The 230,686-nt window shown below is 39.8% G+C and carries 215 protein-coding genes, 3 tRNA genes and 1 pseudogene (2 of these 219 cut by a window edge); 120 read left to right on the top strand and 99 right to left on the bottom strand.

Features of this window, described 5'->3' with window-relative positions:
• The 4 genes from FRX97_RS00690 to FRX97_RS00705 form a co-directional block, all read left to right on the top strand.
• Nucleotides 1–621, top strand: the 3' end of a protein-coding gene (locus tag FRX97_RS00690; RefSeq protein WP_147012344.1) for a DNA/RNA helicase domain-containing protein. 1,590 nt of this gene lie to the left of the window's left edge; the window shows 621 of its 2,211 coding nt (coding positions 1,591–2,211); its start codon lies beyond the left edge, outside the window; it ends in the stop codon at nucleotides 619–621.
• 126 nt (nucleotides 622–747) lie between these two features.
• Complete coding sequence (locus tag FRX97_RS00695; RefSeq protein ID WP_147012346.1) at nucleotides 748–1,437, top strand: TonB family protein; 690 nt, start codon at nucleotides 748–750, stop codon at nucleotides 1,435–1,437.
• Nucleotides 1,438–1,604: 167 nt separating this feature from the next.
• Nucleotides 1,605–2,336, top strand: coding sequence for a hypothetical protein (locus FRX97_RS00700; protein ID WP_147012348.1), 732 nt, complete (start codon nucleotides 1,605–1,607; stop codon nucleotides 2,334–2,336).
• Nucleotides 2,337–2,456: 120 nt separating this feature from the next.
• Nucleotides 2,457–2,834: a DUF2200 family protein gene (locus tag FRX97_RS00705; RefSeq protein WP_147012350.1), complete on the top strand. Its 378-nt coding sequence runs from the start codon at nucleotides 2,457–2,459 to the stop codon at nucleotides 2,832–2,834.
• On the opposite strand, the gene FRX97_RS00710 is transcribed toward FRX97_RS00705, so the two are convergent.
• Nucleotides 2,835–3,164 carry a hypothetical protein gene (locus tag FRX97_RS00710; protein ID WP_147012352.1) on the bottom strand — a complete coding sequence of 110 codons (330 nt, stop codon included), beginning with the start codon at nucleotides 3,162–3,164 and terminating at the stop codon, nucleotides 2,835–2,837.
• A 43-nt stretch (nucleotides 3,165–3,207) separates the two neighbouring features.
• Nucleotides 3,208–4,149, bottom strand: coding sequence for a YjgN family protein (locus FRX97_RS00715; RefSeq protein ID WP_147012354.1), 942 nt, complete (start codon nucleotides 4,147–4,149; stop codon nucleotides 3,208–3,210).
• Between the two features lie 45 nt (nucleotides 4,150–4,194).
• Between FRX97_RS00715 and FRX97_RS00720 the strand changes: the two genes are divergently transcribed.
• The gene (locus FRX97_RS00720; protein ID WP_147012356.1) at nucleotides 4,195–4,623 is read left to right on the top strand and encodes a putative signal transducing protein; all 429 of its coding nucleotides are present in this window, start codon (nucleotides 4,195–4,197) and stop codon (nucleotides 4,621–4,623) included.
• Here the strand turns inward: FRX97_RS00720 and FRX97_RS00725 are convergent.
• The 8 genes from FRX97_RS00725 to FRX97_RS00760 all read right to left on the bottom strand — a co-directional run bounded on the left by FRX97_RS00725 (nucleotide 4,620) and on the right by FRX97_RS00760 (nucleotide 11,855).
• Entirely contained in the window at nucleotides 4,620–5,429 is an 810-nt protein-coding gene (locus FRX97_RS00725) for a hypothetical protein (RefSeq protein ID WP_147012358.1), read from the bottom strand. The genes FRX97_RS00720 and FRX97_RS00725 overlap by 4 nt on opposite strands.
• Before the next feature lie 70 nt (nucleotides 5,430–5,499).
• Nucleotides 5,500–6,837, bottom strand: coding sequence for an acetyl-CoA carboxylase biotin carboxylase subunit (gene accC / locus FRX97_RS00730; RefSeq protein ID WP_147012360.1), 1,338 nt, complete (start codon nucleotides 6,835–6,837; stop codon nucleotides 5,500–5,502).
• A 42-nt stretch (nucleotides 6,838–6,879) separates the two neighbouring features.
• Nucleotides 6,880–7,410, bottom strand: a complete 531-nt coding sequence (gene accB / locus FRX97_RS00735) for an acetyl-CoA carboxylase biotin carboxyl carrier protein (protein ID WP_147012362.1) — start codon at nucleotides 7,408–7,410, stop codon at nucleotides 6,880–6,882.
• A gap of 27 nt (nucleotides 7,411–7,437) precedes the next feature.
• Nucleotides 7,438–8,469, bottom strand: coding sequence for a beta-ketoacyl-ACP synthase III (locus FRX97_RS00740; protein ID WP_147012364.1), 1,032 nt, complete (start codon nucleotides 8,467–8,469; stop codon nucleotides 7,438–7,440).
• A gap of 82 nt (nucleotides 8,470–8,551) precedes the next feature.
• Nucleotides 8,552–8,749: a 50S ribosomal protein L32 gene (rpmF, locus tag FRX97_RS00745; protein ID WP_147012366.1), complete on the bottom strand. Its 198-nt coding sequence runs from the start codon at nucleotides 8,747–8,749 to the stop codon at nucleotides 8,552–8,554.
• 12 nt (nucleotides 8,750–8,761) lie between these two features.
• A complete protein-coding gene (locus FRX97_RS00750; protein WP_147012368.1) occupies nucleotides 8,762–9,268 on the bottom strand; it encodes a YceD family protein in 507 nt (168 codons plus the stop codon).
• Between the two features lie 68 nt (nucleotides 9,269–9,336).
• Complete coding sequence (gene pdxA / locus FRX97_RS00755) at nucleotides 9,337–10,416, bottom strand: 4-hydroxythreonine-4-phosphate dehydrogenase PdxA (RefSeq protein ID WP_147012370.1); 1,080 nt, start codon at nucleotides 10,414–10,416, stop codon at nucleotides 9,337–9,339.
• On the bottom strand, nucleotides 10,416–11,855 hold the full coding sequence (locus FRX97_RS00760; RefSeq protein WP_147012372.1) for a leucyl aminopeptidase family protein: 1,440 nt from the start codon (nucleotides 11,853–11,855) through the stop codon (nucleotides 10,416–10,418). Before FRX97_RS00760 ends, pdxA begins: the two co-directional genes overlap by 1 nt.
• Nucleotides 11,856–11,959: 104 nt before the next feature.
• Here FRX97_RS00760 and FRX97_RS00765 point away from each other — a divergent pair, with 104 nt between their 5' ends.
• Both FRX97_RS00765 and FRX97_RS00770 read left to right on the top strand, forming a co-directional pair.
• Nucleotides 11,960–14,551, top strand: coding sequence for a T9SS type B sorting domain-containing protein (locus FRX97_RS00765; protein ID WP_147012374.1), 2,592 nt, complete (start codon nucleotides 11,960–11,962; stop codon nucleotides 14,549–14,551).
• Nucleotides 14,551–15,138: a riboflavin synthase gene (locus FRX97_RS00770; RefSeq protein WP_147012376.1), complete on the top strand. Its 588-nt coding sequence runs from the start codon at nucleotides 14,551–14,553 to the stop codon at nucleotides 15,136–15,138. Before FRX97_RS00765 ends, FRX97_RS00770 begins: the two co-directional genes overlap by 1 nt.
• On the opposite strand, the gene metF is transcribed toward FRX97_RS00770, so the two are convergent.
• Nucleotides 15,135–16,091 (bottom strand): methylenetetrahydrofolate reductase [NAD(P)H], encoded by a 957-nt coding sequence (metF, locus tag FRX97_RS00775; protein ID WP_147012378.1) that lies wholly within the window; start codon nucleotides 16,089–16,091, stop codon nucleotides 15,135–15,137. The two genes, FRX97_RS00770 and metF, sit on opposite strands and share 4 nt — an antisense overlap.
• 111 nt (nucleotides 16,092–16,202) lie before the next feature.
• On the opposite strand from metF, the gene lepA reads away from it, so the two are divergent.
• The 7 genes from lepA (at nucleotide 16,203) to purD (ending at nucleotide 24,254) form a co-directional block, all read left to right on the top strand.
• Nucleotides 16,203–17,990: a translation elongation factor 4 gene (gene lepA / locus FRX97_RS00780; RefSeq protein ID WP_147012380.1), complete on the top strand. Its 1,788-nt coding sequence runs from the start codon at nucleotides 16,203–16,205 to the stop codon at nucleotides 17,988–17,990.
• An 84-nt stretch (nucleotides 17,991–18,074) separates the two neighbouring features.
• Nucleotides 18,075–18,542 carry an RNA polymerase sigma factor gene (locus FRX97_RS00785; RefSeq protein ID WP_147012382.1) on the top strand — a complete coding sequence of 156 codons (468 nt, stop codon included), beginning with the start codon at nucleotides 18,075–18,077 and terminating at the stop codon, nucleotides 18,540–18,542.
• Complete coding sequence (locus tag FRX97_RS00790; protein ID WP_147012384.1) at nucleotides 18,539–19,648, top strand: hypothetical protein; 1,110 nt, start codon at nucleotides 18,539–18,541, stop codon at nucleotides 19,646–19,648. Before FRX97_RS00785 ends, FRX97_RS00790 begins: the two co-directional genes overlap by 4 nt.
• Before the next feature lie 41 nt (nucleotides 19,649–19,689).
• The gene (locus tag FRX97_RS00795) at nucleotides 19,690–20,535 is read left to right on the top strand and encodes a porin family protein (protein WP_147012386.1); all 846 of its coding nucleotides are present in this window, start codon (nucleotides 19,690–19,692) and stop codon (nucleotides 20,533–20,535) included.
• A 60-nt stretch (nucleotides 20,536–20,595) separates the two neighbouring features.
• A complete protein-coding gene (locus FRX97_RS00800) occupies nucleotides 20,596–22,137 on the top strand; it encodes an acyl-CoA carboxylase subunit beta (RefSeq protein WP_147012388.1) in 1,542 nt (513 codons plus the stop codon).
• An 87-nt stretch (nucleotides 22,138–22,224) separates the two neighbouring features.
• Nucleotides 22,225–22,851 carry a thioredoxin family protein gene (locus tag FRX97_RS00805; protein ID WP_147012390.1) on the top strand — a complete coding sequence of 209 codons (627 nt, stop codon included), beginning with the start codon at nucleotides 22,225–22,227 and terminating at the stop codon, nucleotides 22,849–22,851.
• 110 nt (nucleotides 22,852–22,961) lie between these two features.
• On the top strand, nucleotides 22,962–24,254 hold the full coding sequence (gene purD / locus FRX97_RS00810) for a phosphoribosylamine--glycine ligase (RefSeq protein ID WP_147012392.1): 1,293 nt from the start codon (nucleotides 22,962–22,964) through the stop codon (nucleotides 24,252–24,254).
• Here purD and FRX97_RS00815 read toward each other — a convergent pair.
• Nucleotides 24,247–24,438, bottom strand: coding sequence for a hypothetical protein (locus tag FRX97_RS00815; protein WP_147012393.1), 192 nt, complete (start codon nucleotides 24,436–24,438; stop codon nucleotides 24,247–24,249). The genes purD and FRX97_RS00815 overlap by 8 nt on opposite strands.
• A gap of 53 nt (nucleotides 24,439–24,491) precedes the next feature.
• On the opposite strand from FRX97_RS00815, the gene FRX97_RS00820 reads away from it, so the two are divergent.
• From FRX97_RS00820 to rluF, 6 genes are read left to right on the top strand one after another with little or no spacing between them, the layout of a single operon-like run.
• The gene (locus tag FRX97_RS00820) at nucleotides 24,492–25,460 is read left to right on the top strand and encodes a hypothetical protein (RefSeq protein ID WP_147012395.1); all 969 of its coding nucleotides are present in this window, start codon (nucleotides 24,492–24,494) and stop codon (nucleotides 25,458–25,460) included.
• A 30-nt stretch (nucleotides 25,461–25,490) separates the two neighbouring features.
• Nucleotides 25,491–26,183 carry a phosphoribosylformylglycinamidine synthase I gene (purQ, locus tag FRX97_RS00825; protein ID WP_147012397.1) on the top strand — a complete coding sequence of 231 codons (693 nt, stop codon included), beginning with the start codon at nucleotides 25,491–25,493 and terminating at the stop codon, nucleotides 26,181–26,183.
• 3 nt (nucleotides 26,184–26,186) lie between these two features.
• Nucleotides 26,187–26,603, top strand: coding sequence for an acyl-CoA thioesterase (locus tag FRX97_RS00830; RefSeq protein WP_147012399.1), 417 nt, complete (start codon nucleotides 26,187–26,189; stop codon nucleotides 26,601–26,603).
• A gap of 3 nt (nucleotides 26,604–26,606) precedes the next feature.
• Nucleotides 26,607–27,251, top strand: a complete 645-nt coding sequence (trhA, locus tag FRX97_RS00835; RefSeq protein WP_147012401.1) for a PAQR family membrane homeostasis protein TrhA — start codon at nucleotides 26,607–26,609, stop codon at nucleotides 27,249–27,251.
• A gap of 9 nt (nucleotides 27,252–27,260) precedes the next feature.
• On the top strand, nucleotides 27,261–28,013 hold the full coding sequence (locus FRX97_RS00840) for a DUF6503 family protein (protein ID WP_147012403.1): 753 nt from the start codon (nucleotides 27,261–27,263) through the stop codon (nucleotides 28,011–28,013).
• A gap of 14 nt (nucleotides 28,014–28,027) precedes the next feature.
• Entirely contained in the window at nucleotides 28,028–28,750 is a 723-nt protein-coding gene (rluF, locus tag FRX97_RS00845) for a 23S rRNA pseudouridine(2604) synthase RluF (protein WP_147012405.1), read from the top strand.
• Here the strand turns inward: rluF and nadD are convergent, their stop codons facing one another.
• From nadD to FRX97_RS00870, 5 genes are read right to left on the bottom strand one after another with little or no spacing between them, the layout of a single operon-like run.
• Nucleotides 28,751–29,335 carry a nicotinate (nicotinamide) nucleotide adenylyltransferase gene (nadD, locus tag FRX97_RS00850; protein ID WP_147012407.1) on the bottom strand — a complete coding sequence of 195 codons (585 nt, stop codon included), beginning with the start codon at nucleotides 29,333–29,335 and terminating at the stop codon, nucleotides 28,751–28,753.
• Complete coding sequence (gene gmk / locus FRX97_RS00855; RefSeq protein ID WP_147012409.1) at nucleotides 29,332–29,898, bottom strand: guanylate kinase; 567 nt, start codon at nucleotides 29,896–29,898, stop codon at nucleotides 29,332–29,334. Before gmk ends, nadD begins: the two co-directional genes overlap by 4 nt.
• Nucleotides 29,898–30,767, bottom strand: coding sequence for a YicC/YloC family endoribonuclease (locus FRX97_RS00860; protein WP_147012411.1), 870 nt, complete (start codon nucleotides 30,765–30,767; stop codon nucleotides 29,898–29,900). Before FRX97_RS00860 ends, gmk begins: the two co-directional genes overlap by 1 nt.
• A 33-nt stretch (nucleotides 30,768–30,800) precedes the next feature.
• Entirely contained in the window at nucleotides 30,801–31,721 is a 921-nt protein-coding gene (locus tag FRX97_RS00865; RefSeq protein WP_147012413.1) for a DMT family transporter, read from the bottom strand.
• Nucleotides 31,711–32,070: an arsenate reductase family protein gene (locus tag FRX97_RS00870; protein WP_147012415.1), complete on the bottom strand. Its 360-nt coding sequence runs from the start codon at nucleotides 32,068–32,070 to the stop codon at nucleotides 31,711–31,713. Before FRX97_RS00870 ends, FRX97_RS00865 begins: the two co-directional genes overlap by 11 nt.
• A gap of 55 nt (nucleotides 32,071–32,125) precedes the next feature.
• On the opposite strand from FRX97_RS00870, the gene FRX97_RS00875 reads away from it, so the two are divergent.
• From FRX97_RS00875 to FRX97_RS00895, 5 genes are all read left to right on the top strand, one after another.
• On the top strand, nucleotides 32,126–33,307 hold the full coding sequence (locus tag FRX97_RS00875) for a lysylphosphatidylglycerol synthase transmembrane domain-containing protein (RefSeq protein ID WP_147012417.1): 1,182 nt from the start codon (nucleotides 32,126–32,128) through the stop codon (nucleotides 33,305–33,307).
• Nucleotides 33,308–33,337: 30 nt separating this feature from the next.
• Entirely contained in the window at nucleotides 33,338–34,492 is a 1,155-nt protein-coding gene (locus FRX97_RS00880; protein WP_147012419.1) for a trans-sulfuration enzyme family protein, read from the top strand.
• A complete protein-coding gene (locus tag FRX97_RS00885; RefSeq protein WP_147012421.1) occupies nucleotides 34,489–35,187 on the top strand; it encodes a potassium channel family protein in 699 nt (232 codons plus the stop codon). The genes FRX97_RS00880 and FRX97_RS00885 overlap by 4 nt, the downstream gene beginning before the upstream one ends.
• A gap of 165 nt (nucleotides 35,188–35,352) precedes the next feature.
• Nucleotides 35,353–36,471, top strand: a complete 1,119-nt coding sequence (locus FRX97_RS00890) for a hypothetical protein (RefSeq protein WP_147012423.1) — start codon at nucleotides 35,353–35,355, stop codon at nucleotides 36,469–36,471.
• Nucleotides 36,468–37,904 (top strand): T9SS type A sorting domain-containing protein, encoded by a 1,437-nt coding sequence (locus tag FRX97_RS00895; protein WP_147012425.1) that lies wholly within the window; start codon nucleotides 36,468–36,470, stop codon nucleotides 37,902–37,904. The genes FRX97_RS00890 and FRX97_RS00895 overlap by 4 nt, the downstream gene beginning before the upstream one ends.
• Before the next feature lie 36 nt (nucleotides 37,905–37,940).
• Here the strand turns inward: FRX97_RS00895 and FRX97_RS00900 are convergent, their stop codons facing one another.
• The 6 genes from FRX97_RS00900 to FRX97_RS00925 form a co-directional block, all read right to left on the bottom strand.
• Nucleotides 37,941–38,345 (bottom strand): hypothetical protein, encoded by a 405-nt coding sequence (locus FRX97_RS00900; protein WP_147012427.1) that lies wholly within the window; start codon nucleotides 38,343–38,345, stop codon nucleotides 37,941–37,943.
• A 17-nt stretch (nucleotides 38,346–38,362) separates the two neighbouring features.
• Nucleotides 38,363–39,046: an isoprenoid biosynthesis glyoxalase ElbB gene (gene elbB, locus FRX97_RS00905; protein WP_147012428.1), complete on the bottom strand. Its 684-nt coding sequence runs from the start codon at nucleotides 39,044–39,046 to the stop codon at nucleotides 38,363–38,365.
• A gap of 121 nt (nucleotides 39,047–39,167) precedes the next feature.
• Nucleotides 39,168–39,740 (bottom strand): hypothetical protein, encoded by a 573-nt coding sequence (locus tag FRX97_RS00910; protein ID WP_147012430.1) that lies wholly within the window; start codon nucleotides 39,738–39,740, stop codon nucleotides 39,168–39,170.
• 113 nt (nucleotides 39,741–39,853) lie between these two features.
• Entirely contained in the window at nucleotides 39,854–42,994 is a 3,141-nt protein-coding gene (locus FRX97_RS00915; RefSeq protein WP_147012432.1) for a GEVED domain-containing protein, read from the bottom strand.
• A gap of 287 nt (nucleotides 42,995–43,281) precedes the next feature.
• Nucleotides 43,282–46,482 (bottom strand): GEVED domain-containing protein, encoded by a 3,201-nt coding sequence (locus tag FRX97_RS00920; protein WP_147012434.1) that lies wholly within the window; start codon nucleotides 46,480–46,482, stop codon nucleotides 43,282–43,284.
• A 260-nt stretch (nucleotides 46,483–46,742) separates the two neighbouring features.
• The gene (locus FRX97_RS00925; protein ID WP_147012436.1) at nucleotides 46,743–49,928 is read right to left on the bottom strand and encodes a GEVED domain-containing protein; all 3,186 of its coding nucleotides are present in this window, start codon (nucleotides 49,926–49,928) and stop codon (nucleotides 46,743–46,745) included.
• A gap of 425 nt (nucleotides 49,929–50,353) precedes the next feature.
• On the opposite strand from FRX97_RS00925, the gene FRX97_RS00930 reads away from it, so the two are divergent.
• Complete coding sequence (locus tag FRX97_RS00930) at nucleotides 50,354–50,791, top strand: hypothetical protein (RefSeq protein ID WP_147012438.1); 438 nt, start codon at nucleotides 50,354–50,356, stop codon at nucleotides 50,789–50,791.
• Here FRX97_RS00930 and FRX97_RS00935 read toward each other — a convergent pair.
• Nucleotides 50,788–52,302 (bottom strand): helicase HerA-like domain-containing protein, encoded by a 1,515-nt coding sequence (locus FRX97_RS00935; RefSeq protein ID WP_223266533.1) that lies wholly within the window; start codon nucleotides 52,300–52,302, stop codon nucleotides 50,788–50,790. The two genes, FRX97_RS00930 and FRX97_RS00935, sit on opposite strands and share 4 nt — an antisense overlap.
• A gap of 103 nt (nucleotides 52,303–52,405) precedes the next feature.
• Between FRX97_RS00935 and FRX97_RS00940 the strand changes: the two genes are divergently transcribed.
• The 10 genes from FRX97_RS00940 (at nucleotide 52,406) to FRX97_RS00985 (ending at nucleotide 67,905) form a co-directional block, all read left to right on the top strand.
• Entirely contained in the window at nucleotides 52,406–52,831 is a 426-nt protein-coding gene (locus FRX97_RS00940) for a hypothetical protein (RefSeq protein ID WP_147012440.1), read from the top strand.
• Nucleotides 52,832–52,851: 20 nt separating this feature from the next.
• Nucleotides 52,852–53,259 carry a DUF4332 domain-containing protein gene (locus FRX97_RS00945; RefSeq protein ID WP_147012442.1) on the top strand — a complete coding sequence of 136 codons (408 nt, stop codon included), beginning with the start codon at nucleotides 52,852–52,854 and terminating at the stop codon, nucleotides 53,257–53,259.
• 214 nt (nucleotides 53,260–53,473) lie between these two features.
• On the top strand, nucleotides 53,474–54,889 hold the full coding sequence (locus FRX97_RS00950; protein WP_147012444.1) for an SDR family oxidoreductase: 1,416 nt from the start codon (nucleotides 53,474–53,476) through the stop codon (nucleotides 54,887–54,889).
• 81 nt (nucleotides 54,890–54,970) lie between these two features.
• On the top strand, nucleotides 54,971–57,061 hold the full coding sequence (locus tag FRX97_RS00955) for a thioredoxin domain-containing protein (RefSeq protein WP_147012446.1): 2,091 nt from the start codon (nucleotides 54,971–54,973) through the stop codon (nucleotides 57,059–57,061).
• 142 nt (nucleotides 57,062–57,203) lie between these two features.
• Nucleotides 57,204–58,934, top strand: coding sequence for a right-handed parallel beta-helix repeat-containing protein (locus FRX97_RS00960; protein WP_147012448.1), 1,731 nt, complete (start codon nucleotides 57,204–57,206; stop codon nucleotides 58,932–58,934).
• 21 nt (nucleotides 58,935–58,955) lie between these two features.
• Nucleotides 58,956–60,680, top strand: coding sequence for a T9SS type A sorting domain-containing protein (locus FRX97_RS00965; protein WP_147012450.1), 1,725 nt, complete (start codon nucleotides 58,956–58,958; stop codon nucleotides 60,678–60,680).
• 147 nt (nucleotides 60,681–60,827) lie between these two features.
• The gene (locus FRX97_RS00970) at nucleotides 60,828–61,646 is read left to right on the top strand and encodes an oxidoreductase (RefSeq protein WP_147012452.1); all 819 of its coding nucleotides are present in this window, start codon (nucleotides 60,828–60,830) and stop codon (nucleotides 61,644–61,646) included.
• A 30-nt stretch (nucleotides 61,647–61,676) separates the two neighbouring features.
• Entirely contained in the window at nucleotides 61,677–62,120 is a 444-nt protein-coding gene (gene msrB / locus FRX97_RS00975; RefSeq protein WP_147012454.1) for a peptide-methionine (R)-S-oxide reductase MsrB, read from the top strand.
• 44 nt (nucleotides 62,121–62,164) lie between these two features.
• Nucleotides 62,165–63,007, top strand: a complete 843-nt coding sequence (locus FRX97_RS00980; protein WP_147012456.1) for a 1,4-dihydroxy-2-naphthoyl-CoA synthase — start codon at nucleotides 62,165–62,167, stop codon at nucleotides 63,005–63,007.
• Nucleotides 63,008–63,105: 98 nt separating this feature from the next.
• Nucleotides 63,106–67,905, top strand: a complete 4,800-nt coding sequence (locus tag FRX97_RS00985) for a T9SS type B sorting domain-containing protein (protein WP_147012457.1) — start codon at nucleotides 63,106–63,108, stop codon at nucleotides 67,903–67,905.
• A 3-nt stretch (nucleotides 67,906–67,908) separates the two neighbouring features.
• Here the strand turns inward: FRX97_RS00985 and FRX97_RS00990 are convergent, their stop codons facing one another.
• Both FRX97_RS00990 and FRX97_RS00995 read right to left on the bottom strand, forming a co-directional pair.
• Nucleotides 67,909–68,769: a TraB/GumN family protein gene (locus FRX97_RS00990; protein ID WP_147012459.1), complete on the bottom strand. Its 861-nt coding sequence runs from the start codon at nucleotides 68,767–68,769 to the stop codon at nucleotides 67,909–67,911.
• A 1-nt stretch (nucleotide 68,770) separates the two neighbouring features.
• A complete protein-coding gene (locus tag FRX97_RS00995) occupies nucleotides 68,771–70,579 on the bottom strand; it encodes a lanthionine synthetase LanC family protein (protein ID WP_147012462.1) in 1,809 nt (602 codons plus the stop codon).
• A 223-nt stretch (nucleotides 70,580–70,802) separates the two neighbouring features.
• On the opposite strand from FRX97_RS00995, the gene FRX97_RS12200 reads away from it, so the two are divergent.
• The 17 genes from FRX97_RS12200 to FRX97_RS01040 all read left to right on the top strand — a co-directional run bounded on the left by FRX97_RS12200 (nucleotide 70,803) and on the right by FRX97_RS01040 (nucleotide 75,354).
• Nucleotides 70,803–70,973, top strand: coding sequence for a pinensin family lanthipeptide (locus FRX97_RS12200; RefSeq protein ID WP_170226963.1), 171 nt, complete (start codon nucleotides 70,803–70,805; stop codon nucleotides 70,971–70,973).
• A 40-nt stretch (nucleotides 70,974–71,013) separates the two neighbouring features.
• A complete protein-coding gene (locus FRX97_RS01000; protein WP_147012464.1) occupies nucleotides 71,014–71,193 on the top strand; it encodes a pinensin family lanthipeptide in 180 nt (59 codons plus the stop codon).
• A 13-nt stretch (nucleotides 71,194–71,206) separates the two neighbouring features.
• A complete protein-coding gene (locus FRX97_RS12205; RefSeq protein ID WP_170226964.1) occupies nucleotides 71,207–71,380 on the top strand; it encodes a pinensin family lanthipeptide in 174 nt (57 codons plus the stop codon).
• A 16-nt stretch (nucleotides 71,381–71,396) separates the two neighbouring features.
• The gene (locus FRX97_RS12210) at nucleotides 71,397–71,558 is read left to right on the top strand and encodes a pinensin family lanthipeptide (RefSeq protein WP_170226965.1); all 162 of its coding nucleotides are present in this window, start codon (nucleotides 71,397–71,399) and stop codon (nucleotides 71,556–71,558) included.
• Nucleotides 71,559–71,621: 63 nt separating this feature from the next.
• Complete coding sequence (locus FRX97_RS12215; protein ID WP_170226966.1) at nucleotides 71,622–71,789, top strand: pinensin family lanthipeptide; 168 nt, start codon at nucleotides 71,622–71,624, stop codon at nucleotides 71,787–71,789.
• A 9-nt stretch (nucleotides 71,790–71,798) separates the two neighbouring features.
• A complete protein-coding gene (locus FRX97_RS01005; protein WP_147012465.1) occupies nucleotides 71,799–71,990 on the top strand; it encodes a pinensin family lanthipeptide in 192 nt (63 codons plus the stop codon).
• The gene (locus tag FRX97_RS01010) at nucleotides 71,987–72,202 is read left to right on the top strand and encodes a pinensin family lanthipeptide (RefSeq protein ID WP_147012467.1); all 216 of its coding nucleotides are present in this window, start codon (nucleotides 71,987–71,989) and stop codon (nucleotides 72,200–72,202) included. Before FRX97_RS01005 ends, FRX97_RS01010 begins: the two co-directional genes overlap by 4 nt.
• Before the next feature lie 24 nt (nucleotides 72,203–72,226).
• Nucleotides 72,227–72,397 (top strand): pinensin family lanthipeptide, encoded by a 171-nt coding sequence (locus tag FRX97_RS12220; RefSeq protein ID WP_170226967.1) that lies wholly within the window; start codon nucleotides 72,227–72,229, stop codon nucleotides 72,395–72,397.
• A 6-nt stretch (nucleotides 72,398–72,403) separates the two neighbouring features.
• Entirely contained in the window at nucleotides 72,404–72,580 is a 177-nt protein-coding gene (locus FRX97_RS12225) for a pinensin family lanthipeptide (protein WP_170226968.1), read from the top strand.
• Between the two features lie 11 nt (nucleotides 72,581–72,591).
• Nucleotides 72,592–72,813, top strand: coding sequence for a pinensin family lanthipeptide (locus tag FRX97_RS01015; RefSeq protein WP_147012469.1), 222 nt, complete (start codon nucleotides 72,592–72,594; stop codon nucleotides 72,811–72,813).
• A gap of 11 nt (nucleotides 72,814–72,824) precedes the next feature.
• Entirely contained in the window at nucleotides 72,825–73,001 is a 177-nt protein-coding gene (locus FRX97_RS12230; protein WP_170226969.1) for a pinensin family lanthipeptide, read from the top strand.
• A gap of 6 nt (nucleotides 73,002–73,007) precedes the next feature.
• Nucleotides 73,008–73,211, top strand: coding sequence for a pinensin family lanthipeptide (locus FRX97_RS01020; RefSeq protein WP_147012471.1), 204 nt, complete (start codon nucleotides 73,008–73,010; stop codon nucleotides 73,209–73,211).
• A gap of 15 nt (nucleotides 73,212–73,226) precedes the next feature.
• The gene (locus FRX97_RS12235) at nucleotides 73,227–73,397 is read left to right on the top strand and encodes a pinensin family lanthipeptide (protein WP_170226970.1); all 171 of its coding nucleotides are present in this window, start codon (nucleotides 73,227–73,229) and stop codon (nucleotides 73,395–73,397) included.
• Between the two features lies 1 nt (nucleotide 73,398).
• Nucleotides 73,399–73,629 (top strand): pinensin family lanthipeptide, encoded by a 231-nt coding sequence (locus tag FRX97_RS01025; protein WP_147012473.1) that lies wholly within the window; start codon nucleotides 73,399–73,401, stop codon nucleotides 73,627–73,629.
• Nucleotides 73,622–73,801: a pinensin family lanthipeptide gene (locus FRX97_RS01030; RefSeq protein ID WP_147012475.1), complete on the top strand. Its 180-nt coding sequence runs from the start codon at nucleotides 73,622–73,624 to the stop codon at nucleotides 73,799–73,801. Before FRX97_RS01025 ends, FRX97_RS01030 begins: the two co-directional genes overlap by 8 nt.
• 3 nt (nucleotides 73,802–73,804) lie before the next feature.
• Nucleotides 73,805–73,990: a pinensin family lanthipeptide gene (locus FRX97_RS01035; protein WP_147012477.1), complete on the top strand. Its 186-nt coding sequence runs from the start codon at nucleotides 73,805–73,807 to the stop codon at nucleotides 73,988–73,990.
• A gap of 104 nt (nucleotides 73,991–74,094) precedes the next feature.
• Nucleotides 74,095–75,354 (top strand): NAD(P)/FAD-dependent oxidoreductase, encoded by a 1,260-nt coding sequence (locus tag FRX97_RS01040; RefSeq protein WP_147012479.1) that lies wholly within the window; start codon nucleotides 74,095–74,097, stop codon nucleotides 75,352–75,354.
• Here the strand turns inward: FRX97_RS01040 and FRX97_RS01045 are convergent.
• From FRX97_RS01045 to FRX97_RS01070, 6 genes are all read right to left on the bottom strand, one after another.
• On the bottom strand, nucleotides 75,351–76,349 hold the full coding sequence (locus tag FRX97_RS01045; protein ID WP_147012481.1) for a thiopeptide-type bacteriocin biosynthesis protein: 999 nt from the start codon (nucleotides 76,347–76,349) through the stop codon (nucleotides 75,351–75,353). The genes FRX97_RS01040 and FRX97_RS01045 overlap by 4 nt on opposite strands.
• Nucleotides 76,342–79,089, bottom strand: coding sequence for a lantibiotic dehydratase (locus FRX97_RS01050; RefSeq protein ID WP_147012483.1), 2,748 nt, complete (start codon nucleotides 79,087–79,089; stop codon nucleotides 76,342–76,344). The genes FRX97_RS01045 and FRX97_RS01050 overlap by 8 nt, the downstream gene beginning before the upstream one ends.
• A 5-nt stretch (nucleotides 79,090–79,094) precedes the next feature.
• Nucleotides 79,095–80,390: an HlyD family secretion protein gene (locus FRX97_RS01055; protein ID WP_147012485.1), complete on the bottom strand. Its 1,296-nt coding sequence runs from the start codon at nucleotides 80,388–80,390 to the stop codon at nucleotides 79,095–79,097.
• Entirely contained in the window at nucleotides 80,383–82,563 is a 2,181-nt protein-coding gene (locus FRX97_RS01060; protein ID WP_147012937.1) for a peptidase domain-containing ABC transporter, read from the bottom strand. The genes FRX97_RS01055 and FRX97_RS01060 overlap by 8 nt, the downstream gene beginning before the upstream one ends.
• Before the next feature lie 427 nt (nucleotides 82,564–82,990).
• Nucleotides 82,991–83,911: a mechanosensitive ion channel family protein gene (locus tag FRX97_RS01065; protein ID WP_147012487.1), complete on the bottom strand. Its 921-nt coding sequence runs from the start codon at nucleotides 83,909–83,911 to the stop codon at nucleotides 82,991–82,993.
• 82 nt (nucleotides 83,912–83,993) lie between these two features.
• A complete protein-coding gene (locus FRX97_RS01070) occupies nucleotides 83,994–84,368 on the bottom strand; it encodes a DUF1801 domain-containing protein (RefSeq protein ID WP_147012489.1) in 375 nt (124 codons plus the stop codon).
• Between the two features lie 155 nt (nucleotides 84,369–84,523).
• Here FRX97_RS01070 and trxA point away from each other — a divergent pair, with 155 nt between their 5' ends.
• The 6 genes from trxA to FRX97_RS01100 all read left to right on the top strand — a co-directional run bounded on the left by trxA (nucleotide 84,524) and on the right by FRX97_RS01100 (nucleotide 88,495).
• Nucleotides 84,524–84,817: a thioredoxin gene (gene trxA, locus FRX97_RS01075; protein ID WP_147012491.1), complete on the top strand. Its 294-nt coding sequence runs from the start codon at nucleotides 84,524–84,526 to the stop codon at nucleotides 84,815–84,817.
• Nucleotides 84,818–84,826: 9 nt separating this feature from the next.
• Nucleotides 84,827–85,885 (top strand): CNNM domain-containing protein, encoded by a 1,059-nt coding sequence (locus FRX97_RS01080; protein ID WP_147012493.1) that lies wholly within the window; start codon nucleotides 84,827–84,829, stop codon nucleotides 85,883–85,885.
• 72 nt (nucleotides 85,886–85,957) lie between these two features.
• On the top strand, nucleotides 85,958–86,332 hold the full coding sequence (locus FRX97_RS01085; RefSeq protein WP_147012495.1) for a DUF3127 domain-containing protein: 375 nt from the start codon (nucleotides 85,958–85,960) through the stop codon (nucleotides 86,330–86,332).
• A 145-nt stretch (nucleotides 86,333–86,477) separates the two neighbouring features.
• Nucleotides 86,478–87,050: a hypothetical protein gene (locus FRX97_RS01090; protein ID WP_147012497.1), complete on the top strand. Its 573-nt coding sequence runs from the start codon at nucleotides 86,478–86,480 to the stop codon at nucleotides 87,048–87,050.
• 85 nt (nucleotides 87,051–87,135) lie between these two features.
• Nucleotides 87,136–87,768, top strand: a complete 633-nt coding sequence (locus tag FRX97_RS01095) for an START domain-containing protein (RefSeq protein ID WP_147012499.1) — start codon at nucleotides 87,136–87,138, stop codon at nucleotides 87,766–87,768.
• A gap of 121 nt (nucleotides 87,769–87,889) precedes the next feature.
• Nucleotides 87,890–88,495, top strand: coding sequence for a hypothetical protein (locus FRX97_RS01100; protein ID WP_147012501.1), 606 nt, complete (start codon nucleotides 87,890–87,892; stop codon nucleotides 88,493–88,495).
• Between the two features lie 54 nt (nucleotides 88,496–88,549).
• Here FRX97_RS01100 and FRX97_RS01105 read toward each other — a convergent pair whose 3' ends face one another.
• Entirely contained in the window at nucleotides 88,550–88,966 is a 417-nt protein-coding gene (locus FRX97_RS01105) for a VOC family protein (protein WP_147012503.1), read from the bottom strand.
• A gap of 54 nt (nucleotides 88,967–89,020) precedes the next feature.
• Between FRX97_RS01105 and FRX97_RS01110 the strand changes: the two genes are divergently transcribed.
• The 3 genes from FRX97_RS01110 to FRX97_RS01120 all read left to right on the top strand — a co-directional run bounded on the left by FRX97_RS01110 (nucleotide 89,021) and on the right by FRX97_RS01120 (nucleotide 90,568).
• Entirely contained in the window at nucleotides 89,021–89,479 is a 459-nt protein-coding gene (locus FRX97_RS01110) for a TspO/MBR family protein (protein WP_147012505.1), read from the top strand.
• Between the two features lie 101 nt (nucleotides 89,480–89,580).
• The gene (locus tag FRX97_RS01115) at nucleotides 89,581–90,198 is read left to right on the top strand and encodes a hypothetical protein (protein WP_147012507.1); all 618 of its coding nucleotides are present in this window, start codon (nucleotides 89,581–89,583) and stop codon (nucleotides 90,196–90,198) included.
• Nucleotides 90,199–90,250: 52 nt separating this feature from the next.
• A complete protein-coding gene (locus FRX97_RS01120; protein WP_147012509.1) occupies nucleotides 90,251–90,568 on the top strand; it encodes a YbaB/EbfC family nucleoid-associated protein in 318 nt (105 codons plus the stop codon).
• 12 nt (nucleotides 90,569–90,580) lie between these two features.
• On the opposite strand, the gene FRX97_RS01125 is transcribed toward FRX97_RS01120, so the two are convergent.
• From FRX97_RS01125 to FRX97_RS01155, 7 genes are all read right to left on the bottom strand, one after another.
• A complete protein-coding gene (locus FRX97_RS01125) occupies nucleotides 90,581–91,231 on the bottom strand; it encodes a LytR/AlgR family response regulator transcription factor (protein ID WP_147012511.1) in 651 nt (216 codons plus the stop codon).
• Nucleotides 91,228–93,000, bottom strand: a complete 1,773-nt coding sequence (locus FRX97_RS01130; protein WP_147012513.1) for a sensor histidine kinase — start codon at nucleotides 92,998–93,000, stop codon at nucleotides 91,228–91,230. Before FRX97_RS01130 ends, FRX97_RS01125 begins: the two co-directional genes overlap by 4 nt.
• Nucleotides 93,001–93,295: 295 nt before the next feature.
• Nucleotides 93,296–93,958, bottom strand: a complete 663-nt coding sequence (locus tag FRX97_RS01135) for a hypothetical protein (protein WP_147012515.1) — start codon at nucleotides 93,956–93,958, stop codon at nucleotides 93,296–93,298.
• A 72-nt stretch (nucleotides 93,959–94,030) separates the two neighbouring features.
• A complete protein-coding gene (locus FRX97_RS01140) occupies nucleotides 94,031–94,897 on the bottom strand; it encodes a pirin family protein (protein WP_147012517.1) in 867 nt (288 codons plus the stop codon).
• Between the two features lies 1 nt (nucleotide 94,898).
• The gene (locus FRX97_RS12455) at nucleotides 94,899–95,048 is read right to left on the bottom strand and encodes a PspC domain-containing protein (protein ID WP_147012519.1); all 150 of its coding nucleotides are present in this window, start codon (nucleotides 95,046–95,048) and stop codon (nucleotides 94,899–94,901) included.
• Between the two features lie 55 nt (nucleotides 95,049–95,103).
• Nucleotides 95,104–95,733: a LysE family translocator gene (locus tag FRX97_RS01150; RefSeq protein ID WP_147012521.1), complete on the bottom strand. Its 630-nt coding sequence runs from the start codon at nucleotides 95,731–95,733 to the stop codon at nucleotides 95,104–95,106.
• Nucleotides 95,734–96,294 (bottom strand): RBBP9/YdeN family alpha/beta hydrolase, encoded by a 561-nt coding sequence (locus FRX97_RS01155; RefSeq protein ID WP_147012523.1) that lies wholly within the window; start codon nucleotides 96,292–96,294, stop codon nucleotides 95,734–95,736.
• Between the two features lie 85 nt (nucleotides 96,295–96,379).
• On the opposite strand from FRX97_RS01155, the gene FRX97_RS01160 reads away from it, so the two are divergent.
• Nucleotides 96,380–96,586: a YwbE family protein gene (locus tag FRX97_RS01160; RefSeq protein ID WP_147012525.1), complete on the top strand. Its 207-nt coding sequence runs from the start codon at nucleotides 96,380–96,382 to the stop codon at nucleotides 96,584–96,586.
• Between the two features lie 48 nt (nucleotides 96,587–96,634).
• Here FRX97_RS01160 and FRX97_RS01165 read toward each other — a convergent pair whose 3' ends face one another.
• The 3 genes from FRX97_RS01165 to FRX97_RS01175 all read right to left on the bottom strand — a co-directional run bounded on the left by FRX97_RS01165 (nucleotide 96,635) and on the right by FRX97_RS01175 (nucleotide 98,689).
• Nucleotides 96,635–97,219, bottom strand: a complete 585-nt coding sequence (locus tag FRX97_RS01165) for a hypothetical protein (RefSeq protein ID WP_147012527.1) — start codon at nucleotides 97,217–97,219, stop codon at nucleotides 96,635–96,637.
• 211 nt (nucleotides 97,220–97,430) lie between these two features.
• A tRNA-Ile gene (locus FRX97_RS01170) sits at nucleotides 97,431–97,504 on the bottom strand.
• Between the two features lie 132 nt (nucleotides 97,505–97,636).
• Nucleotides 97,637–98,689 (bottom strand): BamA/TamA family outer membrane protein, encoded by a 1,053-nt coding sequence (locus FRX97_RS01175; protein ID WP_170226971.1) that lies wholly within the window; start codon nucleotides 98,687–98,689, stop codon nucleotides 97,637–97,639.
• A gap of 151 nt (nucleotides 98,690–98,840) precedes the next feature.
• Between FRX97_RS01175 and FRX97_RS01180 the strand changes: the two genes are divergently transcribed.
• A complete protein-coding gene (locus FRX97_RS01180) occupies nucleotides 98,841–99,476 on the top strand; it encodes an HAD family hydrolase (RefSeq protein ID WP_147012531.1) in 636 nt (211 codons plus the stop codon).
• Here the strand turns inward: FRX97_RS01180 and FRX97_RS01185 are convergent.
• On the bottom strand, nucleotides 99,458–99,781 hold the full coding sequence (locus FRX97_RS01185; RefSeq protein ID WP_147012533.1) for an antibiotic biosynthesis monooxygenase family protein: 324 nt from the start codon (nucleotides 99,779–99,781) through the stop codon (nucleotides 99,458–99,460). The genes FRX97_RS01180 and FRX97_RS01185 overlap by 19 nt on opposite strands.
• A 43-nt stretch (nucleotides 99,782–99,824) precedes the next feature.
• On the opposite strand from FRX97_RS01185, the gene mtnA reads away from it, so the two are divergent.
• Both mtnA and FRX97_RS01195 read left to right on the top strand, forming a co-directional pair.
• Nucleotides 99,825–100,940, top strand: a complete 1,116-nt coding sequence (gene mtnA / locus FRX97_RS01190) for an S-methyl-5-thioribose-1-phosphate isomerase (protein WP_147012535.1) — start codon at nucleotides 99,825–99,827, stop codon at nucleotides 100,938–100,940.
• On the top strand, nucleotides 100,937–101,542 hold the full coding sequence (locus FRX97_RS01195; RefSeq protein ID WP_223266535.1) for a class II aldolase/adducin family protein: 606 nt from the start codon (nucleotides 100,937–100,939) through the stop codon (nucleotides 101,540–101,542). The genes mtnA and FRX97_RS01195 overlap by 4 nt, the downstream gene beginning before the upstream one ends.
• Here the strand turns inward: FRX97_RS01195 and mce are convergent.
• From mce to FRX97_RS01260, 13 genes are all read right to left on the bottom strand, one after another.
• Nucleotides 101,539–101,940 (bottom strand): methylmalonyl-CoA epimerase, encoded by a 402-nt coding sequence (gene mce / locus FRX97_RS01200; RefSeq protein ID WP_147012537.1) that lies wholly within the window; start codon nucleotides 101,938–101,940, stop codon nucleotides 101,539–101,541. The two genes, FRX97_RS01195 and mce, sit on opposite strands and share 4 nt — an antisense overlap.
• Nucleotides 101,924–102,955, bottom strand: a complete 1,032-nt coding sequence (locus FRX97_RS01205; protein ID WP_170226972.1) for an NAD(P)/FAD-dependent oxidoreductase — start codon at nucleotides 102,953–102,955, stop codon at nucleotides 101,924–101,926. Before FRX97_RS01205 ends, mce begins: the two co-directional genes overlap by 17 nt.
• A 2-nt stretch (nucleotides 102,956–102,957) precedes the next feature.
• Nucleotides 102,958–103,305, bottom strand: coding sequence for an Hpt domain-containing protein (locus FRX97_RS01210; RefSeq protein ID WP_147012541.1), 348 nt, complete (start codon nucleotides 103,303–103,305; stop codon nucleotides 102,958–102,960).
• A complete protein-coding gene (locus FRX97_RS01215) occupies nucleotides 103,305–104,231 on the bottom strand; it encodes a DUF3078 domain-containing protein (protein WP_147012543.1) in 927 nt (308 codons plus the stop codon). Before FRX97_RS01215 ends, FRX97_RS01210 begins: the two co-directional genes overlap by 1 nt.
• Nucleotides 104,232–104,234: 3 nt before the next feature.
• Complete coding sequence (locus FRX97_RS01220; protein ID WP_147012545.1) at nucleotides 104,235–104,918, bottom strand: LytR/AlgR family response regulator transcription factor; 684 nt, start codon at nucleotides 104,916–104,918, stop codon at nucleotides 104,235–104,237.
• A 33-nt stretch (nucleotides 104,919–104,951) separates the two neighbouring features.
• On the bottom strand, nucleotides 104,952–106,253 hold the full coding sequence (locus FRX97_RS01225; protein ID WP_147012548.1) for a cation:proton antiporter domain-containing protein: 1,302 nt from the start codon (nucleotides 106,251–106,253) through the stop codon (nucleotides 104,952–104,954).
• Between the two features lie 21 nt (nucleotides 106,254–106,274).
• A complete protein-coding gene (gene rseP, locus FRX97_RS01230) occupies nucleotides 106,275–107,609 on the bottom strand; it encodes an RIP metalloprotease RseP (protein WP_147012550.1) in 1,335 nt (444 codons plus the stop codon).
• A gap of 8 nt (nucleotides 107,610–107,617) precedes the next feature.
• On the bottom strand, nucleotides 107,618–108,787 hold the full coding sequence (locus FRX97_RS01235; RefSeq protein WP_147012552.1) for a 1-deoxy-D-xylulose-5-phosphate reductoisomerase: 1,170 nt from the start codon (nucleotides 108,785–108,787) through the stop codon (nucleotides 107,618–107,620).
• 65 nt (nucleotides 108,788–108,852) lie between these two features.
• Nucleotides 108,853–110,901: an OmpA family protein gene (locus FRX97_RS01240; protein WP_147012554.1), complete on the bottom strand. Its 2,049-nt coding sequence runs from the start codon at nucleotides 110,899–110,901 to the stop codon at nucleotides 108,853–108,855.
• 10 nt (nucleotides 110,902–110,911) lie between these two features.
• On the bottom strand, nucleotides 110,912–111,901 hold the full coding sequence (locus FRX97_RS01245) for a PorP/SprF family type IX secretion system membrane protein (RefSeq protein ID WP_147012556.1): 990 nt from the start codon (nucleotides 111,899–111,901) through the stop codon (nucleotides 110,912–110,914).
• A gap of 22 nt (nucleotides 111,902–111,923) precedes the next feature.
• On the bottom strand, nucleotides 111,924–115,922 hold the full coding sequence (locus tag FRX97_RS01250; RefSeq protein WP_170226973.1) for an Ig-like domain-containing protein: 3,999 nt from the start codon (nucleotides 115,920–115,922) through the stop codon (nucleotides 111,924–111,926).
• A 151-nt stretch (nucleotides 115,923–116,073) separates the two neighbouring features.
• Nucleotides 116,074–117,594, bottom strand: a complete 1,521-nt coding sequence (locus tag FRX97_RS01255) for a GH3 auxin-responsive promoter family protein (RefSeq protein WP_147012560.1) — start codon at nucleotides 117,592–117,594, stop codon at nucleotides 116,074–116,076.
• Nucleotides 117,594–118,463, bottom strand: coding sequence for a M23 family metallopeptidase (locus FRX97_RS01260; RefSeq protein ID WP_147012562.1), 870 nt, complete (start codon nucleotides 118,461–118,463; stop codon nucleotides 117,594–117,596). The genes FRX97_RS01255 and FRX97_RS01260 overlap by 1 nt, the downstream gene beginning before the upstream one ends.
• Before the next feature lie 123 nt (nucleotides 118,464–118,586).
• Between FRX97_RS01260 and porW the strand changes: the two genes are divergently transcribed.
• From porW to FRX97_RS01380, 24 genes are all read left to right on the top strand, one after another.
• Nucleotides 118,587–121,223, top strand: coding sequence for a type IX secretion system periplasmic lipoprotein PorW/SprE (porW, locus tag FRX97_RS01265; protein ID WP_147012564.1), 2,637 nt, complete (start codon nucleotides 118,587–118,589; stop codon nucleotides 121,221–121,223).
• Nucleotides 121,224–121,281: 58 nt separating this feature from the next.
• Entirely contained in the window at nucleotides 121,282–121,716 is a 435-nt protein-coding gene (locus tag FRX97_RS01270) for a bactofilin family protein (protein WP_223266536.1), read from the top strand.
• Nucleotides 121,646–121,927: an AtpZ/AtpI family protein gene (locus FRX97_RS12460; protein ID WP_147012566.1), complete on the top strand. Its 282-nt coding sequence runs from the start codon at nucleotides 121,646–121,648 to the stop codon at nucleotides 121,925–121,927. The genes FRX97_RS01270 and FRX97_RS12460 overlap by 71 nt, the downstream gene beginning before the upstream one ends.
• A 12-nt stretch (nucleotides 121,928–121,939) precedes the next feature.
• Complete coding sequence (locus tag FRX97_RS01280) at nucleotides 121,940–122,305, top strand: hypothetical protein (protein ID WP_147012568.1); 366 nt, start codon at nucleotides 121,940–121,942, stop codon at nucleotides 122,303–122,305.
• A 76-nt stretch (nucleotides 122,306–122,381) separates the two neighbouring features.
• Complete coding sequence (gene atpB, locus FRX97_RS01285) at nucleotides 122,382–123,467, top strand: F0F1 ATP synthase subunit A (RefSeq protein ID WP_147012570.1); 1,086 nt, start codon at nucleotides 122,382–122,384, stop codon at nucleotides 123,465–123,467.
• A gap of 34 nt (nucleotides 123,468–123,501) precedes the next feature.
• Entirely contained in the window at nucleotides 123,502–123,711 is a 210-nt protein-coding gene (gene atpE, locus FRX97_RS01290; protein ID WP_147012572.1) for an ATP synthase F0 subunit C, read from the top strand.
• A 79-nt stretch (nucleotides 123,712–123,790) separates the two neighbouring features.
• Nucleotides 123,791–124,285: a F0F1 ATP synthase subunit B gene (locus tag FRX97_RS01295; RefSeq protein WP_147012574.1), complete on the top strand. Its 495-nt coding sequence runs from the start codon at nucleotides 123,791–123,793 to the stop codon at nucleotides 124,283–124,285.
• A 6-nt stretch (nucleotides 124,286–124,291) separates the two neighbouring features.
• Complete coding sequence (gene atpH, locus FRX97_RS01300) at nucleotides 124,292–124,846, top strand: ATP synthase F1 subunit delta (protein ID WP_147012576.1); 555 nt, start codon at nucleotides 124,292–124,294, stop codon at nucleotides 124,844–124,846.
• A gap of 14 nt (nucleotides 124,847–124,860) precedes the next feature.
• Nucleotides 124,861–126,441, top strand: a complete 1,581-nt coding sequence (gene atpA, locus FRX97_RS01305; RefSeq protein WP_147012578.1) for a F0F1 ATP synthase subunit alpha — start codon at nucleotides 124,861–124,863, stop codon at nucleotides 126,439–126,441.
• Between the two features lie 17 nt (nucleotides 126,442–126,458).
• Nucleotides 126,459–127,337 carry an ATP synthase F1 subunit gamma gene (gene atpG / locus FRX97_RS01310; RefSeq protein WP_147012580.1) on the top strand — a complete coding sequence of 293 codons (879 nt, stop codon included), beginning with the start codon at nucleotides 126,459–126,461 and terminating at the stop codon, nucleotides 127,335–127,337.
• Nucleotides 127,338–127,430: 93 nt separating this feature from the next.
• Entirely contained in the window at nucleotides 127,431–128,501 is a 1,071-nt protein-coding gene (locus FRX97_RS01315; RefSeq protein WP_147012582.1) for a T9SS type A sorting domain-containing protein, read from the top strand.
• A gap of 53 nt (nucleotides 128,502–128,554) precedes the next feature.
• Nucleotides 128,555–131,791: a sensor histidine kinase gene (locus tag FRX97_RS01320; protein ID WP_147012584.1), complete on the top strand. Its 3,237-nt coding sequence runs from the start codon at nucleotides 128,555–128,557 to the stop codon at nucleotides 131,789–131,791.
• Nucleotides 131,778–132,554, top strand: a complete 777-nt coding sequence (locus FRX97_RS01325) for an enoyl-CoA hydratase/isomerase family protein (RefSeq protein ID WP_147012586.1) — start codon at nucleotides 131,778–131,780, stop codon at nucleotides 132,552–132,554. Before FRX97_RS01320 ends, FRX97_RS01325 begins: the two co-directional genes overlap by 14 nt.
• A gap of 6 nt (nucleotides 132,555–132,560) precedes the next feature.
• On the top strand, nucleotides 132,561–134,036 hold the full coding sequence (locus FRX97_RS01330) for a lipopolysaccharide biosynthesis protein (protein WP_147012588.1): 1,476 nt from the start codon (nucleotides 132,561–132,563) through the stop codon (nucleotides 134,034–134,036).
• The gene (dut, locus tag FRX97_RS01335) at nucleotides 134,017–134,448 is read left to right on the top strand and encodes a dUTP diphosphatase (RefSeq protein ID WP_147012590.1); all 432 of its coding nucleotides are present in this window, start codon (nucleotides 134,017–134,019) and stop codon (nucleotides 134,446–134,448) included. The genes FRX97_RS01330 and dut overlap by 20 nt, the downstream gene beginning before the upstream one ends.
• Nucleotides 134,449–134,458: 10 nt before the next feature.
• The gene (locus tag FRX97_RS01340) at nucleotides 134,459–135,463 is read left to right on the top strand and encodes a sugar phosphate nucleotidyltransferase (RefSeq protein WP_147012592.1); all 1,005 of its coding nucleotides are present in this window, start codon (nucleotides 134,459–134,461) and stop codon (nucleotides 135,461–135,463) included.
• The gene (locus FRX97_RS01345; RefSeq protein WP_170226975.1) at nucleotides 135,411–137,192 is read left to right on the top strand and encodes a tetratricopeptide repeat protein; all 1,782 of its coding nucleotides are present in this window, start codon (nucleotides 135,411–135,413) and stop codon (nucleotides 137,190–137,192) included. The genes FRX97_RS01340 and FRX97_RS01345 overlap by 53 nt, the downstream gene beginning before the upstream one ends.
• Entirely contained in the window at nucleotides 137,167–138,069 is a 903-nt protein-coding gene (locus FRX97_RS01350) for a DUF4292 domain-containing protein (protein WP_147012597.1), read from the top strand. The genes FRX97_RS01345 and FRX97_RS01350 overlap by 26 nt, the downstream gene beginning before the upstream one ends.
• Entirely contained in the window at nucleotides 138,047–139,261 is a 1,215-nt protein-coding gene (locus FRX97_RS01355) for a murein hydrolase activator EnvC family protein (protein WP_147012599.1), read from the top strand. Before FRX97_RS01350 ends, FRX97_RS01355 begins: the two co-directional genes overlap by 23 nt.
• A gap of 37 nt (nucleotides 139,262–139,298) precedes the next feature.
• Nucleotides 139,299–139,484 (top strand): twin-arginine translocase TatA/TatE family subunit, encoded by a 186-nt coding sequence (gene tatA, locus FRX97_RS01360; RefSeq protein WP_147012601.1) that lies wholly within the window; start codon nucleotides 139,299–139,301, stop codon nucleotides 139,482–139,484.
• Nucleotides 139,485–139,495: 11 nt separating this feature from the next.
• Nucleotides 139,496–140,917, top strand: coding sequence for an Asp-tRNA(Asn)/Glu-tRNA(Gln) amidotransferase subunit GatA (gene gatA / locus FRX97_RS01365; protein WP_147012603.1), 1,422 nt, complete (start codon nucleotides 139,496–139,498; stop codon nucleotides 140,915–140,917).
• Between the two features lie 29 nt (nucleotides 140,918–140,946).
• Nucleotides 140,947–142,443: a lytic transglycosylase domain-containing protein gene (locus FRX97_RS01370; protein ID WP_147012605.1), complete on the top strand. Its 1,497-nt coding sequence runs from the start codon at nucleotides 140,947–140,949 to the stop codon at nucleotides 142,441–142,443.
• A complete protein-coding gene (locus FRX97_RS01375; protein WP_147012607.1) occupies nucleotides 142,382–143,440 on the top strand; it encodes a DUF4837 family protein in 1,059 nt (352 codons plus the stop codon). The genes FRX97_RS01370 and FRX97_RS01375 overlap by 62 nt, the downstream gene beginning before the upstream one ends.
• Nucleotides 143,437–144,021 (top strand): alpha-ketoglutarate-dependent dioxygenase AlkB family protein, encoded by a 585-nt coding sequence (locus FRX97_RS01380; RefSeq protein WP_147012609.1) that lies wholly within the window; start codon nucleotides 143,437–143,439, stop codon nucleotides 144,019–144,021. The genes FRX97_RS01375 and FRX97_RS01380 overlap by 4 nt, the downstream gene beginning before the upstream one ends.
• Nucleotides 144,022–144,052: 31 nt before the next feature.
• On the opposite strand, the gene FRX97_RS01385 is transcribed toward FRX97_RS01380, so the two are convergent.
• Genes FRX97_RS01385 through porZ form a run of 5 tightly spaced genes read right to left on the bottom strand, consistent with a single transcriptional unit; the run spans nucleotide 144,053 to nucleotide 153,529 of the window.
• Nucleotides 144,053–146,176, bottom strand: coding sequence for a M43 family zinc metalloprotease (locus FRX97_RS01385; protein ID WP_147012611.1), 2,124 nt, complete (start codon nucleotides 146,174–146,176; stop codon nucleotides 144,053–144,055).
• 1 nt (nucleotide 146,177) lies between these two features.
• Nucleotides 146,178–148,253, bottom strand: coding sequence for a M43 family zinc metalloprotease (locus tag FRX97_RS01390; protein ID WP_147012613.1), 2,076 nt, complete (start codon nucleotides 148,251–148,253; stop codon nucleotides 146,178–146,180).
• 9 nt (nucleotides 148,254–148,262) lie between these two features.
• Nucleotides 148,263–150,443 carry a M43 family zinc metalloprotease gene (locus FRX97_RS01395; protein ID WP_147012615.1) on the bottom strand — a complete coding sequence of 727 codons (2,181 nt, stop codon included), beginning with the start codon at nucleotides 150,441–150,443 and terminating at the stop codon, nucleotides 148,263–148,265.
• A 60-nt stretch (nucleotides 150,444–150,503) separates the two neighbouring features.
• Nucleotides 150,504–151,211 (bottom strand): DNA repair protein RecO, encoded by a 708-nt coding sequence (recO, locus tag FRX97_RS01400; protein ID WP_147012617.1) that lies wholly within the window; start codon nucleotides 151,209–151,211, stop codon nucleotides 150,504–150,506.
• The gene (gene porZ, locus FRX97_RS01405; RefSeq protein ID WP_147012619.1) at nucleotides 151,211–153,529 is read right to left on the bottom strand and encodes a type IX secretion system anionic LPS delivery protein PorZ; all 2,319 of its coding nucleotides are present in this window, start codon (nucleotides 153,527–153,529) and stop codon (nucleotides 151,211–151,213) included. The genes recO and porZ overlap by 1 nt, the downstream gene beginning before the upstream one ends.
• 286 nt (nucleotides 153,530–153,815) lie before the next feature.
• Here porZ and FRX97_RS01410 point away from each other — a divergent pair, with 286 nt between their 5' ends.
• The 8 genes from FRX97_RS01410 (at nucleotide 153,816) to FRX97_RS01445 (ending at nucleotide 160,690) form a co-directional block, all read left to right on the top strand.
• Nucleotides 153,816–155,021: a S8 family serine peptidase gene (locus FRX97_RS01410; protein ID WP_147012620.1), complete on the top strand. Its 1,206-nt coding sequence runs from the start codon at nucleotides 153,816–153,818 to the stop codon at nucleotides 155,019–155,021.
• 119 nt (nucleotides 155,022–155,140) lie between these two features.
• Entirely contained in the window at nucleotides 155,141–155,500 is a 360-nt protein-coding gene (locus tag FRX97_RS01415) for a rhodanese-like domain-containing protein (RefSeq protein ID WP_170226976.1), read from the top strand.
• Between the two features lie 101 nt (nucleotides 155,501–155,601).
• Nucleotides 155,602–156,048 carry a hypothetical protein gene (locus FRX97_RS01420; RefSeq protein WP_147012625.1) on the top strand — a complete coding sequence of 149 codons (447 nt, stop codon included), beginning with the start codon at nucleotides 155,602–155,604 and terminating at the stop codon, nucleotides 156,046–156,048.
• Nucleotides 156,049–156,138: 90 nt separating this feature from the next.
• On the top strand, nucleotides 156,139–156,564 hold the full coding sequence (locus FRX97_RS01425; RefSeq protein ID WP_147012627.1) for a DUF7793 family protein: 426 nt from the start codon (nucleotides 156,139–156,141) through the stop codon (nucleotides 156,562–156,564).
• A 23-nt stretch (nucleotides 156,565–156,587) separates the two neighbouring features.
• Nucleotides 156,588–158,411 carry a PAS domain-containing sensor histidine kinase gene (locus FRX97_RS01430; protein ID WP_147012629.1) on the top strand — a complete coding sequence of 608 codons (1,824 nt, stop codon included), beginning with the start codon at nucleotides 156,588–156,590 and terminating at the stop codon, nucleotides 158,409–158,411.
• The gene (locus FRX97_RS01435; protein ID WP_147012631.1) at nucleotides 158,408–158,833 is read left to right on the top strand and encodes a response regulator; all 426 of its coding nucleotides are present in this window, start codon (nucleotides 158,408–158,410) and stop codon (nucleotides 158,831–158,833) included. Before FRX97_RS01430 ends, FRX97_RS01435 begins: the two co-directional genes overlap by 4 nt.
• Nucleotides 158,823–160,265: a hybrid sensor histidine kinase/response regulator gene (locus tag FRX97_RS01440; protein WP_147012633.1), complete on the top strand. Its 1,443-nt coding sequence runs from the start codon at nucleotides 158,823–158,825 to the stop codon at nucleotides 160,263–160,265. Before FRX97_RS01435 ends, FRX97_RS01440 begins: the two co-directional genes overlap by 11 nt.
• On the top strand, nucleotides 160,262–160,690 hold the full coding sequence (locus FRX97_RS01445) for a response regulator (protein WP_147012635.1): 429 nt from the start codon (nucleotides 160,262–160,264) through the stop codon (nucleotides 160,688–160,690). Before FRX97_RS01440 ends, FRX97_RS01445 begins: the two co-directional genes overlap by 4 nt.
• A 42-nt stretch (nucleotides 160,691–160,732) precedes the next feature.
• Here the strand turns inward: FRX97_RS01445 and FRX97_RS01450 are convergent, their stop codons facing one another.
• Nucleotides 160,733–161,377, bottom strand: coding sequence for a hypothetical protein (locus FRX97_RS01450; protein WP_147012637.1), 645 nt, complete (start codon nucleotides 161,375–161,377; stop codon nucleotides 160,733–160,735).
• Between the two features lie 20 nt (nucleotides 161,378–161,397).
• Complete coding sequence (locus tag FRX97_RS01455) at nucleotides 161,398–161,835, bottom strand: GNAT family N-acetyltransferase (protein WP_170226977.1); 438 nt, start codon at nucleotides 161,833–161,835, stop codon at nucleotides 161,398–161,400.
• A gap of 185 nt (nucleotides 161,836–162,020) precedes the next feature.
• Between FRX97_RS01455 and FRX97_RS01460 the strand changes: the two genes are divergently transcribed.
• A complete protein-coding gene (locus FRX97_RS01460; protein WP_147012641.1) occupies nucleotides 162,021–164,846 on the top strand; it encodes an FAD-binding and (Fe-S)-binding domain-containing protein in 2,826 nt (941 codons plus the stop codon).
• Here FRX97_RS01460 and FRX97_RS01465 read toward each other — a convergent pair.
• From FRX97_RS01465 to FRX97_RS01480, 4 genes are read right to left on the bottom strand one after another with little or no spacing between them, the layout of a single operon-like run.
• The gene (locus FRX97_RS01465) at nucleotides 164,821–168,855 is read right to left on the bottom strand and encodes a PAS domain S-box protein (RefSeq protein ID WP_147012643.1); all 4,035 of its coding nucleotides are present in this window, start codon (nucleotides 168,853–168,855) and stop codon (nucleotides 164,821–164,823) included. The two genes, FRX97_RS01460 and FRX97_RS01465, sit on opposite strands and share 26 nt — an antisense overlap.
• Complete coding sequence (locus FRX97_RS01470) at nucleotides 168,824–170,311, bottom strand: glycosyltransferase family 2 protein (protein WP_223266537.1); 1,488 nt, start codon at nucleotides 170,309–170,311, stop codon at nucleotides 168,824–168,826. Before FRX97_RS01470 ends, FRX97_RS01465 begins: the two co-directional genes overlap by 32 nt.
• The gene (locus tag FRX97_RS01475; RefSeq protein ID WP_147012645.1) at nucleotides 170,295–171,398 is read right to left on the bottom strand and encodes a HEAT repeat domain-containing protein; all 1,104 of its coding nucleotides are present in this window, start codon (nucleotides 171,396–171,398) and stop codon (nucleotides 170,295–170,297) included. The genes FRX97_RS01470 and FRX97_RS01475 overlap by 17 nt, the downstream gene beginning before the upstream one ends.
• Before the next feature lie 5 nt (nucleotides 171,399–171,403).
• Entirely contained in the window at nucleotides 171,404–171,766 is a 363-nt protein-coding gene (locus FRX97_RS01480; RefSeq protein WP_147012647.1) for a response regulator transcription factor, read from the bottom strand.
• A 129-nt stretch (nucleotides 171,767–171,895) separates the two neighbouring features.
• On the opposite strand from FRX97_RS01480, the gene FRX97_RS01485 reads away from it, so the two are divergent.
• From FRX97_RS01485 to FRX97_RS01505, 5 genes are read left to right on the top strand one after another with little or no spacing between them, the layout of a single operon-like run.
• Nucleotides 171,896–172,429: an AAA family ATPase gene (locus FRX97_RS01485; protein ID WP_147012649.1), complete on the top strand. Its 534-nt coding sequence runs from the start codon at nucleotides 171,896–171,898 to the stop codon at nucleotides 172,427–172,429.
• On the top strand, nucleotides 172,393–173,466 hold the full coding sequence (locus FRX97_RS01490) for an ABC transporter substrate-binding protein (RefSeq protein ID WP_170226978.1): 1,074 nt from the start codon (nucleotides 172,393–172,395) through the stop codon (nucleotides 173,464–173,466). The genes FRX97_RS01485 and FRX97_RS01490 overlap by 37 nt, the downstream gene beginning before the upstream one ends.
• Before the next feature lie 37 nt (nucleotides 173,467–173,503).
• Nucleotides 173,504–174,451: a FecCD family ABC transporter permease gene (locus tag FRX97_RS01495; RefSeq protein WP_223266540.1), complete on the top strand. Its 948-nt coding sequence runs from the start codon at nucleotides 173,504–173,506 to the stop codon at nucleotides 174,449–174,451.
• The gene (locus FRX97_RS01500) at nucleotides 174,448–175,371 is read left to right on the top strand and encodes an ABC transporter ATP-binding protein (RefSeq protein WP_147012655.1); all 924 of its coding nucleotides are present in this window, start codon (nucleotides 174,448–174,450) and stop codon (nucleotides 175,369–175,371) included. The genes FRX97_RS01495 and FRX97_RS01500 overlap by 4 nt, the downstream gene beginning before the upstream one ends.
• A gap of 4 nt (nucleotides 175,372–175,375) precedes the next feature.
• Nucleotides 175,376–176,140: an NAD(P)-binding domain-containing protein gene (locus tag FRX97_RS01505; protein WP_147012657.1), complete on the top strand. Its 765-nt coding sequence runs from the start codon at nucleotides 175,376–175,378 to the stop codon at nucleotides 176,138–176,140.
• A gap of 39 nt (nucleotides 176,141–176,179) precedes the next feature.
• Here FRX97_RS01505 and FRX97_RS01510 read toward each other — a convergent pair.
• The 7 genes from FRX97_RS01510 to FRX97_RS01540 all read right to left on the bottom strand — a co-directional run bounded on the left by FRX97_RS01510 (nucleotide 176,180) and on the right by FRX97_RS01540 (nucleotide 181,611).
• Nucleotides 176,180–176,253, bottom strand: a tRNA-Ala gene (locus FRX97_RS01510).
• A 27-nt stretch (nucleotides 176,254–176,280) separates the two neighbouring features.
• Nucleotides 176,281–177,252, bottom strand: coding sequence for a hypothetical protein (locus FRX97_RS01515; protein WP_170226980.1), 972 nt, complete (start codon nucleotides 177,250–177,252; stop codon nucleotides 176,281–176,283).
• Nucleotides 177,212–178,138, bottom strand: coding sequence for a hypothetical protein (locus tag FRX97_RS01520; protein ID WP_147012661.1), 927 nt, complete (start codon nucleotides 178,136–178,138; stop codon nucleotides 177,212–177,214). Before FRX97_RS01520 ends, FRX97_RS01515 begins: the two co-directional genes overlap by 41 nt.
• A gap of 14 nt (nucleotides 178,139–178,152) precedes the next feature.
• Nucleotides 178,153–179,199, bottom strand: a complete 1,047-nt coding sequence (locus FRX97_RS01525) for a response regulator (RefSeq protein WP_147012663.1) — start codon at nucleotides 179,197–179,199, stop codon at nucleotides 178,153–178,155.
• On the bottom strand, nucleotides 179,177–180,718 hold the full coding sequence (locus FRX97_RS01530) for a sensor histidine kinase (RefSeq protein ID WP_147012665.1): 1,542 nt from the start codon (nucleotides 180,716–180,718) through the stop codon (nucleotides 179,177–179,179). Before FRX97_RS01530 ends, FRX97_RS01525 begins: the two co-directional genes overlap by 23 nt.
• Nucleotides 180,719–180,741: 23 nt before the next feature.
• On the bottom strand, nucleotides 180,742–181,290 hold the full coding sequence (locus tag FRX97_RS01535; RefSeq protein WP_147012667.1) for a cysteine dioxygenase: 549 nt from the start codon (nucleotides 181,288–181,290) through the stop codon (nucleotides 180,742–180,744).
• Nucleotides 181,291–181,299: 9 nt separating this feature from the next.
• Nucleotides 181,300–181,611, bottom strand: coding sequence for a hypothetical protein (locus FRX97_RS01540; protein ID WP_147012669.1), 312 nt, complete (start codon nucleotides 181,609–181,611; stop codon nucleotides 181,300–181,302).
• A 111-nt stretch (nucleotides 181,612–181,722) separates the two neighbouring features.
• Between FRX97_RS01540 and FRX97_RS01545 the strand changes: the two genes are divergently transcribed.
• From FRX97_RS01545 to FRX97_RS01560, 4 genes are read left to right on the top strand one after another with little or no spacing between them, the layout of a single operon-like run.
• Nucleotides 181,723–183,627, top strand: a complete 1,905-nt coding sequence (locus FRX97_RS01545; protein ID WP_147012671.1) for a M1 family aminopeptidase — start codon at nucleotides 181,723–181,725, stop codon at nucleotides 183,625–183,627.
• A 52-nt stretch (nucleotides 183,628–183,679) separates the two neighbouring features.
• On the top strand, nucleotides 183,680–187,120 hold the full coding sequence (gene ileS / locus FRX97_RS01550; RefSeq protein WP_147012673.1) for an isoleucine--tRNA ligase: 3,441 nt from the start codon (nucleotides 183,680–183,682) through the stop codon (nucleotides 187,118–187,120).
• Nucleotide 187,121: 1 nt separating this feature from the next.
• Nucleotides 187,122–187,502, top strand: coding sequence for a TraR/DksA family transcriptional regulator (locus tag FRX97_RS01555; protein WP_147012675.1), 381 nt, complete (start codon nucleotides 187,122–187,124; stop codon nucleotides 187,500–187,502).
• 2 nt (nucleotides 187,503–187,504) lie between these two features.
• Nucleotides 187,505–188,104 (top strand): lipoprotein signal peptidase, encoded by a 600-nt coding sequence (locus FRX97_RS01560; RefSeq protein WP_147012677.1) that lies wholly within the window; start codon nucleotides 187,505–187,507, stop codon nucleotides 188,102–188,104.
• Here FRX97_RS01560 and FRX97_RS01565 read toward each other — a convergent pair.
• Nucleotides 188,101–189,090 carry an aspartate-semialdehyde dehydrogenase gene (locus FRX97_RS01565; RefSeq protein WP_147012679.1) on the bottom strand — a complete coding sequence of 330 codons (990 nt, stop codon included), beginning with the start codon at nucleotides 189,088–189,090 and terminating at the stop codon, nucleotides 188,101–188,103. The two genes, FRX97_RS01560 and FRX97_RS01565, sit on opposite strands and share 4 nt — an antisense overlap.
• 26 nt (nucleotides 189,091–189,116) lie before the next feature.
• Between FRX97_RS01565 and FRX97_RS01570 the strand changes: the two genes are divergently transcribed.
• A complete protein-coding gene (locus tag FRX97_RS01570; protein WP_147012681.1) occupies nucleotides 189,117–192,353 on the top strand; it encodes a lamin tail domain-containing protein in 3,237 nt (1,078 codons plus the stop codon).
• A gap of 346 nt (nucleotides 192,354–192,699) precedes the next feature.
• On the opposite strand, the gene FRX97_RS12320 is transcribed toward FRX97_RS01570, so the two are convergent.
• The 7 genes and pseudogenes from FRX97_RS12320 to FRX97_RS01600 all read right to left on the bottom strand — a co-directional run bounded on the left by FRX97_RS12320 (nucleotide 192,700) and on the right by FRX97_RS01600 (nucleotide 198,024).
• The gene (locus tag FRX97_RS12320) at nucleotides 192,700–193,077 is read right to left on the bottom strand and encodes a lycopene cyclase domain-containing protein (RefSeq protein ID WP_223266542.1); all 378 of its coding nucleotides are present in this window, start codon (nucleotides 193,075–193,077) and stop codon (nucleotides 192,700–192,702) included.
• Nucleotides 193,078–193,119: 42 nt separating this feature from the next.
• Nucleotides 193,120–193,386, bottom strand: a pseudogene (locus FRX97_RS12465) (lycopene cyclase domain-containing protein); the annotation flags it as partial.
• 4 nt (nucleotides 193,387–193,390) lie between these two features.
• Nucleotides 193,391–193,849 (bottom strand): sterol desaturase family protein, encoded by a 459-nt coding sequence (locus FRX97_RS01580; RefSeq protein WP_147012683.1) that lies wholly within the window; start codon nucleotides 193,847–193,849, stop codon nucleotides 193,391–193,393.
• Between the two features lie 17 nt (nucleotides 193,850–193,866).
• Nucleotides 193,867–195,177 carry a cryptochrome/photolyase family protein gene (locus FRX97_RS01585; RefSeq protein WP_147012685.1) on the bottom strand — a complete coding sequence of 437 codons (1,311 nt, stop codon included), beginning with the start codon at nucleotides 195,175–195,177 and terminating at the stop codon, nucleotides 193,867–193,869.
• Nucleotides 195,170–195,703, bottom strand: a complete 534-nt coding sequence (idi, locus tag FRX97_RS01590; RefSeq protein ID WP_147012687.1) for an isopentenyl-diphosphate Delta-isomerase — start codon at nucleotides 195,701–195,703, stop codon at nucleotides 195,170–195,172. The genes FRX97_RS01585 and idi overlap by 8 nt, the downstream gene beginning before the upstream one ends.
• A gap of 1 nt (nucleotide 195,704) precedes the next feature.
• Nucleotides 195,705–196,541, bottom strand: a complete 837-nt coding sequence (locus FRX97_RS01595) for a phytoene/squalene synthase family protein (protein ID WP_147012689.1) — start codon at nucleotides 196,539–196,541, stop codon at nucleotides 195,705–195,707.
• Nucleotides 196,522–198,024 (bottom strand): phytoene desaturase family protein, encoded by a 1,503-nt coding sequence (locus FRX97_RS01600; protein WP_147012691.1) that lies wholly within the window; start codon nucleotides 198,022–198,024, stop codon nucleotides 196,522–196,524. Before FRX97_RS01600 ends, FRX97_RS01595 begins: the two co-directional genes overlap by 20 nt.
• Before the next feature lie 84 nt (nucleotides 198,025–198,108).
• Between FRX97_RS01600 and uvrC the strand changes: the two genes are divergently transcribed.
• Entirely contained in the window at nucleotides 198,109–199,902 is a 1,794-nt protein-coding gene (uvrC, locus tag FRX97_RS01605; RefSeq protein WP_147012693.1) for an excinuclease ABC subunit UvrC, read from the top strand.
• A 73-nt stretch (nucleotides 199,903–199,975) separates the two neighbouring features.
• Here the strand turns inward: uvrC and FRX97_RS01610 are convergent, their stop codons facing one another.
• From FRX97_RS01610 to lysS, 4 genes are all read right to left on the bottom strand, one after another.
• Nucleotides 199,976–201,772, bottom strand: a complete 1,797-nt coding sequence (locus FRX97_RS01610; RefSeq protein ID WP_147012695.1) for a M2 family metallopeptidase — start codon at nucleotides 201,770–201,772, stop codon at nucleotides 199,976–199,978.
• A gap of 18 nt (nucleotides 201,773–201,790) precedes the next feature.
• Nucleotides 201,791–202,006, bottom strand: a complete 216-nt coding sequence (locus tag FRX97_RS12240; RefSeq protein ID WP_170226982.1) for a hypothetical protein — start codon at nucleotides 202,004–202,006, stop codon at nucleotides 201,791–201,793.
• 11 nt (nucleotides 202,007–202,017) lie between these two features.
• Nucleotides 202,018–203,016 (bottom strand): NAD(P)H-dependent glycerol-3-phosphate dehydrogenase, encoded by a 999-nt coding sequence (locus tag FRX97_RS01615; RefSeq protein ID WP_147012697.1) that lies wholly within the window; start codon nucleotides 203,014–203,016, stop codon nucleotides 202,018–202,020.
• A 107-nt stretch (nucleotides 203,017–203,123) separates the two neighbouring features.
• A complete protein-coding gene (gene lysS / locus FRX97_RS01620) occupies nucleotides 203,124–204,638 on the bottom strand; it encodes a lysine--tRNA ligase (RefSeq protein ID WP_147012699.1) in 1,515 nt (504 codons plus the stop codon).
• A gap of 124 nt (nucleotides 204,639–204,762) precedes the next feature.
• Here lysS and FRX97_RS01625 point away from each other — a divergent pair, with 124 nt between their 5' ends.
• The 4 genes from FRX97_RS01625 to FRX97_RS01640 are packed head-to-tail and all read left to right on the top strand — an operon-like array spanning nucleotide 204,763 to nucleotide 208,000.
• Nucleotides 204,763–205,743: a bifunctional phosphoglucose/phosphomannose isomerase gene (locus tag FRX97_RS01625; RefSeq protein ID WP_147012701.1), complete on the top strand. Its 981-nt coding sequence runs from the start codon at nucleotides 204,763–204,765 to the stop codon at nucleotides 205,741–205,743.
• The gene (gene lipB / locus FRX97_RS01630) at nucleotides 205,740–206,444 is read left to right on the top strand and encodes a lipoyl(octanoyl) transferase LipB (protein ID WP_394348721.1); all 705 of its coding nucleotides are present in this window, start codon (nucleotides 205,740–205,742) and stop codon (nucleotides 206,442–206,444) included. The genes FRX97_RS01625 and lipB overlap by 4 nt, the downstream gene beginning before the upstream one ends.
• A gap of 59 nt (nucleotides 206,445–206,503) precedes the next feature.
• The gene (locus FRX97_RS01635) at nucleotides 206,504–207,157 is read left to right on the top strand and encodes a MarC family protein (RefSeq protein ID WP_147012705.1); all 654 of its coding nucleotides are present in this window, start codon (nucleotides 206,504–206,506) and stop codon (nucleotides 207,155–207,157) included.
• A 9-nt stretch (nucleotides 207,158–207,166) separates the two neighbouring features.
• Nucleotides 207,167–208,000, top strand: coding sequence for a universal stress protein (locus FRX97_RS01640; RefSeq protein WP_147012707.1), 834 nt, complete (start codon nucleotides 207,167–207,169; stop codon nucleotides 207,998–208,000).
• Here the strand turns inward: FRX97_RS01640 and FRX97_RS01645 are convergent.
• Both FRX97_RS01645 and FRX97_RS01650 read right to left on the bottom strand, forming a co-directional pair.
• Nucleotides 207,976–209,355 carry an adenylate/guanylate cyclase domain-containing protein gene (locus FRX97_RS01645; protein ID WP_147012709.1) on the bottom strand — a complete coding sequence of 460 codons (1,380 nt, stop codon included), beginning with the start codon at nucleotides 209,353–209,355 and terminating at the stop codon, nucleotides 207,976–207,978. The two genes, FRX97_RS01640 and FRX97_RS01645, sit on opposite strands and share 25 nt — an antisense overlap.
• 103 nt (nucleotides 209,356–209,458) lie before the next feature.
• Nucleotides 209,459–209,971 carry a ferritin gene (locus tag FRX97_RS01650; RefSeq protein WP_147012711.1) on the bottom strand — a complete coding sequence of 171 codons (513 nt, stop codon included), beginning with the start codon at nucleotides 209,969–209,971 and terminating at the stop codon, nucleotides 209,459–209,461.
• A 97-nt stretch (nucleotides 209,972–210,068) separates the two neighbouring features.
• Between FRX97_RS01650 and rnr the strand changes: the two genes are divergently transcribed.
• Nucleotides 210,069–212,210, top strand: coding sequence for a ribonuclease R (gene rnr, locus FRX97_RS01655; protein WP_147012713.1), 2,142 nt, complete (start codon nucleotides 210,069–210,071; stop codon nucleotides 212,208–212,210).
• 4 nt (nucleotides 212,211–212,214) lie between these two features.
• Here rnr and FRX97_RS01660 read toward each other — a convergent pair whose 3' ends face one another.
• Both FRX97_RS01660 and FRX97_RS01665 read right to left on the bottom strand, forming a co-directional pair.
• Nucleotides 212,215–212,970: a LytR/AlgR family response regulator transcription factor gene (locus tag FRX97_RS01660; protein WP_147012715.1), complete on the bottom strand. Its 756-nt coding sequence runs from the start codon at nucleotides 212,968–212,970 to the stop codon at nucleotides 212,215–212,217.
• 133 nt (nucleotides 212,971–213,103) lie between these two features.
• The gene (locus tag FRX97_RS01665) at nucleotides 213,104–214,798 is read right to left on the bottom strand and encodes a toxin-antitoxin system YwqK family antitoxin (RefSeq protein ID WP_147012717.1); all 1,695 of its coding nucleotides are present in this window, start codon (nucleotides 214,796–214,798) and stop codon (nucleotides 213,104–213,106) included.
• Nucleotides 214,799–215,057: 259 nt separating this feature from the next.
• Between FRX97_RS01665 and rpiB the strand changes: the two genes are divergently transcribed.
• On the top strand, nucleotides 215,058–215,480 hold the full coding sequence (gene rpiB, locus FRX97_RS01670) for a ribose 5-phosphate isomerase B (protein WP_147012719.1): 423 nt from the start codon (nucleotides 215,058–215,060) through the stop codon (nucleotides 215,478–215,480).
• Entirely contained in the window at nucleotides 215,477–216,994 is a 1,518-nt protein-coding gene (locus tag FRX97_RS01675) for a M28 family peptidase (RefSeq protein WP_147012721.1), read from the top strand. The genes rpiB and FRX97_RS01675 overlap by 4 nt, the downstream gene beginning before the upstream one ends.
• Here FRX97_RS01675 and FRX97_RS01680 read toward each other — a convergent pair.
• From FRX97_RS01680 to FRX97_RS01710, 7 genes are read right to left on the bottom strand one after another with little or no spacing between them, the layout of a single operon-like run.
• Nucleotides 216,991–218,172: a TlpA disulfide reductase family protein gene (locus FRX97_RS01680; protein WP_147012723.1), complete on the bottom strand. Its 1,182-nt coding sequence runs from the start codon at nucleotides 218,170–218,172 to the stop codon at nucleotides 216,991–216,993. The genes FRX97_RS01675 and FRX97_RS01680 overlap by 4 nt on opposite strands.
• Entirely contained in the window at nucleotides 218,172–219,695 is a 1,524-nt protein-coding gene (amaB, locus tag FRX97_RS01685) for an L-piperidine-6-carboxylate dehydrogenase (protein WP_147012725.1), read from the bottom strand. Before amaB ends, FRX97_RS01680 begins: the two co-directional genes overlap by 1 nt.
• A complete protein-coding gene (locus FRX97_RS01690; RefSeq protein ID WP_147012727.1) occupies nucleotides 219,688–220,560 on the bottom strand; it encodes a class I SAM-dependent methyltransferase in 873 nt (290 codons plus the stop codon). The genes amaB and FRX97_RS01690 overlap by 8 nt, the downstream gene beginning before the upstream one ends.
• Before the next feature lie 13 nt (nucleotides 220,561–220,573).
• Nucleotides 220,574–222,439 (bottom strand): tRNA uridine-5-carboxymethylaminomethyl(34) synthesis enzyme MnmG, encoded by a 1,866-nt coding sequence (mnmG, locus tag FRX97_RS01695; protein ID WP_147012729.1) that lies wholly within the window; start codon nucleotides 222,437–222,439, stop codon nucleotides 220,574–220,576.
• Nucleotides 222,436–222,861 carry an rRNA maturation RNase YbeY gene (gene ybeY, locus FRX97_RS01700; protein ID WP_147012731.1) on the bottom strand — a complete coding sequence of 142 codons (426 nt, stop codon included), beginning with the start codon at nucleotides 222,859–222,861 and terminating at the stop codon, nucleotides 222,436–222,438. Before ybeY ends, mnmG begins: the two co-directional genes overlap by 4 nt.
• The gene (locus FRX97_RS01705; protein WP_147012733.1) at nucleotides 222,858–226,202 is read right to left on the bottom strand and encodes a DUF4175 family protein; all 3,345 of its coding nucleotides are present in this window, start codon (nucleotides 226,200–226,202) and stop codon (nucleotides 222,858–222,860) included. The genes ybeY and FRX97_RS01705 overlap by 4 nt, the downstream gene beginning before the upstream one ends.
• A gap of 3 nt (nucleotides 226,203–226,205) precedes the next feature.
• Nucleotides 226,206–227,087, bottom strand: a complete 882-nt coding sequence (locus FRX97_RS01710) for a class I SAM-dependent methyltransferase (RefSeq protein WP_147012735.1) — start codon at nucleotides 227,085–227,087, stop codon at nucleotides 226,206–226,208.
• A gap of 50 nt (nucleotides 227,088–227,137) precedes the next feature.
• On the opposite strand from FRX97_RS01710, the gene gltX reads away from it, so the two are divergent.
• The 3 genes from gltX (at nucleotide 227,138) to FRX97_RS01725 (ending at nucleotide 229,124) form a co-directional block, all read left to right on the top strand.
• Nucleotides 227,138–228,661 (top strand): glutamate--tRNA ligase, encoded by a 1,524-nt coding sequence (gene gltX / locus FRX97_RS01715; RefSeq protein ID WP_147012737.1) that lies wholly within the window; start codon nucleotides 227,138–227,140, stop codon nucleotides 228,659–228,661.
• Complete coding sequence (gene folB, locus FRX97_RS01720; RefSeq protein ID WP_147012739.1) at nucleotides 228,662–229,018, top strand: dihydroneopterin aldolase; 357 nt, start codon at nucleotides 228,662–228,664, stop codon at nucleotides 229,016–229,018.
• 35 nt (nucleotides 229,019–229,053) lie between these two features.
• Nucleotides 229,054–229,124: transfer RNA gene (locus FRX97_RS01725), tRNA-Cys, on the top strand.
• A gap of 364 nt (nucleotides 229,125–229,488) precedes the next feature.
• On the opposite strand, the gene FRX97_RS01730 is transcribed toward FRX97_RS01725, so the two are convergent.
• Nucleotides 229,489–230,686, bottom strand: the 3' portion of a protein-coding gene (locus FRX97_RS01730; RefSeq protein WP_147012741.1) for an ArnT family glycosyltransferase. The gene runs 287 nt beyond the window's last position; 1,198 of the gene's 1,485 nt are visible here — the last part of the coding sequence; its start codon lies off the right edge, out of view — the gene reads right to left on this strand; the stop codon is at nucleotides 229,489–229,491.

Consider the following 230,686-nt stretch of genomic DNA (forward strand, 5'->3'; position numbering starts at 1 on the left):
AATATTTATAGAACCATTTTGCTCAGAGGTATCCGAGGCACCTACGTTTATGTATGTGACCCAGAATTAAGAAAATATTTATCCCAGCACATCCCCAAGTTCTCGATTGCCCCAGAAAACCCTTCTATTCCAATAAAATCTGAACCACTGATACCCTATGAAAATGCAGTGCCTCTTTTTGATTTAAAAGCAGCCGCTGGTGCTTTCAGCGAAGAACAATTAGTTGAAGAGGAAAACCTTGAGTGGATTAAAGTTCCAAATCACTTGAAGGCTAGCAAAGACCTTTTTGCCTGCAGAGTAGTTGGAGAGTCCATGAACAAGGTTATAAAGGATGGACAAATTTGCATTTTCAGAAAATATTCTGGTGGTTCAAGGCAGGGAAAAATAGTACTGGTTGAAAGCACTTCAATTCAGGATCAAGACAGTGGCTCTTGTTATACGGTCAAAGAATACCATAGTAAGAAAACTGAAGCGGAAGGTGGATGGAGACATGCAAGTATAATTTTAAAGCCCCATTCTAAAAATCCCTTTTACCAGGAAATCGAATTGGGCCCAGCAGAGCTAAATGACTTTAAAGTACTAGGAATTTTTGAGTGTGCTTTGGAAAATGATGTTCATTAAAACCCAATCACCCACAATTTAAACTTTAATTTTTGAGCTTTTATTTGTCATATACGGATCCCGCTCTATAGTTAAATCAGATATTTTCTAATAATTTAATCACCCATTTGCTAACCTTACCCAACTATGAAATTTAAGTTCCCACTTTTCACCCATCGATTATTATTCACTCTTTTAATTTGCATTTTAACTGGGTCCTCCATAAAAGCCCAGGATACAGTTGTATCATTCTTCCGCGACTTAAAAATGGAGTACAAAGTTTCTGAAAAAAGGGGGCGAATTAAGGTCTTACAGATTAATGATGGAAACACAAAAACCACCCAAATCTACAATGTAAAACTGCAGTGCCTAGTTTACCAAGAACAACATTCAAATGGAATTCCAACTGGAAAATGGGTGAATAACACGGAAAACTGCGAAAAAATAAATGCCTGGGATTTCTCTAAGCTGGTGTACGAAACAATTTCATTGGGGGACAGCCTATTCAGTAATCTAGAACCGGAAAGTAAATACGAGAATTACGAAAAAGCTTTTTTCGGGAAAGACAGCACTGGGATTTTCCATTACATAGCAAGAAATTTAAGGTATCCCAATCAGGCAAGAAATTTGGGAGTTTCAGGTGAAGTATATGTCCAATTCATCATAAAAGCATCTGGAAAAGCGCAAATGGCATCAATAATACAGGGCGCTCATCCTTTTCTGGACCTTGAGTGTTGGAATTTGATAGAAAACATGCCCAATTGGACCCCCGCAAAAAAGGACGGCATTCCTGTAGACTCCTACTCTGTGGTTTCCATGAATTTCGATCTTAGGTAAAATTGTCCCAACTCCCCCCACTTTCTATACTCCAAGACAAGCTTTTGTTAAACTGTGCAAAGAAATAGCTCCTTCTTTCTTATTAAATGACTAACAGTACTATCATTGTCTCACCAACCTTTCTTAACTGCCAATTACCGAACATTTTCTAACCAAAAACAAAGAGTATGAAAAAGCTAAAAGTAGTTTTTCCGGTATTGCTTGCACTGGTCCTTTCGTCTGCGGTGGTAAGCTGTAAAAAAGATGAAGCAACAGAGCCAAATAGTCAACCCCAAGTTGCCATGAAGTTTAAGTCGAACACGGAACCCTTTCCAGTGGCATCCGCTCAGGAATTTCAGGCGCTGTCGTTTGACTCCATCAACACACTTGCTTTTGATTCAGGATACATCACCCTGGTCGAAGTAGAATTTCAGGTACAAACCGGTGACGATTCCGTTTTGGTAGACTTTAACCTGGAACAAAACATCGTAATTGATTTTGCAACGGGCCAAACTAGCCCAGACATAAGTGCTGTTGAAATTCCAGCAGGCATATACAGCGAAGTGGAGGTTGAACTTGAATTACAAGACGAAGGAGATGAACCTGGAATGGTTTTATTCGGTTCTTTCGTTGATACCAGCGGTACCAGTCATAAAGTCCGCTTTGAATTTAACTCTGGTGAAACTTTTGAAGTAGAAAAAGAGGGAAACGTTGTTTTCGCAGTTAACCAAAGTGTTCTAACAACTGTAACTTTCGACCCTTCGGCCTGGTTTGCTGGTGTTAAAAGAGAGCAGCTGATTCGTGCTACCAGAGATGGAAATGGAGTAATAGTAATTAGCGAAACCCGAAACAGCGAAATTTTTGACATCGTTGCGGATGGACTAGATCTAGCCACCGAAGTAGAAGTTGAAGTGGATTAATTTTAACTCAACTATATAGTCTATTAATGCCCTGCTAACCAATTAGCAGGGCATTTTTTATTTGCCCAAACGTTGCAGAGTATCTAATTTCCCAGGCTAATTCATAAAAACGCGCGAGCAATGGCAAAAGTAACCCCTGAAAAAAACGAGCAAGTCGCCAAAATGAATTTTGGATCTATATATCCTCATTATCTTAAAAGGATAGAAAAACACGGTCGCACTAAGGAGGAGCTAGATCACGTAATCAAGTGGTTAACGGGATACGAACAAAAAGTGTTAGACCAATACATTGCCGGTCAGGGTACTTTTGGCAACTTTTTCCAAGGCGCAAAAATACATGAGAACTCGCATTTGATAAAAGGTGTTGTTTGCGGATATCGCATTGAAGAAATAGAGGAAGAATTTGCCATTTACCGCGATTGTCGTCGAATGGAGAAGTTAATTGACGAACTGGCTAAAGGGAGAAAAATGGAGAAGGTATTACGGGAGGCGAAGTAGCTAAAGAATCCAAGGCAAATACAATACCACTCCCAGAAGATTAACCAGCAAGAAAATCCAAGCCAAAGTCTTTTTCTTTTTGCGTTTTAACCTATCCCAGGCATAAACACCATTGAAAATAAGTGCGGCGACCATAATCAATCCAAAAAACCACCAGAATGGGTGATCCTTTTCTAACCAGGAAGCGGGCGGAAACCACTGGGTAAAGGCTCTAGCCGCTTCGGCATGGATGTTCGAAGTAAGTTTTAAAAGCAACCAAACCACTCCTGGATATAACAACACAGAGGTGGTTATTAACTCGCGTAATCCAAATTTGCCAAGTCGTTTCATAGGTTTAAGGTAGAAAAAATTGTCCTCCTAGAGGATTTCCCTCTTAAAACAACGCAATGTCAAACCAGTCTCCCAAGTCTTCACCCAAAGCCTCATTGTACTCGGCTTCGGACTGGGTAACGGCATTTTCATCTATCATTTCATCGATGGTGGCATGCTGGAAATAATACTTTAAAGTGCGCTGCAATGCCCAAGGATAGCCCAAACCAAAAGTAAATGCTACCAAAAACCAATTCACCACATGTAGTTCTATAAAGGTCATGGCATCTACTTTAGAACTCAGGGTATGTTCTTTTCCATTAAGTTCTATGCGGGTGTTGTTAACGATAAAGCGATAAGCATCTCTGGCAAACCAGAAATAATAAATGCCCAGCGTTAATACGCCTAGCAATAGCCCCTTAAAGCAAATCCAGAAATAATCTGTTCCTCTTCCCACAAACTTTAGCTTAATGCTACCCATTCGCAGGTTGTTGATTAGATACGACCTTAAATCGGTTAAAAACCATGGACTGTATATTCCAAGGGTTAAAACACTTAATAGCACTCCAAAAACGCAAATCTTTATGAGTTCCATTCTATCGCCACGGTAGCCCCCTCTTATGCCTTTCCACTCTGTTTTAGCCATGCGGTACTTTACCGACCCATGAATGGCCAAGGGTATTAGGATGGCAAAAAATACCATCAATGAAATGCTAGCAAGGAGAGATAATTCTGGATCTTGAGAATCTACCGCTAAAAAATAGAGTGCGTATACAATTAGGATGAGAACAAATGCCTTGATATATCCTTTAAATAATTCAGATCCCTTACCCACAAATTGCAGCTTGTGTCCAAAGAATTCGGTTTCACCATATAGGTAATTCAGTAACCTTATTTTGGCCCAAGGATAATAGATGTTTAGGGTAAATAGGCAGAGGAAAAAGTTTACAAGTTTTATTTCGAAAATATTCCAACCATTACCTTTAAAGGAGATAAATTTTAGCATGGGATTAAAAATTTCCCTTAAAATGCACTTTTATTTTCAACCTCTATGGAGTTTGCTACATTAAAAACCTTCGATAAATCTCACGAGGCCTATTTGCTTAAGACAAAATTGGAAAGCGAAGGCCTTACGGTTATTATCGAAGACGAACATATGGTTACCCTTGATCCTTTAATGAGCAACCTATTGGGTGGAATTAAATTAAAGGTTCCAAGAGATCAATTGATTCGCGCTCAAACTATTATTGGCATTGTAGAGGCTAAGCCCTTTTTAGATCAGAACAATGAAGTAGTTAAGTGCATAAAATGCGGTTCTGAAAAGCTGCAGAAGGAAAGAAAAGGGTTAGACAGTTTTAAGGATTACATAAATTTTGCCATTGCTGCGTTGTTTTTTGTTTATCCATTAAACAAACAAAAGTTCCACTACAAATGCCTTAAATGTGGTGCCATTACAGAAAACCCCGATGCCCAGAATTAGCGAAGAGGAAATATCCATGAGAAAGAGAAATTATACTCCAAAAACCTAATGCTTTGCTTGGCTCTAATATCCTCGGAAAGCAAAATATCCCACAAATTTAAATAGCCCAAACGAATGGGGGCAATAATCTGAAAGCGTTTACCAATTTGCACACCCACCTGGGTTTTAAGATTTACCCCCCAGCCCGCAAAATGTATGGATGGATTACGATAATGCTTACCAAAAAGGTAGCTATCGCTCCAGGGCATCATAGGCCCAGTGCCCAATCCATAATTTAAATGCAATTGTATATGCTCCTCCCAAATTGGTATAGCCAGATACTGCTCTAACTCAAAATTTAAATAGTTGAGACCGTCGGTATGCTCAGTGTAAAAAAAGCGCCTTGTTATCCGGTAATCGTCGTCTTGTATGGACTCATTAGAAGGATAATATCCATTGAAATATTCGTCTCCTATATAACCTGAAAGTTTGGCCTTAGAATTAAACTTGGTCATGTATTTCATATGCTCCCAGCCCCACGAAAGGATTAGGTTATTGGGAAGCTTCACCCCTATTCTAAAATCGAATTGCGGGATAGTAAACCTGTCGAGACGGTAGTAATTTTCAGAAAAGGGTTCGGGGTCATCCACCGCGATAACATCCTCAAAAAGTAGATTTAAATTGGGGCCTTTTACCGAGATATTCGATTTATCGTAGAAGGCTCTGTTATAGCCCCACGAAACAAAAATAGATTGGGGATCCCACCTAAAAAATTGGGCTTGTGCACCCAACTGGAAAAACACAAAAATTAAAATGGTGAGCCGCATAAAAAAGAAAAGGCTGTCGAAAGATACGACAGCCTTTTAATATCGGTTTGAAAACTGGATTAAATCAATTTTACTTTAACTCGAAGCCTTCCAAGAATTTTGTAGTAAAGTTTCCTTCTCTAAAGCTCTCATTTTTCATAAGCTGCTGATGGAAAGGAATGGTGGTTTTAACCCCCTCAATTACATACTCAGAAAGTGCTCTTTCCATTTTTGTAATGGCCTCTTCTCTTGTTTGAGCAACGGTAATAAGCTTAGAAATCATCGAATCGTAATTCGGTGGAATTCTATATCCAGCGTACACATGTGTATCTACTCTTACCCCATGGCCACCAGGTTGGTGATAGGTAGTAATTCCACCTGGATGTGGGCGGAAATCATGGTAAGGATCCTCGGCATTAATTCTACACTGAATTGCATGCATTTGAGGATAGTAGTTTTTACCGGAGATTTTTTCTCCGTAGGCAATTTTAATTTGCTCTTTAATCAGGTCGTAGTTCACTACCTCTTCGGTAATGGTGTGCTCTACCTGAATACGGGTATTCATTTCCATAAAGTAGAAGTCGCGGTGCGCATCTACAAGGAATTCCACGGTTCCAACACCTTCGTAATTTACTGCAGCAGCGGCTTTAATAGCAGCCTGCCCCATCTTCTCACGAAGTTCGTCAGTCATGAATGGAGAAGGTGTTTCTTCTACCAATTTTTGGTGACGACGTTGGATGGAACAATCTCTTTCTGAAAGGTGACAGAAGTTACCGTATTGGTCACCTGCAATTTGGATTTCGATGTGGCGAGGTTCTTCGATGAACTTCTCCATGTACATACCATCGTTTCCAAAAGCAGCTCCTGCTTCTCTTCTAGTATTTTCCCAAGCTGTTTTAAGGTCTTCTTCCTTCCAAACAACTTTCATTCCTTTACCACCACCACCGGCAGTAGCTTTAAGAATAACTGGGTACTTAATTTTCTTTGCAATTTTCTTGGCCTCATCGAGGTCTTTAAGCAGACCATCAGAACCAGGAATGGTAGGCACTCCTGCTTTTTTCATGGTTGCTTTTGCAGCGGACTTGTCTCCCATTCCGTCGATTTGCTCTGGAGTAGCACCAATAAACTTGATACCATTCTCCTTACAAACTCTAGAAAACTTAGCGTTTTCGGAAAGGAATCCATATCCTGGATGGATTGCATCGGCGTTGGTAATTTCGGCTGCTGCAATAATGTTAGGAATCTTAAGATAAGACTCAGAACTTGGTGCAGGCCCAATACAAACCGCCTCATCGGCAAACCTTACATGCAAGCTATCGCGGTCTGCGTTAGAGTAAACCGCAACAGTTTTAATGCCCATTTCGCGACAGGTACGCAATACACGTAAAGCGATTTCCCCACGATTGGCTATCAATACTTTTTTAAACATAGCTCCGGAAGATTTTATCGGCAAATGCCGGTTACAAATACCTTAAGAAGGATCTACCAAGAACAATGGCTGATCGTATTCTACCGGGGATGAATCGTCTGCAAGAATTTTCACGATCGTACCAGAAACTTCCGATTCGATTTCATTGAAAAGCTTCATTGCTTCGATAATACAAACTACATCACCTGGCTTAATCGTATCTCCTACGTTTACAAAAAGATCTTTGTCTGGCGAAGGTCTACGATAGAAAGTTCCAATCATTGGAGACTTTATCGTGATGTACTTAGAATCGTCTTCCGCCGCTTCCTTACTACCACCACCAGAAGCTGCTGGAGCTGGAGCTGGTGCAGGTGCTGCCGCCGGAGCTGGAGCTGCTGCTGGCATAGCCTGAGGCATTTGAGGAATAGCGTGGATAGGCATAATTGAAGGAACCGCTTCCTGGTTTCCGTCTTTCGCCTTTTTCTTAGGCTCTGCCTTAATGGTTATTTTAAAATCCTTTTGTTCTATCTCAACTTCATTCACTGAAGAACGAGAAACCAATTTTATAAGGTCTTGAATCTCCTGATAGTTCATCTTACAGAATTTGCTTTGGGTACAAGGTTATAAATTATTTTCATATCCTGAGCCATCATAAGCCCATTTCAGATAAATCGCTCCCCAGGTAAATCCACCTCCAAAAGCAGCAAGTACAAGATTGTCTCCTTTTTTCAACTTGTTTTCCCACTCTACCAAGCAAAGCGGAATAGTTCCGGAGGTTGTATTTCCATACTTTTGGATGTTGATCATCACCTTGCTATCATGGAGTCCCATTCGATTAGCGGTAGCATCAATAATCCGAAGATTGGCCTGATGAGGCACCAGCCAATCGATATCTTCTGACTTCAAATTATTTCGTTCCATAACCTCAGCCGATACATCAGCCATGTTAGAAACGGCAAACTTAAATACTTGCTTTCCTTCTTGATAAACATAGTGCTCCTTAGCATCAACCGTTGCATGAGACGCTGGCTTTACCGACCCCCCTGCCTTTTGATGTAAGTAGCTGCGTCCAGATCCATCCACTCTAAGAATGGAGTCCATAACCCCAACTTCTTCTTCGGTTGGTTCTAGCAGAACTGCTCCGCATCCATCTCCAAAAATGATACACGTAGCACGGTCTTCGTAATCGATGATGGACGACATTTTATCCACCCCAACAACAACTACCTTCTTGTTTCTACCTGTTTCAATGAATTGAGATCCGGTAACCACTCCGTTTAAAAATCCAGAACAAGCAGCCCCTAAATCGTAACTAAATGCATTGGTTGCCCCTACCTTATCGGTAATTATATTGGCAGTTGCAGGGAATTGCATGTCGGGAGTAACTGTGCAACAAATAAGCATGTCGATTTCCTTTGGAGAAATCCCACGCTTTTCGCACAATCTTTTAACCGCTTCGGCGCCCATATCAGAGCTACCCAAACCTTCTCCTTTTAAAATCCTTCGCTCCTTAATACCGGTTCTGGTGGTGATCCACTCGTCGTTGGTGTCAACCATTTTTTCCAGTTCAGCATTAGTTAGAACGTAGTCTGGAACGTATCCGGCTACGGCGGTAATAGCTGCACGAAGTTTTTTAGAATTCCCGTTTGCCATATTTGGACTGCTTTTTTAGTACGATGAGGCTAGATAAAAAAAACCCAACTCGCGTTGGGTTTACATATTAAGAAAAATAAAATTAAGCCTCAGTTGCAGCTTCTTTCTCTAATACCACCTGTCCACGGTAGTATAATTTCCCCTCGTACCAGTAAGCACGATGTCTTTTGTGTACCTGACCGTTAGTTGGACAAGTTGTAAGAGTTGGCATTGCTGCTTTGTAATGCGTTCTTCTCTTATCTCTTCTGGTCTTCGAGGTTTTTCTCTTAGGATGTGCCATTTTTCTTTCCTTTTATTCGCTTTTCAACTTCAACAATTCTTCCCACTGGGGATTATTATTCACCTTGGGTTTTAAATCCTTCAATTTTTCAATAACGTCTTGATTGCATTCCGAAATATCTTCGTGAACTACCCGCAATGGGAAATTTACGACCATAATTTCATAGGCCTGAGGAGATAAATCTATTTCACCTAAATGCGGTGGAACAAAAACGATGGTTTCATCATCGATATCCTCCTCACCATGAAATTTGTACACAATACGCTCCGATCCTTCAACCGATGTGTGCACATTTTCCATGCATCTCGCACAAGGCATCTCTACCTTTCCGCGAAATTTAAAATCTGCAACCACCATGGTGGTCTTTTTATCTAACTCTATAACAAGCTCAATATCAGCAGATTCTACCTCTAAATTATCAAATGCAACAAAGAACGCTTTACCAATTTTAAACTCGAACTGATGCAGACCATCTTTGAGTCCCAAATAGGGCACTTTAAATTCTGTCAGTACATCCATCCTACAAAAATTGGGCAGCAAAGATACATTTTTTTTAATCGCAAGAAAGTCAATTACTTAAAATCGAATTATTTATCCTCATTTCCACGAGAAATTCGCTGTTTCTGCAATGGGTTTGCCCCCCATTCCTTCATTTGTTTCCTTGTATTAAATATATCTATAGCCATATATATTGCCGACAACATACTCTGCGCTTCGGCTTCGTTTTTACCTGCAATGTCATAGGCGGTACCGTGCGCTGGCGATGTTCTTACAATCGGTAACCCCGCTGTAAAATTAACTCCAGAATCAAAAGTAATGGCTTTAAATGGGGTTAAACCCTGGTCGTGATACATGGCCAAAACCGCATCGAAAGCATGGTGCTGACCGCTTCCAAAAAACCCATCTGCTCCGTAGGGGCCAAAAGCTAAAATTCCTTTTTCGTTGGCCCCAGCTATAGCTGGTTTAATGATATCAGCCTCCTCGGTACCCATTACTCCTTCATCTCCCGCATGTGGGTTTAATCCCAATACCGCAATTTTTGGTCGATGAATTCCAAAATCGCTTTGAAGTGACTTTTGAATGAGCTCTAACTTGTGAACAATTTTGTCCTTACTGATATCGCTAACCACATCCTTAAGCGCTACATGACCAGATACCACACCTATTTTTAGGTTGTCGCTAACCATAAACATTAGCGCATCCTTGGTATGGCTGTAATCCATTAAATATTCGGTATGACCAGGAAATTTAAATCCCGCATCCTGGATGGATTTTTTATTAATTGGAGCCGTAACCAAAACATCAATATGCCCCTCGGCTAGATCTTTAGTGGCAGCCTCCAACGACTGAAAAGCAAAAGCACCTGTATCCACACTAGGTTTACCCAAGGTGATTTTTATTTCATCATTATTAATGGCTACCAAATTCGGCTTACGTGGATTAATTTGATCGGCAGACTTGGTAATATTAAAATGTACATCAACCCCTTTTAGCGCCTTTTTATGGAAAGTTGTAGCCTTTGGGTTTCCGTATAATACAGGTGTACAAATGCTAAATAATCTTGGATCGGAAAGAGCCTTTAAAACAATTTCCATTCCAATACCATTGAGATCCCCACTGGTTATCCCAACTCTTATTTGCGAGTTATTTCCCTTTCTTCTCTGCATTAATCGCTAATGTTTTTAATGTATTGGTACAACAATCTCACCCCGGCGCCAGTACCTCCTTTTGGAGTGTAATCTTTTTTACTGCTCACAAAAGCTGGCCCCGCAATATCGATGTGAATGTAAGGCTTTGGCGCAAAGTGCTCTAAAAATTTACCCGCAGTAATCATTCCCGCGGTGCCTCCACCAATATTTTTTAAATCGGCTATGTCAGATTTCATTTCCTCTAGGTACTCATCCCAGAATGGAAATAACACCACTCTATCAAACATTTCCTTTCCTGCATCCTCCAGAGCCTTTAATTCCTTTGGTTTGGCATTCCCCATGGCTATGGATGCATGACTGCCTATGGCTCGCTCTGCTGCTCCGGTTAAAGTTGCTGCATCGATAGTGATTTTTGGATCCAACTGCTTCGCATAAGCCAAAGCATCGGCCATAATCATTCTTCCCTCCGCATCGGTATTTAAAACTTCTACAGTAGTGCCATCATACATGGTTATAACATCTCCAGGCGCATAAGCATCCTTACCAGGGCGGTTATCTGTAAGCGGTATTAGCGTGATAACATGTTTATCCACTTTATTGGCAGCCAAAGCCAAAGTAGTTCCTACCATAGCAGCTGCACCACCCATATCGCATTTCATGATATCCATGGAATTGGCAGTAGGTTTTAAACTCAAACCTCCAGTATCATAAACTACACCTTTCCCCACCAAAACAATAGGGTTTTTGTTTACTGCTTTTTTGGGTTGGTACTTTAATATCACAAAAAGAGGTGGAATTTCAGACCCGCGATTCACTGCGAGCAATCCTCCCATTTTCTCTTTTTCTATTTTGTCTTTGGTCCAAACTTCTACCTCAACGCCAAGTTTCTCGGCTTCTTCCCTAATCTCTTTGGCAAACTGAGTAGCATTTAAATGACTCTGTGGCTCATTTACCCAAGTTCTTGCAGTACAAACCGCCTTGGACAAATTGTAGATCTCTTCCAACTTAACTTCGCTAACCACACCCTGTTCTGCATGTATACGCTTTAAATAGGTGGATTTTTTATTGCTACCCGTAAAGTATTTGTAGAACCTGTAAGAGGATAGCAATATCCCCTCGGTTAAGGCTAAAACGGCAGTTTCGTCCTGAAGGGCCAAGCCAACCGTATCTAATTGCTCCTCTTGGCATTTCGCCTCTATTTTGGCTCCCATTCTACGGAACCACTCTTTGGTATCGGGCTTTTGCTTTTCTGGAACAAGAAGGACAAACAAAAATCGATGCCATTGGTTTAATACAACCAATTCGCTTTTGTTTTTCTGTTTCTCCTTGATATAGTCGATTTCTTCTTTACTTAATCCTAACTTGCCGAAGCTTTCGTTATTAGGTTGGAAAGGAACAACTAATGATGTAGTACCTTTAAACTGTTTAACCAGTTTTGCTTCTGGAAAATTGGTCATATGGGATGAATATTTGATTTACTTTGAAAGCTGTGCAAACAAAAATAAATAAAGCGACATACAAAGCGAATAAGCGCCGAACCTTAAGCTTTTTTATAGGCTTGATGGCCCTGTTCATTTCTTCGAGTTTATTTGGAACCCATAACAGAGCCGGTGAGATTATCTACAAAAGAGTAAGTGGTTTCACTTATGAGGTAACCATTATTACCTACACCAAGATTAGCGCTCCTGTAGATCGGCAACTGCTACTATTAGATTGGGGAGATAATACAGGCCTCGACACCCTTGCACGAAGTGCAAAAGATGAAACCACACTATCCTCTAAAGACGTTAGAATTTCAAGATACAAAGGGCGCCATACCTACGCGGGTCCTGGAAAATTCACCCTTTCGGTGGAAGACCCCAATAGAAACAACAACATTTTAAACCTCAAACCGCCGAATGGACAGAGCGATCAGGTAGTTTTTTACATAGAAAGTACCCTGATAATTAACCCTTTTGCCTCCACCCAAAAAGGGCCACACAACAACTCTGCGGTATTACTAAACCCTCCGATAGACCAGGCTTGCATTGGACAACCCTTTGAGCATAACCCGGGAGCCTTCGACCCAGATGGTGACTCTTTAGTTTTTAGTCTGGTGCCTAACCGCGTGGAAGGTGGAATAGTACCACCTTATTATGTTTCCCCAGACAAAATTTCACCTGGGCCTAACAATCAAATCGCTATTAACTCCCAAACTGGAGACCTAGTTTGGGACGCCCCCCAGCAGGCTGGACAGTACAATATCGCCATATTGGTAGAGGAATTTAGGGGAGGAAGATTGATTGGATCTGTGCTGCGCGATATGCAAATTACAGTAGAAACTTGCGATAATATTAAACCCAAGCTCAGCATAGCCACAATTGATACGTGTGTAATTGCCGGACAAACAATTCAAGTTCCGGTTACCGCCACAGACCCCAATGGAGACAACATAGAATTATCGGCTACTGGTTTACCCTTCGAGGTTGAAGATCCAGCAGAGTTTGGCCAAGTGAACGGTACCAATAATGGCTCCTTCCTTTGGAACACCACCTGTGCCCATGTTCGGAGAAGCGCCTATCAGGTAGTTGTTAAAGCAGAAGATGACAACGCAGGGACTCCTTTGGTAGATTACAGCAGTTTCTTTGTTACGGTCATTGCTCCACCACCAGTTCTGACTTCCGTAAACCAATCGCTAACGCAGATTACTTTGAATTGGAACAGTTACAACCTTAACTGTTTGGACGCCAAAGAAATTAAGGTTTACCGAAGAAAGGGTAACACCAGTTACAATGTCCCCCATTGTACCACGGGTATGCCACCCGAACTGGATTTCGAATTAATTGCAACGGTAGATGCCGCCGAAACTCAATACATCGACACAGACATAGATGCTGATGCCGAATATTGTTACCGACTGGTAGCCTGCTTTACCGATGGCTCAGAATCTGTTGTGTCTAACGAACTTTGTTCTGAAATAGACCTTAGCAAGCCTATTATAACGCATGCCAGTGTTGGTGTAACCGATTTCAATTCGGGAGTGGATACCATTCGATGGGCCAATCCCCGCGATATTGATACCCTAAATACATACACCGGGCCGTATCAATACAAAATTTACTTTGCGACTGGAGCGGGCAATGCAAACAATGAAATCGCTACTACTCCATTGTCTAACGAATTGAGCAACACGCAACAATCCTTTATTCACCAGAATATAAATACCCGAGACACTACCTTGGTCTATCGGGTAGAATTGTATAGCGGAAGCGATTTGGTGGGAAGTTCGGGAGTTTCCTCTACCATACATCTAAACATTAAACCTGGAGACAACACCAACACCCTTACTTGGTTCGAAGATGTAGCGTGGGGGAATTACGAATACCGAGTGGAGCGAGAGAACAAGCAAACAGGACAATTTGAGGAAGTGGCTACCGTCTTTAATCGCAGATATGTAGACAGAAATGTAATAAACGACTCTACCTATTGTTACCGAATAAAGGCCCTAGGTAGATATGCTAATGGCTTTTTTAATCCACCCTTTGTAAACTATTCGCAGGAAACCTGCGGAATGCCTTTCGATAACATTCCACCTTGCCCACCAGTTCTTTCCGCTACGGCCGATTGTGAACTGGAAGAGGTTTTATTAAACTGGGCGGACACCAACCTAAGCTGTGCCGGAGACATAGAGAAATATAGCTTGTATTACAAACAAACTAGAGATGGTGATTACCAACGCATAGAGGAGTTCTTGGTTGGAATTAATGAAGGCGTTTTTCTCGGGGAAAACTCCATTGCCGGATGTTTTTACATCACGGCCACCGATGAAAACAACAATGAGAGCGAGCCTTCTAATATCATTTGTACAGAAAATTGCCCTGCCTACCAACTTCCTGATGTATTTACTCCGAACCAAGATGGATTTAACGACGTGTTCAAACCTTTTTCGCGAAAGTTTGTAACGGGTGTTGACATTCAAATTTTTAATAGGTGGGGGAAATTAGTTTTTGAAACCGACGATCCGGATATTAACTGGAATGGAAATTACCGAAACAGCAATCAAGAGTTGGCAGATGGCACCTATTTTTACGTGATTAAGTACAGCGTAAATAGCTTGGATGGCATTGTGCAAAACACTGTAAGTGGATACATAACCTTACTAAGAAACCCTTAATGTTTACTGGAATTATTGAAACGCTTGGCCGCGTTAAAAGCATAGAGAAGTCTGGAAGCAATTTATCTTTTTGGATAGCGAGCAACCTGTATAACGAGTTAAAAATAGATCAAAGTGTAGCCCATAATGGCGTGTGCTTAACGGTGGATCAATTGAATAGCGCCGATGAATGTTATCGCGTTACTGCAGTGGATGAAACGCTTAAAAAAACCAATCTGGGCAATTTAAAAGAAGGTAGCCTGGTGAATTTAGAGCGCTGCATGATTATGAACGGAAGGCTAGATGGACATATCGTGCAGGGACATGTGGACACCACGGCAAGCGTAAAAAAAATAGAGGCTTTAGAAGGTTCTTGGCTTTTTGAATTCGCTTTCGATAAACCGGAAAAACTGATGGTAGAAAAAGGCTCTGTTTGTATAAATGGAGTTAGTTTAACCTGTTTCGATGTTCACGATTTGGGTTTCACCGTTACCATCATCCCTTATACTTACGAGCACACCAACTTCAAGCAATTTGAAGTTGGCGAACGCGTAAATATTGAATTTGATATAATTGGGAAATACGTAGCCAGGCTACAAGGGCTTTAGAAAACCTCCTTAGCAATATTGGCCACTTGCTGAGAGTTACCCATGGTATAGAAATGCAAACATGGAACTCCAGCCTTTATTAATTCTTTAGACTGTTGAATGCACCAATCGTTTCCGATGGCGGCAATATCGGCATCCGTTTTTGCCTTAACCAATTGCTCGGCTAGGTCATCAGGAAAATCGACATTAAAAGTTTTGGGAATAAAGCTTAAATGCCTTTTTCTTCCTAGAGGTTTTAAACCTGGAATAATAGGCACGTTAATTCCTTCCGCACGACAACGATCTACAAAATCGAAATACTTTTTATTGTCATAAAACAATTGTGTTACCACATACTCAGCTCCCGCATCAACCTTTTGCTTTAGGTGTTTTAAATCGGTACCTAAGCTTAGGGATTCAACGTGCTTTTCTGGATATCCTGCACAACCTACACAAAAGTCTGTTGGCGCATTTTCATAAACCTCATCGTGCAAAAATTGCCCGCGGTTCATGTCCACTATTTGCTTAATAAGATCCACCGCATAGCGATGCCCATCTTTGGTGGGAACGAATGTTCTTTCCGTTTTAATTGGGTCACCTCGAAGCGCTAAAATGTTATCTATTCCTAAAAATTTTAGCTCTATTAAAGCGTCTTCTGTTTCGTCTTTTGAGAATCCTCCACAAATAAGATGCGGAACCACATCTATTTTATATTTCATGAAAATGGCCACGGAAATACCAACGGTACCTGGGCGTTTTCTAATGGCAAACTTCTCGAGGAGGTTATTAGCTTTTTGTTTGTACACATACTCCTCTCTATGGTACGTAACATTGATAAACTTCGGGTCGAATTCCAATAGCGGATCGATAGCACTAAAAATGTTATCGATTTTATCCCCTTTAAGTGGAGGTAGAACCTCGAAGGAAAAGAGGGTTTTACCCTTCGATGCTTTGATATGCTCTATTACCTTCAACTGATAAAAATTTTAGGCGAAAGTAATAAAAGACGGAGCACTTCATAAGGTAGGGAGTTTATATATATGGTATCTTTGCAATCCGATTAAGACGCGGGGAAAAATTAGTACATGAAAAACATTCGTAATTTCTGCATTATCGCACACATCGATCACGGGAAAAGTACACTTGCCGATCGATTGTTGCAAGAGACCAAAACCATCTCTGATCGAGAACTTAAGGAGCAAACCTTAGACGATATGGATCTGGAGCGTGAGCGTGGTATCACCATTAAAAGTCACGCCATCCAAATGCAGTACAACCACGAAGGAACCGATTACACCCTAAACTTAATCGACACCCCAGGCCACGTGGATTTTTCATACGAGGTTTCTCGTTCCATCGCCGCCTGCGAAGGAGCTCTTTTAATTGTTGATGCCACCCAAGGTATTGAGGCCCAAACGATCTCTAACCTTTACCTGGCACTAGAGCACGACCTAGAAATTATTCCCGTTTTAAATAAAATGGATCTTCCTTCTGCAAGCCCAGAAGAAGTTAGCGACCAGATTATTGAATTGATTGGTTGCGAACAGGAAGACATTATTCCCGCCAGTGGTAAAACTGGAATGGGAGTTCAAGATGTATTGGCGGCCATCATTAAGAAAATCCCAGCTCCAAAAGGAGATCCTGAAGCACCTTTACAAGCCCTAATTTTCGATTCTGTTTTTAACTCTTTCCGTGGAATTATTGCCTACATCAGAATTAAAAATGGTACCCTTAAAAAAGGTCAGAAAGTGAAATTCGTGAACACCGGTAGGACATATGATGCCGACGAAATAGGTGTACTCGGGTTGGGAATGAAAGAGACCAAGGAAATTGGTTGCGGAAATGTGGGGTACATCATTTCGGGAATTAAAGAAGCTAAAGAGGTTAAAGTAGGGGACACCGTTACCTTGGTAGAAAACCCTTGCTCTGCAGCCATTAAAGGTTTCGAAGATGTAAAACCCATGGTATTTGCCGGAATATACCCCGTAGATACCGATGAATATGAGGAGCTGCGTTTTTGCTTGGAAAAACTCCAACTAAACGATGCCTCTCTAACTTTTGAACCCGAATCATCTGCCGCATTAGGTTTCGGGTTCCGTTGTGGATTCTTGGGAATGCTCCACATGGAGATTATCCAAGAAAGACTGGAGCGCGAGCACAATATGACCGTGATAACTACGGTACCCAATGTAAGCTACATTGCTACAATGAATGATGGGGAAGTGCGTACGGTAAATAACCCATCGGAAATGCCTTCGCCTAACAAATTAGACTTCATAGAAGAACCATACATAAAGGCACAAATCATTACCAAATCTGAATTTACTGGATCGGTAATGAATCTATGTATCGATAAACGAGGAGAACTTACCAACCAGGTATATTTAACCAGCGACAGAGTAGAGCTCTCTTTCGAAATGCCCCTTTCGGAAATCGTTTTTGATTTTTACGATAAGCTAAAGTCAATTTCTAGGGGATACGCTTCTTTCGACTACTATCCAATCGGATACAAAAAATCCGACCTTATAAAGATGGATATGCTATTAAATGGTGATCAAGTAGATGCGCTATCGGCATTGATTCACCGCGATCGTGCTTTTGAATTAGGAAAGAAAATTTGCACCAAGCTGCGCGAACTTATTCCTAGACAGCAATTCGAAATTGCTATCCAGGCTTCCATTGGAGCAAAAATCATTGCTCGCGAAACGGTTAAGGCCTTGAGAAAAGATGTAACTGCCAAGTGTTATGGTGGGGATATTTCTCGTAAAAGAAAGCTGTTAGAAAAACAGAAAGAAGGTAAAAAGCGTATGCGCCAGGTGGGACGAGTAGAGATTCCACAAGAAGCCTTCCTTACCGTACTTAAACTAGATTAACACTTAAATTTTGAAAAGTAAACCGCCCACAACTTTGGGCGGTTTCTTTATTCTATATATTCATCCCAAACTTTTGGGCCTTTTATGGTTTTAGCAGAGTATAATCAGTGTGTAGATGCATATGCCGACAAGGCTTACCGGTTCGCATTAAAATTATGTGGGAACCGAGAAATGGCATCAAACGTGGTTAAAGCTGCTTTTGCCCATTTATGGAGTATCAAGGAAGGCTTGGCTCCCAAAGAGGTTAAAAAAACCTTGTTTAAAACCTGCTACAGCCAATTGGTGTTAAAACGGGTTGGAGAATCTAACTCCTCTGCGGTAAATACCTCCACCCCACCCGATGGGAATTCATTGACCTATCTTGTAGATAAGGGTTTGGGAAATTTACCCGCCAAACAAAAGGCCATTCTAATGCTTCGCGATTACGAAGGATTTAGCTACGAGGAAATATCCATGATCACCGAAATGGATATAATTCAGGTGAAGTCGCTTATGTATCGCTCGCGTAAAGCACTTAAAAGTTACATCGTAAAAAACAGGTTCTCGGTATGATGATCTCCAGAGAAAATATCGAAGCCTATATCCTCGATTTCCAAGAAGGAAGACTCAATGCCGAGCAACGCATGCAGGTAGAGCATTTCTTGAGAGAAAATCGCGATCTAAATTACCATCTTCAGGAACCTCTTCCGGATGTTAAACCCTTAAAAACCATACAATACCCCGATAGAATGGAGTTGTATGGCCAAAGGATGCAACGACTGGAAAAAGAAGGCAAAGCTCCCACTCCTGTTTTTGTTCCCGGTGATCAAGAAGAGAAAAGAAGATCTGCCCAAAGAGCCAAGCCTTTAAACCAGGCAAAACAAGCTCCCACACCTGAAGAATTAACCGCTACTGAAAAGCCGAAAAAGCATTGGGTTAAAAAGACTAAGAAGAGAAGAATAAAGCCAGCCAAAGTTTTAATCGCCATACTTGTTGTAATGTTTCTGGCGACCCTGGTTGCTTTTTTCCCAGAGATTCAAAGTTTTGCTAATGGAATCCAGAGCAAAAATCCGAATGTTCCAGCGAGCTATAAATCTCGAACTACACAACCCGTAGATTATAAATTGGTGGAGTTAAAACAGATTATGGAAATGGAACGCAGAAATGCCTTTTTCATCAATCTTACTCAGGAGGTAGACCAAGAACCAGGATTGCGTTTGGACGATAATTACGCTACCATGGTTTTAAAAGACTCCAAAAAAGAGGTGGAGGCCATAAAAGCAAAAACGGCTGAAAAAAAAAATACCAACGTAAGTAAGCCCACTCCAAAACCAGTAAAAAAACAAAGCACTGCTACACCACGTCGTGCAACCCGACCAGTGGTAAAAGAAAAAATTACTACCCTTCCCCCGAAACCCATAATTGTGGTGGAAGACCCTCTACCCAATTCCGTTTCGGATTCCATTTCCCTGCCTGAAGTGCAAATTCTTGGCGACAAAAAAACAATACAACAAATTATTGTAGAACCAACGTCTAACAAGAGATTTAGAAATACCGTATTGGAAGTGCTGGATGGAATTGGCGGTAAAAAAGTTATTTACGAAAGAAGACCAGATGGAAGTTACAGATTTGTTATGGAGCTCCCCTTTGTAACCATTGATAGGACTATAACAGACTGATTTGGCACGGATTTGGTAAAGCAATACAAAACTCAATTGCTATGAAAAAGATTTACGCATTATTTATTGTCGCCTGTTTCATAGGGCCCCTTACCCAAGCACAAGGCAAAAACGACAACAAAGTAGATACTACCTTAATCCAAATTGGTGAGCGCACTCAGGTCATTTACATTAGAGATAAGGAACCGGTAAGAGAAGAAGCCTATTTCCGCGAAACGGTAGAAGGAGATATTTTAATTGGTCAAACCTCAAAAGGCAGAAAAAAGAGAACCAGCTTTTTTACCGGAATAGACCTTGGAATTAATTTCATGGCTTCTGGAGGTAACACGTCTGTACCTGGAGCTACCGAATGGCAAACGGAACCTGGAAAATCACTCTATTGGGCACTTAACCTGGCCAAAAAAGAATTTAACATTACCGGAAACCAATATTTCATGGTTGGTTTAGGATTAAATTACCGCTCTTTCACCCCAACCGATTTTTATGATATTTCGGTAACCAGAGATACCACACAATTGGTACCTACTAGTAAATTAAACCCTCACAAGAACAAATTAAGAAGTACTTATATCCAAATTCCAACGCTTTTTAGCTTTAACACTAGCAGAGATTTGGATAGAAACTTTCATATTTCTGCCGGTCTTATTACCAACTTACGAATTGGAGCTGTTTACAAACAGAAATACAGGCTGAACGGAAATTTCCAAAAGGATAAAACCAGAGACGACTTTAACCTGTCTCCTATCCTATTCGACGCAACGGTGCGCGTAGGTTTTAGCTCTTTCACCCTATTTGCAACCTACGCTTTAACCCCTTTATTCGAAGACGGTGCAACACAGGCTACATTGCAGCCATTTGCCGTGGGAATTCAGATTCTAGGTTTTTAACCAATCTGTACGCTTTCAGTACGCCGCATTTTCTAACTTAGCCGATCTAAAATTTACTCTATGCAGAATAAATTCGATAGGCTAGATAGCATGATCTCCGAGGCCAAATTAGGTGGAGGAGAAAAAAGAATAAAGGCACAACACGACAAAGGAAAATTAACCGCTAGAGAGCGTATACACTTTTTACTCGACGAAGGTAGCTTCGAAGAGATCGGACAACTTGTAACACACCGCTCTACCAATTTCGGTTTAGACAACCAGAAATTTTTAGGAGACGGAGTAGTAACCGGATATGGTAAAATTGAGGGAAGATTAGTTTATGTATTCTCTCAAGATTTTACCGTTTTGGGAGGATCTTTAGCTGAGGCCCACGCAGAAAAAATCTGCAAAATCATGGACCTTGCTCTTAAAAATGGTGCTCCGGTTATCGGGTTAAATGATTCGGGAGGAGCGCGTATTCAAGAGGGGGTTGTTTCTCTTGGTGGATATGCCGACATCTTTTATCGCAACACCATAGCAAGTGGGGTTATCCCTCAACTTTCCGCCATTATGGGACCTTGCGCCGGGGGAGCCGTTTATAGCCCTGCCCTTACCGATTTCATCTACATGGTGGATGGAACTTCGTACATGTTTGTTACTGGTCCAAACGTAGTTAAAACGGTAACCCATGAGGAGGTAACTTCTGAGGAACTGGGTGGAGCCCAGACCCATGCATCCAAATCAGGTGTTACGCACTTTGCTTGCCAAAACGAACTCGATTGCATCCAACGATTGAGAAAAACTTTGAGCTACATTCCTCAGAACTGTGAGGAACAGCCACCGGCATTGGACTACACTCCAGGAAATGAAATGCGACCAAAGCTGGATGAAATTATTCCTGAATCGCCTAACCAACCCTACGATATCCGAGATGTCATCAATCAAACCATTGATGACAATAGTTTCTTTGAGGTACACGAAGATTTCGCTGCTAACATTGTAGTTGGATTCGGTCGCCTAGGAGGAAAAAGTATAGGAATTGTTGCCAACCAACCGGCGTACTTAGCAGGTGTATTAGATATTAATGCAAGTAACAAGGCAGCTCGCTTTGTTCGCTTCTGCGACTCTTTCAATATTCCACTACTAGTTTTCGAAGATGTACCAGGATTTTTACCAGGAACAGATCAGGAGTGGAATGCAATTATTACCAATGGTGCTAAGTTGCTTTATGCTTTCTGTGAAGCTACCGTACCAAGAATTACGGTAATTACCAGAAAAGCATACGGTGGAGCCTACGATGTAATGAACTCCAAGCACATTGGTGCCGACATGAATTTTGCTTGGCCTAGTGCAGAGATTGCGGTTATGGGAGCCAAGGGAGCAGCGGAAATTATCTTTAAAAAGGAAATTAAATCCGCCGACAACCCAACGGAAAAATGGCAAGAAAAAGAAGCGGAGTACGCTGAATTATTTGCCCATCCATACAACGCGGCAGCTCGTGGTTACATCGATGAAGTAATTAAGCCACATCAGACCCGCGAAAAATTAATTCGCGCTTTTGATATGCTTAAAAATAAGGTGGCGGAATTACCTAAAAAGAAACACGGAAATATCCCATTATAGGAAAGTTAGGATGCTGCATTATTAGTCTATTTTAACGTCAAGTAGCCGAGAATAATCAGTACTTTTCAGTTGGTAAATACCAAGATCATGAAAAAAATACTCATTGCTGTAATCATCTTAACTGCCACAATAATCGCTGGATTTGCGTTAAAGGGGCCTCTCAATATTGAGACCATTGCTATTGGTAGCAAAGCTCCTTTGAGTGAACATCCGCTTACCTACCCAGATTCTGAGCGAAGTGAAACACTAGCATCTCTTAACCAGGAAAATGGCTTATTGGTTGTATTTAGCTGTAACACTTGTCCGTTCGTTGTGGCTTGGGAGGATAGATATAACGACCTACATGAATTGGCAAAATCTAATAATGTTGGAATGGTATTGGTAAACAGCAACGAAGCTAAAAGAGCAGGAGATGATGCGCCAGATGCCATGATTGCTCACGCAAGAAAGCTTGGTTATACCATGCCTTATTTAATAGATGACAACCACAACCTAGCCGATGCTTTTGGAGCAAAAACTACTCCTCATGTATTCTTATTTAACAAGAACTTAGAGTTGGTTTACGAAGGAGCAATTGACGATAATTACAAATCTGCAAAAGACGTTAAGCAAAGCTATTGCGCAGATGCGATCAAAGAAATGGCTGCAGGTAAAAAGGTGTCTACTCCAACTAGCCCAGCTAAAGGATGTAGTATTAAGCGCGTTAAAGCGTAAACGCTGGATATAAATTATTAGAAAATCCACTTCAAATCGAGGTGGATTTTTTTGTTTTCGGGCTTATTCCGAATAGAATTATTTTTTTTGCAAAAAGTTTTTTCAACGATATGAATGTACTGGTGTTAGGTTCGGGTGGTAGAGAGCATACCATCGCTCATAAAATTGCCCAGAGCTCACTTTTAGATCAATTATATGTTGCACCAGGAAATGCTGGTACAGCCCAGATTGCAACCAATTTAAATATTAAAGAAACCGATTTCCAAGCGGTTAAAAAAGCGGTTCTAGACCATAACATTTCTCTTGTAGTGGTGGGTCCTGAAGCTCCTTTAGTGGCTGGTATTAGCGACTTTTTTGCGGCGGATAAAGATTTGAGCCACGTTAATATTTTGGGCCCCAAAAAAGCGGGAGCCATCTTAGAGGGTTCTAAGGATTTTTCTAAAGCTTTTATGAAGCGCCACAATATCCCTACGGCTGCTTACCAAACTTTTGGGGAGTCGGAATTATTGGCAGCATACAAGTTTTTAGACCAGTTAAAAGCTCCTTATGTTCTTAAAGCAGATGGTTTAGCTGCTGGAAAAGGGGTGCTTATTCTCGATAGTAAAGAAGAAGCCAAAGCGGCATTAAAAGAAATGCTTGAGGATAAAAAATTCGGAGAAGCATCTGCCAAGGTGGTTATTGAAGAATTTTTATCGGGAATTGAGCTGAGTGTTTTTGTTTTAACGGACGGAAAAAATTACCGAATTCTTCCCGAAGCAAAAGATTACAAACGAATAGGAGAAGGCGACACCGGACTTAATACTGGTGGAATGGGTGCCGTATCTCCAGTAAAATTTGCCGATAGAGTCTTTATGGAAAAGGTGGAAAACAATATTGTTATTCCTACCATCAAAGGCCTACAAAAAGAAGATATTGAGTACTGTGGATTTATCTTCATCGGATTGATGAACGTAAATGGAGATCCATATGTAATAGAATACAACTGTAGAATGGGTGATCCAGAGACGGAGGTGGTTATCCCAAGAATCCAATCGGATCTTTTAGTAATGTTCGACTCGGTATTTGATGGAACCTTATCTGAGGCAGATTTAGCGGTAGATCCAAGAACGGCTACAACGGTAATCGCCGTTTCAGGAGGATATCCTGAAGCCTATGAAAAAGGTAAAAAGATAGTTGGACTAGAAGAAGCTTCTAACAAAGACAAATCCGAAGAGCTTTTAGTATTCCATGCTGGAACAAAACTCGATGGGGAAGACGTACTTACCAATGGAGGTAGAGTATTGGCCTTTACCAGCCTAGGGGCGGATATGGAAAAAGCCCTGCAAGGAAGTTACAAGGCTTTAAACAAAGTTTGTTTCGACGGTATTTACTACCGAAAAGATATTGGGCAGGATCTTATTTAAGCTGCTGCGGATTTTCTTTTGCCTTTTTGTTGTAGTCGGCTTGCATTTTCATCCAAACACCAAATCCTATAAATCCAAGGATAATAAACAGGTTGTTTGGAATGTTGCCAGCTGGCTCAACAAAAGTTTCGAAAGTCCAAACTAAAAAATCCCCAATCGACTCTAAGATATCCTGAAGTTTCATCGTCTCAATTTTTTGGCAAATTTAGCAGAACTCAAGAATTAGAATCAAATTAAATGGCTTATTCCGCATTTAAAAAGCTTCATCCGGCATATATTCTGTTCTCAGCGGGCTTAGTTTTGTTGTTTTTTATTGCGGCAGGATTCATTCCAACTGACATTTCAGATAACGCATTCCCCTCATTGCTAGCGTTTTACGTAAAATCAAAAGCGTGGGGATTAAGCTTTGGGCTGCTCGTATCTCTGGGGACTGCCTATTTGATGATGTACCTGCTAAATGTTCACAATATTTTTAAGCCCAAAACTTTTTTACCCTTTACCTTTTTTGGGTTGGCATTGGCTTTATTTCCCTCCAACCTATACCTCAACAGCCTTTTGGTTAGTAATGCCCTATTTCTATTGTGCATTAATAAAATGCTTTATCTGGCTACTGGTAAGGGGGGGAACCACCATACATTTGAAGCTTCTTTTTTCTTAGGACTTGCCAGTTTATTTTATTGGCCCGCCATATTTACCCTTCCAGTAGTTTTATTGGCTACCATTATTTCAGGACTTTTTAATGTAAAGTCTTTTTTCTCCTGGTTATTGGGATTTATTTTTCCTTGGGCCTTTGCCAGAGCCATCTACTTTCTATTCGAGCTCGATTTTAACTTCGCCTTTTCCTGGCAAGCACCAGATTTAGTGGTTTTCTTTAAAAATAAAGTAGCGCTGTACAACATTATCTACGTGCTCCTTTCTCTCATCATTGGGCTGTTTTTCTATTTCAAATCCTTAGAAAAAAACACCGTTGAAGTCCGCAACCAAAAGCGAATTGTTGGCTTATCGAGTTTGGTTTGGATACTTTCGGCCTGGTGCGTGTTTGCAACGCCTGTAAACGGCGGGTTGTTTTTTGTAATGTTAGCACCTATTTTGGCCTTCCTCATATCCACCTTTTTATACCACGCAACTTGGAAACCGGTGGTGTTAGCCCACCTAATTATTACCATTGCGCTATTAATTCACAATTACGCATACTTAATTGCCTAAAAACTTGGCGCTTAATATTACCTTTGTACCATGAAATTTGGAGTTGTTACTTTTCCGGGATCGAATTGCGATCAAGATTTACTTTACACTTTTGGTGAAATCCTTGGCCAAAGAGTGGTTCCACTATGGCACAAAGATCACGACCTAAAGGGATGTGATTTTATTCTTTTACCAGGAGGTTTCTCTTATGGAGATTACCTTAGATCGGGATCTATTGCTAAGTTTTCTCCCATCATGACCGAGGTAATTAAGCATGCTAATGACGGTGGATACGTGTTTGGAATTTGCAACGGTTTCCAAATTTTATGTGAGAGTGGATTATTAGAAGGAGCACTTCTTCACAACAATAGCAATCGCTTTATCTGCGATAACGTTTACATAAAAGCCATAAGCAAATCTTGCATCGTAAGTGCGAAAGCTACAAGCAAGGAAAGCATTTTAGCTCCTATCGCCCACGGAGAAGGAAGATTTTATGCTTCTGACGACGTAATTAAATCGCTTGAGGACAACGATCAAATTACCTTCAAATACTGTGACCGAGACGGTAAAATTACCGAAGCTGTTAACCCTAACGGATCGGTTAAGAACATTGCAGGTATCACTAATAAAACCAAAAATGTTTTTGGAATGATGCCTCACCCAGAGCGCTCTGCTTCTAATATTTTAGGAAGCAAAGACGGTCTTGCGGTTTTCGAGGGGATTGTAGAAAAGGCGTTAGCCTAATCCATGCGATTAAAGCTCAATTTACCTGAAACCCTACCCTTTTCCACCCAACTAAAAGTTAGGGTTGGCGATCTTAATTATGGCGATCACCTTGCCAATGATAGACTTTTGGGTTTATTGCATCAAGCTAGATTAGATTTGATCCCCCAACTTGGGGCAAATTCAGAAATAGACTTTTTTGGAACGTCTCTCATAATGGGAGATGTTGCCATCAATTTTAAATCCGAGGCCTTTCTAAATGAATTACTCACCGTAGAAATGGCCATTGCGGATATTACGCGAGTTTCCTTTGACATCCTATACCGAGTTACTTGCGAAAACCGACTGGTTGCCGAGGCTAAAACTGGGATGGTTTGTTTTAATTACCAAGAGAAAAAAGTGGTTTCAGTACCAACTGAACTTCACGAGAAAATATCATAAACCGTGCGACAAAAGAAAGTTCTTACCTGGTATGATAAAAGGGAGGAACAACTCAATATCTGGAGCCACGCACTAGGAGCTTTATTGAGTTTGGTAGCTTGCTTTTTACTCATCGCAAAAGCTCAAACCAAACCTAGTATTCAGCTGGCGTCGGTGGTCATTTACAGCATTAGCATGTTGCTGCTCTACCTAGCGTCTACCCTATACCATAGTGCCAAAACCGACCGGCGGAGGCGGGTATTAAATATCGTTGACCACGCCGCAATTTACCTACTAATCGCTGGTACGTACACCCCATTTTGTCTTATACCCCTAATGGAAAAAGGAGGTATTTCTTTATTGATTATTGTGTGGTCCATTGCACTGGTTGGGGTGGTATTAAAACTGTTTTTCACCGGTCGATTCAACCTCCTCTCCACCCTGCTATATGTTGCCATGGGATGGCTGGTGGTGTTTCGCTTTTCGGATTTAATGGAATCTCTTTCTAATGGTGCCCTATACACTTTGGGTGCTGGGGGATTAGCCTATACGCTCGGAGCAGTGCTGTATAGTATTAGGAAACTCCCCTATAATCACGCCATTTTTCACTTTTTTGTGCTCTTAGGTTCTGCATTCCATTTTAGCTGTATCTATCTTTACCTCTTGTAAATAGCCTTTATGCTGCATAGATTCTTAAACATATTTATACTTGCTATTGCTGTAATCTCCTGTGATGCACCCAATACATCGAAGGCGTTAAGCGCAGAGGACATCATTTCAAAATCCTATCAATTTACAGGCTGCGATAGCCTAGTTGAGGGAAGGCAATCTTTTACCTTTAGAAAAAAGGATTTTACCATCACCCGAACAGGAGGAGTTTACCAATACCAGAGACTCTCTAGAGATAGTTCTGGAAACTATTTACTTGACCGTTTAAACAACTCCGGTTTTAAAAGGTGGATAAACGATACGCTGATTCCGTTGGATAGTGCCTCCCAAAACAAGCTCGCAAATCAGGTAAATTCTGTAGTTTATTTTGCTTTTCTCCCCTTACTCCTGAAAGATCCAGCGGTGCGATTAAAAAAGTTAGGGAGCTCCGAAATCAATGGAACAAATTACCATAAGATTCAAGTAAGCTTTAGCGAAGAAGATGGTGGAGAAGATTTCGAAGATGTGTTTTTATATTTCTTCGATAGCCAAGATTTTAGTCTAGATTACCTTGCCTACCAATACTACACTGGAAAAGGGGGCATACGATTTAGAAAAGCGATTAATCCCCGCAGAATAAACGGTGTTTTGGTTCAGGATTATGAAAATTACAAGCCAAGAAACCTAGAAAGCACCCATTTTTACGAAATAGAAAAATATTTTCTCAATAATGACTTGGAATTGCTCTCGCTCATCCAATTAGAAAATGTATCCATAAATTAGATCTTGCATTAGGCATGTCTGAAACTAGAGTTAATAAATATTTAAGTGAAATTGGATTTTGCTCTCGGAGAGCGGCCGACAAGCTTATAGAACAAGGAAGAATAACCATAAACGGCGAAATCCCAGAAATGGGAACCAAGGTTAAACCTGGAGATGTTGTTCGGGTAGATGGGCAAATTGCTAGCCCTCCGAAACAGCATAAGCACGTTTACATTGCCCTTAACAAACCGCAGGGTATTGTTTGTACCACAGACACCAAACGCGAAAAAGATAATATTATCGACTTTGTGAATCATCCACAACGGATATTCCCTATCGGACGTTTAGACAAACCCAGTGAAGGCCTTATTCTTCTTACCAACGACGGTGATATTGTAAACAAAATCCTTCGCGCCCGTAATAACCACGAAAAGGAATACGTGGTATCCACCTATCAGCCGCTTCGCCCAGATTTTGTAGAGAAAATGAGCAATGGAGTGCCTATTTTGGGAACCGTAACACGAAAGTGTGAAGTAGAACAAATAGGTGAATCTCGATTTAGAATTGTTTTAACCCAGGGATTAAACCGACAGATTCGCAGAATGTGTGAGCATTTAGGCTATCAAGTACGCCGACTTAAGCGCATTCGAATTATGAATATTAAGTTAGATGTAGATCCTGGGCAATGGCGCGACCTTACCGAAGCGGAGCTAAACGAGCTCAATCGCCTGCTCTCCGACTCCAAGAAAACAATCTAACTAACGGTAAAAATTAGAGTCCTTTAAAAAGGAGTAAACCTTATCAGGCAACATATATCGACATTCTTTACCCTCCGAAATTTGCTTTCGAATAAAGGAAGATGAAATTTCTATGCGCGGAGCCTCACAACGAATAAGATGCGCTTTGGCTAAAAATTCATTAGATTTTTCCTTTTGATTATCCGTATGTCGCGGGTAATAAATAATGGGGTGATGCTTTATAATTTCATCGCTTTTATGCCACTTGTGCAGAGTATTTAAATTGTCTTCTCCCAAAGTGAGATAAAAGGAATAGCTTGGATACTTCTCTTTTAGGTAGGCGAGCGTTATTGCCGTGTATGAAGGTTTTGGAAGCGAAAATTCTATGTCAGAAACTCGAAGATTATCGTCGTCCTCTATAGCCAAATTAACCATCTCTAAACGCGTGTAATCGTCGAGCAGATTGGCTTGTTTTTTATGGGGATTTTGAGGTGAAAGCACAAACCATAATTGATCTACCTCGGTATTTTGACGCACAAAATCGGCGAGCATTAAATGCCCCATGTGTATGGGATTAAAACTTCCGAAAAACAGCGCTACTTTCATTTTAAAAACACAGATACATGATCTTCAGCCTCATCTAAGGCGCGTTCTAATACATCGTTTAAAAGAACGATATCAAATTTTTTATGGAACTCTAACTCCTGTGCAGCCTTGGCAACACGCATTTCAACCTTTTCTTGGGTTTCCGTTCCTCTACCCAGCAATCGCTCTCTAAGAGCATCAACGGATGGTGGCATTACAAAGAAAGACTTTGCCTGGTCTCCAAAGTACTTTTTAAGGTTTACCCCTCCCTTTACATCCACATCAAAAATCACGCATTTCCCGGCTTCCCATATGCGATCTATCTCCGCTTTAAGGGTACCATAATAGGTACCTGCATATACCTCTTCCCACTCAATAAACTCGTCGTTCTTTATTTTTTCCTCGAACTCCTCGGTGCTCAAAAAGTAGTAATCCTCTCCATGCGTTTCGTTGGCTCTTGGTTCTCTATTGGTTGCCGAAATGGAGAAAGACATGCGCTCTGAAAATCTTCCAATTAAGTAGCGCACTATAGTGGTTTTACCCGCTCCCGAAGGCGCTGAAAATATGATGCACTTCTTATCCATTACAACACGTTCAATACTTGTTCTTTAATCTTCTCAAGATCGTCTTTCATCAATACCACTAGCTTTTGAATTTCGGCATCGTTTGCCTTAGAACCCATGGTATTTATCTCGCGTCCCATTTCTTGGCAAATAAATCCAAGCTTTCTACCACAATGCTCTTCCTCTTGCATGGTCGCCTCGAAATAGCTTAAATGATTTTCTAATCGAACCTCTTCCTCGCTGATATCCAACTTCTCTAGGTAATAAATTAGCTCTTGCTCAAACCTATTTTCATCCACCCCAGTTTGAAGTGTATTTATGGCATCGCGCAATTTGCTTATCACCTTCTCTTTGCGCTCTGGTAGGCGCTCTTTAACCAGCTTTGCATTGGTTCGGATATCGCTTAAGCGCTTAAGGAAATCATTTTGGAGCGCTGCTCCCTCTTGCCCCCTAAATTCTTGCAAGTGTTTACAGGCATCGGCAACAAGCTCTAAAACTACCTTCCACTCTTCGCCGCTTAGTTCGTTTTGCTTAGATTTAAAAGCATCTGGTAATGACAACAAATGGGGTAAAAGAGCGGTTGTTCCGTCTTTTAGATCAGCTCCCAATTCCTGCAGTTGCTTGTAATAACCAGCTAAAACAGCCGTATTAAGCTCAACTCTGGCGTCGGTTTTCTGGCTTTCTTCAATAACTATAAAACATTCCACCTTACCTCTATTGAGCTGCTCGGAAACAATGTTTCTTAACTCTATTTCCTTTTCCTTATAAAGAGAGGGAATCTTAGAATGAAAATCGAAGTTTTTGCTGTTTAGAGACCTTAGTTCCACCCTAATTTTCTTGTCGCCAAAAAAACCTGAAGCTTTCCCAAAGCCCGTCATTGATTGTAACATAGAAAGCGCGTTTTGCTTTGCCGGCAAAGGTAATTATTTAAGTGCCGGTTTTCGTTTGGATTTAATGGTTACCATAAACACTCCCGCGAAGATTAATAGCGCGTACAGCATTTTTTCAAGGGTGAGATCGGTATAGTCTTCCACCCAACCCATATAGGCGGCAAAATACGCGATAGCCGTGGCAAAAAATGGTTGCATGTAAATAAAGCTACCTGTAACGGTTGGGCTTACATGTTTTAACGATGCTGCGTTTATTAAATACACGATAAAAGTGGTGGCTATTACCACATACACCAAGGCCCACCATTGATTTGCGGTTAGTGCCACCCAATTAATTTCCATAAACTGGTTCCACCCAACGGGCAACACAAAAACCAATCCGAATAAGAACACATGTCCTATAACCTTTAATGCCCCATACTTTTTCATAAGTGGAGTAACCAATACCAAGTAGGTGGCATAAGAAGCGGCATTAATAAATACCAAGCTATCTCCCAGGACAGATGAAACAATATTTTTTCCCGAGTCTTTTGCCAAAATGAGCAGGATGGCTCCCGTAGCCCCCATCACAATTCCCAGAACCCTTCTAGGTATTAGCTTTTCTTTTAAAATTATGGCCGCCAACAAAAGAACCAAAAATGGCCCGGAGGTCATGAGAATAGAGGCATTAATGGGGGAAGTAAGACTTAAGCCATTGAAAAACAACAATTGATTGGCCGCCACCCCGAAAAATCCGCAAACTATAGCTCGCGGAACGTCTTTTTTATCAATAAATCCTTGCTTTAGGATGAGATTAAGCAACCAGAACAGGATAACCGAAACCCCTACGCGTATAACGATGAACCCCGATGGCCCAACCACATCGGGCATAAGGCCTTTAGCGATAATGTAATTAGCCCCGTAAATAAGGTTAACTACAAATAACCCCAATATGGATAATTGCCTACTGCTCATTCGCTAGCTTTTCGGCAACAGCCTCGACTGTTTTCTTGGCATTTCCAATAAATATCTCATTATCGATTATAAAGACGGGGCGCTTTAGAAAAGTGTATTCGTCTAAAATCAATTGCTTGTAATCTTGCTCACCAAGTTGCTTATCCTTAAGTCCCATAGACTTATATTTCATAGCTCTACGGCTAAAAAGGGCCTCGTAAGATCCTGCCAACTTAGCCATTTGCTCTAGCTCTTGCTCGGAGATGGATTCCGTTTTAATTTCTCGTTGCCGAAAATCCTTGGATAAGTTGAGTTCTTTTATAATTTTCGCACAAGTGCTGCATGTGCCTAAATGGTATACAATTCGCATAGAAAGCATTATAGTTCCACCCCAAAAGTAGTAATTTAGCCTCCTTGGCATTTGCATGGATAAGCAAGAAGCAGACATTAGAAAAAAATTAAGCCTAAAGAGGATCATAATTCCCTTAATTATTGGTCTGCTTGCCGCAGGTTGGATGCTATACCAAAGCTTTAACGAGCCCACCTTTGTACCCGATAATTTGGGTAGTTATATATGGGTAGATGGCAACGATAATGGTTTGGTCGACTCCCATGATTTTGAAGATTTTAGGTTGGCCCTTCCCGAGGAGGTAGCCACGCATAAATTGGCAACCAACCAAGAAATACTTAGCAACACCACCTTCAATTATCAATCGGTACTATGGTTATTGGTAGCGCTATTAATGGTGGTTTGTCGGGATTTTGGCTACATGTATCGCCTGCGCATCTTATCGCATGGTGACATATCGTGGCGCAACTGTTTCGATAGTATAATGCTGTGGGAATTTGCCTCAGCTATCACTCCTTCGGTTGTGGGAGGATCTGGAGTGGCTATTTACATCCTAAATAGAGAAGGTATTTCGGTAGGGCGGTCTACATCTATTGTAATGACCACCGCTTTGCTCGATGAACTTTTCTACATTATAATGGTGCCAGTAATTATTCTCCTTATTGGAACCTCGCAGCTATTTCCAGTTGAACTGCAAAAAGAAATTTTGGGAATAACCTTTGGAACGGAAGGTATTTTCTGGGTAGGATACGGGTTTATCATTTGCCTTACCCTGGGTATTTTAATTGGAATATTCATTGCGCCAAGAGCCTTAAAATATTGGTTGCTCCGAATTTTTAATCTGCGCTTTTTAAGAAAATGGAGGTATAAGATTATTCAGATTGGAAACGACATCATGAATACTTCCAATATCCTTAAAGACGAAAAGCCTGTTTTTTGGATCAAAGCCTTTTTGGCCACTTTTTTATCGTGGACCGCAAGATATTGGGTGGTTAACTTCTTATTACTGGCATTCACACCCGTAGGGAACCATTTGCTGGTTTACGGTAGGCAATTGGTTATGTGGGTTATCATGCTTATTTCGCCAACGCCCGGTGGTAGCGGAGTAGCAGAACTAGCATTTTCGGGCTTTTTGGCAGAATTTTCTCCCCTGGGTCTAGCTGCACTAATGGCCTTTTTATGGAGGATTTTCACCTATTATCCCTATTTGTTTTTAGGGGCAATTATACTCCCCAGGTGGTTTGCTAAAACCTCTTGATTGGGAGTGAAAACTCATTTTTATAAGCACATGAGCACATACAAATTTGGCACCAAAGCAATACATAGTGGCGTGGACCCTGATCCAACAACGGGAGCTATCATGACACCCATTTACCAAACCTCAACTTACGTGCAAGAGGAAATTGGTAGTCATAAAGGCTACCAGTATTCCAGAATACAAAACCCTACCCGCACGGCTTTGGAAAAAAGTTTGGCTACAGTAGAAAATGGGAAATACGCCTCTTGTTTAGGCAGTGGAATGGCGGCCACCGACTTGGTAATGCGCATGTTAAAACCAGGAGACGAGGTAATTGCTATAAATGGACTCTACGGTGGATCGTATAGAATATTTAAAACCGTATACGAACCCCTTGGGATTAAATTTCATTTTGATCCTATGGTAGAATTAGATTCCATTGCACAACGTATAAATGCTAACACCAGGTTATTGTGGTTGGAAACACCAACCAATCCTTTGCTTCAAATTATTGACCTACAGGCCATTTGCAGCTTAGCTAAAAAGCACGGAATAATGGTGGCGGTAGACAACACTTTTGCCTCCCCTTATTTACAAAACCCGCTGGATTTGGGAGCGGATATCGTTATGCATTCGGTTACCAAATATTTGGCAGGACACTCTGATGTTATTATGGGAGCCTTGATAACCAACTCCGAGGAAATTGCCGAAGAAATTCAGCGATTAAGAACTACAACGGGCGCTGTTCCCGGGCCTCAGGATTGCTTTTTAGTGCTAAGAGGTATAAAAACCCTCCACCTCAGAATGCGTCAGCATTGTATAAATGCTAAAGCCATTGCAGAATATTTAAATGCCCATCCCAAAGTAGAAAAAGTAAATTGGCCCGGACTCCCGGATCACCCAAATCATGAAGTTGCCAAAAAACAAATGCGCGATTTTGGTGGGATGCTATCCTTTAGTTTGGTGGGAGATCGTATGGAAGATGCCAAAACAATATTAAATAACTGCAAGCTTTTCTGTTTGGCAGAATCGCTGGGCGGCGTAGAATCCTTATCCAGCCATCCAGCCACTATGTCGCATGCCGCATTGCCGAAAGAAGAGCGGTTAAAAACCGGAATTGTAGACTCATTAATTCGACTTTCAGTTGGAGTTGAAGATGCCGAGGACTTATTAAAAGATTTAGACAACGCACTAAGTAAAATATGAAAAGGGGAAGAAGGTTTGCCGTAATAGGCGTGGGAAGATATGGAGCTACGATAGGCCGAAAGCTAGCTGCTAAGGGAGCTGAGGTTTATGCCATTGACTCAGACAAGGAAAAAATAGATGCCTTAAAGGACGATGTTTCCCTGGCGGTTACCTTAGATAGCACCGACATCAGGGCATTGGAGTCGCAAAACATACAAGATGTAGATGCCGCCATTATTGCCATTGGAGAAAATTTCCAAGCGGTAATATTAACTGCCCTAAACCTTTTGGAGCTACAAGTGCCAAGAGTGATTGCGAGATCTGGTTCTGCCAGCCAAAAGCTCATTTTGGAGAAAATTGGAGTAGAAGAAATTTTAACACCCGAAGATGAGGTAGCGGCATTGGTAACCGAACGCTTGATTAACCCGAGCGTACTATCCTTCTTAGAGTTACCCGACAACTACGAAATTGCGGAAATCAAAGCTCCTTCTTCTATCATTAACAAAACCATAGAGGAAATAGGGCTGAGAAATAAATACAGCCTAACCCTTATTACCATAAAACGCGAGACCAGAATTCAGCAGAAGGACCAAGAAATTTGCGAGCAGCACATTATTGGAGTTCCCCGATCTGAAACGATAGTTAAAGAAAACGACACAATAGTTGTATTTGGTACCTTAAAAGACGTTCAGAGATTTATTGAAATTAATGAGTAGGGGAAGAATAAAGTAAAATAGAATTCCAATATTTTATCACAGTTCATTTGGTTTATTTTCCAGAGTTTGAAAAATTCACTGATAAAATAAACTATATGAAAACATTAGTCTCCCCCCCCCATTTTTTTGTCCAAGGCAATAAGCAAGTATCTTAAGTTCACTCTCATGGTTTTCGCTGTGGTTTCCATGTCTTGTGAAAAGCCAACCTTGAAACCTGAAATTTCGGAAACTACAACTTCCTCAGAGCAGCATTTATCTACTGATCTGAAAGACTTAAATGAAAAACTACTTCGACTTTCGGAATCTGGATTTCATAAAAAAAATGGAAATTCTAACCAGAGCCATATAGATCATTCTATAATTGAGGTAGAGCAAATTGCTAATCTGGGACTTACCATATCAAAAAATATTCCAAACGGAGTCGTTAGAGTCCATAAAGATTTATATTACATATATCTAGATTCCAACCATCAGGTTACTGAAAAAGAAAAAATGCGATGGCTCGAATCCCAATTAAATTCGGCGCAAAATATTGCTAATCAACATGGAGAAGCCCTTATAACTATCGACATCGTGCGTCCAGAGCATGATAACATGTTCTACACAAATCACCCACCGGAAAAAAATAATCGGAAAAATGAACTTAATGTATACCCATATAGGCAGTTAATTATGTCCTACATATACACCTATAGGGTAGAGGATTTAGACCCCGACCTACCAGATGAACACCTTTGTAATTTTAAACATAAACGGAATTGGATAGATACACGCAAAAAAGTAGATGATGTTTGTAGAATTTGTCCTCCTATTTATGATTACACGGTTTATTATGACTGGCAAACCCAACATTTCCTGCCTAATAATTACAGCATTGCAGATTTTACAGCCGCTCAATTTGGAAGAGCAATTTCTAATAAAAACACCATAGATTTTTATAATCCTTGGTATACAGGTGCCAGACCATATTTACCTTACACATTAAGTGAGTATACAATTTGGACCCCCATGGCACAAGAATCTATTTGCAGGGATATACTTCAATTGTGGGAAGATGAAAGACCAAACTATACCCTAGATAAGGTTACCTATAAAAAGAATTTCACAAATTATGCCGGTGTGATTGTCTATGATTCCCGTGAAATTGATGTAGACGATCAGGAGGATCCTCATCATGGTAAAACCGGGTATTTTTTAGCAAGTTCCATGCTGTACCATGCGAATATGCCCAGAGACATTTTTTATCCAATTTTAAACCCAGAAATTCCACCGACTAAGATATGAGGCTACAGATCCTGATTTTAACGCTGATAACAATTACTCTGCATGGTCAGAATTTGAAAACCTATAACCCATTTAATGATGACTTAACCGGTTCCATTAGCACCTATTCATCGATCAATGGTTATTTCTTTGAAGAAAAAGTCTTGGGATCAGATTCGACTAGGATTTTTTCACTCGACCCTAATTTTCAAATTGCTAAAACACTAATCATTCCATTTCACGCAATTAAAAGTTTTGGCATTTCAAAGAATATTGGAGTGATTCATTACACGAAACAGAACAGCAGTTACATTGTAGATACTTATAACTCACAATTAGAGCAAGTTAGTAGTACATCCCTAGACTTAAAACTTCCTGACACTCTTTCATATGGCTTAAGAGGAGCTTTTTTCAACCCACAAGACAAAAATTTGTATTTAACCTTTCGTCATTTGGACAAGGTTAATTTCAATCACAAGTTATGGGTAGTGATCTTAAATGAAAATTTCGTTCATATTAAAACGGAGGAAATTTTAATTGAAAACACCCTTGATTATGCCGGAGAAATCTTTTCTAAAGACAGCATTATATACCTATTCGGGCGAGAACTAGCGGTACTAGATACTGAGTTAAAAGTTCTGTGGAAAACCACAACACCAGAAAATCAACCTGGTATAGTAAATGAAAGACCCGAAATAATAAATAATGACGCTCTAAACTCCGTTTGCTTTAGTGAAAATGGCGTTATAACCAATCGGCTTCAAATAGTGGATTCTGCGTATGTCTTGAATGGACAAATCAAAAGGGAGATTAGCTATAGAGATCTTATAAATAAGTATGATAAACACGGCAATAATATTCAGAGTAGGGCTAATAAGTTTCCTACAAATGAATACTTGAATATTTGGTTACCGAAGTTTGGACAATTTTCCAACAAGGCTCCCATTGTAGGTAGTCGAACAAATTTTGGTCAAAATCCTAAACAAAGTGATTTTGTATATGGGACTATTAATCTTGATAATTTAGAATATAAAGGTCTGAATTATTATGGTAAGCAAAACGAAACTTTTGAAACTATGGGTAATAGTTGGTTGCAAGAAAATTGTGAGTGGGTTATAACTAACCAAATCCAAGATATCCAATCCGGCGAGTCCATCGAAGATAGAGTCTATAAAGTTAATTGTCAATTTACCAATTTACAAAGGCCAGATAACAACAAAACTTTCTCCGTATATCCAATTCCATTTATAAACTCGCTTAAGGTAGAATTTCCAAGGTATTGGACAGGAAAAATTAGCTTAATGGATACTCAAGGGAAATTGGTTTATCAAGGAAACCTTAGCAATGTCAATTCAAGCAAAATAGATGTTAGCCAACTTGCGCCAGGTATTTATTTACTTAAAGCCCAAGACTGCTTTGGGAATGCGACTTCTCAAAGAGTCGTGAAAAAATAATTTATCTATAAAGAAAAGGGGGCTTATGCCCCTTTTTTAATGCCCATCCAAAGGGTGAACATGGAAGGGTATCCGCTTTTCTATTATTTGCCCCTTTTGTTTATCCGCATTAAATACCAAATGGTAATCTGCATGACCCTTTGCTTGGCTTATCCAAAACGTTTCTACTTCCACTGTTTTTTCAAAACTAAATTCATCCAGGATATTTGCTACCAAAGTATCGTATTGTGCTTCCCTCACCGAAATGCTATAATCTACCGGTCCATTTTCAACTGAAAGTTGCGCCTGAATAAATAATGTGTCACCCGCATTAATTTTGGTGGAGTCTAAGGGAACAGCAATGGCCCATTGAAAAAGCCCTGGTTCTGGCTTTTCAGCATCTTTGGAACAGGCCAAAACCAGAGCCGTGCCAAAAATGGCAAGAAGATATCTAGAGACCATAAATTGAATAAACTAGGCTACAACAGCTTCTTAAAAGCTATTACCGCACTCTGAATGTTATCGTGAATCTGGGTAATGTCAGCTTGCATCATGTAACATGGTGCTGTTACAATTTTTAACTGATCATCCACCATTACTTCCCTAATAGACTTCATTTTTACTTCGGCTCCAATGCTCGCCATACCGTCGCTTATTCCCTTTATATCGTACGGACTTTCTTCGGTATCGGTGCCCACAGTGAGTTTAGCGCTGTAACTAGATCCTTCTAATGCCTTTGCAATTACTGTTGGCCCCATACATAGCCCCATTATGGCTTTACCCATTTGTAAGGCATTTAATATGCTGGATTTAACCTCGTCATCTATAGCTCCATCAGGTCCGGAAATTGCCCATTGATTTAAATTTTTTGCGGCACCAAATCCACCAGGAATGGCTATCCCATCAAAGGATTCGACATCTAAACTTTTAAGGTCTTGTATTTCTCCCCTTGCAATACGTGCAGACTCTACCAATACATTTCGGGATTCCTCAGTTGGTTCTCCTTTTGTATGATCAATTACGTGAAGTTGTGCCTTATTGGGAGCAAAACAACTGTATGAGATATTATTTTGAGCAAGCGCTAATAGGGTGAATACAGCCTCGTGAATTTCAGAACCATCGTATACCCCGCAACCGGATAGTATTACTGCAACCTTTTTCATAATCTAATAATTAGGTGGCATGCAAAATAGAGAATACAAGGCACAAAAAAAACGGAGCTCCATGTTAAAGAGGTCTCCGTTTGGCGACTAATTGGTTTTCGAACTTCGCTGGTAAAGCGGTTTAGTCTTCGGTTTTAAGGTGATGGTTAGAAGCGGTGAGGGTATTGGGACTATCTAACTTCTTGGTAATTGCTAGGTTATCTTCGTCTCTATTTCTCTTGTTACGATGTCTTTTAAACTTTTGCAGTTCGTTAATTCTCGCCTCGTAATAATCTTTTCTATGGTTGAAATTAAACTGCTTCAGCATACAGCGTAGCAAACTATCTTCCGTTGCGAATTTTTCTCTAGAAAGCATTCCGTCCTTTTGAAAGTCAAGCGTGGCATAAAGCGTGGTAGTATCGCCATTGCTTACCGTCCATGCTTTAAGCGTAGCGTTACTTTCGGTGTATGGCATTTCAAAAGCATCGGAAGAAATCTGGTCGTTCCAAGTCTTGGTATCTACTTTAAACGCCTGCTTAAAAGCCTCTGCAAAATTGATGGCCACTTCCGAAGCTGCTGGAAAATCGATTTGGTAAACCTTTGCGGTATGGGTTCCAAACTCCTTTTCAACTACCTGAAGTTGAAGTGGATTTTTTTGAGCAAAGGTGGTAAAAAAACACCCGATTAATAAAATGGTAAAGAGCGGCTTTCTCATAACTTTCATGCTTAAATTTCCTTCGGGGTGGAGGAAAATTCTTATCGCAAGAAAGGGCTAATTCAGACTTCTTTACTTATTCTTTCGATTAATCGGGTGCATTTAGGGATAAATCACCAAAAAACAATGTTTGAATATCCTAAAAGTGCATGATTTTGGTCATACACTGAAATGAGATAACTCCCTTTTGCGACTTTATTAACGGTAAAGCTATTGCCTTCTTTCGCCAAAATAACTCGCCCTTGGGTATCTCTTAACTCAATATAGTGAATGGTTTGATTAGCTTCCACTTTTACCACATCACCCATTTTCGCCGGATTGGGATAAACCCCTACACGAATTGTAGGCGAAACGTTTATAATGCTAGTAAAAACTTCGGACCGATTACTACAACCTGTTAAAGAATCGGTTACCTCAACATAGTAGTATCCCGTCATAGCATCCTCTAAAACGGGCTGATTAGCACTGTCCACCGGAAATCCATCTATATAATACCACTGTATCATAGCATCGGTTACCGAACAGTGTAAATCACCTTCTACAGAAGTAATTACTGGCTTTTCGGGAAGGGGATGTTGTACTACTGAAACCGTATCGGAAAAGGCCATACAACCATTATCATTTACAGCTTTTAACCAAAGGCTTGCAGATTGGCTTACATATAGAAATTGCTGACTAAAATTGGTATCCCCATTCCAGTAATAACTATCCTCAGAAATAGCTCTCAGTCGGGTGCTATCTCCCTCGCAAAACTCATACTTGTCTCCCACCACCTTAATAATAGGTTTTGCAGGATTTTCGAAGGTGAAGACATCCATGGTATCAGAGGCCGCAGTACAACCAAAAGAGTTGGTTATCGTTGCAAAGTAGCTACCCGTTTCGGTAATTTTAATGCGTTTTTCTGAGGCTTGCCCAGCTACATTCCACGTAACCTCATCCTCAGTTTCCAAGCTCAAAAACAAAGAGTCTCCCTGACACATAAAATTTGTATCTCCTTCTAGCGTAATAAATACACGGTCTGGGCTAGGTCTGTTAAGCAGTATAACGGTATCGGACACGTTAGTACAACCAAATTCGTTAACCACATCTACATAGTATTTACCTGGATCTTGAACGGTAATTTTTGATGCTTTCAACTGCGGATCACCATTCCAAGAAATACTCGTACCCTGCTGCTTATCTATACTCATTTGAGTAAACTTGCCTTCGCACAAGCTTACTTCTCCATTTCTCGCTTCTTTAATTACCGGTTTATTGGGCACGGGATGATGCCCCACTGAGGCACTAACCGTACCAGATATACATCCCAAGGAATTCTCCCTGTAAAGACTTAAAGTGGCAGGGTTTTTAAAGACCAATGTATCTGCCGAGCTCCCAGAAGACCATTTATTATCTCCAGAAATGGAAGAATAAATTATCACAGAATCGCCTGGACAAAAATCGAAAGCATCATCCACTGCCTTAATTTCTGGTGTTTCCATTGGATCGTAAACAGTTATAGTAGCGGATGCGCTGGTATCTGCACAAACTCCGGTGCTAGCATATATCCGGTAGCTGGTATTGTTAACCGGGTTATTATCGGTATATGCCATTTTTGTGGCTCCCGTGATATCTAACCAACCACTCCCAGTATTCAACTGCCACTGGAGGTCGCCAAAAGCATCCGAAATAGCCAATTCCAATGTGTCGTAATCACAGTAAACTACATCGCCCACTAGGTTACCAAGCATAGCTTTCTGTGTAACTTCTACCGAAATTGTGTCTGTACCGTAGCAACCTAATTCGTCCTCCACACGCACGATATATTGGTTGGTACCTATGGTGTTGCTATTGAAGTGCGCGGAATCTTTATTGGTATTACTTAAGTAAGTAATGTCGTCACCCGTCCACTCATAGGTCTTATTGCCCAAGCCTTGAAAAACATTGGCAAACAATGTTAGCTGCTCATCCTGACAAAGGGTAACGCTACTTGCACTATTTCTATCCACAATAATATCGGGGATGGGATCTCCATTTGTAGTGGTTGTGAATTGCCAAACTGTACAGCCTGTAGCGTCTCCCTGCGCATTGTATGGAACCACCTTCCAATAGTAATTAGTGGCCTTTTGCAATTCAAAATTCAAATTGTACTTGGTAACATTTCCAACATCAATACCGCTGATAAGGTTGGTAGCATTTTGGTCACTACCAAACCAAAGCTTATAGCCCGTTGGTGATTCGCCATTCGGATTTGCACTCCATCGTAATTCGGCATCCTTTTGGCAAATTCCTTGAAAACCCATATCGGGATTTTCTGCAATTGCACAGGTTGGCGGTGGCGTACCAATAATAATGGCATAGTCCTCCACTTCACCTCTCGACTGCTGACCGCATGGAGCCGGAGCATCGTTTTGCGTCATACGAATACGCATGCGGGTAAGCATGTTATTTACATTAGTCGGAATAGAAATGGTACCCGAAGACACGCCCAATCCCGAAGCAGTGATAGCTGTCATTTCCTCAGTTTCGAAAATGTAGTTGCGGTTGTAGTCTATCCATGCTGCCATGGTATAGTTATATGCCGTCCCCTGACCAGCCCAAGTTACGGTAAGGGTGTAATCAGATCCAGCATCTACCTTAAAGGCTATAGTGTCGGTGTAATCTCCATAGAAAGTACAGGTGGAAGCATTTTGTTTACCCGCGAATTCCACCTTAGCAATATGCCCCCAGCCACAATCACTACCTTGGGCGTTGCAATAGGAACCACCACCAGAAGTTGGTAAATCCCCAACCACCTGAATTTCATAATCCTCTACTTCATCCACGTTATACAAACCAACAGGACCAACACATGGATCTGGCGGATCAGCCTGGTTCGCCAGCATCACGCGCATCTTTAGCACATCGCCAACCGTAACACCATCTGGAACCACCACTACAGAGGTACCGTTGGTTGAGCCCGTATAAGGAACGGTCATCATTTCCGATGCATCCCAGGTGCCACTTTTATCCCAATCAATCCAGAAATATCCGGCAGAATTTAAATAGGTCGCCCAATCTATATCCACATTAAAGGTTGCTCCAGGTTGAACATAAAAATCTACACTATCGCTGTAATCGCCGTAACCTACACAGCCATTAGTATTGTTCTTGTACCCATTGAATGTTACCTCTACAATCCAATCGCCACTGCAATCGCCTAAATATTCACAATACTGCTGAGCAAATGAGTTAAAGGAAAAAAGGGATAGTAGGAGAATGTACATTGGTTTCATAGGCTAATGGAATTCTATCTTGAATTACGACCTATGAATTTAAGGGAAGTTGCTCTAGGTTATACCATATTTAATTCTGGAAAATATAGACTACATATATGGGATTTCAATTTATCCGAATCAGTCAAGAACTTTATTCCATAAATTAAACCTATTGCCGAATGTGTAATTTCAAATTGTATCCGGTTAAAAATTCGTTCTCTAACTATAAAGCTTGAAATCCCATTAAAAAGTAAAGGGGATAACCGAACGGCATCCCCTTTGCTTAGGCTTTGATTTACAATAATCTACCTAATAATGGTAAGTTTTCCCAGGTGGATATTTGCCCCATCCTTGGTCTTCGCTTCAATTAAATACAGACCAGGCGCCAATCTATCCGTAGCAAATGAGGAATCCTCCTCAAGGACAACTGGAATAGCAACTCCGGAGGGAGAAAGCAATCTCAATTGATCAATTTTAACCTCTATTTCTACAAAAACTTTAGTTCCTGCATTTACTGGATTCGGATACAACACCGCCTCTACAGCCGTATTGCGCTTGTAACCAAAAATACCTGTTGCTATATCCGATCTATTTTTACACCCCGTTATTTCATCGGTTACCTCCACATAGTATGATCCATCCGGAGCATCTTCGAATACTTGCTTAGTCTCTCCTACCACCGGAGTTCCATCGGTTCTAAACCACTGAATTAATCCTCTAGCGTTGGTTAGTAAATCTCCCGCTTGTGAAATAACCAAAGGCTTTTCAGGAAGGTCATTTTTTATAATTTCAAGCGTATCTGAAGTAGCCTCACAACCCATGGCGTCTACAACCGTGATTGTATATTTTCCACCGTCGAAAATGGTAAGGTTGTTACCATCGAAATCCGCACCTGTACTCCATACTGCATCTCCAGTGGCGTCCGTAATTAGTACCAGAGAGTCGCCATCACATAATGCTTCATTTCCACTCAAAGTACCTATAGACGGTTGTGCAGGCAATTCGGTAAAGCTTAAATCTAGGGTATCTGAATTAGTGCTACAACCTGCATCATTTAAGGCTGTTACATAGTAAGAGCCAGCTTGATCAACCATGATACTTGAAGTATTCACATTGGCATCGTTATTCCATATTAATGAGTCGGCATCCGTTATTAACTCTACTGAAACGCCCTCACAAAATGAGGTGCCTGGAAGACTTGTGCTAATGGTTGGCTTAGCTGGATTAGCATTAACAGTAATATCTAAGGTATCAGAAATCGCTTCACACCCTAGATCGTTAAAAAGCTTTACAAAAACAGAACCCGCTTCAGCAACTGTATATGATGAAGAATTGTTGGCCTCATCATCCATCCATGCAACATTAAAGCCCTGATCGTTAACTGATAAGGTTGTAAATGCTCCATCGCAAAAAGCTAAATCACCTGTAATTACTGGTTTACTTGGGGTTGCGTTTTCAATTACGTCCACAGTAGCCGTGTCGGCAGGGCATCCATTGGCATCGGTATATGAAACAGTGTATTCCCCCGCGGCTTTAACCACTATTTCGACATCGGTGCTACCCGTAGACCAAGCTACATTATTAGTTATGTCTGATGTTAGGGTTATGCTATCACCCGAACAGAAAGAAAAACTACCAGTGTTAGAGCTAATATTGGGAGCCACAGATAAGTCATAAACCTCTATGCTCACCTCTGCGGTGGTATCCGAGCAAAATTCATTTGAAACTATTACTCGGTACGAAACTCCGCTTAATGGATTACTATCCTCATAAATGTCGCTAGTTGCTCTGGAAATATCAAACCAGGTTGATCCACTCTTACGTTGCCATTGGAAATTTACTCCTGCACTGAAATCAAAAACCTGCAATGAAAGTGCTTCATTAGAACAGATTTCGATATTACCAGATGTTTCTCCTGCAGTAGGCTTTTCTTTAACCACTACAACCACAGAATCTGTATTGCTGCAATTGCTAGCATTGTCAACACTAACGTATAAGGTAAATATACCGGCAGAGCTTCCTGTAAAAGTGGTAGTAGAGGTATTGCTGCTACTCAGGTTAGATCCAGTCCAAGCAAAATTTTCAGAACCCAGGGCATTATTAACTACTGCGTCCAACACCACCTTCTCTTCCTGACAAATGGTAACAGTATCTACCGAACTGGAAGCATTTTGAATTTCCACTACTGGAAAATCTGCAGTTGTAAATGATTGAATGCTACAATCTGAGGAGGTATCAGTGGCATCAAAGGCTTTTACTGACCAGTAATAGGTTGTGTTTGGATTTAAATTCTCAGCTGTAAAATCATAGCTGGTATCCGTTAATGAAAAATCTGATAGAATGTCGCTTGGTGGGTTATTGGTTCCAATGGATAACAAATATCCGGTTGGATTTGGCCCATCAACATTCACTTCCCAGGTAAGGGTTACATCGTCTTTACAAAGATTTGCCGTTTGATCAGCTGGAGTACCTGGAATTGGGCAAGCCACCTTAGGTGTTCCAATGTAAATAGTGTAGTCCTCTACTTCACCTTCGCTAGAACTTCCACAAGCTTCTCCGGCATACCCAATAAGCGTTGGATCCCATGCACGAAGTCTAAGACGCGTAGGTCCTTCCACCGCATTGGTAGGTGCCGCGAAATCGAAGTTAAACTCAATTAAAGCATCCGTTTTAACCCCTTCGATTCTCTCGGTTGCATCGTCAAAAACAAAGTCTCTATTCCAATCTACCCAAGCGGTTAAAAACTGAGTATTGTTTCCACTTGCCCTTCCTATAATACCCTGTCCGGTTACAGTAGCACCAGGAGTTACGGCAAATGCAATTCCGTTAGTGTAATCAGAATATCCGTTGTTTAAACCGCAAGAAGAAGTATTAGAGAAACCGTTATCTGCTGCAAACTCGCTTACCCAAATGTTTCTTACTGCATTTCCAGTTTCAGTAACCATACAAGAGTCTGGGTCAGGGTGGGTATATCCACTTGCCGCGCAATACTCACTGGGCTCAGAAGAAACCTCTTCGGAAGTAACGTTGATGGTAAAATCTACGGTATGGAAACAGTTATCTGAACAACCATTGGGTCCATCTAGTGCTAAAAAAACAGGGTCTATTGCTTGAACACGAAGTCTAACGGGACCCTCAGGCTGACCGGCTGGCGGAACCACTTGGGCCGAAAATCCAGTATTGATATTACCGGCAAAAGGAACGTTTTCATCTTCGGTAAATGCCTTGTCATCGTTCCAATCGATGTAACCGTGAATTACGACGTTTATAAAAGCAGAATTATTAGCAGTAATTAACCCCCCATTGATATTCATGGTTAGGGTATCTTGGGTTTGATCGTCAACAAAACTGCAATTGAAATTGGGATAGATCGTTTTTCCGTTAAGAGCTACGAATTCTACTTGATCCTCATCTCCTCCACAAAGGGCCTGTGGATCGCAATATTGCTGGGAATATCCAATAATGGTCAAAAGAACACTACTGAACGTTAAAAGAAAACGTTTCATAGAACATGTAAAGTTTTTGGTCAAAAAATTCAGGTGGTGCGAAATTATGGCTTGACAATCAGCTTATTCCATGATATTCTCTAAAATACCACCCAGTTAATTTCAAGAATTAAAACTATATCGGACTCCCAACCCTTTTTTATTAAAAGTTTTAATCCTTTTACCTCACAAAAAAACGGGGTTCCTCATATTGAGAAACCCCGTTCAACCAAAGGTAAAAATCTGATAAACAGAATTTTATTTCTAAATCTTAAGCTTCATTACCTAACCACAATTTTGGCGGTGTAAATTCCAGCATTACTGGATTCTTTAATTAAGAGTTGATAGATACCCGATTTCAAGTTTTCTGTTGAAACCACATTTCCGCTACCTGCGGTTAAAATTCTTCCTGTGTTGTCCATCAGTTTGAATTCAACCTCTTTACTTGCCTCTATGTGAATTAAATCACCAGCATTAATTGGGTTCGGATAAACTGCTATGGTGTTAGTTCCCTCAAGACTAATAATATCAGTAAAGGTGCTCGATTGGTTTTCGCAACCGGTAGCAGGATCAATCACGATTAGGTAGTAATCGCCATCTTCTGAATTCTCCAAAACTGGCCCCGTAGCACCATCAATTGCGTTTCCATCGCCATCATACCACTGGTACAGATAATCCGTTCTATTTACCGAACTATTTAAATTTCCATTCTCGTATGTAATTATTGGCTTTTCTGGAAGTGGGAGCTCTTGAATTTGAAGTGCCTCAGAAGTTGTTTCACAACCGAACTGACTAATAGCCGTTGCTGTTACATTTCCTGCTACAGTTATATAAATACTTGGTCCAACTATGGTAGGATCTCCATTCCAGTAAACGTTAGTGGTTACGTTAGCATTTACCAAAATGCTATCGCCTTCGCAAAATCCGTCTTTACCATTATCGGTAGTTACAACTGGCTGGTCTGGATTAGGACGCAATGTTACCGTAAATGCATCGGACTCTTTTTCGCAACCAAAATCGGAAACTGCGGTAGCAAAATAATCTCCACCCGCGCTAACCGTAAACTTTTTAGATGATATAGAAGGATCTCCATTCCAGTAAACATCTTCGGTAGTTTGCGCTGTTAATTCCATGGTAGCACCCTCACATAAGTCTGCTCCACCTGTAGAAGAGACTATAGTAGGTTTACCCGGAAGGGCACGTTCCACTACCTCCACCGTATCTGAAGTTGCTGAACAGCCATTAGCATTTGTTACGGTTACATATACTGGTCCAGCTTGGCTAACCACATAAAAGGTATCCGTAGCGGAGGTTTCTCCATTCCACTCAATAATACCTTTTACATCTGTAGTTAACTGCGCACTTAACCCTTCACACAGGGTAGCTTCGCCATTATTTGCCTCCAGAATTAAAGGTTTATTTGGTAAATCATATTTGGTTAAGGTTACTGTAGCAACATCGGAGGTACATGCATTTATATCTAAGAAAACTAGATTTAAATCACCACCCACTTTAGCATAGGTTTCGTCATCAGTAGAACCATTTGACCAAATATTATTATTCGTTACACTAGACAATAATTGCAATGAATCGCCATCGCAGAATTCAAATACGCCCGAAGGGGAAACAATATCAGGAGCATCCGTTAATGGGTGAACCGTAACATCTAGGACATCTGAAGTATCTACACAGAAGTCCGTATTAGCGATAACACGATAAGAAATACCTCCCTGAGGATTATTATCTCCGTAGCTGGCATTGGTTGCGCTGGAAATATCCAACCAACCACCACCGTCGTTACGTTGCCACTGCAGATTCCCTACTGTGCTTGCCACACTAAGGCTCAGATCGTCTTGAGCACAAAGCATGTTATCACCAACTATGCTTCCTCCAGCATTAGCGTTAGGATTGGTAATAACCACCACCGTATCGGTTCCAAAACATCCATTAGCATCCGTTGCAGTTATCCATACCTTAACTGCACCTTCGGTGCTAGAATTAAATTGGGTTGAATCTTTATCTAAAGGACTAATTCTGCTGTTATCCTCAGCATCCCAAGCATAAATAGTAGATCCCGCACCACCACTAACCGAGGCGAAAAGAGCATCCATTCCACCTGCACAAGTATTAGCAGTATCTAAGGCAGATCTATCGTACACAATGCTAGGAACTGGATCACCCGAAGCAGATGTTGTAAATGACCATACCTCGCAACCTTTTGCATCACCTTGTGCGTTATACGGCGTAACTTTCCAGTAGTATGTAGTACCGGCATCCAAGTTTCCGTTATACGTGTAAAAGGTATCCGCACCAAGATCTAAATCTAAAACAAGATCTTTAGGAGAAAGTGGATCGGTCCCCAATGAAAACTTAAAGCCATCCGCTGGTTCCCCGCTTGGGCTGGAAGTCCAAGAAAATTCTATTCCTTTTTGACATTGATCTACTGCCTCATCAGCAGGAACTGGGGCAGAGGCACAAAATGGAGGAGGTGTTCCTACTATTAAAGTATAATCCTCAGTTTCACCCAGACCAATAGAGCCACACGGCCCGATAGGATTGGATGTAGAGTGACCCCTAATTCGCATTCTCTTTATACCATCTGTAGTTCCATCTGGAACCGTTATCGGGGTAGTTTGCGGAGTAACATCTCCGGCAGTAAATGTCGATTGCGTAATAACTAACTCACCGGTATCATCGAAATCGAAATCCTCGTTCCAGTCTACATAAACTGCCATTTGACCGAAGAAATATCCGTTGTCGTTACTTCTTGTAACTAACTCGTAAACATTTCCACGAGAAATGTATGCCATATGAGTTGCTGAAAAATCCGAATAACCTTGGTTATCTTGACAGCTCTGAAGGTCGGTATTATTGGTAAACCCACCTTTGTCTCCTTGCATCTGTACTTCATAAATACCTTGACCATTTCCACAGTCACCTTCGTTAGAAGCATCGCAGTAGCCAGTTGGAGTAGGCACAGTGCTGGCATCTGGTATAGAATCAGCAAACCAACGCATTTCAAAACCAGGTCTTACAGCGTTTGGATCTGAATACCATCGAATAGTTGCGGAACCACTGGTACAATAAACTATTCCAGGATTATCGGTACCACAATAAATTCCTTTTGAAACTCCTCCATCCAAAATTTCAAGATGATCATATTCACAAGTGGCACTCATCTCCACATCAAAAAATGTAAACTGAAGCGCTAAAGTATCCGGAGTATTTGTCGGTTGGATATTAAAGAGGTAGGTAATAACCTGCGCTGTAGCTGACTCCCCAGGTAGGTAATCGTTTTCGGAACCACCATCGTCGTATAAGGTCCCTCTCAAGGAAGTGACGGTTGTATCTTTTATACAGTAACATGGTGCCACTGGACAGGCAGAAATGTCGCACTGCGCAGACAAATCAACCCCCATAAAAACAATAATTACAGGTAAAATTAAACGGGTTAACAATCTTGTCATAGGGTATGGTTTACTGGTTACTATTTATTGTATAATTCGGCTAAAGTTACCACCAGTTAGTGGTGCTTTGCAATACCCTCCCTCGTTATTTGTTCCAAGTTTTTTGATGCCAAAAATTCGGTTTTCGGTAAAACCAGAAGTAACTTACTTTTTTATAATGACCCAACCATTTGGCTAACGCTAGCTATTCTCGATCTTTTTAAAACTATATCAGACAAATGAAAATGATATAGTACAGAAAATACCCACACGCCTTCATTATATTTAATTTTTAAACCACAGGATTTGAACGGTAAATTAAAAGGATGAGTGGATAGATAGGATTCCTAACGGCATGACCACCGTCAGGTTATTAGATTAAAATCAGGATTAAGTTCCTTTTTCCTGCTGCCATTTTGTACATTTCAATCTTTCAAACCCCTACCATGAAACTATCATTTACAGAGATAATTGAGGCTCCAAAAGAATTAGTTGCCGAGCTAATGCGCAACGAACACAATAAAGATTGGCAAGACGGATTTGTCGGTGCCAGCAATATTGAAGGAAACCCAGGTGAAGAAGGTTGTAAAACCAGATTGCAATACGAGCTGGATGGAAACCAATTCGAAATAATTGAGACTATTTGGGAAATAAAAAATTCCTCATTATTCCATGTGGGCTACGAGTTTGGCAACATCAATAACTACACGGAAAACTATTTTGAAAGTCTGAGCGAAAACCAAACCAAGTGGATTAGCAATACCTATTTTAAATTCCCTTGGATAATGTACCTCATGTCTTTCCGGCTAAAGCGTAAACTCCGCGACCATAGCTTCAGAAATATCCGAAACTTTAAACGATTTGTAGAAAGCAAAGCTCATTAACGCCTTCGTCGCCGGCTTGTGGTTCTGCGCCTGGTTGTGGAAATTCCAAAAACACCAAGTATGCCACGGGTTAATTCTCTCGCAATGGTTCTTGTTACCGAGGAAGCCATAACTTTTTCAAGCGTACTTTTTTCCTTTCTGGTCGTTGTTGCCTTTTTAGCAACAGGTCTTTCGGGAACCTCATTTTCCAGCTCTTCCTTCGCTTCTAATTCCTCTTCGATACGCTTGGTAAGCTCCTCATGGGCAGAAATTCGATCTAACCTCTTTTCGTATTTATCCTTTAGCTTGCTGTTCTTAACAATAGAATCCAATTCCGAATTGCTTAATACATCCATCCTAGAAAGTGGGGGCCGCATTAATGAATGTACCAAGGGCTGAGGTCTACCCTTACGATCTAGGAAACTAACTACGGCCTCTCCAATTCCCAATTCCGTTAACAATTCCTCTACATTATATGTGTCGCTCTCCGGGAAATTTTGGGCCATAAGACGGATAGCTTTCCGGTCTTTAGCTGTAAAAGCACGCAAGGCGTGTTGCAACTTAAAACCGAGTTGGGAAAGAATGTTCTCTGGAATATCGTCTGGAGTTTGGGTGATAAAAACTATCCCTATTCCCTTAGAACGAATTAGCTTTATAATAGTATCCAACTGCTCGAGTAATTCCTTAGAGGCGTTCTTGAAAATTAAGTGGGCCTCATCTATAAATATCATTAACTCTGGTTGCTCCGGATCTCCAATTTCAGGAAAAGTTTGAAACAATTCTGCCAATAGCGATAACATAAAAGCAGAAAACAATCCAGGTTTAGCTTGTACATCAGTCAGTCGAAGCACATTAATTACCCCAAGTCCATCTTTTGTTTCGCAGAGATCTCCCACATCGAATGAAGGTTCTCCAAATATGCGATCGCCTTCTTGTTGTTCGAGCTGGGTAATTTTTCGCATAATAGCATGTGCCGAGTTGGTAGGAACCAATCCGTACATTTTCTGAAATTCAGCTTTACCCTCTGCAGCAGCAAATCTCAAAACTGTTTTTAAGTCCGCAATATCTAAAAGCGGTAATCCTTGATCGTCGCAATACTGGAAGAGCATAGCGAGCAAGCCTTGCTGGGTATCATTAAGGGAGAGGATTTTTGATAAAACAATGGGACCAAATTCAGATACGGTAGATCTTAATTTAACCCCAGGCTCATCAGAAATACTTAAAAATTCGAGGGGAAATCCTTTGCCTTCCCATTCCATTTGAATATGATGCGCACGCTCTTCAATGATTTTGTTCGTGGACCCTGGAGCTCCCAATCCAGAGAGATCTCCCTTGATGTCCATCACCAAACTTGGGACCCCTTTAAGAGAAAGCTCCTCAACCATAACCTGAAGCGACTTAGTCTTACCAGTACCGGTGGCTCCAGCGATTAAACCATGTCGATTTAAACTCTTGGTTGAAATCAAAATCTGATGACCGTTAACTGGCTTCTTGTCCACCATCAGTCCACCTATCAATATCTCGCTGCTCACAATCAATTATATATTAATTATTACTGACTTCAAACATATATATATCTGCATTATTTGCACAGAAAATAAATAGTTTAGAGGTACTAATATATAAAAACTGAGGATGATTCAAGATTTAATAAAACAAGCACTAAAAGAAAAGGGCGGCGACCTTCTAGGGGGGTTCGACTTAAACGGACAACAGCAAGAAAAGGCTTTAGACCTAGCTAAGGAAAGTGTAATGGACGGCATTACCAGCGAGGTTAAGTCAGGGAACTTCGGGATTTTGAAAAACGCCTTTTCTCAGGGATCCCAAAGCGGACTGGTGCAAGGAATAATAGGTAATTACGGAAATAGTCTTATTAACAAACTTGGATTGAGCCCAAGCATTAGTAAAGCGATTAGCGAGCAGCTAATTCCCATGGTTTTTAAGTTTATAAACAACAAAGAAGACGCTCCCACCAATTCTGAATCTGGAATTAAAGACTTGGTTGGAGGAGCTATAGGAAATAAAATTGGCGGAATGCTAAAAGGAAAATTTGGTTTTTAATCACATAAATATAAATCACCATGAGCAAGAAAATCTCAGAAATTGAAGGGATAGGACCAGCACTATCAGAAAAACTAGCGAAAGCTGGAGTAAAGACCGTTGAAGCACTACTTGAAAAAGGTAGTACCAAAGCAGGAAGAAAAACCCTAGCTGCAGAAAGCGGAATTGATGAAGGAAAAATCTTGGACTTTGTAAATATGGCAGACCTCTTTAGAATAAAGGGGGTTGGAAGCCAGTTCGCAGAATTGCTGAAGGCTTCGGGAGTGGATACCATTAAGGAACTCCGCAACCGTAACCCTGAAAACCTGCATGAGAAACTGGTGGAAATTCAGGCCGCTAAAAAAATCACAAGAACAGTTCCTGGGAAAAGCCAGGTAGAAGGATTTGTTTCCCAAGCTAAACAGCTTAATCCTGTTGTAACATACTAGTTTGTAGGGGATTAGTAGTTACGAAGCCGCCTGATATCAGGCGGCTTTTTTTATTTAATTACTTATCCAAGGTTCCCTTGATCAATTTGAACATTAACCTAATAAGCGTGTTCGCAAAAGGTGACCAAGGAACTTGAGATCACCAATATATAGCACTCCTTTTTAATTATTTGATTTTATCGAATAAAAAATGATATTTATCTAAATATTATTCATGAAAATATTACTAACCGGCGCTACCGGGTATATTGGAAAAAGACTACTCCCCCTATTATTAGAGGAGGGCCACGAAGTAATATGCATGGCACGAGATAGGAATAGATTTCAGGCTCCACGGGGATACGAGGACTCCATTGAAATTTATGAAGCTGATCTATTAAAAGCGGAAACTTTAAAAAACAACATCAAAGCCGACATAGCGTACTACCTAGTTCATTCTATGTCATCATCAACTGAAAACTTTGATGAATTAGAAGCACAAGCAGCAAAAAACTTTGCCCAATGGTCAAGCTACATTGGAATTAAACAGGTGATTTATTTGTCTGGACTTGCCAATGCTGATGAGTTATCAAAACATTTAAGCTCCAGAAAACAGGTAGAAGAAATCCTATCCAGGGGCACCTACAGCCTTACCACATTAAGAGCAGGAATAATAGTAGGTTCTGGGTCTGCATCTTTTGAAATTATTCGTGATTTGGTGGAAAAACTGCCGATAATGATAGCTCCCAAATGGCTGAACACTAGATGCCAACCCATAGGGATAGCAGATGTACTCTCTTTTCTTTTTGGATGCTTAAACCAAAGTGAAACCTTCAACAAAACATTTGATATTGGCGGCGCCGATGTACTTACCTATAAGGAAATGCTTTTGGGATATGCTAAGGTCCGTGGATTGAAAAGATATATTGGTATCGTGCCAGTTATGACCCCCAGACTTTCCTCCTACTGGCTTTACTTTGTCACCTCAACCTCCTATAAATTAGCTGTTTCTCTTGTCGACTCCATGCGGGTGGAGGTAATTTGCAAGGAGGAGAGGCTAAAGGACATACTAAACATTACGCCGAGAACCTACGAAGCCTCGCTACGTAGAACCTTCGATAAAATTGATCAAAACATTGTTGTATCCAGTTGGAAAGACTCCCTAAATAGCGGTCCCTTTAAACAGGATATTGCAAATTATATAGAGGTTCCCACCAATGGATGCCTGTTTGATAAAAGACAGAAGCCAGTAATCTCCGAAGCGCAAACCCTTGAAAAGATTTGGAGTATTGGAGGTAAAAATGGTTGGTATGCTGGCAATTTTTTATGGCGGATTCGAGGTTTCGTGGATAAAATTTTCGGAGGAGTTGGCTTACGACGTGGAAGAACACATCCCACTAAAATTGCAAATGGCGACGCCTTAGACTTTTGGCGGGTTATTTTAGCCGACAAAGAGAAAAAGCGCCTCTTGCTCTTTGCCGAAATGAAGGTTCCAGGCGATGCGTGGCTGGAATTTAGAATCGAAAATGGCATCCTTTATCAAGAAGCTACTTTCCGACCGCTCGGTGTAATGGGACGATTGTACTGGTGGGCAGTATCCCCCTTGCACGGCTACGTTTTCCAGGGCATGCTAAACAAATTAGCCCAGTAGCAAGACTTTCCTCCAGATCGCGGATAATTGTATCCTACTACATTATTTAGGTTTAAGCATAGAAATAAAGAACTTAGCGATATGAAACTGAGATTAATCGTTCTATCGACTATTTTCATTACTTCCTGTCAACCTCCCAAGCAAACCATGGACCAAGAAAAACAAACCCCTACTTCTCCAAGAAAGGAATACACCAATGCGCTAATCAACGAGGCAAGTCCCTACTTGCTCCAGCACGCTCACAACCCAGTTGATTGGTTACCATGGGGCCAAGAAGCTTTCGAAAAAGCCAAAAAGGAAAATAAATTGGTGTTGGTTTCTATTGGCTACTCTTCTTGCCATTGGTGCCATGTTATGGAGCACGAATCCTTCGAAGATACTGCGGTGGCTAAACTTATGAATGACAATTTTATCTGCATTAAAGTAGATAGGGAGGAAAGGCCCGACGTGGACGAGATTTACATGACGGCTGTTCAAATTATGACCCAACAAGGTGGTTGGCCACTAAATTGTTTCACTCTACCCGACGGCCGACCTATTTATGGTGGCACCTATTTTAGAAAAAATCAGTGGGTGGATGTACTGGAACAACTGGCCAATATGTACCGACAAACTCCAGATAAGGTCATTGAATACGCAGAAAGTTTAACCTCAGCTATTAAACAGCATACGCTTATAAATCCAAAGGCCAACAACACAAATGTTGACACCAACTGGCTAAAAGACCAGATTACAACCATTGAAAAATCCTTCGACAAAAAAAATGGCGGACATAATGGAGCACCAAAATTCCCTATGCCAGCAGAATGGGATTTTTTATTGGAGTACGCCTGTTCACCTGGAAAAGAAGAATTAAAAGCCCATGTACTTTTCACTTTAAAGAAAATGGCAATGGGTGGGATTTACGACCATGTTGGTGGTGGTTTTGCGCGCTACAGCACAGATGAAAACTGGAAAGTTCCCCATTTTGAGAAAATGCTGTACGATAACGGCCAATTGCTATCGGTGTATTCCAAAGCTTATCGCGTTTCGGCAGACCCACTATTTAAAACAACCGTTTCAGGGATAATTGATTGGCTAAAACGGGAAATGTTGCATCAAAATGGCGGATTTTATGCAGCCCTTGATGCCGATAGCGAAGGTGAAGAAGGTAAATTTTACGTTTGGACTAGAGAAGAACTTGAAAATTCGCTTTCGGAATCCAAATTGGAACTAGCCACCAGCTACTTCAATTTCAATCAGCATGGATATTGGGAACATGGAAACTATATCCCGCTTTTAACCGATCAATCTCTAGAAATACTTCATAAAGAACCCTCATCTATTTCAGATTTAAAGTCAAAACTGCTAAAGCTGCGAGCAAACAGAGTAAGACCAGGGCTAGACGACAAACAAATTTGCTCTTGGAACGCCTATACCGTGGAGGGTTTATTAGAAGCTTACATTTCTTTTGGTAATCCTGAGTTTCTGGATATGGCAGAAAACACCTTGAGATTTCTCCTCGACCAATGCTTTAATGAAAAGGATAAAAGACTTTACCATTACTATAAAGAAGGAGGAAGAAAAGATGCAGATTTCTTAGAAGATTACGCAGCTTTAATCCAAGCACTGATAAAAACTTACGAAGTAACGGGATCGCAGCAATACATTTCCACGGCTAAAAAGCTCCTGGAAATAGTAGAGGAGAAATTTGAAAAAATGAATGGGTTTTACCCCGATAGACCCAGTGGGTTGGACGCAACCCTTATTACTCCAACCCTGAGTAAATCGGATAATGTAACTCCATCTCCCAACGCGCTGCTGGCTCAAGCAAAGTACAAACTTGGCATTATCTATTACAAAACCGACTGGGTGGACGAAGCTGTTAAAATGGCTAATCAGTTATCTTCGGATATAGAGTCATATCCCACAGGGTATGTCAATTGGCTTAGAATAATAAACTGGGAGCACCACAAATTTTTTGAGATTGCAGTAATTGGCATCCCCGAGCCAAAAATTATTGAAAATATTGCCCGCTATCCCATTTTTAACAAGCTGTTACTTCACGGAAATGCTGAAGTTCCGATGCTAACCGACAAAAGGGAAGAGGCTATTTACGTTTGTGAAAAACGGGTATGTAAAAAGCCAGTCACTTCATTTTCGGAGGCTAAAAAGTTGATGCTAGGAAATTAAACCAAATACCCAGTATACTCTTCTATACCAGCTAATTAGAACAACTTTAAAGGGGTAGGATTGCGAGGTAATCCATCTTAACCTGACTATAAAGGGATTTTATTTTAAATTTGCCGCCAATTATTACCGACCATAACCCTCTATGAAACCAATCTTTGCAATACTTGCATGGACGTTTTTTGCCTTACCACTACTAGGTAAAAACATTTATGTCCATCATTCAGTAAACATTATTTCAAACAATACCTACTATTACAATCCTCCGGTAGGAAACCCCATTACCACCCCAATTTTACCTGGTGACCGGCTCGTACTTTTGCCCGACCCAAATTCAACGGACAACTCTAGAATACACTTACAGCTTAATAATGTGGTGGGTGCTCCGGGATTACCAATAGAAATTGCCAATCCATACAATACGGTTATTAATATAAACCCCGACCATACATACGGGATTTACCTCAACAACTGCAAATTCATAAAAATTAATGGTAACGGGGTAAGTACTAACAAATCGGACGATAGATTCTACGGAATTCAAATTAGAATAAAGAAAGCCGGCCAGTCTATAAAAGCTGAAAAAGGAAGTAGTTTTATCGATGTTAATCGAGTTTGGGCAGATGTAAATCCAAATATTCCAGACAGCCTAAATAGTCCTGCATTTTTATTTAAATCGAATGCTATTTGCGTAGATAGTGTGGTTTATTATTCTGAAAAAACATTTTTGATGCAAGATGTTTTTGTGCGGAATTGCCGCATATCCAATGCATCTGGTGAAGCCATTTATATCGGAGAAACTTCAAAGGGGAATAAAACTCCCTGCATGATCAAAACTCAAATTGAACTATCTTTTAATGACTACACAGGCGAGCTGATTGATATCAAAAAGCAAACGGTAAATCAATCAACCAATGTAATAAAGCCGCACTACATTGATAATGTTCAAATTCAAAACAACATTATTGAGGACTGTGGTTGGGATGCTATCCAAATATCAAGAGCGCACAATTTTGTGGTGAGTCACAACGAGATATACAATTACGGAACCAAAGACCACGATTCTCATAAATCGGGAATAATAATTGGAGAAGGAGCCAGCGGAGATATTTTCAACAATCTAATTTATCGGGGATCAGGATGGGGAATCCAGGCCAGGCCATCGGGTAACCTTAGAATTTTCAATAATTACCTTGTAGAAAGTGGACATACCGGAGCATGGCCAAAAGGGAAATACCACGCAGCCATAAACACCCACACCATCAACCTAAATAAGTCATTCGCATACGGTGCCAATAGCATAGGTGAAAAAACCATAAGCATTGCACATAATTTAGTTGTTCGCCCAATAGATGTGGGGATTAGAATGAATTGCGACGGTTGTCGCAGTAATGGAATTCCGATTCTTCAGGATCAATATGAAGGGGTGCTTATTGGGAATGTAGTTTTGCAACCCATTATTAAAAACACAGGATTAAACGTTGCCCGCATTCAATCTGGTGCCGACGATAATGATATGAACAATGGCTACCCCTTGCACCGAGATTATAGGAAGGCGAATCTTACCTATTACAATCCAGCCGATGCAAAGTTACAGGACATCAGCAACTCGGATCCCACAAAATGGGACATCACTCCAACTAAAAACTCGCCTCTTATCGACAAAGCACCCATAATGCCTGAAAATAATGTCCCCTACGAAGACTTTTATGGAAACATTCGTCCTCCATACGTTCCTGTAAAGGTGTCTTATTTTCAGGGTTCGGGATCTGCGCCTGATTTTGGGCCAGTGGAACGCATAATTTCCCACATAACTGAAATCCCATCCTTATCGCCATCTAGTGTAAGAACCTCGAATAAAACCAATCAATTCTAAATCCCTCAAAATCACAATACCATGAAACTTAAATCTCTTATCGCAGCCTGTTGCTTTGGATTTTTCTCCATTGCAGGACACGCACAAGAGGCAGAACCGGTCCTAAATTCTGTTACCGGGGAAATAATGCTCGCTCATAACGGCCTCTTCAGTAACGGAACGGATTTAATTGCAATTGAAGTTGATACCTATAATCGCGTTGAAAAGATTTTTTACGTTGATGAAAACCAAAATACTATAGAGCTATCTCTCCCTAGTACCGGATATAAACTTCCAGATTATAGCTGGAACTCAGATGGTTGGATTTTTGGAAAATCTCACCTAATCCACAACCAGCACATTTACTTTACGCTGTACAAGAATGGAATAGATCTTTTCCGTTTTAACGCGGAAACCAAAGACCTTGAGCAGCTTACCAATGATCAAAATCTAGGTGCGGAATTCATTCATAGCACCGACGATAAAATCTATTTGAACTATAACGGAGATCTTTCTAGCAAAGAAGGATTTATCGCTAGTTACGATGTTAATTCTGGAGCACTCAGTGTTTTTGGCGAAGATACCCTCCTTGCCTTTAATGGGAACACCATTCCTTTTAAAAACAGCTGGATTACCGGTATTAGAAACGACAATAGCTTTTATCTTAACCAAGGAGGAATTGCCGTTTATCATTCCGATACCGACCCCAATTGGGTACCTTTATTGCCGGGCGATTTTTACGATACCATCCCTAATGAAGACCATTTTTATAACTTCTGCTACCAACCTACCACCAACGACACCCTTATTTTCTTCCTTAACAAATACGGCTCGCTTAATTATCATGAGGTAGCCCTGTATATGAGTAAAGGAAATGCCAACGATGCGGTTAAGGTTAAAACCCTTTACAAGCAGTACTTTCTGGACAACGGTGGAGAAATCACCATGAACGTCGATTACATTATGCCGCAAAACTTCGTTTGGTATAAAGGTCACCTTTATTTTTATGCCTATGGCGAAGATCGCGTTACCAGGCACTTATACCGAACTACCAAAGATGGTTTGGATGCTGAGCGCGTAACGCAAATCAACTTAACGGCGAATGGTGGCCAGCTAAACGGATTTTTATGCACCATTAATGAGCACATGTATTTCCTGGGCTCACCTGATGAAAATCCAGATCAGTACGACAACAATCTGTATCGCTTAAACCTCGAAACACAAGAATTAGAAGAGGTATACTCCGGAAACAACCTATTTAATGGCTTGATAAAAATTGATGATAAACGCCTACTGGTTTACACCAAAACAGACCCGTTTTTTGGTAAAAATGTTGATTTCCTAATTCTGGACTTAGAAAACAATAAAACCCAGCTTATCCACACTGGATATGAAGGAAAATTAACCCAGAAAAATCAGGCCAACATTGCCAATAATCGATTGTTCTTCTCTGGCTTTACCGGAAATGAAATGGCCCTTTATGCCACTCCTCAATTCGCCACTTCTACCAATATTAATGAGTTAAATATGGAGTCGGATTTAGTTCTTTTTCCAAATCCTGCAGATGATTCTTTTCAAATTGTATTCTCATCAAACGACGATAAAATACAAGCTGTTAAGATTTTTAATGGTAATGGAAGCGAAGTTATGGGACTTAATAACCACATCGGAAACATAGACGTTTCGCATCTGGCCTCTGGAATATACTTCGCCAAAATAAGTACGGAAGCTGGCTACAGCACCACCAAAAAGTTAGTGATACACTAACCCTACAATTACCCATTTAAATCCCCATTTACCATTCGGTAGTGGGGATTTTTTTTTCCAGCCATTTTATCCTTTAACAAGAATTATCGCGGTTTTGTACAGCGCAAAAGGACAAAGCGTGTAGCATTGTAAATCAAACAGGCATACATGGCGAAGCAAAAAATTGTTTTAATCACCGGTGCATCCTCGGGAATTGGGAAAGCTACCGCGTTTAAACTTATAGAAGATGGCCACATCGTTTATACCGCCGCTCGGAGGCTAAATAAAATGGATGATCTTAAAGCTAAAGGTGCCAGACCATACACCTTGGATATTACAAAGGAAGGGGATATTCAGAATGTCGTTGGACATATATTGGCTAAACACGAAGCTATTGATGTCTTGATTAATAATGCAGGATATGCCATATACGGAGCCATGGAAGATACCCGCATAGAAGACGCAAGGAGACAATTTGAGGTTAACCTATTTGGACTAGCTAGGCTAACCCAATTAGTACTCCCCAAAATGCGCGAAAAAGGTGAGGGCACCATTATAAATCTGTCTTCTATGGCCGGCAAAATATATACGCCACTTGGTTCTTGGTACCACGCAACAAAACATGCCTTGGAGGGATGGAGCGACAGTTTAAGGCTAGAATTAAAACCTTTTGGAATAAACGTGGTAATTATAGAGCCCGGAGCTATAAAAACCGAGTTCGATGAGGTTATGAAAAACCCTCTACTGGAAAGATCCGGTGATGGGCCCTATGGAGTTCTGGCACATCGTATAGCAAATGCCACAGAAAAAATTTACACGCGTAAAGCCTCTGACCCAGAGCTAATTGCCGATCTTATCTCTAAGGCCATAAAAAGTAATAATCCAAAAACTAGATACGTGGCTGGATATATGGCCAAGCCTGCTATTTTCTTCAGAAAATGGATACCAGATAGCTGGATGGACAAAATAATTTTAAAAATGGGCTAAACACAAAACCCATCAAATGGTTTTATATGTATGGATTGGAATAAAGTATTAAAACTCGCTAAGGAAGGAACTCCTCCACCTGCTAAGAAAATATCCAAACCGGATGAAGATTGGAGGGCGCAGCTTACAGAAGAACAATACCGGGTAACCAGAAAGTCCGGTACCGAACGTCCATTTACTGGAGAGCATTGTAGCTCCTATGAAAATGGAGACTATGCTTGTGTGTGTTGCAAAACCCCACTATTTAGTTCCAAAATAAAATTCGACTCCCAATCGGGATGGCCCAGTTTTACCCAACCCATCTCAGATAACGCAATCAAATATCATGTTGATTACTCTTTTGGAATGGAACGGGTAGAAACGGTATGCAACTGCTGCGATGCGCATCTAGGTCATGTATTCCCAGATGGACCTCCTCCAACGGGTTTAAGATATTGCATTAACTCAGCGGCGCTAGAGTTAATTAAATCCTAAGTATTTATTACTCGGAATAAGTATTTTCACCCAAAATTTTATTCATGGCGCAAGTAAAGTGGGAAACTGTTAAGGAATACGAAGACATTACGTTTAAAAGAAGCGGAGGAATTGCCCGCATTGCATTTAATCGTCCTGAGGTACGAAATGCTTTCAGACCTAAAACCACCTCCGAGCTATACGATGCATTTTATCAAGTTCACGAAGACCCTACCATTGGGGTAGTATTGCTTTCGGCAGAAGGTCCTTCTCCAAAAGATGGAGTGTATTCTTTTTGTAGCGGTGGCGACCAAAAAGCTCGCGGCCACAAAGGCTATGTTGGAGACGACGGTAGACACAGACTTAACATATTAGAAGTGCAACGACTTATTAGGTTTATGCCTAAAGTGGTTATTGCTGTGGTACCAGGATGGGCCGTTGGCGGTGGACACAGTCTTCACGTAGTTTGCGATTTAACCCTTGCGAGTAAAGAGCATGCCATCTTTAAACAAACTGATGCCGATGTTACTTCCTTCGATGGAGGCTATGGTTCTGCGTACCTGGCAAAAATGGTAGGCCAAAAGAAGGCTAGAGAAATATTTTTCTTGGGTAGAAATTACTCCGCTCAGGAAGCTTACGAAATGGGCATGGTAAATGCCGTTATTCCACATGCCGAATTAGAAGACACCGCAGTTGAGTGGGCTAGAGAAATTTTAGCGAAATCTCCCACCTCTATTAAGATGCTAAAGTTTGCCATGAACCTTACGGATGACGGAATGGTAGGGCAACAAGTGTTTGCAGGTGAAGCTACTCGCCTCGCTTACATGACCGATGAAGCCAAGGAAGGTAGAAACGCATTCTTAGAAAAAAGAAAGCCCGATTTCAAGGACGTTCAGTGGATTTCTTAAAGTTTGGTTTTCAATAATGAACCAAGCAATTTAAGGGGTTTAAACAACTATTTTTCAGAAATTTCGACTGCCAAGTATAAACTGGCCCAGTTGCAATAATGTTTAAACCCCATTACTTTACCCTACTAATCTTTATCCTCTGTTATTCAGTTACTTATGGACAAACCCCATATCCTGGATGTCCAAATGTGAGCGGAATTCCAACCGATTCCACCCTATTGGCTGGTTTGGATACCGTTGTTACTGAATGTGGTGTAAAATGTGTAGATCTAGAGGCCAGCGTTTTAAAAACTGGAGCCACGAATACCTACAAGGTAGAATCGGTTCCCTACGCTCCCCCCTTTTCATTTAGTGGTGGAAATGCATTATTTGTAGGTAGCGACGATATTTTTAGTGGTTTAATCAACCTCCCATTCGATTTTTGTTTCTACGGAAACACCTTTAGCCAATTAGTGGTAGGTGCAAATGGCTGTATATCATTTAATGCTGGCTATGCAAACGGAAATTGTTGCTGGGCGCATGATGAAAATATCCCTTCAAACAACAATCCAACCTGTCCCATTGGCGTAAATACAGGAGGTGGTTTATATCGAAACTCCATTAATGGGGCTTTCCACGATTTAGATCCCAGTGTAGGAAATCCAGACATCAATTACTCCGTACTAGGATCCTACCCCTGCCGAACTTTTGTGGTAAACTTCAAAGATGTACCTCATTTCAGTTGTAATAATCTGCGCACCACCCAACAAATTGTACTGTACGAAACCACCAATGTTATTGAAGTCTATATAAAAGATAAACCAAGATGTTCTGGTTGGAACGGAGGTAGGGCAACCATAGGTATTCAAAATGGTGCAGGAAATCAGGGAATAGCCCCTCCCGGCAGAAATACAGGCTCTTGGGTGGCATCTAATGAAGGTTGGCGTTTTACTCCAAACGGAAACCCCAATTACGAAATAACCTGGACCGACCATTTTGGTCAGGTTATCGGTAACTCAGAAAAGATAAACTACTGCCAATCTGATGCCGGCCAAGTAGAAGAAAAGGTATATGTGGAAATCGATTACGAAATCTGTAATGGCGATGTAATCAATGTAAAAGATTCATTGGTTGTAATTTTCCGAGAACAGGTTAATGCAATTGCACAAACCAAACATATTCTTTGTGCAGATAGCTGTAATGGAGTTGCAAATATTTCAGCAAATGCCGGTACAGCTCCCTTCACTTTTTCCTGGAATAATGGATCTACAGCAGCATTCGATTCCTCGCTTTGTCAGGGAAATTACACCGTTACTGTTACCGATAAATACGGGTGCGAAGACGATATTAATTTCGATATCCAGGAGCCTGATCCCATAAGAATTGAATTTGAAAAGGAAGATGTCAGCTGCTTTGGTGGAACCGATGGAATGGCTACTTCTATTTTGTCGGGTGGAGTTGGAAATTATAACAGCACCTGGACTCCTGGTGGCTCTACCAACGACACCATTTTTGTAGGTGCGGGAACCTATGTTTTAACCGTAGGAGATGACCAGGGTTGTCTTATGAAGGATTCGGTGAAAATAGAACAACCCGAATTATTGGAAATTACCGTCGATGCATTTCTAGACCTGAGTTGTTTGGAAAACCAAGATGGTGAGATAAATGTATCGGCAACCGGAGGTACTCCCGGATACGAGTTTTCCATTAATAATCAGCCTTTCACCTCCAACGGTTCATTTACCGGATTAGATACTGGGTTGTACACAATAACAGTACGGGATGATAACGGTTGCGAAGCTTCGGTAAATCAGCAACTAAATGCCGACAGCGTTTCGGTTATCGCGCCTCCCGACACCTTACTTTGCCTGGGTAGTGAATTCACACTAACGGCAGATGGATATTTTACTGGAGTAACTTGGAATAACGAGGTTATAGATGGTTTCAAATTCACCGTAAACGACTCTGGAACATTTGAGTATATCGTAACGGCAGAAAATTTGGGAGGATGTTTGGCTTACGATACAACTATTATTCAAGTTGAACCTATCTACGATGCTACCATACAACCAGCTGGACCTTATTGTACCAATCAAAAGGACGACACCTTAGTAGTGGCACGAAAAGGAGGTATTTGGTCGGGTACTGGTGTTAACGCCGAAGGTATTTTTTCTCCCGGTTCCGTAAATCCGGGAAATTATTGGATAAAATATCGCTTTGATAAATTATGCCCTAGCGCCGATAGTATTGAAATTGCGGTTAATAGTGAATTTGATGCAGCCATTAACGACCCCGGTTACATCTGCGTATTAGACGATCCATTTAAACTCACCTCAGTAACACCAGGAGGAAATTGGTATGGACCAGGTATTGCAGATACCAATTTCTCCACCTTTGATCCTGGACTAGCTGGTGCTGGAAATCACAAAATCTACCACCTCATTGATAACGAATGTGGGGATTATGATAGTTTAATCATCACCGTAGCAGGAAGCATTCAGGGATCGGTTAATGCAACTCCTTCCTTTTGTCCAGAAGGCAATATGCAACAATTAACCGGTTCTCCCGGAGGAGGAAAATGGAAACCTATGAGCTATATCGATAGCGCAGGGAATTTCACCCCTACTGCAGTTGGCAGCGGAGCATATCCTGTATACTACATGGCTCCTGGAGCTTGTGTGCAGTACGATACAGGTTGGGTTACGGTAGTAGATACCTTAAAAGCCCTTGCCGATTGGGATAGTTTGCTCTGCAATGGTGGTTCTAATGGATCCTTAACAACAGTGGTTATAGGTGGTTCTGGCTCTGGACACACTTTCAACTGGAACCCCGGCGGTAGTTTACCCGGAACGAGAAATAACTTATCTGCTGGTTCTTACGGAGTTCAAGTATCTGATGACCTCGGTTGTAGTGCCAGCGTAACACACCAAGTTTTTGAACCCAATGCGATTTCCGAAACGCAAACGGCAAGCAGCTCCAATCCGAGCTGTGGTAATTACACTGATGGATGGATAGAGGTATTTCCAGCAGGAGGTATCCCCTTTAATTACGGCTATAACCTGAGTATTTCTCCAAGCACTGGAACCGTTTCGGGACATAGGGTTAACAACCTAGGCCCAGGCACTTACACTATTACTGTGACCGATAAAAACGGGTGCAACTATGCAACGCAGCCTATTACTTTAACTGCACCTCCAGCCATTGTCTTCAATGGAAATCAAATTCCGGAAAATTGCGACAAAAGCAATGGAAAGATTATCATTAGCAATATTAATGGAGGTACCCCTCCCTTTAATTTCCTTTGGGATCAATCTCCAGCACCAGATACTTCCTTATTAAATTCAACAGCTGGTTCTTACCTTTTCTCCATTGTCGACGCCCAAGGGTGCCAAGTGGATAGTACCTTTACTATTAAGAACATCCCTAGTCCCAGTATTTCCCTAAGCAAAACAGATATCTCTTGCTACAATGCAAAAGATGGCACGGCTACGGTTACAATAAATTCTGGTGTTGCCCCGCTAGACATCCTTTGGAGTATAGGTGCAACTTCAAACCAAATATCCAATCTAGATCAGGGAACGGTATCGGTAAACGTTAGCGACAGCGCAGGCTGCAATAGCAGTGCGAACATTTTTATAAATCAGCCGTCGGCGCTTATCCTCCAACCCATATTAGACACCACCATTTGCGATGGGCAAACACTAAGACTTAAACTGAACTCCGCCGGGGGTTTTGGAAATATTACCTACCAATTAAATGGAACCAATCTCCCCTCCGATTCTTTGATAATTAATTCTGCAGGATCATACACCCTAGGAGCCTTCGATGATAAGGGGTGTACTGCGGAAAACATCAGTTTCGTTTTAAACTACAGTCCTCCATTAACTACAACTGTTAGTGCTCCCGATTCAGTTTGTTTTGGAGAGGGTGTATTTGTTAATTCTACCGCAAGTGGTGGAAACGGTAACTATATTTACCAATGGTCTAATGGCGCTACGGGTGCTTCCACCCAATTTTTTCCAGATACCAGTCTAAATGGAGAAAGCATTACCCTGACTTTAACAGACAATTGCTCCACCCCTAAATCGGCAAGCAAAACTGTTTGGTTCTACAAAAAACCAGCTTTTAACCCAACCTTAAGTCCAATCAAAGGCTGTTCTCCATTATTAACCCAGTACAACATACCAAACAACACCTTTTCAGACATCCAGTGGATTGTAGGATCAGCAATACGATTATCAGGTAATACGAGTTTTAACCACATTATTTATAGTCCAGGGAATTATCCAGTTTCTGCCCATGTACAAAATTCGGCAGGCTGTCCATTTAGTTACAACCTAGACACCCTCGAAGTTTACCCCATACCAGATGCAGAAATTGTGGTCGACCCTACGCGTTTAACTACCACAAATAGCTTGGCAACTTTTACGCTAAACTACCTCAATACACCACTCAGCAATGTTATTTGGACTTTAAGTCGATATTACGGGGAAAAGGATACCGTTTTCGTTCGCTCTGCCTTGGACAAAATTTCTTATAAATTCCCACCAGATACTGGCGTTTATCGTATCTCTGCCGAACTATTCAGTAAATTTCAATGTACTTCGTTTGCAAGCCTAATATTTAAAGTTGAGCCAGAGCATCTGATTTATGTTCCAGAAGCATTTACGCCCAATGGAGACGGAGTAAACGAAACATTTTCTATTTCATCGGATTATATCAGAGAGGGCTCATTTTCCATCAAAATATTCAATAGATGGGGCGAGCTTATATTCTCCAGTAAAGACCCTAATTTTCAGTGGGATGGAAGCTATTTAGGAAATCCAGTTCCAATAGGAACCTATGTTTGGCATATTGAATTCTACTCCGAGTCACATAGAAATCAAACATTAACTGGCAAAGTCACTGTTATCCACTAAGCTTTACTTGATAATGGGGGTTAACGTATAACCCCTTTCTTTTAGAAGCGAAATAACACCCTGGTCTCCGCCCAAATGCGCGGCACCCACTGCGATAAAACACTTTTCTTTGGCGGCCATCTGGGGAATTTTCTCTACCCAGTCTTTATTTCTATTCCACAAAACAGCCTCTTTCTGGTAGTTATCATCACCTATTTGCTCCAAGGTTGTGGCCACTAAACGATGAATGTCTTCGGTTTTGTAGGCACTTAAAATAGCATCAAATTTCTTTTGTGCTTCTCCCTTATCCTTGACCAAATCCATAATTTGCGAAAGTTGCTTTTCTATGGGTATTTCATCAAAAATCTTAAGCTGCCCTTCTGCTTTCTCCAATCCAATGATTTCCATTTTTTGGCTTTGCGCAATTTCAACCAAATGTCTTTCGAAACTGGCCACATCACCCTCTATGTAGGTAGGAATAAGCATAGAGGTGAGAAAAAAGGGTTTAAGGTGATCAAAAGAACTTAACGGTGAGCCAATGTGGTCTTCCATATAATTGGACAAAAGCACAGCATCTTCATCACTTAGATAATTACTTAGTTTATCGTCGTTTTCAAGTTTTATATCCTTCATAAGCTCAACCTGGACCATAGGGTTATCCAGATCGAGTTCCATAACCATGATATCAGATTTCTGTATAGCCCTTTTCACTTTTGGCTTTATTGCAAAATCCTTTGCCGGTAGCATGTGCACCGTACCAAAAATGTATGATTTCTTAATTCCTTGGCCTTCAATCGACCATAATAAAGATGCCGCTGTAGATTGAGCAACTGCCCTGGTGCTAATGCCTACAAGAAGTAGGAGTAATAATCTGCTTAAACTCATGTTAGTTAGATTTATAGGAGACCATCCCGGCGTTGATCATTTCTTTTAATTGCCCTTCAAGTGCAATTTCCACTTCCTTGGCTTCGCCGCCTTCTATTTCGTACTCCTCAAAAATCTTTCCAAAAACCGTTGCTGGCAATTGGTAGCCATCATGCGCCAGATTGTCTAAAATGGCAGCTGCCAAGTCTGGAAGATCCATAAAGCGTATACCCTGACCTTCAGAAACTTGTAATTTCCCTTCTTCGTCTTTTACATAGAAACGAACATAGCTCGGCAGTTTAATTGAAATACCCTCGATACTATCTATAGGCTCTTTATTCTGTAGCAGCATGTGGGCATGATTCAAAGCAAAGGACTCTTGACAGGCGTCAAATGCTACCTTTTGATAATCATTTGCTTCTAAATTCCTTTCCAGATATTCTAGATTAAAGGTGTAAGCCTCTTGCAGTTTTGGTGCAGCATCGAGCTTGTATTTTTCCAACATTAAATTGAAGGCCTGAGAAGCGCTAAATTCCCTTATTAAATTAGAATTCAACATGGTTTCATTTTTTAAAACCGGACAAAGAATATCCTCAATTTGATCTGGGTATTGCGTTCTTAGAATTGCCCAAGCTATCCCCGTTTCTCCCATAAAAAGGCTCTGATCGGTTACCGTAGCCGGTACGCCATAGCCACATCTAAAATTCCCCCTCTGCTTTGCCTCTTTTATCTCACTTTCTAAAACGCTTACCGCCAATTCGCGGTATTTAGGCTCACCACTTTGCTGATACTGGGCAATAAAAATCATAGCATTTCCGGCGCCTCCATGGCACAAAATCTGCATTTCCCTTTCGCTGGGCTTTACATCTGTTTCAATGGTTTTATTCAGGGCAGCATCAATTTCTTCTTTTAAATAGGGGTAGTCTGATATTAAGCTGTAATTGTAGATTCGCTGAAGTCCAATACCTGCGGCACCGTGACACCAAGCATTCATATCCGCTCCAAGGGTAAAAAATTGTGTGTCCCCTTCTTTAAGTTTTCCTATGTTGCGCTCTACATCGCGGGGAAGCATGTATGATTTTCTCAGGTCCTGCCAATTCTGCCAGTCAGAAACAAAATGCTGACGCTCGTACTCCATCGCTGCTAGGGCCATTTTTTGATAAACGGGGTTCTTTGTTACTCGGAAGAGTTCAGAAAAAACAAATGCAAACCCAGCAGCACCATGCGATAGCCCACACAAACCGTTTATTATATCCCTACTTCGATCCCAATAAATTCCTTTTTTCGAAAAATAGGCTTTGTTAAATAGCTGAGGTAGTATTCTTTCAGTCAGTTCAATAAATTTCGAATTAGGATAAATTTCATAACACTTAAGTAGTCCCAAAACGATTCCGCAATTCCCGTTGATAAGATCATCTACCACCAATGAATCTGGAGATAATTTTTCCAAAGAAGGAAGCAATTCATCCACCAAGTCATCCGCTTGGTTTAAAAAGCCATTTTCCCTTCCTTTTAAAAGGGTATAGAGCGTTCCCACTCGTCCGGTATAAAATGCTGGTGAAAAATGATCATCGCTCCCCACTAAATGCTTAACCAAAGCCTTCATTGCGTCCGCGGCAAGGGTACCATACTGCTTTTGCCCCGTTACTTTTGCATATTCAAAAAGGAAATACGCAATTCCGCTCACCCCGTGATAAATACTCTCGTTATAACCCGGTTCAGTTTTCCCTTCTGGCCCCGATTGGAGGGTTTTCCAATAAAATCCATTTGATGTCGGTACAGCTAACTCCTTCAATTTTTGAGCGATGGAATCACAAGTTTCTTTCAGCATTACTTTTTCTTTTGGGAGCCCCAAAACTAAAGCAATCCAATTAAAAATACAGCCCTACTTTATCGATAAAACAACCCAATAATTCGATGAATGGGATTTCAAGAATAAAATTCAAAAAGGGGAAAATTGACCGGTGGTTTAAAGAAGATTTAGGAACAATTTTCGCTAAACTCGCTCGGCAAATTTCTTCCAATTAAACGGATAGTCATTTTAAATAAGTGAGATGAAAAAGAAGCTAAGTATAAAAGAAGTACAAATAAAATCCTTTGTTACTAGCTTGGATGAAAGCCAGCAGGAAATAGCAAAAGGCGGGAAGGAAATTAAACTCCCCACCATCCATTACCGGTGCTTTACCGGGTATTACCCGAGTGTAAATGCGCCCTGCACAGATTAATTCCCTCTAATAAGAAGTAACAAAATCAAAACCATAACCTATGAAAAAGAAGGTAACCTTAAAGGAGATCGAAGTAAAGAGCTTTGTAACTTCTATTGAGTCTTCTAAAGACAACATTAAAGGTGGAGGAAAAATCCCTACGCTAGATGGTTGTTTCACTGGAAACTATCCAACCTTTAATAATTGCACTGGTACCATCAGTATCCAAACGGGATCTTAATTGATTGTTGATTATGAAAAAGAAAGTAACACTAAAGGACATCGAGGTTAAAAGCTTTGTAACCTCCATAGAATCTTCTAAGGACAGCATAAAAGGGGGAGGGAAAATCCCTACAGTAGATGGCTGTTTAACAGGTAACTACCCTACCTTGGGAGATTGCACACGCACCATAAGTATTCAATGCTAACCCTAATAACAGAAAGATGAAAAAGAAACTTAATCTTAAGGACATCGAAGTTAAAAGCTTTGTAACCAAGCTTGACGCTACCAAAGAAGTAAAAGGTGGTGCAACAGGAAACTGCAAATTAATTTCGCTTTACCACTCTATGTGTAGAACTTGCGAGTTCCACTGTGACGATTGGTAATTAATTTTCACTTAATGAGTCAGGAAAGATTTTCTTTTCTGGCTTTTTTTATTCCATGTTCCCATGAAAAAGAAATTAAGTCTTGAGAAGATCAAAGTGGAAAGCTTTGTAACTCAAATTGAAAAAACAGACCACATCCAGGGAGGTAAAGCAACTGTTAAGCAATGTTCAATTGTTTTCTGCTCGGCTTATGATGCATGCATTACCGCAAGAGGATGCACCACAGTTTAATCCACCACTATGAAAAAGAAACTGAAATTAAATTCAATTAAGGTAGAAAGCTTTGTTACCGAGCTTAAAGACCAAGCTAGAGACGTTAAAGGCGGAGCTGGGAAACCAGAAATCCCAACCTTCGAGAGATGTTCTCAGGTTGACGCTTGCCTAACAGCTGCCTACACTTTTAGAACTGCTTGTGCCGTTTGTCAGCTATGAAAAAGAAACTGCAACTAAAAGATTTAAAAGTAAAAAGCTTTGTTACCGAACTAGGTAAAAAAGCAAGTCATCAGTTAAAAGGTCAGGGAGGAAAAGTCCCAACCGATATAACTGGTGCAAGTTGTGTAGAAGACTACATCTCTTGCAATGCATGGGAGTGTTTAGCTACCAAACCTGGCGATCAAATCGATTGCTCTAAAATTCTTAAGTAACTATTAACCAAAAACAAATAACCAATGAAAAAGAAGTTAAAGTTAAACCAAGTATCAGTGAAGTCCTTTGTAACTGAATTAGACAAGGACGCTAAAAAAGAAGTAAACGGTGGTGGAACTCGTGAAACCATGTACAGCTGTATGGCTTATGTTTCTTGTTACATCACTGATTGTATTGATATCCAAGCAAGCTAATTGGTTATGAAAAAGAAGCTGAAATTAAACGACGTGAAGGTTGCATCTTTTGTAACCGAATTAAATAGCGCAAGTAAGAATAACCTTAAAGGAGGAGGTCTTCCTTTTTCTAAGGACACTTGTGGAAGCTGCTTAGCTTACGTTTCATGTTACATTACTGATTGTATCGGAGATCCGATGTAATACTGGTTAAAATGAAAAAGAAGCTGAAAATTAACGACCTGAAGGTTAAGTCTTTTGTGACCAACCTTGAAGCGTCTAAAATGAAATCAATTAAAGGTCAAGGATCTGTTAGCGTAAACGACGAAACCATGTATAGCTGCTATGCATACGTTACATGTGATATCGTTTACTGTGCTACAAACGGAACCATTGGCCCAGGAAACGTAACCGATAATATTGCTATCGGCAATTAAAATCCATAATCATGAAAAAGAAACTAAAACTATCAGACGTAAAGGTTGCATCTTTTGTAACTGAGTTAGATAAAAAGAAAAGCGCTGACATCATGGGTCAGAGAGGAACTAAAGATTGTTTAGAAACAATGTTTAGCTGTCTTCACTATGTTTCTTGTGATCCAAGAGATTGCAACCAAGTAAGCTAGGTACCTATGAAAAAGAAGCTTAAACTAAACCAATTCAAAGTAAAAAGCTTCGTTACCGAATTAAATGATAACAGCTTTGTTAAAGGTGGAGGGAAGTTAGACGACCTTTTTACCAAACAAAGCTGTTACCATTACATGTCCTGCAATCAGTGGGAATGTTTGGCAACTCGCTATGGTAACGGAGAGCAAATTATTAATTGCAACGGTTAATTAAATCCCTTAACAATGAACAAGAAATTAAAACTATCTGAAGTTAAAGTTGCATCATTTGTAACCGAATTAAACGCAAAAGAAAGCAAGGAACTAAAAGGAAAAGGTAGCCGCGAAACTATGTTTAGCTGCCTGGACTACATTTCTTGCAATCCGCTAGACTGCGTTCCAATAGAAGCCAGATAAGATGAAAAAGAAGTTAGCACTTAAAGATTTCGAAGTGAAAAGTTTTGTAACCAACCTCAACCATACTAATGGTGTTAAGGGAGGTACAGGACGAACCATGGAGTGCAATACAACTAACACTACCGCAACCGAATTCAGTTGTTTGCAATACATCTCCTGCAATCCAGTTGCCTGTGTTCCTTCGGATATGAACTTGTGTAACATTCAAATAAACACAAACACCAATGGGTAAAAAACTAAAAATATCAGACCTTAAGATCAAGAGCTTTGTTACCGACGTTAACGAGGCAAATGTAAAAGGCGGTAAAGGCCCGAATCATACCGAATATAGCTGTTATCGCTACATGTCGTGCTTTGAATTCCAGTGCTTTACCAGAGATGATGGTAAATTCTGTAAAATCTAGAAAATGAAAAAGAAACTAAATCTAAAAAGTCTAGAAATTAAAAGCTTTGTTACTTCTCTAGACTCTAATAGCTCCAACGCCCTAAGAGGTGGAGCAAAAACTGTTCTTGGTATGAATTGTGGAACCGGGGCTAACTGTCCTATTTCTGGAATTCGCGAATGCATTCCTACTGAAGATTGCATTGGATAACCAAAAAATTCAGTACTAACCCTAGAAAACCTCATGCTAAATAGCATGGGGTTTTTTTATGTCCGTAATTAGCAATTTCCTAATACCTTTCCTAAAAATACCCATTGAACATCGACAGGAGAAAAAAGGTAATTATTGTTGGCGCTGGCTTTGCTGGAATTAATATTGCCAAAAAATTAGACCCCAAATTATTTGATGTTTTACTAATGGATAAAGTAAACCATCACCAATTTCAGCCGCTTTTCTATCAGGTGGCTACTTCCCAAATAGAGCCTTCAAGTATTTCTTTTCCCATTCGCTACCTCTTTCAAAAAAAGAAACATGTTCGAATTAGGATTGCTACGGTGCAATTTGTAGACACCAAAAACAATTTTATAAGAAGCGATATAGGAGATTTTGAATATGATATTCTGGTTCTCGCATTGGGCTGTAAAACAAACTTTTTTGGAAACCCGAATATTGAAAAGTATACTCTTAGCCTAAAATCCACCTATGAAGCAATAGGGATAAGAAACCATATTCTCCAAAATTTTGAGCGCATTATAAATTCTCAGAAGATAGTTCCCAAGGAACTAAAAAACCTGATAATAGTAGGTGCTGGACCAACAGGAGTTGAGATGGCCGGAGCCTTTGCAGAACTCCGAAATACCATCCTGCCCAAAGATTATCATAGAATCGATTTTTCTGATCTAAAGGTGATCCTAATAGAAGGAAGTGCCAATACTCTTAACAACATGAGCACCAATAGCAAAGAAAAGTCTAAGCAATATCTTGATAAACTTGGCGTAGAAATTTGGACCAATACCATAGTTAAAAACTATGATGGCAAGATCCTAGAAACAACAGACGGCAAGTTTATTGAAACCAACACTGTTATTTGGTCGGCAGGTGTAACTCCCAATTCGATAAAGGGCCTGCCGGAGCATGTTTTTAATCGGGGAAGAATAATCGTAGACCGACAAAACAAAGTCCTAGATTGTGAAAATATCTATGCCCTTGGTGATCTTGCATATATGGAAACTCCGAAATATCCCAAAGGGCACCCACAACTAGCCAATGTGGCAATTAATCAAGCCCTTCTACTTGCCGAAAATCTTAAAAAGAGACGGTTAGGAAAAAAACAAAAAGACTACGAGTACAAGGATCTTGGATCAATGGCTACAATTGGTAGAAACAAGGCTGTTGTAGATCTGCCGTTTTTCAGATTTAACGGTTTTTTCGCATGGATAATTTGGATGTTTTTACATCTCATGCTCATCCTAACGGTACGAAACAAACTCATAATCTTTATTAACTGGACTATTGCCTATTTCTCTAGAAATACCGCTTTGCGAATAATTCTAAAGGACCCATCCAAACCTTAACCAATTTGATCCAGAGTCTTTGATATCAAATGTGCCAAATACGCCTCGTCCTTATTCTGAACTCCTATTCGGTTATTGGTCATGTGGACAAAACTCGAATACAAAGCCCATAAAGCAGCCTCTTCGGTATCTACCTGAATGCCCTTTACGGTTCTTATCCAACCTGGATCTTGTAATTCGCCATTTTTCTGTGCAGTTTGGAGCTTTTCTTTGGTCTCCCTACTCAATGTGTACCACTGAATCATATATGGCTCCAAAATGTCTTCAAACTCCTCCTCGGAAGCATTCCATAGGGTATTAATAAAAGGAATCAATTGATCCTTTTGTAACGCGAATTGATCATCAAATGCCTTTACTATTCGATCGCGTTCCTTTTTCTGCTCATCTGTACTTAGCGCGTTCCAGTTTTCTGAGGCCCTTGGATACCAAGACAAAAACACAAAATGTAAAAACAACTGCGCCCGTTCTTTATCGAATCCTACCGCCCTCAAAAACAAAACATGTTGCTGGATGGAGCTGGTTAAACTATCGGTGTAGGACCAATCGATATCTTCCTCTATTATCGATAAGCAAGTTCTAGAGCAATTCATAAACTGATCCTCGCAAATTGGTAGTGTTGCGGGGCCACCATACCTTGCTGTTTCTGGTTCATAAGCAATCCACTGCAAGGAATTATTAGGGTACCAATCGGCACTTATTTTGGCCAAATCTTCGGGTTTCATCCCGTAGAAGGAGAAATCTGATGGGTTTTGTGTGCAGTAGGAGTAAAAGTCATTCTCTAATTTTTTAGATAGTCCCGAAAATCTATTATCCGAAACTTTAAATCTAAACCGAACATGAGGCCCCCTTTCCCAATATCGAATGAAAAAGTAAGGCTCTACACCCTCCTCGATATGGTTTTTTATCCAAGGAAATAGAAATTCCCGCATCATTGTTTCCCATGGCTCGCCATAATATAAATGTGCTGCTCTCCACTTCGCGTTATCCTTACTCATACCACTGCATCATTAATTCGGTTACAAATCTACCTTCTTTGGTGGCTATCATTTCACCGGCGTTGGGTTTCATTTCAGAAATGGCCAACTGTATAGGCACCTTACTCAATAACTTTTTAAACAAATTACAAACCATAGGTAGTTGCCTAAAGTCCAAATATTGCGGCTTATAAGCATCTCTACCGATTTCTTTTACTACCTCGTAATCTAGAGTTTCTAACTCCTGGTGATTGGTTATTTTAATAAACACTTCGTCGGGTAGCCGCAGCCTATTCTTCCAGTCTATAATGGCTTTGTAACATTCCGCTTCACCCCAGTGATTCGGTAATTCTGGAAGTTGATCTTTGGGGATTTTCCAAGATCGCCTATTCACACATACCGTGTCGTCTAACCAAACTTCTGGTTTCGGCTCCCCTTCTGGAATTGGATATACTTCAGAGAGCATTTCAAAAAGTGGATTTAGGCCTAGCATTTCGGCATCGGTAAATCGGGTTAAGAGTTGGTACAACTCCGATCTCCCTTTGTGCCCCTGAAAACCTAAATCGAACAAACTTACCTCCTTATTTCGTTGGGAGTGTACCAATTTCAAGCCGCCCTCTGAATTGGGTGCTACAAGTAAATCGGTTACAGATATTTGCTGTTTGGGTTCTAAGGTATTGTGCCCTCCCGGTGTATTTATCTCGTATGGCATTAACGGTGGATGCAGATTGGCGTTAAAGTAAGATGCGTCGGTATTTTCCACATAAATCTTATTGCCTTCACCACTGGTATTTGCCTGAATTAAAGCCTCGGTAAGCTCAGATGGGAAAAGGTGCAAAAATCGACTGAACATCTTTCCATAACCCGGAAACATGCTATTCACCACCCCTTTTATCTTCTTATCGTCGTGATAAGGCTGGATAAACATGGCCATTGAAAAGGTTTTATCCTTTACATCCGCCGTATTAAGCCCCTCCGTATTTATATTAATTTTCCCATGCTCTAATTCGCTATTTTGCTTGAGCCATTCTACCAAAGCTGCCTTTGCTTTTTCTCTCTTTTTCGCGGTTTTTTCTGCCTTGTATTTTAGTTCTGGCGGCTTGGCATCTTTGTTTTTCTTTCGCTCCTCCTTAAACTGCTCCATTGCCTTGTGCTCGGGAACTTTCACATCGCGATAATATTGCTCATAAAACTCTAGCAGTGAAACCGGACCTTCTCCGAATTTTTCCTCGAAAAATGCAGCCATTCGCTCTTGCTCCGGTTCAAATCCCTCAAAATTTCTTAAGGCATGGCAAAGCCTACGCACAGGAGCCACGAGTGCTTGTGCATCATCATTACCAAGAGTAACATCGGCATTAGCCTCTACATCTTCGTATAAGAATTGCTCCTGCCTAAAATGAAAATAGGTGGTACTGGTATGTTTAAAAGGGGGGGAATCTGATTCTTCTTCCTTATTATCTTCTTTTTCCTTCTTTTCTTGCTCGGCCTTAATTTTAGCTGCACGCTCATCAGCGTCCAAACGCTCGTCTTCCGGAAGCCCAGCCAACTCATGTAATTTTAGACAACGACCTTTGAATGCCTCAAAAGCTAACTTAAGCTCCTTGTATCGCTTCTCTGCTTGAATTTCACTAAAAGATTCCGCAAAAATTCGAGCTTCTATCAATGCTTCTTTAGCAATATCTACAGCGGGTGTTTCAATATTCAACCCAGATAACCAAGTCACCAATTTTTTATCCCAGAACGGGTCTATTCCACTAATTCCAAAATCCCACTCTAATAAACCGTAAGAAAATAGGCTTTGGATAAAACCTCTTAGCTCATCAGGGCCAGCATCTACGTACTCACCCTCTACAAGCTTAGCTATGGCATCACCCAAGGCTAATCCGTCAGGATATTCCTTACCAAAAAAGTCTGTAAACAATTCAATTAATGGGTTCTCCTCAATACGCTGAAAAGCTTCCACATTGTTGTTATTGGTTAGGTATAAAATCTGTCCATTGGTATACGTAACCGTTGGATTTAACCTAACATTTACACGGTCTGCTATCTCTGGTATCTCGACTAAAACAGATTTAAAAAAGCTGAGTAGATGATTGTTGAGCGTGGAATTTCCTTTTCCCATCCCATTTTTTTCCGCTATAAACCCTTCTCCATCCACTTTTCCCATTGCCAGCTGGGTGAAAAAACTAAATGGAGAAGTTTTGGCGCTAGTACGCGTAAGGTATTTAAGGATGCTCTCCTCGGCTTTTAATTCCTTTTTTCTAAACGAGTCGGCTGGTCGTTTTACAATGCGCTCCAGGTTCGCAAGTAGAATATGACTGGATAGTGAAATTCCCAATTTCAGTGGCTCAGATGCAACAGCTTTTTTTACACCTTCTCTTGCCTGTGCCATTTCGCCTGGAAAACTGCTTACATACGCTTCTTCAGCCTTTATCAATTTCTCTTGCGTGGCAATGTACTGTCTGATTTTTCCTGCGGTTTTGTCGGAAATATGATCTATAGCGACAGGTAGCCCAATGTTTCTACCATTAAAAACACTGCGTTTTACATTGAGCAATTCTTTCTGCAATTCCTCTTGTTCCAATGTTCCAATTTCTTCAAAAAGATCATCGGATATCTCCTTACCCAACTTCTCAATTTCCTGACTTAAAGCAGATAAATTTTCCGCTTTGGCATAGGCCTCGGGACGAGAAAGTTGTTCTAGTATTTCTATGGGTTCCCCACCAATTCTGGTAAGAAAATAAGGGAAAATGGTTGACATGGTAATTAGTTTTTTACTACCGATCGTAGCTCGTTAAAGATTCGATCGAAAAGGCTCAATTCTTTGGTTAAAATTTCTCCGGTTCCCAGCATTTCTTGTCGGAATGCCAGCTCCACATTATAGGTAGTCTTTAGCCCCTCTGGTAGGGCAATTAAAAGTCGGTATACATTGTTGTTTGGAAGTGCGGTAATTTGTTCCACCCTACCAATTAACATCCCGTATTCTTTGTAAGGATAACTCTGTAGTTTAATATTAACTTTCTGCCCTACCTGAATTTTTCCAGCTCCTACTAGCGGTACTTCGGCCCAAACCTGGATGTTTTTATTCTGGGAAATGATGGCAAAAACCTGTTCTCCAGCGGCGACTAAATCATTATCACTAAAAAACCTGTAGTAGGATAGCAGTCCATCGTTGGGCGCAACAAGTGCATAATTGTAAAACCACTCATTTATAGCTACCTCCAAATAGGAAAGCGATTGGTATAGATTAGATCTAATTGCGAGTAGTTGCTCACCTAAATTCTGTTCAAAATCCAAGAGCAATTTGTTGTACTCCTCGGTTTGAATTTGATTATTAATAAGGGTGAGATCCAAATCATCGACCTGACGTTGCTTACCCAGATAAATTGCAGATTTATTTTCAAACTCTGATTGAGAAATCACCCCCTGCTCAAACAGTTTCTGATTTCGTTCGAAATCTTGAGCAGCCAAATTTAGCTCCTTGATTATAGCTCTTTTCTGCCTGTTTAATTTGTCGTTTAACGCTTTCAGTGACTTTAATTGTGCCTGAATATTTTCAATTTTTCTATCGGTGTACTTATCTCTGATCTTATAAACCGCCTCTCTGTAATCCTCGGCAAAGCGCAAATAAGCAGATTGAGCCGAACCTAAAAGTAACTGGGGCAATAAAGGATTTATGAGCGAGTCCACCGAAGTATTTCGGATAGAATCGGCAATAAAGCGCGCTTTTAAAATATCTTCCGTTATGGCCGGATTTTCAATAACCGCAAGCACTTGGCCCTTGCTTACTTTAACGTTATTATTAACCCTAATTTTTATTCTCCCGCCACTTTTGGCAACAATTTTTGCCGCTGGTGTTGTGCTTTGTACCACCACTTTGGCTGGAATAATTTCGGGATAGCGAATAAAGTAGGACCCTACCAACATTAAAATAATGGTGGCCGCAATAATCGTACTTCCCCAGCGCACCAAAACGTGAGGAACATAACTGAGAATTTCGTGCACCTGTTCGCTGTGCAACTCCTCGTTAATCTCCGGTATATTTTGCTGATTATCAGGCATCTAATTCCAATTGATTTTTAACTAGGTTAAAGTAATAACCCTGTTTTGCGACTAATTCTTTATGGGTACCGATTTCCATAATCTTGCCCTTATCCATAACAACAATCTGATCGGCATTTTTAACGGTACTTAATCGGTGTGCAACCACTATAGCCGTTTTCCCTTTAAAGAATTCATCGAGCTTTTGCATAATTACACGCTCATTCTTTGCATCCAGGGCATTTGTGGCCTCATCGAAATAAATGAACTGAGGATTTTTATAGGCTGCTCTGGCAATTAATATTCTTTGCTTTTGCCCTTGACTTAAACCAACTCCTTCTTGTCCAACCTTTGTATTATAACCAAGCGGCAACTGCTCTATAACATCGCGTATATTGGCAATTTCACTCGCTTCCTTCACGCGATTAAAGTCCATGAGTTCGTCGCTAATAGCTATGTTGTGAGCAATGGTATCAGAAAAAATAAATCCATCCTGCATTACCACCCCACAATTACGTCTCCACTCAGCGTTATCAATATTATCAAGGCGGGCATCTCCTACCCAAACCTCACCCTGCTCAACAGGGTAAAATTTCAAAAGCAGTTTTAAAAGGGTCGTTTTCCCACTTCCACTCATCCCCACTATTGCTGTTGTTTTTCCAGCTGGAATAGTGAGCGAAATATCCTCTAAAACCCAGGGTGAATTCCTTCCGCCATATCTGAAGAACACCCGATCTAGACGAATATCTGCAGATCTATCCACATGCATTAGCTGATCTCCTGAAGGTCTGGTTTCTTCCTCTAAATCATGGATTTCACCCATACGCTCCAAACTAATTTTTGCGTCTTGCGCACTTTGGATAAAGCCGATGAATTGGTTTATAGGCCCATCCAACTGCCCTAAAATATAGGTGATGGCCAACATCATACCCAGCGTTAGTTCTCCTTCTAGAACAAGCTTTGCTGCAATAAATGTGATGAGTATATTCTTTAACTCATTGATAAAGGAAGCCCCCGCAGTTTGATACTGGTTAAGGGATAAACTCTTTACAGAAAGCTTAAATAATAATGCTTGGATATGCTCCCACTCCCAACGCTTTTGCTTTTCGCAATTGTTCAGTTTAATCTCTGGCATCCCAACAATAAGCTGATACAGGGAGTTTTGATTATTACTCAACTCGGCAAAGCGCTTATTATCTAGTTCTCGGCGTTTTTTCATGAAGAGAACCACCCAAATCACGTAAAGACTGGTGCCAGCCAAAAACAATCCAAAAATGGTACTGCTATAAATGAGTAACACCACCCCAAAAACAATAAAATTTAAAAAAGAGAAGAGGATGGTTAAACTGTTACCCGTTAAAAAGGCAGAGATTCTTTGATGGTCTCCAATGCGTTGCATGATGTCCCCAATCATTTTCTGATTGAAAAATGAAATGGGCAGTTTCATCAATTTAATAAGAAAATCGGAAAGGATGTTGATGTTAATTCGGGTACCGAGATGCAGTAATATCCAACTGCGAATTACCTCAACCGATGTCCTACTGATAAACAACATCATTTGGGCAGCCAAAACCGTGTATATAAATCCTAGATTTTGATTAGCGATTCCTTGATCTACTAAAGCCTGTGTAAGGAAAGGGAAAATTAATTGTAGTAAAGAACCGACCAATAATCCAAGAAATACCTGGATGACAAACTTTTTGTATTGCCAGAGGTAGCCCAACAGAAAACCAAAGCCTTTGTAGCTAACCTTATCGTCTTCCTCTTCATAAAATGCCGGTGAAGGCTCCATAAGAAGGACAATTCCCTCCTCGTTGGCATTGGCCTTCCACCCTCTTAAAAATTCCTCTTTAGTAAACTTAATAATCCCTTTGTCTGGATCGGCCACATGTACCTTCCCCTTGCGGTAGTCGTACACTACAATAAAGTGGTTTTGCTGCCAATGGGCAATTAGCGGCATAGGGGCCTCTTCCACCATTTTATCAAAGGGAATTTTGGCAGATAGGGTTCTAAATCCAAGGGATTCGGCGGCATCGGAAATTCCTAACAAGGAGACACCATCTCTTCCGATTGAAGATCGCTCTCTAAGTTTTTGAAGGGAAAAACGCTTCCCATAATATTTGGCAATCATCCGAATACAAGTTGGACCACAATCCATGGTGTCCAATTGCTTGTAGTGGGGAAATGATTTTATTCGCATTGGAAAAATTTGGAGCCGGAAGTTAGCCAAAATCACCCTCAATTTCCGCTTGCATAAATGGGATATTTTACTCTAACACCCCCTATAGTAAAGCATTTGCATGCTATATCGGAATCCTAAATCAAGATCATTACTCCACTTTTATTTCCTTTTAGATTTGGCGAAATCCACGGAAGGCAAACCTATGAACCCAATTGAAAAAAAACCAGGGGGAAATTATTGGGTGAACACGAAACTTTTCAAACATAATTCCCTGACTAAGAATTGATTAGCACCGAATCTCCTGGGGCACATTACACAATTCAATTCTCTTTTTGGGAGAATGATATTTGAACGCCATTATGAAAATGAAAGTAAAAAAGCCCTTTTAAAGCCATAAAAGCTTGGAACTTTTCCTTTCAAAAAACCAAAGTGAAATACTTTAATCCTTCTCCTTTGAAAGTACCCGAACCGACATTTGAGAAAGGTCTGCACCTCCTTTAATCCCAAAATCCAAGGTTCTGATTGGAAAAGGAATGGTAATCTCATTTTTATCGAAAGCTTTCTTAACTGCCTTAATTGCTTTATTTCTCATTTCAAGAAAACCAGGGTGGTCGGGATATTCAATCCAAAATTTAATTTCAAAATCCACCGACGAACTCCCGAAACCAGTATAAGTAAATATCATATCCTCATGACGAATTACTCCGTCAAGATTTTTTATCGTATCTATCACAAGTTCTTCAACCTTTTCTAAGTCATCTCCGTACGAAACCCCCACGGCTAAATCAATTCTATACTGTCCAAGAATGGAGTAATTGGTAATAGGATTTTGTAAGACATCTTTATTTGGAATGTATACCTCTTGACCTTGAAATGTTGTAATTACGGTGACTCTTAAATTGGTTCTTGACACCGTACCCATAACGCCTCCAATTTCCACTATTTGGTCCACCTGAAAAGGCCTTCTAAAAGCTAAAATAATTCCGGAAATAAAATTGGCAGCTATATCTTGAAAGGCAAAACTTAAGGCCAAACCAATTACTCCTACCCCTGCTAGTAACGAAGTAACTGTTTTCTCAAGCTTAAGAATTTCGAGAACTACAAAAAATCCCAACCCTAAAACAGAGTAATAAGCAATGGTGGTAAATAGGTTTTGTAAAACTTTGTTGTCGGAATATTTACCCATGGCTTTACCCAGAATCCTTTTAACAGCCCGAGCAACCAACCAAAAAAACAAGTAACAGACCGCCCCTGCTAATAAGTTAGGAAGCATAGTAATGGCTTCAGTTATCCAGCCCTGTAACTTTTCACCTACCTTTTGTAGAGGCTGGGTAATTTGACTTGCGATAGAAAATTCCATGGCAGAAATCTAAACAATTGTAATGGAACCCCAAACTTTGCATAGGGCAGAATTTGATATCAAAACGCTAGAAAATGGAGTCTTATAATGGAAAGCCTTTATTCAAGGAGTTATCGATAAAAATTGCAGTTTGCACCAATTCAGCAATGAGCGGCTGGGTAAGCTCACTAGTTGTTCTAAGAATAATTCCACCAACCTGAGACCGTTTCCCAAAATTCAACTTTTCTTGTAAACCATTCATTAAATAGGCATTCGGAAATGCCAACTCCACTCCTCCGTCGGCCTGTGGATTAATATAACAAAGCCAATGTTTCCTTCGGTAAAATGGCACCCCTAAATGTATGCTTGCAGAAATTCCAGGTAACCGAATGAGATAATTATGAAGTTTTCCAATTAATTCTGCATCCCCCTTTGCGTGATGGTCAATGAAACTTGCAATTCTCTCGTCTATTTTCATTTAGATATATGACAATTTCGCAATTAACAAGAGGGAATTGAACTCCAAATAAACTCTGTTCATCGATAAAAATCAATGATTAAGACCTATATCAGGTTAGTTCGTTAAATAAATCTTGAAATCAATAACAAAATCAGGGGTTTCAATACCTTAGCATCATGAGTAAATTTCAAGAGTTAATAAAAGGAGAAACTCCTGTATTAGTTGACTTTTACGCCGATTGGTGTGGACCTTGTAAAACACTAGCTCCAATATTAGATACGCTTAAAACCGATCTTGGAAATAAAATAAAAATCTTAAAAATTAATGTGGATAAAAACCCAAAAGCTGCCGCGGCATATAACGTAAGAGGGGTGCCAACACTAATTTTTTACCACAGAGGTGAAATAAAATGGCGAAAAAGTGGCGTTATTCCACTTCCAGAATTAAAAAAAATGGTTTCCATTTAAATTACACCTATGCTATTACTCGTTCTTTATCTACTTCTTGCCGTGGTAGTTTCCTTTCTCTGCTCCATTATGGAAGCGGTGCTATTAAGTACTCCATCCTCTCACATTCTAATAGCTCTAGAAAGTGAAACCCCCAAACCATGGGCACTTAAATTTAACCGGTTTAAGGATGATATAGACAGACCACTATCTGCGATTTTATCACTAAATACCGTGGCCCACACCATTGGTGCAGCTGGCGTGGGAGCCCAGGCCGTTGCAGTTTTTGGCGAAGCTTATTTCGGAGTGATCTCGGCCATTCTAACCATTATTATTCTGCTATTCACGGAAATCATTCCCAAAACGCTGGGGGCAATTTATTGGAAATCGCTTGGGAAAATTGCCGTAATGCTAATCCAATTTACCATTTGGATTACCTATCCTTTAGTTCTTGTTTCATCGGTTATCACAAAAATCCTATCGGGTGGCAAAAAGGAACAAACCACAAGCCGAGAAGAAATTTCTGTGCTTACTTCCATTGCCGCCAAGGAAGGAATTTTTAATCCTGAAGAACATAAAATTTTACAAAGTGTACTTAGACTTAAATCAGTTGTAGTTGGTGAAATTATGACACCACGAACCGTAGTTTCTTGTGCAAATGCATTCACCACCGTTATAGAGTTTGCTAAAAATAAAGAGCACTATAATTTTTCAAGAATACCGGTTTTCGAAAAGGTAAAAGACAACATAGTAGGGTACGTAGTAAAGCAAAGAATTTACGAAACCATTGCTGATGAAAAGCCACAAGTAGAGCTTCAGGATATTAAGCGCGACATTGCCATTGTAACAGAAGAAACTCCCGTTTTTGAATTGTGGAATATCCTTCTGAAAAGAAAAGAACACATCGCCTTGATTGTGGACGAATATGGCGGTTGGAGTGGAATTGCTACTATGGAAGACATCATTGAAACCATACTAGGGTTTGAAATAATTGATGAGCGAGATAAAATTACCAACATGCGCGCATACGCAAAACAACGTTGGGAAGCCCGTAAACAAATGAACGAGCAACGAGAGAAGTTTGGGTAATCAACCATTGTGAATTAATAAAATTGATTGCCCCACTAAGATTGGCTAAAATTGCACTTTTAGTATTTACACATGGAAATTAGCGGAAAAGTAGTAGAGCTACTAGACGAAAAAAGAGGTAGTGGTAGAAACGGAGAATGGAGAAAGTTAGACTTCATTCTAGAAACCCAGGATCAATACCCTAAAAAGGTATGTATATCTGTATGGGGTGATAAGATAGATCAATACGCCCTTAATGTTGGTGACCAAATCAACGCTGGAATTAATCTTGAAAGTAGAGAATTTAACGGCAGATGGTACACAGACGTACGTGCTTGGAAGGTAGATAAAATGGGTGCTGGAGATACTGGTTCTCAGGGTGAAAGCCAAATTCCAACTCCTCCAATGGAAGCCCCTGCAGCTGGAATGCCACAGGAAGATAACGATGCTAACGACCTTCCATTCTAATATCAGACTTGGTTTTTTAAACTAAATAGCATAGATTGAGTAGGATAAAATTTACTTAACCTACCCAATCATGAAAAATTCTACTAAGTTATTTCTGGGGGTGTTATGCCCCCTTTTTTGTTTCCTAGCTTGTAAAAAGGAGGGAATGAAAATTACCACCAATGAGTCTAAGCCCACCCCTCAAAATCAAGTATTCATTGGTAATGATACCGTAAATCTTACACGAGCCGTTGTTAGTTATTACGGATACGACAGCACGGATGAAAATTACTTCACCGTAATTCTTCTGTACAATGGAGAAGATTTTTTTCCAAATGGAGAGTATAACGACTCCGTGAGCAACATTGCCGATCTACTCTGGATTGCAATTTCCTTATATGACCCCGGCCTTCCAAAACCTGGAAAATATTCGCTTATGTATAGCACGGGCCAAGGCGAGGAATACCTTGAATTCGAAATGGCTCGCAATCAAGATCTTGGGGTGGATACCACAGAAAGTTACTATTTCTCTGATGATATGGTACACCTTGAAATTCTAAATTTAGATGAACAAAGGGTAGATTTAAAAGTATCCGGCACCGCATTAAACACCGCAACCGAAGAAACTATTTTTCTAAGTGCTGCCTATTCCGGAAACCATCATTATGAAGATTCTGTTGCAAGCAATAGCTGGGCAATACGGTACTTGGATCCAAAATTAGAACGCCTTCGCAAATAAATTTAAAGCCTCTTTGAGGCTTTTTTTTATACGCACTTTAACGAATTTGCCGTTAAGGGAATAGGTAAATTTGTAGTTTTAGCCAATGTCGAAACGTAACATTCGTTCCTCTTATATTTTAATAGGGCTGTTGGCTCTATTTTTTATTCCCGCACCATCCTCCGCTCAGCTAGACACCAGCTGGACATTAAAACGTGATAAGAAAAATGTAAAAGTATATACCCGCTCCCACCCCGATTTTGGACTGGATGAATTTAAAGGAGAAAGCATAATCCCCTTTCATATCGATAAGGTATTGAAAGTCCTAAAGTCGCCCGAAAAAATGCCCCAATGGGTTCCAGATTGCGAATATGCAAAACTGGAAGAGAAAACTGTGGAAGGCCAACTTCATTACACGGTTACCGATCTTCCTTTCCCTTTATCCAACCGAGACGCCTACATTGAAATGGTTTTCCACATTACAAAAGATGGATACCTGATTCGAGTAGAAGGGCTCCCCAAATACAAACCAGAAGAAAATGGCTTGGTGCGCATTCCCTATTTAAAAGGGTTTTGGAAATTAACGATGTTAGAAGGAAATAAAACTAAGGTTACCTATCAAATCCAAGCCGATCCAGGTGGGGCCATACCAACCTGGCTAGCCAATGCCACGGCTGTTAGCACCCCATACAACACCATATTAAATCTTCAAGAGTTTATTAAATCTGAATTCGATTAGGAGTTTTCTACTCTCTAGACAAAAGTTCAACAAACGGTATATAAAATAAAAACCCACCCTGTTTTTGAATGTAGTATGTTTTTTAGTCTATCTTTAAGTGCTAAACATTACATTCATTATTATGAAAAACATTTTAAAATTAGCCTTACCTGTGCTTGCGTGCGTGGTAATTATCGCCTGTAAAAAAGAGGATAAAGAAGAAACACCAGCACCTAATAAGGGATCGGTAACATACGATGGGAAAACCTATACAATGAATAGGGTAATTATTGAAGATAACGGTTTAGATACTAGTGTGGGACTAACTAACATTGATATAATAATGCTTACAGAAGGAGTTGTAACCCATGAATCGAATGGTCAAATTGACTCAGTATCAGGATCGGGCTCAGTTTTAGTTTTAGAGCTGTACAGTGATTTTAATGGAGCTTTAAAAACAGGGGTTTACAATTTCGCTGATACCACCGTTTCCATAAACAGCATAGGAGATGCCTATATAATTGCGGATTATAATTTTACAACCGACGAGGGTGGGTCTTACACTCAATTTGAATCTGGATCTGCAAACATTACTTCTGCTTCTAGCTCAAGAGTTGCATTTAACTTTAGTGGCACCGCAGCACAATTACCAATTTCAGGTAGTTTTTCAGGTACCTTTTCTTTTTATGTTGACAATTCAGCTACTGCTAAAATTTCCGAAAGCTTTCCTGCGCTGACAGTTAATTAGTGATTGCTACTTAATGAACACATCCCTTTTCTTAAAGCCACCAATTGGGTGGCTTTATTTTTTAAACATCCTGCTTAAATCGGCAAAGGCCTTAAACTCCAAGGCATTACCACTAGGATCATTAAAAAACATAGTTGCCTGCTCTCCCGGCTGCCCTTTAAATCGAACATAGGGTTCTATTTCAAAACGCACTCCTTTTGCTTTAAGCCTAGTTGCTAACTCCTCCCATTCTTCCATACTCAGAACTACACCAAAATGAGGGACGGGAACACCATGACCATCCACGTGGTTCTTTATGGTTGCATTTAAGACTTGCGATAGATGGATAACCAGTTGATGACCAAAAAAATTGAAATCTACCCATTGTTCTGAGCTGCGGCCTTCTTCGCAACCCATTATTTCTCGATAAAAAGTTCTAGTTTCATCTAAATCTTTAACCGGAATAGCAAGGTGAAAAGGTTGTAGCGACATGCGTTTATACTTTTATCAAATGCGCTTCGAAAATAATCTTGAAATGTACAATCTATGTGGAAGACCTACTTTATTTTTCTATTCATCAATTTTTCAGGACTAGCCATAGGTTCCTTTTTTACCGGAGCTGAAGTAATGAGTTCATGGTATATAAACCTAGAAAAGGCTCCCTGGACTCCTCCCGGCTGGGTCTTTGGTGCAGCATGGACGACCATAATGATTTTCTTTTCTGCCACTTGTGCCGCAGCCTGGCATGCCGTGCCTGGTAAATCTCAATTCCTAAAACTTTTCATCCCGGCTTGGACATTCAACGTGCTATGGAATTTCGTTTTTTTCGGCATACACTTGCCTCTTTGGGGATTAGTGGACCTTTTGGTTTTATTCATCTTGTTGTGTCTGATCTGGAGGCAAGTTGCCAGTGTTCAGCCCTGGGCAAAATTAGCGCTTTTACCCTATGGTATTTGGATGCTATTGGCCATTTCGCTCAACGCCTATATCCTAGTGTATAATTAACGGTTTTCGTGTTAAAAAATTGATTTTCAGGCTGTTTTTTTTTTTTTTTTTTGCACTATTACTGACCAGCCATTCCATTTATCTGGAACCAACCGAAATCGATGTTTAAAAAAGTTCTTTTCCCCCTTATTTTCCTCTTACTAATTACACCAATTTTAGCTCAGGCAGCGCCTAAATATCCAGACAAAAACAAATTAAGAAAGGAACTTAAAATAGCAGGATTAAAGAAAGTATTACAGCTAAAAGAAGGAATATTAATCTTTCGGTTTCAAACCAAGAAACTCGCCATAGAGAGCCTTGAAAGAAAGGGGAGGGTAGAAGCTGCTACCAAATTAAGGCAAGAGGTATCCACCAGGAATAAATTTATAGTAGAGCGCTTTAAACGCAATTTTAACTTTTGTGAGGTTCATTTTATCTATAGCCATCAATCTAACATAGTTAGAAAAGATTATAGCCAGGCTCAATTTATAGACATGAGCTTTAACCCCACCCAAGCACCAAAGGGTGGACAATTTTTCCTTACCGCCGATTTTTCAGAGGCAAATACCTTTGATGAAATAAATGAGTTAACTCCTCCTGGTGTTATCTTAAGAGATCAAAATTTCCAACAAATTAAGCGCCCCATTAAAGCCCATAGTTTTACGGTGGAAAAATTTAATAGACGCTTAAAGCGCATGTACAGAAAAGCCAAACGCAAACAGAGAAAAGGCAAATTATAAGCTCCATACTACTATTTCCCTGTAAGCCTTATTTTTGCACAAAATTTAAGTCATGGGGATGTTTGGAAAGCTTGGGGATATGCAAAAAATGATGTCGCAACTAAAAGAAATGAAAGCAGCGGCAGACGAGGCAAAGAAGAAACTCGATGAGATTGTTCTCGAAGGAAAATCTAAATGCAAGCGAGTGGTAATAAGAATTACTGGAAACCAGCACATCACCAAATTAGAAATAGATCACAATGCTTTTGAAAGCACCCAGGAGCTCGACGAAGTTTTATTGGACACCTTTAACCGAGCATTAGACGCATCTAAAAAAAGGCAAGAAAAAGAGATGGCCGATTCGGCTAAGGGGATGCTGCCAGGGATGTAAACCCATTATAATTTACCCTAAAGAAATGGCTTTAGTGATGGGGATAATCTGCTCATTTATTTTCGCCTCAGTTTTATTGTAACTCTGCACGTGATGCAGGTTCACCATATAGCTCCTATGACATCTAACCACCGATGTGTCTTCAAACTCTGGTTCTAAAGACTTTAAGCTCGTCCGCACTAAAATTCGCCCTTTCGATTTAGTATGAATTTCACAATAAACATTGTCCGATTTTATAAAAAGAATATCACTTACAGATAACTTATGAGTTTCGGAGCCTGATTTTACGGTAATTGAGGAGTTTTCAAGTAGGCCTGAAACCGTTATTAAACTTGCTTTGATTTGAGCTCGGTTAAACGGCTTTGTAAGGTAGCCTACCGGTTTTAACCGCGACGCTTGCGAAAGCGTATTAACGTCGCTATGTGCGCTTACAAACATAAACGGAATATGTTTTTGCTGCAATTCCGTTGCTATTCTAAACCCACTGTCTTCGGTATCCATTCTTATATCAAGGAGTGCCAGATCTATCTTTTCTCCCACTAAGCGATCTAGAAATTTCTTGGTATTATGTTCCACAAAAACAACCTTGCACCCAAAATTCTCTACAATTTTTCTTAGTTGTTCGGCTACTATAAAATCGTCTTCAGCAATGGCTATTTTCATCCCTCTAGCTTAAATTTAAATGCATACATAAACCCTTTTCCCTCCTGACTAACCACTTGACCATCCAATCGTTTTAAAGCAATTTCAATCAACTTTAACCCCAAGCTTTGGGGCGATTTTCCCTTTAATTTCAGGATTTTTCCGTTGTCGCAATAAGAATAAACACCGGTATTTCCCTGAACCTTGAAGTCTAAGTTTATTTCCAATTGGCCTTCTGGTACTGCGTGCTTAAAGGAATTGGTTATTAACTCATTTGTAATAATCCCTACACATATAGCTTGGTCGAAATTAAGGGGGATAGGAGCAATTTCTAATTTAGTATTCACCTTTCGTTCCGCTAATTCCTCGCTATTGATGATTTCCGAAATCAGTTTTGTAATGTACTTCTTTGCTTTAACTGAATCTAATTCCTCATTGTTGTAAAGCATGGAGTGGGTTAAAGAAATGGCGTTCACCCTTCGATAAACATTTTGCAATAACTTTTTTTGCTCCTCAGAGTCTAAATAATCAATTTGTAAACTCAACAGTCCTCCCAACGATTGAAGGTTGTTTTTAACGCGATGGTGAACCTCTCTTAATAGAAACTCTTTCTCCTTAGCCTGTTTTTTCTGTTTCCTTAAATTTAAAGACAAGTGGAAAACAAATGCCACAATTACAATTAGCACAGAGGCTATTGAATAAATTATCCACTGATTTAACTGCCTTTCTTTTTTGGCCAGCTTTAACCTAGACTCCAGTGCTTCTTGCTCCAACCTCAGGTTTTCGAGGTATCGTTCTCTAGAAGCTAGCTCCAGCTCCTTGTAATATGCATTTATTCGGCTTTGCCAGTCCTCCGAAAAATAATATTTATCCAATTCATCTTTACGGCGCAGGTTCTCATATGCTTCTTTATACATACCAAGGTCCGCGCAACTTCGCGACATAAATAAATAGCCCCACATTAAGGTTTCCTTAAAGTCGTACTCCCTACTCTTGATTATTAATTCTTTGGCTATTTGTTTAAGCTCATTTGGCCTTTTTAAAGCCATATAATTATTGCCAAGATTTATCAACACCTCAACAATTCCCCTTTCATCATTTACACTCTCATAAGCCGATTTGGCCATATGATTTAGTTTCAAGGCTTTATCAGATTCTCCCCAATGTCCCTGAATATTTGCCAATTCACGGTACAACAATGCAACCCCGGAAGAATCTCCAATAAACCTAGTTTTCTCCAAGGCAATCAATAAGGTTTTATAGATGCTGTCTCTAGGAAATTGATTGGCCGAGTGTATGGCCACTAAACGGTTGTAGAGCCTGGCTGTAACCTCTTTATTCAGCTCATTTTCCCGAGAATAATTCAAGGCCTCATTAATCCGGTCTAGTGCTGCAACAAACTGTTGATTTGCCCTTAATACCTCGGCATAACTTATAATTATGTTGCCATTAAAATTAGGATCCCAGTTATTTCGAATAACCAAATTATACGAGGTGTCGAGGTGAAATATTCCTTCAGCATTTATCTCTAAGTACTGGACTAAAATACCATAGCGCTCATGTACCATTGCGAGAATGGAATCATTACACGTTTGACAGTGCTGGAATGTAGAATCTAAATAATGGACGGCGGATTTAAAATCATTTTGCTCATATGCCCTTTGCGATTTTTCGAACATCTTAAACCATGCTCTACTTGCATAGCCACTTGGCTTTTGTGCAGAACATAAAAGGTTTAATAAAAACAAACAGGTCGCCAGGGTTAGCTTATAGGTGAGCCGACATTGCATAGGACAAAATTAACTTGCACTGGGTTTAACCTCCTTCTTTTTGATGTGTAATTCCTCATTTTTGTAGTAAAACCCTATGTTATACCCCTGTATCATCCTATAGTTCGACAAATCAAGTGTCCCTAAAGAATTTTATTGTCCCTAAGGTATTGCCAAATAACTTGTTATAAAAAGGATAGAAATTAGTATTTCAATTGGCTAGGTCTAGGCCAAAAATATCGGTTGCCCCAAGAACAGGACACAGAGAAAACAAAAAAGCCTCCTTCGGAGGCTTTTGTCAAAGAATAAATTTATCCTAGAAGTAGAAGTTTAGCGATACCCGGGTAAATGTTGGACTGAAGCTTACATTTGTTTCGGTCTCACTTCTAAGGGTAACCGTTTCATTTTGCTGGGTATCTTGGTTGAAATACGTTTCCTCTCTTTCTGAATTCTCCTTGTATTTCGCATGGAATCCCCTTAGACCAAACTCTCCGCCAAGGCTGAAATTCTCGTCAAAAAAGTACTCTACCCCAAAACTTAATTCTCCTCCCCAAATTGAGAGTTTCTCTAAATCCTCTTTAATGGTTTCATCTTCTACCCCGTCATCCTCTATTTTGGCAGAAAGGAAGGGTTTGGTGAAGGCTCCCTGAATGTAACTTTTCAATTTGCCTTTGCTACTCACAAAGTACTTAGCTCCAATGGATGGAATAAAAATGGTGCCCTTAGCCAAATGCTCCGAAGAATAAGATTCTGTACCTGTACTGGCGTCATTTATTCTAGTTCCCGACTCATCGATAGTTATTCTGCTACTTAGATATTGAAAACTTATATACGGAATCAATTTAGAATTTACCCGATACCCTAACTGAGCTCCATTTAGGGCAAAACCTGGTGAAACTGAAAAAGTTGCTTGCGCTTGTCCTTCGTATATAAAGCAAAAGGAAAGCACTACTACTGCAATTAATTGTTTAATTTTCATGGTTGATGGTTAAAATTTGACCATAAACCTATATTATTATTACAATTATTCAAACAAATTGATAATTTTATTCTACGATGGCAATGGAATATAACTTTCATCGCCCGGAACTTTAGGGAATTTTTTAGCTGCCCAATCTTTTTTGGCTTGTTCCAGTTTTTCCTTACTGCTAGAAACAAAATTCCAGTACAGAAAGCGCTCCTCGGGTAAGGGTTCACCTCCAAAAAACAACAATTTAGTTCCACCCGAAATTTTTAGTGGACAAGAACTAATTTCGGTCGACACCAACATTTGGCCATTACCAATTTTTTGTTTCTCAATTTCAACTTCACCCGATACCACCACAATGGCAATTTCACCTTGCAAGTGCTTAGACAAATCCACCTCTACATCTTCTCTTGCCTCCGCCCTTACCATAAACAGTGGACTGCTAACTTTAAGTGGAGATTTCATTCCAAATGCCTCACCAGCGGCGATGCACAACTTTAATCCATCCTTTTCACATTGTGGTAGTTGCTTTGCTGGGATGTACTGGAAGTGCGGATTGCTATCCTCCTCTTCCCTTGGTAATGCCACCCATATTTGATAACCGTGCATTGTTCTTTCTCCAGTTCTTAAATGGGCTGGTGTTCTTTCTGTGTGAGAAACGGCCTTTCCGGCGTGCATATAACCAATGTCTCCCGCCTTAATAACTTGAGTGGCGCCTGTAGAATCTCTATGCTCTACTTCTCCCTCAAACAAATAGGTCAAAGTTGCCAAACCAATGTGCGGATGCTGATCCACATCCAACCATTTTCCATTACCCAGGTAAGCAGGTCCCATATGATCTATAAAGGTAAATGGCCCAACTTGACGTTTTTTCCGGAAGGGCAACAACCGTCCCACCATAAATTGGCCAATATCACGAGATCGCTCCTCTACCAGATAAGTATTATTCATACTACTTCGAAAGTAATTTAACAATCCAGAGAATTAGATATAACCCCAATCCCGTTCCGAAAAATAGAGCCGCTATTACAAAACCAACCCGTAAAAGTCTTACATCCCAACCAAGTTTTTCACTTAACCAAGAACATACTCCAAGTATCATAGTAAATGTTTTGGTTGAAGATAAAAGAATTTTTAGGCTTTGGCCTAACTAGCTTCTAACTGCGCATGCTGAGCAGCAATCCCAAGGCGATCGCAATTAAAATGCCAATTTTCAGCCACTTGGTAATGCTCCAAAACACAGGTTTTTGAACATAGCTTGTGAGTGTTCCAGCCAAAATCGATATCAGCGAGAAAATCAACAGCCCCTGAGCCATAAAAATCAATCCAAGTACTACCATTTGCCCCCAAATGGGTAACACCGCTTCTGGATTCACAAATTGTGGCAAGAGGGCTATAAAAAACAGAGAAACTTTAGGATTTAGCACATTCATAAAAAAGCCTTTTCTAACCAGAAAAAAAGCTTCTTGAGAAGCGCTGTCCGAACTCATTTCTAAAGCAATAGGTTTTTCGCGACTAGCCCCATAGGCAAGGTAAAGGAGATAGGCAGCACCAGTTATACAAAGTGCGTTATAGGCCCATGCCGATTGTTTAAAAATAATGGATAGGCCAAAAGCGGCAAGAAAGGTGTGTACCAGTACGCCAGTTATTAACCCTATAGAAATAAGAACTCCCTGTTTTGCCCCTTTGCTGATACTCTCGGTGAGAACGTACAAATTATCAGGACCGGGCATTATCGTTAGTAAAATGGCGGCCAGCAAAAAGGATAGCATTAAGGCTAGGTCCATTTACAACTCCTTTATAAGATTACTCAAATAACCTTGGCCATCATCCCAGGATGCTAAATTGGCGTCGGAACCAATATGCCCCACATTTCCGGCATTAATAGCTTTACAACCCCAGTTTTTGGCCATCTCCAAGCTGGCTTTCATTGTTGCATATTCATCACTTTCACTGTACACCAATACGGACTTGATAGTTGATTTTTCCATTGGGAACGGTGTGAAGCCCACCCAAGATCCATCGTGAAATTCACTCCTTTTTTCCTCTGGTGGTGCAACTAATAGGCCCGCTTTTACTCCAGTAATTTTTCCTTGAATATCGGCATTGTATAAGGTGTGAGCTCCTAAGCTATGGCCTATGGCAATTACAGGTTTATCAGAAACTGCCACTTTTTTTTGTAGGGAATCTATCCAATCCTCAAGCACTGGGTTTTGAAAATCCTTTTGTTTTACAATACTAACATTGGGTAAGACCCGCATCCAGTGACGCATCCAATGTTTCATTTCAATTCCCCCATATCCGGGAATTAAAACGTAGTTATATATATCTGGAAAATGCTGCTCCATAGACTTATAAGAAAAGTCTCAAAGATATTATTATGCCCCAAAACCGCTGATCTTTCATCACAGCAATAATTGCGTAATTCGCAGTATGAATGAGGGAACAAAAAGGAGTAATATAAAAATTGGGCAGGAAGTAGCGGTGGTACAAAAGCATCACCAAAAAACGGGCGAACTAACCGAAGGTTTTGTAAAGCGCATCTTAACAAAATCACCTCAGCACCATCATGGAATTAAGGTAATGTTAGAGGATGGAACCGTAGGCCGGGTTAAACAGATTTTAGAGGAAGAGGCATAAAAAAACCCCAGCCATGGCTGGGGTTTTCTATAAAACTAGTTTTTCAAATTATGGTTTAGCCTCAGCTTTTCCATGTATAGTAAAATTCAGTTTCAGCGTGTAGGGTGCACCTGAAGTGTTAGCCGCATTTCCATTTACTTCAGTTACAAAAGTTACACCAGTACTTGCTAAAGTACTAATCAAATCAGATACTTGGTCTACATTAGTTGAGGTAACTTTTGAAGTTCCTGAATTCATTAATTGGTCTAGAGAGATTTGACCAGATCCTCCATTTCCAACAAGCAATTCTAGCAGCTTATTCTGATTAGCAATACTTCCGGAGAAGCTCTTAATTTCACCAGAGAATGTAGCATCCGATCCGTTACCACCATTTCCTCCAGATAGGTCTGAGAAATTGTAAGTGATGCTGTCTACGGTAATCTTTTCTAGCTTATCAGCATAATCTTTTAAATCACTGATCGCCTCAATTGTCTGTTCTTTATTGTACACAAAGGAAGTGTCTCCTTCAGGTATATCAATACCAACGCTAATCTCCTTGTTTAGAGGGATTTCAATACTTGGAATGGCATCGTCACAAGCCACAAAAGCTACAGAAACCAATAGGCACGTAGCTACATTTAAAAACTTCTTCATTGTTATGGTAATTTTTTTACTAAAAATAGAATCTTTTTTAATTGATTCAACAACGATGTTGCGAATCATGGCAAAATTGCGGTAAGAGGTCCGTTAGAACCCAATTATGGGTTTCAATCCTGAAGTAAGGATTGCGCTTTTTCCTTTCCTGGAAAGAATGGGAAACAAAAAAGCCCCACGCTGTGGCGTGGGGCTTTCAGAGGTTCACATGTGGTCCCACCTGGGCTCGAACCAGGGACCCCTTGATTATGAGTCAAGTGCTCTAACCAGCTGAGCTATAGGACCAATCTTATTTTTTCCTTTCGTAAGGCCCTAGCCTTGACAAACAATTATTTTTGTTTCGTCAATGCCAATGAGCTTTAGGACCTCCTTATAAAAGGTTGGCAAATGTAATTGTTAACACCTAAAAAAACAACTTTAAAATGCCTCGCCAAACGTAATGTAAAATCCAGATCGGTTTTGCATCCCTATGGCGTAATCCAATCGTGCATTCAATTGATCGGTTAACCTTATTCTTAACCCCAATCCTGAAGATATTTGGGTATTTTTTATATGAAAAGTTTCACCAGGTCTAAATCCGTTTCCAGCCCCGAAAAATGCCGCAAACCCTAATCTTTTCCATACCATTCTCCTGGCTTCAGCCTGCCAAGCAAAAATATGTTCTTGTAATATGGAACCCTCGAAATAGCCTCTCAATTTTTTGGTGCCTCCAAGTTTGGGCATGGCCGTAAATGGTGCTTCTCCAAATAAAGATTGTCCAAAAAGGTTAATGGCAAAAGTTCCTTTATTAGACCATGGAAAATACTTGGTAAAATCCATCATTAATGTGGTGTACTTATAATCTGGATTTATCGATTGATCTATACTTAACGCTCCATAATATCCGCTGGTAGGAAATAAGTTATTATCCCTTTTGTCTACAATGCCTCCAACTCCAATGGTACCGACAAAATGATCTTCAGACCCCGGTACATCCATATTTCGCAACCTCCCCTCAGGGTTAAAGGTGCTGAAGCTGAACTTATCATAAACCAACCTAGGCCCCACAAATACCCCGTCTGCTATCTGTGCAAACGCATTTATCCGTACACGAGGAAAATTAGCGCGGTAAAATTCTATGGAGTCTCGCTTTGTACCATTAGTGATTCCAAAATATCGAAATGTATAATCGAAATAGCCCAATTCTCCCTGCAAATACATTTTTTGACGAAACGTATACAAACTAAAAGGCACGTACATCAGTAATTGCTTTAGACTGGTATAGGCAAAGCCAAAGGTTAACTGCGATTTTCTGGGCATAAAATCGCCCCCCTTAGTTTTAACTACAGAAGTTACTCCTGCCCCCAACCCTAAACCTGTTTCTGGGGTGTAAAACGCAATGGGTATTGGAAAAATCTTAGCGTTTTTCTCTTTTTCCAAATCAGTTTCTAAACTGTCTTGACCACGGGTTATTAGCGTTAAACTACCCAAAACAAGAGTAAACAGAAAGGGAATAAATAGACACTTAAGGTTGAGATGTAGGTGCAAAACAGATGCTTGGTTGTAACCTTAACAACGAATTTTGTCCAAAAGCAGATTTTTTACCCAACCCTATTAAAGAAATTTGTCAATCTTCGCTTGCATGTACAGTTTCCAAAAAGACCGCATAAAAATATTCGATCTCGGTGGTGTTATTATTAATATCCATCCACCCCTTACTTTCAACGCCATGAAAGATCGGTTGCACCCCTCGAGAGATCCTGCTTTAGCTGAAGCTCATTTCCAAAAGCTTTTTACCAAATTCGAAATCGGATCCTTCGATAGATTAGCCCTTCTCGAGCAAATTAACCCCTGGCTTAATCAACAACTTAAATATCCCGAATTCGAAAAAATTTGGAATGAACTTCTTCTCGATGTTCCTAAACACCGACTACAATGCCTGTTAAAACTGAAGGAAAAAGAGGAAATCTACCTCCTGTCTAATACCAACGAAATACATATCCAGGCTATAAACCAATACTTGAGAAATGAATTTGGCGTGGACGGACTGGAAGCTATTTTTACCAAGTGTTTTCTCTCTTACGAAATGAACCAACGCAAACCAGATGCATCCATTTATCAATCGGCAATGCGCCAAATCCCCGGGAATGCAGATTCGTATATCTTTTTTGATGATACATTTGAGAATGTCGAAGGTTCTAATTCCGCTGGATTACCTGCAGTTCATGTACCCAACGAAAAGAACAAAGAATTTTGGGATTACCTGTGCTCCCAATAATGCCCACCTTTAACCTCGGCAATCTTTATATTGTAGTATTCAAACCACTCCTTCCGGCTCCTTTCTATTGCCGCATGATGGTCGGGATGATTTCTCCATTTTTTAATCGACTCCATATCTTTCCAATATGAAATGGTAATGGAAGGATCCTGTCCTACTGTCTCATGACCTAAATATCCCTCCTGTTTAACAACGATTTCATCCAAATAATCGGAAACTTTGGTAAACTCAGGATCATTATTTCTTTTCTTGCTACTGAAAATAACCGCCCAATAAGGTGGTGTTATTTTTTTAGGAATTTCCATCTAAGTCTTATCAATTACCACCGAAAACTACTATTTTAAATCCATGAAATTAAATGGCCGTTCTGGAAGAACCATTTGGTTCGACGATAACAAGAAACATACGATCTACACCTACGATCAACGAAAGTTCCCTCACAAAACGGAGGTTTACGAAATAAAAGATTCCGAAACTGCAGCAAAAGCCATAGAGAAAATGGTCGTGCGCGGTGCTCCTTTAATTGGAATTACTGCCGCATTCGGAGTTTATTTGGCTTGTTTCGAAACTCAGGGTGATCAAACTTTTACCTACGTACAGGAAAGAATTAATCGCCTACGTCAAACGCGCCCAACTGCTGTGAATCTGTTTTGGGCGCTCAACGAGCAAGAAAAGGTGCTATTAGAAAATAAAGATTTAGGCCACTATGAGTTGGCCGATTTGCTTTTCGATAATGCAGTTAGGATGATGAAGGAAGACGAGGCTGCCTGCAAAGCAATTGGCGAATACGGTCTTTCTATAATAGAAGAATTAGCTGCTACAAAAGAAGATGGCGAACCCGTTCACATTCTTACGCATTGCAACGCGGGTTGGTTGGCCTGTATAGACTGGGGTACTGCGACATCGCCCATCTACCAAGCTCATGAAAAGGGTATAAACGTACATGTTTGGGTGGATGAAACCCGACCCCGAAATCAAGGAGCCAATCTAACGGCTTTCGAATTGCAACAACAGGGAGTGCCACACCATTTAATTACCGATAACGCCGGTGGACTGCTTATGCGAAACGGCATGGTAGACTTGGTTATTGTTGGAGCAGATAGGGTAAGCAGAAATGGTGACGTTGCCAACAAAATTGGCACCTACTTAAAAGCCCTGGCCGCCAACGACAACCATATTCCATTTTATGTTGCACTGCCTAGCTCAACCATAGATACAGCCATTGCTTCTGGGGATGAGATTAAAATTGAAAATCGTTCTGATAAAGAAGTGAAGTACGTTTACGGTAAAAACAAAGCAGGAGCCATGGATAAGGTGTTAATTTGCCCCGAAGAAACTCCTGGATACAACCCTGGATTTGACATCACTCCTGCACATCTTATTTCGGGATTGATTACAGAAAATGGAATTAAAACCGCTTCGGAAGAAGGGGTTTCACAATGCTTTATGAGCGTAGAATTATGATAGACGAAGGGTACATCAAGTTTGATATAGACTGGAAACAATCACCAGATAAAGTAGTAAAAGCAAACCATCCCATTTTTCATCATCGCGATCGCATGTTCGATTTGGGATTTATTGGTCATGACACAACCCATGACGTAGGTTTTGGGAATATTTCCTTTCGAGAATCGGGCAATCAGTTTATCATAAGTGGCACCCAAACTGGACATTTCGTTAGAATAGCTCCAGAACATTTTTGTAGAGTTACGCACTACCATATTGCCGGCAACAAACTAAGCTGCGAGGGTCCAATTAAGGCTTCTAGCGAAAGTTTAACCCACGCCGCCATTTACGAGCTAGATCCTGATATTAATGCCGTAATCCATATCCACAACAACGATATGTGGCAACACTACATGGATTTATTGCCCACCACCAAAGCAGAAATTCCCTACGGAACGCCGGAAATGGCTCGAGAAATTTTTCGCTTGTGGCGCCTTCCCGATTTGCCACAACACAAAATATTAATCATGGCCGGGCACGAAGGCGGTATCATTTCCTTTGGCAAGGACTTTAACGAAGCCTCGGAAAGGTTAGAGCACTACTACGAAGCTATGCCTTAAGCATCCTGGCATAGCTCTACTAAAACCCCCGCGGTATACTTAGGGTGAAGAAAACAGATTAATTTTCCATCCGCTCCTGGTTTGGGCTCATCAGAAAGCAATTCAAACCCCTCAGATTTTAATCTTGCCATTTCAGCTTTAATATCATCGGTATAAAATGCCACGTGGTGCATTCCGCCTCCCTTTTTGGCAATAAACTTCGCAATGGGGCTTTCTTCCTTACTCGCTTCCAATAACTCCACCTGGCTCTCTCCCACTTTAAAAAAAGATGTGGTTACACCCTCTCTCTCTACCGCTTCTTCTTTATATGGTTGGATGTTTAGGATTTTGGCAAAAACCTCATTCCCCTTTTCAAGGTTATCTACTGCTATTCCTAAATGCTCAATTCTTTTTATCATAATGCTTTTTTAAAAATCGATCGATAGCTACTTCCCTATCTATTTCTTTTCCATTGCAAATATGCTCCGAAAACTGTTCTGCAAAAAATGGTGCATTTAACACCCCTTTTGTTCCCAAGCCTCCAAAAATTCCGATGTTCTTTGTTTCTGGATGAAAACCCATTACCGGAGCTCTATCCTTACTGGTAGGCCTTATTCCTACCGTTATATTATTAATGGATAAGCGCTCTTTCAAAGCCTTTTCAATAGGTTCTTTTATTTCATCGGCAGCTCCATCTATTGGAGTTAATTGCTCATTCTCGGGAACATAAACTGATCCTGCTTTCCATACGCCATTTGGTGCTTTAAAAAGGAATTTTCCGCAGTTTAGAATATTTGAGCTATTCCAGTTCTGAGGATCTTTAATTTCCAGAATTTCACCGTGATTCGCACCTATGGGTACCCAATTAAAATATGGGTTATTTCGGGTTGCATAGCCCTCACATGAAATAATCAGTTCATCGTCAGGCAATGGCTCATTCCAGCTGAATTCCCCCATACAATAGGCATCCTGATTAATAAAAAATCGCTTCGTTTTTTCTAAAAAAAGGGGAATATCCAACACACCACAAGATGGTATTATCCCGTATCCGTTTGGCCAATTCATCGCATCGGCCTCTGCTAGAGAAGCTTTTAGATCGGAGTACTTTTGCAGCTTCTCTTCTTGATTTTTCCACAGTTTTCTGGAAGCTTCATCGGGAATACGTCTAATTAAATGCTTTTGGTGTAGCAATTTTACATCGAGCTCACTTTCTAATTCAGAGAAGAATTTTAGCATGGAGGGAAGCAGATCCTCAACTCTCCAACCTGGAATCATCCTACGAAAGTTTACCGGATTCCACATTCCGGCAGCAACTTTACTGGCTGCATTTTTCCAGTTATTATCTACAATGCGAACTTGTACACCACGCTTATAAAGAGAAAAGGCAAGAACCGACCCTGCCAATCCTTGCCCTATTATAGTTACTCTTTTCAAGTTTATTCCATGGATTTAAGATGCTGCTCTACCTCTTTAAGACTTACCTTAAATTTAGCCAGCAGATCTTCACTTAATTCTAATGCTTTATCCAACTTAGCTTCGGGACTCAGACAATAGTTCTCGGCGTCTCTAAGTTCGGCACAAAAATTTTTATACCCCAACACAGACGCAGCAGATTTAACACGGTGCAGTCTGGAAGCCATTTCTTCGAGATTTTTTTCTTTAATGGCCTGTTCTAGGGTATCGTGATACTCTGGAAACCTTCTGATATAAACCTCCATCAATTCCTTTAGGAACTCCGGATCTTGTCCGCCTATTTCGTCGGCATTTGATAAATCTAAACCCATTAGAATTTGTGTTGTATTCCCAAACTAATTACTTGTTTTAACTGCGTTCTTGGTGCCGTATAATCGGTTACTCCGTCATCATTGGCATCTACAGGCAGTTTTATATCATCGTCGTAAATCAGTGTCCAAGCAATGCTAGCAGACAAAAATTTATTGATTTGAAACGCTACAATGTTATCCCAATTTACATCAATATTTTGAGGATTTTCAGTGTAATTAGAAAACAGCTCCAACGCCGATTTATAATTCACATTTTCCATTATAGTAGCGTCTATTCCTATCTTTAATATACCCCCCAGTTCATATCTATAATTTTCTCCAGCCTCCACACCAAAGGAACCTTTGGCAGATAATTCCTCATCCATTACCAAAGTTAACTTAGATGAAAAAGGAGAAAAATAAATATCCAACCAATCAAATGGATGATTCGATAAACCCACAGAAAAGTTAACGTATCCTGGTGCGAGCCAATTCGAGATTTTTACTTTGGTAGTATCATTTGGGAATTGGAAACCCGGTTGAAACTGAGACCGGAAATTCAATATAGAGGTATATCTCCACTTGCGATATGCTGGAGTTCCGAATTTAGAGTTAAACTCTAATTTGTCATCGGTTTTCCGAGTACCGTTTTCCTCTGTATTTTGAATACCATAACCAAGGTTTAAGGTGTTTTCCCATTTGGTTTTACCCTTGGCATAAGTCGCGGAGTAGTTACCTAAGGCATTTGCCGATACAGCAGAATTACCCCCTCCATTCCAATTGGAAAGCGCAACTTGGGTAAAGTTAAGGCTGGACAATCCTTTAAATTTCCAAACTCCTCCTTTTTTTTCTGATTGTTCCCCTGATTTTTGAGTTGCTTGATTTTGTCCTAAAAGCAAAGAGCCACTCAATAGAATGGCTCCCGATAATAACAATGTTCTAATCATTGATTAAAGCATCTTTAGATGATTCATTAAATTTTCTTTGTACGAACGCGAAACCGGAATTAGTTTCTCCCCCATTACAATGGTATTGTCCTCTATTTCTTTAATTCTATCTATACGAACTATGTAGGACCTATGCACACGAACAAACTGCTCGTCGGGCAACTTGGCCTCAATAGCTTTCATAGTTGAAAGAATAGTATGACGTTTAGATTCTAGATAAATGTTCACATAATCGGCTAAAGCCTCTATGTAGAAAATATCTTCTAATCTTATTTTGATATATCTAGAATCTTGTTTTATAAATACGTGATCAGAATGTACCTCTGCACTGGCTTTATTATCGTGAATTTCTTTGGCCTTATTAACCGCCTTTAAAAATCTGGGAAGCTCTACCGGCTTAACAATGTAATCTGTTACGTCTAGCTCAAAAGCTTCAGATGCAAACTCACTCTTACTGGTAATGAAAATGATTTGTGGAACCTCGAAGTTCTTCACTAAATCTATACCACTCATATTCGGCATTTCTATATCTAAAAACACCAAATCTATCTGCTCGGATTGCAGTAACTCCGTAGCCTCCAGCGCATCGTTACAAATCCCGACCAAGTTTAAAAAAGAAGTCTGTTCTACACACTTCTTTATTGCCAAGCGGCTTAACTCTTCGTCATCTACTATTATACAATTCATGCGAACGGGGATTTTTCTACCAATATATAAATTCTAATCATTCAGTTTCGACTCATCGCTATCCTTCTGCACTTCATCCTGATTTATATCATTCTCAACTGCAGGTTTTAAATCTTCCTCTTCCATAAAACCAACTGCGCCTATAGCGCCTTCATGGCCTTTTTTACGCGAATCATTCACCAGCGAAATACTCATGATAATACTGGTTGATAAAATAGCGAAAAGCAATATACTTTCGGAAAACTCTGGGGACTTATACTCGGTGGGTATAGCGTAAAATAATAAGATGGTAATCAACCCCCTTGGAGCAATAAACAATTGAGGAAGAATATCATTTCCAACAAACACCTTCAACATCAAATATCTAACTCCATAAAGACCGGCCACAATAAGTACCGAAATAAGTGCAAACTTTAGGTTTAGCAAAGAAACTAATACAATGCTCATCCCAAAAATCACAAAGAAAAAGGTTCGTACCACAAACGCTGTTTCTATAGTAATGAGATGAAAGTTATTTAAGATTTCCTGTACCGCCGGCTTATCCACCCATCGGTCTAAAACTCCCTTAAAGAAGATCCTCCTGTTATTCAGCACCAAACCAAAAACCAGGATAATTAACAGCGATGAAAGGTGGAATTTTTTTCCAATGGCATACAACATGGTTAAAACCGCAATCAATAAAAACAGTTTTACTTGAGTTTTAATCTTTTGGAAAACGAGAACAAGCAGGTAACTAATTAATACAGATAGGATGATGGTAAGTACAATATTTCCAACTACATCGATCACTACGGCTTGGGTATCTTCCACACCTGCATTTCCAACCAAGAAGTAGAAAAACATTATTCCCATGATATCGGAAAAGGTGCTCTCGTATACCATAAACTCTTTCTTATCTTCCTCCAAAGAAACAACCGATGGAATGATAATGGCACTGCTCATTATTGAGAGTGGAATGGCATAAACCAAAGAGGTGAATGGATCGCTGATTAGGAAATAATTAATAACAAAGGCACAGACAAAGCTACTAACGATTAAAGCTAATAAGGCTACCACCATGGATCGCCAAATGATAGGCCATTTTTCCTTTTTAAGTTCTAGGTCTAAAGCTGCCTCAAGAACAATCATGATCAGCCCAACATTCCCAAGAATTTCGAGAACGGGCATCAGTCGACTGCTATTTGCAGCACCGCTGGGGGCAAATTGCTGAATAATCAACCCCAACCCGATTAACATCAGTACCGAAGGGACGTTAGTCCGCTTTGCAAGGATGTTAAAGAAATACGACAGTATGATTACTGCCGACGCGACAATAATGAGGGTAAAAGAATCCATGCCACGAATATAACTTTTATCCTATCCGAATATACCCTTTATGATATCGTTGATGTTTGCGAATAAGAGTAGTGCAAGAAGAAGAACCATTCCTATGGTTTGGGCTACTTCTAGCACCTTTTGAGGTGGCTTTTTACCTGAAATAATCTCCCAAAGCAAGAAAATTACATGCCCACCGTCGAGTGCAGGAATAGGTAACACATTCATAAAAGCCAAAACAATGGATATAAAGGCCGTTAATCTCCAAAATGACTCCCAGTCCCATGTGGCCGGAAATAGGTTCCCTATACTCCCAAATCCACCAATACTAGATGCTCCTGCTTTTGTGCCTAAAAGTTTTAAGGAACGTACATAATTAGTTAAGGTAGAAATGCACAGATTAAATCCTGCTGGAATAGCTTCTGCAAAAGAATAATTTACTTTTTCCACCTCTAAAAAACGGGTAGGTGGAGCCATAAATACGCCTATTGTTCCACTGGTGTCTGGAGTAACTTTAAGTTGTCGGTAGTCTCCAGAACTTGATATCACTCCTAAAAGAATAGTATCGCCCTTTGCTTTGCCAATTCTTTCGCGCACTTCCATAAGCATAAGTGCACTGTCGCTGTCAGCTTTTACAATTCTATCTCCTTTCAATAGCCCAGCTTTACTGGCCAGGCTGTTAGGCAATACCGAATCAATTAAAAATGGAATTCTAGGCTGCAATACTGGTGAACGCGGGTTGGCCTCTATTAATTTTTCCTTAAAATCTGGTGCTATTTCTATCTCTTGAATAGTTCCATTTCGCTCTACGGTAACGGAGTTATAATCTTCGATGATCAGCGCTGCATTTACCTCACTGAAATACTTTACCTCTTTATCACCAATCTTTACCAGTTTATCTCCATTAACAAATCCTTGTTCTTGTAACAATTCGGCATATTCCATACCGAACTCAGCGGATTTCAGGGGTAACTTATCTGATCCATAGGCAAATAGAACCATAGCGTAAATAAAGAATCCCAGAATAAGATTTACCGTAACCCCCCCTAGCATAATAATTAATCGCTGCCATGCTGGCTTACTTCTAAATTCATAGGGTTCTGGATCCTTGGCTAGTTGTTCTTTATCCATGGATTCATCTATCATCCCTGAAATTTTAACATAGCCTCCAAGTGGAATCCAGCCAATTCCATATTCTGTATCTCCCTTCTTGAATTTTAGTAAGGAAAATTTCCAATCGAAAAAGAGGTAAAACTTCTCAACCCGAGTACCAAATAGTCTAGCTGGGATAAAATGTCCCAGTTCGTGAAGTACAATTAAAATTGAAAGTGAAAGTATTAGTTGAGCGGCCTTAATAAGGATAACCGAAAATTCCATATGGTGATTTAAACTTTTGTTTTAATGAATTGGCTGGTGGCCATTCTTACTTCTTGATCTAAGGCAAATAAGTCGTCGAAATTATTTGCTTTTGCTCCCGCAAATTGCCCCATAATTTCTTCATTACTATCTCCAATTTCCAAAAATCCGATTTTCTCTTTTAAAAAGGCGTCAACGGTAACTTCGTTAGCAGCATTTAACACGCATGCCATTCCGTTACTAGCCTCAATAGCGTCGTAGGCCAGCTGTAAATTTTTAAAAGTGTTTAAATCGGGCTGTTCGAAATTTAGTTGGGGGTAATCCATAAAATTGAAACGCGGAAAATCGTTGCTGATTCTATTCGGGTACGCTAGGGCATACTGAATGGGTAACTTCATATCAGGTAGGCCCATTTGAGCTTTCATACTACCATCGGTAAATTGAACGAGCGAATGGATAATAGATTGCGGGTGTACAATAACTTCCAATTTTTCTGATGGACAGCTAAAAAGCCATTTTGCTTCAATAAGCTCTAGGCCTTTGTTCATCATGGTAGCCGAATCGATGGTGATTTTGGCTCCCATACTCCAATTGGGATGTTTAAGCGCTTGCTTCAGGGTAACGCCTTGAAGCTCATCTCTTGTTTTCCCTCTAAATGGTCCTCCGGAAGCGGTTAGAATAACCTTTTCTAATTCGTTATTTCCTTCGCCAACCAAGCATTGGAATATTGCTGAGTGCTCAGAATCTACAGGGATAATCGGTGTAGGGTATTGTTTTAATAACTCCGCAATAAGATGTCCACCAACCACCAGCGTTTCTTTGTTGGCAAGGGCTATAACCTTTTTGCTTTTGATGGCTGCGATAGTAGGGTCTAATCCAGCTGCTCCAACCATTGCAGTTAGGACTACATCTACGCTTGGGAAAGTAACTACATCGCAAATCGCCTGCTTACCTTGATATACTTTAATCCCCTTATCAAATAATGGATCGTGGATCTTGTTATAGCCCTCCTCAGAATTGATGACAACGGCAATAGGTTCGAATTCTACCGCTTGTTTGTACAGCAATTCGTAATTGCTACCTGCAACTAAAACCTGAACTTGAAATTTATCCTGATTTGCACGGATTACATCTAAAGTTTGCGTTCCAATACTTCCGGTAGACCCTAGAATGCAAATTCCCTTTTTATTCCCCTCCATTGCAATTTGGCATATAACAAAAAACCCCACGCCAAGCGCGGGGTTCACATTATCCTACATTATTGTTATTTCTCGTTTTCGAAACGATACTCTAATACCTTAAATTCAGTTCTTCTATTGATCTGACGGTTTGCCTCATTATCCGATCCATCAGGATTGGTATTTGGAACCTTAGGCATGGATTCACCATAACCTCTCGCAACAATCATAGATTTATTAATACCCTGCGAAATAAGAAAATCAACAACCGATTGAGACCTTCTATTGGAAAGATCAAAATTGTACTTATCAGATCCTATATTGTCCGTATGAGAACCTATTTCGATCACTAAGTATGGATACTTCTTAAGCTGTCTAGCTAGCTTTGCAAGAACCTCTTTAGAAGATTCTCTTAAAGTGGCCTTTCCAAAATCGTAATAGATGTTTTCCAACTTAACCGCTCTACCCACTTCTGTAGTAATCAATTTTACAACTCCAAGATCTGTTGTATCATTAGGATAGATAAGTGCGGTTGAAATAAACATCTCATCCTCAAGGAAATTATCCTTATTGTAGATTACTTTATAATTTCTTCCCTTAGTAACTGGCAAAGTATACTTACCCAAATCATCGGTGTAAGCAATTGCAACTTCTAACCCGTTAGAATCTATTAGAGTTACTTTAACATTCTGTAGGTAAGTGTCGTCTACAGCATCAAGAACTGTACCTCCAACAAAGTAGTAGGCCATTTCGAAACTATACAACTGATAACAACAAGTATTTCTTCCACGGTCTGAAGAAACATAACCAATATTTACATCGCTCGCAGTGATGAAGTACGCATCGTCTTTTGAAGAATTCAATGGGTAACCCATATTCTGAGCCTTACCGAATCCATTGCTTCTTTTTTCAGCCATGAAGACGTCCAATCCTCCCATTCCAATCCATCCTTTTGAAGAGAAATATAGGATTTGTCCTACCTCATCAAAGAAAGGTGTTTCTTCGTCGCGTTCTGTGTTCACGTTATCACCAGCGTTTAATGCTCTTCCAAATGGTTGTCCCATTTCATCAAGCCTAACGTAGTAGATATCAAAACCACCAAAACCTTCTTTTCGATCGCTGGCAAAATATAACATTCTTCCATCCTTAGTTACCGAAGGCTGCTTAGCATTTGTTCCAGGTAGGTTTACGATAGAATTTAGAGGCTTTGGCTCCTCCCAAATAGAGTCATTTAATGGGCGAGACATGTAAATCTTTAATTGTGGATTCTCCTCGTCGTTAGACCAAGAAGTAAAGTACATAGCAGTTGCATCTCCATTAACTGCAGGAGCAGCCGCATTACGATCTAATCCAAAACCAAACTCTAGCGGTGTAAGTGAAGAGTCGATAAGGTTATAAGTCATTATCGAGTTTCTATACGCACCGTATTTTTTCGAACTTGGATTATCCACAATAGTTCTTGTAGTTGTGAATGCCATTTTATCATTTGGCATAAGACTAGCCGCATAATTAGAAGCATCTTCCACATTTAGAACCAGGGTATCTAGTTTTTCCGGAACAAAAGCCGAGTTAACTTTAAGTTGCTCTTGAGCGAATTTCGCACAAGCCAATTCAAACTCAATACGCTTGTACATGCCTTTAGTGCTTTCGCTTTCAACAAGCTTACCACCGTCGTTTTCTATGTACTTAGGACGATATTGTTGTTTTGCTTTGTTGAGCATGATAACAGCCTCATCAAAATTTTCATTTGCTCTAAGGCAAATTCCATAATTGATTAGGTTTTCGATGTCACTGTATTCATCTAGAGAAACCGTTTTTGCATACCAAGCTTCTGCTTTCGGGTAGTCTTTGTAGAAGTAATAACTTCTAGCTAACTGCCCAATTACATACTTGTATGTATTGAACTCCTCATTTTTTTTCTTCGGGGTAGCTCCTCCATAAGGGAACGCAGTTTTTTCTGGCTCCTTCAGTTCTTGGAACACCTCGTGATAGTACTGCGCAGCAGTGTAGTAATTTCCTTGATTGTAAGCCAAATCGGCTAACTCAAGAGAGCTTCTAAAACTTTGAGCGGAAGTGTTAACCGCTAAACCGCTTATAACGGTTAATAATAAAAGCTGAAACGCTTGACGGATCATGTTAGGGCTTTTATAGTCTTGGACAAATATATTCTTGACGATACTTATTCTTTCTGTTGGTATAAGTTAACGAGAACTCTACCGCGTTTTTGAAAGTTCCAACATCAGAAAGAGAAGAAACATTTACATCGAAAGTTGCTCCAAACAAAAAGTCTTTGTACAACATTCCAATGTATGGTATTACCGCATCATTAACACGATAGGATACACCTCCTTCTAACCTTGTTTCTGTATCTATTAATGCATAGCTAAAATTGGTTCCAATGATAGCATTGTATGCCATACGCTGATACATAATTTGCGCGTGAGGAGTAATGTCTAAACCATTATCGGTTCTAATACGAGCCCCACCATGAACCATATATCTTCTTGGCAACTTAACATTTCCCCCTCCAAAGTCATCATTAGGCTCAAGAAGGTGGAAAACAGCAGCACCTGCGAAAGGAGCTACTCTAACTTTAGCAGAACCATTAAACCACATAAAACCAAAGTTTATGTCTGGCATAATGGAGCTTAATCCACCAAAGTCTTCTCCTAAATCTCCTGTACCACCACCGGTAGCAGGATCCCATTGAGAAGGAGTGGTAATATCACCTGTGCGGTACGACTTATATAACACACCAGCTTGTACACCAAAAATAAAGTGATGCGGAGTATTGCTTTTGGCTGCTATATCATAAGATGCCGAAACCATTCCATTTAGCGTACCGAAGTTGTTATTGCTTGATAATTCATCAATAATACTAACTCCTAGACCCCAAGCATCTTTTCGCGTATCTGCACTGATTGAAGCTGTGGTAAAAGAATTACCAAATGCTTGCCATTGCGAACGATACAATGCGGTTACACGGTAGTTACCATTTAGCTGCCCCGTTAAAGCAGGGTTGGTGTATAAAGGCGCCTGGAAATACTGCGAAAAATGTGGATCCTGAGCCTTTGCGCTTAAGCAGCTAAGTAATACTACCAGCGCTATCAAATATGATTGAAAATTGCGATTCATTTTGCGTTGGTATAATTCTTAATTATTTACGGATTAGGTTAATGGTTCCTTCCCTTACTAGTTTCTGACCAATGCTGTCGAAAACTACCAAGGTATAGTAATACGTTCCCATTGGGGCTGGCTCTCCTTCGTAAGTACCATCCCAAATCTGATCTAATTCTCTAGATTCAAAAACAACGTTTCCATAGCTGTTGAATATCTTAACACTGTATCCTTCTTGGTCTAGGTTTCTACCAAATACTCTCCATTCGTCGTTTGCACCATCTCCATTTGGAGTAAAGGTGTTTGGAACAAATAGATCCGGAATACTGGTTACTATAACCTCAGCCTCAGCAGAAGCAGGACATGCAAATTCACCTGCGTTAACCTTGTTGATCTCCAGTTTTACAGTATAAACTCCGTCGTCTTGGTATTTGTGAACTGGGTTCTTCTCGTTAGAAGTATTACCATCTCCAAAATCCCAGCTCCAAGTTTTATCTCCACCTCTAAAGTCTGCGATGAATTGATACTCTTGAATCTTACCACCAATTACTGCAGGATCTAGCGCAATCACTGTGATCTTACCTTCTGGAGTAGGAGAAACTCTAATTACTACTGGTACATCAACAGGATCACAACCATTAGCATTTGGCAATGACACAGTGAAGTTCACGATTTGTGTAATGTCTAATTCACTTGGATTATCCGCCGCGGTAACCACTGCAGAATAATTTCCGCTTCCGTTGTTTATAGCTGGTTGACCTAATACAGTTACTACTGCATCGCTTGGTACACCAGAAATTCCAACAGTAACATTCTCACCCTCACAAGCTTGGTAAAATGCTTGTTGTGGAGATAAATTATCTAACCCACACTCGTTACTTACACAAGTCTTAAAGGTTTGATCCGAAGTTTGGCAGTTAAGCTGACCCAATGCTCTAAGGTTAAACTCAACAATAGAGTTTGGTTGTAATCCAGAAACTGTATAGCTCGTGTTAGTCGTTGTTCCCGTCTGAGGAGCTTGTTGGTTACCATCAACGGTAATGTTAATCTCGTATTGGTACTCAGTTGCTCCAGGTATAGAGTTCCATGTATAAGTTACGTTGTTGTTATCTGCAACACACTTATCATTTAATCTTGGAGTAGCTAGTTTTGGAAGCACGTCTACATTAACTTCTGTTCTTCCTCTACCCTTACAAACATTTGTATCTGCCAACTCTAATTGTGCATAATACTTCTTGCTACTGTTTAGGTTTGGAGTTGAGAAGCTTGCAGTAGTGCTTACTCTATTTCCACCGTTAACTGCATCCCACCAAGAGTAATTTACTAACTCTGGCACTAGTCTTGGCTGGATATTAAAGGTAATTGACTGACCAACACAGATAGCGGTGTCCATTGGCATTACCACTGGCTCCTGACGGTCTGTAATGTTCTCTACCTTAATCAATGATCTTGCAGAAGATTTACATTGATCAATAACCGCTTGAACATAGACATCCTTCTCGTCACCTGTTGTAAAGTCAGGGCTATAGTTAAATGGGTTATCAGAAGAAAGTTTATTTCCCGCCCCAAAAACTGGGTTGTTGTACCAGTCAAAAGTAGCTCTGTTATCAGATGAAGTCGCAGTTAAAATCACAACATCACCCTCACAAGCATATCTCAATGTTTGGTTAACCAAAATATCTGGAGGAGAAACTGTATCTACCTGTACTTGGAAACGGTTTTGACAGCTCGCGTTACTTACTTCTAAGAAGTATGTTCTTGGAGCAGTTGCAGGAGGAGTTACGAAACTATCTCCAACAAATACTGGGAAACCACCAGTTGCCTGAGTATACCACTCATAAGTGGACCCTTCTGCAAGAGGATAACCAGCATCTGTTAAGTCTATAACCGCAGTGCTATCTCCACAAGTTATTACGCTTAGGTTTTCAAAAGGATTTCCTATGCTGCTTAACGGTACAATTCTTACCGTATCTCTACCTGGAGAAGTACAGAAGCTACCATATCCACCCTCAACATACAGAGTATCTTCCGTCATAGGAGCAGGAATTGTGATACTTGTTCCGATATACAATGGAGATCCACCTACAGGCTTATCGTACCAATAATAGTATTGGAAAGGTTGAGGATTATTAACGGTTAAAGTAACGTTTTCTCCTTCGCAGGCATAAACATCGTCTGCATCTGGAATAACCGTACTTGGCTCAACACCAATTAAAATAATTTTTTGTTTGTTCTTAGATTCAGTACATGGACCAGAAACTGCGTCCACAAAAATGGAGTCTACCGCTCCAACACTGTTTATTGCAAACTGAGAAATTGGAAGTAAAACAGAATCCCCAAAAACGAATTCAGCAGGACTTCCCCCTCCTACACCGATTAACACTCTATTTCTATTATAAACTCTGTAGGTAGTCCCAAGATTTCTTGGTGACTCATCTAACACAGAAACAGGAAGGAAACTGTTAATTGGTTGTCCAGATGGATTCAAACAAATTCCGATTGTATCCACTACCTGAGCAACAACAGGTTCCTTGTATAAAACGATATTTGCTGCAACTAGATTTTCAGAACCACATCGCCCATTAACAGTGTTCTGCACTAGAATGGTAGTATCAGATAGCACATTAGGAATTGTAAAATTAGATGCTGTTATAATTCTAGTGGTATCTGTAGTATAGAATGTGAATACATTCCCCTCTGGTTTTGGAGCAATGGTATATGGCTCATTAAAACATGCAACCAATGTTCCATTAAATGGATCCGCAGCTGGAGGAGTTGGAGTTACATCGATAGCAAAGGAATCTCTAAAAGAAGACACACAACCTGCAGCACCAGGAATAAACCCTTCAAAATAGATGACCGTATCTTGAGTTAATGGTCCGGTTTGGTAGTTATCCCCTGTAAAAACAGGAGTTCCACCGGTTCTTTGCGTGTACCATCTCGCAGTTTCGTTGTTATAAGGAACTGTTTGAAGAAGAATTCCTTCACCAAAACAAACCGTTAAATTTCTTTGATCATTAAGGGGTTGCGGAGGTGTTACACGTTTCATGCAAATTGCGTAAACACGGATAGAAGCATTGTTAAACCCACCCCCTACAGACACCTCTACTTGAACCGCATTGAACGGAACGCCAGGATGAATGTAGTACTCAGCTTTACCTGTACCAAGTGCAGTAATAGTTCTTGTCCCCACTACTGCTCCGGCATCACCGGGATTATCTTTCTGAAGTGCACGGATAGTAATTGTAGCATTTGCTGGGGCATTATTGGATTGAAGAAGAATTCTTGCTGAATCTTGGCTACAACCAAGTTGGTTCCAGAACCCAGTTAATTCCGCGGTTCCTGCCAACAGCCCTGCAGTAACATTGATAGTAGCAAAATCATCTTCGCTCTCTGTTAAAATAGCGTCGGGATTTTGAACCTCACAGAAGTTAGCGGTACAAGTACCTCCCAGGGAGTTGGTTTGAACGTTTGGCTCTTCACAAATCGTTTCCCGAACAACACCGCTAGATTTTAAAACGTGGGCCTTGGCAACATCAAGCGTAAAGTTTCCACCACCATTTTGGGCGTTAGAATTTAAACGCACCCCAGTAAATGGAGATTCAGGGAAAAATCTAACTCGTAGTAGATCGCCCTGCATTACGATAGATAGTTGTGCCAATGTTTTACCATCGGGGTTTTCCTGGATCATTCCAGTTCCATCGGTTCCAAATGAACTTACTGTTGTTCCGCTTAACGCAGAATTGTTAGATGCTGCCACATACAGTTCAACCGTATCACCTGTTGCTCCAGTGTAGCCATCGAAAAACAAATCCAATGTGGCTCCACCCGAAAGTAGAAGGTTTGCGGTAATGGTAGCGCGAGAGTCAAGATTACAATCTGCTGCACTGTCGGGGTTGTTTACCCCACATCCAATACAAGACGCATCTGTACTTACTTCGGCTCTGTTGGCGCAAATATTTTGCGCGGTGGCATTAATTGCAAATAAGCTGATTACTAGACAGCTAATAAAATGTAATGGTCTCTTGAGCTTTATCATAAAGCCATATTTTGTGGCGTGGTTTGACTGCATTGCAAACCTATAAAAATTAATGGTTTGGAATTCAACTAAAAATTTTCGCATTGCAAATAAATAAACTAGTAGTGGAAATCTAATTCGATAAACTTATTTTTATTTTCTTGGAAACAACCTAAAAATTAGATGAGGCAATTGTTTTAACCGACCAAGCCTTTAGTTCATCAGCAATTTTGCGGTCGTTAGCCAACCTCGGAATTTTATTTTGCCCTCCCAACTTGCCTCGTTTTTTCATAAACTCTTGGAATCCATCCTTTTCCACCAAAGTAATTTTTAGCGGAGATAGCACTTTCCCCTCTATTAAATCGCGGTAATACGGGTTTTTATTTTGTAATGCCGTATCTAAATTCTCGATAAACACATTCCAATCCTTCGGTTCGCGATTGAATTCTATAAACCATTCGTGGTATGGTAATCCTGACTCGGGTGTAATTTGGGGCGCCAAAGTAAATTCTGTTACCGCGGCAACATCCTTTTTCAAGGTCTCGCTGAGAGCCCCCTCAACCTCCTCCGCAATTACATGTTCTCCAAATGCAGAGGTATAATGTTTTATCCTCCCCGTTACCCTTATCTTAAATGGACTCAGGGATGTAAACTTTACAAGGTCTCCTATGTTGTACCTCCAAAGTCCGGCATTAGAACTAATTACCAGTGCGTAATTTACATTTAGCTCCACCTCACTTAAAGAGAGGGTTTTTGGATGTGGCTTATCTAATTCTTCCTGCGGAACAAACTCGTAATACATTCCAGCATTAGTATTTAGCAATAGCCCTGTATCATCCTGCCTATCTTGAAATGCAAAAAACCCCTCCGATGCGGGAAATAATTCAACCGTTGGCATTTCCTTACCAATTAATTCTCTAAACCGAGCTGCATAGGGTTCGAAATTAACTCCACCGTACACCAGTAAAGAGAAATTCGGAAATATTTCTGCAACCGTTTTCTTACCCGTCTTCTCAATTAATTTCTCAAAATACATTTGAACCCAAGCGGGAATTCCACTAATAAGTCGCATATCCTCCTTAAGGGTTTCCTCCACTATTGCATCCACCTTAGTTTCCCAGTCCTCAATACAATTCACCTCAAAAGACGGCATTCGGTTTTTCTGCAAATACCCAGGAACGTGGTGCGCAACAATTCCACTTAACCTACCTGTAGGAATTGCTTTACTATTATCGAGCACAGGGGAACCCTGTAAGAATATCATTTTGCCATCAACAAAAGCGGCGTTTCCAGTATTATTTATATAGGATAACAGCGCATTTCTGGCAGCACTAATATGCTCTGGAATAGACTCCTTAGTTATTGGGATGTATTTTGCACCACTAGTTGTACCAGAGGTCTTACTCAAATATACCGGCTGCCCCGGCCACAATACCGAAGTTTCGCCCTTTACAACACGGTCGAAATAATTACGCAAGCCCTCGTAATCTCTTACAGGTATTTTTTGAGTAAAATCTGTGTGGGATTTTATAGCATGAAAATGATGGTCCCTACCAAACTCGGTTTTCACACCTTTATCCACCAAGTAGCTTAAAATTTGCTCCTGATGCTGGACGGCCATAGCAGCATCATCGTACATTTTTTGCACGACCCGCTTAGCGAACAGCTTTGAAAACCAAGATTTTAAACCCATTAATTAAATATTATATACTCCTTGGGGTTGATTGGAGCCCCTTCTTTCCACAACTCAAAATGTAAATGAGGTCCAGATGTTAACTCTCCCGAATTTCCAATAATTGCAATAGACTCTCCCGCTTTAACCTTGTCCCCAGCTTTCTTGAGTAATACCGAATTGTGCTTGTACACCGAAATTAGATTGTCATTATGCTGAACGGAAATTACGTAACCACCATCGCTTGTCCAGGTAGCGCTGATTACCGTTCCATCTAAAACAGATTTCACCATTTCATTTTCAGCAGCAACTACATCCACCGCGTAATGATTATTTTCTGGCTCGAACTCTGCCGTAATGATTCCTTTAACCGGTGGAAAAAAATATTTTACCTCTCCAGTCTTAGATTTGAGAGAAGCCCCCAGACTATACTGGTCGCTAGTTTCGAATTCCAACCTAAATAGGGAGTCCTTTTTACTGTTTTCGAAATCTAAATTCTTAAAAGCTTCACCAGTTTCGGAATCGTATTTAACGCTATCGATATTTGGGTTTCCATTGAGAATGGATACCAAGTTATCTACATATCTTGATTTCACCTTTAATTCACGGTGCAGCGAATCTACCAACAAAGCATTTTGCATTGCTTGTTGTCTAACCTCCGTATCGGTATATCCAGGAATAAACTCGCGCAAGGGAGTAAATACCACAATAGAAATAAAAGCGAAGCCTAAGAATAAAAAACTAGAGACAAATGCCACCAATACATTCATGGGTGTCAATCTAAATGACATACGCTCCTCGAATGTGCTGTCTTTAATTATGGACAATCGATATCTATTCCTCAGCTTTTTAATGAGCTGCTTTTTTTCCTTTTCCTTATCGTTAACCATTTCTTCTTTCTACATCGCAAATATTACATTTTTCATTGAGCCCACGCGTTTATTAATGCAGATGTTAGTACCAACCACAAAATAATTTGAATATTTGCGAGTTGTTGTTCCAAAGCAATTTCATTGAGGCGTATATCTTCCATTTTATTTATCTGTTTTGTAGTTGTAGGATGCTCTACCAAAAAGAAGGCATTCTTAAACAGGGCGTACCATAATACTACAGCGCGATACAATGGGTATTTTAACGCCAAGGAAAAAATAAAGGAATCTCTAAGGAGCTATAAGGAGGCTCGAGAAGAAAATTTCGATGAAACCCTTCCCATTTTTCCTGCCCCCACAGAAGAAGAAAGAAGTGCTCTACTTCCTAACATGAATAAGGCCATTGAAAAAACTGAAAAAGTTATTTCAAGGCATAGTATGGAAATTGGCGGAAAGGAGTACTGTAAATGGATAGACAACAATTACCTAGCAAAAGGGATAGGCCATTTTTACAAAGGGGAGTTCGACCAGGCTGCATCAACGTTCAACTTTATTGCTAAAAAATACAAGGAGGGAGATGCCAAGCCCTTGGCTTTGGCCTGGCTAGTTAGAACACACATAGAACAGGAAGAAATGCAAAAGGCTAATTTGGTCTTAGGTATTTTAAACAAAGAGCAAGAACTAAAGCGAAAAAGCGCTCTAATGCGACAAAAGGTAAATGCGCTTTACCATATTAAGTCGAAAGCCTACCCCGAAGCCATTTCTCGAATTTCAAATGCCATAGGATTAGAGAAAAAAAAGGATGAGCGGATGCGCATGTATTTTATCAAGGCGCAATTGCATCAACGACTAGGAAACGCCAATGAGGCCATAGCCGATTTTAGAAAAGTTGTGCAGAAAAGTCCCAATTATGAACTTGCTTTTAATGCGGGAATTAGTCAGGCCACTGCGGTACAGGGGAGTGCAAATTCATTTTCCGTTAAAAAGGACCTTGAAAAACTGCTTAAAGACGACAAGAACATTGAGTATCAAGATCAGATTTACTATGCTTTAGCTGAGATAGAATTCACAGAAAGAAATTATCCCGAAGCAGTGGAATTCCTTCAGAAATCTATTAAGAGTAGCATAAACAACAATCGGCAAAAGGGAAAGTCGTTTTATCGCTTAGCACGATATTACTTTAACGAAAAACTATACCAACCTGCATCTATCTATTACGATAGTACCCTAGCGATTTTACCAAAAACACATCCTGAATTCGAAGAAATTGAAAACAAGTCGAATAACCTACAGGAATTGGTAGTTCACCTTAACTTAATTCAGAAGAACGATAGCATTCTTGAAATTGCTAACCTAGCTCCCGAAGAACAGGATAAGAAGTTGGAGGACATTATTCAGAAGGAACGCGAACGACTTTTAAAGGAACAGAGGGAAAAGGAGATAAAGGCCCAAAAGATATTGGCCAGCAAAGCTGGTAAAAAAGAAAGCAGCGGTAGTTGGTACTTCTATAATGCCAAGGCCAAGCTTCAGGGATACAAAGAATTTAAAGATAAGTGGGGCGATAGAACCCTGCAGGACAACTGGCGCATTGGCGGAAATAGCGGGCCTGCAACCACAGGGACTGCAAAAGACAGTTTAAGCGTAGAAACCAAACCTGTTGGCGAACTGAAAGGACTTCCTAGCTACGCCCAATTGCGGAAAGATTTACCTAAAACAGATAAAGAGAAACAGAAGTTGGTGCAGGAAACTAAATCTGCATTGTACCAATCTGGTTTAGTGTACAAAGAAAATTTCGAGGACGTAGATAATGCCATTGAATCTTTTGAGAATCTATTAGCTCGCTACGACTCTACCGTTTATAGATTACCCGCTTATTACCAGTTATATCGTCTGTACCTAGCAAAAGAGACCAATTCGGAAAAGGAATTTTTCTCTTTTGACACCAAAAGTAGTAGCTACTATTACAAAGATTTAATCCTATACGAATACCCAGATTCTGAATTTGCTAGGATTATTAAAAACCCGGATAGAGTTGCCAGCAAACAAGCCAATGAGAAAGAAGCTCAAAGCCATTACAGCAAAGCTTATTTAGCCTACCAAATAGATAGTTTGGATAGATCTATGAAAATAACCTTGGAGGGCATTTCCAAATATTCCGCATCGGATTTACTCCCTAAGTTTTACTTTTTAAAGGCAAGAATTCATTCGGAACAAAGAGAAATTGGTGAATTTGAGCAAACCCTATCCTTTTTAGCTAAGCAATTTAGGGGTACTCCAGAAGGGAAAGAAGCGGAACGCTTGCTAGCATTATTGCGCAAAGCTATGGCTAACAGTAAAACATCTAACTCAAATACCGACAGCACTTCTACCGCTGCAGAAAAGGAAAAGAAGGAACCAGAATTGGCTGCAACAACTTCGAACTACACCGATACACCTAATTCAGCCCATTACTATTTGGTGGTAATACCCAAGGGAGCGATGAATACCACTAGAGCCAAGGTGGAAGTTGCTAACTTTAACGGGCGCTTTTTCTCGAATAAAAAAATGGATGTAAGCGTAAGCTTTTTAACCAACGAACTACCAATTTTATTAGTACGAGGATTAGACAACAAGGAACAGGCAAAGCTATACCACCAAGCATTTATAAAGGATAAAAATGAATTAAGAGTGATCTCGCGCAATAATTTCCAACAATTCGCGATATCAGAGGAAAACTTTAAAATGCTGTTTGTTAATAAGGATATCGAAAATTACCTTAAGTTCTTCGAAAATAATTATTAACCAATGTTTTCATTGGTAGTATAGCATTTTACATAACTTTGCAAACAAATTTGTTCGAATGTTCGGGAACAAAAAAACGTCAAACATGGCTAAAGGATCGGAAAACGGTAACCCAGAAAAGCTTAACCGCATAGTAGAGGGTACTGTAATTGAAGGGGAAATTAAATCTGAAAGCAACATCCGTATCGACGGAATTGTTAAAGGAGTAACAACTACTCAGGGAAGACTGGTAATTGGTCCTAATGGAGTAATCGAGGGAGAGGTTGTTTGTCGCAACGCTGATATCGAGGGTACACTAAACGGAAAAATTACAGCTTCAGAATTATTAAGTTTAAAGAGCACAAGTAAATTAACTGGTGATATTGTTTCAAGAAGATTGGCTATAGAGCCAGGAGCAGTATTTACAGGTACTTGTACAATGGGTGCTAAGGTTAAAGACCTACTTCAGGATCCTAGCAGCAACACAGAACCCAAGCTTGCAAGAGCCAAATAAGGAAAAGGAAGATAAGCGCAAACTTCAAGCGAAGTTTGCTACCTATACTGGCTCCGCCTTTAAAGTGGTTGGAGCCATTTTACTTTTTTTCTATTTCGGCAGGTGGTTGGATGAAAAGTTCGGTTTCGAAAAACCATGGCTTGCCATGACTGGGAGCCTTGTGGGGGTTGCCGCAGGCATTTACTCCTTAATCAAGGATCTCAATCGCTAGTTTCATCAATTCATGACTAAGCCTTCTCAACTGTTTCTAACCGGAGGAATTGCTTGGATTTCTCTTAGTGTTTTATTGAGCGCTATTTTCCTTCCCGCTATACTTTGGCCTCAATTGGCCATTGCCAGTTTTTTCTACTTGTATGGTATAAGCAAGAATTTCGGGTTAACAAGACTGCACAAAAAAGGAATAAACACACCATTAGTAGTTTTAGCTTTTCAAGGATTCTATTTTCTTATTGCATTGTTTCTGGTGGCATTAACCATGCTAATAATACCCGAACAAAAAAAAACATACCTACCTCTAATCTTGCTTAATTCCTTGCTGTATTTAGCACTCGACCTGGTTCAAATGCTAAAACAAAAACCCAATAATTAAACAAATTAGGTAAAGCGCATCTTTTTTAAGCATTTATTGCCTACTTTTGCGACCGATTTTAAGCCCATCTTAAGGAATGTTAAGAAGACCAGTATCATTTAAAATCCTTTTCAGCTTTTTAAGCTTGTTTGTTGGACTTAGCGCTGTGAGCGCGTCTTCATCGACTGAAGGTGACCATGGTTCAGAGGAGTTTAACCCGAAGGACATGATTCTTCACCACATCGCCGATGCACACGAATGGCATTTCTGGGATGTGAAAGACGAAGAAGGAAACTTACACCCTGTAAGTATGCCATTACCGGTAATTCTATACCACAATGGTAACCTTGACATTTTCATGTCATCTGAGTTTCATCACGGAACTACACCCGTTACAAAAGGTAACAACACCTATGTTATGAATCACGGTAAGATTTATATCGCTGATGAAAATGGTGAGTTAATTCCAGATGGCCACGGACATTACCTAAACGCTAAGCCTTTAGATCTTTCCATAACCAAGAACGTAGCTTCTATGTGGTTATCTATCATTCTGTTAATTCTTATAATGGGTACTGTAGCCCGTACATACAAGAAAAACGGATTAGTACCTAGAGGATTTGCAGGTGTTATAGAACCTATCGTTCTTTTTGTAAGGGACGAAATTGCAAGACCAAACATTTCTGGAGACAAGTACAAGAGATTCCTTCCTTTCTTGTTAACCGTATTCTTCTTTATCTGGATTAACAACCTCCTAGGATTGATTCCAATTCTAGCGCCTAACTTAACAGGTAACATTTCAGTTACTTTGGTATTAGCGCTTTTCACTTTAATCATTACCAATGTATCTGGTAACAAAGGATACTGGGGTCACATTTTAGCACCACCAGTTCCGATACCAATGTGGGTAATTATGATTCCAGTGGAGTTAATTGGTATTTTCACCAAGCCATTTGCACTTATGGTTCGTTTGTTTGCGAACATCACTGCAGGTCACATTCTAATCTTAAGCTTAGTATCCCTAATATTTATTTTCAAGTCGGTGTATATGTCGGCACTTTCTATTCCATTTATGGTATTTATGAATGTGCTTGAGTTATTAGTAGCGGCGCTACAAGCTTACATATTCACCTTATTATCTGCGTTATTCATCGGTATGGCTACCGAAGAAGCGCACCACTAAAATTGGATTTATAAACAACAAATAACAGTAAATCATGACTGGAACATTAGCAGCAATTGGAGTTGGATTATCAGTAATCGGTGCCGGAATGGGTATTGGAAAAATTGGTAGTTCTGCTACTGAAGCTATTGCAAGACAGCCAGAGGCTGCGAGCAAAATTCAAACTGCGATGATTATCGCTGCGGCTCTTATCGAGGGTGTTGCACTATTTGGTGTAGTTGCATCTGCTTTCTTCGGAGCATAAGAAAACTTACAAAGCCTGTAACGATTGGTTACAGGCCTTGTTTACTTTAAACTGTTAAGACACAACAACTCAGAATATCATGGAATTAGTTACTCCAGAATTAGGATTATCGATTTGGACCGCAGTAGCATTCATTATCCTTTTAGTAATCTTGCGTGTTTTTGCTTGGAAGCCAATTCTTGAAGCAGTTAACGCTAGAGAAGAAAGTATTAGTTCTGCACTAGCAGCAGCTGAGGAAGCTAAAAAGGAAATGGCTTCTTTAAAGGCAAGCAATGAAGAACTTCTGAGAGAAGCCAACGAGGAGCGTCAAAAGATTATTACTCAGGCTAAGGCATTACAAGATAAGATGATCACTGAAGCTAAAGACAAAGCTAAAAGTGAGGCAGAAAAAATCGTAGCTGATGCTAAAGAAAGCATCACTATGGAAAAAGCTGCTGCAATGACTGAGTTGAAAAACCACATTGCAAGTCTTTCTATCGAAATCGCCGAGAAAATTGTACGCGAGCAATTAAGCAGCAGCGATAAACAGAAGGCGTTAGCAGAAAATTTAGCATCAGAAGTTACCCTTAACTAAACCATTATGGGTCAAATAAAAGTTGCAAGTAGATACGCAAAATCACTTTTAGATCTTGCTCAAGAAAACAAGGCATCGGAAGCTGTAAAAGCAGATGTTTTGCTAGTAGCTAGCGCTATTACTGAGAACAAAGATTTAGAGTTGCTTTTGAAAAGCCCAATTATCCGTGAGGATAAGAAGGTTAAGATATTGTCGGAAATTTTCAATGAGAAGATTTCTCCACTTACGTTGCAATTCATCCAATTGTTGGCAAAAAAAGGCAGAGAGTCATTGCTTTTAGAAATATGCAATTCCTTCACTAACCTTTACAGAAAGGCTAATGACATCCAGAAATTAACCATTATTTCTGCGGTAAAACTGGATGAGAGCACGAAAAAAGAAATTCTATCTAGGGTACAACCTGATGGAATGACGCTTGAAATCGAGGAGCAAATAAATCCAGAGTTAATTGGTGGATTTATCGTAAAACTTGACGACAAGCAAATAGATGCCAGCGTACTGGGATCTTTTAGAAAATTAAAAAAGGATTTTAAAAACAACCCCTTCGTTGCTAACTTTTAAATAAGCAAAGAATTATGGCAGAGGTTAAACCAGCAGAAGTTTCGAATATTTTACGCGAACAGCTTTCGGGCTTCAAATCTGAAGCGCAATTAGAAGAAGTGGGTACTGTACTTCAGGTTGGAGACGGTATTGCACGTATTTATGGACTAACCGGAGTAGAATCTGGAGAGCTTATCGAGTTTGAATCAGGATTAAGAGGTATTGTACTTAACCTTGAGGAGGACAACGTTGGAGCTGTATTATTAGGTCCATCTAAAGGAATTAAAGAAGGTGATACAGTTAAAAGAACTAAGCAAATTGCTTCTATTAAAGCAGGTGAAGGTTTAGTTGGAAGGGTTGTAAACACGCTTGGTCAACCTATCGATGGTAAAGGACCTATCGAAGGTGAAACTTTCGAAATGCCTATCGAGAGAAAAGCTCCTGGTGTAATTTACCGTCAGCCGGTAAATGAGCCACTTCAAACGGGTATCAAAGCAATCGATGCAATGATTCCAATCGGAAGAGGACAGCGTGAGTTAATTATTGGGGATAGACAAACGGGGAAAACTACCGTGGCTATCGATACAATTATTAACCAAAAAGAATTTTACGACAGAGGCGAGCCTGTATTCTGTATCTATGTAGCTATTGGCCAAAAAGGTTCAACCGTTGCAGGTATCGTTAAAACATTAGAAGATGCTGGAGCTATGGATTACACCGTAGTTGTTGCAGCAAATGCTTCTGACCCATCTCCAATGCAGTTCTACGCTCCATTTACGGGTGCTGCAATTGGTGAGTATTTCAGAGATACTGGTCGTCCAGCATTAATTATCTATGATGATTTATCTAAGCAAGCAGTAGCTTACCGTGAGGTTTCTCTACTTCTTAGACGTCCTCCAGGACGTGAGGCATACCCTGGAGATGTATTCTACCTTCACTCTCGTCTTCTTGAGCGTGCTGCTAAGGTGATTGCATCCGATGAGATTGCTGCTCAAATGAACGACTTACCTGAGTCTCTAAAAGGAAAAGTAAAAGGAGGTGGATCACTTACTGCTCTTCCAATTATCGAAACTCAAGCGGGTGACGTTTCTGCATATATCCCAACCAACGTAATTTCTATTACCGATGGACAGATATTCCTTGAGTCTGGATTATTCCTTTCTGGAGTTAGACCAGCGATTAACGTAGGTATCTCTGTTTCTCGTGTAGGTGGATCTGCGCAGATTAAATCAATGAAAAAAGTAGCGGGTACACTTAAGTTAGATCAAGCACAATACCGTGAGCTTGAAGCTTTCGCTAAGTTTGGATCTGATCTTGATGAAGCTACAAAAGCAGTACTTAATAAAGGAGAAAGAAACGTTGAGATTCTTAAGCAAGCTCAAAACTCTCCTCAGTCTGTAGAACATCAAATTGCAATTATTTACTGTGGTACTAAAGGTTTGATTAACCACGTACCAGTAAACAAGGTAAAAGAGTTCGAAAAAGACTACTTAAATGTTCTTGAATTAGAACACCGCAGCACTCTAGATCAGCTTAAGGCTGGTAAGTACACAGATGAACTAACTTCTGTGCTAGAGAAAGTTGCAAAAGAAGTTTCAGCGAAGTACAAAAAATAAGATAAAAGCCTAACCGTATGGCTAACTTAAAAGAAGTAAGGACCAGAATTACATCGGTAAACTCTACTAAGCAGATTACCTCTGCCATGAAAATGGTATCGGCAGCAAAGCTTAAGAGAGCGCAGGATGCAATTACGCAAATGCGTCCTTATGCCAATAAGTTAAAGGAGATTATTGGAAATGTTTCCGCAACTCTTGATATCTCCGAAGGTGCATTATCTGTTGAGCGTCCTAAAAACAAAATCATCGTTGTAGCTATTACTTCGAATAGAGGTTTATGTGGTGCTTTTAACAATAATGTCATCAAAACAACAAAGAGTGTTATCGAAGCAAACGCTCATGCCGAAGTGAAGGTGTTGCCTTTAGGTAAAAAAGCAAACGATTTCTTTTCTAAGACTCCGTTTAAGCTTTCTACCGAGGAATTTAACTACGACCCTATCGCTATCTTCGACGAGCTTACCTTTGAAAATGCAGCGGATATCTGCCAGCAACTAATGGATGCATTCCAAGCTGAAAAAGTGGATGAAGTAAGAGTAATCTACAATCAGTTTAAAAATGCAGCTACACAATACGTGCAAGACGAAACACTTCTTCCAATGCAACCGGAAGAAAAGTCTGACGAGAGCTTATCTAGTGCAGAGTACATTTTTAATCCAAGCAAAGAAGAAATTATTACTTCTTTAATACCTCAAGCGATTAAATTACAACTCTTTAAAGCACTTTTAGATTCTCATGCAGCTGAACACGGTGCACGTATGACCGCGATGCATAAAGCAACCGATAACGCTGGTGAATTACTTAAAGAACTTAAGTTACAGTATAACAAAGCAAGACAAGCAGCCATTACCAACGAAATCCTTGAGATTTGTGCTGGTGCCGAGGCACTTAACGGCTAATTTCTTTGCTTAACATCTTTTTCGACCGCTAATCAATTAATCTTTGATTAGCGGTTTTTGTTTATAGATATTCGCACCACAAAATTCGATAACATGAAGAGACTTTTACTTTTATCTGCCGTATTTGGTGCGTTCACCTCACTAAATGCACAATTCATCATTAACCCATCCACCACGTTCAGTGCTGGAGATGTACAATATCTATCTATAGACACCCTACCTAATAGCGGAATTTCTGCTGGACAGTCTGGAAGCGGTCAGTCTTACGATATTTCTGATTTCGATTTAAACTTCGAAAACATTACCAATTTCAGAGAAGCTGAGCTTATTAGAAACAACGAGAACTTCCCTACAGCTACCATTGGTATTGAGCAACAAGGTGGCCCAGGTGGTGGAACCGTTCAAGTATTCTTTAGAAAAGATGCTAATGGTATCTTTTTAGAAGGAGTTGTAGCTCAGGATAGCATCGTAATTGAATATTCTGATGAGCAAACTTTGGTTGAGTTCCCATCTGCATTTAACTCTAGCTATAACGATACGTATTACGCACAAGCTACTTTTTATGTAGGACAAAACTTCCAAGGAACTCAAATCGATTCTGGTAGAATTACTATTGACGGAAACAGACAAGCCGCTTTTGATGGGTCTGGTACATTAAAGTCTATCACTGGTTTGTTTAACGATGTGCTTAGAGAAAGAGCTACGGTAACAGAAACCCAAACTTTTGAGCTTTGTATTAACCCAGGTATCCCAGGATTTCCATGTGCTTGGCAAGAATTTAACTCTGAGACTTCTACAAATGTAGAGTATAACTTCTACGGTGCAGAATCTAAATTCCCACTAGGAAGCCTTACTTACAACGCGGCTGAAGATACTTTACAAGAAGTTAACACCAACACAGATCCAACCATTACCTCTATTACAGAGTACGATGGTCCTAACGTAATTGAAGGTGGAATCTATCCTAACCCAGTAAAAACTACAGCTACCTTTACCAAGCCAGTTCAGTCTGTAATCCTCATGGATGCTTCAGGAAAGCAGCAAGAGATAAAACTAGTTAACAACAGCATTGACCTTACTGAAGTGAGCAACGGTAATTACATTGTTATTGCGGTTAATCAAGCAGGATTTGTTGAGCACCACCCGATTGTGGTAGCACACTAATTCTACTAAATAAATTTATTTTAGAGGGGTTGATTCTGTCAACCCCTTTTTTTATGCCTAAATCCAAACAAATACTACTGTTTCCAATTGCCATTTCCATTTTGTGGATGGCATTCTATTTGGGCATCCTCGGCACCCAAAATAATCAACAGCCGAAAGATCTTTCCAACTTATTAGAACAAGAAATTACAAGTGGCTATTTAATAATTAATAACGGCCGTATTAGCTCTTGGAGTGGGAATTTCATCCCAACAGATATTGCTAATTATAAAACGGGTTTTGCGGAAACCAGCAATGGACTTTTTTTCCTGTACCCTCCAGTTGCATCGGACCAAAACGGTGTTAAAATACCCTTTCTCACCCTTTCTAGAAATTTCACTGTTTCAAACCGCCATACGGAACAAATCAAACACGACACTCCCTATTACCGGGCATCGCTAGAATCCTTCCCATATTCAAAACCACTTACCTTTAATAATCAGACAGTATATGTTCAGGAAATTAACAATAACCAGGTTAACCATACATGGATCTTCCTGTGCAGTCTATTATTAATAATCGCAAAGATCATTTTAGCAAAATGCTTTCGAAATGACATCCTTCTTTTCCTTTTTTTGATCCTCAATTGGATTGTCTATGCGCGATGCATACCTGATTATCTGTTGGAGAACGCGGGCTACTTTTTTCAACCCATTTCCTATGCTTCTTCCTCATGGTTCACCTCTATAGCTGATGTTTGGTACGCGCTGTTTTTAATGTGTTTATTAATTCGCTATTCAATAAATAAATGGTCCACCAAATTTATTGCCTGTGCAATTGCTATTACGGTACCTCTTGCCTTTCCATCTTTGATAAAAGACGGTGAACTATTTCCCGAGGTAAACATACCCGTGGTAATCGCCCAGGAAGGGGTTAACTTTTGGATTACAATTCTTCTGCTGGCCCTGATTTTCTACCTAATTGTCAAAAAACTAAGAGGACTGCAAAGTACACCCCGCACTAACAGAGTTTTCGTAGTGGTTACCACCATGCTTACAACAGTGATCAACGATTATTATGGATTTGTAGATATGCTACATGTTCTATGGACCATATTAGCCCTGATAGCAGTTTTATACATACCAAAGCAGGGATGGGCTACTGCCGCCTACATTATAATTTTAGGACTAGGCATGGGTTACAGTAGTACCAAATACGCCCAAAAGAAGTTAGACAACAAAGGACAGGTTGCTTCAGAGTATTTATCCCAGTATAATGAGACACCACTAAGCTGGTATTTGCTTCAGGAAGAGTGGAAAAGGAAAAAACATCTGGCTAAAACCCTTGAAAATGAAACAGACTGTGAATCGTTTCTTCGTTCAGAAATCCTAGTAGCTTATCTGGATAAATACGAACCCGTTAAAGCACCTAACAAGGGTGTTGATGGTCCCTTTTTATCTGGCGATTCAATATTTATCTCCCTGCCAAGTTGCACTTATTGGCTTGAAGATCAATCCTCTTTTACCAGAACAGGATTCCCCGATTTACTTGCAGATGAAAGTTGGCAACTTAATCTAGACAATAGATTTTCTTTTGCCAGTTATAACAATAATATACTAGAGGATTGCTCCCCTTACTACAATCCGCCAACAGTTATAGATAAGCTTGCCTTGGAACGATTTAAAGGTAAAATGGAATCATCTGACCATAAATTCCTGGTAAACCGATACCAAAGCAGAACAACCTTTGTATCCTACCCAAAGGCGATTACTACACTCGTTCAGCTTGCGTTATCCATATTTCTGATTCTCTTCTTTATAAATTTTATCGGCAATTTTATACTATCCAAAAGCCAAACAAAATTAGCCCAGCGCATAGGATACTCGCTTATTGCCATCTGTGTTATAACCAGCTTATTAATAGGCTACTTGGGCTACCAAAACCTTACTCGCCAATTTGATGATGAAAACAGAACTGCTCTTTTACAGCAGGCTCAAGTGGCAAAGCAGGCTTTTAACCAACGCCCCGAATGGAGAAGTAAAATCCTAGCTGGAAATAACATTAAGTTAGAAAATTGGCTTACCAAAATTGCTCAAGAACACAAAACCGATTATACCCTTTACAATACGCAAGGGGCCCTAATCGCTAGTAGTGAACCCTTGTTGTACAAAGAAGGTTTTCGATCTTCACTACTTAATTTTAATACCCTTAAAACTGTTATTGAGGAACAACGAATTGTAATTCAAGACGAAATTATAGGAGAATTAGATTACAAAAATGCCTATGTACCCCTGTACGGTAAAGGAAAAGTTCTTATTGCTATTTTAAATATCCCACTGTTCGAGCAACAACAAATTTTAGAAAAAGAACTTCAGGGGTACTCTGCATCCTACTTAAATACCCTTCTAATTACTCTAACGCTTGCTTTGTTAATTGGTCAAATTCTTTCATCGCGAGTTACGCGCTCATTCACTTGGGTAGAAAATGCATTAATGAACCAAAATTCTACAGACGAGCTTACCACCCTGCACTATGACAAGTCTGATGAAATTGGTTCTCTGGTAGAGGCATACAACCAAAAAGTTTCGAGGATAAATACCCTGTTAGATAAAATTGCGGAAAAGGAAAGAGAGGGTGCTTGGCGCGAGATGGCAAAACAAGTTGCCCATGAAATTAAAAATCCGCTTACGCCGTTAAAATTGAAAGCTCAGTGGTTGCAAATGAAGCTAAGTCAATTGGAGCAAAATGAGGCTAAACTAAAAACCGAAGAACTCATTGTAACAGTTTTAGATCAAACGGAATTACTTAAGAACATCGCAAATGAGTTTTCCAACTATGCCTCTTTGGAAAAAAGCAATCCAGAAATCATTGCGTTAAAACCCGAGATGGAAAAAATTGCAGCGCTTTACAGCGAAAGCATGGATGTTATAATTGATTTAGAAATTCCAGATCACCTACAGGTTTATCAAGATAGGAACCATTTTAAAAGGATTTATTCCAACCTTTTTAAAAATGCCATTCAAGCCAAGCGAGAAGACCAAAACTCCATAATTAAGATCGTTGCGAAAGAAATAGACAATGAAATTTCCATTTCGATAACGGACAATGGTGTGGGAATATCCGCTGAATTAATACAACGAATATTCGAACCGAATTTCACTACCAAAACATCGGGAATGGGGCTTGGACTCGCCATGGTTAAAAACATGCTAAATATGGTAGATGCTAAGATTAGTGTAATTTCGACCCCGAATAAAGGAAGCAAGTTTACAATAACCTATACAAATAACCATATTGATGGAATACAATAACGTTTTAGTAGAAATTGAAGATAAGGTAGCTCTAGTTACCATAAACAGACCAAAACAACTTAATGCCCTAAATGCTGAAACCATTTCTGAATTAAGTAACTGTTTTGAAACCTTGGAGCAAAACAAATCGGTAAGAGCAATATTATTAACGGGAAGCGGAGAGAAGAGCTTTGTAGCTGGAGCCGACATTAAAGAATTTGCCTCTTTTGGAAAAGAGCAAGGTGCAGAACTAAGCCGTAGAGGGCATAACCAATTGTTTAACAAGGTGGAAAACCTTACAAAACCTGTTATCGCACTTATTAATGGATTTGCACTAGGTGGTGGGTTAGAACTAGCTATGAGCTGTCATTACCGATTTGCTTCGGAAAATGCCAAACTAGGTTTACCAGAGGTTGGATTAGGCGTAATACCGGGTTACGGTGGAACCCAAAGGCTTCCTCAACTTGTTGGTAAAGGAAGAGCGATGGAAATGATCTTTACAGCTAAAATGGTGAGCGCCAAAGAAGCTTGCGAAATGGGCTTGGTAAATGATGTTGTTGCTCCAGATGACCTTTTGGAACTAGGTAAGAAATCTGCAAAAGCAATTACCAGAAATTCAGGAAACGCAATTGCCGAAGCAATTAAAGCGGTTAATGCCGGATATGAGTTTCAAAACCACGGTCTAGAAAAAGAAATTGAACACTTTGGAAATTGTTTTGGCACCCCAGAATTTAAGGAGGGAACGGGTGCATTTTTAGAAAAACGCAAGCCTAATTTCGACTAAAACTACATGTCGGTTGTAAGAAAACTTGCAAAACAAACTGCAATTTATGGGGTTCCGAATATTCTTTCGAGAACCCTTAATTTCCTGCTTACATACGTACATGTTGGTGTTTTCATGCCCGATAGCTACGGGGTAATTACCGAGTTATACGCATATGTTGCCTTCATTTTGGTGGTTCTGCTTTACGGTATGGAAACCGCCTACTTTAGGTTTGTTCAAGAAAACGACCAAAAAAAGGTTTTTCACACCCTGCAATCGGGTTTATACGCCAGTACCAGCCTGTTTTTAATTTTAGTTTTTGCCTTTCAATCTAGTATTTCGAGTGGCATAGGCTATGCTGGTAATCCAGAATTTATTGGTTGGATTGCCCTAATTATTGCTTTTGATGTGCTCTCAGCCATTCCATTGGTGAAGCTGAGGCATAAAGAAAAACCCCTTGTTTTTGTCGCTATTAACACCGTAGGTATCCTTACCAACATTGGATTAAACCTTTTCTTTTTTCTCTATTGGTTCCCAGAGTACCAAAACGGAAATTCTGACATGTTCTTAGGAGAATGGTTTAACCCAGGCATTGGGGTGGGTTACGTGTTTATTGCGAATATCCTCTCGTCGGGTATTAAATGGCTATTACTAAGCCTCAGAGGATTGCCCAATCCACTAGATTGGGATAAAAATTTGTGGATTAACGCCTTCAAATACTCGTGGCCATTGGTAATCGCTGGATTTGCTGGTTTAATTAATGAGGTGGCCGATAGGGCTATGCTAAAATCTATACTGGCACCTCAAATTGGAATGAAAGCCGCTTTGTACCAGCTTGGTATTTATGGAGCTTGTTACAAACTATCCTTGCTTATAAACATTTGCGTGCAGGCATTTCGCTATGCGGCAGAACCTTTGTTTTTTAAGCAGATTAAGGATAGAAGTGATGATTCCATGGTTAAAATTCTCAATTACCTGGTAGGATTCGTTTTGCTTGTTTTTATCGTGGTGAGTATTTACATCGATTATTTTAAATGGTTTATCCGCACCGAGGAATATTGGGCTGGATTACATATAGTTCCCATCCTACTTCTAGCAAATTGCTTTTTAGCCCTGCACATTCAGATCTCCATGTGGTATAAACTTTCTGATAAAACAAAATTGGGTGCAGGAATTGCTCTTGTTGCTGCGGTTATAACCCTACTTGGTAATATTGCTTTGGTGCCAATTTTCGGATATTTGGGAGCTGCTATAACAACCTTAATTGTCTATGCATTTTTACCAATCGCCTCCTTCACCATTTCCAAAAAGCATTATTTCGTCCCCTATCAGATTAAAAAAATAGGAGTCAATTTCACTTTAGCAATAATTATCGTTTTAATTGGACATTATATCCTTCCCGATCTCCATTTTGCTTTGAAGGGATTATTATTATTGGTTTTTATTGCCGTTTTTTGTTTTCAAGAAAAGTTGATTTTTAGACATGGAAATAAGCGTAATTAATAAATCGAATAACCCATTACCAAAGTTCGAAACCGAAAGTAGTGCGGGTATGGATTTAAGGGCCTCTTTAGATAGCCCCATAACGCTAAATCCAGGTGAAAGAGCCTTAATACCCACAGGTCTTTATATGGCACTGCCCTCTGGGTACGAAGCGCAAATTAGACCGCGAAGCGGCTTGGCATTTAAGCACGGCATTACCGTTCTTAACAGTCCAGGCACCATAGATGCCGACTATCGTGGAGAAATTAAGGTGCTACTTATAAATCATGGGGAAGCTTCTTTTGAAATTAATTCGGGAGAGCGAATTGCACAGATGGTAATTGCGCAATACCAACAGTTTAACTGGAAAGAAACACAATCATTAGACGAAACCCAACGCGGAAGTGGTGGGTTTGGACATACTGGAAAATAACCCTATAACAATGAAAATTATAGTACCAATGGCAGGGCGCGGAAGCCGCCTTAGACCACACACTTTAACTGTTCCAAAACCACTTATACCCATAGCAGGAAAACCAATTGTACAGCGATTGGTAGAAGATATTGCAGGAGTTTGCGCTGAAAAAATAACGGAAATTGCCTTTATAATTGGGGACTTCGGGAAAGAAGTAGAGGAAAAACTAATTGGAGTAGCCGAATCTCTGGGGGCTAAAGGATCTATTTATTACCAAGATCAACCTCTAGGTACTGCACATGCAATAATGTGCGCCGCCGATTCACTTGATGGGCCCGTTATTGTTGCCTTTGCCGATACATTATTTAAGGCAGATTTTAAATTGGATAGCGACTCGGATGGTATAATCTGGGTTAACAAGGTTGATAATCCTTCCGCTTTTGGAGTGGTAAACCTAGACCAAGATGGCGTAATTAGAGAATTTGTAGAAAAGCCAGAAACCTTTGTTTCGGACCTAGCCATAATAGGAATCTATTTCTTTAAGGATGGAGCATACCTAAAGAGCGAATTGCAGTACCTGCTCGATAACGACATAAAAGATCGTGGCGAGTATCAAATTACCGATGCCCTTGAAAACATGAAAAAGAAGGGCACCAAATTTAAGCCAGGAAAAGTAGATCACTGGTTAGACTGTGGTAATAAAGATGTAACGGTTGCTACCAATGAACAATACCTTGAATTTATAAAGGATCAAAAGCTAATTGACAGCTCCGTTAGCACAAAAAATAGCGTGATTATAGAACCTTGCTATATTGCTCCTGGAGTTTCGATAGAAAACAGTGTTGTTGGACCGCATGTTTCAATCGGTGCAAACACTAAGATTATAAATTCTGTTATTCGCAAGAGTATTATTCAAGAAAATGCGTTGATTGAAAACAAAACACTTTCGAATTCCATGGTAGGTAATCATGCCAAAATACATGGAAGAGAAGAAGACCTTTCGGTTGGGGACTATAATGTTATTAAGCACTAGACTTTTACTTAAATCTATATTAATAGTTGGTTTGGGAGCATGTATTTTGCTTCCAAGCACAGCTATTTTGGCTCAAAAATCGGAGCGCGGAGAGGATCTTTCCCTTAAAGATGAAAGAAAGTTTCAATCGCTATTTTTTGAGGCCATAAAAGATAAAAGTTTGGGGAATAACAGAAGAGCTATTTCTGCCCTTGAAGAGTGTATTAAAATAACCGAAGACGAGGCAGCTGTTTGGTACGAATTGGCGCGGCTAAAGGCTTTTGAAGGAAGCTTTTACGATGCTATAAGAGATATAGAAAAAGCAATAGAGTTAGAAGACAACAATGTATTCTACCTCGAACTCGCTGCACAATTATATCGAGAAACAGAGGAATACAAAAAGGCGCTTAATCACCTTGAAAAAATTGTTGCTTTAAAACCTGGCGATGCAAATGCGTATCTAGATCAGGCCGAGATTTACGAAGAGCTTGGTGACCTTAGCAAAACAGAAAAACTTTACGCAAAGGCAATAGAGATTACTGGAGAAAGCTTAGAAATTTCTTACCGGAAAATTCAAGCCTTTGTACGTGCTGGTAAGCTTAATAAAGCGATACAAGAAACGGATTTGTTAATTGAAAAATTTCCAACCGTTCCGGAAATCAGAGAAATGAAGGCCGATTTCTATCTGATGCAGAATAATCTGAAAGAAGCCATATCTACCTTAAATAAACTCGCAGAAAGCAATCCTTTTTACACTAAAACCTTCCTGAAATTAGCGCTTATCTACGTTAACCAAGGAAACTTTGGGAAAGCTATTGAATACGCTAAACCAGCTTTTGCTTCCAAGGATTTAAACATCGACGATAAAATGCGTTTGATGTTGGTGTTTTACGAATCGAGTAACTTGGATAAAACCCATGTAGATAGCTATATAGATTTGGCCCAATCCCTTACCGAAGCCCATCCCCAAGATGGAAAATCATGGGCGGTTTACGGTGATATCCTATACAGGGAGGACCAAATAGAAAAAGCCCTCGAAAATTATAGAATCGTTACTCAATTAGCACCCGAAAAGCAACTGATTTGGGAGCGTGTTCTCGACGTGGAGTCGAGATTGGGCATGGTAGACTCATTGCTAAAACACGCTGTAAAATGCACTAAATTATTTCCATCCCAGCCTATTTTCTACCTGTACAGCGGCTTAGCGCACATTCAAATTGAAAATCACGACGACGCCACTTTTATCCTGGAGTCTGGTTTAGCACTGGTTATTAATAACCCCGCTATGCGCGTGCAGTTTCTGAACCTAATTGGTGATGCGTACACCGCGCTTAGAAAATTTAATAAAGCAGACAAGATTTACGAGGAAGCCCTATCAATAGCTCCCAATAACCCCCTTGTTCTCAACAATTACAGTTACAGCTTAAGTGAGAGAAATCAGAACTTAAAAGAGGCGAAAAAAATGATAGAGGCGGCACTTTCTGCCGACCCCAAAAATCCTAGCTACCTAGACACCTATGCATGGATACTATTTAAGCTAAACGATTACGACAAAGCAAGATTATACATCCAGCGTGCGGTAGATGCTGGTGGTGAAGACTCGGGAACCATATTAGAACACTATGGCGATATCCTCTTTAAAATGGGAGAAACCGAAAACGCTGTAGAGTATTGGTTAAAGGCGAAGTCGAAAGAAGGATATTCGGACAAATTAGACGAGAAGATTGAGAAGAAGAAGTGGTTGGAATAAGGCTTTTGCATTTTTAGGATGCCTTTTATTTTTAGCGAGTTGTGGAGTAAAAAAAGAACTTGCCAAGATTAATCGTATCCCCTGCAAGGAACTTATTGAGAAGGTAGAAAAGGGGGGAGACTTTCCAGAGGTGTTTGCTGCGAAGTACGCTTGCGAAGTATCCTTTGCCGATGGGAAAAATCAAAAATTTGGGGCCATCCTACGCTCAGAAAAAAATCGTGGTGCGAGTATTTCCATTTCACCACTTTTGGGCATAGAAATATTTAAAATCTACCTGTTTGAAGACAGTGTGGTTTTCTTGGATAAAATTGAAAAAACTTATTACTCAGGAACCTATAACTACTTGAGTGAAAAAATGGGAACTCCTATTAACCTGGATCTCATTCAAGACTTGGTTTCTGCCAAACCCCTTAAATACAAAGACAGCGACAAATATCGTTGCGATAAGGACAAGGACTTTTACATCGTAAAAAACGTTCCATCCAGAAAACTGCGGAAAGGTTTAGGTATTACAAAGGGAGAGAACTACGACAACGAGGCAGACTCGGTTTATTTGTACAACACAGTAAACAGGAAGTTAGCCAAAGCCCTAAAAAAGGACGATGACATTTTTGTTAAGCGCTATTTTGCCGATGGTGACTTTAATTTAAAACGCGTAGTTATTCACGAGGTAGAAAACAATCGTCTCCTCGAGATTAAATACGATGAACTACAAAACTTCTCAGGAACCTTTATCCCAAGACTCATAGAACTAGAGCTTACCAGTGCTGAACAAAACCTTAAGATTACCATCAACCCATCAAAATTTAAAGTGATGGATAGTTATGATGAATCGGTAAACATCCCAGAAAAATATGAACGCATCTCTATGGATTAGGGCTTTCACGATATTTTTTCTGGCCCTCCCTCTTACTATTTCTGCCCAGTCGAAAAAAGAACTAGAGCAACAGCGCAAGGCGTTAAACGAGAAAATAAATCTTACGAGTAAACTCATAAGTAAAAACCAGTCTACGGCTAAAAAACAGCAGTCAGAATTGGTTATTCTAGATCGTCAGATAGAATTTAGAAACGACCTTATTAATACTATCCACGAGGAGGTAGAGAAACTTCAAATCCAGATTAAGGAAAAAGAGGATAGCCTTTCCGTTAAAGAAAAAGAGCTTAAAAAATTAAAGGACGATTACGCAGATTTGATTCGTCATGCCTATAAAACCAGGAACATTCAGAATAAAATGATGTTCATCTTCGCCTCTAGAAGTATAAACCAGGCATATAATAGAATCAATTATTTAAGAAGACTTGCAGAGTACCGTAGATCACAGGCCGAGAAAATAGAGGCCAAGAAAAATGAAATTGTTAGGGATTTATCCATTCTAGCTGCTAAAAAGGATGAAAAAGAAATCTTGTTAAGCTCGCAACAGGTTGAGAAGAGCAGGCTCCTATCTGATAAAACTTATAAGGACCAGACCTTAAAATCGATAGAAAAGGAAACTGGAAAACTGAGAAAAGAACTGCGGGAGCAAGAACGAAGGAAAGAGCAAATAGCAAAACAAATAGAGCGACTAATTGCGGCGGAGATTGCAGAAAACAGAAAAAAGAGTTCAACCGGAAAATTCACACTATCTCCAGAGGCAACAGCCCTATCCTCAAACTTCGAATCCAACAAAGGTAAACTGCCCTGGCCGGTAGAAAAAGGGATAATTACCCGAAAATTTGGTCGCCAACCCCACCCCTATGTTAGTGGAGTATACATTAACAACGATGGATTAAACTTTAACACCGAGAAAAATGCCGAGGTGCGTGCGGTATTTAGAGGTACCGTTTCCAGCATATTGCTAATTCCTGGTGAGGGTAAGGTTGTAGTGGTAAAACACGGTGCCTACCGAACGGTTTACACCAAGCTTCAGAATGTTACCGTTAAAAAAGATCAAGAAGTTTCAACAGGAAGTGTGCTGGGTACGGCCATAGGTGTGGACGACTCCAGTAGTGAAACCCACATTGAAATTTGGAAAATTAGCGAAACCGAAAGGAAAAAATTAGACCCAGCCGCTTGGCTTATTGGGATATAAGATGTTTAACCTACTTTTGCTGCAAATATTTTAAATCATGTTGTTAGCCACTTTACTCGCCATGCCCGGAACATGGTCGATAATTCTTATTGTAGTAGTTGTTTTATTACTATTTGGTGGTAAAAAAATTCCTGAACTAATGAAAGGATTAGGTAAGGGAATGAAGGAGTTTAAAGACGCCACAGGTAAAGACGAAAACAAAGACGAAGAGAGCAACAAATAGTCCATTTATCAATGAAGTTTCATACTTACGCTGACATACAAGAACATATCAAATCTGGAAATTCCGTTTCTGAGGTTGTGGATCATTATCTCGAGGTAATTGCCGCTAAAAATCAGGAGCTAAATGTGTTTCTAGAAGTTTTTGAGGAGGAAGCGCGGAATGAAGCTCAACGTATTGATAAAAAAATCGCCAATAATTCTGCAGGGAAATTGGCCGGTATGGTTATAGCCATCAAGGACAATATTTGTTACGCCAATCACGAGATTAACGCCTCGAGTAAAATCTTAAAAGGCTTTACTTCTCAATTCACTGCAACCGCCTTACAACGGCTTTTAGACGAAGACGCAATTATTATTGGAAGAACCAATTGCGATGAATTTGCAATGGGAAGTTCCAATGAAAATTCGGCTATGGGTGTTTGTAAAAACCCCATTGATCCAACTCGTGTTCCAGGAGGATCATCAGGAGGTTCGGCAGCAGCCGTAATAGGTAATATGTGTACCGTTTCTCTAGGTTCTGATACGGGAGGATCTATACGACAACCAGCTAGTTTCTGCAACACGGTTGGTTTTAAACCAGGGTATGGCCGAGTTTCTAGATATGGATTAATAGCTTACGCATCTAGTTTCGACCAAATAGGTCCTTTTTCTAATAACATAGAAGATTCAGAGTTAGTTTATTCGGTAATGGCCGGAAATGACCCAATGGACTCAACAAGCAGTACCGCGCCGGTCACTCTTTCAAACGAGCTTAAAAGCAGCCCAAAGAAGATTGCATTCTTAAAACCTGCAATTAAAGCCCAAGGGATAGACTCAGAGATTGAAAAATACTTCGAAAAGGCAGAGGAAAAACTAACCAAGGCTGGATATGAAGTAACCTGGGTTGAGTTTAATTGGTTGGATTATTTAGTACCCATATACTACATTTTAACTACTGCAGAGGCTTCATCAAACCTTGCCAGATACGATGGAATGCACTTTGGTTTTAGAGACAAAAGCGCAAAAGGAATAGATGATATCTACGTGAAATCTAGAAGCAAAGGCTTTGGAGAAGAGGTAAAACGTAGAATTTTACTAGGAACCTTCGTTTTAAGTTCAGGTTTTTACGATTCCTATTTTGGGAAGGCACAGAAAATAAGACGACTGGTAAAGGAAGACACAGAAAAAATCCTCAAAGAACATCCAATTATTGCATTGCCTACCACACCATCGGGAGCATTTAAACTAGAGGAAAACACCGATGATCCTATAAAAATGTACCTTCAGGACATCTTTACCGTTCAAGCAAACATTACCGGAAAGCCTGCCATCTCATTACCTCTAATGACCGACAGTCAAGGGCTTCCAGTTGGTTTTCAGCTTATGGCGGATTCCAAGAAAGAAGACGAATTATTTGCCGTTTCGAAAGAAATTAACAAGCTACTGTTAGCCTAATTCGTATTTTGGCACCCCAGCTTTCAACTATGAGAATACTCGCAGTAATAACTTTTATTGCCCCGATTTTTGCATGTCTTATTGGTAGCGCTCAGCCTATCGATAAGCCTGACACCATCTATAACAAGCATAATTTAAAATCCTTGCCTGCTATAGAATTAGCTCGTTGGGACAAAATGTACATGGAAATGCTTTCCGAAACGGAAGAATTATCCAAAGATGTTCATCCCCTTAAAATCGCAAATACAGCTGGAAAAGAAGATTCAATTACTGCAGCTCGTTTGCGCAGTATGTCTTTTAAATCGCCTTTTAGTTTTCCATACAATAACAAAGTACAGGCCTTTATTAATATGTATTTGGGTAGAAAAAAGGAGCTTACCCAACGCATGTTAGGTCTTGCCGAATTCTACTATCCGGAAATTGAAGCAGCCTTAGATAAGTACGATTTACCTCTAGAATTAAAGCATTTAGTTGCCGTTGAAAGCGCTTTTAATCCAAGGGCAAAATCTAGAGCTGGCGCCGTTGGTATGTGGCAATTCATGTACGGTACAGGAAAAATATACGGTTTAAAGGTTTCCTCATACACCGATGATAGAATGGATCCTGCTAAGTCCACCGACGCCGCTTGTCGTTTCTTAAAAGATTTGTACAAAATGTATGGAAACTGGGAGTTGGCATTGGCAGCGTACAACTCCGGTCCTGGTAACGTTAATAAAGCTATTAGATACTCTGGTGGTCACCGTAACTATTGGAAAATATACAACTGGCTACCCAGAGAAACCAGAGGTTATGTTCCAGCCTTTATTGCGGTAAATTACATTTTTGAATACTACAAAGAATTAGGAATAGAGCCTATTGCCCCAGAGCAAATTTTCTCACAGGCGATGGATACCATTCACATCAACCACCCTTGGAACTTAAATGATGTTTCCGATGCCATAGGTGTTTCTAAGAATGAGCTCAAACTTTTAAATCCTTGTCTTAAAAGTGATTTTATTCCCTACCTCGATAAACCATATGTACTAAATGTACCATACAGAAATGCAATAAAATTTGCAGAACAGAAATCTGAAATCGAGGAAATTCAGAGTGCAAAGCGCGCAATGAAAGAGGAAAAACAGGAGGCACAAGAAAAGGTATTGGCTAGCAATAACGTAACGGGAGTGCACGTTGTTAGAAAAGGAGAAACCCTTTCACTTATTTCTAAGCTTTACGGATGCTCTGTTGCGGATTTAAAGCGCTTTAATGGATTAGTTAGCTCGAGGATAGATATTGGTCAAAGACTTAATGTTCCTACCAAAAATGGAAGAACAACGGCACAAACCAGTGCACCAGCAAAGCAATCTTACGACCCGTCGAGATACAAGTATTATACGATACAACCGGGTGACACCCTTTGGGATATAGCTCAGAAAAATGGAAGAATTTCGTACTCTGAACTTAAAAAGCTAAATCGCAGTCTGGATGTTAGAAACCTTAAACCTGGTCAGAAAATCATTATCGGAGTTAATAGCGCAAAAAGCTAAGAGCCCGCTTCTTCTTCTTTCTCTAAGTTTTATTTTTCTTGTATCCTGTGAAGACGAGGTTGTAGTTAAACCATCGTACACGGGAACTTCAGGTGAAATTGTTGTTATTGTTGAAAAGGCTCTTTGGACTAATCAATTAGAAGATTCTGTAAAAACCCTTTTACAGCCTAATTTCCCTATGCTCCCCCAGGCGGAGGCCATGTTTAATGTGCTCCACTACGATCCACAAGATGTAAACCAGCTAATAGAACGCCACCGAAACACTATAAAAATTGAGGTGGGAACCCCGAGAAAACCAGGCCTTAACTTTATTAAGGACGACCAAGCTAAAGGCCAGTTAACGGTTCTTATTCGCGCCGATGACCATTTGGGTGTTCTTGATTTACTTTCTAGCCGTGTTAACGATGTTATAGAACTAATACGAGAAGAAGAAAGGAAACGCTACCAAAATTGGCTTAGTCTTCACAGAGAAAAGGAGTTAGAAAAAAAGATACTGGACGAATTTGGTTACGCCATAATTCTCCCTAAAGGAACTCGGTTAGTTGAGCTAAAACCAGATTTCGTTCGATTGGATTGGGAACGCGAAAAAATTAAAGGAGGCACCCAGCATTTTATAAATCATGGCATCCTTCTTTACAAACACCCCTATGACAGCGACTCCATTTTCAATCCTGTAGCGATGCGAGATATTCGCAATCAAAACCTGAAAAGAATCCCCGGTCCTAGAAAGGGTACGCACATGACCACCCAAAATTTTTTCGAACCGGAACTTACAGCTGTATCTCCCAACCCTGGGTTTAAATACGCTGCAGATTTCAGAGCCTTGTGGAGAACCACAGAGTCCTTCCTTGGTGGTCCTTTTGTTTCGTTTGTTCAGGTGGATAAAAGTGGTAGCGAATTAATTATCTCCGAGGTATTTGTGCTTGCCCCTAAATTCAATAAACGAGAGTTTATAAAAGAAGCTGAAGCCATAGCTTACAGCGTTTATTCCCAATGAAGGAACTAATTCCTGGACAACTTATTCTCATTGAGCATTTTATAAACGCAAACACGGCGCAACAACATTTTGAGGAATTGCAAAGCGAAACGGCTTGGTTTTCGGATACCATTACAATGTTTGGCAAAGAATTTATCCAGCCAAGGTTAATCAATTTCCAAGGCGACCCTGGTTTATCTTATGTGTACTCAAAAAAAGAGTATACGACTGCTATATGGCACCCAAGTGTGTTGAGTATAAAGGAAGCCATCGAAATCCAGTTTCGGAATAAAATTCAATTTAACTGCGTTTTAATGAACTATTATCGCAACGGCAGCGATAGTATGGGCTGGCATGCAGATAATGAACCAGAGCTAGGAGAAAACCCGAGTATAGCATCCCTTTCTTTGGGAGGAGTACGCGTGATGAATATTAAGAACAAGAAAAGCAAACGGCTTACAAAAATCAGCCTCAATCCAGGTTCTCTTCTATTAATGAAAGGTGCTTTTCAAGAAAACTTTATTCACGCTATTCCCAAAACAACAAAACCCGTGCCTCCTCGCATAAACCTAACTTTTAGACAAATAAAAAAGGGGCTATAAAGCCCCTTTTACCTATAGCAATTGAATAAACTTACTTGGTAACCATTACTCTTTTTGTAACGCTCTGTCCATCGCTGGTTAAGCGAACCAAGTAGGCCCCGTTACTTACATCACTTAAGTCGATATCAACCGTATTGGAAGTAGTGGTTAGAGATCCTTCAAATACCTGTTTAATCCTTTTTCCAACCAAGTTTAATAGCTCTACTTTAACATCCAAGTCATTTGCTAAAGCTACCTCCAAAGTTGTGCTCTTTGTTGCAGGGTTAGGGTAAAGAGAAACGCCTAAATCCAACAGTCCATTCTCGGCAATTCCAACCGTTTGAGCAATTCCAATGTTATCAACGAAAATGTTATTACCACCACCCGCTTCAAATGTTAATCTGAATTGGAAGTTGTCTGTTTTCATTTCATCTGGAATAACAAAGCTTTTCTTAGCCCATTGGTCTGGTGAAGTTGGAGTAAACTCAGAAGTCATGGTTCCAGCCGTTACAATTTTTGTAAAGCCCAGTGAACCTGCCGAGTACCATGTTTCTCCACAGTCGTTGGTGAAGGATACTGTTAACTTATCTCTGTTGGTTGCAGATCTTCTGGCAAAGGCTAAATCAAAGAAAAATACAGCATCACCCCCAGCGGCACCACTTAAATCTATGGTGTTAGAGAAAAGAATATCCTCGCCTTCATCTGAAGAAGCAGTGTAGTTTCTAATGTACAAGCTCTTTGAACCACCGTTTAAACTAACATTTGAAAGGGTCCAACCAACATTACCTTTATCGTTTATTACCTCGTAATCGTCTAGGGTATTTAAATCAACATTTTCGATATCATCTGAAAATGGGAATCCTCCACGTTCTCCACCACCATTGATTTTGATCTCTCTAGTAGTGCTTAGGGTATCAACTCCATTGGTTACGGTTAGTGTTACAGTTTTTAATCCCCCTGTTGAAAAAGTTACAGATGGATTGTATGCTGTACTGGTAGCAGGCTCACCATCCTCGAAAGTCCAAGTTCTTGCAGTTATTTTGTGGAAAGATCTATCGATAAACGAAATAGACTCTCCCAAACAATAATTTACATTATCGTTAAACTCCATTTCCGCAACACATAAAGTCGTAGGAGGAGTTTCTATAGCATAATCAGCACCGGTAGCCTGAAGGTTAGACGCAGTGTAAAGGTTTTTTCTACTGTTATCACTTTGTAAAGATGCACGCATTCTATTCGATTGCCCTTGTGTAAAGTTTACAGCACAACTAGAGTAATCCATAATGTTTTGCACATTATCCAAGGAGTTACATGAAGTGCCACCTAAATCACAAGTTGAAGGATATCCAATTGTTACCGGAGTATCCGCTACACCGTCATCACAATTACAGCCTCTTGAAGCGTCTCCAGCAGAAGCACAATTCCCCCAAGTGTGGAATAGGCTAAACCAGTGTCCTACCTCGTGGCTCGTTGTTCCCGCGTTGCTTTCGCTACTTGTTCCTATACTTCCTATGTAATTATGGCCACAAACGATACCATCGGTAGCAGGATTTTGACCTGGGAACTGAGCATAACCTGCTATTACACCACCATTTGCACCCGGCTCTATTGATCCAACCACATAAACATTTAGGTATTTGTTACTTGGCCAACCATGATCTCTCTTAAGCTGCTGAATTGGTGATCTGTTGCTGTAATACGTGTTGGGATCGTAATAGCGAATAATACCATTTGTACAATTTCCATCCGGGTCTTTAGTCGCAATTCTAAACTCCACCTCCGTATTACCGATAATTGGCTTAAACTGCTCAACTACGTTCTCCAATTTGGGTGCTCTAGCCAAAAAATCGTTGTTTAAAACGGTAATTTGGTTTCTAACTTGAGATTCGCTGATGTTCTCGGGACCAAACTTGTGGAAAATGTGGAATACCACAGGTATGATAAGCGTATCTGCTTTTGAGCCTGGTTTGTACTCTCTATAAATTTCCTCCCACTTTTGGTTTTCTCTTTTCTGCCAGTCATTGATTAACCTCTGCTTTTCGCTTTCGCTTAAAGATTCATCGGCTCTAACAATTTCTGGGTAGGTTAGAGTACCACATTGCTGTGCTGAGGAATTGATAGAAAAACCACCAATTAACAGGGCAAATAGGCTTAGTTTAAGGGCAAACTTTTTCATACTATTTTATTATTACGGGAAGGGTTTTAGTTCCCGATTTTGTAATCACCGAAAAGTAATAAATTCCGTTGCTGATATCTCCAACAGAAAGTTCCCAATTCTTTGAGTCTTTCTGTTTAGCATTAACTGCTATTTTCTGTCCAATTTGGTTACTCAAAACCAGATATTCTATTTCTCGGTCCGTAGTAATTTGGAAAGAAGAGTTAGCTGAGGTTGGATTGGGGAACAAATCAACCTTAACCTCATCCAAGCCACTAATGCTCATTGCTTCAGTAACCTCTAGTCGATCTATAAATACATTATTTCCTCCCCTGTGGGTATATTTAAATCGTATTCTTACAGATTCACCAGCATATCCATCAAGCTCAACTTGTTTTTCTCTCCACTGTGCAACTGAAGTAGGTTCGAAACTGTTTTCTCGAGGAGAAGCGGTTGCAAATTCGTCTCCTGCTATAGTCGTTAAGCTATCCCAGGTTAAACCGCAATCATTAGAAATAGAAACTTCTAAAAAGTCATTCTTTTGTTCGTTGTTTTTGTACACATGAGAATAGGCAAAACTCATATATGGGAAAACACCATCTGGAATTTGAATTAGCCCCGATGTCATAATATCCACATTATTAAAGGTGGTAACAAAATGGGTGTATAGGCCAGCGCACCGGTCATCTCTGTACCCCATACCTTCAACAATTTCCCAAAAAGAGTCGTCTCCTGGATTCTCTCTTGTAAAATAACCTTCAGGAGCCGGTTCGAATAAGAAAGGATTATAGAAATTTTCAATTGCAGGGAAATCCATTGCTCCTGGATCTGCAACTGTTACATAATCCTGCTTAGTTGTTACCAAGCTATCACCATTATCATCGTAAATAGTAAGGGTTACATCGTAAACCCCACTTTCGTTATATAAAATGGTTGGATTTTTCTCTGTGCTAACACTTGGAATCCCTCCTGGGAACGTCCATTTCCACGCATCCACCCCAAACAAACTTTCATCTAAGAAGCTAACTTCTGAACCAGGACATATTTCTTCCGTCGCAGATTGAAGAGAAAATTCAGCCTTACATAAATAATCTGGGAAGCTATCTCTTGGATAATCTGTACCTGTTACAACCGCGTTTGCCGCAGAGGTTAAATTACCTCTATCACCAATGTTCCCAGCAATAAAATTGAGCATTCTATCTTTTTGGCCATTGGTAAACATACGCGCCAAACAACCTGTATAATCCATGTAATTATGAACATTATCTAGGGATCCACAGGTGACACGATTAGGGTTACAGCCAAAACCTCCTGTGGTTAACGGGGTGTCCTCCACCTCGTCATCAAATTCGCAATTACTAGCCATTCCCGGAGTATTGGTCGGCCCCCAGGTGTGACGCAATCCTAACCAATGCCCAACTTCGTGGGCCATGGTAGACTGCCTTGTTCCTCCGCGCGAAGTTCCAATAGTACCTGTTAAATCACTTCTTACTACAATTCCATCGATATCGGGCCCCACCGTTCCGGGGATGTAAGCATATCCTCCTGCACCGCTTCCAATATTCCTAACAACGTAGACATTTAGGTACTTTCTAGCGTCCCATTGGCGACCTTGTTTGACCTCATCGCCAGCACTGCTTGTTCTGCTATCTCTATATCTAATTATTCCAGTGGTGCACTCACCCTGAGGATCTTTTGTCGGCAATCTAAATTCTATACCAACATCCGCAATTATCCCCTTAAAAGCTGGCGCTACTTCTGTGGTATCCCACATTTCGTTGTTGTATCTCAGGTTTAAGTTGGCTACCTCACTCTTTATTTGAGCATCGCTAATGTTTTCGCTACCCCCATCGTGGATGATATGAAATACAATAGGGACAACCAGATGATTGCTTTTGGCACCCGTTTTTTCATCTGAGGAAGCTTGAATTTTTTTGATTCGCTGTTCTAGCTGGCTTGCCTTTTCTGCCCATTCTGGATGGGTAGCATGGTAGGCTTCCGTCATTTCAACCGTTCCACAGTTAAAATGCTGTGCCTTTAAACCAGAAATTCCCGCCAAAAGGGCGAGAATTCCTATGTTGATTTTCTTCAAAATCATATTTCGTTATTATTTAACCACAGTAACTTTCTTGATGGTTACTTCTCCATCTTTCATGGTCATTTTTACAAAGTAAATTCCTGCGTTAGCCTTGGCTCCAAGATCAACTCTCAAATCCTGACTGGTTGGGTTTACGCTGTATATATTTTTTCCAACTGCATTCATAACAGTTACGTTCTCAACCTCAGCCCCATTACTCATAGAAATGGTAAAGTTACCTGTGTTAGGATTTGGATAAACGTTAACGCTATTTTCAGCATTAAGTTCGCCTACTGATGTAGTAGCCTCCGCGACTCTAATTTGGTCTAGGTAGGTATTATTACCACCATCGTGAACATAAGTAAATTTAAAACGGATAACCTTGTCTGCGTACTGAGTAAGATCTACTTCAGTAGTTTTCCACTCTGATTTATCCGAAGGAGTAAATTCTGTTGTTTGCTGATTCGGCGCCGTTTTCAAGCTGAATAACTTTAAAGTCTTAAGAGGCTTATAAGTCTCACCACAATCTTCAGAAACAGAGAATATCAATTGATCCTGATCGGTATTTGTGCGCAAAGCATGAGCATAAGCAAAAGTTACTTTAGGTGCGTTTAAACCAGAGAGATTTACCACCCCACTAACCAGCTCATCGATAGATTCGTTTGTGATATATCTACCTCTTAACTCAAGGCTAGTACCATCTTCGTATCCAGTTTCCTCGGTTAGCTGCCAGGTATATCCTTCATCAGCATTGTAAATTGAGAAAGCTCCTCCGTTTTCGATTGAGCTTGGGTCCCAAAACTCTTCTTCGAAAGGTAATTGGATGATTTGATCATTTAAAACGGTTACTGCATCAGTAATAGTTACCGTTCTAGTTTCTTCACCTTTAGTTACAGTTAAGGTTACATCGAAAGTTCCCGCGTTGTTATACGTTATGCTTGGGTTTTGCTCTGTGCTGGTTGAAGGCTCTCCACCTGGGAATGACCACTCCCAAGAATCAACACCAAAAATAGACTTGTCTTTAAATTCAACCACAGTTTTAGGACAAACTACAGACTGACCATTAATGTCAAATCTTGCTTCACATAAGTAATCTCTTCCAACTTGTGGATCGTAATTTACACCTGTAGCCTCTAGGTTGTTAGCGCTCCAAAGATTGTTTCTTCCAGCCGTAGAGCTTTGTAATGCAGCATGCATTCTTGCCTTCTGGCCTTCAGTAAACATGTGAGAACAATATGAGTAATCCATGAAGTTCTGCACGTTATCTAGAGATCCACATGTAGATTGACTGGTGTTACAAGTTTGAGAACCAACTGTTCTAGGAGTATCCTCAATCCCGTCGTCTAAATCACAGTTACTTGCTGCTCCAGGAGTATTAGAGTTACCCCAAGTGTGAGGAAGGTTTAAGTAATGACCCAACTCATGAGCTAAGGTAAAGGCTCTTCCATATTGGCTCGTTCCGATGGTACCCGTGTAGTTATGTAATAACACAACTCCATCTCTTACAGCATTTCCATTAGCAGGATAGTATGAATAACCGGCTGCACCAGAAGCAATTTTAGGTACGATGTAAATGTTTACATATTTATTAGTTGGCCATTGTCTTCCAGACTTGTACTCTTGGTCTGTACCACCGTTAGAAAGCGTTTGCTCATAGCGGTTAATCCCATCAGTACAGTTACCGTTAGGATCAACAGAAGCTAAACGGAACTCAATTTCAGCATCGGCAATAATTGGTTTAAAATCGTCGATTACCTCGTTAAGAGTTGGTGTTTGCTTTGAGAAATTAAGATTGGTAATACGGACTGCATCGTGTATTTGTGCATCGCTAATATTTGGTGTCTCTTGTCCAGGTTCGTAGATAACGTGGAACACCACTGGAATAACGTATTTAGTAGCTTTTGTTTCAGCCTTGCCGTTCACCATCATTTTACGAGACTCCTTAATCATTCTTTCATTGTAGGCCTCGTACTCAGCTCTCATTTCAGGATGCTCCTGAAATAATTTTTCTTGCATGGTGTATTGGCTACAAAGCTCTACTTCTTGCGCCGAAGCAGAGTAACCAAGACCAGCCAGTAGGGCTAAGCATGATAAAGTAAATTTACGCATAGTAATAATAATTGGTTTATCTTCTAAAAGGGGTACAAAGGTACCCAATGCATATCCATTTACGATAATTCTTGGATGAACGGTTACCAAATTGTTAAGCAAATATTGTAAACACAAAATGCTATTTTACAGGATTTTAGCCTTTTAGGATTACAAGTGGGATTAGAGTAAAACCGCCCTAATAATTTCTAGTGATTTCAAATTTTGAAAACCAGGCTGATGGTAGGATAGATAATCCAACATTAAATTTAGTGTCATCCAGCGCTCATTTCCATTTTTTAGCGCTCTTTCTGAACTTTCTCTTGCTAATATTTTCCAATAACCCCAAGACCCTTCCTTTTGTCCAGGCTGGTATTTTACTCCGCCAATAAAACAACCATTGGCAAAATCGAGCACATCTCCCTCAGAAAATGAATGCCAGTCGGGTTGTAATCCCAAAACGCTTATAACCGAATTACAGAAATTAATCGGGAACTCTACTAAATCTGTCGACAGAGTTAATTGCTCCATCGCCCAAGCCCCTATTTTAAACACCTCCGATCCCTCTGGGTGTTGACTTGCAAAACGCAACAACATTTCGGCAGCAAATTGGCGAAAGCACATAACCTCGGGACGACGGTCCATATTTATCTGGGCATATAAATCGCTGTAGCTTTTTAAAAGATGCAGACTGCCTTTTTTTGCAGGATAATATTCTATTTCCACCAAAGAAAGCGGGCGAGAAATGGACACAGGTTGTATGCGTTTACTTTTTTTAATCCCCTTAGCCATTAGCCCCAGAGAATCGCCATGTTCCCCTACTAGATTTACTATAAGCGAGCTTTCAGAGTGATTTATAGAACGAAGAACAATGGCTTTTTGCTTTTTCATTAGTTGCGAACCACTAATACGCGACCCAATTCTTTTTGTTCCCCAAAAATATCTGAACCCATAATTAGGTATACCCCAGTACCTACTCTAACTCCATCGTTGTTGTTTAAATCCCAGGTTGCTCTCGCTCCATTACTTAGGAGATTGCGAATCAATCGTCCATCGGTACTGGTAATTTTAACTTTTGAATCCTGAGCAAAACCATCTATGGTAAGCAAGCCATTGTAATCAGGTCTTACTGGGTTTGGATATACGGTAAGCCCATCCACCTCAAATTTAGGCTGAGCAGCATCCGTTTTAAGCGACTGAATACCCTCGGAGGTAGAAATAAATAACTCCCCAGAATTAGGTAAAAATTCTAGATCTATAATTTCATTAGAGATCAAAGGGCTATTACTTGTCGTAAAATGCGCAATCTGTTCTGTAACGTCAGCCGAAAAGAGAAAAACGCCAGAAGCCTGCGTTCCAAACCACTTTCTATTACCCCCATCTATTTCAACAGCATTTATTTGCTCTGTTTCCAAAACGATTTGAACGTTTCCATCTTGCTCAATAAAAATTTGTTGAGCCCTTGGGTTGTCCTCCTCAAATATGAAATCTGGATTGTAAAACACCGCCGGACCTTTAGCGGTTCCAACCCAAATGTCGCCATCCCAATCCTCGGCAACATCATAAACCAAGTTTGATGGAAGATTTCCATTGTTTTCCGAAGTTCCTAAAAGACGCCCCCTATTGTCCGCCTCATCCTCTAAATTTCCAGCATCAAATGCATAGATTCCTCTTCCTGCATTAGTAATCCAAATTTGACCAGCTGAGGTTAAAGTGAAATTAGTTACCGCGTTTGTAGACCTATTCCCATAGCCAGGAAGGTTTAGCCTCAACCAATTTCCATCGGGCTTTAGCACTTTCAGAAGTTCGTTGGTATAACTATTCCCCACCCATAAATTACCATCGATGTCCATTTCTAAAAACCCCGTATTTACCTGGGTAGCAAACTCCAAACGTACTTCTAGTGGGGAGTTATCTTTAAAATAAAGCTGATTCAAGACTCCATTTTTGAATTCTAATAAACCATCACCCCATGATGCAGCATAAAAATTTTCAGCATCCTTACCAACCACCTGAATGATGTCGAAAATGGTATCGTTAATTGCTTCTGTGGTGTAATGGTAATTGTTCCAAACACCCTTAGTGTAAGTGTACAAGCCCCCATTGTTAAAGTTATTACTGTAATTGGGAGTTATTCCACCACTTCCCACAAATAGTTGATCTCGCTGGTTGCTTTTTAAGCGAAAACCAACATTAGATCGAGGTCCATTGGCTACCAATGCCTCCGTAGAACCAGATTCTGGAATTTTTATAATACCACTGTTTGTAGAACCCGCCCAAACCGTGCCATTTTTAATTATCGCCTGATTGAAAAAGTTAGGGATTTCGCTAGGAGGGAAAATCTTCCTCTTCAAATTAAGGTTGCCATCTAAATGCCACATTTCGTATCTCCATTGGAGCAACAATTCGTTGTCTCCTGCATCTAATTCAAAAACGAAATCAAAAATATTATCGATTATAGTTTCCCAGTTTTTACCATCTGCCATTTTCCAAAATCCACCTACCTGGCCAAGCTCCGCACCGGCAACTAATACGCCATTAAAAGGGGTAATAGACTTTACATTGGCATCCCCTATCGGTAAATCGGGCAATTTTTGCCATTTATTAAAGTCGGCAAGAATTAGTGGGTTATTAAGAGGCGCCTTGAAAATTCCCGCATTAGTGGCTGCAAACAAACTGTCTTTAAACAACTGAACCTCGTTTACGGCAAGACTTAATTCGTCCGTTTGAAAAAAGAAGGAATCTAGGCTAAGGCCGCGAATAATATCCAGCTTCAATATTCCAAAATCGGTGGCGAAGTAGGCGATACTGCCTTCTACAACGGTAATTTTATTAATGCGCTTACTTCCAATTATTGACTTGTTTACGATGTCTGGCACATTAATAATTTCATTTTTGCGAATGAGGTCGATATTTCCATTCTCATAGCCCACAATTAAAGTGCTACTTGCTCCATCGTAACTGAGGGTTGAAATTTTGGAATCGGATAAACCTTCCACTTTTCCAATGGTGCTTATGCTATTATCCGACAGATTATACGTTACAATTCCAACTTGCGCAGCACCGTAAATTTTATTCTCTGCAATTGCTACTGAATTTATGTTGTAAAAAGAGAAATGGTCTTTCCAAGACCCCACGCGCAACTGCGATTGTCCCATGATGGATAAACCACTAATGAAGAAAATTAGACCGGCTATATATTTTGTCATTCGGAAAGTCTTGAATTGTGGAACGTCAAACTTACTACAATAGTGCCGAACTAGATAAAAGGGAAAGGAATCCAAAATAGAAAAACCAAACCCCCTTGTAAACTCCAATTTCTCAACGTGAACTGTCTGGCTAATTAAAAATCAAAACAAATAGAGGAGATTTGATTAATTATTTAGCCATCATCCAATTTTATAAAAAGGTTTTTGGCTTCATTTAATTTTTATTCAGAAGGGTATTTCACTTTCGAATTGCGTAGATTAATCCCACAAACCTTACACTTTAACTATGAAAAAGCACCTTTTATGGATTAGCTCCCTTGCACTAATCTCGTATCAATGCCAGAAGGCTGATTTAATTCAAGACATCACAACCCATAGCCCAGAAGCTCACATACTTAGCTCGGAAAATTCAGTTGAAGGTAAATACGTCATTAAGCTAAGAGATCAGTATAAATCCACTTTAAAAATCAATGCTATTGAGAATATTGGGGGCAAGGATTTAGTAAAAAAGGCGGTGTCTAAGATATTTTCGGAGTTGGAAATAGGCCAACCTGAAATATCGCATTATTACAGCAATGTATACCCTGGTTTTTCGGCTGCTCTAAGTGAGAACGTAGCAAACCAATTATTGCAACACCCTGCCGTTGAAATCATAAGCCAAGACGAAATCATAAGTCTAAATGATATCGACGAGGGAGGTTCTGCACCAAGAAAAGCACAAAACACACCCTGGGGAGTACAACGTACTGGAAAAGCGGATGGCTCGGGTAAAACGGTTTGGATTTTAGACACAGGTGTAGATTTGGACCATCCCGATTTAACAGTGGACCAAATTAGAAGTCAGTCTTTTTCAACTACCGATGGTACACTTTTGAGCAACGGCGGCGATGATAACCATGGCCATGGGACCCATGTTGCTGGAACTGTTGCCGCCCTTGACAACAACTTTGGAGTTGTAGGAGTGGCTTACGGAGCCACAGTTGTTTCTGTAAAAGTTTTAGGTGGAAACGGATCGGGACTTTTATCGGATGTAATCGCGGGTATAGACTACACCGCAGGATTATCGCTACCGGGAGATGTTGCAAATATGAGTTTGTCTGGAGGAGCCAATAGCCTATTAGACTGGGCGGTGCAGTCTGCATCACTTACTGGAACTTGGTATGTAATGGCGGCCGGAAACAGCAGAAGACATGCCAACTTACATTCGCCAGCAAGAGCCAACGGCCCTTTCCTTATTACTGTTTCAGCCTCTAGGTCAGGAGATTATTGGGCAGGATTCTCCAATTATGGTAATCCCCCTGTAGATTTCGCAGCACCCGGACAAAGTGTGTACTCAACATATAAAAACAAAGGATATAGAACGATGAGTGGAACCTCTATGGCGGCACCTCATGTAGCTGGGATTGTATTAATTAAAAATGGATTACCCAGCAGCAGTAGCAATGTACAAGGAGATCCAGACGGAAATCCAGACCCTATTGCCGAGATATAGATATTTAAAACCATCTGACGAAGCAAGCGCTTCGTCGGATGATTTCGCTCCTTCGTAAAACGCAATCAACCGTTAGGCCTCTCTTTCGGAAATTTAGGGTATTCAATAAAATAAGTGTCATGCAATCGGAATTCGGCAATATTAAAGGACAGACCAGAGAATTAGACAGCGAGGAGTTTTTTACTCTGTACAAAGCCTTAGATAAAAAAATTCTAATTGATGTACGGACTAACAAGGAGTTTCTGAAACATCATATCCATGGCGCCAAAAATCTTGATATAACCCAAGAGTTTTTTGGAACTGTAAGCAACAATCTGGATCCAGATACTAGGGTATTTATGTATTGTGAGACTGGTGCAAGGGCTACTGCTGGAGCTAAATTACTTGCCAGTTTGGGGCTTACCGTGTTCGTGCTTAACAAGGGAATTAAGGGGATAAATAGCAGTATAATTGAGCACGGATTAATTTCCATGAATTAGGCAAAATTATTTTAACAAGAGATTGTTGTAAATACCATTTGGTAAGTTGGAAAACACAGGGATGAAAGTCTATTTTTGAGGCTGTAAAACTTACCGTCAACATGGCCGAATTGCAAAAACCTCAGCCTCCCAAGGGGGATAGCCCTGAAACCTGGAAAGCAACTATAAGAGCGTTTAATATGGTTTTCGAAGATGTAGTCTTCGAAGGTTATTCCAAACGTCAGTTAGACGAGTGGGTTAAACACGAAATAATTGATACCGCGGAAATTACCGAAATAGAGCGCATTGGATTAACCGATGAAGACAATGAAAACCCCAAGCGATCTAACAAAGAAATCGTAAGAGACCTTATCCACGAAAAGCTTGAATTTTATCAAAATCAAATTGAGAATTTAGAGCGTGTAATTAAAGAATCGGAGCAACAAGCATCGATTTTTGGGGACGACGATCAGTACAATCAAGCAAGAAAGAGAGACATAGAACGCTACAAAACATTAATCGAAGAGTTAAAAATACTTTCCAAAGCAGAAATTATTGTAAACGATTAATCTTCGACAAATAACTTCGACTCATTCCCCAAGTTTATTCGTTGGTCAAAGAATTTTAAATAGCCGTGTAAATACGGCTATTTTTATTTAATGGACTACAACGAATTATTCTCTCAAGAAATCCTACCTCACCCTGGAGCCAAGATTAAAACTGATATTTCTGGTATACAGTGGTTTTCACCGGATGGGTTGTTTATTTCCGTTCCTTGGAAGAACGTGCCGGAATCTACTATAGAATTTATCAAGGAAAGTGAACGGCAATGGGCAATAGATCATGGGGATGAAAAAATTGCCTGGCTAACCATTGTAAACCCTCAAACTCGAAGCTCAAAGGAAGTTAGAGACTACATGGCCGAGATTTTGCCTAAATACATTAAAGCATTGGCCATGGTTAACTATTCTCCTCTTGGCCGGATGGCTGCAAATCTATTTTTCGGGATTAAAAGGCAAGATTATCCAGTTAAGATGTTCTCCAACGTAGAATCCGCCCTTAAGTGGATTAAACCCTATCTATAAATTAGAATGACTATCTTTTAAACATGGTAAATGGTGAATCAAATAATGGGCCCTTAATCCAACTTCAGAAAAGGCTAGAGGCTGCTATTTCTGTGGGAGCGCTTAGTCCGGAAGATTTCCCAGAATTCTCCCCCACATTTTGCGCACTGTTAACCGAAAAGCTACATTCTAGTATACATCTTACAGAGCGTAAAAAGCGGTTAGAAAACATATTGGATGTATTGCTAGAATACAGCAAACTAGACTTTTCGAAATCCGCCACAATTTCAGAAAAAAACGACGAAATAGACGCAATAGCTCTTGGCTTAAATACCCTTGGAGAAGAGATTACCTACTACAAAAACCAATTAGAAGAAAGTAACCAGGCCCTTGAAATGTCACAGCGTCTTGGTAAGGTCGGGAGCTGGATTTATGATGAACCAAGCGGGAAAGTTTATTTATCAAAATCACTGCAGGATATATACGGTTATCCAGAATCTGAATTCGATGACTTCTGGAAATTTATAAATCGGTCAGTTCAAGAAGACCAAGAATTGCTAATAAATACCGTTAAAAAAGTCCGGGCAGATCATAAACCTTTTACCATTCACCATAGAGCTAAAAAACCAAATGGTGAAATCATTTATTTAGAATCAAGAGGCGAAGTAAGGCTTAAGGAAGGGAAACTACATAAAATCCAAGGTTCAACCATGGATATCACCTACATGGTGTCTCAGCAAAAGGAGTTAGTTAACCTTAATAATCTATTGCATGAAAAACAGAAATTGTTAGAAAATGCACAGCGTATTGCGAAAATTGGTAGTTGGAAATGGGAAATTAAAACGAACCAAATAACATGGTCTAAGGCATTATACGAAATATATGAAGTACCCGATAAAACACCTCTTTCACTTGAGGCCTTTCAAAAACTTTTGCATCCAGATGACCAAGGAAAGTTGAATGCTGCCATACAAAAATGCATAGAATCGGGTGAACCCTATGTGGTAAAACACAGAATTTTATGTGGTGACCAAGTAAAGTGGTTAGAAGGTAGGGGCGAAAGAATATTAAAGGACGGGGAGCTATTTGCACTGCAAGGCACTGGACACGAAATAACGGAACTGGTAGAAAACCAAATTCGTTTGGAGGAGCTCAACAAAACCCTAGAGAAAAAAGTAAAATCGAGAACAGAAGAACTCGAGGCGTTTACCTACAGTGTATCTCACGATTTAAGAGCCCCAATCAGAGCAATAAATGGTTTTGCTGAAATGATTCTAGAGGATTTTGAAAAAGATCTGGACCCTGAAGCAAAAAGGAAGCTGGGAGTCATTAAAAATAACGCCTTTAAAATGGGGCAGCTAATTGAAAATTTATTGGCCTTTTCGAGGTTAAGTAAATTCAAACCCAAATTCGAAACCGTTAATTTAAATGCGGTTTTAAAAAGCAGTTGGGAAACCTGCCTAGAACACAATTCTCATTCGGAAAATGTAAAAGTTGAAATTGCCGAACTGCCTTCGATTTATGGCAACGAAAAACTGCTGGAGCAGGTATTTATTAACCTTTTGGGCAATGCTATAAAATACTCCTCCAAGGAAGACAAACCCGTAATAACAGTATCCCATGAAGCTTGTGATAAAAACCACACCATTACCGTTTCTGATAACGGAATAGGATTCGATCCAAAATTGTCCGATAAATTATTTAGCGTTTTTGATAGATTACACTCCGATAATGATTTTAAAGGCTTGGGTGTGGGGCTTGCCATGACCAAAAGAATACTTGACAAACATCAAGCTTCCATTTGGGGCGAATCACAACCAAACCAAGGCGCAAAGTTTAAAATTGCATTTCCAAAAACCCTCTTATGATAATTGATAAAACGGTAGTGTTAGTAGAAGATTCGCCCGAAGATGCGGAACTAATAAAACGCGCGATTGAAAAATCTGGCTTTCAAGGTGAATTCAAATGGTTCTCAAACGGTCCCGATGCTTTGAATTACCTCAGCTTAAAAAAGGATCTTGCTAAACTCTCGGTGGTTATTCTTGATTATAAAATGGATGGCCTTTCGGGCAAAGATGTTTTAAAGCAAATCAGAACCAACCCTATATCTAAAAACTTACCAGTGGTAATGCTAACCTCTTCCGACGAATCATCAGATGTTGAGGAATGTTACGGTCTAGGAGTAAACAGTTATGTTGTAAAGCCCAACCATTTTAGCCAATTTAAATCGGTAATTTCCCATTTAAGTGAATATTGGGTTGGAATAAATAGAGCCCCTAATGTTGGATAAAAAGCATGAATTAATCGTACTTTTTTTAGAAGATTCCGATGAGGATTATACCCTAATTGTGCGTGCCTTGGAAAAAGGGCATTTTAAGATAATACCCAACAGAGTAGACAGTTTTGAAAAATTTAAAGAGCAGGTTACCTTCAATCCACCTGACATCATTATTTCGGACTACAGCCTGCAAGGATTCACAGGAATTGATGCATTAAATTTCATAAAGGAAAATAACTTCGACGCCCCTTTTGTGGTTGTTAGCGGCTATATCGGTGAAGAAAAAGCCGTGGAGTTCTTAAAGCTTGGTGCTAAGGACTACATCAGCAAAGAAAGTCTGGAGAAACTTCCTATTGCCCTAGAGCGGGTGATGCACGAAGTGCGGTTATCCTCAGAAAAAAAATTAACACAACGGAAATTAGAAGCCGAAATTGAGCGGAACAAGAAGCTGGTTACTGCTATGAGTGAGGGCTTGGTTCTTCTTGACGACAGAAACCAAATTATTTTCACCAACCGCGCATTTCAAAAAATGATAGGATACTCAGAGGGGGAATTAAACAAAATCCGCTGGGTTCAATTATTAAAAAATCCGCCTGAATTTGTTCCACTTATAAGTAGAACAGAGGGAAGAAGAGAGGTAGAATTACTCAATAAATTTGGAGATTCAGTTTGGGTGGAAATCAGTCTATCGGAAATTTATGATGGCGATTCGAGACAAATTATTAAGGTAATTAGCGATAAAACCGCAGAACGGGAGTCGGAGGAAAGACTAAAAGAGTTGAACTCGGAAATGGAGCAACTAATTTACCGAGCCTCTCATGACTTAAGGGGGCCCATCTCCTCTATGGAAGGCCTTCTTGAAAATCTAAAGTTAACTGGAATAGACAATGAAATTGCAGAGGCGTTCGAGGAAATGATTGACGATGCCTATCAAATTCTTGACAGTCTTGCTTTAGTGACCAAATACCAACACAACCCCCTTAATGTAGAAACCATTTTCATTAAATCCATGCTTGTGATTATGTGCGAAGAATACTTTTCGGACCTATCTAACAAGATTAAATTTGACTTGGAAATAATGGATTTGTATACAGACAAAGGCGCGTTTGAAACCATTTTAAGAAACTTAATGGATAACATTTTAAACCACGCGTACACGGAAGGGAAAAAACTGGAGGTGAAGTTTTCATCTAAAAGAATTAAGGACTACATCCTGTTCTGTGTGGAGGACAATGGGCCTGGAATCTTACCTCAACACCAAGAAAAAATATTCAACATGTTTTACCGAGCGAACCCAGCAATACATTCAACGGGACTCGGGTTATATCTATCAAAAAAAATAGCCAAGCGGCTTGGAGGTGATTTATCTTTGGAGTACTCTGGAGACCGTGGAACAAGATTTTGTCTCGCCATTCCAGACCTTACTACTGAGAAAAAATCATGAATCTAAAACGCATTATTCTTATTGACGATAATCGGGTTGACAATCTGGTGAATCGTAAAATGTTGGCGGCTTGTGGCTTTTCCTCTCCAATATTAATTTTTGATAATCCAAGAGAGGCCTTCCAATGGTTTTGCTCCCCAGAAGGATCAAACCAAGATGATGCAAGAAGCACGCTGGTATTACTCGATATTAACATGCCCGACCTTTCTGGCTTCGATCTGCTAAGCAAGTTAGAAAAAGAGCACCCAATCGGGTTTCCAGATTATTTAATCCTTATGCTCACTTCTTCAAGTGATATTGCGGATCAAATAAGAGCCAGCAACTATTCTAGGGTTATGGGTTATTTCCATAAACCACTAAATCCAACAAAAATCAATCAGTCCTTACTTCCTTTACTGGGGAGTTTATTTGGTAAAGCATCATAAAAAAAGGCCGAATAAATCCGGCCTTCCCTTTTGTATTTTTTATTACTGATTGCTCAGAAAAACCATCCTTGCATCTTTCTGTTGAAACGTAAATCCTCTTGAGTTTTCGTCAATAAACAAACGGTGAAAATCGTAAGCTGGGATATTTACGGTCTCTTGAGCTTTTAAGGTAAGCTCACCATACACATCCGCAATGGTCATTTCACCATCCATAACAAACACTGTTCTATCCGAATCTACAAATGCCTCGTCGGTGTTGTTATTCTGGTTCGTTAGCAATTGAATCTGGTGATCGTTCAGTTCCAAAGGTTTAAATTTAAGGTCCTTGAACAAATTTCCTTTTATAAATTCCGAGTGACTTTTACTGAATTTGTGATGTGGTCCCGACACATCTTTTTGATGAATTGTTAAATAATTGCATCTGCCTGTATCCGTTAACTGAAATGGGTTCCCCTTATCTACAATAATGTATTCTCCCTTCTTTACTCCGACTCGAGCCCCATTGGCATGCAGAAACTCTAACTCACCATCTAAAACCAGATAAAAAGCCTGTGAATTGACAAAACACTGCCAAGACTCCTCAAAATTTCGGTTTAAAACCAACTCTACAACATGGTTGTTGCAAGTAAAAACGGGTAGGGCTGTGTGTGCTGTTCTGGCGCTATTTGCCAGAACGGATAAATCCATAGAGAACATATTTATTGATTTTAGATTTTCATTCCCATATAGGTTTTACAAGAAAAATGTCCTGTATCACCCATTTTGTCGTCCAAATATTTGAACCCAAACCGCTCGTATAATCGAATGGCATCGCTTAATTTTTCCGAGCTTTCAAGGTAACAAAACTTGTACCCTGCTTTTTGCGCAAAATCGATACAATGCTTCAGAAGACCATATCCTATACCCTTTCCCCGATGAAGCCCAGAGACAAACATTCTTTGTAGTTCACATACGTCTTCATCAGCGCCAGAAAGCGGAGCTATCCCTCCTCCTCCAACAGTTTCACCTTTAATCTCCACCACAAAATATGCGGCTCTCCCACCCCCGTAACTCTTAGATAATTGCCTTATAACAGGATCGGTATATACCGTTCCCTCAATGGCCATTCCATATTCCTCCAGACTCCTTTTGATAATCTGTTCCATCGAGATATTATCTCGCTCCTGGATTTCCCTAACCGATATTTCCATATTACTTCCGCAAAGGGCATTGAAGTTATTTCCTTTTTCTAAAATATCATACCTATTATTCCCTAAATTTCGATAACTAAAAACCAGCTAAAACCCTTGTAAAGCATTGTTTTTCAGGTTTTTATGACCAAAATCATTTTATGTCATCAAAAATTCCGGCCTTAAAAAGCATTCGATCCGAACTAAGTAAAGATTGGAATGGTATTTGGGATAACTCCGCGCTGGCTATCGGATTGTATGCCACCGATGCTTCCGTTTATTCTGAAGACCCTTTGGCCGTAGCAATACCAAAAGACATAGATGCATTTAAAGAGGTGGTGAGGGTAGCGCTAAAGCATAAAACGCCAATCATTCCAAGAGGAGCCGGAACATCGCTTGCTGGGCAAGTAGTTGGAAATGGGTTGGTTGTTGATAGTTCTAAATACCTAAAAAAGGTCATAGAAATAAATGCCAAAGAAAAATATGCCTGGGTAGAACCCGGTGTCGTGCGGGATGAATTAAATTTTGAGCTGGACAAACACGGGCTTTATTTTGGCCCAGAAACTTCAACAACTAATCGCTGCACCATAGGAGGGATGATAGGAAATAATTCCTGTGGATCTCGCTCCATTGTTTATGGATCCGTTCGCAACCATCTACTGGAATTAAAATTTATTGGTGCCGATGGAAAGGAGCACCATATTGGAAGAGGTATAAAACCCGATCCTTTTGTAGAGAATTTATGTAATAAGTTAAAGGGCTTTCTAGATGACCAAACCTTAGCTGAAATTAAAGCGGTCTATCCGAAGTCAAATATTTCTAGAAGAAATCATGGTTATGCCCTCGACTGCGTTTTACAAGAAAACGGGGAACTAGACCTATGCAAGTTATTTGCAGGTAGCGAAGGAACATTAGGTGTTATTACCCAGGCTAAAATTAATCTTTCCCCTCTCCCAGGAAAACATCAGGCGCTGCTTTGCCTTATGTGCAGCAGTGTCGATTTCGCCCTAAAGACCAATATTTCAGCTCTTAACTACAATCCCACCGCTTCTGAGCTTATAGATGACAACATAATTCGCTGTACAGAGAATCAAATTGGACAGCAGGAAAACCGTTTTTTCATCAAGGGTAATCCCGGAGCCATATTAGTGGTTGAATTCTGTGAAGAGGAGGAGAATATTTTGGAGCAGAAATTAAATGGTTTAACCAAGGAGGTGGTGCATCTTGGATTAATAGCCGACCATTCCATCGTTCAAGGCGATGACATGAATAGGGTTTGGAACCTACGTAAAGCAGGTCTGGGACTTCTATCTAATATACCTGGAGATGCTAAACCTGTTGCGGTAGTAGAAGATACTGCTGTTGACCCCATTGACTTGCCTGCATATATCCAAGAGTTTAATGTGGCACTGCAAAAGAGAAATCTAAGTGCCGTTCATTATGCGCATGCAGGAAGTGGAGAACTTCATTTAAGACCCGTATTGGATTTAAAATCGGATGCGGGCAGAAAGGCATTTTTTGATATCGCAATGGATGTTGCCCTTTTGGTAAAGAAATACCGCGGTGCTTTAAGTGGAGAACACGGTGATGGCCGACTTAGGGGGTATTTCATAAAAACCATGTATGGCGAAAGGATTTACAAACTCTTCCAAGATGTTAAGCGATTATGGGATCCAGAACATCTTTTCAATCCTGGAAAAATTGTTGAAACGCCACATCCAATTGAAAATCTACGGTTTTCTGTCCATTACCATAAACCGGAGTTAAATACTGGGTTTCACTTCAGGCAATTTAAAAGCTTGCAAGGGGCAGTTGAGCTTTGCAATGGTTCTGGAGACTGTGTTAAAAGTGAAATAATTGCAGGAACCCTTTGTCCGAGCTATCAGGCCACAAAAGATGAAAAAGACAGCACACGGGGAAGAGCGAATATTTTAAGACGAACTCTAGCTAAGGGAAACCCAGACTTAAACAATCCAGAATTAAAGAAGGCCTTAGAATATTGTATTTCCTGCAAAGCTTGTAAAAGAGAATGCCCCAGTAATGTGGATATGGCCAAAATAAAGGCAGAAGTGTCCTACCAGAACTCCAAAAATTCATTTAAACTAGCCCAGTGGGCAATTTCAAGAGGTTATGGTGTGCTTTTAAAAGCCAGAGCACTTAGAGCTCCAGCTAGCCTCCTTTTCCCATTATTAAGAGGCCCGTTACAAATCTCAAGCAAAAGATCGGCGCCAAACTTTTCATTTGAAGCAATTCCCTTTATACCATCAAAATCTGGTATATGGATATATGTGGATGAATTTACTGCTGTTGAATCTCCCAAATTGGTAATCGAGCTGCAAAAAATTACTCAATTTTTAAAGCTCGATGTTGGTATTCTCCCTCCATTTGAAAGTGCTCGTTCCGCCATATCCATGGGAGATTTGAAACATGCAAAAAAGCTTATACACAACAATATAAACTTGCTAAAAAAGTATGAGGTTAATGAGCTTATTGGAATAGAACCCAGCGCTTATTTGGGATTAAAAGAGGAGTGGTTAGATCTATGTGGGGATAATCATTTAAAGTTATGCCAAGAATTGGCAGGTAAGATTAAAGGTTATGACTCCTTTCTTTTGGAACACTTTTCCGATCACGGAACTCCGAAATTTAATGACCTGGAGTCCAAAAAACCTATTCAAATCCATGAACACTGTCACCATAAAGCCCTGGTTGGAAAACCCCAGGTTCAGGAGATTCTAAAAATTTTGGGATATCAAGAGGTGGAGACCTTAGATTCGGGATGTTGTGGAATGGCGGGGTTTTTCGGCTATCAGAAAAAAAATTACCAAATCTCAAAAGCGATTGCAAATAACAAATTACTTCCCAAGATTAAACAAGATAGCGTGTTAATTGCCGCTGGAACAAGCTGCAGACATCAAATTAAAGATCTTAAAAATCGTAAAGCCCTGCACCCCATTACCTTTATACATCGGACTCTGGGACTTTAGTTATTTCTGGATTTGCATTTAAGTACTCCAAAACCTTCTCTATCTCCTCTGTGAAGTAATTTAAGGTATCCCTGATAGGCGCATTATCGGCAGGTTTTTCCTTTTGTAATTGAAGGCCCTTTGCAAGCTCCACTAAATCTGATCGCCCAACAAATCCAATTGAGGACTTGAGGGTATGACAAGCCTTTGCAATAGGTTCCCAAGTTTCGGTATTAAGGTTTTCATATATCGCCTTAAGGTATCCTGGCGTATCCTCTTTAAAAATATCTATCATTTCATCCACAACATCCTGATCGTTACCCACCATCTCTCGAAGATAGGCTAAGTCTACAGGTTTGTCTGGCTTCATGTTTTCCGCATTTTTAGCGGGTGAGGCTCCATTATCTTCGTATACAGGAGGGGATTTATCACCTTTCTTTCTTGGTAATTCATTTCCAAGCTGTTTAAAAACCACTTGGTATAATTCATCCGGTTTAAAGGGCTTAGAAACATAGTCATTCATTCCTGCCTTTAAGTACCTTTCTTTTTCCTCAACCAACGCGTGAGCTGTTAAGGCTATTATTGGCGTACTTTTTTTGTTTTTCTCCTTAAGCTTTATCTGCTTCATTGCCTCCAACCCATCCATTATCGGCATTTGGATATCCATCAGAATGAGATCAAATGTGTATTCATCGTACAGGTCTACAGCCTCACTTCCGTTTGAAGCAACTTTTACATCAAACCCAACATCGCGTAGCAGTTTTGCTGTTATAATCTGATTATTAAGATTATCCTCGGCGATTAACACAGAATAACCTTGTCCAGTTTTATGTTCAACATCCACCTTTTCTGAAAGAGATAAATTCTTCGGATTTCCTTTTTTAATTGGGAATTTCAGGGTGAATTCTGATCCTTTACCTACTTCACTATCTACACTTATTTCACCTTTTAAAATGTTCAGCAAATTCTTTACAATACTCAGTCCCAACCCACTACCACCATACTTTCTGGTAGTGTCTCCTTCGGCCTGGCTAAAGCTTTGAAAAATACTATTGAGCTTTTCTTTGGGTATGCCTATTCCAGTATCTCGAACTGCAATTTCTATATCTTGTTTGGTTTTGGTTTCCCTTGCCACAGATACCGAAATAGTGATTTTACCTTTTTCTGTAAACTTAATGGCGTTGCCGACAAGGTTTATTAGCATCTGATTAATGCGATATGGATCACCTTTGTAGGCCGCATAAACTTTATCATCCCAGTCTACTTCCAGACCAATATTCTTTTGGGAGGCTTTCAGTTTAAACAGCTTGTAAACTTGTTGGATAGTAGACTTCAGATCGAAATCGGTATTCTCCACTTTTACTTTGCCCGCTTCCAGTTTCGAGAAATCCAGAATATCATCAATTAGTACTAACAGGTTCTCAGCCGATGAGTATATGTTGGTAGCATAATCCTTAAGCTCATTATCCACATTTGCCTCCATTAAAAAGCGGCTAAACCCAAGTATGGCATTCATCGGAGTTCTAATTTCGTGACTCACATTGGCAACGAAATTCTGCTTCAATTTTGCGGTTTCCTCAGCCTTTTCTTTGGCTTGCTTTAATTCTTCCTGTATTTTGTAATCTAGAGTTTCATCCTGTATAACTCCAATAATTCCTGGATTAGCATTGGCGGTAATCCTCGATCTAGCGGAACAGCTTATCACTATTTCTCGCCCATCATCAATTCTATTTACATGAAGGAGCTTATGGAACGGTTTTCCTTCCTCAATAAGCGTTATAAATGCCTGAGTAAGTTCTTTTCTATCGTTTACACTTACAAGTCGCAGTAAATCTGCATCGACTTTTATTTTTTGCTTTGGGATACCGAGAAGTTCGAATACCGCATCAGAGCAATAAATCTCATCTAGCTTAATGTCGTATTCAAAAGAACCAATCTGAGCAAAGGCCTGCGCATCATTGAGCATATCCTCACTACGTTTAAGAATTTCCTTTTGACGAAATTCTTCAGTGATATCTCTAATTACGTGTGCGGCTCCTAGCAACCTCTTATTCTGGTCTCTTATGGAGTTGAAGGTTACATTCTGATATCCCTCTCGAGTACCATCAATATTTACCTTTAACTCAAAGCTGAACTCCTGTCCTTTTAGAGCCTTTTCCCAGTACGGTTCTAGGACTCTTTTATCTGGTTTTGCCTCAGAGAATATGGTCTTAATATTATCTCCAGCTTGGATATTAGTATCATGTTCCTTGTCGAAGTATGCCTTAAAAGCACGGTTAAATGCTATAAAGTTGTAGTTAATATCAACGGCTGCAATTAGGTCTTGAGAGGAGTCTATTATTCCCTGTAATCGCTGGTAGGATAGATTAAGCTCTCTGGCAGCATTACGCAATTTCCGTTCGTTTTCCAGGCGTTGAGAAACATCCCTAACACTAGAAAGCACCAATAACCCTTTTTCGGTTTGTACTGGACTTAAGCTTATTTCTACAGGAAAAATTTCACCATTTTTTCTTTTGGCATATAATTCTGAGCCCTGTCCCATAGGTCGAGCTTGAGGGTCTTTGAAATACTCTTTTCTATGGTGTTTATGTGCATCTTTATAACTATCTGGCACAAGAATGTCGATGGACTTTCCTAATAACTCTTCTCGAGGATAACCAAAGGTTTCTTCTGTTTTCCGGTTAACGAGAAATATTTTTCCTTTTTCGTCCATGATAATGGTGGAGTCCGATCCCATTTCGAGGAAGGATTGAAACCTTGCATCGGAGAATTTCCTTTCCGAAAGATTTCGTACCAAAAGGGTAAAGCCTAGAATGTCGTCTTTATCTGGGGTTAACTGCGGATTTATTATAACATGACCCCAAAAATCTTGACCATCCTTTACTTTCATCCAACCAAACCATTCTTTCTTCTTTTTACTCTGAAAGGCATTTTCGAATATTTCTTCGGGTGAGGTTTTCTCTATTCCAGAAGGTTTTAAAAAGCGAAGAAAATCTTGTCCACTAACCTCCTCAATTTTAAAATTATAAATACGCTCAGCTCCTTTATTCCAAAGTCGTATTCTATTATTAGCGTCTAATCCAATAATAGCAAACTCGGAAATTTCCTCACTGATGCCACTAAACCTAGATTCCATTTCATATCCCGGAACAAAACCTGTTTTCTTTTCGGCGTTTTCAGCCACCAATAGCATGGAGTCCAATTCTCCCTTTTCATTGGCAATAGGGAGTGCTTTAACAGAAAACCAAGTGTAGACTCCAGATTTCCCCTTCAAACGCACATTTCCAAGCCATTCGTATTTAGGTTTTTCAACGGCTTCCTCCCAAAGGCTTAAAAGATTTTGATATTGATCGGTATGAACGAAAGTCCAAATTGACTTTCCTTTCAAATCAGTTGGAAACCATCCTAGTTGTTCGAATACCGCAACGTTTACATCTTCTATTTTTCCTTCGAGATCGGTAAAAGCTATAATCTCCGAGGAATGGTTGGACAAAATTTGGTAAACCTTACCTGAGTCTAATTTCCTGGTTATGGTGGTATCCGATTCACGGACTATGCCATGAAGAACTTCGTTGTTTTTTGCATCAAGGGTTATTTTACCTTGGTAATCCAACCAACCAATACTACCGTCTCCCTTTACTATTCTATGTCTTATTCTATAAGATCCCTTTTCCTGAACCGCCTTGTTCACCACTTTATTCATGGTTTCAACATCATCGGGATGAACGAATTCAAAATATTTCTGAGGCGTGATTTTTTCGTTTTTAGGAAGTCCGAAAATGTTGAAAAGAGCTTCATTCCAATCTACTTTTTCTGTTCCAACCCACCAAGAAAACATTCCAATGGAGGAGCCAGCATCAGAATTTGAACTCTTACCGTCTTTTTCCTTTAAGTACTGAGCAGCAGCGGCAAGCTTTTCTTTATCGGCAGTATTAATTTTACCCCTCTTAACAATATCATCGATGAGGGAAGCAACTGACTCTAAATCAGAAAAGTTATTATCTAGTTTGGACTCTTTTTTGGTTGCCATATTCCGGGGCGTTCACTTGTCTTGCTTCTGCGGTAAACCCTTTTCTTTCGAACTTCTCCCAGGTTTTTTTACCAACCAAGAAATCGTAATTTCCACGGAGGGCGCAGTACAAAATGTAGGGGTGAAATACGAAAGGTTCCGTTAACGCCGCAGCAAACAATTTTAATATGTCCCTTAATCTATGGTATTGATAAAAGGTTAACTCCTCTATTAAAAGTGCAATCATTGAATAGGTTACACTAAAGGAATACACCAAAAATATCATGGCCAAGAAATAAGGTATATTCAATACTCCAAACAATGCTAAGTAAAAGGTAATTACAATTCCAAAAATTTCGAAAAGTGGTGCTAACCACTCGAAAATTACCCAGTAAGGGTAGGATAAAAGTCCCATTCTTTTATATCGGGGATTGAATAGAATGTCCTTGTGCATTCGCAACGTTTCAATGGTACCTCTGGTCCATCTATTTCTTTGTTTAGCCAAAGATTTCCACGATTCTGGCACCTCTGTCCAGCAAAGTGGATCTGGAACAAAGCTTACTTTGTAGGCCAGTTTTTTACGCATCATATATTTACGCATCCGGATAACGATTTCCATATCCTCGCCTACTGTACGCTCATCATAACCCTTTACCTTTAGAGCTAATTCACGATCAAAAATCCCAATTGCCCCGGAAATTAGCATCATCCCATCGAAGTAGGTCCAACCTACTCTACCTAGGAGAAAGGTTCTAAGGTATTCCATGGCTTGGTATCGCGCAATCATCTTTTTAGGAGCCCTAACCCCTAATATTTTTCCATCTTGTATTTCACAGCCATTTGCTACCCTTACCACACCTCCAGAAGCAATTACTTTTTTGTCGGTTTCATCGACAAATGGTTTGGTAAGTTTTAATAACGCATCTTCTGTTAAGATACAATCCACATCGATGCAGGTAACATAGGGCATTTCTGAAATGTTAAGCCCAACATTTAATGCATCGGCCTTACCTCCATTCACTTTATCAACCACAATAAGTCGGTTAAAACTTCTATTTCTTGATCGGTAAACCGCTTTAACCTTTTGGGTTTTTACCGTTTGCCTTACAGCAAAATAATCGGCTTGTAAATCAAATGCCTCAATACATTTTTGAAGTGTGTCGTCGGTACTGCCGTCGTTAATAACTATTACGTTGAAGTTTGGATATTTTAAGGCTAATAAGCTTCGAACATTTTCAACTACAGTTTCCCCTTCGTTGTATGCTGGAGCTAATACAGAAATTCCTGGAGCAATATTCGACCTCAAAAGGGAATCTGTATCGGTAAATGATTTCCTTTTAAAGTAGGTCCTAATAGTTGCGATCGAGAGGATGGAAACCGTTAGGTAGCTCAACATCACAAAAACGGCATAGAAAAATATACCCGTTTCGAATGTTGATATTATTATCCTTATGAATTCACTAATGTTTCCGCTCATCAATAACGTGCTTTAGAAATAGAGCTCTGTTACCCGCTCTTTGTAACATTTCGCTCGTAATTTTTCCATTCGACAATGAATACAAACTTCTAGCAGCCGCTTTAGCAACCCTGTATTCTTTTACCTCAAGGAGCTTAAATAAAAAGTCAATATGATCATAGGGGTTTCCGATTTCCCCAATGGCATCTACCACTGCAACTTTAACTTCAGTGGAGTACGAATTAAATTGTTGAAGAAATTTGGGAACTATACCATCAATTTCAAGATGCTTTGCAGTTTTCGCTAACTCCATAAGGACGTCATCGTCGTTATGGTTTACCATTTTATATAACTTTTCTGCTCCCTCTACCTGATTAAAATGGGCAATTAGACGCAGCCCAAAAAGAACTACAGATTTATTTTTTTCATCCAACAAATAATAGAACTGGGGGATGTTTGCTGCTTCAAGTTTATCAAGTTCCTGCGTAATTCTAATTTGTTGCCAGCGACTTAAAGGATACCTAAGGTCTTGTAGAAACCCCAGTGCTCTTTCTCCTGCTAAGTCAATAGCCGCATATTGTGCTTCTGCTCTAAGAATTGGATTAGGGTGATCGGTATACTTCATAATGGTAGGAAGAGACTCCCTAACATCCATTTTCCCTAATTCTTGAAGAACAAAAGCCTTATCCTCCCACTGCCCTCTTTTAAGGTCCCTGAGCGCATATTTTCTGAGGTTTAACTCGTGATAAAACGTGGTTAATACCTTATCACTTTCCCCCATTATGTTTTCCTTGGCTTTGAGAATAACGTGCACCAAGGTTTCCCTCTTCACCTTATCAAAACCCTTGCTGGATATAGACTCTACAATTTTCTCGTAGCCCTTGGAGTACGATGCATAAGTGTCTTCGAAAAGAATATTGGTAATCAGCGTTTCGTACTTATCTGTAAAACGTTCTATTTTACTGTTTCGTCGCTGTGTAGTTTTCCTACTGATGAAAATAAAAATAATAAGCGCAATAGAGGTGAATAAAAGAACAGACCCCATCCATGCCGCTATCCGGGTAGGATAGTGCGAGTTGAAAAAGTAAAATTCTAGCCAACTCGACATATTTGTTATTGCGCTATTTTTCTAATCCTAACCAACAATTCGTTGGGACTAAATGGTTTTGTCATGAAGTCGTCCGCTCCAATTTCAAATGCTTGAAGAACAGTGTCTTCCTGCCCCAATGCGGTAAGCATTATTACGGGAATATCCTTTGTGCTGGGGTTGTTTTTTATTCTTTCCAACAACTCCATTCCAGTAACGAATGGCATAATGATGTCTGCCAAAACTAAATCGTACTTATTTCGCTGGATTAACTCCCATGCATCCCGACCATTTTCGGCGGTGTCTACTTCATGACCTTCTTTTGATAACTTAAAAGACAAACTTTTAAGCATCATTCTTTCGTCTTCTGCAACTAATATTTTTGCCATTGTATTACGATGAGGAACTAAGATATTTTCTATCAACAGTAAATCTACATTTTAAACAACATATTATTCACATCTTGCGGGGGAAAACCCCATAATTTGATATACATCATTTAACACCTTGGTTATGATATGCTTAGAATCATAATTACCGGGCCTCCGGGCTCTGGGAAAACTAGCATAATATCCAGACTTAGTTCACTTGGATACCCAGTTCTGCCGGAAGCCGCACGAATCATTATTCAACAAGAGATGAAAAACCCAGACAGCCAAGCCCTGCCCTGGAAGAATAATGATCTGTTTAGTGAAAAAGTCAAGAATTATATCCTAAATCAGAATGCTCAAAATGAAGTCTGTTTTACCGACCGCTGCATCCCAGACGTAATCGCGTACCTAAAAAACTCGGGAAGTAACCAGGTTCAGCCATACATAAATTCCCTTGAAGCTTTAGATTTACACCCTGAAGTAATTTTTTGTCCTTTTTGGGATGAAATTTACGCTTCGGACCCAGAGCGAAAGGAAAGTAAACAGGAAGCCAAAAAAATGGAAACCCTGCTAAGAAAAACCTACGAGGAACTGGGCTTTAAAATTATTGAGTTACCCAAATTTGAGGTAAATAAACGATGCGAATGGATCTTAAATCGTTACAAAAATTTCTTTTTCTAGGGATTTGCACTTTTGTTATTGCTTGTGCTCCAAAACAGCCCGATAATACCCAAGTAGGCGAGCTATTTAATCCAAAATATGCCAATTTTTTCAGGGTGATTACAAGGGGTAGCGATACACTACTTCTAAGCATTAACCCTAATAACAAAAGGGATATTGACACGGTAAAAGTAAATAGCATCCACAATTTTGCATGTCTGAGTGCGACGCATACCGCCTTTATAGATGTTCTGGATGCAATTGAAAATATAAGAGCCGTTGATTTTTGCCGATTTCACGCCAGTAGGGCTCTAAAAAACAGTTGTAAGCACGGAGATATAATAGAACTCGGACAAATAAGCTCGATAGGAGCAGAGAAAATTCTGGAAAGTGGTGTTTCCATTGTTACCATTTCAGGTTTTGACGATTTACCTGGATGGGCGGAAAAATCAAAGAAATTAAATATTTCCCCCACGCGCGTTTGGGAGTGGAAAGAGGAACACCCTCTTGGTAAGGCTGAATGGCTAATCGCCTTTGGATATCTCACTGGCAAAGAGAATAAAGCACTACAAATTTTCAAAAAAGAGGAAGAAGATTATAAGCGTATATCAGACCCCTCTCCAGACCAAAAAACTTATATTTTTTCTGGAAATGCATATCAGGGTATTTGGTATTGTCCGAATACTGATAGTTATTTAAATAAGGTTTTTAGAAAAACAGGGTTAACCCTTACGCTAGATAGTTTATCAGGAACTGCAAGCTCGCCTATAAGTGCCGAACAAGCTTTTACAGCACTCAATAATTCACAAAAATGGATTTATCATGGCTCTTGTAAAACTTTTGATTGTTTGTTATCAGAAGAGCCTCGTTTACAATATTTAAATAAGGATATTCAATCCGAAATTTGGGCGCCGAACAAGCTTTTAGCGGAAGATGGATCCAATGCTTTCTGGGAACTTAGCACGGTATATCCATCAAGATTATTAGAGGATTTTGTAGCAATAAAATCTGGGTTGGAGCCAAAACATTTTTATATCAACATTGGAAAAACTCATTAGAAAGAATATATATTTCATTTTATCCCTTCTATTAATTGTGGGGATTTGGGCGCACCTAAGTTCTGGCTTGTTTGGCATTGGATTGGAGGACATACTTAGTCCGGAAAAAATTTCTCCCCAAAAGCTGCTGGTATTCAAACAATTTCGCCTTCCAAAAATTATGGCAGCGGTATTATCGGGTTCCGCAATAGCCACTTGTGGTGTACTCATGCAATCCTATTTCAGAAATGCCCTTGCAGGTCCCTTTGTTTTGGGTGTGAGTTCGGGAGCAAGTTTAGGCGTAGCTGTATTTATCATGGGGGCAGGAGCAATAGGTCTTGGCTCTACATACTTTTCTCACATCGGACTTATCGGGTCGGCAATGCTAGGTTCCGCAGTAGTAATGTCTATCATTTTACTTGCAGCAAGACGAATTCAGAGTTCAACAAATCTATTAATTGTCGGATTAATGTGGGCCAGCTTTACATCTGCAATGGTGAGCATATTAGAATATTTTTCTGGTGGTTCAGAAATAAAATATTTCCTGGTCTGGAGTATGGGAAGCCTGCTTAACGTTCAGTTAGAAGATTTAAAAATTTTACTCCCCATCATTGCTGTTGGTCTGGGAACTGCACTTTTAAATGCCAAAAAACTCGATGCTCTTCTGCTAGGTAAAAACTATGCGATTTCGCTTGGAATAAACTTTCAAAGAACGAGCTTCTTAATTCTCGCCACTACCTGTTTGTTGGCGGGGATAATAACCGCCTATGTTGGGCCCCTCGCTTTTGTCGGATTGGCTATTCCTCATTTTTGCCGACTTATTTTGAACACCAATGTTCACCAAAAGCTTTTGCGCTTGGCAATTGTTTTTGGGGCAGTTTTTATGGTTTGGTGCCAATGGGTGGCCGAAAATGCGATATCCGATATTGTTCTACCCATAAATGTTATAACCTCGTTGATTGGAGCTCCTGTGGTAATTAGTATCATTAAAAGGTCTGGAAAATGATTAAAACCCAAGATTTACTTTTTGGCTACCCACAGCGCAGTTTTGGCCCCATTAATATTGCGATCGCCCCAGGAGAACTCACTCTTTTAATTGGAAAAAATGGGATAGGTAAATCTACCTTAATCAAAACCCTTTTGGGATTAATTCCAAGTTTGCAAGGGGTAATTAAAATTAACAAACTAAGCCTAAATGCCACTTCCCTTGCCGAACGAAGTCAGTTAATTTCGTACGTGGCTTCATCCAACCCCGCTGTGCCCCATTTAACGGTAAAAGACTTAATTGGTATTCAACCTTTACATCACAAGTTGGATGAAAATAAGATTGACGAATATTTAGAATTACTGAAGATTTCTAAATTTAAGAATCGTTATGTGGACACCCTCAGTGATGGGGAACTTCAAAAGGTTTATTTAGCTCGGGCCCTAGCCCAATCTACCAAATACATTGTGCTCGACGAACCCGCAGCACACCTAGATGTAAATGCACGTCTTGAAACCTTTATAATTTTGAAAAAGCTTGCCGAAAAAGAAGGGAAGGGCATTATGTGTAGTACTCACGACCTAGAGCTCGGTTTAAAAATAGCAGATAGGATTGTTTTACTAACCGAAGATGGCGCATATCAAGATATTCCCGAAGAGTTGGCATTAAATGGATTGCTTTCTAAAACTTTTAATTCCGGGGAAATCGCATTTAACAAGCTATCCGGAAACTTTGAATTTTGCCTCGAGTCTCATAAATCGATAAGATATTTTGCCGACAATAATTTAATGGAGTACTGGGTGGTAAATGCTTTAAGGCGCAAGGGCATTAACTGCATTAAAGTGGAAAAAGGTGAGGAGGCATTGCTAATTTCTGAAAATGAGTTAGTTCTGAACACTAAAAAATATACCTCCATAGAAGATTTGATAAATAACCTTTAGGGATATGGCTACCATTTTAATTATAGGTTGTGGGTGGCTTGGAAGATCATTAGCAAGTTCACTAAAACTAAATGGTTGCTCCGTGCTTTGCACAACCAGATCTATAGAAAGATGTGTTGAGTTAAGCCAAGATGGACTTGATGTTTTCCAGTACAGCTTAGGTGAAAAATTCCAATCCAAACAATTAGCAAATATTGGAACCGTGGTTATAGCTGTTCCACCCTCGAAGGACTCCGATTACCTTCAAAACCTTAGTGAAACAACGGAATACCTGAGGGAAAAAAGAATCATTTTGGCAAGTAGTACCAGCGCCTATCCCAGCTCTGGCGAATTTAGCGAAGATTGCAGTATTAAGACACCTAGCAATCCCACAGTATTTAAGGCAGAGCAAATAGTGAAGCGGGTTGCGAAGCACTTGTTAGTTATTCGCTTTGGAGGTTTATACAACACAACTACCCGACACCCAGGTAATTGGATGAAAAACAAATCTGAAATTTCAGATGGATGGGTAAATATGATTACCGAAGAAGATGCGGTTGGAGTAATCGAATATTTTATTTCCAGCAAACCAAATGAAACAGGGTTGTATAATGCTGTTGAGCCGGGTAAAATTAAAAAGAGTGAATTCTACACATTGGCATGCAGGCATTTAGGAATTCCTACTCCTAGGTTTAAAGTGATAAATGAGAGTAAGTGGATTTCGAGTGAAAAACTTCGTAAAGTAGGGTATACCTTTAAGTATTCTCACCCTACAGAAGTGTTTAAATAAAAAACCCACCCCCGAAAACCGAGGATGGGAAAAAAAATGTGGAGAATATCGGAGTCGAACCGATGACCTTTTGACTGCCAGTCAAACGCTCTAGCCAACTGAGCTAATCCCCCAATTGGCGACAAATGTATAATTTTCTTTTAATCTTCTACCCTATAAATAATTGTTGGCAGTTGATTGAAATATGTTTTTTCAGCTAAATATTTCTCTCCAAACACATCATTAAGGAAACCGTCTTCTTTGACCACCATATAGATAAAATCTGCTCGGTAGTTCTCAGCCAAGTTGCTTAATTGCTGACCGATATCCTCTATACCATTAAGGGTTTGATATGTAAAGTTAGCGTTGGGGTATAACTCTTTATAAAATGGCATCAAGTCTCTATCTGCTGCGGTTATTCTTGAGGGCTGTAGAATGTTTCGCTCCGAGATGTGAGCCACATGAATCGTGGTTCCAAAAGCTAGAGAACATCCAACCACGGTATCTATCCGAGTTATATTTTCTATCTCCTGAATATCGGAAATATAAATTACATTTTTCGGTTTGCTAAGTTTACGACCAAGGGGAAGGGTGAAGACCGGGATATTGCTTAATTTCTGTGTAGTTTGTACGGTTGTATGACCATGGTAAACGTTTTCTACATTGCTTGCTCCCGTGGTGCCTAGGCAAACCATGGGTCTTTCTTCGCCGAGCTTAAACTCATTAATAATTTCGAAAAGCTCTCCGTTTTTACTCAACACCTCTATTTCTACTGCAGTGGAACCCAAATGTTTCTCCAGAACTTTTAATTCTTCCTCCAGCCCTTCCTCCGAAAGCTGAAAAAGTATGTCTTTAACGGTTACTAGGGAGCCAATACTTATACTGGGCACGCTGTAGGCGTTAAGTAATATAATCTTCTTAAGTGCTGGTAAAAATGTATTTACAGCATTAATCATAGCAGATCTGGCCCCTTCCGAAAAGTCGGTAGCGACTATAAGCGTGCTTGGTAAATATTCATTCTGGAGTTTCCTCTCGGTACTCTTGGATGAACCTAAGTTTTTAAAAACGTCTGTAAATGCCATAGTTCTTTTCTTAAGCAAGTTGCCCATAGGCTTGTATGCTTCCGCCCCCATTTCTACTCAAATTTTTTATTACACTAATTGCACAATTTTTCTTCTCACACAGGGAAAACAAGCTATTTAAGCCTTCGTGATAGTTGGGAATATATTTTTGTTCCAACTCCAAAATCAAAGATTTCAAACCCCTTTTTGAGACTAAACTCTTTATTGTGGATATTGGAACGGAGGTAATCACTTGTTCATATCTATCGAACTTAAAGCCCAATGCACGTTCGGCTTTTTTCTTTTTCACATCGAAATTTTCAAAATCCTCTCTACCGCGCTCACTATTGATATGGACAAAACTTTTGTTATTGTGATTAAAGACCGTTCGCAATTCATCATGCCCAAAAAATGGACTGCTGTGATTGCTGATGAAACAAGCGCTGTTTACCAGTTCATCTGTAAGGTTGATAATAGACCAACTAGCTTCCTCATTTAATTCGTACAGAGATTGATTGGAGTAAAAGTACCCCGAGGCACCTACCTTACCTGTAATGCCATTAAACACTACATCTGCTTGATATTTTATAGCTATGCTGTTTAACTCGCTAAATGAGCTAACCACTCCTGCAAAATCAACTGCGTAATTCTCTAAGAAATTTGCTCTGAGGAATTGGGCCAACTGTCGATGCAAAATTGCATTTTGATATTGCCTTTCGATCAAGTTAATCTCCTCTGTATTCGAAAATCCGTTTTGAGGAACATAACACAGCACCAGCTCATTACTCAGCAGGTGCAAATTTTTGAGTGCATTACTCAAAAATTTCAACCCAAGAGGGGTGTGATTATATGGTACAATTCCTGTAAACATAAAACGGCCATCAATTGTATACAAAGATACTTTGATGGCCGCCTGAAGTGGGTGAGGGGAGTCATCGCAGACCGTGACTCCTCTCAAAAGATCACCTATTTTTAAACGAAACGATAGATATCATCGAATCTCTCGGGCTTAATCACTCGAATTTCTCGTCCGTTGATTTCGATTATCCCTTCTTCCTTAAAGTCGGATAATACCCTAATTAATGTTTCGGTTGCCGTTCCAGCCAAGTGGGCCAAATCGTCTCTGGCAACAGAGATTATATTATGGTCTTGCTTAGAAAGGAAGTTCTTAATGGAGTCGGCTACTCTTTCTCTTACCGAAGAATAAGCCAATTTTAATAGTCTCGCCTCCTTTTCCGCAAGGTTGTTACTCAACAATTTGATAAAGAGATTAGCTATATCTCTATGTTGCTTCATTAGGTCTAGAAACTGCGTTCTTCCAATGATTGCAATTTCCGTTTCCTCCAGTGCCGTCGCAGTATCTGGATAAGGTTCTCCTTCAATAATAGAGGTATACCCAAAATAATCGTTTGGTGCGGCTAAAGTGGTTATAAGCTCCTTACCGGTTTCGCTTATTCTCCAAAGCTTAACCTTTCCTTTGTAAATAAAGAACAGATTATTGCTGCTATCACCTTCGCGATAAATATCCTCCTTTGCCTTAAAAGTTTTGTGCGTGGTATTTTCCTTTAACTCCTGTAAGGCCTCTTTACCTCTAACATCGTGAACAAGATTTTCCAGTGCTTCTACTCCCTCACCACGAATTTGGTATTGCTCGTGCTTTTTCAAACGTGTTTCTACTGCATTCAGCAGTTCCATTTCTTCAAATGGCTTGGTGAGATAATCGTCCGCCCCAAGGTTCATTCCCTTTCTGATATCACTTTTATCCGCCTTGGCAGACAAATAAATGAAAGGAATATTTGCCGTTTCGGGGTTTTTGCTCAACATATATAAAACGCCGTATCCATCGAGACCTGGCATCATAATATCACAAAGTATAAGGTCTGGACTAACGTCCTTTGCCTTTTTAACCCCCTCATAACCATCGGATGCAGGAATAACATCATAACTGGCTAATTCTAATACCTCACAAATATTTTCCCTTACATCTGGGTTATCCTCAATGACTAATATTTTCTTCATTTTTAAATTTTTTGGGGAATTGAACAGTAAAGGTAGTTCCTTCTTGTTCTCTGCTAAAAAAAGAAATTTTTCCGTGTATTAGGTCAACATATCTTTTTACAATGTTGAGACCTAGACCTGTGCCTTGTAAATTAAATGCGTTTTTGGCTCTAAAAAACCTTTCGAATAATTGTGCTTGTTCCTCCTCAGGAATTCCAATTCCATAGTCTTGAACCTCAAGAAAAACCCTATTCCTAATTTCCCAAACCTTAACCATAATTTCCTGGTTTTCGTGAGAATACTTTATGGCGTTGGTAAGTAAATTGATAATCACATTTCTAAGAATATTTGGATCTTGAAATACCGGTTGATCATCTGGCAATACCAACTGAAACTCTTGACCATCTTTAAGGTGCTCCTCTAGATCGTCAACCATATTGCGCACCAATTGACTGAAGTTGAATTTACTTGGGTGCAATTCTACTTTACCTTCTTCCAGCTTATCGATCGATAAAAAGTCGTTTAGGATAGAAGTTAAATTCTTTACGGAAGAGGCTATCTTTTGTCCATGCTTTTTGATTTTTTCCGCCCCATTTGGGTGGTCCAAATACCTGAGCATCAAATTTATAGAGGATAGTATAGTACTTAGCGGTGTTCTGAATTCATGTGACGCCATACTCACAAAGCGAGATTTTAACTCATTGAGTTGACGCTCTTTTTCAAATGCCCTTTTTATTTCCTTTTCTGCCCTTTTTTGTTGCGTGTTGTTTATTTCAACAAGCAGAATCCGATCAATTGCACCGGTTGCCGACTCTAATCCAGAGGCGTTTAAAATGTAGTGGTTATCCTTATGAGAAATTTCGAAGGTTTGATTCTTGCCATCAAGAACCCCTTGGAGTTTCTCCTTAATTTCGTCGTGGAGCCCAAGCGGCAATCGATCTAGATAATTGGTCCCCACCAACTTTTCACTGGTAATTCCCATGCGGTAAAGCTCCTTACCCTCTGCGAATAGATAGTTGAAGTCTCGATCGAAAACACTGATAACACCGTTGGGAAAGTTTCGAGATACTATTCGGTACAATTCTTCGCTAGAACCAAGCGCTTTGTTTTTACGATCTAAAATTGGGGCAGCAATCCCACCATTGTGATTTTTATTATTAGACCTTGAACTAATATCTTTTAATGTTATTAGGAAATTACTCTCACCTTCATCACGGAGTAAATTAAACCCAGCAATTACAGGATACTGCTCCGATTCTTCGTTTAGTACAAATAGTTCTTGTCTTAACTCTGCATCCCGGTTACCGGAAATCAAGCTTTTTAGAATGGACCCAACAAGGATTCTCTGTGATCTTATAAAAAGTCGCTGTACTTTGAGAGAGTCAAAGTATTTCTTGTCGAAGCCCAAATAATTTATGGCAGCTTCGTTTACCTCAAGAATCTCACCCCCTTCATTACATAGAAATGCAGGGTTTGTATTTTGGTGAAACAAGAATTTGCTGAGGTCGGTGGTTAGCAAATTGTGTTTTAACAGCGACAAAGTATTAAGTTCAATAGCCCAATTTACAATTTTATCGGTTCTAAGTACGATTCAGGCCGTTGATTATACCACGTATCAACTAATTTGAACTCACTAGTACTTTCGTCGTACACACGCCAAGTTTTAACAGGTTTCGAATATAGGCAAAGACAAACAGACCTTGTTTCATAAACATTGTAATACCGATGGATACCTACCTGTCCACTAATGAAAGTGAAATCTCCTGGAAGTAGATTTACCGAACTTAATTTTTCCAATTTTTTGACCTGAGGGTGGAGTCGAAACTTTTCCTCCCTCATCTTACCAGAAAGAACTGTTATCCATGCCTCGTTTGAATGATAATCGTGGATTGGAGACTTTTGCCCCTTTTCAAAACAAACCACAATTAATTCAAACAACTCGTTTTCATAAACGCTATTTCGGGTATAATTATCTTCACTCCAACTATAAAACTGCTCCAGTTCCGATGTATTTAACTCCATTCTTTTCAATGTATCCAGATAACAACTGCTATCAAGACTACATGAATTCAGTTCCCTAACTAGGTCTGCTAATGATTTAATTTTATTCATAACTCTTTTTTAAAATGTAAAAAACACACTTTTAACTACACGAAGGGAGTTTGCAAACCAGGATATTGCCCTAGCCCTGGGCTTATCATATTCTGGTATATTGGCCACATTTTTGCCATTAACCGTATGCAGGAATAAATGGCGTTGTTTGGGCGCAGACTGATTACTTGCTATGGTTAAGTGACCATCTTCTATAATCAAGTCGAAATCTTCCGGCCTGCTATTATCATCTCCCACCTTGATGTAAAAGGAATTTTTTGTTTGATGAATAATAACTGGGAATGATACCAAGTCTGATATGTTTTGCCTAGAATTTTCCATAGCCTTTAGATTTTATCCCCCTACCTATCAAAAATGCCCATTTCAGAAAATATAACATGTGACCACTCTCACGTGGACCAATGAGTGACCTCAAGGTGGTATATTTAGCGCATGAAATTTATCGGGATATTTCTCTTTGCCCTCTTTCTGTCTATTTTCTATGTTGGTAAAGCCCAAGTGCAGCCCGAATCGTACTGTAGCCATTTAATGGACTCTGATTTTACCCAAGGGCGTTCAATACATAAATCTAACCACGGAAACTACACCATTTCTAAAGTGCTGGCCCATTTAAAAACGGATGTATACACCGGCTACCTTGATGCCACTGTAACCCTTTCCATAAAAGCGAAAAAATCGGGCAATTTGGCTTTCGATTTACACAACAATAACCAAGTTGAGTATGTTCTCTATGACGGTGATACTGTGCCCTTTACCCACCTAGCCGACAAATTGTCCCTAAACAAAATCATATCAAATAATGGAAACCACCAGGTTACTATTAAATATGAAGGAAACCCAAGCACATTAGGGAGCCGATCTTACCAACTGCAACATCACAATGGCGTACCCGTTTTATCCACCCTTTCTGAACCATATGGCGCAAAGGATTGGTTGCCGACCCTACAGCAACTGAACTACAAAACCGATACTTTAGAACTGAATCTAACCTTTCTAAAAGAGTTTAAAAGTGCTGCCAACGGCTTGTTACAAAGCCGGGTGGAAGATGGGCAATGGGCCACTGAAAAGTGGGTCCATTATTATCCCATCAATTTTTATTTAGTCGCTTTTTCCATTTCAAATTATGAGGAATACAATTACACCCTAAATCTTAGGGAAGGTGACTTGTTCTTTCAAAATTTTGTTTACCCAGAAAACATAGACTTTGAGCGCAAACGAATTGATACTACAGCTGCTTTAATGCATTATTTCGATTCCCTGTTTACTCCATATCCATACATGAATGAAAAATATGGACATGCCGAATGGGAATGGGGAGGAGGAATGGAGCATCAAACCATGAGCTTTATGGGCAGCTTCTCATTTGATTTAATTGCCCATGAGTTGGCACATCAATGGTTTGGAAACCTTGTAACCTGTGGATCTTGGCAAGACATTTGGATTAACGAAGGATTTGCCACTTACCTAAACGCCCTTGGGCACGAGCGTTTTTCGAATGAAGAAGGCTTTCGGGCTTGGTTAAAACTATTGAAGGACAACGCCATGCGAAAACCGCAACTTAGTGTTTTCGCCTACGATACCAACAACGTATCTCAACTTTTTGATTACTCCACCACATACGCTAAAGGCGCATTTGTTCTACATATGCTGCGAAAACGAGTTGGAGATGATATTTTCTTTGAAGGGTTGCGCAATTTTTTAACCAATTACAAAACCAAGGGGTTTGCAACAACCACAGATTTGCAAAAGGAGATTGAAAATGCATCCAATCTGGATTTAAATGATTTTTTCCAGCAATGGATTTACCTTCCTTCTTACCCTGTAGTAAACTATGGCTGGGATGGAACAAACAACCAAATACTACTAAGTCTTACCCAGCGATCTAAAATTGATGATGGTACTATTTTCAACTTACACATACCCGTAAAATTAAAGGGTACAGAACGCGACACTACCATCGTAGTTAACTTGGTGCAAAGCGAGCAAAAATTTTTGTTATCCGCAGATTTTTTAATCGATGATGTAGATATCGACCCAGAAAACGAGGTTTTAATGGAGACCAAACTAGTGGGTGCCCCTAGTTTATATTCATCAAACTTCATTGATGTGCTTCCCAATCCTGCCCACTCGAAATTAGTAGTACTAAGCAGATCTCGATCTTACTTAATTGAAAATCTGGGCCTATTTAAAATGGATGGAGAACAGGTGCTTAGCATGGATTATCCGAATGCACAGCGATTTGTTGAAATTGACTTAAACGATTTTTCTCCAGGTGTATATATCCTGAGAACTTGGTACAAAGGAACGGAACGAAATGCTCGTGTAATTATTAAATAATTGGTTTGCATCAACTTAGTATCTTTGCGGACTTTCAAACCAAGGTGCAGACATGGCAAAGTCTTTCAAGGAATACGATCAACTTAATTTACCCAAAATAGCAGATGAGGTTTTAGCGTACTGGAAAAGCTCCAATACCTTTAAGAAATCTGAGCGCAAGGATGAGGACAAAACCCCATTTGTATTTTACGAGGGACCTCCATCCGCAAACGGTTTACCGGGAATTCACCATGTACTATCTCGTAGTATCAAAGACATTTTTTGCCGTTACAAAACCTTAAAAGGATATAGCGTAAATCGCAAAGCAGGTTGGGACACCCATGGTTTACCTGTGGAACTTGGGGTGGAAAAGGAATTGGGTATTACCAAGGAAGACATTGGTAGTAAAATTACCATAGACGAATACAACGAAGCCTGTAAAAAGGCCGTAATGAAATACACGGACGTTTGGGGCGACCTAACCGAAAAAATGGGGTATTGGGTAGATATGGATCAGCCATACATAACCTACAAGCCCAAATACATGGAGTCGGTTTGGTGGTTATTGAAACAAATTTATTCTAAAGACCTTCTTTACAAAGGCTATACAATTCAGCCTTACTCCCCTAAAGCGGGAACCGGATTAAGTTCTCATGAGCTTAACCAACCTGGATGTTACAAAAACGTAAAGGACTCTACTATTGTAGCCCAGTTTAAGTTGGTAGACACCGATAAGATTGGGTTTGATAATGTTCATTTTCTAGCCTGGACGACAACTCCTTGGACGCTGCCATCGAATACCGCATTAACGGTAGGACCGAAAATTAAATACGTATTGGTGGACACCTACAACCAATACACCAACGAAAACGTAAAGCTAATTCTTGCCGAAGCGCTGGTAAACAAGAACTTTGGGAAAAAGTATTTCGATAGTGAAAGCTTGGATTACAATCCAGAAAAGGACAAAAAAATCCCGTACAAAATTCTTAAAACCTTTACTGGTGCGGAGTTAGTTGGATTAAAATACGAGCAATTACTTCCCTACGCCCTTCCCTACCAAAATCCTGAAAAAGCTTTTAGAATAATAGAAGGAGACTTTGTTACTACCGAAGATGGTACGGGTATTGTTCATACCGCGCCAACCTTTGGTGCCGACGATGCTCGTGTTGCTGAAAAAGCTGGGGTTCCGCCAATGTTAATTCTTAACGAAAACGGAAATCTAGTTCCGCTGGTGGACCTTAGAGGAAAATTTGTTGACCAAATTTCTGATGAAACCTTTGGTTTAGGAGGTGAATACGTTAAAGCTGAATACCTAACAGAAGAGGAGTTAGCCACCGAATTTGAAAAGCAGAAGGAAGCTCTTAAATCGATAATCCCCAACCTTAAGAATTACCTTTCGGTTGATGAAAGAATTGGCCTAAAACTAAAATTAGAAGGCAAGGCCTTTAAAATTGAAAAGTACGAACATAGTTACCCTCATTGCTGGAGAACAGATAAGCCCGTACTGTACTATCCTCTAGATTCTTGGTTCATAAAAACTACTGCTGTAAAAGACCGGTTAATTAACCTTAATAAGGAAATAAACTGGAAGCCTGAAAGCACAGGAACTGGTCGTTTTGGAAACTGGTTAGAGAATCTAAATGATTGGAATTTATCCAGAAGTAGATTTTGGGGAATTCCTATCCCTATTTGGAGATCTGAAGACGGCAAGGAAATCAAATGTATTGGGTCTGTAGAGGAGCTTACTCAGGAAATAGAGAAGTCTATTGCGGCAGGAGTAATGAAAACGAACCCGTTTGAAGGATTTGTACCAAACGACTTTTCAGAGGAGAACTACGACAAGATAGACCTACATAAGCACATTGTAGACGAAATCGTATTGGTTTCGGATTCAGGTGATAAGCTGTTTAGAGAAAAGGATTTGATAGATGTTTGGTTCGACTCAGGATCTATGCCTTATGCCCAACTGCATTATCCATTTGAAAACAAGGACTTGGTTGACCAACAAAAGGCATTTCCTGCAGATTTTATAGCGGAAGGAGTAGATCAAACAAGAGGTTGGTTTTTTACCCTGCATGTAATTGGTGCCTTGTGTTTTGACTCGGTAGCATATAAAAACGTTGTTTCCAATGGGCTTGTACTGGACAAAAACGGACAAAAAATGTCCAAGCGTCTTGGCAATGCAGTAGACCCGTTTAAAACGTTATCTCAATATGGGCCTGACGCCACCCGCTGGTATATGATTACCAATGCTCAGCCTTGGGATAACTTAAAGTTTGACGAAGAAGGTATCGTTGAGATTCAAAGGAAATTCTTTAGAGCACTGCACAATTGTTATTCCTTTTTTGCACTATATGCCAACGTAGATGGATTTTCTAAGGATGAAACAATAGTTCCACTTCAGAATCGTCCAGAAATAGATAGATGGATTATCTCCAAACTTAATAGCCTTTGCAAACAAGTAGATGCTGCGTTTGAAGCTTATGAGCCTACCAAAGCAGGAAGGTTAATCCAAGAGTTTGTGGTAAATGATCTAAGTAACTGGTATGTTCGCCTTTGCAGAAAACGTTTTTGGAGAGGAGATTACACCGAGGATAAGATAGCAGCTTACCAAACCCTAATGCACTGTTTAGAGGTGGTAGCTGTACTTTCTAGTCCTATTGCACCATTTTACATGGACCAATTATTTAGAAACCTCAACCCCGGTGCAGAGTCGGTACACCTTCAGGATATGCCGATTGCAAAAGCGGGAGAAATAGATGAGGATTTAGAAGAGAGAATGGGTCTAGCTCAGAAAATCTGTTCTATCATCCTGTCCATCCGAAAACAAGAAAATATTAGGGTTAGACAGCCGCTATTAAAGGCTATGGTTCCAGTAATGGACAACAAGGTGGAAAACCAAATAAAGGCGGTTGAGGACCTTATTTTGGCCGAAGTAAACCTTAAACAACTTGAGTTAATTAAGGATGATTCGGTTTTTGTTAAAACCATAAAGCCCAACTTCAAAAAATTGGGGCCCATCTTCGGAAAACAAATGAAAGCCGCCGCGGGTATTATAAGCGCTTTCAATCAGGATGCCATTAACGCTCTAGAAAAAAGTGGGGAAGCTACTATTGAAATAGAGGGAGCAAATCATAAAATCACCACCGAAGACGTTGAAATATCTACTAAGGATATCCCTGGTTGGAGAGTAGCTTCGGAGGGTGGAATTACTGTTGCCTTGGATTTAGAAATTTCGGAGGAATTAAAGCGCGAGGGAATAGCAAGAGAACTCGTAAATAGAATACAAAATTTTAGAAAGGAAAAAGGCTTAGAAGTAACCGACCGAATTATGGTTAAAATCCAAGAACACGGAGACTTAGCAGCGGCGGTTAATGCCAATAAAGACTACATTTGCAGCGAAGTTTTGGCTGATGAATTAGAGCTTGTAAGCCAGCTTAATTCTGAAACTTCGATGAACATTGAGATTGAAGAAGGCTTTGAAACTCGTTTAGAATTAGAAAAAACCAATTAGAATGGCTGAATTAGTAAGATATTCCGACGAAGAGTTATCAGAATTCAAGGAGCTAATCCTTAAAAAATTAGAAGAAGCTAAAATTGATCTAAAGCTTCTAAAGGAACAGCTATCCAACAATAATAATGGAACCGACGACACTTCTCCATCTTTTAAAATGATGGAAGACGGTTCGGACAGCCTTAGTCGTGAAGAGATGGCTCAATTAGCAGTTCGCCAAGAGAAGTTTATTAAAAACTTAAACGCGGCACTAATAAGAATTGAAAACAAAACGTACGGAATATGCCGTGCTACCGGTAAATTAATCCGTAAAGAAAGATTGAGATTGGTGCCCCACGCCACCTTAAGCATAGATGCTAAAAACAATATGCAGGGTAACTAGGGGTGAGATTATCTATCATAATAATTTCAGCTGTATTACTTGTTGACCAGATTTCGAAATTCTGGATCAAACTAAGTATGCATTACGGGGAGAGCATCTCTGTATTTGGTGATTGGTTTTACATCCATTTTATCGAAAATCCTGGAATGGCATTTGGATTGGCATTTGGGGGTACTATTGGAAAAGTACTCCTAACGCTATTCCGCTTTGCCGCTATCATTGCTATTGGATATTACCTATTTAAAAAGGCCATTAAACTACCAAGCAAAGGCTTTATTATAGCCATATCCCTAATTTTTGCAGGGGCCTTAGGAAATTTGATTGACAGCCTATTTTATGGTGTAATATTCTCGGCATCATCGCCCTACAACGTTGCCGAATTTCTCCCTGAAGCAGGGGGGTATGGAAAATTTCTTCAGGGAAAGGTTGTTGATATGCTTTATTTCCCAATTGTGGAAGGCCATTGGCCAAATTGGGTTCCCTTTGTAGGTGGGGATTACATGGTATTCTTCAGACCTATATTTAACATCGCCGACACCGCTATCTCTGTTGGCGTCGGGATGCTAATATTATTTCAGAAAAAATATCTAACTACGAATTAAACGAGTTTATTCTCGATTAGATGTTGTGCAATTTGCACTGCGTTGGTTGCCGCTCCTTTTCTAAGGTTATCTGCTACAATCCAAAGGTTTAATGTATTGTCGGTAGTAAAGTCTCTTCTTATTCTTCCTACAAACACATCGTTTTTACCCTGAGCTGCATTTGGCGTAGGATATGCGTTTACCTCAGTATTATCCTGTACCTGAACTCCTTTAGTTTCCGCCAATAATTTGCGCACTGCAGGAATTTCAAAGGCTTTGTCAACTGATATGTTCACGCTTTCGGAGTGACCTCCAACAACTGGCACACGAACTGCTGTTGCAGTTACCCTAACCTGTTCGTCTCCAAGGATTTTTACAGTTTCGTTCACCAATTTCATTTCCTCTTTGGTGTATCCATTTTCCATAAAAACATCGCAGTGAGGAATACAGTTACGGTGAATTGCATAAGGATATACCATGTCCCCTTTTTCACCGCGCTCTTCTCTTTCTAATTGCTGAACGGCTTTTACACCTGTACCTGTTACCGACTGGTAGGTAGAGATTACAACTCTATTTACACCAAATTCCCTGTGAATTGGGCTTAATACCATTACCAGCTGAATAGTTGAACAGTTTGGATTGGCAATAATTTTATCGCTTTTGGTAAGCGTTGATCCGTTAATTTCTGGAACCACTAATTTAACATTGGGGTCCATTCTCCAAGCAGAAGAGTTATCAATTACCGTAACTCCCATTTCTGCAAATCTTGGCGCCCATTGCTGCGACAAAGCTCCACCAGCACTAAACAAGGCTATGTCTGGCTTTAATGAAAGAGCTTGCTCTATTCCTATAACTGAGTAGGATTTACCCTTAAACTCTACCTTTTTTCCAAAAGAGCTTTCCGATGCCACTGGGATTAACTCAGTAACAGGAATTTTAAACTCCTCTAGAACTTTAACCATCTCACATCCCACCATTCCGGTGGCTCCAACTACCGCTATTTTCATATCTTATATAAAGAAACGTTCCTAACATGAAAAATTACCTGCCACTAATTTTTCTATCGCTTTTTTCGCTAAGCACCGTAAATGCTCAGTTTTACGACGATTTTAGTGATGGAAATTTTACATCCAACCCGTCTTGGGCTGGCGAAAATACAAAATTCAATGTCCAAAACGGACGCTTGTATTTAAATGCCCCAGCAGAACGGTCAACAGCCAATCTATATCTATCTAGTTCTGTTTCAGACTCCCTGCTGTTTCATGGAGTCTTTGGTTTCGATTTTAACCCCTCATCTAGCAACAACTGCACGGTGCACCTTCTGGCAGATCATCATAAGCCCGAATCCATGATAAATACACTGTATATGGAAATTGGTTCTAGCGCCGATGACATTAAGTTGAAAACTAAAAGTAATGAGGAGCATTTGACCCTATTGCAATCGAAGGCGGATATCCTAGACTCCAGTGTAGTCCATATTTCTATCGATATATCTCTTGTTGGAGGTCTCCTATCCATGACCATACGAAATGCTCTGAATGAGGTGTTAATGGACGATACTATTGATTTTAATCTCGATTTCCAACCATGGTTTTTTGTCCTAGAGCCCAATTACACCTCAACTCGATCTGATAAATTTTGGTTCGATAACTTAAGTCTATCCGGCCTCAGGGAACAGATAGCCCCAAAAGTAGACTCGGCAATAGCTCGTGGGTTAAATAGCATAGCCCTTTTCCTGAGTGAAGAAGTCTCTCACGATTACGATAAAAGCGAATTTAATGTAGAAGGAAGGGTACCCGACTCCATAGTTGGTGAGGCCGATAGCATCCTTTTATTCTGGACTGCTTCCTTCGCCAATAATTCAACCCAACTTTTATCCTATCCCTCCTTTTCGGATAAGTTGGGAAATTCATCCTTGTCCAGTTCCCTACCCATTCATTTTCTGGTTGGATTTTCACCAAAGCCTCTGGAGCTAATCATCTCGGAATTAATGATAGACCCCTCTCCATCAGTTGGTCTGCCAGAGACCGAATACATTGAGCTGTTTAATACATCGAACCAATACATTTCGAGCGACAGCTTTACTTTGTATCTCAATGAGAAAGTTATTCCCCTCCCCCATTTTCTGATTGCGCCAGAAACATACCTTCTTCTAATACCTCCAGGGGAAACAACACTGGACTCCATTTCGAACGCAGTAAGAACCAATTCCACTTTTCAATTACCCAACCAAAGTGCTGTAGTAAGTATTATTCACCACCAGGATATGGTGGATTCTCTTGCATATAACGCTAATTGGTTTCTACCGGTTGAGAAAAATAATGGTGGGTGGAGTTTAGAAATCATAAACCCTGGAGGAAAATGCCTTGGCTCCAATAACTACCGATTTTCAGAAAGCGAAGTAGGTGGAACCCCGGGTATGGAAAACTCCATTTTCGAGCCCAATTTTATGGGTCCTAAAAATCGTGTGGAAAAGGTGGTTGTTACTTCGAATTCGATTAGAATACACTTAAATTTTGAGGTAGATAGCACTACCCTTAGCACGGGTACCATTAACCTACTTAATAGGCAGGTAAAAGAGGTAACGATTTTATCCAAAAGCATTGAACTTCAAATGCAAAAGGCATATTCAGCTGGAGAGCAAGACCAAATTATTATTGCTGGTTTCGAAAACTGTATGGGGCAAAAGCTAGACACTACAATGTCCATCTTCTGGGCCCCCTCACCATCCAGTGGCGAGATTATTATTAGCGAAATAATGTTCGATCCAAGCCCAAACATTTATCTGGAAGAAACCGAATATTTAGAGCTCCTAAATCCCAGTTTATTTCCAATAAACCTTTATGGAACGGCAATTCTTGGTGATACAATTTGGGAGAACCTGCTACTGGAACCTGGGAGTACTTTAGTCCTGCATTCCAATCAAAACCCACCCCCGTTGGAAGGGTTATTTGCCCGAGCCATGAACTGGTCTCCCATCCTTTTAACGAACAGCGGCAAAGAGATCTATATATCCAATAACATAGGCGACACCTTATTTGCACTCTCCTACTCACCCTCAATGCATAGCACTGTTGATGCCGTAGAAGGAGGAGTAAGTCTTGAATTGAGACAATCCCAACTGGTCTGCCTTCAGGCGGAATCCAACTGGATGTCAAGCGCCAATTACAGAGGGGGAAGCCCAGGAGAATTTAGGGAACAACTGATAAAAGAAAACAAAAAGGACCTGGCCCTTAAGTTTATTGAAAGAACCGAAGAAGGGATACAACTCCATTTTTCAAAAGCTATTAATCCAAATAAGGTCATTTTTCACGAAGAGCAACCATGGTTGGTAATCAACAGCCTATCCCCAGAAAACCTCCAGCTAGCCGGTAATGTGGAGACCAACATAAACATCACCGTATTTTCATGCGAGGATGATAAACCGCTACACATTTATAAGGTGATTGAAAATATCTCGGATGGAGAGGGATTGATTATTAATGAAGTCCTATTCAATTCTACCAAAGACGAATGCCCTGAATACATAGAGTTGTACAACAATGGCAATTTATCTGTAGACCTTAGCGGCATCGCAATAGAATTCAACGGTTCTGGAAAATTTCTTCCGCTTTCTGAGCAAAGCATTTACCTAGAACCCGACTCATTTTTTATCATTAGCAATTGGGGAAAAGACTACGCTTCCTGTTTCCCAAATTACAATCCGCTTGCGTTTTTAATGCCGTGGAATCATCCACAGCTGAATAATAGCGAGGGATCCATTTCGCTATACTCTTTAACTAACAACGAACTAATAGATAGGCTAGAGTATAATGCGGACATGCATTTTTCAGGACTATCGGATGTAAGCAACGTTGCTTTGGAAAGGATCAACCCCAACATTGCACAAAATCCAAACAACTGGACTTCCGCTGGAAGTCTAAATAACTTTGGAACACCCGGACGCTTAAACTCTCAATATTTAGCTGAAAGTTCTGGAATTCAGGTTAAAATCACTCCAGAGGTTATTTCCCCCAATGGTGATGGAATGGATGATATTGTCGCCATTGAACTCGAAAATGGATCAGATTTAGTTAGCATTGAAATATACAATGCGCAAGGCATCAGAAAAACCCAATTAACGAATAACCGATTATTGGGAAGTAAAGCTGTCCTTTACTGGGATGGAACCGATGATAATGGAGTACGAGTAAATTCGGGTATTTACCTTGTGGCAATTCGCAGCGCTGGTAGCCAAAAAAGTCAATTCGCCAGCATAACCGTTCACTAAGCGAAAATATAATTTGGAAAATGGGAGGTGATTTAGAATAAATCAACATTGATGCGGCCATTAGTAAAAATACACCAGCTTTTTTCTCGAACAATTATACTATTTCATTAGAAATTTGGCTAATTAATAAGGATGGCAGAACAAAGCTCCCTTTAATTCGCAAACCTTTTCCTTCCCATAAACACCTGATCTACAGAAATATAAAAACAAAAAAAGGTGAGAAACCTTAATGTTTTCTCACCTTTCCTTTACCTGAAGTTAAACCTTAACTTTACCTGAAATCAAATTTAGTATAATAGAATAAGGCTCCAAACAAAAACTAACTACCGGTTAGAAATTTTCTAGTCTATTGTTGTTTTCCTGAATTGCGATCAAATAGAAAAACTATAAAGCCCTGGAGGCTAAGAGAATAAAAATGGTCGTCTAACGGAATGGTAAAAACTCGAATTCCTAAGTTTTCAAAATCATTATACCAAACCACCTGTTCCTGAATGAATGCACCAGTAAGCAAGCCATTAACAAGATAAAACGGAAGTAGGCAAAGCCCGTAGGACAATAGAAACCTTGGAAAACCATCCCAGCGATACGCATATTGTACGAGCAAAAAAAGCCCCGCACTTGTAAAGGCTGTTCCCGAGTATATTCTATCCCACGTTAATACACCTATAGCTAGGCAAACTATTCCCAAAACCAGACCTGTGCCATTCCATTTCTTGGAACGCAAATGGGTCCGTTTAAAATAACCCAAAGCGAAATATGTAAACGTGCAGGAAAATGGAATGCAAAAGAAAAACAATATTTCTTCTATCGGCAGATTCGCCAAATAATAACCCGAAAGATACGTGTCATTGAAGCCCCATACACCGATCTTAGTAAAATAGATATCCCAAAGGATAAAAATGATGGCAACTGGGGTACAAGCTTTAAAGAAAGTAATCCACTTTCGGGCAAACGGATATGCCGGAAAAAAGGATGCAACGAGGGGGATACTAATAGTTGCAATATTTATAAGGAGATAAGTGTAACTACCCACGCCTTTATTGAGATAGCGATTTTTTGGCCTCTTTGTAATATTTAAAGGGCACTATCAACATTCCAAAACACTCACCTTTTTCCTTTCCAAGATGTTTGTGATGCACCTTGTGCGCTTTTCTAATGGCCTTAAAATAGGGATGGTTTGACCTTCTCAACCATTTAAACCTTTGGTGTATAAAAATGTCGTGAACTAAGAAATAGCAGATTCCATAGAAAAGTATCCCCAAGCCAATAAAAAACCTGTAATCCCATTGGTTGTTAGCCCCAATAAACATGAGGATTGTTGAAGGAATAGCAAAGATTAAGAAGAAGGCATCGTTTTTCTCGAAAAAGCCGGGCTCCGTTTGATGGTGATCTTTGTGTAAAATCCACAAAAATCCATGCATCACAAATTTATGGGTAAACCAGGCCATAAATTCCATGAAAAAAAAGGTCGCTATAACTATTGCTGTCATCAACATAACTCCAAATTTCTTAATTATTCTCCACTCAAAGCCTTTTTATAAACTTCAATTGCCTTTTTTCTGGATTCTTTTATATCCACAATGGGTTTTTTCGGGTAGCTATCCTTTCCCATGTCTTTTACCCATTTTCTAATGTAAGTACCCCTTGGGTCGAACTTTTCTGCCTGGGTTAGGGGATTGAAAACTCTAAAATAGGGCGCTGCGTCGGTACCCGAACCGGCAGCCCACTGCCATCCCCCATTATTTGCTGCAAGGTCGAAGTCTAATAATTTCTCTGCAAAGTATGCCTCACCCCATCGCCAATCTATGAGCAAGTTTTTTGTCAGGAAGCTTGCTACTATCATTCTAACTCTGTTGTGCATATATCCAGTTTCGTTTAGCTCTCGCATACCTGCGTCTACTATCGGAACGCCAGTTTTACCCTCACACCAGGCTTTAAAATAATCTTCATTATTTGACCATGGTATCTGGTCGTATTGCGGACGAAAACTTCCGTTTACCACATGCGGAAAATGGTGAAGAATTTGCTGATAAAAATCTCTCCAGGCCAATTCACTTAAAAAGATTTCTGCACCTTCTTCTTGCGCCTGTTGTACCAGTTTCCGAATACTTATTGTTCCAAAGCGTAAATGCACAGATAATCTACTGGTGCCGGCTTTGGCTGGATAGTCCCTTATTTCCTCATAATGATTTAGTATATCACTACTAACCTCTTTGTTGGGCAAGGGTACATCCTGATTACTAAAGCCTAATGACTCTATGTTAGGCAACTTATATTCGACCTTCGCTAAGTGGTTTAACCTATCCGAAACATTAAAACTGTAGGCTCCATCCTTTTCAAGCCTTTCCTTCCATTTTCTAAAGTAGGGTGTGAAAACTGTGTAGGGCCTATTATCACTGCTTTTTAATATGTCGTCTTTAGCCCAAATCACTTGATCCTTTTCTGCTTGGAAAGCAATACCATTCTCGGCTAAGATTGCCTCTATTTTTTCGTCTCGGTTCTTGGCGTAAGGCTCGTAATCTTCATTTGTAAAAACCTTTTTTAGCTCTGGGAACTCGCTAAGCACCTTATTTTGAAAAACTTCCACAGGATCCCCATGGTAAACTTTTAAAGATGCTCCAGCCTTTTGGTAGGCTTTGTTCAGGTCTTCTATAAAATCGTATATCACCGAGACTCTTCGATCAGATTTTGGAAGTTCCTCCAGAATACAGCTGTCGAAAATAAAAATGGGTTGTACCTCTTGGAATTCTGTCAAGGCCTGAAACAATCCCGCATTATCATCAATTCTTAAGTCTCTTCTATGCCAAAAAATTGCATTAGCCATTGTGCTGCAAGGCTTTGTAATTCTCAATTACACGAGGTAAACAAATTAAAAACCAAGAAGTATAATCCTTGGGGTTTTCCGCAACCTCTTTTTCCAAATCCTCTACCCCGATATATTTCCAATCCATTGCCTCTTCTGGATTTAAAATTGGAGCTTCATTAAAGCTTCCGAAAAATACATGGTCGAACTCGTGTTCGCTTAAACCATTTTCGTAATCGCTTTTATAGGCAAACGAAAACTGGTGTTCTAGGTCGGCTTGTATGCCCATTTCCTCCATTAACCGTCGATTTGCTCCCTGAATAGGTGTTTCACCTGGTTTGGGATGAGAACAACAGGTATTCGTCCAAAGACCACCGCTATGGTACTTATGTTCGGCTCTTTGTTGCAGTAGCATCTCTCCTTTATCGTTAAAAAGGAAAACAGAAAAAGCGCGATGCAACATGCCCTTTTCATGGGCTTCCATTTTCTCCATTACTCCAATCTCTTCATCTTGAAGATTTACCAACACCACAAAATCCTTACTCACGCTAAATAATATTTAATTGATGTTTAACATAAGACGATACGAATAACGCATACTTATGCTGATTTGGGATGCGTATCCTAGTCTCAAGAATCTTGTTAAACGGGGTGCTTTTAATTTTCTTGAAAAGTCGATAGTAGTATATGTATGCCATATAAACTCCAAATCTTGCTTTTTTGGGAAGCTTAAGAATGCCCTCGTATCCATGCTTGAAGTCCTTTTCTATGTCCGCAAGAATATCTTTTACCGAAGTTTCCGATGGATTATTTAAATCCAACCCAGGGAAATAGGTTCTTCCAAGCATTTCAAAATCGTCGCCCAAATCTCTAAGGAAATTAATTTTCTGAAAAGCCGATCCTAGAGACATTGCGTTGCCCTTAAGCTTGGCATATTGCTCTTTATCTCCCTCCAAAAACACTTGCAGGCACATTAATCCCACTACCTCAGCCGAACCAAGGATGTACGTTTCGTATTCATCTTGTGTATAATCTCGCTTCTCTAAATCCATCTCCATAGAGTTAAAGAACGTTTCTATAAGGTCTCTATCTATGTCGTATTTATTTACAGCAAACTGAAAACTGTTAAGAATAGGATTTAGACTTATACCATCTTCAATAGCTCGATAGGTATCTGCTTTAAAATCTGCTAACAGCCTTTCTTTGTTGTAATCGTGAAAGGTATCTACGATTTCATCGGCAAAGCGAACCAGCCCATATACAGCGAAAATGGCATCTCTAATGTCCTTTCCTAAAAATCTAATTCCAAGCGAAAAGCTTGTACTGTACATGTTGGTAGTTAGCTTACTGGTACGCAAGCATACTTTATCGTAGAGCTGTTTCATATTCATTTAGCTTTTCGTTGACAATCCCCGCGATAATTTCCCCAGATATAAGGGAGGGAGGAACCCCCGGACCGGGCACAGATAATTGCCCACAATAGAACAGGTTATCCAGTTTTTTATTAATCATTTTTGGTTTTAGAATGGCGGTTTGCTTTAGGGTATTCGCCAATCCGTATGCATTACCTTTAAAGGCGTTGTAATCTTCCTTAAAGTCCTTTACCGCATAACTCTTAAATGCAGTTACGTGGTCTTTAATGTTAATCCCTGTGTGGGCTTCTAAGCGATTTACCAAAATATTAAAATAGGCCTCACGCATTGTTTCATCGTCACCCTGAAGACCGGGTGCCAAGGGTATTAAGAAAAACAAATTTTCACCCCCCTCAGGAGCTACAGCCTTATCTGTTTTGGAAGTAGCAGATAAATAAAACAGCGGATTTTCTGGCCATGCAGGATTATCATATATCTCCTTTGCATGCTGGTTAAACGGCGCATCGAAAAACAGATTATGATGCTGTAGGTCTGGAATTTCTCTATCCAATCCGACATAGAACAATAAAGACGAAGGCGCCATGGTTCTACTCTCCCAATATTCTTGGTTATAATTTCTAAATTTTGGTTGAAGCAAATTCTGCTCCACGTGGTGGTAATCAGCGGCAGCCACCACAGCATCTGCCTTGTGAACGAGGCCTCCTTCCAATGCTATTCCAACCGCCCTATTTTCCTCAACAACTATTTCTTTGACATTGGCTCCGGTAATAAATTTCACCCCCTGGCTTTCCGCAACAGAAACCATGGCTTCCACAATTTTGTGCATACCACCTTCTGGGTACCAAGTTCCTAGTGCTATATCTGCATAGTTCATCAGACTGTATAGCGCTGGAGTATTTTCTGGTTTTGCCCCCAAAAAAAGAACTGGAAATTCGAGTAACTCTATGATTTTGGGATGACTAAAATATTTGCGAACCAATTTGGAAAAGGAGGAAAACAGGTCCATTTTCAGTCCGTTTTTCACCACTTCCCAGCTTATAAATTCCATAACCGATAGACCTGGCTTGTATACCATGTCTGACATTCCGATTTGGTATTTTTTTTGGGCGTCTTCAAGAAAGTGTTTCAATTGTTTGGATGCCCCTTTTTCATATTGATCTAATAAGTTCCCTAGCTTCTCGGCACCTGCTGGAATATCCCAAAAGCTTTGATCCTCGAAGTAAACTCGATAGGAAGGGTCTAGTCGGATTAGGTTGTAGAAATCGGCAGGAGTTTTACCAAATGCTCGGAAAAAATGCTCAAAAACATCAGGCATCCAGTACCAACTTGGGCCCATGTCGAAGGTGAACCCGTTTAACTGCATTTTACGTGCTCTTCCTCCTAGCTGAGCATGTTTCTCGTAGACCTCAACATCATAACCAGCTTTTGCCAGAAAGCTTGCTGCCGATAAGCCCGAAAAACCCGCGCCAATTACTATTATCTTTTTTCTTTCCACTAGAGCAAAATATAGAAACTAAAAACCTTTAAATATGATTATTGTTTCCATCCCTAAGAATAATCATACGTTATTTTTGTCCTCATGGCTTTACTCAAAGAGAAAATAAAAACCCTTCCTCACAAACCTGGGGTGTACCAGTTCTTTAATCTGGAGGGCAAGATTATTTACGTTGGTAAAGCCAAGAATCTAAAAAAAAGAGTTTCCTCTTACTTCTCCAAAACACACCAGTATGGAAAAGTGGTTCGTCTTGTAAAGCAAGCGGTTGATGTACAGGTAGTAGTGGTTGATACGGAAATGGACGCATTACTGCTGGAAAACAACCTGATAAAAAAGTACCAACCCAAGTATAATGTAATGCTCAAGGACGATAAGTCCTACCCCTGGATTTGCATTAAAAACGAGAGGTTTCCCCGTGTTTTCTCCACCAGGAACCCAATTAAGGACGGCTCGCAATATTTCGGTCCCTACGCCTCGGTGCGATCAATGAAAACTGTTTTAGAAATCATTAGAGAAATTTTTAAAGTTCGCACTTGCAACTACAATTTAAGCGAGGAAAACATTGATAAGGGAAAGTTTAGGGTTTGTCTGGAATATCACATTGGTAACTGCTTTGGCCCTTGTGAAGGCAAACAATCGGAAGAGGAATACAACGAAAATCTCTCCGAGATAATTTCCTTGACAAAAGGAAACCTAAGTCAGGTTACCAAGGATATTAAAACCCGTATTCAAAAGCACGCAGAAAAATTAGAGTTCGAAATTGCTGCCTCTTTGAAGGAAAAGTTAGATCGTCTTGAAAAATATCAAGCGAAAAGCACAGTGGTTTCTCCAACCATCAATAATATTGACGTTTTCTCTATTGTAAGTGACAAAAACACGGGCTACATTAACTTTTTCAAAATAATGAGTGGCGCCATTGTGCAGAGTTTTACCCTAGAAATTAATAAACGTCTGGATGAAACAGATGCAGAGTTATTGGAGCTGGGAATTGTTGAGCTACGCGAAAAATTTAACTCCCAAAGCCGAGAAATAGTCGTTCCCTTCGAAATTGACTTTAAAGACCCCAATCTCAGCTTCACCATTCCCCAGCGTGGAGATAAAAAGAAACTTTTAGAGTTGAGCCAAAAGAACGCAAAGTTCTACATGATGGATAAGCATAAGCAGGAAAAAATCATCCACCCAGAAAAGCATGCGGAGCGCATTTTAAAGCAGTTAAAGGATGATTTAAGTCTTAAGGTGTTACCAAGGCATATAGAATGTTTCGACAACTCTAACCTGCAGGGAACCAACCCCGTTGCGGCATGTGTGGTATTTAAAAATGCTAAGCCCGCTAAAAGAGACTACAGACATTTCAATATAAAATCGGTAGAAGGGCCTAACGATTTTGCCTCTATGGAGGAGGCGGTCTACAGGAGGTATACAAGACTGTTGTCTGAAGGCGAGGATTTACCTCAACTGGTAGTAATTGACGGTGGAAAAGGCCAACTTTCCAGTGCAGTAACTGCGTTAGAACGGCTAGGGCTTCGAGGTAAAATTGCCATAATAGGAATTGCCAAAAGGCTGGAGGAAATTTATTTCCCTGGGGATTCCATACCCGTGTACATAGATAAAAAATCAGAGAGTTTAAAGGTGATTCAGTTCCTACGTAATGAGGCCCATAGGTTTGGAATTACCCACCACAGAAACCGCCGAAGTAAAGCTGCCTTACAAAACCAACTTACAGATATACCTGGGATAGGACTGGCAACTGCAAAAAAATTATACAATCAATTTGGTTCGGTATCGGGAATTAAAAAGGCATCTCTCGAAGAGCTTGAAAAACAATTACCTAAAAACCGAGCGAAGGTGATCTACGATTGGTTCAAAAACGAAAAATAATACGCTGGAAATAAAAAAGGTCGCCTACCCAATAGGAAAGCGACCTTCTTAATTAGTTTAGGGAATACCTCTTCTATATGCTCTCAGGAAGCGTATAATTGCGCCCTTGATTTTCCTTTTTAAGCCATTCCATTAGAGGTGCGAAATAGTTGAGCATAGCCTTTGCGTTTATTTCCTCGCCCGTGCTTTCTTTTAACACCTTATTCCAGTCTTCAGTGGCTCCCTTTTCCAATATTCCATTTAAAAACTCACCCGTTTCCTTGCTTCCAAAATAATCCGTTGCCGTAGGATCCTGATTTAAAATTTTGGTGGAAATATGGTTGTGCATTTGGAATAGTAAAACATATGAAAGTGCGTAATCATAGTATTGCGCCGCATCATTGTTAATATGCGTTTTGGTCGCTGCATCACAATACTCCTCTCCCCTGGCGTTTGGAGGAACAATTCCCTGGTATTTTTTTACCAAATTCCACCATACCGAATTAAATTCATTTTTAGGCAAACCATCAGCATATAATTGTTTCTCGAAATTGGACATAGTTCCAGCCGAAAAGGGTATAAACACCACATAGTTTAACGCCTCCTTTAGCAAAATGGCAATTTTATCTGCCTCGGCATTTTTATCAATTAGGCCCCTGCCCTTAAGGTATGGAGCCTGCATACTGGCCAATCCAATTAAACTACCAACGGCTTCGTGGTACGCACGATTTGCCCCTTCTCTTAACAATGGCGGTACCTTATCGTTACTGTAAGCCATAAAATAATATACATGGCCAAGCTCGTGATGTACTGTTTCCCACCAGGATGCATTGGGTTCTACACTCATTAAACTGCGCACATCATTTTGTAAATCCATATGCCACGCCGATGCATGAGTGTTCTTTTTAACTACAGAATCGTCTGGGAATGGATAAAGGCTGCTTTTTTCGTAGAATGATTTAGGAAGAGAAGGAAACCCTAAGGACTTATAAAATTCTTCCCCCGTTTTAACAATCCATTCTGGGTTTTTATCCTTTAAAGCCGCGTCTAGGTCAAGTCCCTCTACCTCAACCATGGCACTCCAGTCTTGACCCCATCTATTGGGTAACCAGTGAGCTGGTAACATATCGGGAACCTCGTTTACTCCATACTTTTTAGCAAGCTCATATCTTGCATAGGTGTGAAGTTCACGATACAAAGGCCACACATCTTGGATGAGTTGATCCATTGTACTCATCATATCAGCAGTGCTCAAATTATAATCACTCACCTGATAAGAAAAATAATCTGGATAATCTAAATCGCGTACCGTGGCGTTGCGAAGTTTGCGTAGATTTTCCAATCCATCTTTTAGCTCCTTTCCTACCTCTTTAGAAGCCTCCCAGGCCGCGAGACGCTCTTCCAAGTTATTACTGGAACCTAAAAGGTTATCCAACTTGTTGGGGCTAACGCTATCGCCCATAAGCATAAATTGATACCCAAAAAGTTTTGAATTTTGCTCGGTTTCCGCTGCAATTCTTTTTTTAACAATATCGGGGACAGTCTGGGGGTTATTAGCTGCCCGATACAATATTCCCTCCAATTGCTTTATCTGAATAGGATCTAATATTTCTTTGTGCTTTAGATAGTTTTTGGCTTTGGTAATAACCTCAACAGACCCGGTATACTTCGCCATTGCTTCAGAAGCCCTTCTGGCAATCACATCATTGGTTGTATCGCCGGGAATAATTTCTGTATTGGCCTCCCATTCTGCATTAGAACTCTCCTCATAATATTTAAGGTATTGTTCTGTGTATGCGTCGATAAACTCTTGAGCTTCGGTTTTAATTATTTGAGGGTTATTGCATCCAAAAACTAGGATGGCAATAAATACTGATGCTAACTTTTTCATGTCAGTTTAATTAAATGCCTACTTATTTTTTTTGTTTTCCAGCTCCTGTTCCAACTCCTTTATTCGCTGGTCTTTCCGACGGGAGTTTAAGATTATAAAAATTTCACCCACAGCTAGGGAAACCAAAATTACGCCCCACGAGTTTTCTCGGTGAGTTAAATTAATGTATGCCCCTGCCAAAACACCAATGGATGAAACAATTAAACCCGCATTAATCCATTGTTTAGAAATCATGTTTTTTGAATTTAGGTAAGCTTATCTGCCAAGATTCTCATCTCCACCACAGGAGATATTTTCTCGTAAATAATATTGTGTACGGCCTCTACAATGGGTAAATCCACCTGAAAGCGTTTGTTTATTTCCATCACACTTTTTACCGCATAGTACCCTTCTGCCACCATATTCATTTCCATCATGGCACTTTTTACGGTATACCCTCTACCTATCATGGTTCCAAAGGTTCGGTTTCTAGAAAATTGCGAATAGGCCGTTACCAAAAGATCCCCTAAATAGGCACTAGACTTTACATCCCTATGCACTGGGGAAACGGCATCAACAAAGCGCTCTATTTCTTGGATAGCGTTTGAAATTAATACCGCTTGAAAGTTATCGCCATACCTTAAGCCATGGCAAATTCCTGCAGCGATGGAGTAGACATTTTTTAGCACCGCCGAGAACTCCGTTCCAAAAAGGTCGTCTGAAATATTGGTCTTGATATACCTACAATTCAATTTTTCGGCTAATTCCGATGCGTAAGTTTCCGTCTGACAAGCAACCGTAAGATAACTGAGCTTTTCTAGGGCTACTTCTTCGGCATGACATGGCCCCGATATGATTCCAATTTGCTCGTAAGGAGTTCCAAATTGCTTGTGAAAAAATCGAGCTGGAATAGAGTGATATTCAGGAATTATTCCCTTTACTGCTGAGAAAATGGTTTTTTGGGCCAGTTGTGGAACATCTACATTTTCGAAAAGCTTGTATAAGAAGGCTGACGGAGTTGCTATAATTAGCACATCGTAATCCACTCCAAACTTGTTGAAGTCGGAAGAAATATCCAGCTTATCTACATCGAAGTTTACTGATGATAAATAATTGGGGTTGCGACCAAACTGCTTTATGTAGTCTACCGCTTCTTGGTTTCTCATCCACCAACCCACAGTATCTAGGTTGTTGCATAAGATCTTAACCAAGGCCGTAGCCCAACTACCCCCACCAATAACCGCTATTTTCTTTTCCTCCTCCATTGTGCTGCTAATATAGTAGGCAATTCTATTTTTTTAAACACCTAAGGCTATCAATGCCCTTTTGATACAGGTATTTAAACTAAAAAAGCCCCTTTCGGGGCTCCTGTTTATTTAGTTTCTGGTCTCATTTGCGGGAAGAATAACACTTCTTGTATGGAGCTGTTATTGGTAAGTAGCATTATAAAACGATCTATTCCAATTCCCATGCCCGAAGTTGGTGGCATTCCGTATTCTAATGCTCTAACAAAATCGTGATCGATAAACATGGCTTCCTCGTCACCTTTTTCAGAAAGCTCAAGCTGCTCTTTGAATCTTCCCAATTGATCAATTGGATCATTTAACTCGGAATATGCATTGGCGATTTCTTTACCATTTACAATCAGCTCGAAACGTTCGGTAAGCTCAGGATTATCTCTATGGCGCTTACATAGCGGGCTCATTTCCACGGGATAATCCATAATAAATGTAGGTTGGATCAAGTGGTGCTCGCATTTCTCACCAAAAATTTCATCAATCAATTTTCCTTTACCCATGCTGCTATCCACCTCAACTCCAAGGTCTTTTGCAACTTGCATAAGCTCTTCCTCATTCTTACCTGTAATATCTACGCCTGCATATTTCTTTATGGCATCGGTCATAGTTAAACGTTGGAAAGGCTTGCCAAAATCAATTTCATTATTTCCGATTTTTACAACCGTACTGTCTTTTACCGATGTAACCACATGTTGGATCATTTTCTCGGTAAAATCCATCATCCACAAGTAATCCTTGTAGGCAACATAAATTTCCATAACCGTAAACTCAGGGTTATGGGTTCTATCCATTCCTTCGTTTCTAAAGTCTTTTGCAAACTCGTAAACCCCATCAAAACCACCTACTATAAGTCGTTTTAGATAAAGTTCATTTGCAATACGCAGGTACAACGGAATATCCAGTGCATTATGATGGGTCACAAAAGGTCTGGCAGCAGCACCACCTGGTATCGGCTGAAGAATTGGAGTTTCAACCTCCAGGTAACCTTTTTCGTTAAAAAAGTTTCGCATGGCGTTTATTGCCTTGGTACGAACCTTAAAGGTCTCTTTAACCTTTGGATTAACTACTAAATCAACGTATCGTCTTCTGTATCTTAATTCGGGATCGGTAAAGGCGTCGTGAACATTACCATCAGCATCTGTTTTAGGCAGCGGTAATGGTTTTATAGATTTAGCTAAAACGGTTAATTCTGTAGCATGTACAGAGGTATGACCAGTTTTAGTTTTAAATACAAATCCTTTTATCCCAATGAAATCCCCAATATCAAGAAGCTTCTTAAATACCGTATTGTACAAGCTTTTATCTTCTTCAGGAGCTATATCATCTCTAGATATGTAAACCTGAATTCTTCCAGAAGCATCAAGAATTTCGGCAAAGCTGGCCTTCCCCATAATTCTGCGAGACATTAACCTACCGGCGATTACTACCTCCTTGTACCCTTCAGGATTATCGTCAAACCCCCTTAAGATATCGGTTGCATAATGTGTGGTTGAAAATTCAGCAGCTGGAAAAGGATCTATCCCTAATTTTCTCAATTCTACTAAGGCTTCCCTTCTTATGCTTTCTTGCTCGCTGATTTGCTGGGCCATGCTTAAAATTTTTCGCAAAGATATATATTGACCGCTAGCAATAAAGTTAAGGGAGGTCAAACTGATTAAAATCCACCCTTATAAAGGCATTTATTCTTTACTTTGGTCCAAATTTTAGTACCCCATGAAGGAATTAGTAGCAGATTTTTTTAATCACGTAGGAGAAGGGCTTAAAATAGCAGAAGGAATCAAATACACTGGGAGTAAGACCTTTAAAAACGTTGTGATTACCGGTTTAGGCGGATCTGGTATTGGGGGAAGAATTGTTTCTCAGTGGGTTGCGAATGAGTCGCAGGTACCCATTTATTCTAACAGCAACTACAGTCTTCCCAACTTTGTAGGGAAAGATACTTTAGTTGTTGCGTGCTCTTATAGCGGTAATACTGAGGAAACATTGGAGTCTGTTGATGAAGCCATTGCAAGAGGAGCCACTTTGTTCTGTATTTCTTCGGGTGGAAAACTAATAGATTTAGCCAAGGCAAAAAACATAGATTTTATTCAAATACCTGGAGGCTTACCTCCCAGAGCAGCTATCGGTTATAGCCTAACCCAGCTAACGGTTCTAATGAAACAAGTTGGGGTGGCACAATTCGCTCCGTTTAAAGAAATTTCATCTGCCTGCGAAATGTTGCAAGCGAACCTTGATGAAATTAAAGCAACTGCGAAGTCATGTGCTGAAAAAATCCACCACAAGCAGGTGGTTATTTATACCGAGGCCATGTACGAGGGCGTTGCAATTAGGCTGAGGCAACAGCTTAATGAGAATGCAAAAATTCTTTGCTGGCACCACGTTCTGCCAGAAATGAATCATAACGAGTTAGTTGGATGGGCTGGCGGCCATAAAGAAATCGCTGTCTTAAATCTTCGCAACGAAGACGAGCATAAAAGGACCAAAGAAAGATTTAAGATTTCTGGAGAAATAATGGGCCGTCATACGGACAATATTATCGATATAAACTCAAAAGGATCGAGCAGAGTGCAGCGCTCCTTGTACCACATTCACCTGGGAGATTGGATATCTGTTTACCTTGCAGAACTTAGAAAAGTTGATCCTATTGAAGTTAAAGTAATAGACTTTTTAAAAGGTACTCTGGCCAAGATATAATGCGCAACACTGTTTTTACCGATTTAGGAACAAAAGACTATAAGGAAACTTGGGATTATCAAACCGAGTTATTCGACGCCATTATTGCTGAAAAAGTTAAAAACAGAGACCTTTCAGAAGCCGAACAAATTCACCCCAATAATCATCTCATTTTTGTAGAGCATCCCCATGTTTATACACTTGGAAAAAGTGGTAAAAAGGAGCATCTTTTGTTGGATGATCAGGGGTTAAAAGAAAAGGGAGCTACTTACTATCATATCAATAGAGGTGGTGATATTACCTACCACGGACCGGGTCAAATTGTGGGTTATCCCATTTTGGACTTGGATCAGTTTTTTACCGATATCCATCGCTATTTACGAACCATTGAAGAGGCGGTAATCCTAACCCTTGCAGAATATGGAATAAAGGGTGGAAGAATAGACAAATACACTGGTGTTTGGATTGATGAGGAAGACCCCGCTAAGGCAAGAAAAATATGTGCTATTGGCGTAAAATGTTCGCGCTGGGTAACCATGCATGGCTTTGCCTTTAATGTAAATTCTAACCTCGATTACTTTAAAAACATAGTTCCTTGTGGCATCGATGATAAAGATGTTAGCTCGATGGAAAGAGAACTTGGAAGAAAATTGGATATGGAAGAGGTAAAAGAAAAACTCAAGGGGCATTTAACCCAGCTTTTTGAAATTAATTTCATTTAATAAGCAAGCTTTCTTTTAATAGCTTTACCCTAAAATTCGGTTTTGAATTCTATAGAAATATGAATTTCAATAGTGTAGATTTCAGTTTATTCCTATCCCTAATTGCAGGTTTGTTTTCGGTGGTTAACCCATTTGGAACTATGCCAGTATTTATGGCTTTAACGGGTAGAGAAACACCCGCTTCGAGATCTCAAATTGCTTTAAAAGCCGCTATTTACTTCTGCTTAATCCTACTCGTATCCTTTTTTACTGGGGTTTATATTCTAAAGTTTTTTGGAATTACCGTTGATGCCCTTCGTATTGCAGGGGGAATTATCATATTTAATTCAGGAACCTCTCTATTAAAAGGCGAATTCGAAAAAAACCGAAGTATAGATAGCAAACTAAAAAAAGAAGCTTTAGAAAAAGAAGATATAACCCTTACACCATTAGCAATTCCTATGCTAGCTGGTCCGGGGTCTATTTCATATTTAATTGGTATAAATGAAGAGTACCACAGCGCTGCTCAATATGTTATCGTTGCGGGAGTTATTGTACTTACTGCAGCCCTAACCTATTTTATCCTACGTATATCACCAAAGATTATAGCATTTCTCGGGGAAGCTGGATTTAAATCTTTGTCCAGAATCATGGGGTTTATTGTTATGAGTATTGGCGTACAGTATGTTATTGGTGGTATTTCTTCTGTATATTTGGCTTTAATCAACGCTTAACCTATAATAATGTCTAGAAGAAAACTACTTGTCGCTACTGATTTTACCAAGGTTGCAGAATGTGCCATAAACCATGCCGCCTATACGGCTAAAGCAACTAATTCTGAGGTTTGGCTAATTCATATTATATCAGACGAATCTGAGCGCTCAGAAGCAGAACGTAAGCTAGAAGACGAGATTAAGCTTGTTAAAGAAATTAGTAAGGATTTAGTAGTGGAAACGGTTGTAAGAGCCGGATCTATATTCGAGGACATAAAAGGCTTTGCTGAAGAAATTCATGCAAGTTTAATTTTCATGGGTACCCATGGAATGAAGGGGATGCAGTTTATTACTGGATCTAACGCACTAAAGGTGGTTAAAGAATCTCAGGTACCGTTTATTGTTGTTCAAGAAAAACTAATGAAAGAAGGCGGGTACGACGATATTATAGTGCCTGTTACCCTAGATTCTGCTACCAAGCAGAAGTTCGCTTACGCCGCAGCTTTGGGCTCTTATTTTGGGGCTACCATACATTTAATAACAGCATACGAGCCAGATGAAGACTATGGCCACAGAGTAAAGCTTAACCTTAAATATGCTAGTAAATACTTTAGCGAAAGAGAGGTTAAACACACCATTACGCACGGTAAACACTCTGGTGGAAAATTTGCCGACGAAATTGCAGAATTGGGTAGAGAAAAAAATGCGGATTTAATTACCATAATGAACCTTTCGGAACTGGGAATTTTTAATCGCCTGGGTTCTCAACTGGAACAAAGGGTAATTACAAATGCAGAGAAAATTCCCGTATTGGTTGTAAATCCTAAAGACAGTACAGTTTATAGTGGAGTTTTTGCAGGATAATTGTTATTCTGTAATCGATCTCTAATTTCTCGCAGATGGCGCTCCTTACCAGGTAGCGCCTTTTTTTTGGCATACGGCGTGTGATAATAGTGCTCATTAAAAAACCAAACCTGGATTTTATCCCACTGCTGATGGTCAGCAATATCTCCCCTTTCGTTTAGTTCCCGGTACAAGGTGTCGGAAATATTGTGAAACTTGGGGTTTCCGAGATAAAACAAATCGGCATCGCAAATTATTTGCTCCAATTTATTCTTTGGTGTTTGCGGCACGCGAGTGGCGAGAATGAGCTTTTTAATAACTGCAATTTGCTCCTCGGTATAGCCGTATTTAGGAAGCATTTCAGAAGCCAATTTAGCTCCCAGCTCTTCATTGTCTTTATACTTCCATATAAATCCTGCATCGTGGAAAATAGCAGCGGTTTTGATTAAAAAAACCTCTTCGCCTCTTACTCCCTCCTTTATAGCTATTTTCTCGGCGGCATTTGCTACGTATTTAGTGTGGTGGATACCGTGGTAATACAAGTTCTCTGGTAGGTTCTTTTCCAAGAACTTCATAACATCTCGCTCCATCTCAAAAAAGCGAAACCTACCGTAGAATTTCATTTTTACATGCTCCCAAAATCGAGGATTTGGTTTACCACTTTTATACCTAAGCTCCTTTTTAATGGCCTTAACATAATACATGTTGACAGGACCCTTTCGCTTAGTTTCAATTAATCCCCTTTCCTCAACTTCGAAAAAAGGTGCTATGTGTTTATAAGTATGCTCTGTGATATTAATTTTTCCGGCTTCGCATGTTTCTTGCATGCGGAAAGCAACATTTACCGTATCTCCCCAAACATCGAATGCATGCCTAAATTTTCCAATAATTCCGGCAACTGCTTCCCCAGTATTTACACCAATTTTTAGCTCAATATAGTCCTCGTTATTACTTTTAAATCTTTCCTCTAACTCCAATATCCAGTTTTGAATCTCTAGTGCGGCAAGTATGGCCCTAACAGGATGATCCTTTCTTCGAGTGGGGCATCCAGCAACCCCCATGTAACTATCCCCAATGGTTTTTACTCGCTCTACGTTGTATCGCGAGGATATCTCATCGAATTTGGAGTAATACTTATTTAAAATCTCCACCAACTCCTGAGGTCGGTAGGTTTCTGAAATTTGGGTGAAGTTTTTTATGTCGGTAAAAACTACGGAAATCGAGCTATAGTGCTTGGCCTTAGGCCTCTGGCCGTTAAGTATTTCATCGGCCATTTCATCGGGAAGGAAGTCATAGATTAACTTAATGGCTCTGTTTTTTCTGTCGCTATCGACATCCAAAACATCTACCAACCAATTTCTAATTTTGTTAATCATTTTGCTTGCCACTTGCCCCTATTCTATTGAGATAAACCCAACAATATAGTAAAAAGCCCGGTTCGCTATAAACCGGGCTACAATTTTAGGATTAAACTATAAGTTATGCTCCTGTATTCGCTTCGCTTTCTACAGAAAGCCCACTAATATCTCTGTCGAACATATATAGACCGCTCTTGTCGCCGTCTAACAATCTCAATTTATCCAAAATGGTTCGTGCTAAAGCCTCTTCCTCTAGCTGCTCATTAACGTACCACTGCAAAAAGTTGTGGGTGGTGTAGTCGTTTTCTTGCAAACACAAATGAACAATTTTGTTAATCTCGTTAGTCACTTTGGTTTCGTGCTCGAAAAGTTTTTTGAAAACTTCCTCTAACGAATTAAAGCTTGCTTCGGGTTTATCTAAGGCAGGAACAATAGCCTTTCCTCCACGCTCATTGATGAATTTTACCAGTTTTAACATATGCATACGCTCTTCATCGGAATGTGCGTATAAAAACTTGGAGGTTCCGTCATAACCATTAACTTCGGCCCAACATGCCATGGCTAAATACACCTGAGATGAAGATGCCTCAGTTCTAATTTGCTCATTCAACGCTTCTTCAATCTTTTTATTCATGGTATTTTACTTTTCTATTTTAACTTTTTACTAAGGTAACATCTTTACAGACCGTTTGATTTATCTTGGTCCTAATTTAAATCCAGTCTAACCATACATGGCAAAAAAAGAATCCCTATCCGACCAAAAAATTAACGAATTTCTCGAAAAGGGAATTAAACAGCTTTTTAAATATCACTCCCATCAGAGTTTTAATTACAAGCAGATAGCCTCAAGATTAGAAATTAGAGACAAACTTACCCGAGAACGCGTTATAAAAATTCTAAAAACCCTGGTGGAAAAGGAATTTCTTGTTGACAATGGAAGGGGAAGGTTTAAACTAAACCCAGAGAAAAGCAACTTTGTTGGAAAAATAGAAATTACCAAAAAGGGTAGTGGTTACTTTATTATGGAAGATGGTAAAGACCTCTTTATCTCTGCTAGAAATACCGGAACCGCATTCGATGGTGATATTGTTAAAGTAAAATCAGCCTCAAAAAGAGGAAGGAGTGAGTACTTTGTAACTGAAATCGTAGAAAGAAACCGCAAAATTTTTACTGGTATTGTACACCTCAACGATAAATTCGCCTTTGTTGAGCCAGATGACCCAAAAATAAATGCAGACTTCTTTGTTCCCGAGGGGGCAATGCCATCAAAAATCGAGGATGGACAAAAAGTTGTTTTGGAGTTTTTGGAGTGGAAAAATCCAGATAAAAACCCAGTCGGTAAAATAATCCAAGTACTGGGCTTTCCAGGGGATAATGAAGCTGAAATTCACGCGGTTATTGCGACCTATAATCTTCCGACTAAATTCCCCAAAAAAGTAGTAGAAGAGGCGAATCAGCTATATAAACAAGATCATAAAAAGGAATATAAAAATAGGAGGGATTACCGAGATGTAACCACCTTTACGATAGATCCTCATGATGCCAAAGATTTTGATGACGCCTTATCGGTAAAATATTTGGAAAATGGATGCTACGAAATTGGTGTTCATATCGCAGATGTTACCCATTTCCTACAACCCGATACTGCCTTAGATAAAGAAGCCATCAAAAGGGCTACTTCGGTTTATTTGGTGGACCGAGTTATACCAATGCTTCCAGAAGTTTTATCTAACGATTTATGCTCGTTAAGGCCCGAGGAAGATCGATTTGCGTTCTCCGCAATCTTTACCCTAAACGATGAGGCCAAAGTGTTAGATAAGTGGTTTGGTAAAACTGTTATCCATTCTAATAGACGTTTTGCTTACGAGGAGGCTCAAGAAATAATTGAAGGAAAATCTGGCGACCTTGACAAAGAAATCCTTCTACTAGACGGATTAGCCAAAAAATTAAGAGAAAAGCGCCTTAAAAATGGGGCTATCGAATTCGGCGGAGAGGAAGTGAAATTTGTGTTAGACAAAAATGCAAAGCCGAAAGAGGTTGTGGTAAAATCTAGCAAAGATGCCAACAAGCTTATAGAAGAATTTATGCTTTTGGCCAATAGAAAGGTTGCCGAAGAAATTGGTAAAAAAGAAGGAAAAGCCAAGACTTTTGTATACCGTGTACACGATAAACCCGACGAGGATAAATTAGCCAGTTTAAAGAGCTTTTTAAGCTATTTTGGACTCAAGCTACAGCACGTTAAGGGAAAAGCCGCTGCATTCGCTTTAAATCGTCTTTTAAAGTCCGTAGAAGGCAAATCATACGAAGGCATTGTTAAAAATCTCGCCATTCGATCCATGGCAAAAGCTGAATACAGCACCGAAAATATTGGTCACTACGGATTAGCTTTTGAACATTACACCCACTTTACATCCCCCATCAGAAGATATCCCGATGTAATGGTTCATCGGTTATTACAACATTATTTAGCTGGGGGCAAAAGTGCTTATGAAAAAGAGTTTGCCCTGTTATGCCGCCACTGCAGCAACCAAGAAAAAAATGCAACCGAAGCCGAAAGGGCCTCCATTAAATACATGCAAGTTTTATTTATGGTTGAGCATGTAGGGGAGGAGTTCGACGGGGTAGTTACGGGAATTACCCCTTGGGGCTTTTTCGTTGAGCTTGAAAAAACTAAATGCGAAGGTCTGGTCAGTTTAGACAACATGGACGACGATCATTATCATTTCGATGACAGGAAACACAAACTAGTCGGAAAACGTTACGGCCGCGAAATCCACTTTGGAGATCGTGTTTTAGTTAAGGTTCTCAATGCCGATATAATTGAGAAAAAACTGGATTTTTCCCTAGTAGATGTCTACGAAAACTTTGATTAATCCCTTACAAAAACTGTAGTCTTGCTTGGAGATCCTCTCGGTAGGATCCACCAATAGGAACTACTTTGTCGCTATTTTGTATTCCAACCTCACTGTAATCTACATAGGCAATATGCTCCCTGTTGACGATAAAAGATCTATGTACCCTAATGAACTTGGATTTTGGAAGTTTTCGCTCTAAATCCTTCATAGTACTGTGAATGGTATACCTTTTCTCTGCAGTGTTAATTACCACATAATCCTTAAGCGCCTCAACAAAAATAATATCTGAATGGGCGACTTTTCTATGTTGCGATTTATGCTTAATGAAGAAAGAATCTCCTCCATTCATCATTGTGGAAAGATCAAGATATAACTGAGATTTTAGCTCTAAGTCGCTTAACTTAGATACTAAGGCTTCACTTACAGCAATTGCTGCTTCCAATTCAGATTGTTTACCCGGCTTGCACAGATAGCTTTCTGGTGAATTTTCTTTTATCCAAAGCAATTTAGCAGAATCAATGGGCGGTGAACATAAGGCAATAACTGCAGGCCGTTTGCTTGGAAACAGTTCGATTAAAAGATCCGAAAGTGGTTGTTCTAACTCTATACGTGGATCAAAAAAAATCAAGTCTGGATTCTTAGACTTCAACAAATCGCTGAAATCTTCTCCTGAATGCACCATGGCACTTACCTGATGTCCAAGCTTTTTTAGATTTAGCTCAAGGTCTTTAGCAGGTATAGGTTCTAAGTCTGCGATTAATACATTTAATCCTGACATAATTGATATTTGAGGGATTTGTAAATGTAGTGATTAAAGAGGGCGTAACCCAATAATTATCACTATTAGATTTTAAGCGCGAAAGTGAATATTCCCTCACTAGCAATCAATTATTTTATACGAGTGCAGATTTTTATTCGACGTACTCGTCTATATTCTTAAATGGAACTCCGTTTACAGATTTCAGCTCATCCATTTCGTAACGCAGCTTGTAGCGTTCCATGCCATCTTCGAAATACCAGATAAATTCCCCATTTTTTATTCCAGCCTTGTATTGTTTTATCATAAAGGGTACGTCCTTTTTATGATAATAAACATGATAACCATCTGGGGCTCCGTCTCTAAATTTTCCTTTGAACATTAAACTCTCTGGCTCAATCTCGTAATGGTAGTATTCCCAAACTCCATCCTTGAGCCCATCGCGGTATTTTCCTTTTTCCACATGGTCTCCTCCAGAATAATACCAAGTTCCATCCTTTAAGCCCTCTACATATTTTCCTTCTGCTACAACGTAATTATACTGGTCGTATTCAAGGTAATCTCCGTCTTCCTTTCCATTCACAAAATGCATTATACAACGGGTTTTACCGTCTTTAAAATACCAAATCCACTCGCCATCGAGTTTATCGTTTTTCCAAAATCCTTCCTGTTCCAATTCACCGGTTTCGAAATAGTATTTCCAGGCACCGTTTTTTAATCCTACATTAAAATTTCCGGTTGATTTCAACTTCCCATTTTTCCAATAGAATTTCCAAAGGCCTATCTTCCTTCCCAGTTCGTCGGTATTGCCTTCCGCATATAAAGTGTCATTTATAAAAATCTGAGAAAGAATAACATTTCCATCCTCATCAAAAGTCTTGGTAAATCCTTGTTTTCTGGATCCCTGTTTCGTTTCTATACGCTTAATTTTTCCGCTTGGATAATAGTATTTGTCCTGCTCAATAACATCCAATGAGGTTTCATTATCCACTAGCTCACCGTTACTATAATCGTAGATGTTTAAAAGTTTACCATTCTCATCGTACTCCTTAAAAATACCCTCACGCTTACCATTTTGGTAGGATCCCTCCAACTTTTTAACCTCATTGGGATGAAATTCTATCCATAAACCAGTTTTTTCGCCCTCAGCGTTGAATCGATTTATGGCCTCTCGATTAATTACAGCGTCTTTCTCGTACCTTATTAACCAAATAGCCCTTCCATCCTCCTTTGCGTATATACGTGCCTCTCCGTCCTTTAAATTGCCTTTATAAGGGGTTTTCTGCTTTAGTTTACCATCTGGAAAATAGTTAAGGCGTATTCCATGGATGCTGTCATTCTTATACTCGGTTACCTGGGTTAGTGCACCAGAAGCATTAAAATCCCTTGTTTTACCGTTTTTTCGCCCGTCCTCGTAGGTAATTTCCTTTATTTTCTTTCCTTCCTCATCGTAAAATTTCCAAATTCCGCTAAGCTGAAAATCAACTCGATTGCCCTCGGACTTTATATTGCCATTTTCGTGGTATGTTTTCCAATATCCGTTGGGTTTACCTTGCTCGGAAAATCCCTCGCTGGCCAAATTTCCGTTGTCGTAATAAATTTTGTTGTAGCCATCTGATTTAATTCCAGATTGAGCTTGCAAACAAGGATTATTAACACCTATTATAGAACCAATTAAAAAAAAGAAAAAAATTAAATCCTTTTTAGGTGTATTCATTATGCTGTTAAAACGGTTAATAATTTTACTAAGGTACGTTTGGATTTTTTTATTCAGAGCTTTTTTAAAAAGTTTTACACGGTTTATCCATAGCTTAACTCTTTTGTTTTCAGTATAATCTCCTTTTTTCAATAGTCTGTCGGTTTAATTCAATGTGGATTTTTAATGAGGCATAGTTGATCATCTTCCATTGGATAACCCTGCCTATAAATTGCTCATTTTTTGCCTTTGAATTTTCATTGCTTTTATGCAGTATTCAATAAAGCTGTTAATAGTGAAATGGTTTCCATTTGTTTTTGACCATGTATTAAGTGTCTATTAACAGGATATTAATTGAATTGTTAATTCTAACTTGCAGCATTAATTAAACGACCTAATTTTTTTAATAAGCATGTTAATTATAGGAAATGATCATGCAGGTACGGGACTTAAAAACCTACTTGTAGATTGGGCTAGAGAACAAAATGTGGAAGTTATCAACCATGGAACTGATGGTGTTGATAGCGTTGATTATCCCGATTTCGCTAAAGCTGTTTGTAAGGATCTAAATACTAAGAATGGTCTTGGTGTTTTGATTTGTGGTTCTGGAAATGGAATTGCAATGACTGCAAATAAGTTTAAACACATTAGGGCTGCTATCTGCTGGAATACAGAATTAGCTTCGTTGGCGCGTCAGCACAATAATGCAAATGTATTGGTTCTTCCAGCAAGGTTTGTTTCAGAAGCGGAGGGATTGGAAATTTTAAAAGCCTTTTTAAGTGCAGAGTTTGAAGGTGGAAGACATGAAAGAAGGGTAAATAAAATCATAGAATGAAAAAGTTTTTAATCGTATTGTTAGCGGCTGCTCCTGGCTTTTTAGTCGGTCAGAAGAGTATTAAGGAATTCTATGCTAAAGATATCAATGCTTTAAGCTTAAAGGAGCATTTGGAAATTCTTGCATCGGATTCTCTAGAAGGTAGAGAAACAGGTATGGAGGGGCAACGAATGGCTGCCGATTATATCCAACGTTATTTCGAAGAGATTTCGTTAAAACCGGGAAATGGTAACTCCTATTTTCAATATTTTGATATTGATTTATTAAAACCTGCTACGGTAACTTTAAACGTGGCAGATACCGTGTCTTTGAATTTCCCAGATGAAATTTTTTACCTAGGAAATGTGGCAGATCAGGAGATAGATTTCAAGGAATTGGTCTTTTGTGGCTACGGGATAGAAGATAGCTTGGTAAAAGATTATGATGGCCTGGATGTAGAAGGTAAAGTGGTACTGATTCTAAACGGAGAACCCAAAAATGAGCAAGGTAATTTTGTTCTTACCGGCAATGCTAGGAATAGTAAATGGGGTAGGTCACCTGTTAGTAAAATCCAACTTGCAAGAGAAAAAGGAGCTAAAGCTATTGTGGAATACAATGCTAATCTAGGTTCGGTTGCAGCATTGTACAAAAGATATCTGATGCGAACCAGGGTTAGTTTAAGTAAAGAAATCACAGAGGTTGAAGCCCCGTATATTATAGTTGGAGATACCCTTGAAGGCCTGCTTAGCGGTAAGAGTATAGTGTCATTGAATAATGGCGATGTAATTGATCTTAGTGGAGGTATTTCTTTTGTAAATAATTCTACTAAGGGTCAAAGTAGTAATGTGCTAGGGGTTATTGAGGGTAGTGAGTATCCAGATCAGTTCCTTGTAATTACCGCTCATTATGATCACATCGGTAAAAACGATAGTTTGGTTTTTAACGGTGCAGATGACGATGGATCAGGAACGGTTACCGTAATGGAATTAGCTGAGTCTTTTCAAAAGGCTGCTTATGATGGATATAAACCAAAAAGATCTATCCTTTTTATGTTAGTAAGTGGGGAAGAGAAAGGATTACTCGGGTCTGAATACTTCACGGATAACCCTACAATGGACTTAGGAAATGTAATTGCTAATCTTAACATCGATATGGTGGGAAGAGTAGATAAAGAACATGAGAATAATCCTGACTACGTTTATGTTATTGGGTCAGAGATGCTTAGTTCTGAGCTTAAGACAATTAGTGAAAAGCAAAATAAGAAGTTTGGAAAGCTTGAATTGAATTATCGATATGATGATCCAAATGACCCAAATAGGTTTTATTACAGATCAGATCACTATAATTTTGCAAAGAATAATATTCCTGTAATTTTCTATTTCAACGGTACCCATGAGGATTACCACAAGGCCACAGATACCGTTGAAAAGATCAATTTTGATAAAATGGCTAAAATCGGCCGGTTAATTTTCCATACTGCATGGGAATTAGCGAATAGAGACGAATTGTTGCCATTAGATATGTTAAAAGATTAAGATTCTTGGAGGATTTTATCCAGTAAAAGGGTAAAATCCTCTTTAAATTTCACATAATAACTTCCCGTTCCAGGTCCATAAAATCCCGTATGGACCTTTTTTATTTTATGGTTCTTATCCATAATAATGGTGGTAGGAAAGCTCTTTATTTCATCTATAAATAATAAGGTGTCTGATGCCAATTGTTTTGAAGCTTTTCCTCCAAATAAAATGGGGTAGGAGATACCAGAAGATTTTTTGAGCTTCTCAATCTGTTTCTTGTAGTAACTAAATTGATTTTTGCTCTCGAAGCTTATTCCTATAATTTTTAGTGGTTTGTTCTTGTATTGTTGTTGTATTTCAGAGAGGAATTGGGTTTCATCTAAGCAATTGGGACACCATGAGCCAAGAATTTGGATGATTACCGCTGTATCCGTAGCACTGTTTCTGTTAAACTTATAGGTGGTTGAATCTAGGTTTAGGAAGGCGAATTCTACCTCGTTAGTAACCTTTGTAATGGAATCAGGATGTTGTAATATAGGTCGTTCTGATTTGTACCCGGTAAAGGGTTCTTTCCAGTGTGTACCAGAGTAAAACATACCTTTAATTGAATCACCAATAAATTCGCCTGTGAAAAGAAAAGCGTGAGATCCATCAAGGGTGTTAAGTGTAAACTTGTTGTTAATGATTTTTCCTTGAAGAAATCTGTAATCTCCAGTTTCCGTAGCGAAAGATCCAGCTATGTTAGTATCCGAAATTGAAAAGAGACCAATTGCTGGGTATTCATCTGAAGTATTAGGAGAAAATTGTATTTGATATTTTACCGTATCCTGGTTATCAACTTCATTCTCATAGGTCCAATTTGGAATTAGTGAAACGGGTATACTGTAATCTTTCTTGTAATACTTTTTCCAAAATCCTTTGTAACCATTTTCATATGCAATCAATTCAAATCCGGAATCAAAAACTGAAAAATTAGCTATTAGGGAGTCTCCGTTTTGGTCAATAGGAAGCGATATTAACTCTAAACCATTGTAAATCAATAGTTTACCATTTGAAATTTCAGAATTTATAAGTAATGGTTTATTACCTAAATCCATTTTGAGCGTGTACTTACCAGATGTACTTTTTAAATTTTCTGTGCTATTAGTAGTACATGAAGTTATGATAAGTAGCAGGACAAGTATTCTGTAAATCATTATATATCAAATTTAATACCTTGGGCCAAGGGTAGTTCGTTGGAGTAATTAATGGTGTTAGTTTGTCTTCTCATGTATCCTTTCCAAGCATCGGATCCAGATTCTCTTCCACCGCCTGTTTCTTTTTCTCCACCAAATGCGCCTCCAATTTCAGCACCGGAGGTTCCTATGTTGATGTTTGCAATTCCGCAGTCACTTCCTTTATGAGATAGGAAATATTCGCTCTCCTGCAGATCTGTAGTGAATAGGGCAGAACTCAATCCTTGTGGAACATCATTTTGGATATGAATAGCTTCATCTAGGGTCTTATACTTTATTACGTACAAGATAGGTGCAAATACCTCTTGTTTAGTTAATGGATTGTCTTTTTCAACAGCATAAACTCCAGGATGTACATAGCAATGAGAAGAATTGCCGTCTATTGTTATACTTTTTCCTTCTACAATTACCTCGTGTTTAGTTTCTTTAATTTTTGCGATAGTGTCATTGAATTGTTGTACTGCTTGTTCGTCAATTAGGGGTCCAATGTGATTGGATTCATCCAATGGACTGCCAATTTTTAAACCAGCGTATGCCTTTTTTAGTGCAGATATAAATTCATTGTAAATACCTTCATGCACTAACAAGCGTCTTGTACTTGTGCATCGTTGTCCGCATGTTCCTACTGCACCGAATACAGTTGCCATTATGGCTGATTTTAAATTAGCCTTGCTGGAAACTATGAGAGCGTTATTTCCGCCTAGTTCTAAAATGGTTTTACCAAATCGTTTAGCAACATCTGCTCCAACAGCTCTACCCATTGCTGTGCTTCCTGTGGCAGAAATTAGGTTTACATTATTATTCGATGTCAACCATTGGCCAACTTCTTTATCACCTGTAATTACACAGGATATTCCTTGAGGTAAATTGTTTGCTTCTAATACTCGGGAGAATAATTCTTGGCAAGCTAATGCTGTTATAGGTGTCTTTTCTGATGGTTTCCAAATACACACGTTACCGCAGACCCAGGCCAGAGCTGTGTTCCAACTCCATACAGCTACCGGGAAATTAAATGCGGATATTATACCAACTATTCCAAGAGGATGCCATTGCTCGTACATGCGGTGTAAGGGTCTTTCGGAGTGCATGGTAAGACCATATAATTGTCTGCTTAATCCAACCGCGAAATCACAGATATCGATCATCTCCTGTACTTCCCCTTTCCCTTCTTGAAATGATTTACCCATTTCGTATGAAACTAAGTAGCCTAAGTCATCTTTATATTCGCGGAGAAGATTACCGTATTGTCTTACTATCTCACCACGTTGTGGAGCAGTCATTTGTGACCATTGTTTTTGAGCAATGGATGCCTGTTCAATTACCGTATCAAATTGATCCTTGGTAGTGATGGAGACCTCAGCTATTTTTTTTCCGTCAACAGGTGAATATGAAGTTATTACTTGGTCAGAATTTAATGCTTCTTTACCTATCCAGGTGCCGGGGTTACTAGATTTGATTTTAAATGTAGAAAGTATTTTATCCATTTTTTTTGGCGATATAAATTATTGAAGAATGATTGGTTTTACCCTTTACATTGGAAATTAGTCCTATCATAAAAGCTCTAACTAATTGCAATGGTGTTGGTAAAGTGTTTTTATACTTTTCCGAAAGTAGGGAAACATAAAAGGAATCGAAAATCATTCCTTTGGTTTGTATTAATTCGAACTGATGCTTTTTAAGTAATTGTGACATCCCTTTTTTTGTGAAATGGTATAGATGCCTTGGCACATCTAGTGCCGCCCAATATTCCTTATAGTAGGATGCATCATAGCTATTGATATTTGGTACTGCAATTATTAATATACCGTCGTCCTTTAGTTTCGAATGGAAATGGTTTAGTGTTGTGTTTAATTGATGGACGTGTTCTAGCACGTGCCAAAGGGTTATTACGTTGTATTCCTTGGGTGGTAAATTTTGCAGTTCAGAAGGGGAGAGGCAGTTAACGCCTTTAGCACTGGCGTGAGTCTTTGCTACATCGGATGGTTCTATACCTGTAACTATATAATTATTTTCTTTACAGTATGCAAGGAATTCTCCTGTGCCTGCTCCATAGTCAAGAATATTTTTGCCAGACGTATGAGACTGAATCAAAGATAATTTAAGCTTCAGATTATACCTTCGGACCTTGTGGTATAGGCTATGTATTAAGCCTTTTTTCGTGTCGCTGTGAGAAATGTAATCTTCACTTTCGTAATATGGCCCTATCTCTGTTTCGCCTGGGGGGTTGCCGGTAAACCAATTATTGCATGATGGACAATGTGCCACCGTAAATTCTTTTTTGCTAATAGAATGATCTACAACCTTTTTGGTTTCTGTTACATTCTGAAAATCACAAATTGTACATTTCATGTTTCACGTGGAACTATCTGCCAAGATGCACTAGTAGTACGTTGATGTCCGAAGGACTAACGCCACTTATTCTGCTTGCTTGGGCTATAGTTTCTGGTTTTATTTGGGTTAGTTTCTCGCGTGCCTCTGTGCTTAAATTACCTAGTTTCTTGTAGTCAGTGGACTTGGGTATATTGATGTATTCTAGCCGGTTTAACTTGTCGGCAATAATACGCTCTCTCTCTAAATAACCTTTGTACTTGATTCTTATTTCTGTTGCTTCCTTTTGGATGGAATCAATTTCGTTTGCATTAATAAGGTTGTTTATTTCTTCACTTCCATTTATAATATCGTCAATTGTTATTTCTGGTCGTGTTATTACCTTTTCGGCTTTTACTTTTTGGGTAAGTACAGCGGTGTTCTTTTTCTTAAGGATAGGATTTATGTCTTCTGGGTTTAAAGAAGTTTTTTCTAGGCTTTTTTCTAATGTGCTTATGTTATTGTATTTTTTTTCAAACAGTCGGAAGTGGGTTTCTTCTATTAAACCTAAATCATAACCAATTGGGGTAAGTCTTTCGTCCGCGTTATCTTGTCTTAACAATAGTCTGTATTCACTTCGTGAGGTGAACATTCTATAAGGCTCCTTAGTTCCCTTGGTTACTAGATCGTCTATTAAGACTCCGATATAGGCTTGGTTTCGTTTTAATATAAATGGGTCTTTATCTTGTAATTTAAGTGCGGCATTAATGCCAGCCATTAATCCTTGGCATGCTGCTTCTTCGTATCCTGTAGTACCATTGATCTGTCCGGCAAAATATAGATTCGGTACGGCTTTTGTTTCAAGTGTGTTGTATAGTTGAGTAGGCTGGAAAAAATCGTATTCCACGGCATAGCCTGGTTTTAAGATTTTAGCATTCTCCATCCCGGGTATTTCCTTTAGTGCTTTGTATTGGATATGTTCTGGAAGGCTGGTGGAGAAGCCATTTAAATAGGTTTCCCAAGTTTTCAAACCTTCTGGCTCAACAAAGATTTGGTGTCTAGTTCGCTCTTTAAATCGGGTTATTTTGTCTTCTATTGATGGACAATATCTTGGTCCGCTTCCTTCTATTTCTCCTGAGAACATCGGGGAGTCAGCAAATCCTTCTTCTAATATTTCGTGAACCAATGGATTGGTGTACGTAATATAGCAGGGAACTTGTTTAAGTTTTTCTTGGTCTCGTCCTTTAAAGGAAAAGGTAAATTCTTCTGAGTCGCCATATTGGGCTTCTAGTACCGTGTAATCTATGCTTCTTCCATCTATTCTTGGTGGTGTTCCTGTCTTTAGTCTACCCGTTTCAAATCCGTGTGACTGTAAAGATTCGCTTAAACCAACGGCTGCATCTTCGCCCATTCTTCCACCTTTCTCTTTGGATTTTCCTGTATGCATTACAGCATTTAGGAATGTTCCGCTGGTTAGAATGATACTTCTCGCTTCTATTTGATCCCTGTTTGTTTCGATAACAAAAGAGTTGGTGGTTTTATTTATTCCGGTAACCATGGCCTGATAAAAATCTAGTCCCTGGATTTTTTCTAACTCGTATCTCCATTCAGTGGCGAAAATAAACCTGTCGTTCTGTGAACGTGGGCTCCACATTGCTGGGCCCTTGCTGCGGTTTAGCATTCGGTATTGGATAGCGGATCTATCGGTGACAATACCACTGAGGCCGCCTAATGCGTCTATTTCACGAACTATTTGACCTTTTGCAACACCTCCCATTGCGGGGTTACATGACATTTGACCTATGGTGTTCATGTTCATGGTAACTAGCAGGGTGGAACACCCTAATCGGGCGGCGGCTGCTGCGGCTTCATTGCCGGCGTGTCCGGCCCCAACTACTACTATGTCGTATTTTCTTTTCATTTCTGTTTCACGTGGAACATTTGTAAGGCGGCGTCTTCTTGCCTTCGCATTTCTTCTTTTTCTTTTGTTGTCTTGTCTTTATATCCCATAAGGTGTAGTACGCCGTGGATAATGACTCTTTTTATTTCTGTCTGAAATGGTTGGTTGTATCTTTTTGCGTTTTCCTTTATGGTTTCTAATCCTATGTATAACTCACCATGAAGGGTTTGGTCAATAACACTGTCAAACGTAATTATGTCTGTAGGGTAGTGGTGGTTTAGGAACTGAATATTTATTTCTTCAATGGACTTATCGCTGCAGGAAATAATATTTAAATCCCCCACTTCAAACCCCGCCTTTTCAACTACGTGGTTTACCCATTGCTGAATTCTTCGCTTATCACGAATTCTTATGCTGGTGTCGTTGTTGTAAAAGCTAATCATGGTGTTTTGTTTAGGTAGCTTCGGCTTTTTTCTAAATAGTATTCACGTAACTCTAATGGTAAGCTTTGTAATTGCTCAACATTTAATTTACGTTGCTCTAAATACTTCTGATATTCTGGATTTTCTTTTAAGTACTCCTCAGCTTTTTGCCCCTCACGTTTGTTGTCTAATTCCTGAGTGCGTTCTGCTTTTTCTTCTTCTAAAAGCTTGGTGATTATTTCTCGTTGTCTTAAAAGGGTCTCAGGATTAACTTGATTGTAATACAAGTCTTTTTCAACCTCTTCTAGCTCCTTTGCAAGTTCATTTAATTTATTTCCCGAACCTGATCCGTCCTTATTTAATTCCTTTGCTAATTCTCTTAATTGCTTTCTTAGCTGAGCTTGTTTTGCCGCCATCTCGATAAGCTCTTTGCTGTTATTGCCGCCTTGGTTTTTGCCCTGACCCTCCTTTTCTCCCTTTTGCTCGCCTTGGCCCTTTTTCATCATTTGCTCCATTTGCTTTGCAAATTGCTCTTGGGCCTTCCTCATTTTTTGTAAGGATGGCTTGCTGGAATTTCCCTGACTTGGTTTATTGCAGTTTGCCATTCCAGGATTGGCTTGTGCTTGTTGCTTTTCTAGCTGTTCTAATACCTCACTTAGTAAAAGGGCCAAGTTGTTTATTGCGGTAAGTGAATATCTCTGGTGCATTCGAGCTCTTGAGGTAACACGCTCCCCAAGTTCTGAAATGCTATTTGCCATTTCACGGTTAATGGTGTTTATCTCTTTTCTTACAACGGCTTCTATTTGAATTACTCGTTTAGCCAGGGCATTTAAACTGTCCTCAATAATTTTAAAATTTTCTATACTGTTAGCTTGTTCTACTGTTAGCTTGCCATAAATAGGGTCGGAGGTCGAAAGAGAGGCAAAGCCAGAATAAATTTCTTCCTGGTCTTCACTTAAATCCACTAGGTTCTCTAGAATTTGTTTTAGATCTTCTATGTTCTCCTGCTGCTGCTGTGCTTCAGAAGATGCCATACTTGATTCTATTTGCTGAGAAAGCTGTTCCATTTCTTCTTTTGCTTTCTGCTGCTTCTGGTTGGTGTTTTTTTTCTGTTTTGAGTTTTTGTTTTCTGGTGAAGAACCTTGTTCTTTTAAATCTTGTTCTATCTTGTTTAGATCTTCCCTAATTTCATTGGCCTTTTTCTCTTCCTTGGATAAGTCCATTTGCTTATTTAGATCCTTGGCTTCCTTGTTTAAATCATTAAGATCTTTCTTCAACTCGTCAAAGGTCTTATTGATTTCCTTTTGCTCATTTAACTCTTTATTTGCATTGTCCTCTTTGGCCAGATTTTCCTGTTGCTTAGCTAGTTTATCCAATTCGGAGGCTAATTGTTTTAACTTAAGGTCGTGAGCAAATTTTTTCATAAGCTCCAAGCTCCTATCCAATTCTTGCTTCTGGTTTTCGCTTAGTTGATTTAGCTCTTTGAGTTTTTCAAGCAGTTGATCTTGATCCATGTTTTGCATCAACTGTTGAATTTCATCCATGACCTTTTCCATTTCGGGGTCCATGGAGTTTTCCATTAGTTCATTCAATTGTTTCTGTTGCTCCGTAATGTTTTCGTTCTCACCGTTGAGTTTTTCTTGCAACTTTTCAGTTTGTTTGTTTTGCTGACTAAGTTGTTCTAGCTTTTTATTTAACTCCTGCTTTTTCTTAATTAATTGCTCTAACTGCTTTCTGTCGTTTAAGTCCGTTTGTTTTTTACTGAGCAGTTCTTTATTAAGCTTTTCGATTTCAGATGATATTTCCTGGTTCAGCTTAAGCAGTTCTTCAAGTTGGTTAGTGCTGTTTTCTAATCCTTTATTTCTATCTTCTAATAATTCCTTTTCAGTTTTAATTCTAAGCCCCTCAATCTCTGTTTTTGTTGCTTTAAATCCATTCGGAGCATCGTTGTCTCTTACCTCGAAATAATAGGTAATACTATCTCCAAGTGTTAACCCTAGATCCTCATCAGAAATTGATATGTAAAATGTTTGGTTGCTTAAATGTTTTTCGATTTGTATAGGTTTAATATTCCAGATATTTTGGTCTTTTTTCCTATAGAATAACTTCAGGTCCTTAAACCCATAATCATCTGCTATTTCCCCTACTAAGAAATATTGATCTTGCGTAATACCATTGGCTCTTAGATCTGCCTCTATTTTTGGGTGGGCATCTTTAATAATTTGAATGGTGTAAAGATTCGAATCAATAACAGAAACATGCTCATTTTGCCTGGAAATCCCATAATTAATAGTTTGGTTAGCCAACCAGGTCAACTCGAATAGTTGATCATTAGCGATAATGGTTGGTTTAGGCACTCCTATTAAACTTAAGGAGTCTGTATGGTTGGTTTTAATTCTCCAATTTACTCTTGTTCCTTGTGGAACAATCGCATCTCCCGACCCATCTATTATTTCCGATTTTTTACCCGTGTATGCTGGGTAAGTCAACTCCATAATGAATCCTGTTATGTTGGGTTGCGGAAGTACTTTAACCTCAACTTCTCCGAAGTTAAAACCATCTGCTTCTACGCTAAAACTAAAGTCCTTTCTAAGGTTAGAAAATGTTTTTTTGTATGACCATGCTCCCGAAGAGGGCACTACCTCTTTATACCCTACAAAGTTGATACTGATATCCGAGGGTTTTATACCACCTTCTATAACATTTATGGTAAATTCTAAATCTTCGCCCTCCAAAATATTAATGCTTTTATCAAAAGATAATTGGAAGGGTGCTGTAGGCTCAAATTCTTGATTGTACGAGATTAGTCGCTTAGCTGGATCTTTTACAAACTGTGGTTTAATAAGCCAAATACCTAGCATTATCGCAAGGGGGATTAAGGCATATTTCGCGTACTTTAAATTTTCGCTGAAATTTATGGAGGATAAAAAGGGTATAGGTTTAATTTCCTCGGCTTTTTGAGAAATCCCCGCTTGAATTAAGTGCCTAATCTCTATGCTTTCCTTCTGGCTTAATTCTTCAAGTTCCAGAACATTTACAAGCTTGTCGTTTACACTTGGGAAATGCTCTCCAATAATCTTTGCCGCTTCCTTGTGATTCAGTCCCTTTTTGATGTTTAATAGGTAGGCAAGTGGTATAATGAGGTATTTAACCTGAATAAGAAGTAATATGGCCAGGAAGCTGAAAAAAAGTACCATTCTAGCTTTCGAGGAAAATGCGCCGAAATATTCCAACGTAAGAACCAAAAGAAAAAGGATAACGGAAAGGCCTATAGAATACACCAACCCCTTTATTAGTTTGTTGGTGTTGTGTTTTCTAATGTACCTGTTTAGGTCGTTTATTAAAGCCTTGTATGCATCCATAGGTTATTGCGTAAAGCGGATTAAATCTCCCGTGGGTAACAGCGATTTAGATTGCGAAATTAAGCAGAGTTTCCCCACTTCAACATTGTTCTTACCCCGCAATTCAACAACTTGATTTTTAATATCCCCCACATTTACCCTTGGAGAGTAGGTGTTAAGAACGAAAAAATGCCTCTTGGGATTGAGTATTTTAACAGCATTTTCAATTAAATCCCCAATTTGATCTTCTATTTTCCACCTTTTTCCCTTGCCAGAAATTCCAAAAGCTGGAGGGTCCATTATAACCCCTTCGTATTTTCGTCCTCGTTTGGCTTCTTTTTCAATAAACTTAAGAGCATCTTCAAAGCACCATCTTATTCCTGATAACCCATTGATACTTTGGTTTTCATTCGCCCAGTTTATTACAGATTTGGATGAATCTACATGGATAACATCCGACCCATTATATTTTGCTACCATGCTACTGGCCCCTGTGTAGGCAAATAGATTTAAAACTTTTACTTGTTGGTTTTGGCTTTTGTTTTTCTTAATCCACTCCTCGACAAAATGCCAATTACTTCTTTGTTCTGGAAAAAGACCAAAATGTTTATAGGGTCCGGTTTTAATATTGGCCACCAAGGAATTAAAAAATTGAACTTTTAGTGGAAGCCTTTTATCGTTTTTATAATTCCATTTTCCTTTACCGGATTTAGTCTCTACGAATTCTGCATCTGCTAATTGATCCCATTTTATACTGGATAAATGTGGGTTTCCATGAGCATTTATATCCGGTCGAATTATTGTTATATCCCCCAATTGCTCCAGCCTCTTTCCCTTACCAAAGTCTATTAATTGGTAACCCTCCCAATTGTCTGAAATAAAATTACGAGGAGCTTTAGCAGGCATGGTCTTTTATAGCTTTTAATTAAGCGTATCTTCGCAGAAATTTTCCACAGATGGCAGACAAAGTTAGGGTAAGATTTGCACCAAGCCCAACCGGACCTTTACATATGGGTGGCGTAAGAACCGCATTGTATAATTATTTATTCGCCAAAAAGCATGGGGGTGATTTTATTCTACGCATAGAAGACACGGATCAAACCCGTTATGTGCCTGGTGCTGAAGACTATATAGTAGAAGCACTAAAATGGTCTGGAATTGCTCCAGACGAGGGGCAAGGGTTTGGAGGTAGCTTTGGACCTTACCGCCAAAGTGAAAGAAAAGATCTTTATTACCAATACGCACAGCAACTTGTAGACTCTGGGAATGCTTACTATGCATTTGATACAGCTGAAGAGCTGGAGGAAATGCGTGAGCGCTTAAAAAAGGCAAAGGTTGCAGCACCTCAATACAACGCCGTTACAAGAGGATCTATGAAAAACTCAGTCTCACTATCGGCTGAGGAAGTTGAGAAGAGATTAGAAAATGGCGATCCTTATGTAATTCGCCTTAAAGTTCCGCGCAACGAAGAGATTCGATTTTTTGACGAAATAAGAGGCTGGGTAGTTGTGCATAGCTCTAACCTAGACGACAAGGTGCTTTTTAAAAGCGATGGAATGCCTACCTATCACTTGGCAAATATTGTAGACGACCACCTAATGAAAATTACCCATGTAATTAGAGGGGAAGAGTGGTTGCCATCTGCTCCAACGCATATTTTGTTGTATAAGTTTTTGGAATGGGAAGCACCAAAAATGGCCCACCTTCCACTTATTTTAAAGCCCGATGGAAACGGTAAGCTTAGTAAAAGAGATGGAGATCGTTTAGGATTTCCGGTTTTCCCAATAGATTGGATAGACCCAATTAGTGGAGAAAAGTCTAGCGGATATAGAGAAAAGGGATATTACCCCGAAGCTTTTGTAAATATGCTTGCGTTTTTAGGTTGGAACCCTGGTACCGAACAAGAAATTTTCAGTTTGGCAGAACTGGTAGACGCATTCTCAATTGAAAGAGTAGGGAAGAGTGGTTCAAAATTTGACCCCGAGAAAACAAAGTGGTTTAATCAGCAATGGTTAAGAAAGCAGTCGGATGACAATTTAGTCACTGCTTTAAAGCCAATTCTAGAGAAAGAAAACTTGGATATTCCTTCCTATGAGTTTTTAAAAGGTTATGTGTCTTTAATGAAGGAGAGAGCACAGTTTCCAACTGATTTGCTTGAAGGAAAATACCTATTGACTGAGCCTCAAGAGTACGATGCGAAAACCATTAAGAAAAAGTGGAAAGAAAACACTCCTGAATTAATGGGGAAATTAGCGGAAGTATTGCGCGGCGTGGAAGATTTTTCCGCTGAAAATATAGAAACTGCTTTTAAGAAGTTTCTTGAAGACCAAAACGTAGGAATGGGTGCTGTCTTACCGAACTTTAGAGTATTGGTTACCGGAATGGGAATGGGGCCATCTATGTTTCAAATTTCTGAGTTGCTTGGAAAAGATCCGGTTCTAAAAAGAATTGAGGAAGGAATTACAAAATTGAGCAACTAAATGGTTGGCGAAATAAAGATCAATAACCTAGAAGTATTTGGTTTTCATGGCTGTATGGAGGAGGAATCCATTATTGGTACTCGCTTTACAGTTAATGCTACCATAAGGTATAATTTAGCAAAGGCGGCATTATCAGACGACTTGCAGCATGCGGTGGATTATGGACAGGTCTCCGAAATTATAAAGCGAGAAGTTAAGCAACGTAATAATTTGGTTGAAACCGTAATTGTTCGAATCGTAAACAAGTTAAAATCTGAAATTCAAGGAATTGAGTGGCTACGAGTTGAACTAACTAAGCATGCACCGCCAATAAATGCTAATGTTGAAAGTATTAGCTTAGTTTTAGAGAGCGATTAATTATTATAATTCATTATCTTCGCACTCGAAACAATGGTTTCGTGGCCGAGTGGCTAGGCAGAGGTCTGCAAAACCTTGTACGGCGGTTCGAATCCGCCCGAAACCTCAAGAAAAAACCCGCGATAATTCGCGGGTTTTTTTGTTTTAGGTAATTGTTGAGGGTTTACCTTCAATTCGAGATTATATTGTCAATACTATTGGTTCTAATTGCGCATATAAGGCGAGTTAATCCACCCGAAAAAAACCAATGCAAACTCCTAAGAATGGAGGCAAATGTTATTAGACCCGTTATGAAGTAAAAAAGCTGGTGCGGATCATTCCAAAAATCAAAGTCTAATCCTACCATCTGGGTTACACCAACATTAAATATCAGAGCAAACAACATTAAAAAAGCCTTCATATGATTGGTTTTTGGTGAAACCAATTTACATGGGCTTTCTATGAAATTTTAGGATAACCGATAAGAGGTATTAATAGGAGGATAAAATATCTTCTTGGTATTCGATGAGATACAAATCGTGATATCTAATTTTTTTACCCGAACGGTAAATTGGAAAACGAATAAGTTTTTTCACTGGAACGTATCTATTTGGAAGTTTTTCTAATCTATCGTGAAAACCATTGCTTTGATGAAAGAACAAGTATTGATTTGAATTTTCAGGTGAATTAAACCTTTGGTTTAATCGAACAAATTCATGTGTGTTTTTTCTCGGTCCAACACAAATTAATGGTTGATTTTTTGGCCGCACATAGTGTTCTATATGCCCTGCTGGAAACCAATTTAAACTGAGGAGAGAGGTTTTAGAGAATTCTGGGTTTTCAGCAAGCCATAGCTGGTAGTTAGCGCCTAGTTGTCTCCAGCCAAATAGGTCTTGGGTTGGGTCGTTTTTACCTAGTTTATCTCCTTTTTTGGAGCCTAAATTCGATCCGTAATTGGTTATATACCATCCGCCAAGTAGTATGGCAGCATTAAATATCAGTCCAGCGAATAAAAGTTTCCTTTTCTTTTCACGCATGTTAAGGGCCAACCAAACGGTAATTCCAATAAAGGCAGGACCAGTCCAGTGGGGAAGTGTTGTTTTGGATAGGGCGAGTACTGTACTGATGAGAAAAAGAGCTAATCCTGAATATAAAAGCCAGGCAGCTTTTGTTTTATTACCACGGTTAAATAGCGTAAGAAACAAAACCAATATTATGATTGGGTTATAATAAAGAAGCTGACCCGCAAAAAAAGCACCCAGGCTATTGAGGTTTATTCCATTTTCTAAAAATCCCACTCGGTCTCCGTGAAAAGAAAAGCTAGCCCAGTCGTTCATTGAATTCCATAGAATGGTAGGGATTAAGCCTAAAGAAAAAAGGAAACAGTATAATATAAACTGGGTGCTGATAATTCTCTTTCGGTTGTGAACGAGGTAGTACAACAACAGCCCAGCTGGTAGGCAAACCGCGTGGTATTTAGTAGCTAGGGCAAGGGCTCCGAGAACCCCTCCAAGAACAGTTGGTGTTGTGCTGCCAGTATTTTCGGCTTTTTCCCAAAATAAAAGAGAGAGTAACCAAAAGCTTAGTTGAAAGCTATCGGGTAATAAAAAAACGCCCGCAATTAGAAATAGGTACAGCGAAGCATTGAAAATCAACAAGCCATTTACTGCACTGCTTGTCCCATTTCTT

The organism is Luteibaculum oceani, assembly GCF_007995015.1.
In the GTDB taxonomy this organism is placed as follows: Bacteria; Bacteroidota; Bacteroidia; order Flavobacteriales_D; family Luteibaculaceae; genus Luteibaculum; species Luteibaculum oceani.

Excerpts from the sequence above, each read along its gene's own strand:
- FRX97_RS00695 (WP_147012346.1), top strand. The coding sequence starts at position 748 with ATGAAATTTAAGTTCCCACTTTTCACCCATCGATTATTATTCACTCTT.
- FRX97_RS00700 (WP_147012348.1), top strand. The coding sequence starts at position 1,605 with ATGAAAAAGCTAAAAGTAGTTTTTCCGGTATTGCTTGCACTGGTCCTT.
- FRX97_RS00705 (WP_147012350.1), top strand. The coding sequence starts at position 2,457 with ATGGCAAAAGTAACCCCTGAAAAAAACGAGCAAGTCGCCAAAATGAAT.
- FRX97_RS00710 (WP_147012352.1), bottom strand. The coding sequence starts at position 3,164 with ATGAAACGACTTGGCAAATTTGGATTACGCGAGTTAATAACCACCTCT.
- FRX97_RS00715 (WP_147012354.1), bottom strand. The coding sequence starts at position 4,149 with ATGCTAAAATTTATCTCCTTTAAAGGTAATGGTTGGAATATTTTCGAA.
- FRX97_RS00720 (WP_147012356.1), top strand. The coding sequence starts at position 4,195 with ATGGAGTTTGCTACATTAAAAACCTTCGATAAATCTCACGAGGCCTAT.
- FRX97_RS00725 (WP_147012358.1), bottom strand. The coding sequence starts at position 5,429 with ATGCGGCTCACCATTTTAATTTTTGTGTTTTTCCAGTTGGGTGCACAA.
- accC (WP_147012360.1), bottom strand. The coding sequence starts at position 6,837 with ATGTTTAAAAAAGTATTGATAGCCAATCGTGGGGAAATCGCTTTACGT.
- accB (WP_147012362.1), bottom strand. The coding sequence starts at position 7,410 with ATGAACTATCAGGAGATTCAAGACCTTATAAAATTGGTTTCTCGTTCT.
- FRX97_RS00740 (WP_147012364.1), bottom strand. The coding sequence starts at position 8,469 with ATGGCAAACGGGAATTCTAAAAAACTTCGTGCAGCTATTACCGCCGTA.
- rpmF (WP_147012366.1), bottom strand. The coding sequence starts at position 8,749 with ATGGCACATCCTAAGAGAAAAACCTCGAAGACCAGAAGAGATAAGAGA.
- FRX97_RS00750 (WP_147012368.1), bottom strand. The coding sequence starts at position 9,268 with ATGGATGTACTGACAGAATTTAAAGTGCCCTATTTGGGACTCAAAGAT.
- pdxA (WP_147012370.1), bottom strand. The coding sequence starts at position 10,416 with ATGCAGAGAAGAAAGGGAAATAACTCGCAAATAAGAGTTGGGATAACC.
- FRX97_RS00760 (WP_147012372.1), bottom strand. The coding sequence starts at position 11,855 with ATGACCAATTTTCCAGAAGCAAAACTGGTTAAACAGTTTAAAGGTACT.
- FRX97_RS00765 (WP_147012374.1), top strand. The coding sequence starts at position 11,960 with ATGGCCCTGTTCATTTCTTCGAGTTTATTTGGAACCCATAACAGAGCC.
- FRX97_RS00770 (WP_147012376.1), top strand. The coding sequence starts at position 14,551 with ATGTTTACTGGAATTATTGAAACGCTTGGCCGCGTTAAAAGCATAGAG.
- lepA (WP_147012380.1), top strand. The coding sequence starts at position 16,203 with ATGAAAAACATTCGTAATTTCTGCATTATCGCACACATCGATCACGGG.
- FRX97_RS00785 (WP_147012382.1), top strand. The coding sequence starts at position 18,075 with ATGGTTTTAGCAGAGTATAATCAGTGTGTAGATGCATATGCCGACAAG.
- FRX97_RS00790 (WP_147012384.1), top strand. The coding sequence starts at position 18,539 with ATGATGATCTCCAGAGAAAATATCGAAGCCTATATCCTCGATTTCCAA.
- FRX97_RS00795 (WP_147012386.1), top strand. The coding sequence starts at position 19,690 with ATGAAAAAGATTTACGCATTATTTATTGTCGCCTGTTTCATAGGGCCC.
- FRX97_RS00800 (WP_147012388.1), top strand. The coding sequence starts at position 20,596 with ATGCAGAATAAATTCGATAGGCTAGATAGCATGATCTCCGAGGCCAAA.
- FRX97_RS00805 (WP_147012390.1), top strand. The coding sequence starts at position 22,225 with ATGAAAAAAATACTCATTGCTGTAATCATCTTAACTGCCACAATAATC.
- purD (WP_147012392.1), top strand. The coding sequence starts at position 22,962 with ATGAATGTACTGGTGTTAGGTTCGGGTGGTAGAGAGCATACCATCGCT.
- FRX97_RS00815 (WP_147012393.1), bottom strand. The coding sequence starts at position 24,438 with ATGAAACTTCAGGATATCTTAGAGTCGATTGGGGATTTTTTAGTTTGG.
- FRX97_RS00820 (WP_147012395.1), top strand. The coding sequence starts at position 24,492 with ATGGCTTATTCCGCATTTAAAAAGCTTCATCCGGCATATATTCTGTTC.
- purQ (WP_147012397.1), top strand. The coding sequence starts at position 25,491 with ATGAAATTTGGAGTTGTTACTTTTCCGGGATCGAATTGCGATCAAGAT.
- FRX97_RS00830 (WP_147012399.1), top strand. The coding sequence starts at position 26,187 with ATGCGATTAAAGCTCAATTTACCTGAAACCCTACCCTTTTCCACCCAA.
- FRX97_RS00840 (WP_147012403.1), top strand. The coding sequence starts at position 27,261 with ATGCTGCATAGATTCTTAAACATATTTATACTTGCTATTGCTGTAATC.
- rluF (WP_147012405.1), top strand. The coding sequence starts at position 28,028 with ATGTCTGAAACTAGAGTTAATAAATATTTAAGTGAAATTGGATTTTGC.
- nadD (WP_147012407.1), bottom strand. The coding sequence starts at position 29,335 with ATGAAAGTAGCGCTGTTTTTCGGAAGTTTTAATCCCATACACATGGGG.
- gmk (WP_147012409.1), bottom strand. The coding sequence starts at position 29,898 with ATGGATAAGAAGTGCATCATATTTTCAGCGCCTTCGGGAGCGGGTAAA.
- FRX97_RS00860 (WP_147012411.1), bottom strand. The coding sequence starts at position 30,767 with ATGTTACAATCAATGACGGGCTTTGGGAAAGCTTCAGGTTTTTTTGGC.
- FRX97_RS00865 (WP_147012413.1), bottom strand. The coding sequence starts at position 31,721 with ATGAGCAGTAGGCAATTATCCATATTGGGGTTATTTGTAGTTAACCTT.
- FRX97_RS00870 (WP_147012415.1), bottom strand. The coding sequence starts at position 32,070 with ATGCGAATTGTATACCATTTAGGCACATGCAGCACTTGTGCGAAAATT.
- FRX97_RS00875 (WP_147012417.1), top strand. The coding sequence starts at position 32,126 with ATGGATAAGCAAGAAGCAGACATTAGAAAAAAATTAAGCCTAAAGAGG.
- FRX97_RS00880 (WP_147012419.1), top strand. The coding sequence starts at position 33,338 with ATGAGCACATACAAATTTGGCACCAAAGCAATACATAGTGGCGTGGAC.
- FRX97_RS00885 (WP_147012421.1), top strand. The coding sequence starts at position 34,489 with ATGAAAAGGGGAAGAAGGTTTGCCGTAATAGGCGTGGGAAGATATGGA.
- FRX97_RS00890 (WP_147012423.1), top strand. The coding sequence starts at position 35,353 with ATGGTTTTCGCTGTGGTTTCCATGTCTTGTGAAAAGCCAACCTTGAAA.
- FRX97_RS00895 (WP_147012425.1), top strand. The coding sequence starts at position 36,468 with ATGAGGCTACAGATCCTGATTTTAACGCTGATAACAATTACTCTGCAT.
- FRX97_RS00900 (WP_147012427.1), bottom strand. The coding sequence starts at position 38,345 with ATGGTCTCTAGATATCTTCTTGCCATTTTTGGCACGGCTCTGGTTTTG.
- elbB (WP_147012428.1), bottom strand. The coding sequence starts at position 39,046 with ATGAAAAAGGTTGCAGTAATACTATCCGGTTGCGGGGTATACGATGGT.
- FRX97_RS00910 (WP_147012430.1), bottom strand. The coding sequence starts at position 39,740 with ATGAGAAAGCCGCTCTTTACCATTTTATTAATCGGGTGTTTTTTTACC.
- FRX97_RS00915 (WP_147012432.1), bottom strand. The coding sequence starts at position 42,994 with ATGAAACCAATGTACATTCTCCTACTATCCCTTTTTTCCTTTAACTCA.
- FRX97_RS00920 (WP_147012434.1), bottom strand. The coding sequence starts at position 46,482 with ATGAAACGTTTTCTTTTAACGTTCAGTAGTGTTCTTTTGACCATTATT.
- FRX97_RS00925 (WP_147012436.1), bottom strand. The coding sequence starts at position 49,928 with ATGACAAGATTGTTAACCCGTTTAATTTTACCTGTAATTATTGTTTTT.
- FRX97_RS00930 (WP_147012438.1), top strand. The coding sequence starts at position 50,354 with ATGAAACTATCATTTACAGAGATAATTGAGGCTCCAAAAGAATTAGTT.
- FRX97_RS00940 (WP_147012440.1), top strand. The coding sequence starts at position 52,406 with ATGATTCAAGATTTAATAAAACAAGCACTAAAAGAAAAGGGCGGCGAC.
- FRX97_RS00945 (WP_147012442.1), top strand. The coding sequence starts at position 52,852 with ATGAGCAAGAAAATCTCAGAAATTGAAGGGATAGGACCAGCACTATCA.
- FRX97_RS00950 (WP_147012444.1), top strand. The coding sequence starts at position 53,474 with ATGAAAATATTACTAACCGGCGCTACCGGGTATATTGGAAAAAGACTA.
- FRX97_RS00955 (WP_147012446.1), top strand. The coding sequence starts at position 54,971 with ATGAAACTGAGATTAATCGTTCTATCGACTATTTTCATTACTTCCTGT.
- FRX97_RS00960 (WP_147012448.1), top strand. The coding sequence starts at position 57,204 with ATGAAACCAATCTTTGCAATACTTGCATGGACGTTTTTTGCCTTACCA.
- FRX97_RS00965 (WP_147012450.1), top strand. The coding sequence starts at position 58,956 with ATGAAACTTAAATCTCTTATCGCAGCCTGTTGCTTTGGATTTTTCTCC.
- FRX97_RS00970 (WP_147012452.1), top strand. The coding sequence starts at position 60,828 with ATGGCGAAGCAAAAAATTGTTTTAATCACCGGTGCATCCTCGGGAATT.
- msrB (WP_147012454.1), top strand. The coding sequence starts at position 61,677 with ATGGATTGGAATAAAGTATTAAAACTCGCTAAGGAAGGAACTCCTCCA.
- FRX97_RS00980 (WP_147012456.1), top strand. The coding sequence starts at position 62,165 with ATGGCGCAAGTAAAGTGGGAAACTGTTAAGGAATACGAAGACATTACG.
- FRX97_RS00985 (WP_147012457.1), top strand. The coding sequence starts at position 63,106 with ATGTTTAAACCCCATTACTTTACCCTACTAATCTTTATCCTCTGTTAT.
- FRX97_RS00990 (WP_147012459.1), bottom strand. The coding sequence starts at position 68,769 with ATGAGTTTAAGCAGATTATTACTCCTACTTCTTGTAGGCATTAGCACC.
- FRX97_RS00995 (WP_147012462.1), bottom strand. The coding sequence starts at position 70,579 with ATGCTGAAAGAAACTTGTGATTCCATCGCTCAAAAATTGAAGGAGTTA.
- FRX97_RS12200 (WP_170226963.1), top strand. The coding sequence starts at position 70,803 with ATGAAAAAGAAGCTAAGTATAAAAGAAGTACAAATAAAATCCTTTGTT.
- FRX97_RS01000 (WP_147012464.1), top strand. The coding sequence starts at position 71,014 with ATGAAAAAGAAGGTAACCTTAAAGGAGATCGAAGTAAAGAGCTTTGTA.
- FRX97_RS12205 (WP_170226964.1), top strand. The coding sequence starts at position 71,207 with ATGAAAAAGAAAGTAACACTAAAGGACATCGAGGTTAAAAGCTTTGTA.
- FRX97_RS12210 (WP_170226965.1), top strand. The coding sequence starts at position 71,397 with ATGAAAAAGAAACTTAATCTTAAGGACATCGAAGTTAAAAGCTTTGTA.
- FRX97_RS12215 (WP_170226966.1), top strand. The coding sequence starts at position 71,622 with ATGAAAAAGAAATTAAGTCTTGAGAAGATCAAAGTGGAAAGCTTTGTA.
- FRX97_RS01005 (WP_147012465.1), top strand. The coding sequence starts at position 71,799 with ATGAAAAAGAAACTGAAATTAAATTCAATTAAGGTAGAAAGCTTTGTT.
- FRX97_RS01010 (WP_147012467.1), top strand. The coding sequence starts at position 71,987 with ATGAAAAAGAAACTGCAACTAAAAGATTTAAAAGTAAAAAGCTTTGTT.
- FRX97_RS12220 (WP_170226967.1), top strand. The coding sequence starts at position 72,227 with ATGAAAAAGAAGTTAAAGTTAAACCAAGTATCAGTGAAGTCCTTTGTA.
- FRX97_RS12225 (WP_170226968.1), top strand. The coding sequence starts at position 72,404 with ATGAAAAAGAAGCTGAAATTAAACGACGTGAAGGTTGCATCTTTTGTA.
- FRX97_RS01015 (WP_147012469.1), top strand. The coding sequence starts at position 72,592 with ATGAAAAAGAAGCTGAAAATTAACGACCTGAAGGTTAAGTCTTTTGTG.
- FRX97_RS12230 (WP_170226969.1), top strand. The coding sequence starts at position 72,825 with ATGAAAAAGAAACTAAAACTATCAGACGTAAAGGTTGCATCTTTTGTA.
- FRX97_RS01020 (WP_147012471.1), top strand. The coding sequence starts at position 73,008 with ATGAAAAAGAAGCTTAAACTAAACCAATTCAAAGTAAAAAGCTTCGTT.
- FRX97_RS12235 (WP_170226970.1), top strand. The coding sequence starts at position 73,227 with ATGAACAAGAAATTAAAACTATCTGAAGTTAAAGTTGCATCATTTGTA.
- FRX97_RS01025 (WP_147012473.1), top strand. The coding sequence starts at position 73,399 with ATGAAAAAGAAGTTAGCACTTAAAGATTTCGAAGTGAAAAGTTTTGTA.
- FRX97_RS01030 (WP_147012475.1), top strand. The coding sequence starts at position 73,622 with ATGGGTAAAAAACTAAAAATATCAGACCTTAAGATCAAGAGCTTTGTT.
- FRX97_RS01035 (WP_147012477.1), top strand. The coding sequence starts at position 73,805 with ATGAAAAAGAAACTAAATCTAAAAAGTCTAGAAATTAAAAGCTTTGTT.
- FRX97_RS01045 (WP_147012481.1), bottom strand. The coding sequence starts at position 76,349 with ATGAGTAAGGATAACGCGAAGTGGAGAGCAGCACATTTATATTATGGC.
- FRX97_RS01050 (WP_147012483.1), bottom strand. The coding sequence starts at position 79,089 with ATGTCAACCATTTTCCCTTATTTTCTTACCAGAATTGGTGGGGAACCC.
- FRX97_RS01055 (WP_147012485.1), bottom strand. The coding sequence starts at position 80,390 with ATGCCTGATAATCAGCAAAATATACCGGAGATTAACGAGGAGTTGCAC.
- FRX97_RS01065 (WP_147012487.1), bottom strand. The coding sequence starts at position 83,911 with ATGGAATTTTCTATCGCAAGTCAAATTACCCAGCCTCTACAAAAGGTA.
- FRX97_RS01070 (WP_147012489.1), bottom strand. The coding sequence starts at position 84,368 with ATGAAAATAGACGAGAGAATTGCAAGTTTCATTGACCATCACGCAAAG.
- FRX97_RS01080 (WP_147012493.1), top strand. The coding sequence starts at position 84,827 with ATGCTATTACTCGTTCTTTATCTACTTCTTGCCGTGGTAGTTTCCTTT.
- FRX97_RS01085 (WP_147012495.1), top strand. The coding sequence starts at position 85,958 with ATGGAAATTAGCGGAAAAGTAGTAGAGCTACTAGACGAAAAAAGAGGT.
- FRX97_RS01090 (WP_147012497.1), top strand. The coding sequence starts at position 86,478 with ATGAAAATTACCACCAATGAGTCTAAGCCCACCCCTCAAAATCAAGTA.
- FRX97_RS01095 (WP_147012499.1), top strand. The coding sequence starts at position 87,136 with ATGTCGAAACGTAACATTCGTTCCTCTTATATTTTAATAGGGCTGTTG.
- FRX97_RS01100 (WP_147012501.1), top strand. The coding sequence starts at position 87,890 with ATGAAAAACATTTTAAAATTAGCCTTACCTGTGCTTGCGTGCGTGGTA.
- FRX97_RS01105 (WP_147012503.1), bottom strand. The coding sequence starts at position 88,966 with ATGTCGCTACAACCTTTTCACCTTGCTATTCCGGTTAAAGATTTAGAT.
- FRX97_RS01110 (WP_147012505.1), top strand. The coding sequence starts at position 89,021 with ATGTGGAAGACCTACTTTATTTTTCTATTCATCAATTTTTCAGGACTA.
- FRX97_RS01115 (WP_147012507.1), top strand. The coding sequence starts at position 89,581 with ATGTTTAAAAAAGTTCTTTTCCCCCTTATTTTCCTCTTACTAATTACA.
- FRX97_RS01120 (WP_147012509.1), top strand. The coding sequence starts at position 90,251 with ATGGGGATGTTTGGAAAGCTTGGGGATATGCAAAAAATGATGTCGCAA.
- FRX97_RS01125 (WP_147012511.1), bottom strand. The coding sequence starts at position 91,231 with ATGAAAATAGCCATTGCTGAAGACGATTTTATAGTAGCCGAACAACTA.
- FRX97_RS01130 (WP_147012513.1), bottom strand. The coding sequence starts at position 93,000 with ATGCAATGTCGGCTCACCTATAAGCTAACCCTGGCGACCTGTTTGTTT.
- FRX97_RS01135 (WP_147012515.1), bottom strand. The coding sequence starts at position 93,958 with ATGAAAATTAAACAATTAATTGCAGTAGTAGTGCTTTCCTTTTGCTTT.
- FRX97_RS01140 (WP_147012517.1), bottom strand. The coding sequence starts at position 94,897 with ATGAATAATACTTATCTGGTAGAGGAGCGATCTCGTGATATTGGCCAA.
- FRX97_RS12455 (WP_147012519.1), bottom strand. The coding sequence starts at position 95,048 with ATGATACTTGGAGTATGTTCTTGGTTAAGTGAAAAACTTGGTTGGGAT.
- FRX97_RS01150 (WP_147012521.1), bottom strand. The coding sequence starts at position 95,733 with ATGGACCTAGCCTTAATGCTATCCTTTTTGCTGGCCGCCATTTTACTA.
- FRX97_RS01155 (WP_147012523.1), bottom strand. The coding sequence starts at position 96,294 with ATGGAGCAGCATTTTCCAGATATATATAACTACGTTTTAATTCCCGGA.
- FRX97_RS01160 (WP_147012525.1), top strand. The coding sequence starts at position 96,380 with ATGAATGAGGGAACAAAAAGGAGTAATATAAAAATTGGGCAGGAAGTA.
- FRX97_RS01165 (WP_147012527.1), bottom strand. The coding sequence starts at position 97,219 with ATGAAGAAGTTTTTAAATGTAGCTACGTGCCTATTGGTTTCTGTAGCT.
- FRX97_RS01180 (WP_147012531.1), top strand. The coding sequence starts at position 98,841 with ATGTACAGTTTCCAAAAAGACCGCATAAAAATATTCGATCTCGGTGGT.
- FRX97_RS01185 (WP_147012533.1), bottom strand. The coding sequence starts at position 99,781 with ATGGAAATTCCTAAAAAAATAACACCACCTTATTGGGCGGTTATTTTC.
- mtnA (WP_147012535.1), top strand. The coding sequence starts at position 99,825 with ATGAAATTAAATGGCCGTTCTGGAAGAACCATTTGGTTCGACGATAAC.
- FRX97_RS01195 (WP_223266535.1), top strand. The coding sequence starts at position 100,937 with ATGATAGACGAAGGGTACATCAAGTTTGATATAGACTGGAAACAATCA.
- mce (WP_147012537.1), bottom strand. The coding sequence starts at position 101,940 with ATGATAAAAAGAATTGAGCATTTAGGAATAGCAGTAGATAACCTTGAA.
- FRX97_RS01210 (WP_147012541.1), bottom strand. The coding sequence starts at position 103,305 with ATGGGTTTAGATTTATCAAATGCCGACGAAATAGGCGGACAAGATCCG.
- FRX97_RS01215 (WP_147012543.1), bottom strand. The coding sequence starts at position 104,231 with ATGATTAGAACATTGTTATTATCGGGAGCCATTCTATTGAGTGGCTCT.
- FRX97_RS01220 (WP_147012545.1), bottom strand. The coding sequence starts at position 104,918 with ATGAATTGTATAATAGTAGATGACGAAGAGTTAAGCCGCTTGGCAATA.
- FRX97_RS01225 (WP_147012548.1), bottom strand. The coding sequence starts at position 106,253 with ATGGATTCTTTTACCCTCATTATTGTCGCGTCGGCAGTAATCATACTG.
- rseP (WP_147012550.1), bottom strand. The coding sequence starts at position 107,609 with ATGGAATTTTCGGTTATCCTTATTAAGGCCGCTCAACTAATACTTTCA.
- FRX97_RS01235 (WP_147012552.1), bottom strand. The coding sequence starts at position 108,787 with ATGGAGGGGAATAAAAAGGGAATTTGCATTCTAGGGTCTACCGGAAGT.
- FRX97_RS01240 (WP_147012554.1), bottom strand. The coding sequence starts at position 110,901 with ATGATCCGTCAAGCGTTTCAGCTTTTATTATTAACCGTTATAAGCGGT.
- FRX97_RS01245 (WP_147012556.1), bottom strand. The coding sequence starts at position 111,901 with ATGAATCGCAATTTTCAATCATATTTGATAGCGCTGGTAGTATTACTT.
- FRX97_RS01250 (WP_170226973.1), bottom strand. The coding sequence starts at position 115,922 with ATGATAAAGCTCAAGAGACCATTACATTTTATTAGCTGTCTAGTAATC.
- FRX97_RS01255 (WP_147012560.1), bottom strand. The coding sequence starts at position 117,594 with ATGGGTTTAAAATCTTGGTTTTCAAAGCTGTTCGCTAAGCGGGTCGTG.
- FRX97_RS01260 (WP_147012562.1), bottom strand. The coding sequence starts at position 118,463 with ATGGTTAACGATAAGGAAAAGGAAAAAAAGCAGCTCATTAAAAAGCTG.
- FRX97_RS01270 (WP_223266536.1), top strand. The coding sequence starts at position 121,282 with ATGTTCGGGAACAAAAAAACGTCAAACATGGCTAAAGGATCGGAAAAC.
- FRX97_RS01280 (WP_147012568.1), top strand. The coding sequence starts at position 121,940 with ATGACTAAGCCTTCTCAACTGTTTCTAACCGGAGGAATTGCTTGGATT.
- atpB (WP_147012570.1), top strand. The coding sequence starts at position 122,382 with ATGTTAAGAAGACCAGTATCATTTAAAATCCTTTTCAGCTTTTTAAGC.
- atpE (WP_147012572.1), top strand. The coding sequence starts at position 123,502 with ATGACTGGAACATTAGCAGCAATTGGAGTTGGATTATCAGTAATCGGT.
- FRX97_RS01295 (WP_147012574.1), top strand. The coding sequence starts at position 123,791 with ATGGAATTAGTTACTCCAGAATTAGGATTATCGATTTGGACCGCAGTA.
- atpH (WP_147012576.1), top strand. The coding sequence starts at position 124,292 with ATGGGTCAAATAAAAGTTGCAAGTAGATACGCAAAATCACTTTTAGAT.
- atpA (WP_147012578.1), top strand. The coding sequence starts at position 124,861 with ATGGCAGAGGTTAAACCAGCAGAAGTTTCGAATATTTTACGCGAACAG.
- atpG (WP_147012580.1), top strand. The coding sequence starts at position 126,459 with ATGGCTAACTTAAAAGAAGTAAGGACCAGAATTACATCGGTAAACTCT.
- FRX97_RS01315 (WP_147012582.1), top strand. The coding sequence starts at position 127,431 with ATGAAGAGACTTTTACTTTTATCTGCCGTATTTGGTGCGTTCACCTCA.
- FRX97_RS01320 (WP_147012584.1), top strand. The coding sequence starts at position 128,555 with ATGCCTAAATCCAAACAAATACTACTGTTTCCAATTGCCATTTCCATT.
- FRX97_RS01325 (WP_147012586.1), top strand. The coding sequence starts at position 131,778 with ATGGAATACAATAACGTTTTAGTAGAAATTGAAGATAAGGTAGCTCTA.
- FRX97_RS01330 (WP_147012588.1), top strand. The coding sequence starts at position 132,561 with ATGTCGGTTGTAAGAAAACTTGCAAAACAAACTGCAATTTATGGGGTT.
- dut (WP_147012590.1), top strand. The coding sequence starts at position 134,017 with ATGGAAATAAGCGTAATTAATAAATCGAATAACCCATTACCAAAGTTC.
- FRX97_RS01340 (WP_147012592.1), top strand. The coding sequence starts at position 134,459 with ATGAAAATTATAGTACCAATGGCAGGGCGCGGAAGCCGCCTTAGACCA.
- FRX97_RS01345 (WP_170226975.1), top strand. The coding sequence starts at position 135,411 with ATGGAAGAGAAGAAGACCTTTCGGTTGGGGACTATAATGTTATTAAGC.
- FRX97_RS01355 (WP_147012599.1), top strand. The coding sequence starts at position 138,047 with ATGAACGCATCTCTATGGATTAGGGCTTTCACGATATTTTTTCTGGCC.
- tatA (WP_147012601.1), top strand. The coding sequence starts at position 139,299 with ATGTTGTTAGCCACTTTACTCGCCATGCCCGGAACATGGTCGATAATT.
- gatA (WP_147012603.1), top strand. The coding sequence starts at position 139,496 with ATGAAGTTTCATACTTACGCTGACATACAAGAACATATCAAATCTGGA.
- FRX97_RS01370 (WP_147012605.1), top strand. The coding sequence starts at position 140,947 with ATGAGAATACTCGCAGTAATAACTTTTATTGCCCCGATTTTTGCATGT.
- FRX97_RS01375 (WP_147012607.1), top strand. The coding sequence starts at position 142,382 with ATGTTAGAAACCTTAAACCTGGTCAGAAAATCATTATCGGAGTTAATA.
- FRX97_RS01380 (WP_147012609.1), top strand. The coding sequence starts at position 143,437 with ATGAAGGAACTAATTCCTGGACAACTTATTCTCATTGAGCATTTTATA.
- FRX97_RS01385 (WP_147012611.1), bottom strand. The coding sequence starts at position 146,176 with ATGAAAAAGTTTGCCCTTAAACTAAGCCTATTTGCCCTGTTAATTGGT.
- FRX97_RS01390 (WP_147012613.1), bottom strand. The coding sequence starts at position 148,253 with ATGATTTTGAAGAAAATCAACATAGGAATTCTCGCCCTTTTGGCGGGA.
- recO (WP_147012617.1), bottom strand. The coding sequence starts at position 151,211 with ATGAAAAAGCAAAAAGCCATTGTTCTTCGTTCTATAAATCACTCTGAA.
- porZ (WP_147012619.1), bottom strand. The coding sequence starts at position 153,529 with ATGACAAAATATATAGCCGGTCTAATTTTCTTCATTAGTGGTTTATCC.
- FRX97_RS01410 (WP_147012620.1), top strand. The coding sequence starts at position 153,816 with ATGAAAAAGCACCTTTTATGGATTAGCTCCCTTGCACTAATCTCGTAT.
- FRX97_RS01415 (WP_170226976.1), top strand. The coding sequence starts at position 155,141 with ATGCAATCGGAATTCGGCAATATTAAAGGACAGACCAGAGAATTAGAC.
- FRX97_RS01420 (WP_147012625.1), top strand. The coding sequence starts at position 155,602 with ATGGCCGAATTGCAAAAACCTCAGCCTCCCAAGGGGGATAGCCCTGAA.
- FRX97_RS01425 (WP_147012627.1), top strand. The coding sequence starts at position 156,139 with ATGGACTACAACGAATTATTCTCTCAAGAAATCCTACCTCACCCTGGA.
- FRX97_RS01430 (WP_147012629.1), top strand. The coding sequence starts at position 156,588 with ATGGTAAATGGTGAATCAAATAATGGGCCCTTAATCCAACTTCAGAAA.
- FRX97_RS01435 (WP_147012631.1), top strand. The coding sequence starts at position 158,408 with ATGATAATTGATAAAACGGTAGTGTTAGTAGAAGATTCGCCCGAAGAT.
- FRX97_RS01440 (WP_147012633.1), top strand. The coding sequence starts at position 158,823 with ATGTTGGATAAAAAGCATGAATTAATCGTACTTTTTTTAGAAGATTCC.
- FRX97_RS01445 (WP_147012635.1), top strand. The coding sequence starts at position 160,262 with ATGAATCTAAAACGCATTATTCTTATTGACGATAATCGGGTTGACAAT.
- FRX97_RS01450 (WP_147012637.1), bottom strand. The coding sequence starts at position 161,377 with ATGGATTTATCCGTTCTGGCAAATAGCGCCAGAACAGCACACACAGCC.
- FRX97_RS01455 (WP_170226977.1), bottom strand. The coding sequence starts at position 161,835 with ATGGAACAGATTATCAAAAGGAGTCTGGAGGAATATGGAATGGCCATT.
- FRX97_RS01460 (WP_147012641.1), top strand. The coding sequence starts at position 162,021 with ATGTCATCAAAAATTCCGGCCTTAAAAAGCATTCGATCCGAACTAAGT.
- FRX97_RS01465 (WP_147012643.1), bottom strand. The coding sequence starts at position 168,855 with ATGGCAACCAAAAAAGAGTCCAAACTAGATAATAACTTTTCTGATTTA.
- FRX97_RS01470 (WP_223266537.1), bottom strand. The coding sequence starts at position 170,311 with ATGAGCGGAAACATTAGTGAATTCATAAGGATAATAATATCAACATTC.
- FRX97_RS01475 (WP_147012645.1), bottom strand. The coding sequence starts at position 171,398 with ATGTCGAGTTGGCTAGAATTTTACTTTTTCAACTCGCACTATCCTACC.
- FRX97_RS01480 (WP_147012647.1), bottom strand. The coding sequence starts at position 171,766 with ATGGCAAAAATATTAGTTGCAGAAGACGAAAGAATGATGCTTAAAAGT.
- FRX97_RS01485 (WP_147012649.1), top strand. The coding sequence starts at position 171,896 with ATGCTTAGAATCATAATTACCGGGCCTCCGGGCTCTGGGAAAACTAGC.
- FRX97_RS01490 (WP_170226978.1), top strand. The coding sequence starts at position 172,393 with ATGGATCTTAAATCGTTACAAAAATTTCTTTTTCTAGGGATTTGCACT.
- FRX97_RS01500 (WP_147012655.1), top strand. The coding sequence starts at position 174,448 with ATGATTAAAACCCAAGATTTACTTTTTGGCTACCCACAGCGCAGTTTT.
- FRX97_RS01505 (WP_147012657.1), top strand. The coding sequence starts at position 175,376 with ATGGCTACCATTTTAATTATAGGTTGTGGGTGGCTTGGAAGATCATTA.
- FRX97_RS01515 (WP_170226980.1), bottom strand. The coding sequence starts at position 177,252 with ATGGGGGCGGAAGCATACAAGCCTATGGGCAACTTGCTTAAGAAAAGA.
- FRX97_RS01525 (WP_147012663.1), bottom strand. The coding sequence starts at position 179,199 with ATGAAGAAAATATTAGTCATTGAGGATAACCCAGATGTAAGGGAAAAT.
- FRX97_RS01535 (WP_147012667.1), bottom strand. The coding sequence starts at position 181,290 with ATGAATAAAATTAAATCATTAGCAGACCTAGTTAGGGAACTGAATTCA.
- FRX97_RS01540 (WP_147012669.1), bottom strand. The coding sequence starts at position 181,611 with ATGGAAAATTCTAGGCAAAACATATCAGACTTGGTATCATTCCCAGTT.
- FRX97_RS01545 (WP_147012671.1), top strand. The coding sequence starts at position 181,723 with ATGAAATTTATCGGGATATTTCTCTTTGCCCTCTTTCTGTCTATTTTC.
- ileS (WP_147012673.1), top strand. The coding sequence starts at position 183,680 with ATGGCAAAGTCTTTCAAGGAATACGATCAACTTAATTTACCCAAAATA.
- FRX97_RS01555 (WP_147012675.1), top strand. The coding sequence starts at position 187,122 with ATGGCTGAATTAGTAAGATATTCCGACGAAGAGTTATCAGAATTCAAG.
- FRX97_RS01565 (WP_147012679.1), bottom strand. The coding sequence starts at position 189,090 with ATGAAAATAGCGGTAGTTGGAGCCACCGGAATGGTGGGATGTGAGATG.
- FRX97_RS01570 (WP_147012681.1), top strand. The coding sequence starts at position 189,117 with ATGAAAAATTACCTGCCACTAATTTTTCTATCGCTTTTTTCGCTAAGC.
- FRX97_RS01580 (WP_147012683.1), bottom strand. The coding sequence starts at position 193,849 with ATGTTGATGACAGCAATAGTTATAGCGACCTTTTTTTTCATGGAATTT.
- FRX97_RS01585 (WP_147012685.1), bottom strand. The coding sequence starts at position 195,177 with ATGGCTAATGCAATTTTTTGGCATAGAAGAGACTTAAGAATTGATGAT.
- FRX97_RS01595 (WP_147012689.1), bottom strand. The coding sequence starts at position 196,541 with ATGAAACAGCTCTACGATAAAGTATGCTTGCGTACCAGTAAGCTAACT.
- uvrC (WP_147012693.1), top strand. The coding sequence starts at position 198,109 with ATGGCTTTACTCAAAGAGAAAATAAAAACCCTTCCTCACAAACCTGGG.
- FRX97_RS01610 (WP_147012695.1), bottom strand. The coding sequence starts at position 201,772 with ATGAAAAAGTTAGCATCAGTATTTATTGCCATCCTAGTTTTTGGATGC.
- FRX97_RS12240 (WP_170226982.1), bottom strand. The coding sequence starts at position 202,006 with ATGATTTCTAAACAATGGATTAATGCGGGTTTAATTGTTTCATCCATT.
- FRX97_RS01615 (WP_147012697.1), bottom strand. The coding sequence starts at position 203,016 with ATGGAGGAGGAAAAGAAAATAGCGGTTATTGGTGGGGGTAGTTGGGCT.
- lysS (WP_147012699.1), bottom strand. The coding sequence starts at position 204,638 with ATGGCCCAGCAAATCAGCGAGCAAGAAAGCATAAGAAGGGAAGCCTTA.
- FRX97_RS01625 (WP_147012701.1), top strand. The coding sequence starts at position 204,763 with ATGAAGGAATTAGTAGCAGATTTTTTTAATCACGTAGGAGAAGGGCTT.
- FRX97_RS01635 (WP_147012705.1), top strand. The coding sequence starts at position 206,504 with ATGAATTTCAATAGTGTAGATTTCAGTTTATTCCTATCCCTAATTGCA.
- FRX97_RS01640 (WP_147012707.1), top strand. The coding sequence starts at position 207,167 with ATGTCTAGAAGAAAACTACTTGTCGCTACTGATTTTACCAAGGTTGCA.
- FRX97_RS01645 (WP_147012709.1), bottom strand. The coding sequence starts at position 209,355 with ATGATTAACAAAATTAGAAATTGGTTGGTAGATGTTTTGGATGTCGAT.
- FRX97_RS01650 (WP_147012711.1), bottom strand. The coding sequence starts at position 209,971 with ATGAATAAAAAGATTGAAGAAGCGTTGAATGAGCAAATTAGAACTGAG.
- rnr (WP_147012713.1), top strand. The coding sequence starts at position 210,069 with ATGGCAAAAAAAGAATCCCTATCCGACCAAAAAATTAACGAATTTCTC.
- FRX97_RS01660 (WP_147012715.1), bottom strand. The coding sequence starts at position 212,970 with ATGTCAGGATTAAATGTATTAATCGCAGACTTAGAACCTATACCTGCT.
- rpiB (WP_147012719.1), top strand. The coding sequence starts at position 215,058 with ATGTTAATTATAGGAAATGATCATGCAGGTACGGGACTTAAAAACCTA.
- FRX97_RS01675 (WP_147012721.1), top strand. The coding sequence starts at position 215,477 with ATGAAAAAGTTTTTAATCGTATTGTTAGCGGCTGCTCCTGGCTTTTTA.
- FRX97_RS01680 (WP_147012723.1), bottom strand. The coding sequence starts at position 218,172 with ATGATTTACAGAATACTTGTCCTGCTACTTATCATAACTTCATGTACT.
- amaB (WP_147012725.1), bottom strand. The coding sequence starts at position 219,695 with ATGGATAAAATACTTTCTACATTTAAAATCAAATCTAGTAACCCCGGC.
- FRX97_RS01690 (WP_147012727.1), bottom strand. The coding sequence starts at position 220,560 with ATGAAATGTACAATTTGTGATTTTCAGAATGTAACAGAAACCAAAAAG.
- mnmG (WP_147012729.1), bottom strand. The coding sequence starts at position 222,439 with ATGAAAAGAAAATACGACATAGTAGTAGTTGGGGCCGGACACGCCGGC.
- ybeY (WP_147012731.1), bottom strand. The coding sequence starts at position 222,861 with ATGATTAGCTTTTACAACAACGACACCAGCATAAGAATTCGTGATAAG.
- FRX97_RS01705 (WP_147012733.1), bottom strand. The coding sequence starts at position 226,202 with ATGGATGCATACAAGGCTTTAATAAACGACCTAAACAGGTACATTAGA.
- FRX97_RS01710 (WP_147012735.1), bottom strand. The coding sequence starts at position 227,087 with ATGCCTGCTAAAGCTCCTCGTAATTTTATTTCAGACAATTGGGAGGGT.
- gltX (WP_147012737.1), top strand. The coding sequence starts at position 227,138 with ATGGCAGACAAAGTTAGGGTAAGATTTGCACCAAGCCCAACCGGACCT.
- folB (WP_147012739.1), top strand. The coding sequence starts at position 228,662 with ATGGTTGGCGAAATAAAGATCAATAACCTAGAAGTATTTGGTTTTCAT.